Source organism: Leptothrix sp. (in: b-proteobacteria) (genome assembly GCF_965250675.1).
Classification (GTDB): Bacteria; Pseudomonadota; Gammaproteobacteria; order Burkholderiales; family Burkholderiaceae_C; genus Sphaerotilus.
The window spans coordinates 667,296-856,743 of the sequence record NZ_CBDFPH010000008.1; the positions used below are offsets into that span (position 1 = coordinate 667,296).

The window sequence follows — 189,448 nt, forward strand, 5'->3', positions numbered from 1 at the left end:
ACCCGTGTGCACCAGCTGCGCCAGGCCGTAGGCCTCAGTGTTCAGTGTGTCGTTGCGCTTGCCTTCGCCCGCGCTGCGCATGCGCTGCACGCCAGACTCCAGCGCTGCCATGCAGTAGCGCGTCGCATCGCGGGCAGCGTCACGCACCGGGCCTGCGCTCGGCATGGCTGGTGCGGGCGCCTGCACTGCAGCCGGGGCCTGCGCGGCACCCTTGACCAGGCCGTGCAACCAGCCCAGCGTGTCTGCACCGATCGCGCTCACCTGCGCCGGCGATCCCGCCCAGTGCGCACCAGTCACGGTGAAAAACTGCCGGCCGCAGAACACCTCGACGCCCACCTCGTTGGACTTGAACGTCTTGGTCTCACCCTCCACGATGATGTGCACGCCTGTGCCGCTCGGGCTCAGTTCCGTGTAGCTCGCACAGCGCTCGATGATCTCGCGGCAGTGCTCAGCCACCTCGCCGGTCTCAGTGTCGATCGCCCGATCAATGTCGATCCCGATCAGCCCGTCACCCGGCAGAAACGCAAAGCCCGCGCCGTCAAAGCGCTTGCGGCCCAGCGGTGCACTGACCTGGTCGAACGTGCACAGCGCGGCCCGGTCTTCCGGACTGCCTTGCACACCCATGCGACGCTTGCCATTCAGGTAGTACGGCACCTTGCGTGGCTTCTTCTCGCCCTCGTGTTGCTCGAAGCGGAAAAACAGCCACTGCACGCGGTCGCGCATGGCCTGGGGGACGCATGCCTGCGCCTGTTGCCAATCACTCATCACTCTGCGCCTTGTTGTTGATTTGTCGTCAGGCTGGCTGCGGCTGGGTCTGTGCCCAGATCGTCAGAACCTGGTTCAGCGATGCCCCGCCGCGCTGCTCGCAGGCGGCCGGTGCGTACACGTTCAGGGGGCGGGCGGCGCCAGGTTGGCGGCGGGTTGTCAGCACCACCAGTTCGCCGGCCGTGACCATGTTCTTGATGGTGTCCCGCGCATCGGCCCAGCCCACGCAAGACATGGCGGCCAGCTCACGCCAGGTGGCGCCAGTGGGGCACTGGGCTGCAGCCATCGCAATGGCCAGACGGACTTCACCTTTGGGTCGCATCAGCGCTTTCCCTCGATGTCTTCCAGGCGCTGCATCAGCTCCTGCATCTGCCGGCGCAGTGCTGCGCGTTCGGCGTCCTGGTTCATGGGGCGGACAGACTCATAGCCCACGGCCTGAGCCAGCCACTGCATGGGCGCGTGGCAGCCCTGCGCCGCGCCCAGGCGAATCAGCAGCACCAGTTGATCAAGGCTGAGTTTTTCAGCGCGGTCGGGGTTGAGCACATCACGCAGCCGGCGGCCTGCCGCGTCTGCGGGCAGGTCCGGCCAGATCTGCACACCGGCAGCTTTGGCACCACCCAGATGCTGCACCGCAGCAGCCAGCGCATCGGCCAGATGCTCATGCATGGCAGGCCCCTTCAGGGTGTCCGATGCGTTCCGACGCAACCCCCCTATTCAAGGGGGTGACATGCGCTGAAGATCGGGCTGTGCCAACCAGGGGGAGAAGACGCGATGCCATCACGCAGCCTTCAGTTCAGGAGCATCGGCCCAGGTCTTCAGTTCAGGCCAGATATCGGCCCAGTCATCGGGCCGCAGGTGCCAGCGCATGATTCGCCCAGCCGTTGCACGCTCAATCAAGACACAGAGCTTTTCGCTCGCCACACGGCGGCGTGTCAGGACTTGGTAGAGGTAAGGCTCGCCGATGCCGCACAGGGCGGCGATCAGCAGGCGTTGCTCATGGGTGGTTTGTTCCATGCACCCAAGTCTAGCACCGTGCTAGCTACAGGCAAGCTCTCTGCTAGCCGATTTCTCTAGCCGCTTGCTTGAATACGTCATGAGCGTCGAAGACAACTGGATGGCCCACTTGCGACTCATCGTCGCGGTCGAAGGCAAGGGCGATAAACGCGCTGGGTACCGGGCTGTTGCCCAGCTGGCGAGCATCAGCGAGGAGTACGTCTATCAACTTTGCGAAGGCAAAGCTCAGAAAGACGGAAGACCCCGACAAATAGGGAAAGCCACCGCAAAAAAGATTGGGGCGGCTTTTGCAGATGGTCGTGAACCGGGATGGATGGATCTGCCACCACGGGAAGGCCCTTCAGAGCAGACAGCCGCTGTACAGCTAACCACCATCTCCATCGAGCAGGCGCTGGAAACGCTCGGCATCGCCTTGGCAGCGACCAGTGCGGACACGCGCCCAGCCCTGGCGTCCAACCTGGCCGGCTGGGCCAACGCAGGCGGTCAAGGCCCGTGGCAAGGCTTAGTGCTGCAGTTGCTGCAAGCTGAGCCCGCCAAACCACGCAAGGCGGCGTGATGGGGGCTCGAATCTACGACCTGACGCAGGTCAAGCGCTTCCACCAAAAGAGGGATCACCCCCTGAGTGCGGGGTGCTCGATCACTGAAATCACGGGAGCGTGGGGGCTCTTTTCAACGGCAAGAGCTTGATCTGTTGCTTTAACGTGCAGATGTCTGCACAAGGTTTGCACTGATTGATAGGGGCATCAAGTCGGGTGTACTCTCAAGGCTTGCTGCAGTGCATCAAAAACGTAACAGACCCCCAGAACAGTCTAAGTTGCGCCACTAGGCTAAGCCTGCATGACACAATAGCTGGCTTTGCCAAAAGTGAATCAGGAGGAAGAACATGAACATTGACACTGGTGCAATCGACACCAAATGGGAAGAGATCAAGACCGAGATTGAAACCGCATGGGGCGGCGTGTTCAAGGTTGTGAACACGGTCATTTCTCATCATGAGAGTTTTGGCTACAAGCTGATTGAGAACAAGATCAATCCATCTTTTCATGAGATTCTTCTCAGTCTGAAAGTCATGGAGGCTATTCTTGATGCCATCTATGCCGAAGTTCAGGATGAGTACGAGCTGTCTCGGATGATGTTGAACGCTAAACAGCAAATCAATCACATTGAACGGGTAGTGACCGCACTAAAACACCAACGTCAGGACGACTACGAGGCCGCAATGGCCCTGTTAAGAAGTCAAGCACAGATTTAACGTCGCAAGGAAAGCCAGATGAACACGACCAAGACCCTCAACCTGCATGCCATGCTGAAGCCTAAGAGCGCCGACGACATCTTGGTGCTGCTGAAGGAATTCAAGGCCGAGTTGCAATCTGTGCAAGAGCACTTCGACCATGTGACTCACGAGTGTGAAGCAGCAGGCGAGCACGCCTAATTGCACTCATCGGTCACTTAAAAAGCCCGCTTCCCAGCGGGCTTTTTTACGCCCGCCGCAGCACCGTCAGCACGTTGGCCAACCAGCTTGTGTCAGACGTCCAGTGGCTTGATGTCCAGCCGCACGCCGTAGTGAAACCGCTGGCTCGACTTTGCTGCCTTGCCGCCGCCCACGATCATGGCGTCGCAGCGGGTGGGCTGATCCTTGAGCTTGCGCGCACCCAGCCGGCGGCGAAACAGGCGGGCTTCATCACGCCCTAGATAGCCCACCTTGTGGCCGTCGATCAGCACGGCCACAGCCAGCGCGTCGTGCTCATTGTCTGGTTCTGGCAGCAGCAGCGCCTCGCACTCGCGCTCTGCTGAAAAGTCACCGTGGTTGCCGGCCAGCCGTGCCAGAACCGGCTGGTAGAACGATTCGCCCACGATGTCGGCATCGAAATGCCCCAGCGCCGGCCACTTGAAGCCGCCGGGTGGCAGCTGCGGTGCGGCATCTTCGTCATGGTCAGGTGCTTCTTCAGGCTCTGCCTGCCGCACTGGCAGCACAGTAGGCGGGCTGCGTGTCCACCACCACATGGCCACAGACACCAGCCCGATGGAAATCAGCCCTACTGCCGGCCCCCATGCAGCGGGCAGCACCTGCAGTAGTAGCGCAGACGCCACCATCACGCCAACCAGCCACACCACGCCCCGGCCCAACAACCCCAGCAGGCCTACGCCGCGCTGTGCCTCGCGTGTGGCACCAGCTGCGCGCCGGCCTACCGGGGTGGTGTAGCTCAAGCCCGTGCCAGGCAGCCCCACCGTCGCGCGCGTGCCGCGCTTGCTGACGTTGACCGATGCCCCGCGCCCGCCCAGCGTGGTGCTGATGCCGCTGCGGCTCAAGTTGACGCGCACACCCGGCAACACCCGGAAGCTCTTGCTGAATCTGAAACCCATGTTGTGAATTCTCCCTACTAGATAGCAGGCTACAGCATCATGGCCGGCTGCCAAATTTGGCGGTGTAGCGGTTTTCGAGCTCACGACAGGCATTTGTGGCGATAGGGTTCATCAGCGACCGCTTAGCCTCATCCCAGCAAAAATTAATGATGGAACGCGCCTCAGAACGCGCCCGCCCTTCGGGAGTGCTGGACAACATGGCGCCATAACCCAGAAAAGCAGTGATCAAGCCCAGCGGAACCCACAACCACCACTTTGTTCTTGGCATCTTTGCACCGCATTTCGGACATGCTTTCGCTGTTGAACTGATTTCGTGCTTGCACTCTTTGCATGCCGTCATCGCCATTTTTTCTCTCCCTGATCAACTGATGATCGTCAAGCATACCGGTGACGCAACCGTGCTGGAACGCATGTCACCCCTGATTCACGGGGACTTGTGCAGACGTCCGCAAAAAATCTACTCATTTCTAGCATTGTGCTTGACACAAGCTAGCACAAAGCTAGACACTGCATCCCATCGCACCCAAGCGCCCCGCCGGGGCAGGTCGCGACGGGAGAAGCGGCATGAGCGCCGTGATGAAATGCAGCAACACACCGGTCCTTCGGGCGCTGAACATCCGCTTCAGCTCGTTCGGCGGGATGACCATTCGCCAGGCTGAGCCGCTGGCCATTGAGCGTGGCGGCCAGCTGGTCGTGCGCATGCTCGACACCGGCGAGCAGAAGCGCGTCGACACCAGCAGCCTGATCGCCGCATGGGACTTGCCCGCCGCGCAAGCCGAGGCCGAAGAATTCGCGCCCCGCACCATGCCCGGCGTCTACGCCCGCCAGCTGCCCGCCTGCCGTGGCAACTGCGTGCGCAACATCCTGCCGTGCGAGCACCCGGTGCACTGCGCCACCGCCGCCGACAGCAACGCCGATGACGACCTGCCCACGTTCACCGGGCAGCTGGACTTCGCCGACACCATCAGCCTGGCCGACGAGCAGCCGCGCCGGGCAGTACCGCGCCGCAAGGCCAGCGCGCTCAACCACCTGTTCGCCACGGCGCTGTGCGTCGCGCTGGGCAGCCTGTTGATCCGGTGGCTGGCGTGATGCGCCCGCATTGGCTTCCCACCCAGACCGGGCCGCTGGGCATCAGCGTGCGCCGCCGTCAGAGCTTGCTGCGCCGCATTGCGTTGTGGCTGCTGGGGGCGCGCCCGTGAAGTACATCGCGCCGTTTATCGCCACCACAGGTGCCCTGATCGGACAGCCGCAGGGCACGCACACCCGCAGCGACTGGCACATCACCTACAGCCTCACCGCGCCGGAAGACCAGCGCATCGGCTACTGCAGTACCGGCTTTCTTGACGCGCCCGACCACCTGCCCACAGGCAGTGTGCGTGCGCTCGACTGCACAAAGCTGACTGTCGGCATTGCATACGGGCGGCGCCCATGACCACCCAGCGCCTGAGCGGCACCCTCGCCCGCGATGCCGAAGCCCGCATCACGGCCCCGGACGGCACATACCGCATCTACATCGAGCTGGAGGCCACGCCCGACATGCCGGCCGTGCGCGCTTACCGCCAGTACGCCGCCGGCAACGTTGCGGCCATGGTGGCGCGCAGTGCAGCCCACCATCTGCGCCGGGGCGCGGGCGTGTACGTGCACTGCCGGGGCCTGCACCACACCGAGACCCGCGACGGCCTGGTGCTGCTGTGCGTCGACGTCGAGCAGATCGAGCCGCTGGGCAAAGCCCCCGCCCGCACCGAAGCCGAGCCCCGCCAGCAGCAGGGTGAACTGACACGCGGCGGCGTGATGCGGCTGTGAGCATGATCACCCCACGTCAGGCCACAGCTGTGGCGGCTGCAGCCACATCGGTGATTGGCGTCGCCATGGCTGCCGCAGCTGCACTGGAGCGCAGCACGGCGCCGGCTGATCGCGCGCTTGTCATGGCCGCTGCCGTTGTCATCACGCTGGCGGCTCACCTGCTGCCCACGATCGCTAACACGCGCGCGCAGGGGGGGAGGGTTGCGGTCTGGGCACTGTGGGCGGCTTGCATGGGCCTCACGGTATACGGGCACGTGGTGTTCTTCGCATCAGCAGCAGCACACGCCGGCAGCAGCCGGGCGGCCACGGAGCAAGAGACCGAACACAGCCGCGCCCTGCGCGAGCAGCTGGCCAGCATCACCGCCCGTGCGCTGGCACCGGTGTCGGCTGACCTGGCAGCAGCCCAGCAGCGCCACGCCAACGCCACCCAGCAGCTGACCAGCTGCGAGCGCCAGGCCAGCGCATGCACCGCCCGCCGCAGCGCGGTGCAGCAGACCCAGCAGCAGGTCGAGGTGCTGCGCGTAGAGCGCGCCGAAGCCCAACGCGCCGCCGATCTTCGCGCGCAGCTGGCCACCGCTGCCGCGGGCCTCGACACGCGCCGCAACAACGCCGCTGCCGACCCCGTTGGCGCGCAGCTGGCCAGCCTGACAGGCTCAGGCGCTGAGGCTGTGCCGCTGGGGGTGGCCGTGCTGTCATCGATCGTGGTCGAACTGCTGGCGGCACTGCTGTGGGCTGAAGCGCTGCGCACGCCAGCAGCAAATACAGCGGCCCCCGATCCGCTCCCCAACACCGATTCAGCAGTCGCTCACCTCGTGAGCCCATCTCCTGAAACGCTGCGCACCCCTGTGTCAGCCATGACCGCACGCCGCGTGCGTCCGCAAAGCGGCGCACCACCGCGCCCAGCCGCCGCGACTTGATCCCCTGTTTTTTTCACCCACTCCTGAAGGAGATTCCGATGAGCATCCGCCCCATCACCGACACCCTGCGCCTTTTAGACGGCGGCGCATTCATTGACCTGTGCAGCCAAAAGCTGGCCGACGCTGTACGCGCCGTCGAGGAAACCGGCAAGGCCGGCAAGGTGACGATCACGCTGGACCTGAAGCGCAGCAGCACAGCCATCGAAGTCACGCCGCGCGTCACCACCAAGGTGCCCGAGCCCAAGCCGGACAGCACGCTGCTGTGGGCCACGGTCGAAGGCAACCTCACCGAGGCCAACCCCAACCAGCAGAAGCTGGAACTGCGCCCGGTTGACACGCCCGCCATCACGCTGCGCGCCGCCACCCCCGAAACCGCCCTTGCGCAAACGCTGCGCGCCGGCTGATCCATCCCTTCACCCACCACCACCCTGAAAGAGCACATGGACCCGATCCAAACCCGTAACCTGGCCGAAACCCTGGCAGACGTGCTGCCGCGCCCCGAGCTGCTGCACGGCGATGACAACGTCCCCGGCCTGGAAGTGCTGCACTACGCCGTGCCCAAGGGCCACGAAGTCAAGGAACTGCGCGTCGACCTCGAAAAGTACCTGCCCGCCCCGCGGGCCCTGAATGCAGCCGCCGAGTTTCATGAGGCCGCGAGCTTCCTGAACTACATAGCCCGCCACGCCAATGACCACAGCATCACCTGGTGCGACTTCAATCCACAGACCTTCGAGCTGAGCTTCCGCGCAGTCATCGACGAGCATGGCAAGGACACCCCCGCCTGGCGCCGCCACATCGCCGCTTACACCCCGCGCATGTCGGCAGAGTGGAAGCAGTGGAAGGGCATGGATCGCAAAGGATTCGGCCAGGTCGAGTTTGCTGAATGGCTGCAAGACCACGAAGGCGACATCGCCAGCGTCGAGGGCTACCCCGCCTGCGCACAGATGCTGCAGATGGCCACCAACTTCCAGTACCAGGAAGACCGCCGTCTGAAGTCCGCCGTGCGCCTGCAGAGCGGCGGCGTGCGGCTCGACTACGTGGCTGACGCAGACGCCGGCACGGTCGAGAGCATGAACATGTTCGAGAAGTTCGCCATCGGCATCCCCATCTTCCACGGCGCGCCCACGGCCGACCTGCTGGCCAGCCGCCTGAAGTACCGCCTGGACAACGGCAAGGTCCGTTTCACCTACGAGCTGCAGCGCGCCGACAAGGCCCACGAGAAAGCGGCGCTGGACCTGATCGACACCGTGCGCGCCGGCCTGGCTGGCGTGCCGCTCATGTTCGGCACCTGCGCATGACCATCATCGAACGCACCCACGTCCGTGCTGCGTTCGAGCGAGCCCTGGCCCTCGACGGCCGGGGCTGCCGCGAGACCGCCATCGCCACCGTGGCGCAGGCGCTGTGCCTGCCGGTTGAGGCGGTGGGCGCAGTGGTTGAGGAAGCTGAGGAGGTTGCATGCTGACCCCCCAATTCACCCTCGACATCGGCGCCGAACTGGTGATCGACAACTTCGCCGGCGGCGGTGGTGCCAGCACCGGGATTGAGCTGGCAATCGGCCGACCAGTCGACATCGCGATCAACCACGACCCTGAGGCCATTGCGATGCACCAGGCCAACCACCCGCAGACGCTGCACTTGTGCGAGTCAGTGTGGGACGTCAACCCGCGCGAGGTCTGCGCCGGCCGTCCGGTAGGGCTGGCGTGGTTCAGCCCCGACTGCAAGCATTTCAGCAAGGCCAAGGGCGGCAAGCCGGTCGAGAAGAAGATTCGCGGGCTGGCGTGGGTGGCAGTGCGCTGGGCAGCGACTGTGCAGCCGCGCATCATCTGCCTGGAAAACGTCGAGGAGTTCGTGACCTGGGGGCCACTCACGCAAGATGGCCGGCCCTGCCCACGCAACAAGGGGCGCGAGTTCCGCTGCTTCGTCAACGCACTGCAGCGCCTGGGCTACGCCGTCGAGTGGCGCGAGCTGCGCGCCTGCGACTACGGTGCACCCACCAGCCGCAAGCGGTTGTTCTTGATCGCGCGTTGCGATGGTCAGCCTATCGTTTGGCCAGCGCCCACGCACGCCGCCAAGCCGGCCAAGGGCAGCGGCCTGAAGCCCTGGCGCACGGCAGCTGAGGTCATCGACTGGTCGCTGCCCTGCCCCAGCATCTTCGAGCGCGACCGCCCGCTGGCTGAGGCCACGCTGCGCCGCATCGCCCGCGGCATTGAACGCTACGTGGTCAACACGGCGCAACCGTTCATCGTCACCGTCGCGCATGGCGAAGGCAAGCCGGGCAAGGCCCAGCGCTGGGGCGCCGGCGTGCGCAGCATGGCTGAGCCGATGCCGACTGTGACCGCCAGTGGCGGCTATGCCATTGCCGTGCCGGTGCTCACCGAGATCGCGAACGCTTCATCGCCGCGCAGCTGGTCAGCCGAAGAACCGCTGCGAACGATCTGCGCACAAACCAAAGGTGGCCACCACGCCCTGGTATCGGCCTTTCTAGCCAAGCACTACACCGGCGTCGTCGGCTCGGATCTCACGCAGCCGATCGGCACCGTCACCAGCGTCGACCATCACAGCCAAATTGCAGTGATGCTCACCAAATTCAGAACGGGGAGCGTCGGTAGCGCGGCGACCGAGCCGCTACACACCGTGACGGCCGGCGGGTCACCGGCCCGGCCAGGTGGTGGCAACGCCTTGGGCTTGGTGGAAGCGCACCTTGAAGCGGCCGATCACGCCAGCAGCAATGTCGGGCACGCAGCCGAGGTGCGCGCCTTCCTGATCAAGTTCTACAGCTCCGGCGGCCAGCACGGCGAGGCCACCCAGCCCATGCCGACCATCCCCTGCCACGACCGCATTGGCTTAGTCACCGTGGCCGGCGTCGACTACGTCATCGCCGACATCGGTCTGCGCATGCTGCAGCCGCACGAGCTGGCGGCTGCTCAGGGATTCCCGGCCGGCTACCTGCTGACAGCACCCGAGCGCGGCCTGAGCCTGCCCAAGCACGCCCAAGTTCGCATGATCGGCAACAGCGTTTGCCCACCCCTGGCCGCAGCCCTGGTGCGCGCCAACTATGACGAGCGCCAGGCGCTCAAGGAAGCAGCATGACCACCGAACTCATCACCTGGCACCCTGCCAGCACGCCCCCCGATACCGAACGCAGCGTGCTGGTCGCACTGGGCACCGGCCGGATCGCCGTCTGGATCGCGTGGTGGGACGACCTCGACGCCGCCGATGGCCCGCGCTGGATCGGCTCGGATGGCGAGACGCTTACCGACATCACGCACTGGGCTGACCTGCCGAATGGACCTGCAGCATGAAGCGCCGCCCCCTGACCAAAGCTCAGCTGATCGACCGCCTGCCGCGCGGCCTGCGGCCCAAGCTCGCACCCAATCAGCTGACCGGGCTGGGCATTGCACATGCCTACAACCTTGACGATTTGGCCACGGGCAAAGCCGATGAAGCGCTGCTGATCGACTGGGTCGGTGCAGTGCTGATGTGGTCACGCGTGTCGGAATCAATCGGGCTCGGCCTGGATGAGATGGCCGAACAGCACGGCCTCGTGGTGGCCGTGATCGAGCGCTACAAGCGCTACGGCCACATCGGCTTCAGCGGCGTCGAGTACCAGCTCGCCAAGCGCGGCCGTCAGGTCATGGATGAACTCGCACGCCACACCGACCGTGCCTCAGCAGTTGCAGCAGCACTGTGGTCGGAAGCCATGCTCCAGAAGATCGCCGTCGACATGCGCCAGCCTCATTTCCAGCCACAAACCATCCAAAAAACTCTGAAAGCCGCAGCATGACCAGCCGCAAAGTTTTCCCGCGTGAAACGCCCGGCATCTACCAGACCAGACACCTGCCCCCGGGCACCGTGCCAGTGCGCCCAGCCGCACCAGCCATGGTCATGACCGACAAGACCAAGCACACCATCCACCCCACGCCGCGCGGCCGCTTTGAGGCCGACCCCGGCCACGTGGGCGATTTCAGCCGCGAGTGGGCAGCAGCTCGGGCCAAGCCGAAAAAGGCGGTGCCGGCATGAGCGACCTGCAAACCACAATCACGGCGCTGCGCAACCTCACCACGCCGCCTACCTGCTGGCTCACGGTGCGCCTGACGTGCGAAGAGGCGCAGCTGCTGCTGGGGGAGATTGAGCGTCTCAATGCGCAGCTGCTGCAAGCTGAGCAGACGATCAAGTTCGGCGATCGCCTCACCAACATGGACCACGCGAGATACGAGGACATGATGGCCATGGCGCTGGCCGCTTTGGAATACCACCGCGAGCAGACGCGGCCGATCCAGCGGACCGATGACACCATCAATGCCCTACGGGCGCGACTTGGCTTGCCGGCTGGGGCGAAGGGTGGTGCAGCATGATCGGCACACAACCAACCGGCGCCATCGCGGGTGTCGTGATCAGCGCAGTCGCTCACGAAGGCCTGACCGTGTCGGTCGACGGCAAGCCCGCGCGCCTGGCCATCATCAGCGACGACGGCAGCATCATTGCCATCGGACCCCAGGTGGCGCGCGAAGCTGAGGCCACGGCCATCAACAACTACCGCGCCTTCCTCAAGGGGGAAGGGCACCTGCGGGTGTTGAGTAAGCCCATCGACCGCCGTGCTTGAGCGGCAGGAGACCCCATGCAAGACATCATGCTCGACCTTGAGACGATGGGCAGCGGCCCTAACGCCGCTATCGTGTCTATCGGCGCTGTGGAGTTCAACCTAGAAACGGGTCATCTCGGCGAAAGCTTCTACCAAGTGATCACGCTCTCGACATCGGTTCAGTACGGCGGCGTGATGGATGCCGACACGGTGCTGTGGTGGTTGCGCCAGGACGACGAGGCCCGCCAGGCGATCGCTAGGCCTGGCGTCCACATCACCGTGGCATTGGTCGAATTCACGAAATGGCTCAACAGCTACAACCGCGACGTCAACAACGTGAAGATGTGGGGCAATGGCGCGGCGTTCGACAACGTGATCCTTGCGAGCGCCTACCGCAACAACATGCTGCCGCAGCCCTGGAAGCACTGGAACGACCGCTGCTATCGCACGGTCAAGAGCCAGCACCGCGACGTCAAGCTGGTGCGCACCGGCACCCATCACAACGCGCTCGACGACGCGATCAGCCAGGCGCAGCACCTGATCGCCATGCTGCCACCTGCCGTGCAGACGCCTGCAACCCGATGATGGAACTAAAAATGGACAACACACCCATTGAAGTGCTGAACCTTGATCTGCAGACTCAGCACACTCTCCAAGCCGACGGCTACTTCACCATGAAAGAACTTGCTGCAGCAAATCTTTCTCGGATCGAAGGAATCGGTGCCAAAAGGCGAGCGCATATCCTGAAAGCCCTGACTGCATATCAGATGCGGACGACACCCGGACGACACCCGGAACCGGCGCAATTTCCTGCGCATCCCGAGACCGCCTCGCACCAGATGGCCGTCCATCTGGTAGGCGCAATGATTTCCCAAAGCGCCGGGGATATCGGCGGGCGCGATCAGGCAAAACTTTACGCAGAAATTGCGTTTGATTTTCTTGACGAAATTAGGGCAGAGCATTACCGGCGATACGGTTGATGCGCCACACAACCGACCAATGCCCAGCCCGCCACGCGCGGGCTTTTCTGCCACCTGCAGTGCAGACGCCTGCAACCCGATAAGAAAACCCCATGCAACGACACCAACACCCGAGCAACAACGGCGTTCTGGGCGCCCCGCCAGGCATGAGCATTGACGAATGCAACGCGCTGCCGATCACGCGCATCCAGTACGCTGACGGTACGCCGGCAGTAGCCAGCTTCTGGCAGCCCACCCAAGCCGAGCGCGACCTGATCACCAGCGGCAAGCCTGTGCGCCTGGTCGTGCTGGGCACAACGCACCCGCCGCTGATGCTGGGTGTCGATGGGGATGGGGATCTGTGACGCTCAACGCTCAGCAGAGCTAAGCCCGCCAAGTGCGGGCTTTTTCACGCCCATGCCTACAATTCCGGCAGTTCGCTAGGGGTGCTGGTCAGGATGGCCGGCTGAGAAAGTCCCTTTGAACCTGATTGGCGCTGCCCGGTAAAAGGCGGCGTCGAGTCCTGCGATGTGTTTACTTCGCAGGCCCGAGGTAATCCTCGCGCAGGGAAGCAAGCACAGCCGTCCCGCGTCCGCGCGCACCTCGGGCTGTGGCAACCCTGCCATCGACACAAGGTGTTCGCCTGATGGCTGCTGTCTTTGAAACTTCCTCGTCACCGTCCGCCGCGCAGCCCATCGCTGCGTCGCAACGGGTTTTTGGTCTGAGCGACCACATGGCGCTCTGGTTCAGCCTGGGCGTGGGCCTGCTGGTGATGCAGGTCGGCGCCTACCTGATGCCCGCGATGGGCACGCAGGCGGCGTTGCTGGCCATCGTGGTCGGCTCGATCGTCGGCGCCGGCTTGCTGGCGTGGACGGCGGGCATGGCCTGCGAGCGGGGCCTGTCGAGTGCCGCGCTGATGAGCCAGACGCTCGGCAGCCGCTTCGCGCGCCTGCCGGTGGTGGCCAACATCGTGCAGTTGCTGGGCTGGACGGCGTTCGAGCTGGTGGTGATGCGCGAGGGCACGCAGGCCATCGTCAAGCAGCTCACCGGGCTGGACGCCGGCTGGGTGCCGGTGGTGGCCACGCTGTTCTGGGGCGGCCTGCTGGTGCTGCTGGCGCGTGGCTCGATGGTGACGCTGGTGCGCCGCTTCGTCGGCCGCTTCGGCTTGCCGCTGGTGATTGCCTCGCTGCTGTGGCTGAGCTGGCAGTTTGGCCAGAAGCTGACCATGCAAGGCTGGGACGCGTTCTGGAACCGGCCCGGCGCGGGCGGCATGAGCACGATTGCCGCCATCGATCTGGTGATGGCGATGCCGGTGTCCTGGCTGCCGCTGATCGCCGACTACGCCCGCTATGGCAAGTCCGCCAGCGACGCGCGGCGTGGCACCTGGATCGGCTACGCGCTGGCCAATATGTGGTGCTACGGCCTGGGCGTGGTGGTGGTGAGCACCAGCGAGCCGGGCGCCGGGCTGGTGGCCACCTTGCTGCTGGCCCAGGGCGGCCTGATCGCGCTCGGCCTGATCCTGATCGACGAGATGGACAACGCCTATGGCGACGTGCATTCGGGCGCGGTGTCGCTCAACTTCCTGAGCCCGCGCGGCGGCGTGCCGCTGTGGGGCATGGTGATGGCGGTGGCCGCCGTGGCCGCCGCGATGGTGCTGCCGATGCACAGCCTGGAGCCTTTCCTGCTGATGCTCAGTTCGATCTTCGTGCCGCTGTTCGGCGTGGTGATCTCGCAGCTGGCCGGTTCGGGCCGGGGCACTGACAAGTCGATCGACTGGGCGGCTGCCGCGCTGTGGCTGCTGGGCATTGCCACGTTCCATGTCAGTCCGATGCTGCTGCCGGACCTGGGCGCAGCGCTGCCGAGTCTGGTGGTCACGCTGGGCCTGGGCGCGTTGCTGCGGCTGCGCGGCTGAGGCCCGTCATTCCCGCCTTCGCGGGAATGACGATTCAGAGCGCCCGCCGCTGCATTGCCTGCGGTGTGTCGCCGTGGTTGAGCGGGCCGTGGCCGGCGCCGGTGCGCACGGCAGCACCGGCCGCAATGGCGTGGCGGACGTAATCGCGCGCTTGTTCCACGGCCACATCCAGCGTCGTGCCCAATGCCAGCTGGCAGGCGATGGCGGTGGACAGCGTGCAGCCGGCGCCGTGGATGTTGCGGCTGGCGATGCGCGGGCTGCAGAAATGGGTGCTGCGGTAGGGCTTGCCGTTCTTCGAGGGGCTGGGCGCGCCTTGCTGCATCAGCAGGTCGTAGACCTCGCTGCCGCTCAGGTGGCCGCCCTTGAGCAGCACGGCGCGGGCGCCCAGCGCCAGCAGGTCGGCGCCGGCGGGCTCCAGCTGCGTCACCTGCGTGATCGGCCGGCCGAGCAGCAGCGCGGCCTCATCCAGATTGGGCGTGATGACGCTCACCAGCGGAAACAGCTCGGCCACCAGCACGGCCACGGTCTCGGGTGCGATCAGCGGGTCGCCGCCCGCCGCCACCATGACCGGATCCAGCACCACATGGCGCCAGCCGTGGCGGCGGATGGCGTCGGCCACCACGCGCACCACGGCGGGGTCGTGCAGCATGCCGATCTTGACGGCGTCGACGCCGATGTCGCCCGCCACCGCGTCGATCTGCGCGGCCAGCAGTTCGGGCGGCAGCGCATGAATGGCGGTGACGCCGCAGGTGTTCTGCGCCGTGATGGCGGTGATGGCCGTCATGCCGTAGCAGCCCAGCGCGGCGGCGGTTTTCAGGTCGGCCTGGATGCCGGCGCCGCCGCCGCTGTCGGAGCCGGCGATGCTCAGCACGCGGGCGTAGGTGTGGGTCAGCGGGGTCGTGTCGGTCGGCATGGCGGAGGCGTTTTCAGCGTCGATTGATGGGGCCGTGAATAGGGCGTGTCTCGGCCGCCATTGTGGCCATCATTGTGTGCAGATCAGCGCGTTGATTTGCGCGGCGGTGGCCAGCAGGTGCGGCAAAAAGTGCTCGGTCATGTGCGCCAGCGGCGTGCGGCTGCTCTGGCCGCTGACGTTGAGCGCCGCCACCACCCGCCCGGCGCGGTTGACCAGCGGCGCGGCCATCGAAATCAGCCCTGGCTCCAGTTCCTCATGGACCACGCTGTAGCCCTGCGTGCGCACCTGGGTGATGACGTCCAGCAGCCGGTCGCGGTCGGTGAGCGTGTGCGGCGTCAGCGCCTTGAGTTCCATCGCCGCCAGCCGCTGCGGCAGTTCATCGGCCGGCAAGCCGGCCAGCAGCACCCGGCCCATCGAGGTGCAATGCGCCGGCAGCCGGCTGCCCACGCCCAGGTCCAGCGCCATGATCTTGCGGGCGGTCACGCGCAGCACGTAGACGATCTCGTCGCCATCGAGCACCGCCGCCGAACAGCTCTCGCCCAGCGACTGCCCCAGCGCCTCCATCGTCGGTTGCGCCAGCTGCCAGATCGGCTGGGCGCTCAGGTAGGCAAAGCCCAGCTCCAGCACCTGCGGCGTCAGGCGGAACTGGCGGCCGTCGCTCTCCACGTAGCCCAGCTGCTGCAGCGTCAGCAACAGCCGCCGCGCGCCGGCCCGCGTCAGGCCAGTGCGCTGGGCGGCTTCGGTCAGCGTCTGCGCCGGCGCTTGCGCGCCGAAGCTGCGCAGCACCGCCAGGCCGCGCGCCAGGCTTTGCACGTAGTCGTCGCCGGGGCGGGGCGTGGATTCATCGACCGACAGGTCGGCTGTGCTGTTGACAGGGGTGGAGCGGCTCTTTAGCATCGATGTTCGCGATTTTGTTCGCTATAAGAATCAATGTTCGACATACGAACTTCATTGAATTTTGCCCCAATCTTCGAGGAGACCGCCATGACCCGCCACGCCTTCATCTGCGACGCCATCCGCACCCCTTTCGGCCGTTACGGTGGCGCCTTGTCCAGCGTGCGCGCCGACGACCTGGGCGCCGTGCCGCTGGCCGCGCTGATGGCGCGCAACCCGAGCGTGGACTGGGAGGCGGTCACCGACGTGATCTACGGCTGCGCCAACCAGGCCGGCGAGGACAACCGCAACGTGGCGCGCATGTCGGCGCTGCTGGCGGGGCTGCCGATCGGCGTGCCGGGCTCGACGCTCAACCGCCTGTGCGGCTCGGGCATGGACGCGGTCGGCACGGCGGCGCGCGCCATCAAGGCGGGCGAGGCGGGCCTGATGCTGGCCGGCGGGGTCGAGAGCATGAGCCGCGCGCCGTTCGTGATGCCCAAGGCCGAGAGCGCCTTCAGCCGCGCCAATGCCGTCTACGACACAACAATAGGCTGGCGCTTCGTCAACAAGCTGATGAAGGCGCAATACGGCGTCGATTCGATGCCCGAGACGGCCGAGAACGTCGCCACCGATTTCAGGATCGAGCGCGAAGCACAGGACCGCATGGCGGTGGCCAGCCAGCGCAAGGCCCTGGCGGCGCAGCAAGCGGGGTTCTTCGATGCCGAGATCACGCCGGTGAGCATTGCGCAGAAGAAGGGCGATGCCCTCATCGTGGCCCGGGACGAGCACCCGCGCGACACCAGCCTGGAGGCGCTCGCCAGGCTCAAGGGCGTGGTGCGGCCCGACGGCACCGTGACGGCGGGCAACGCCAGCGGCGTCAATGACGGCGCCTGCGCGCTGCTGCTGGCCGACGAAGCCAGCGCCGCCCGCCACGGCCTGACGCCGCGCGCGCGGGTGGTCGGCATGGCCACGGCCGGCGTGGCGCCGCGCATCATGGGCATCGGCCCGGCGCCGGCCACGCGCCGCGTGCTGGAACTCACCGGCCTGAGCCTGGCGCAGATGGACGTGATCGAACTCAACGAGGCCTTTGCCGCCCAAGGCCTGGCCGTGCTGCGCGACCTGGGCCTGGCCGACGACGACGCCCGCGTCAACGCCTGGGGCGGTGCCATCGCGCTGGGCCACCCGCTGGGCGCCAGCGGCGCGCGGCTGGTGACCACCGCCGTCCATCAGCTGCACCACACCGGCGGCCGCTACGCGCTGTGCACCATGTGCATCGGCGTGGGCCAGGGCATTGCGCTGATCGTCGAGCGGGTGTGAGCGATCGACCGGTCTGCGGGACTTCGGCCTAGACTGCGGGTTAACCCGTTGCCCGAGAGTCTTGTCCGCGTCATGCCCACCTCGTCCCAGTCACGCAAGGCGGTGTTGCTTGTCATCACCGCCGTCGCCTTCTTCGCTGCCTTTGACACCACCATCAAGACCCTCAGTCAGCTCGCGCCGCTGGTGATGGTGCTGTGGGTGCGCTACGCCTTTCAAGTCAGCTCGACGGCGCTGACCGTGCTGCCCCGGCGGGGCCTGAGCCTGCTGCACACGGGCCGGCCCGGACTGCAGGTGCTGCGCGGGCTGTCGCTGCTGACCATGAGCGCGCTGGCTTTCCTCAGCCTGAAGGTGATGCCGGTGGGCGAGTTCACCGCCATCATCATGCTCACACCGCTGGTGATCACGCTGCTGGCGGCACTGATGCTGGGCGAGCGGGTGTCCCGGCTGCGCTGGCTGCTGCTGCTGGGCGGACTGGGCGGCGCGCTGGTGGTGATCCGCCCGCAGGGCGACCAGTTCAACGCCGCCACGCTGCTGCCGCTGGCGCTGGTGGGAGCGGGGGCCGCGTTCCAGACGCTGACCGGCAAGCTCGCCAGGACCGAAGACCCCGCCACCACGCACTTCTACACCGGCATGGTGGGCGTGGTGCTGGTCACGCTGCTGCTGCCCTGGGGCTGGCAGGCGCTGCCGGGCACCACCTGGGCGCTGCTGCTGCTGGCGGGTCTGCTGAGTTCATCGGGCCACTACGTGCTGATCCTGGCCTATATGCGCGCCAAGGCTGCCACGCTGACGCCTTACCTGTACTTCCAGATCGTGTTCGCCACGCTGTTCGGCTGGGCCATTTTTCGCCATGTGCCCGATACGCTGGCGCTGCTGGGCATCGTGGTGATCACCTTCTGCGGCGCGCTCGGCACGTGGCTGACGGCGCACGAGTCGCGGCGCGACGCCGCGCTGCCCGCCGTCGAGCCGCTGAGCCAGTTCTGAACCGGCGTCAGAACCGGCCTCCATCCTGACGTCAGAGCTTGCAGCCGCGCGCCGGGTCTGCCAGCGCCTTGGCGGCGATGCCGATGTTCTTGTTGGTCTTGCCGCTGACCTGGCGCAGGTAGAAGTCCTGCACCGGGTTGTGCGCCTTGCTCAAGGTGAACGGGCCGCGCGGGCTGTCGATCTTGGCCGCTTCCATGGCCTTGACCAGCGCGTCGCGGTTCTTGACGTCGCCCTTGACCGCTGTCAGGCCTGCGCCCAGCAACTGTGCTGCGTCGTAGCCCTGCACGGCGTAGACATCGGGCTGCATCTTGTAGGTCTTGGCGTACTGCAGGCGGAAGGCCTGGTCGCGCTTGGTGGTCAGGTCGTCGGCGTAGTGCAGCGCGGTGATGAGGCCCTGGGCGGCGTCGCCCTGGGCTTCGAGCGTGCCATCGGTCAGGAAGCCGGAGCCGTAGAGCGGGATCTTGTCCTTCAGGCCCGCCGCCGCCCAGTCCTTGACGAACTTGACCGCGCCGCCGCCGGCGAAGAACACGTAGACCGCATCCGGCTTGGTGGCGGCGATCTCGGTCAGCAGGGCCTGGAACTCGACGGTCGGGAAGGGCAGGTTCAGCTCCTTGACCACCTTGCCGCCACCGGCCTCGAAGGCTTCCTTGAAGCCCTTGACCGTTTCGTCACCGGCAGCATATTTCCAGGTCAGCGTCACGGCGGTCTTGTGCTTGCGCTCGGCCGCGACCTTGCCCATGGCGTAGCCCGGCTGCCAGTTGGAGAAGCTGGTGCGGAAGATGTTGGGCGCGCACAGCGGGCCCGTGACGGCATCGGCGCCGGCGTTGGGGATGATCAGCAGCGTGTTGTTGTCGCGCGCCACCTTGGCCATGCCCATGGCCACGCCCGAGTGCACGGTGCCCACCATCACATCGACGTTGTCGCGCTTGACCAGCTTGTTGGCGTTGTCGGCGGCCTTGGATGGGTCCGATTCATCGTCGACCTTGACGAACTCGATCGCCCGGCCGCCGAGCTTGCCGCCCTGCTCGTCGACGTACTGTTTGAAGCCGTTCTCGATCGCCACGCCCAGCGCGGCGAAGGTGCCGGTGTAGGGCAGCATCAGGCCGACCTTGATCTTTTCCTGCGCCATGGCCGCACCGGCGGCGAGGCCGAGGCTGGCGATGACAATCGCGGCCTGCGCGATCGGCTTGATCGCTGCGCGTGAAGTGGGCTTCTGCATGGACAGTCTCCGGAGGTCGGGTAAATGAAATATTGTGCGAATCAACGCGTCTGAATGGTGTAGATTTTGAGCCTTAAGCAAGATAGTGCATGTATGGTAGATACCCTAGGCTCTGCATCGGTGTTGGATTCCGGTGCCCATGACGGCGAAACCGCCTCCAAGAACCCGTTTCTGGTCGCCCTGGGCGAGCGGGTGCGCAACCTGCGCGCACGCCGTGGCCTGACGCGCAAGGCGGTGGCGCTGGCCGCCGATGTGTCCGAGCGCCATCTGGCCAACCTCGAATACGGCACCGGCAATGCGTCGATCCTGGTGCTGCTGCAGGTGGCGCAGGCGCTGCAGTGCTCGCTGGCCGAGCTGATCGGCGACATCAGCACCTCGTCACCCGAATGGCTGCTGATCCGCGAACTGCTGGAACACCGCACCGAGGCCGACCTGCGCCGCGCCCGCGAGCACCTGGCCAGCCTGTTCGATGGCCAGGCCGATGCCAGTGCGCGCAGCCACCGCATCGCGCTGGTGGGGTTGCGTGGCGCGGGCAAGTCGACACTGGGCCAGCAGCTTGCCGATGACCTGGGCTACCCCTTCATCGAACTGAGCCGCGAGATCGAGAAATTCGCCGGCTGCGACATCAGCGAAATCCACAACCTCTACGGCACCAACGCCTACCGCCGCTACGAGCGCCGCGCGCTGGAAGAGGCCATCCAGATCTATCCCGAAGTGGTGATCGCCACGCCCGGCGGCCTGGTGTCCGACGCCGCCACCTTCAACCAGTTGCTGGCGCACTGCTACACCGTCTGGCTGCAGGCCGAACCCGAAGACCACATGCAGCGTGTGGCCGCCCAGGGCGACCTGCGCCCCATGGCCGCCAGCCGCGAGGCCATGGAAGACCTGCGCCGCATCCTGGCCGGCCGGGCGGCGTTCTATTCCAAGTCCGACCTGATCTTCAACACCAGCGCGCAGGACCTGAGCGCCAGCTTTGCCAAGCTGCGCGGGGAGGTGCGGGCGGCGCTGGCGCTGGGCTGAACGCCGCGCCTGACGGCGTTCCTACAGGGACGGGCTGGCCACCGGCTCCATCAGCATCGTCCCGGCGGCGGTGTTCGAGATCGGCACGTGGTAGTTGGCCGACACCTGTCGCACCTGCTCGCCCAGCGCGCCGCGCGTGGCCAGCCACATCAGCAGTTCGACGCCTTGCGTGCCGGTTTTCTCGACCAGTTCGTGGATGCTGAACTGCGTCGCCCAGGCCGGATCATCGATCAGGCTGCGCATGAACTGGCGGTCGAATTCGGGGTTGAGGAAGCCGGCGCGTTCGCCGTCTAACTGGTGCGACAGTCCGCCGGTGCCCAGCACCACAACCTTGGCGTTGCTGTCCCACGAGTGGATCGCCCGGCCCACGGCCTGGCCGAGCTTGAGGCAGCGCGCTGCGCTTGGCAGCGGGAACTGCACGGTGTTGATGCAGATCGGCACCACCTTCACGGGCCAGACCTGGCTGGGCCAGCACAGCGCCATCGGCAGCGTAAAGGCGTGGTCGACCAGCATCTCCTGGCAGGTGGTGAGGTCGAATTCCTCGTCGTTGAGCGCCTCGATCATGTGCCATGACAGCGCCTGCTCGCCGCTGAATGGCGGCACCTGCGGGATGCCCCAGCCTTCGTCGGCATTGCGGTACTCGGCGGCGGCGCCCACCGCGAAGGTCGGCATCTTGTCGAGGAAGAAGTTCAGGCCGTGGTCGTTGTAGAACACCACGGCGACGTCGGGCTGCACGCGCGCCAGCCACTCGTGCACGGGGTTGAAGCCGTCGAAGAACGGCTTCCAGTACGGGTCGCCTTGCAGATCGCGGGCGATGGCGCGGCCGATGGAGGGAACGTGCGAGGTGGTGATACCACCGACGATGTGGGCCATGAGAGTCTCCTGAAACGGGGTGCGGTGCGGGTGGGGTTCAGCGTGTGATTCAGCGGCCGGCGGCCAGCAGGCGGGCCTGGAATTCGGCTCGGGTCACGCCGGTCTGCTGCGCGCCCAGGTCCTGCACGTCCAGCCCCAGGATGCCGGCGAACTTGGCGAGGTAGTAGACGTTGCCGCCCGCCTCGATCAACTGCAGCACGTTGCGGGCGCGGATGGCCTCGCGCTGCGCGGCGTTCAGGCCGTAGGCGGCGCAGTAGCCGTCCTCGTCCTTGACGAAGGCGTTGCGATTGGCGGCCTCGTTGAACGAGAAGCACATCTTGTTGAGGGCGTAGCCCTTGACGGCCTGATCGCCGTCAAAAAGCGTGGTGCCGGGAATCGGTGGGTGGGTGAGGGTCATGGCGCGTCTCCTGTCCGTCTTGAGTGCCCTCAGTATTCGCGTCCCGGCCGGCCCGATCAACGCCCGCATACTCATACCTGTCATGAGCGATTTCGATCATTTGGATTTGGACGGCCGCCTGCTGCAGCTGCTGCTGGCGGTGCAGGAGACCGGCTCGGTCACCGCCGCCGCGCAGCGCCTGGGCGTGACGCAGTCGGCGGTCAGCCACGGGCTGGACAAGCTGCGGGCGATCACGGGCGACGCGCTGTTCGTCAAGAGCGGGCGCGGCATCGTCGCCACCGACCGCGCCGATGCGCTGGCCCAGCAGGCGCGCGACCTGCTGCAGCGCCTGCGCGGCTTTGCCACCGCCAGCCGCTTCGACCCGGCGCTGCTCGACGCCACCGTCACCCTCGCCGCCAACGACCTGCAAAGCCACCTGCTGCTGCCCACGCTGTTGCAGCGCCTGCGCGCGCAGGCACCGGGCCTGCGGCTGCGGGTGATCAGCTCGGGCGTGCCGAGCGCCGAACTGCTGCGCGACGAGGGCTGCGCGCTCGCCATCTCGCCCCGCCCGCCCGAGGCTGGCGACGTGATGCAGAAGCGCCTGTTCGCCGACTGCTACCGCGTCTTCTTCGACGCCAGCCAGCGCAGCGCCCCGCGCGACCTGCCCGACTACCTGGCGGCCGACCACATCAGCGTGCGCTACGAATCGGGCCGCATGCTCGACGTCGACCAGTGGCTGCTCGCCCAGGGCCTGCAGCGCCGGCTGATCGTCACGGTGCCGGGCTTCTCGGGCATCGCACCGTTTCTGCGCGGCAGCCGGCTGCTGGCGACGCTGCCCAGCCTGCTGAGCGTGGAGTTGCTGCGCGGCCTGAACAGTGCCGCGCTGCCGCTGGCCAGCCCCGAGATGCCGATGTACCTGCTCTGGCACCGCCGCCACCATGCGGACGCGATGCACCAGTGGCTGCGCGCCGAACTGGAGGCGGTGGTGGCGGAGCGCCTCCGGTTGCCGAACTCAGATCTGCACCCGCGTGCCTAGCTCCACCACGGCGTTATCGGGCAGGTGGAAGTACTCGACGATGCTGCCCGCGTTGCGGCTCATCGTGGCAAACAGCTTTTCGCGCCAGTCGGTCATGCCGCTGCCGGGCGTGGGCACCACGGTTTCGCGGCTGATGAAGTAGCTGGTCTCGAAGACCGGAATGCGCAGGCCCAGCGCCTCGCAGCGCGTCAGGGCCAGCGGCACGTCCGGCGTCTCCATGAAGCCGTAGTGCAGCGTGATGCGCCAGAAGCCGGCGGCCAGCGTCTCCAGGGATTCGAGCTGCACGCGCTCGGCCTCGTCGACCCACGGCACATCGCGGAACTGCACCGTCAGGATGACGTTGCGCTCGTGCAGCACCTGGTTGTGCTTGAGGTTGTGCAGCAGCGCCTGCGGCACGGTCTGCGGGTCGGCCACGGGGTAGACCGCCGTGCGGGCGGCACGCTGCACGCTGTCGGCGCCCAGGTGGCGCAGGAAGTCGTCGAGCGCCAGGCCATCGCTGCGGATGCTGTTGACCAGCAGGGTGCGGCCGCGCGCCCAGGTGCTCATCAGCATGAACAGCAGCGCGCCCATCGCGAGCGGAAACCAGCCGCCGTCCAGGAGCTTGACCGCGCAGCCGGCCACCAGCAGCAGATCGAACGCCACAAAGAAAGCCGTGGCCCCGTAGGCCAGCCACGCCGGCAGGTGCCAGGCGTGGCGCACGACGAAGAAGGTCAGCACCGTGGTGATCAGCATCGTCACCGTCACCGCGATGCCATAGGCCGAGGCCAGCGCCGATGAGCTGCCAAAGTGCAGCACCGCCGCCAGCACGCCCAGCAGCAGCAGGGTGTTGACGGCGGGCACGTAGATCTGCCCGGACTCGTGCGCCGAGGTGTGCCGGATCTGCATGCGTGGCAGGAAACCGAGCTGGATGGCCTGGCGCGTCATCGAATACGCGCCGGAGATGACGGCCTGCGAGGCAATGATGGCGGCACAGGTCGCCAGCAAGATGGCGGGCAGCAGCGCAGCCTGCGGGAACAGGCGGAAGAAGGGGTTCTCGATCGCGTCGGGCTCGCTCATCAATAGCGCGCCCTGGCCCAGGTAGTTGAGCGCCAGCGCCGGCATCACCAGAAAGGTCCACGCCAGCTGGATCGGCCTGCGGCCGAAGTGGCCCATGTCGGCGTACAGCGCCTCGGCGCCGGTCAGCGCCAGCACGATGGCACCGACAGCCGCCAGCACGTGCCAGCCACGCGCCAGCAGGAAGTTCAGCGCCTCCAGCGGGTTGAGTGCGGCCAGGATGGCCGGCTGGTGGACGATCTGCACCACGCCGGTGACCGCCAGCGTGCTGAACCACAGCACGATCACCGGCCCGAACGCCCGGCCCACCGCCGCCGTGCCCAGCCGCTGCACCAGAAACAACCCGATCAGCACCAGCAGGCTCAGCGGCAGAACCCAGGCCTCCAGCCCGGGCGCCAGCACCTTGAGGCCTTCCATGGCGCCGAGCACCGAGATGGCCGGGGTGATGATGCTGTCGCCGTAGAACAGCGTCGCGCCGAACACGCCCAGCAGCAGCAGGCCGCGCCGCAGCGCCGGCCGGCCGGCCACGGCCTGTGCGGCCAGCGCGGTGAGCGCCAGCCCGCCGCCCTCGCCACGGTTGTCGGCGCGCAGGATCAGCACCACGTACTTGAGCGTGACCACCAGCATCAGCGCCCAGAAGATGGCCGAGACCGCGCCGATCAGGTTGCCCCCGGTCAACGCCACGCCGGTGTGCGGCGCGAAGACCTCCTTGAGGGTGTAGAGCGGGCTGGTGCCGATGTCGCCATAGACCACGCCGATGGCCGCGAGCGTGAGCGCCGCCAGGCCGGGTCGGTGGGCGCCGTGGCGCGGATCGGTGGGAGACGGTGTGGGCGCGGGCGCCGCAGGGGCAAGGCTGGAAGTGTTCATGGTCCGCAGGGGCGGTGACGAGGGCGCCAGCATCGCTGCAGCGGCATCAGGAACGCATAAGGGCGGGTTGGCGGCCCTGTTGCCAAATCGTGAATGAACTCTGGCGATTTGCACAAGATGTTGCGCTTTCTGCTCAATATCGCCGCTTCCGGTTGGCAGCGGTGCTTGGGAGACTGGGCGCCCCTTGTCCGTCATGAGAGTTGAACGTGAGCCGCCGCACCCCTTCCGCCCTGTCGATCCAGGCGCCCGCCGCCGTGGTGATGGTGCGCCCGCACCGCTTCCACCCCAACCCGCAGACGGCGGCCGACAACGCCTTCCAGCGCGAGGCCGCTGCCGGCCGCGCCGACGACATTGCCCGCGCCGCCTACGACGAAGTCACCGCTGCCGCCGAAACCCTCAGCCGCCACGGCGTGCGCGTGCACCTGTTCGACGACGACGGCACGCGCGACACGCCGGACGCGGTCTTCCCGAACAACTGGTTCTCGACCCACCCGGGCGGCCACGTCGCGCTGTACCCGATGCACTCGCCCAACCGGCGCCGCGAGCGGCGCGCCGACGTGATCGAGATGCTCAAGGCCGATTACCGCGTGCAGGACGTGATCGACTACTCCGGCCTGGAGCCCGACGGCGTCTTTCTGGAGGGCACTGGCGCGATGGTGCTCGACCACCTGGCGCGCGTGGCCTACACCGCACGCTCGCACCGCGCCGATGCGGTGGCGCTGGAGCGCTTCTGCACCCACTTCAATTTCGAGCCGATGGCCTTCGACACGGCTGATGCCGCCGGCCGGCCGGTCTATCACACCAACGTGCTGATGTGCGTGGCCACCGAGTTCGCGCTGGTCGGCTTCGACCTGTTCACCGATGCCAGGCGCCGCGCCGAAGTGCGGGCCCGGCTGGAGGAAACCGGCCGCGACGTGATCACGCTCGACCCCGCGCAGATTGCCGAATTTGCCGGCAACGCGCTGGAACTCTCGGGCCACGATGGCCGCGTGCTGGCCCTGTCGGCGCGCGCCGCCCGCAGCCTGAGGCCCGAGCAGCGCCAGCGCATCGAACGCTCGGCCCAGCTGCTGCCGCTGGCGGTGCCCGCCATCGAGCTGGCCGGCGGCTCGGTGCGCTGCATGCTGGCAGGCATCCACCTGTCGCGGCGCTAAAGCCGCCGCCGCGCATCAGTCCTGCGCGTTCTACGCTTGTGCCTCCACCAGCCGGTAGCCCACGCCCGGCTCGGTCAGCAGCCGGCGCGGCTCGGCCGGTTCGGCCTCCAGCTTGGCGCGCAACTGGCCCATGTAGAGGCGCAGGTAGTGGGTGTGCTCGGTGCAGTCCGGCCCCCAGACATCGGCCAGCAGCTGGCGGTGGGTGACAACCTGGCCGGCGCTGCGCACCAGCCGCGCCAGCAGCTTGAATTCGGTCGGCGTCAGGTGCACTTCCTGGCCGTGCAGCTGCAGCCGGTGCGCGGCCAGGTCGATCTGCAGGCCGTCATGTTCATAGCGCGTCACCGCCGGCCGCTGGGCCTGGCCGCGATGGCGCAGCGCCACGCGCATGCGCGCCAGCAATTCGCCGATGGCAAAGGGCTTGACGAGGTAGTCGTCGGCGCCGGCGTCGAGCAGCACGATCTTCTGGCCGTCGTCCTGCCGCGCCGAGATCACCAGCACCGGCAGGCCGTGGCGGCGGCGCAGCTCGGCCAGCAGGGTGTCGCCGCTGCCGTCGGGCAGGCCCAGGTCCAGCAGCACCAGGTCGGGCAGGCCGTCGTGTCTCAGCAGCGCACGCGCCTCGGCCAGGCTGGCGGCGCTGCGCACGGTGTAGCCCTCGACCTGCAGCGCCTCGCGCAGCGTGGTGCACAGGGCGCCGTCGTCTTCAACCAGAAGGACTTTGAGCGTCATGGCCCCTCCGGCGCATCGGCCACGGGCAGCACGCACTCGAAGCTGCTGCCGCCGTGCGCGCGGGGGCGCAGCCGCAGCTCGCCGCCGTGGGCGCGTGCAATCGCCCGGCACACCGCCAGGCCGACGCCCGCGCCCCGGCCGGCGGTGCCCTCGCCGCGCTGGAAGACCTCGAAGACCCGCTCGCGCCAGGCCGGTGGAATGCCCGGGCCGCGGTCGCGCACCGCCAGCACGAACTGATCGCCCTGGCGGCGTGCCAGCAGCTCCACCGGCGCCTCGGGCGGGCTGTAGTGCAGGGCGTTGTCGATCAGGTTGTCGAGCAGCTGGGCCAGCAGCACCGCGTCGCAGCGCAGCAGCGGCAGGCCGGGTTCGAGCCGGGCGCGCACGCGCTTGGCCGGGTCGCGCTGGCGCACGCGGTTGAGTGCGGCGCCGACGATCTCCTCGGCCGATTCCCAGTCCAGCCGCAGCGCCACGCCCGGCGCATCGAGCCGCGCCAGCTGCAGCGTGTTGTCGGTCAGGCGGCTGAGCTGGCTGGCCTGGTCCTGCACCGTGCGCGCCAGGCGCAGGCGCTGCTCGGGGCTGAGGCGGTCGGCCTGCTCGACCAGCGACGACGCCGCGCCCAGGATGGTCGCCAGCGGCGTGCGGTAGTCGTGCGAGATGGCGGCCAGCAGCGCGTTGCGCACCGCCTGCACCTGGGCCTGTTCGCGCAGGCGCTGCTCGGCGCGCTGGGCGTGGCTGCGCGCCAGCGTGACGCCGAGCTGGTCGCACAGTGCCTGCGCGTGGGCGCGCAGGGCGTCGTCCACCGGCTCGCCCAGCCGAAGCGGCAGGCGCGAGGCGCCCAGGCTGATCTTGCCGGCGCGCCAGGGCAGAAACCAGGCGTGCTGCGCGTCATGCCAGCCCGTGCCCGGCCCCATGGCGCGCGATTCGCGCAGGCACAGCCACAGGCCTTCGCGGGCGTCGGCGGCTTCGGCCGGGTCGAGGGCGCCCAGCTCTCCGACCGCCGCCGGGTCGTTGCTGGCGGGCAGGGCGTCGAGCAGCCACAGCCCCGTCACTTGCAGGCCGACTGGCGGGCCGATCAGGGCCTGCAGTTGGGTGTGCAGCGCGTGCGCCATGTCGGACGGGTCGGTCAGCTGGCGCAGCGTGTCGCCCCAGGCGTTGAGCTGTTCGGTGCGCTGGGCGTGGTCGCGCGCGGTGGCGGCCTGGGTGCGCAGCCGCACCATCAGCAGCGCAATGATGACGTTCACCGCCAGCATCGCACCCAGCAGCAGCGCGTGCTGGTGCAGGTCGACCGCCAGCGTGCCGCGCGGTGGTACGAAGTTCCAGTTGAAGGCCAGCAGCGCCGCCACGCTGGCCAGCAGGGTCTGCCACAGCGGCAGCCACAGCGCACTGATGGCCGAGGCCAGCACCAGCAGCATGGCCAGATTGGCCAGGTCGACCCGGCCCTCCAGCCACACCATCAGCCCGGTTGCGGCGATCCAGACCGGCAGCGCCAGCCAGCGGGTCCAGGGCGGGGTGACGGTTCTTGGGGTGTCCATGGCGGCGAAGTTAGCAGCCTCGCCATCAGGGAAAGCATCAGGACGACCGGGCCGGGCGCGTCAGAACTCTTCGGTATCGACCTCGGTCTGCGTTGCGGCGTTGTAGCGCGCACCGCTCACCGTGCGCTGGTTGATCAACGCGCCGGCCCGGGCCAGCAGATCGGCGTCCAGGTTCAGGCTGGCCGCGGCCAGGTTGTCTTCCAGGTGCGCGATGGAGGTGGTGCCCGGAATGGCGTGCACCTGCTCGCCTTGGGCCAGCACCCAGGCCAGCGCCAGTTGCGCGGGCGTGCAGCCGGCCTTCGGCCGCCAGCGCCGTGTAGGCGTCCAGCAGCTGCAGGTTGCGGCTGAAGTGCTCGGCCTGGGAAGCGCGGCATGCTGCGGCGGATGTCTTTAGCGTCGAAGCCGCCGGTGTCGCGCAAGGTGCCGCCCAGGAAGCCGCGCCCGACCGGGCTGAACGCCACCATCGCCACGCCCAGCTCGGCGCAGGCCGGCAGCACGCCCAACTCGACGTTGCGTGACCAGAGCGAATACTCGTTCTGCACCGCCGTGATCGGGTGCACCGCGTGCGCGCGCTTCAGCGTGGCGGCCGAGACCTCGCTCAGGCCGATGCCGCGGGATCTTGCCCGCGCGCACCAGCTCGGCCAGCGCGCCGACCGAGTCCTCGATCGGCACCTGCTTGTCCCAGCGGTGCAGGTAGTAGAGGTCGATCACGTCGGTGCGCAGGCGCTTCAGGGCTGCTTCGCAGGTGGCCTTGATCGTCTCGGGCCGGCCGTCGATCACGCGCACGCCGTTCACGCCCGTCATGCCGCACTTGCTGGCCAGCATGAAGCGGTGGCGGTGCGGCGCCAGCACGCGGCCGACCAGCTCTTCATTGGTGCCGAAGCCGTAGAGCGCGGCGGTGTCGAAGTGCGTCACGCCCGCATCCAGCGCCCGCAGCAGCAGCGCGGCGGCATCGTCGAACGACGGCGGCTGGCCGTAGGCGTGGCTCAGGTTCATGCAGCCCAGGCCGATGGCCGAGACACTGAAATCGCCCAGACGGCGTTGCGGCAAGGGGGTTGCGAAGGAGTTGTTCATGGTGGTGCAGCGCGAAGTCGCGGTTTTATTTGTAGAACATGTAGCCGACGACGATGGCCCCCGCCACACCCACCACGTCGGCGATCAGCCCGCAGGTCAGCGCGTAGCGGGTCTGGCGGATGTTGACGCTGCCGAAGTAGACCGCCAGCACGTAGAAGGTGGTCTCGGTCGAGCCCTGGATGATGGCGGCGAGCTTGCCCTGGAAGGAGTCGACGCCGTAGGTCTTCATCACGTCGATCATCAGCCCGCGCGCGCCGCTGCCGCTGAGCGTCTTCATCAGCCCGACCGGCAGCGCGGGCACGAAGTCGGCATCCAGGCCCAGCGCGGTGACGCCGGCGGCGATGGCGTCGGTCACATAGCCCATGCAGCCGGTGGTGCGAAAGACCGAGATCGCCGCTAGGATGGCGATCAGGTAGGGAATGATCTGCACCGCCACGCCGAAGCCGTCCTTGGCGCCGTCGACAAAGGCCTCGTAGACGTTGATGCGGCGCAGTGCACCGACCGCCACGAAGGCCACGATGATCGAGAAGATCACGCCGCTGCCTAGTAGGCTCACGATCTGAGCCATCTTGTCGGGCGGGTAGCTGTGCAGCCAGCCGTACAGCCCGGCCATCAGCGCGATGAAGCCGCCCAGGAACAACAGCACCGGCCCGCGCAGCAGGTTGATGCGCTGGTAGGCGGCCACGGCCACCAGGCCGGCCAGGAAGGAAATGAAGGTGCCGATCAGCGTCGGCAGGAAGATGTCGGCGCCGTTGAAGCCCACCAGCCCCTGCTCGGCGGCGATGCTCTGGCGGATGGCAATCACCGAGGTCGGGATCAGCGTGATGCCTGCGGTGTTGAGCACCAGGAACATGATCATCGCGTTGCTGGCGGTGTCCTTCTGCGGGTTGAGTTCCTGCAGCTCGCGCATGGCCTTGAGGCCCAGCGGCGTGGCGGCGTTGTCCAGCCCCAGCATGTTGGCGCTGAAGTTCATGACGATGCTGCCGCTGGCCGGGTGGCCACGCGGAATCTCGGGAAACAGTCGCTGGAAGAACGGTGCGGTGGCGCGTGCGAACAGGCCGATGACGCCGGCCTGCTCGCCGATCTTCATGATGCCCAGCCACAGGCTCATGACGCCGATCAGGCCGAGCGAGATGTCGACGCCGGTCCTGGCCGTGTCGAACAGCCCGGTCATGATCTTGGTGAAGATGGCCATGTCGCCCTGCGCCAGCTGGGCGAGGGCGGCGGCGAAGCCGATCAGGATGAAGGCGATCCAGACGATGTTGAGAATCATCGGCCGGATTGTTCCCTATCGGCGTGGCCTGATCGGCGGTGGCGCGCTCAGCCTTGCAGCTGCTGTTCCAGCTGGTGCAGCACCTGGTAGCAAGGCAGCACGCTGGCGACGCTGGAGTTGGGCTCGCGGCCTTCGCGGATGGCGGCGAAGAACTCGCGGTCCTGCAGCTCGATGCCGTTCATCGACACCGCCACCTTGGAGACGTCGATCTGCACGTCCTTGCCGGTGAACAGGTCGTCGTAGCGCGCCAGGTAGGTCGCGCTGTCGCCGATGTAGCGGAAGAAGGTGCCGAGCGGGCCGTCGTTGTTGAACGAGAGCGACAGCGTGCAGATCGCGCCGTTGGCGGCCTGCAGCTGGATGCTCATGTCCATCGCGATGCCCAGCGTCGGGTGGATCGGGCCTTGCACCGCGTTGGCCTTCACGATCGGGCTGCCGCACTGGTAGGCGAACAGGTCGACGGTGTGCGCGGCGTGGTGCCACAGCAGGTGGTCGGTCCAGCTGCGTGCCTGGCCGAGCGCGTTCATGTTGGTGCGACGGAAGAAGTAGGTCTGCACATCCATCTGCTGGATGTTGAAGGCGCCGGCAGTGATCTGCTGGTGCACGTACTGGTGGCTGGGGTTGAAGCGGCGGGTGTGGCCGCACATGGCGACCAGGCCGCTGCTCCGGGCCAGATCGGCCACGGCCTGCGCGTCGGTCCAGCTGTCGGCCAGCGGGATTTCCACTTGCACGTGCTTGCCGGCCTTCAGGCAGGCGAGGCTCTGCGCGGCGTGCATCTGCGTCGGCGTGCACAGGATCACGGCGTCGACTTCCGGCAGCGCCAGGCTGTCGGCCAGGTCGGTGGTGACGTGCGCGATGCCGTACTTGTCGGCCACTTCACGGGTCTTTTCCAGGTCACGGCTGATCAGCGAGACGACTTCGACGCCCTCGATGTTCTTGATGCCGTCGAGGTGCTTGATGCCGAAGGCGCCCGCGCCGGCCAGCGCGACGCGGATGGGGCCTTGATGGGGTTGGCTCATGTCGATGTGTCCTTAAACGTTGTTCTCGAGAATGACGTGGCCCACCGCCGTGTTGCTGGCGGGCACGTGATAGAAGCGGTGCTTGAGCGTGGGCGCCGGGCCACCGGCGACGTCAGCCATCGCGCCGCGCGCGATCAGCCACATCACCAGCTCGATGCCTTCGCTGCCGGCTTCACGCACGTAGTCGATGTGCGGCGTGGCGGCGGCGGCAGCCGGGTCGGCAATCATCTTGTCGAGCCAGGCGTTGTCCCACTCGCGGTTGATCAGGCCGGCGCGTGCGCCCTGCAACTGGTGGCTCATGCCGCCCGTGCCCCAGATCTGCACGTTCAAGTCCTGGTCGAAGGACTCGATGGCCTTACGAATGGCCTGGCCGAGCGCAAAGCAGCGCTGGCCGCTTGGCACCGGGTACTGCACCACGTTGACGGCAAACGGAATCACCGGGCAGGGCCAGGCTTCGGGCTGGCCGCACATCAGCGACAGTGGCACGGTCAGGCCGTGGTCCACGTCCATCTTGTTGACGATGGTGAGGTCGAAATCCTGCTGGATGACCGACTGCGCGATGTGCGCGGCCAGCTCCGGGTGGCCCTGGACCACCGGCACCGGGCGCGGGCCCCAGCCTTCGTCGGCGGGCTGGAACTCGGCCGCGCAGCCGATGGCAAACGTCGGGATCATCTCCAGGCTGAAGGCCGTGGCGTGGTCGTTGTAGACCAGGAAGATCACGTCGGGCTTGTTGTCCTTCATCCACTGCTTGGACGGCTCGTAGCCCTTGAACAGCGGCTGCCAGTAGGGCTCGGCGGTCTTGCCCAGGTCGATGGCCGCGCCGATAGCCGGCACGTGGGAAGTGAAGACGGAGGCGGTGATGCGGGCCATCTCAAGCACCTGCTTTCTTGTGGGCTGCGCCTTGCGGCTGGTTCTGCGGCTGGGCATCGCCGTTCTCGCCGAGGATGCGGTTGCCTTCGGCCGAGCGGCCGCCGCCGAGCATCATGGCCATGTACTCCTCCTGCGTCATGCCCGTCATGCTGGCGGCCATGTACTGGAAGCTCTTGCCGTCGGTGGCACCGATCTTGGCCAGGAAGTAGATGTTGCCGCCGGCGGCGATGCAGCGGTTCAGGTCGCGCGTCAGCACGCCCTGTTTCTGCTCCTCGGTCATCGGCCAGGCGTCAAGGTAGGCGCGCTCGTCGGCCTTGAACTTCTCGCGGTTGGCGGCCTTCATCAGGCTCATGCAGAACTGGTTGAGGTGGTAGCCCTTGCGCGATTGCTCGGCATCGAAGATGGTCGTGCCCGGCACGTCCAGATAGGGTTTGTCGAGTGACATGGTTCAGCCCTTCACTTCTTCCGGCCAGTAGAGCTTCATCGGGTTGTCGACCAGCAGCTTGCGCTGCAGTTCAGCCGTCGGCGCGATGTGCGGGATGAAGTCGACCAGCAGGCCGTCGTCGGGCATGTGGTCCTTCAGGTTCGGGTGCGGCCAGTCGGTGCCCCACAGCACGCGGTCGGGGAACTCTTCCACCACGCGCTTGGCGAACGGGATCACGTCCGTGTAGGCGTTCTGCTCGCCATCCAGCGCCTTCGGGCCGGTCACGCTCAGGCGCTCCGGGCAGCTGACCTTGCTCCAGACGTTGGGGTGCTGGCGCATGAACTTCAGGAACAGCTCGAACTCCGGGCCGTCAATCGGCTTGGACACGTCCGGGCGGCCCATGTGGTCGACCACCACCGTGGTCGGCAGCGCGGTGAAGAAGTCCCACAGCTCGGGCAGGTCGACCGCCTCGAAATAGATCACCACGTGCCAACCCAGCTTGCTGATGCGGCTGGCGATTTCCAGCAGCTCGTCCTTGGGCGTGAAGTCGACCAGCCGCTTGACGAAGTTGAAGCGCACGCCGCGCACGCCAGCCGCGTGCATGGCCTGCAGTTCATCGTCGGTGACGCTGCGGCGCACGGTGGCCACGCCGCGCGCCTTGCCGCCCGAGGACACGCAGGCGTCGATCATGGCGCGGTTGTCGGCGCCGTGGCAGGTGGCCTGCACCACCACGTTGCGGGCAAAGCCGAGGTGGTCGCGCAGCGCGTAGAGCTCGGCCTTGCTGGCGTCGCAGGGCGTGTACTTGCGCTCGGGCGCGTAGGGGAATTCGGCGCCGGGGCCGAAGACGTGGCAGTGCGCGTCGACTGCGCCTGCGGGCAGCTGGAAAGCCGGCTTGGCCGGACCGGTGTACCAGTCCATCCAGCCTGCGGTCTTGGTGAAGTCACCTGAGGTGGGTTTGCTCATGGTCATGCGTCCTGTTCATCACTGTTGATATCGAACCTGTCCTCGATCGCGTGCAAGCGGGCGAGGATGCGGTCTGCCTCGACGCGCCAGTCGGCGCTGCGGGCGAAATCGGGGCTGTTGCGCGCACCGAACAGGCCGCTGTCGGCCAGATCGGCCATCCAGGCCTGTCGTTCGGCGGTGCCGCTGGCACTCCAGGGCGTCAGGCCGGCGTCGTGCACGGTCTGCGCCACTTCGCGCACTTCCTCGCTGCGGCGGCGGCCGTGCTCGATCACGCGCTGGAAGAAGTAGCTGGCCTGGCGCTCCCAGTCGATGCCGGGGAAGGTTTCGCACAGGCTGGCGATCACCGCGTCCTCGACGCCGTAATGGCGCGCGGTGGTGAAGCTCTCGATCACCATCGCCTCCAGGCCCTTGATCATCACGCTGCGGCACATCTTGGTGGCGCTGGCCACGCCGAGCCGGTCGCTGGCCACCTGCGAGGCAAAGCCCAGCGCGTTGATCAGCGGCGACAGCGCCCCGGCGTGCGCGCCGCCCAGCAGCAGCGGCACCTTGATGCGGTGCGGCGGCACGCTGGTCATCACCGCGCCTTCGACGTAGCGCCCGCCGGCGGCGTCGATCAGCGCGGCCGCGCGCTGCTTGGCCACCGGCGAGGCCGAGTTGACGTCGAGGAAAAACACGCCCTGCCGGAGTGGCGCTGCACAGGCCCGCGCCACCGCCACGGTCTGGCTGGCGGTCACGGCGCTGATGATGAAGTCGGCGCGTGCGGCCAGTTCGGCGTGCGATGCCGCGAGTTGCACGCCGTGCGCGGCGGCGTGCGCGTGCAATAGGTCGGCTGCGTCGGTGTCGAGCTTCAGGTCATGAGCCGACACCGTCACCCCCTGCGCACGCAGGTCTTCGGCCAGGATGCGCCCGACCTCGCCATAGCCGACCAGGCCGATGTGCCACTGCAGCGGCGTGTTCATCGCGGTCAGTCGATGTAGCGCAGGCCGGCCTTCTCAAGCGGCTCGCGCATCTTGTACATGTCCAGACCCAACTCGCCGGCGGCGAAGCGGGCGCGCTTCTCGCCCTCGAAGCTCTCACGCTTCTCGGCCGCATCGGCCACCTGCTGGGCCATCGCGGCGGGCACGACGACGATGCCATCGGCGTCTGCAATCACCACGTCGCCCGGGTTGACCAGCGCGCCAGCGCAGACCACCGGAATGTTGACCGAGCCCAGCGTCGCCTTGATCGTGCCCTTGGCGTGGATGGCCTTGGCGAAGACCGGGAAGCCCATGGCCTGCAGCTCGTCCACGTCGCGCACGCCGCCGTCGATGATCAGGCCGCGCGCGCCGCGGGCCTGGAAGCTGGTGGCCAGCAGGTCGCCGAAGAAGCCGTCGGCGTTGTCGGTGGTGCAGGCCGCCACGGCGACGTCGCCAGGCTGCAGCTGCTCGGCGGCGACGTGCATCATCCAGTTGTCACCCGGCTGCAGCAGCACGGTGATGGCGGTGCCGCAGATCTTCGCGCCGGTGTAGATCGGCCGCATATAGGGCTTCATCAGGCCGACGCGGCCCATGGCCTCGTGGATGGTGGCGACGCCGAAGCGGCCGAGCTTCTCGACTGCCGCCGGGTCGGCGCGGGTGATGCCGCGTTTGACAACGCCGAGCTGGTTCATCAATGAAGTGGTCATGATCAGAGTCCTTTGGCTTTGAGGGCGGTGTCCAGGCGCGAGAACACGCGGCGGGCGTTGCCCTCGAACACCTGGTAGCGCTCGTCGTCGGTCAGGTTGGCGGTGGCGGCGACGTAGCGTTTGGTGTCGTCGTAGTAGTGGCCGGTCTCGGGGTCGATGCCACGCACAGCACCGATCATCTCGCTGGCGAACAGGATGTTCTTGACCGGGATCACCTTCGTCAGCAGGTCGATGCCGGGCTGGTGATAGACGCAGGTGTCGAAGAAGATGTTGTTGAGCAGGTGGTCCTGCAGCAGCGGCTTCTTCAGCTCCTGCGCCAGGCCACGGAAACGGCCCCAGTGGTAGGGCACCGCGCCGCCGCCGTGCGGGATCAGGAACTTCAGCGTCGGGAAGTCCTTGAACAGGTCCGAGGTCAGGCACTGCATGAAGGCCGTCGTGTCGGCGTTCAGGTAGTGCGAGCCGGTGGTGTGGAAACACGCGTTGCAGCTGGTGCTGACGTGGATCATCGCCGGGATGTCGTACTCGACCATCTTCTCGTAGATCGGGTACCAGCTCTTGTCCGACAGCGGCGGCGAGGTCCAGTGGCCACCCGACGGATCGGGGTTCAGGTTGATGCCGACGTTGCCGTACTGCTCGACGCACTTCACCAGCTCGGGGATGCAGGTGGCCGGGTCGACGCCCGGGCTCTGCGGCAGCATCGCCGCCGGGATGAAGTGGTCCGGGAACAGCTCGGCGACGCGAAAACAGAGTTCATTGCAGATCGCCGCCCAGGTGCTCGACGTGTTGAAGTCGCCGATGTGATGCGCCATGAAGCTGGCGCGCGGGCTGAAGATCGTCAGGTCCGAGCCGCGTTCCTTCATCAGGCGCAGCTGGTTAGTCTCGATGGTCTCGCGCAGCTCGTCGTCGCTGATCTTCAGGTCGCTGGCCTTGGGCGCCTTGGACGGATCCTTGAGGGCTGCGATCTGCAGGTCGCGCCAGGCGCCGAGGGCGGCCGGGGCGGTGGTGTAGTGGCCGTGGACGTCGATGATCATGTCGGGTGCTCCTGTGAAATGGTGGATGCCTGATTCAGGCCGGATCCATGCCCTGGCGCCGCTTGGCGTCGGCCGCCTGCGGCGAGGTCATGAAGTCGAGCAGCGCGCGCACCGCCTCGGGCTGGGCCGAGTGCACGCCCACGCCGGCGGAAAAGGTGGTGGTGATCTGGATGGCCGGCGGCAGCGGGCCGAGCAGGGTGATGCCGGGCAGGTTGAGCAGTTCGCTCAGTTGCTGGAAGCCCAGCTCGACCTCGCCGCGCGCCACCAGCGCGCCCACCGGCACGCCGGGCGGGGCCTGGACGATGCGGGGGGCGATCTCGTCGGCAATGCCCCAGCGCTCGAACAGTTTGGCGAGTGCCACGCCGCTCGGGCCGGTCGAGTAGCTGATGCTGCGGGCGGCCTGCACGGCGCGGCGCACCGCGTCTTCCGAGCCGATGTCCGGCTGCGCGGCGCCTGCGCGCACGGCGACGGCCACGCCCGAATGCACCAGATCGACCTTGCTGCCCGCGACCAGATGGCCGGCGGCCAGCAGCCGGTCGATCGCGTCGGACGCGAGGATGACCACATCGAAGGCCTCGCCGGCCTGGACCCGCTTGGCGGCGTCCACCCCGCCGACCGACTCGATGGCGACCGTGTCGCCCGAGCGCTGCTCGAACTCGGCCACCAGTTCGGCCAGCACCTGGCGCGTGGCCATCGACGAAATGCCTTGGATTGCGGGCTTCATGTCACCTCAATAGCCAGTCGAATTTGAAAGTGCGCTGATTCTGGCCACCTGGGGCCATGCCGGCTAGGTCGGTTTACCACTAGCAGCTATCGCATAACGGCATCGACCAGGGGCTGCGCTCGCGGTAGGCTTGGCGTATGGCTTCACACACTGAAATTGAAATCAAGCTCCAGGTGCCCGAGTCGGCACGCGCGGCGGTGGCTGCTGCCGTCGGCACCGCCCGCGCCCAGCGCACGCGGCTGCAGGCGGCCTACTTCGACACCGCCGACCGGCGCCTGGCCGCTGCCGGCATCGCGCTGCGCCTGCGCCAGGAGGGCCCGCAGTGGGTACAGACCCTCAAGGCCGGCTCGGCGCACGCGTTGCAGCGGCTGGAGCACAACGTGAGCGTGGACGGCACCGATCGCCCGGCGTTGGACCTGGCCCGCCACGCCGGCACGCCCGCCGGTGACGCGCTGGCCGCCGCCCTCGCGCCCCGCGCCGGCGAGGCTCCGCCGCCGCCGCTGGCCGAGCAGTACCGCACCGACATCCTGCGCTGCCACCGCCATCTGAATGTGGCTGGCGGCGTGGTCGAGCTGGCGTTCGATGCCGGCGAGATCGCCTCGGGCGATCAGGTCTGGCCGGTCTGCGAGCTGGAAATCGAACTCGTGCGTGGTGAACCCGCGCTGGTGCTGGCGCAGGCGCGCCGCTGGGTGCAGCGCCACGGCCTGTGGCTGGATGTGCGCAGCAAGGCTGAGCGCGGCGGCCGGCTGGTGCGGTTCTGCCAGGCCGATGCCGCCGGGTCGCCCTTCCTGGGCCAGCCCATCAAGGCCACGCCGCCGAAGCTGCACGCCACGCAAACCCCGGCCGAGGCCGCCCGCGCCATCGCCGCCGCCTGCCTGGGCCAGATCCTGCGCAACGCCAGCGAAATCGCCTCCGGCACGCATGACGACGAGCACATCCACCAGTTGCGCGTCGGCCTGCGCCGCCTGCGCGCTGGCCTGCGCCTGAGCCGCAGCTGGGCGCCGCCGCTGGCCGGGGCCGTCAGCGCGACGCTGGCGGAGTTGTTCACGCAACTCGGCGCCAACCGCGACCGCACCGTGCTGGCGCAAACCTTCGCGCCGGCGCTGCAAGCCGCTGGCGCGCCGCCCATCGACTTGCCTGATGCCGTCGGCCCGACCGCCACCGACGCCGTGCGCGCCCGCGCCGTGACGCTGGCGCTGATCGACCTGCAAGCCTTCGTGCTGCTGGACGCTGAACCCTTCACCGACGCTCCCAAAGCCCCGCTGCCCGATCTCATCACCCACCGCCTGCACCGCTGGCACCGCCGCTGCCGCAGCGAGGCCGCTCAGTTCGCCGAACTGCCCGAAGCCGACCGCCACGCGCTGCGCAAGCGCTTCAAGCAACTGCGCTACGCCGTCGAATTCAGCGCCGCGATCCTCAACGAGTCATTCGGTCGCAAACGCGTGGCGCGCTATCTGGAAGAACTCGCGCGCGTGCAGGTCCGCCTGGGCGACTACTGCGATGCGAGCACCGCGCTGGAGATGTACCGCGAGCAGGCCGAGCACGACGCCCGGGCGTGGTTTGCGGTGGGCTGGCTGACGGCGCGGCGTGAGGCGCTGGTGGCGGAGTGCATCGAGGTGTTGAGAACTTTCCGCCGCGCAGCCGAGCCGTGGGCCTGATGCCGCATCGTTCGATCCCGACTTGAAAGCCTGGAGTCCCCATGGCCTCTGACCTCAGCTACGTTGAATATGTCCGCGAACAGGCCGGTCTGGCGGGCGCGCTGACGTTCAGGAAGATGTTCGGCGAGTACGCGCTCTACCTGGACGGCAAGGTGATCGCCCTGGTGTGCGACAACCAGTTGTTCGTCAAACCGACCGTCGAGGGCCGCGCGCTGCTGGGCCGCGTGGCCGAGCGACCGCCCTATCCGGGCGCCAAGCCGCATTTCTGGCTGGATGGGGAGATCGACGATCGGGAGGTCTTGAGGCGCGTTTTCACGGTCACCGCACAGGCGCTGCCCGTGCCCAAGCCCAAAGCGGCCAAGCCGGCCAAATCCGTCAAGCGCAAGAAAGACGCGCCCGCCAGCCGGTAGCGGATCAGCGCCTACCCCGGCAGCGACCGCGCCGCCGCCCCTTGCGGCAGGCCGCGCACCAGCTCCGTCAACAGCGATTCCGCCCGGCGCATCAGCGCGCCGGGGCGCTTGTGGGCGGCGGTGGCCAGGCACAGGACGCTGAGCAGTGCGGGGTCGGTCAGCGGGCGGGCGCGCAACTCATCAGCGCGGTTGGAGGCGGCCACGGCGCTGGCGGTGAGCACGGCGTGGCCGTAGCCGGCGCAGACCAGGTCGATGATGGCGGGCACGCTGGAGACTTCCCAGGCGATGTCGAGCGTCAGGCCGGCGAGGGTGGCCTGGCTGTCGAGCAGGCGGCGGATGACGTGCAGGCGCTCGGGCAGCACCAGCGGGTAGCGGGCGAGTTCGCGCAGCGGCAGCGGGGCGTTGCTGCCGGGCGGGCCATCTGGGCGCGCTGGCTCGACCAGGCACAGCCGCTCCTCCAGCACCGGGCGGATCTGCAGCGTGGGCTGCGCTTCGGGGTTGTAGAGCAGGCCGAGGTCGATGCGCCCGGAGGTGATCCATTCGGCGATGTGCGAGGTCAGCCCCTCGACGATGGCGAGCCGGGCCTGCGGCAGCTGGCGCCGGAAGCCGTCGATCAGTGGCAGCGTCAGTTGCCGGCCGATGCTGGGCGGCAGGCCGATGACGATGCGGCCGACCGGCTCGTCGCGCTGCTCGCCCATGTCCTCGCGCGCCTGCGCCACCTGCTGCAGGATGGTCACCGCATGCTCGAACAGGCGCTGGCCGGCCTCGGTCAGCACCACGCCGCGGCCGGTGCGCTGCAGCAGGGTGTCGTGCAGCTCGACCTCCAGCGCGCGCACCTGGCGGCTGAGCGCGGGCTGGGCGATGTCGAGCACCACGGCGGCCTTGCTGAAGCTGCCCAGCTCGGCCACCTGCACGAAGTATTCGAGCTGGCGCAGGTTCATGGCGGCGGGGTGTCGTAGGCGGTGATGTCGCGGGCGATGCGCGTCGGTGCGTCGTCAACGTCTTCGGATGCGCTGGGCGTGCCGTCGAGCAGGTGGCCGCCGACCAGGTGCAGCGCGCGCGGCATCAGCTGGACCAGCAGGCGGGCAGCGGGTGGCAGGGGCTCGCCGTCGGCGACCAGCGGCAGCGGCGCGTCGGCGTCGATCAGCACCTTGCTGCAGCCGGTGCGCAGCACGTGCGGCGGGTGGTACGGCCAGCGCGTCATACGGCGCAGCCAGGCGGGCACGGCGCGCAAGGCGTGGTGCGGGTGGGGCGCGTGGCCGTCGCGCAGCAGCACGGCGTCCAGGCGCTGGTCGGCCAGCCGGGCCAGCGGCGCGGAGACACCGTCGCGCTGGCGGCCCTCCGGACGCGGCGCGTTGAACAGCCACAGCGCCTGCGCCGGGCCGTCGTGCACCGGCTTGCTGTCGATCCAGATGCGCCAGGGCGACACCGCATCACGTTTTGGCTGGGCGCTGCAGACGAGTCGGGCGGCGAAGTAGTGGCTGCTGTCCTCGCCCTCGACACGGCCGATGTCCACCGGCCCGCTGGGCGCGTGCAGCGCATAGGCCAGCGCGGCCTGCCAGCGCTGCGGCTCCAGGCTCAGCGCGCGGGCGACGTCGTTGCTGCGGCCGGCCGGCACCAGGCCGACGCGGTGGCCCAGCCGCAGCGCCGCCGGCAGCATGTGGTGCAGCATGCCGTCGCCACCGATCAGCACGACGCGGGTGCGCGGCGCCAGGATCATCAGCGTGGCCTGGGCGGCGTCGGGGCTCTCGGGCACCAGCAGCGGCACGCCGGGGGCCTGCGCAGCCAGCCAGGCCGTGACCGGCTCGCGCAGCGCACGCGCCTGCCCGCCATTGGCCAGCGGGTTGAGGAGGGCGACGGCGCCGTGCATGCCGGGGCAGCCGGGGTGATCAGTAGGTGTAGACGCCGCGCCCGGTCTTGCGGCCGAGCCAGCCGGCGGCGACCATTTCCTTGAGCAGCGGGCAGGGCCGGTACTTGCTGTCGGCGTACTGCTCGACGTAGACGTTCATGACCGCCAGGCAGACGTCCAGCCCGATCATGTCGGCCAGTGCCAGCGGTCCGATCGGCTGGTTGGTGCCGAGCTTCATGCCGGCGTCGATGTCCTCGGCGGAGGCGACGCCTTCGGCCAGCACGAAGAAGGCCTCGTTGATCATCGGCACCAAGATGCGGTTGACGACGAAACCCGGCGCGTTCTTCACCGTGATCGGCGTCTTGCCCAGCCGCTCGGCCAGTGTCTGCACGGCGGCGTGGGTGGCGTCGCTGGTCTGCAGGCCGCGGATGATTTCCACCAGCGCCATCATCGGCACCGGGTTGAAGAAGTGCATGCCGATGAAGCGGTCCGGGCGCTGCGTGGCCGCAGCCAGCTGCGTGATCGAGATCGAGCTGGTGTTGCTGGCCAGCAGCACCTCGGGCGGCAGCTGGGCGTCGAGCTGCTGCAGGATCCTGACCTTGAGCGCCTGGTTCTCGGTGGCCGCCTCGATGACGATCTGCGCGGCGTTCAGCGCGGCGTAGTCGGTCGACGTGGCCACCCGTGCCAACGCGGCGGCCTTCTGCTCGGGCGTGAGCTTTTCTTTCTTGATCAGGCGGTCCAGGCTGCCGGCGATGCTGGCCAGTCCTTTCTGGACGGCGGCGTCGCTGATGTCCACCATCACGACATTCAGCCCCGCCACCGCGCAAGCCTGCGCGATGCCGTTGCCCATGGTGCCTGCGCCGATGATGCCGACAGTCTGAATGCTCATGTGGATGCTCCGGGAGTCAGTGGGAAGTCTGTGGAAAAGCGGCGCGATTCTGCCTGCTGGCCCTGAGCGCCACCTTGCGCGCGACGCCGCACGGCACCGGCGTGAGGCGCGCTCTCTAAAATCCGTCCTTCGCGCGCGGAGCAGGCAGCTGAGATCAGCCCGCTCTGCGGCCCCCGATTCCGACTTTCCCGCCTTGCCGCCGCCATGACCGACACGCTGACCAAATCCTTCGAACCCGCCGCCATCGAGGCCAAGTGGGGCCCGCAGTGGGAGGCCAGCGGCGCCTACGCGCCCACGCTCGATCCGGCCAAACCGAGCTTCTGCGTGCAACTGCCGCCGCCCAACGTGACCGGCACGCTGCACATGGGCCACGCGTTCAACCAGACCATCATGGACTCGCTGACGCGCTACCACCGCATGCGCGGCGACAACACGCTGTGGGTGCCGGGCACCGACCACGCCGGCATCGCCACGCAGATCGTCGTCGAGCGCCAGTTGCAGGCCCAAGGCATCAGCCGCCATGACCTGGGCCGCAAGAACTTCGTCGCCAAGGTGTGGGAGTGGAAGGAGCAGAGCGGCTCCACCATCACCCAGCAGATGCGCCGCATGGGCGACAGCGTCAGCTGGCCGCACGAGTACTTCACGATGGACGACAAGCTGTCCAAGGTCGTCACCGAGACCTTCGTGCGCCTGTACGACGAGGGCCTGATCTACCGCGGCAAGCGCCTGGTCAGCTGGGACCCGATCCTGAAGTCGGCGGTGTCCGATCTCGAGGTCGAGAGCGAGGAGGAAGACGGCTCGCTGTGGCACATCCGCTATCCGGTCGATGGCGCGGACGAATCGCTGGTCGTCGCCACCACCCGGCCGGAAACCATGCTCGGCGACACCGCGGTGATGGTGCACCCGGAGGACGAACGCTACGTCCACCTGATCGGCAAGCGCGTGCGCCTGCCGATCACCGGCCGCTTGGTGCCGGTGATCGCCGACGCCTATGTCGACAAGGCCTTCGGCACCGGCGTGGTCAAGGTGACGCCGGCGCACGACCAGAACGACTACCAGGTCGGCCTGCGCCACGGCCTGCCGATGCTGACGATCTTCACGCTCGACGCCCAGGTCAACGCCGAGCACGCCGACATCCCGGCGGCCTACGTCGGCCTGGACCGCTTCGTCGCGCGCAAGCAGATCGTCGCCCAGCTCGAGGCCGAGGGCCTGCTGGTCGAGGTCAAGAAGCACAAGCTGATGGTGCCGCGCTGCGCCCGCACCGGCCAGATCATCGAGCCGATGCTGACCGACCAGTGGTTCGTCGCGATGACCAAGGCCGGGGCGAACGGCAAGTCGATTGCCGAGGAAGCGATCGAGGCGGTCGATTCCGGCGACGTGACCTTCGTGCCCGAGAACTGGGTCAACACCTACAACCAGTGGATGAAGAACATCCAGGACTGGTGCATCAGCCGCCAGCTGTGGTGGGGGCACCAGATCCCGGCCTGGTATGGCTCATCGGGTGAGCTCTTCGTCGCCCGCAGCGAGGACGAAGCCCGCGCCAAGGCCACGGCCGCCGGCTACACCGGTGAACTGACGCGCGACGAGGACGTGCTCGACACCTGGTACTCGTCGGCGCTGGTGCCCTTCAGCACGCTGGGCTGGCCGGAGCAGACCGTCGAGCAGGACCTGTTCCTGCCGTCGTCGGTGCTGGTCACCGGCTACGACATCATCTTCTTCTGGGTCGCCCGGATGATCATGATGACCAAGCACTTCACCGGCAAGGTTCCGTTCAAGCACGTCTACATCCACGGCCTGGTGCTCGACGCGCAGGGCAAGAAGATGAGCAAGAGCGAGGGCAACGTGCTCGACCCGGTCGACCTGATCGATGGCATCGCGCTGCCCGAGCTGCTGGACAAGCGCAGCACCGGCCTGCGCAAGCCCGAGAACGCGCCCAAGGTGCGCAAGGCGACCGAGAAGGAATTCCCGGACGGCATCCCCGGCTACGGCGCCGACGCGCTGCGCTTCACCTTCGCGGCGATGGCCAGCCTGGGCCGCAGCGTCAACTTCGACAGCAAGCGCTGCGAGGGCTACCGCAACTTCTGCAACAAGCTCTGGAACGCCACGCGCTTCGTGCTGATGAACACCGAGGGCCAGGACTGCGGCCTGAAGGAGCACACCAAGGCCGAATGCCAGGTGGGCGGCCCGGCGCACGGCTACATGAAGTTCAGCCAAGCCGACCGCTGGATTTCCAGCGAGATCCAGCGCGTCGAAGCCGCCGTGGCGCACGGTTTTGCCGAGTACCGGCTGGACAACGTGGCCAACGCCATCTACCAGTTCGTCTGGGACGAGTACTGCGACTGGTACCTTGAAATCGCCAAGGTGCAGATCGCCGTGGCGACCGCCGCCGGGGACGAGGCCAGCGCGCGCGCCACGCGCCGCACGCTGATCCGCGTGCTGGAGACCATCCTGCGCCTGCTGCACCCGATCACGCCCTTCATCACCGCCGAGCTGTGGGACACCGTGGCGGTGGTCGCAGGCCGCAAGGCGGCGGGCGACGGCCAGAGCATCGTCACCGTGGCTTATCCACAGGCGCAGCTCGACCGCATCGACCCCAAGGCCGACGCCTGGGTGGCGCAGTTGAAGAGCATGGTCGGCGCCTGCCGCACGCTGCGCGGCGAGATGAGCCTGTCACCCGCCGAGCGCGTGCCGTTGATGACCTTCGGTGACGCCGAGTTCATCACCGCCGCCGCGCCGCTGCTCAAGGCACTGGCCAAGGTCAGCGAGGTGCAGGTGTTTGACGATGAAGCCGCATTTGCCACCGCGACCGAGCTGGCGCCGGTGGTGGTGCAGGGCGTGGCGCGGCTGGCGCTGAAGGTGGAGATCGACGTGGCCGCCGAGCGTGAACGCCTGGGCAAGGAAGTGGCGCGGCTGGCCGGCGAGATCACCAAGGCCGAGGCCAAGCTGGGCAATGAGAGCTTTGTCGCCCGCGCCCCGGCGGCGGTGGTGGCGCAGGAGCGCGCCCGCGTGGCCGACTTCAGCGCCACGCTGATCAAGCTGCAGGCGCAGCTGGACCAGTTGGCGCGGCTGGGCTGACCCCGGGCGGTGTCAGCGCGCTGCCGTGTGCAGCCGGCCCGGCTGGCTGTCCGGCAGCACGCCGACAGCGGCCAGGCTGGCGCTGATCGGCTGACGGCCGGCGCTGCGGCTGGCCGCAGTGGCTGAGGTGGCCGACGTGACGCGCCGGCTGCCGTGGCGCGCGGTGGTCGGGTGGGTGCGCAGCACCTCGTCGATGCGCCGCGCCACGCCCCAGGCGCTGCGCAGGCGCGATTCGCGCGTGAAGGACGCCAGGCGCGGCGTGATGAGCAGGCGCTTCAGGTCGCGCAGCGGCTGGCCGGCATCGAGCGCGCCGCTCAGGCCGGCCTGGTCGAGCCAGGCCGCGTTCAGCCGCCCGCTGCGCAGCGATTCGGTCAGCACGCCGCTGTCGAACACGTCCAGCGGCGACAGGCTCACCAGCACCTGGCCGCGCTTGCCCTGGCCGAGCGTGCGCTCGCCCAGCAGGCCCTGGTAGCGGCTGTAGTAGGGCAGCAGCACGCAGAGCGCGTCGCTGCTCTCGAACAGTTCACGCAGGCCGAGCGGCTGCACGCCCCATTGGGTCCACTTCGGGTCCGATGCGTGCAGCGCGGGGTCGTAGCCGACCACGCGCGAGCCGAAGGCCTGCAGGATGCGGGCAAGCTGCCGCGCCGCCGGCGTCATGCCGATCAGGCCGACGCAGCAGGCGCCCAGCTCCCGGCCGGCGACGTGGCCGGCTTCCTCGGGGCTGGGGCGCAGCAGGGCGAGCAGCGCGCCAAGGATGAATTCGGCCTCGGCCGGCGCGGTGGCGTCGAGGTTGCGCACCACCTCGACGCCGCTGCGGGCGCAGGCCGCCAGGTCGATGTTCTCGTGCCCGCCGACGATGCGGCCGATGGCGCGCAGCCGGGGTGCGGCCGCCAGCATCTGTGCGTTGATGGGCAGGGACGGTGGCAGCAGCACGGCACGCGTCTGCGCCAGGGTTTCAGCGAAAAGGTGGCGGTCCTGGGCCAGGCGCGGCGCGTAGAACAGCTCGTGGCGGGACTCGAGCCAGTCCAGCACCTCGGGTTCCAGGGGTTCGGCAATCAGCAGGTCCATGCAGGAAAGAGGGTGCGGTTGGTGCGTGAGCAGGGTGTGACGGGCGTGATGCGCAAACAGGTTTTTGCGACAACGTTGACAAACTGATCGTAAACGCGCCGACCTGCGCACACTCCCCCTCGAACGCGGGCTGACAAGTCGCCATCGCCTGCCAGAATGGGTCCAGTTTGACCACTTTGAGCCCTAAACACCATGCAAGTCCAGAAAGCCATCTTCCCCGTCGCCGGTCTCGGCACGCGTTTCCTGCCGGCCACCAAGGCCCAGCCCAAGGAGATGCTGCCGGTGGTGGACAAGCCGCTGATCCAGTACGCGGTGGAAGAGGCCTACGCCGCCGGCGTGCGCGAGATGATCTTCGTCACCGGCCGCCACAAGCGCCCGATCGAAGACCACTTCGACATGACCTTCGAGCTGGAGGTGGCGCTGGAGCAGGCCAACAAGAAGGCGCTGCTGGAGGTGGTGCGCAGCGTCAAGCCCAAGGACATGGAGTGCATCTACATCCGCCAGCCGCAGGCGCTCGGCCTTGGCCATGCGGTGCTGTGCGCGCAGCGCCTGGTGGGCAACGAGCCCTTCGCCGTGCTGCTGGCTGATGACCTGATGATGGGCGAGCCGCCGGTGCTGGCGCAGATGGTCGAGCAGTACAAGGAATGGCGCGCCTCGATCCTGGCCGTGCAGGAAGTGCCGGCCGAGCACACCAAGCGTTACGGCATCGTCGCCGGCACCTTGGTCAACGACCGCCTGATGGACGTGAGCCAGATCGTCGAGAAGCCCTCGCCCGAGGACGCCCCGTCGCGCTGGGGCGTGGCCGGCCGCTACATCCTGACGCCGGGGGTGTTCCATGAAATTGCCAACCAGCCGCGCGGCGTGGGTGGCGAGATCCAGCTGACCGACGGCATTGCCGCGCTGCTGCGCCGCGAGAAGGTGTTCGCCTACCGCTACGAAGGCCAGCGCTACGACTGCGGCAGCAAGGAAGGCTGGCTGCAGGCCAACGTCGAGCTGGCGCTGCGTCACCCGGAAGTCGGTGCCGACTTCCGCGAATACCTCAAGAACCTGGTGCTGTAAGCCCGTTGTTCAGTGCGTGGCGGCTGCGCTGCTTGCGGCGCGCCCGCCATCGCACCCAGGCCTGCCGCAGCAGCAGGCTCACGCCCCAGATCACCAGCCCGGCAAAGAGGATGTCGCTGGTGAAGTGCCCGCCCTGCAGCACCCGGCCCAGCCCGAACAGCGCGCCCGTGAGCATGCCGACGCGCCACCAGCGCCGCCGCGCGGCCGGTGCGGCGGCCAGTCCCAGCCCCATCAACGCAAAGCCGGCGGCGGCGTGGCCCGAGACGAACGAGCAGTTGGTCTTGCACAGCGTGCTCGGCTGGTTGATCTGGCGAAACGGCTGGCTGCCGCCGAACTCCACCACATGCACCGGGCGCGGGCGGCCCCAGACTTCCTTCAGCCCGGCGTTGATCGCCAACCCTGAGCCGAACAGCAGCACCAGCGCCAGCCCGTAGAAGCGCCGACGCCAGCGCATCTGCCAGGGCGCCGAAAGCCTGCGCGCGGGCAGGCACGCTGCCAGCAGCCCCAACACGGTCAAGCTGACCCCGGTGACCGGAATCAGCCGATAGGCCCACTGCACCGGTGCCCACGCACCATACGGAAAACGCGGCCCGTCAGTCGATCCGAACACGCTGCCGCTGATGAGCAGGTCCAGCCCCGGCCAGAGCGTGAACAGCGCGATGGCCCCTGCCAGCACACCGGCCCAACGAAGCGCCTCGCGCTGGCGGCGGCGCAGCGCTGGGCGCGGAGTTGAAGTGGCTGCAGAAGCGGCTGAAGTCATGGCGTCTTGTCGGTGGCGGGCCAGGCGCGCCAGAGTTGCATCAGGATCACGCGCTGGCTGCCTTGTGGCGCACGCGCCTGTACCAGCAACTCGGGTGCCTTGACATGGGCCAGCACCTCGGGCGGCAGCGTGGCGGCTTCGCCTTCCTGCACGATCAGCAGCGGGGCGTCGGTGGCGGGCGCCTGGGCGTTCGGCCAGCCGGCGGTGAGCTGGTAGTGGTCGTGCGGCGGGCCGTCCGGGCGCGGCGTCATCCAGTGCGCGTGCAGGTCGCGCCACAGAAAGGTGCCGTGCGCGACCACCGTGCGGCTGGCGCCGACCACCGGCGATTGCGGATGGGCCTGCAGATGCGCGCGGGCCGCCTCATGCATCTGCGCATAGGCCGCGCCCCAGCCGCGCATGCGGCCCCAGAGGTCGAGCGCACGCGGCAGCGGTTTGGCCACCCAGCCGGCGGCCTGCGCCTGCTGCCAGAGCGGGTTCGCCAGCGGCAGCACCGTGCTCAACGCCAGGTGCGCGCTGAGCGTGGCAACCAGCGTCCAGGTCGTGAAGCGAGTTCGTGTCAAAGCCAGCGCCAGCAGCAGCGTCAGCGGCAGCACCAGCGGCGCGGTCCAGTTGAGTTGCGTGCCGCTGGAGAGCGCCTGCGCCAGTCCTGCCAGGGCCAGCGGTGCATTCAGCACGACCAGAAACGCGCCGGGCGTATGGCCGGCCCACAAGGCTTGGCCGGCGGCGGTCAGGCTGCGCGTCTGCCGATGGCGCCACAGCGCGGGCAGCCACAGCAGCCACAGCAGGCCCAGCATCACCGCCGGGCCGGCCAGCGCTTCGGTCATGCGCGGGCCCAGGCTGCTCTTGGCACCGGAGGCCACCGTGATGTCGGCGGTGTGCTGCAGCGTCGGCCAGCCCTGGCTGGCGCTCCACAGCAGGTGCGGCAGCAGCAGCGCGGCGCACACGCCGAGCGCCAGCACCGGCCCCGTCAGCAGCGGCGGGCGTGTCGCCTGGGAACTGTTCTGGTGGTGGCGCCACCAGATCCACAGCGCGCCCGGCAGCCACGCCGCGAAGGTGTACTTGGACAGCAGCCCCAGTCCGATCACCGCGCCCAGCAGCAGCCAGAGCCCTGCGCTGCCTTGATGCGACGGGCGGTGAATCAGCTGCCACAGCAGCGCGGTGGCCAGGCTCCAGGCCAGCAGCAGCGGCGCGTCGGTGGTGGCGGCCAGGCCCAGCAGCGCGGCCAGCGGGCTGCTCAGGAAAATCAGCGCGGCCAGCCCGGCAGCCCGGCGGCGGTTCGTGCCCGCAGGCGTCATGGCCTGCGCCAGCCACGCCAGCACCAGCGCCGTCACCGGGTAGGTCAGCAGGCCGACCGCCTTGATGGCGATGACCGTGTCGCCCCACAGCGCGGTGGTGGCCGCGATCAGCGCGGCGATGCCCGGCGGCTTGGAGTAGTAGCCCCACTGCAGCGCCTGCGACCAGTTCCAGTACTGCGACTCGTCGACCTGCAGGCCGATGTCCGTGTCCTGCAGCGCCAGCCGCAGCACCGCCCAGCGCAGCAGGCCGAGCACGACGATGACGATGAGCGCCGGCCGCCACCAGCTGGTGGCGGGATGGCGGTGTTTCAGGGAGGGTGTGGGGGTCATGGGCCGAGCCAGCGGATCAGGGACAGGCCGCGCTCGCTGTAGAGCAGCTGCCAGGGTGGCGCCGTGGCGGCGGGCGCGCGCTCGGCGGCGAGTTGCGGCAGCTGGTCGCTGCGCACCAGCGCCAGTTCGTTCGATTCAGGCGCGCGGCGCGGGCAGGGCTGCTGCAGGTAGAGCGCAAAGCTGGGCTGATGCAGGCCCCATTGCACGCAGCCGGCCGGCGTGACGCGGGTGGCCTGGGCAGCGCGTGCTTGCAGCGCCGCATCGCGTACGGGGCCTTGCAGGCGCTCGCCCCACCACGGCAGCAGCAGCGTGGCCTGGAACAGCAGCCCCAGCGCGGCGGCCAGCGCCGGGCGGGTGAAGCTGGCGCCCGCAGGCCGCTTGAACGCGATGGGTGCGCACAGCATCGCCGCCAGCAGCGCCGTGACGACCGCGCCGATGCGCAGCGGCTCTGTGCCTGCCGGCCCGCCCATCAGCGCCAGATAGAGCGGGTGCACCTTGCCGGCGGGCGCCTGGGCGATCCAGTGCAGCACGTACTCGGTCACGCCCAGGCCCAGCAGCGGCCACAGCACCAGCGACAGCGCCAGCAGCGCCCAGCTCCAGCGGGCGACGCGGTCGGGCTTTGCTGCACTGCGCCCGTCCCGCAGCCGCACCAGCGCCTGGCCGGCCAGCAGCGCCAGCGGCGTCAGGCCGTAGAGCGCGTAGTGCGGCAGCTTGGTGCCCGAGCCGCTGAAGAAAATCAGCACGAAGCCGGCCCAGCCGAGCAGGTAGCGCGACAGCGGATCGGCCCACAAGGTTTTGACCCGCGCCAGCACCGGCACCAGCAGCGCCGACCACGGAAACATCAGCACCGGAATCAGCACGACGTAGTAGAGCCAGCTGCCGCCGTGACCTTCGAGCGCACCGCCGTAGCGCTGCAGGTTGTGGCGCAGGAAGAAGCCGTCGACAAAGGCCATGCCGTGACGGTCGAGCGCGTAGGCGTACCAAGGCAGCGCAATGCCCAGCAGCAGCGCCCAGGCAACGCCATCCGTCAGCAGCGGGCGCAGGCGTTGCCACAGGCGGGCGATGAAGCCGCCCGGCGTGGTCGGTTGTGTGGCCGAGCCGATCAGCCAGACGGCCACCGCCGCACCCGGAATCAGCCACGCCACCGGGCCTTTGGTCAGCATGCCGAGCGCCAGCCAGACGGCGGCGCGGCGCAGCGGGGCGCGGCGGGCGCCGGCATCGTGGCCGGCTTCGAGCACACGCCAGAGGTCGAGCGCGGCCAGCGTCAGCCAGAGGTTGAGCAGCGCGTCGGCCGTGGCGGCGCGGCCGATCAGCATCACGCCGGCGGTGGTGGCCAGCACGCTGCCGGCGGCCACCGCCGCGCGCAGCCCCCAGCGCGGCCAGGCAAACAGCGCCAGCCCGAGCGCCCAGCCCCAGGTGGCGAGCGCCGAGGGCAGGCGCAGCGCGGCCTCATGCAGCCCGAACAGTTGCACGCTGGCGGCCTGCAGCCAGTAGATCAGGATGGGCTTGTCGAAGCGGTCTTCGCCGTTGAGCGTGGTGTGGCCCCAGTCGCCGCTGGACAGCAGCTCGCGGGTGGCTTCGGAGAACGCACCTTCGTCGACGTCGAACAGCGGCGCGCGGCCCAGGCCGAAGGTCACCAGCCCGAGCAGCAGCGCCGCCCAGAGCCAGAACGCGAAGCGGGCCTGGCTGGCGCTCGGGCGCGCCGGCCGGCGTACGAAGGGCAGCACGCTCACAGCGGGGCAGGACTGGCGTTGGCCGTGTGCGGCAGTGCGGTCGTGTGCGCCCAGCCGTCTGCGGCTGGTGGCGTCTCGATCGCTGCGCCGCCGCGCACCACATAGGGGGCGGCATGGCGCGCGCCGTAGTAGATGCGGATCAACAACTCGGCCAGCACACCGGTGGTCAGGAACTGCAGCCCGCCCATCAGGCCGAAGAAGCCCAGCGACAGCAGCGGCCGGTTGCCGATGTCGTGGCCCGTCAGCTTGAGCACGCCCAGGTAGCCCAGTACCGCCAGGCTCGCCATCACCACGCCCAGGCCGATCACGCCGAAGAAGTGGCCGGGGCGCGCGGCAAAGCGCTGGAAGAAGGTCACGGCCAGCAGGTCGACCAGCACGCGCAGCGTGCGGCTGATGCCGTACTTGGACTCGCCGTGGGCGCGGGCGTGGTGGCGCACCGGTTCCTCGGCCATGCGCGAGGGCGACGTCACGGTCGACAGCCACGCCGGAATGAAGCGGTGCATTTCGCCGTAGAGGCGCACCTCGCGCAGCACGTCGCCGCGGAAGGCCTTCAGGCTGCAGCCCAGGTCCTGGAAGGGCAGGTTGGTGATCTTGCGGATCAGCCGGTTGGCAATCTGCGACGGAATCTTGCGCAGCAGCAGGCCGTCCTGGCGCTGCTGGCGCCAGCCGGCCACGATGTCGAGGTCGTCGCGCAGCAGGCGCGCCACCAGCTTGGGGATGTCGCGCGGGTCGTTCTGCAGGTCGCCGTCCATCGTCACGATGACGTCGCCGCGCGCGGCATCGATGCCGGCCTGCATGGCGGCGGTCTGGCGGAAGTTGCGCGCCAGCTGCACCACGCGGATGTGGTCGCCGATGGTCTTCGCGTGGGCGCGCAGCGCCTGGGTGGTGCCGTCGCGGCTGCCGTCGTCGACCACGATCAGCTCCCACGGAAACGGGTAGTCGGCCAGCGCGCCCTGCACGGCGTCGACCAGCAGCGGTGCGTTGATGACCTCGTTGTACATCGGCACGACGACCGAGAGGCGGTGCGGCGGCACGGTGTCGAACGCCACGGCGTCGGTCGAGGTGGGGGTGAGGTCAAGCGTCATGAGGCGGATTCCATCGTGGAACGTGAGTGGCGGGGGCTGAAGGCCCAGATCACGGCGGCACTGGCGCCCGAGACCAGCAGCCAGAAGAGGTGCGCCAGCAGCGCGGCGCCGACCAGGTCGGCCACCGCCGGCGCGGGCGCTGCGCTTTGGGCGATGGCGCCGAGCCAGACGCCGGCCTCGTAAGGCCCGAGTCCGGCCGGGCCGTTGAGCGGCAGGATGGCGGCCCATTCGCCGGTGAGGGCGGCACGGGCGGCGTCGCCGGTGGCTATCGGGCTGAGCGCATCGAGCAGCAGCGCGACGGTGGCGATTTTCAGCCACCAGTTGCCGACGCAGCAGGCCCAGCCGAGGCGGCCGCCCCGGCTGGCGCGGCAGGCCTGCAGCACGGTGCGGCCGACCTTGGCGAGCTTGCCCGGGCCGTCGCGCAGCGCGGGGGTGTCGATCCTGGTCAGCAGGCGCTGCCAGAGGTTGGGGCCGAAGACGCCGGCCAGCACCGCCAGCGCCAGCGCCGGCAGGCTGGTGAGCGGGCCGTGGCCGGGCGCAAACCACCACAGCGACAGCCACGCCAGCACCAGCGCGTCCTGCAGGCGCAGCCACATCAGGCTCGACAAGGCCTGCGCCAGCGGCACCTGCCAACGGCGCGTCAGCCACCACAGGTAGACGCCTTCGCCGCTGCGCAGCGGCATCCAGGCGACGGCGGCGTTATGGAACAGGAACAGGCGCAGGCAGGTCCGGAAAGTGGCTTCGGGGTGATGCTGCCATTCGGCCTGCATGCGTGCGGCGCGCAGCGCCTGGCTGCCCAGGGCGCCGGCCAGCGCGGCCAGCCAGATCCACCCCGGCACGCGCGTGGCGCTGGCGGCCAGCGCGGCCCAGTCGAGCTGGCGCAGCAGTGCGGCCAGCAGGCCCAGCGCGAGCAAGGCGCCCAGGGCAGACCCCAGTCGTTTTCGCGACATCGGAGGCGCGGGCTTCGGGGGCGCATCAGCCATGGGCCACCCGTGCGGCGCGGCGGTGCCGCCACAGATCGCGCAATTGCCACAGCGCGGCGGCAGCGGCGACCACCGCCAGCGCCCACTGCAGCGGCTCCGCCAGCGGGTAGCCGGTGCGGGTGGGTGGCATGGACGCTGCCGCGATCAGCAAGGCCAGCGCCAGCAGCAGGCGCCCGCGCGGGTGTTGCAGCCACGCGGCCAGCGCGGTGCGTTGCAGCAGCGCTGCCATGCAAGGCGCCAGCAGCCAGCCGATGGCCGCGCCCGCACAGACATCGCTGGGCCAGTGCGCAGCCGTCGTGATGCGCGAGACGACCACGCCCAGCGCCAGCAGCAGCACCGCCGCGACGCCGCGCCAGCCCAGCCGGTGGCAGGCCAGCACGATGCCGGCAACCGCCAACGCGGTGATCGAGTGCCCCGACGGCAGCGAGCCGTGCAGCAGCGGCTGGCCGACGACGTGGATCGACTCCAGCGGCAGCACCGCCGGCGGGCGCGGGGTGGCAAACCAGGCCTTGAGGCCGTGCGTGACCACGCCGCCGATCGGAAAGCAGATCAGCAGCGCGCCCAGCGCCTGGGCTGCCGGGTCGGTGGCGTCGGGTTGCCCGCGCGTGCTGACCCAGGCGTACCAGCCGCCCAGCAGCAGAAAGGCGCTCAGGCCCAGGCCGGCCACGCTCAGCATCGACCAGAAGGTGGGCCACGCCCGGCCCCAGTCGTTGATGGCGCGGAAGACGGCTTCGTCGTGCCCGCCCAGCCGCAGCCAGGCCGCAGCGAACAGGCCGAGCGCCGCCGGCGCCAGCCAGATCCAGGCCGCGTCCACAGGGAAACCAGAGGGTTTGCGGGCCATCGCTGGCATCATCGCGGATGTATCGATCACCGTCTTCAAGGTCTCGTTCAACGAAGCAGTCCGCGATTTTCGCAGGTAAGAGAACTCCGTCCATGGCCACCATCCTTGTCACCGGCGCTGCCGGCTTCATCGGCGCCCACGCCGCCGCCCAACTTGCCCGCGCTGGTCACACCGTGATCGGCTGCGACAGCTACAACCCCTATTACCCGGTTGCCCTCAAGCAGGCCCGGGTGGCGGCGCTGCTCGGGCCCGTCGGTGTCCGGGTGCATGAGCTCGACCTGTGCGATACCGACGCCACCCTCGCGCTGGTACGCGACCACGGTGTCGATGTGGTGCTGCACCTGGCTGCGCAGGCCGGCGTGCGCCATTCGGTCAGCGCGCCGATGGACTATGTGCGCTCCAACCTGATCGGCTTCGGCTCGGTGCTGGAGGCGTGCCGGCTCAATGGCGTCAAGCACCTGCTCTACGCCAGTTCGTCGAGCGTCTACGGCTGGCGCGACGATGAGGCCGAGCCACACGGTGACGGCGGTGAGCGCCTCGGCTTCGCCGAGACCGACCGCACCGACGAGCCGGCCTCGTTCTACGCCGCCACCAAGAAGGCCAACGAGGCCATGGCCCATGCCACCGCCCACGTCCACGGCCTGCCGGTCACCGGCCTGCGCTTCTTCACCGTCTACGGGCCGTGGGGCCGGCCGGACATGGCGTACTGGACGTTCTCGGAGCGCATCCGCCGTGGCCAGGCGCTACCGCTGTTCGGGCGTGGCGAGTTGCTGCGCGACTTCACGTATGTCGACGATGTGGTCGAGGCGCTGGCCCGCCTGATCAAGCGTGGCCCGCCACAGGCCCAGGTTCTGGCGCAAGGCCGCGGTGCGCCGGCCGAGATCTTCAACGTTGGCCACCGCCAGCCGGTGCGGGTGCTGGAATTCGTCCAGACTCTGGGCGACCTGCTGGGCACGCAGCCCACGCTGGATTTTGTCGACCAGCAGATTGGCGACGTGCCCAACACCTGCGCCGACCCGACCCGCCTGACGGCCGCCATCGGTCCCGAGCCGTGGCCTGCCACGCCGCTGCGCGACGGTCTGGCCCGGTTCGTCGACTGGTTCAAGGCCTACCAGCCGATGTGACCGGCGCGGCGCTGAAGCGCATTCAGCGCCGTCTCAGCACGTGCACGAACTCGTTGCCGGCCAGGGTGGTCTGTTCGATCAGTTCGTGGCCGGTCTGGCGCGCGAACGACTGGAAGTCGCGCACCGAGCCCGGATCGGTGGCCAGCACCCGCAGCAGTTCACCGCTGGCCATGTCGGCCAGGGCCTTCTTGGCCTTGAGGATGGGCAGCGGGCAGTTGAGCCCGCGAGTGTCAATTTGGGTGTCCATCGAATCCGTGCGCTGTTGAACGCCGGATTCTAGGATTCAGGACGGCGGCTTCAGAACCGCTGTGCCAGTGCCCGCTGCGCGCTCAGGGCCGGCTGGCCTTCCAGCGGCATGACGCGCTGGTAGTGGCCGCTGCTGTCCTGCGTCCAGGCGTCGAGCGTGTCGCGCAGGTAGGGCACCAGGCATTCGTCGATGACGCGCTGGCGCAGGATCACGTCGCGCACCGGCCAGGCGATCTCGACGCGGCGTGTCATGTTGCGCGACATCCAGTCGGCGCTGCTGAGGTACATGGCCTCGTCGCGCTCGCTCGGGCCCCAGCGGAAGTACAGCACGCGGGTGTGTTCCAGGAAGCGGCCGACCACCGAGCGCACGCGGATGTGCTCGGTCAGCCCCGGCACGCCCGGCGGCAGCATGCAGGCGCCGCGCACGATCAGGTCGATCTCGGCGCCGGCCTGCGAGGCGCGCACCAGCGCGTCGATCAGGCCCGGGTCGGTCAGTGCGTTGAACTTGGCCACCACGCGGGCGGGCTTGCCGGCGCGGGCGGCGTCGGCCACGCGGCTAATCAGCCCGCACAGCCGCTCATGCAGCGTCGACGGCGCCACCAGCAGGTGCTTGGGCGTGAGCAGCGGGTTGAGGCTGGCCAGGTGCTGGAAGACCGCGTCGGCGTCGGCCGTCAGCTCCGGGTCGGCCGTCAGGTAACCGACGTCGGTGTAGAGCTTGGACGTCTTGGGGTTGTAGTTGCCGGTCGACAGGTGGCCGTAGCGCACCAGCCGCGCGCCTTCCTTGCGCGTCACCAGCAGCAGCTTGGCGTGGGTCTTGAGGCCGACGATGCCGTAGACCACCTGCACGCCCACCGCCTCCAGGCGCTCGGCCCAGTTGATGTTGGCCTCTTCGTCGAAGCGCGCCTTCAGCTCGACCACCGCCAGCACTTCCTTGCCGCGCCGCGCCGCCTCGATCAGCAACTCCATCAGCACCGACTCGCTGCCGGTGCGGTAGATGGTCTGCTTGATGGCCAGCACCTTGGGGTCTTCGACCGCCTCGCGCAGGAACTGCACCACCGGCTCGAACGACTCGAACGGCTGGTGCAGCAGGATGTCCTGCTCGGCAATGCAGTCGACCATCTTGCGGCCTGGCGGCAGCGTCTGCGCCGGCCAGGCCGGCTCGTGCGGCGTGAAGCGCAGCGCGGGGGCGTGGGCCAGGTCGATGAAGGTGTTCATGCGCACCAGGTTGACGGGGCCGTTGACGCGGTAGAGCGCCGCCTCGGGCAGCGAGAACTGCGACAGCAGGAAGTCCGCCAGCGACTGCGGGCAGGTCTTGACCACCTCCAGCCGGATGGCGCGGCCGTAGTGGCGCGTGCTCAATTCGGTGCGCAGCGCCTGGCGCAGGTTGGTCATGGTGACGTCGTCCTCGTCGACGTCCAGATCAGAGTCGCGCGTGACGCGGAACTGCGAGAACGCCTCGACCGTGCGGCTCGGGAACAGCTCGCCCAGGTGCGCGCGGATCACGCTGGTCAGCAGCACGAAGGCCTGCTGGCCGTCGCACAGCCGGTCCGGCAGGCGGATCACGCGCGGCAGCACGCGCGGCACCTTGACGATGGCGATGGTGTTCTCGCGACCGAAGGCATCGACGCCGCCGAGCTTGGCGATGAAGTTGAGCGACTTGTTCGCCACCTGCGGAAACGGGTGCGACGGGTCCAGGCCGACCGGCACCAGCAGCGGGTGCACCTCGCGGTGGAAGAAGGCCGAGACCCACTTGCGCTGCTCCGGATTGCGGTCGGCGTGGTTGAGGATGACGATGTTCTGCGCCGCCAGCGCGGGCATCAGCTCGTCGTTGAAGATGCGGTACTGCTCGTCGATCAGCGCGTGCGCATCGGCGGCCACCACCGCCAGATCGCTGCGGGTGGTGCCGCTGTTGGGCTCCAGGGCGGCTTCGAGCGTGTCGGCAAAACGCACCTCGAAGAACTCGTCCATGTTGGAGGCCACGATGCACACGTAGCGCAGCCGCTCCAGCAGTGGCACGTCGGCACGGCGGGCCTGGGCGAGCACGCGGCGGTTGAATTCGAGGATCGCCCGTTCGCGGTTGAGCAGCCGCAGGGGGGCGGGCGCAGAGGGCGACGCTGCTGCCGGCGCGGTGTCGGGCACCGTTTCTGGCGCGTGCTGCGGCACCTCATCCGGCGAGGGGGCGGTGACCGGCGTGCGGTGGGGGTCGTTCGAGTCGCTCATATTGACCATCGTATGAAGGTTTTGTGACACGACAGTGAACGCAGATCATCAATTCCGCAGCACGAGATCCAGCCCCGGCACGCGGCTCCAGGCCTGCACTTCTTCGCGCAGCAGGTGCACGGTGCGCTGCTGGCGCTCGGCCCAGCCCGCCGGCAGCGTCAGCTGGGCCTGGCGGCCGTTCAGGCGCAGCTGCGGCCGCTCGGCCGGTGCGGTGCGCGCGTGGCAGATCAGTGTGGCCAGGCGCAGCGCCAGCACCTGCGCGCGCACTTCCGGGTCGGCCAGCGCAGCCTCGATCTTGCGCAGCCCGCCGCGCTGGCCCAGCACCAGATCGGCCAGCCGGCGCTGCTGGCTCTGCGAGAAGCCCGGCGCGTCGACGTGGCCCAGCAGGTAGGCGCTGTGGCGGTGGTGGTCGTGGTGCGAGACCATCTGGCCCATCTCGTGCAGATCGGCGGCCCAGCCGAGCTCGCGCTGCAACTCCATCGCCGCGCTGGGCTGGGCCTGGGCGAACAGGGCCTGCGCGAGCTGGTGCACGCGCTGCGCCTGCGACACATCGACGTCGAAGCGCTGCTGCAGCTCGACCACGCTGGCGTCGCGCAGGTCGTGGTGGCCGGCGTGGCGCGCGGCGGCCAGGCGTTCGTCGAGGTCGAAGATCACGCCCTGGCGCAGCGCGCCGCGCGCGGGCTGCAGGCGTTCGATGTTGAAGTGCGTGGCCAGCGTCAGCAGGATCGCCAGCCCGCCGCCGATGACGGCACGCCGCTCGGGCTTGAGGCCGGGCAGATCGAGCCTGTCCATCGAGCCGGCGGCGATGCAGGCCTGCATGCACCAGCGCAGGCCGTCGGGCGTGATGCTGCCGTCGGTGATGCCGCTGGCGGCCAGCAGCTGCGACACCGCGCCGGCGGTACCCGAGGAGCCGAGCGCCTCGACCCAGTGCTCGCGCGTGAACAGCGTGAGCGCCTCTTCCAGCTCGGCGCCGGCGGCGATCTGCGCGGCCTCGAAGCCGGCAGCGGTGTAGCGGCCGTCGGGGAAGTACTGCATCGACAGGCTGACGCTGCCGACCCGGAACGACTCGGCCCGCGTCGGCGTGGCGCCCTGGCCGAGGATCATCTCGGTCGAGCGTCCGCCGATGTCGATCACCAGCCGCGGCACGTCGCTGGGCTGCAGGCGCGCCACGCCCTTGTAGATCAGGCGCGCCTCTTCGCGGCCGGAGATGACCTCGATCGGGTAGCCCAGGCTGGCGCAGGCGCGCGCCAGGAAGGCGTCGCGGTTGGTGGCTTCACGCAGGGTCTGGGTGGCCACGGCGCGGATCTGCGGCGCAGGCAGCTCGCCCAGGCGCTGGCGGAAGCGCGCCAGGCAGGCCAGGCCGCGCAGGGTGGCTTCCTCGCTGAGCAGGCCGTCGGCGTCCAGCCCGGCGCCCAGGCGCACGGTTTCCTTCAGGTAGTCGATGCGGCGGTAGCGCCCGCGCGTGAGCTGGCCGATCTCCAGCCGGAAGCTGTTGGAGCCCATGTCGATGGACGCCAGCATGCCGCGCCACGAGGTGCGCGGGGTGGCCTTCGAGTCGTCCTCGGCGGCGGGGCGGGCGGTGAGCGAGGAGGTCGATGCAGTCATGTCGCGGAGGGCGTAGCAAATCGTGAAGCCGGAGGGCAGTGCGGGATTGTCCGCGCTCGGCAAGGGGTGAAGCAGCTTCCTAGAATCGGCACTCAACTTTCAGGAATGCCGTCATGCTGGAACAACAAGCCCGAGAAGATGTCATGAGCCTCAACCCCGGCCGCGAATTCGACCGGCGCGACTTCGTGCGTGCTGCCGTGGGCAGCGGTTTTGCCGCTGCCGTGCTGCCGGTGATGGCGCAGACCGTGGTCAAGACCGACAGCGCCGGCCTGGAGGCGGGCGAGGTCACCATCGACGTCAACGGCTTCAAGATGCCGGCCTACCGCGCCATGCCTGCGGGCAAGAAGAACGCGCCGGTGGTGCTGGTGCTGAGCGAGATCTTCGGCGTGCACGAGCACATTGCCGATGTGGCGCGGCGTTTTGCCCAGCTGGGCTACATGGCGATCGCGCCCGAGCTGTTCGTGCGCCAGGGCGACGCCGGCAGCTACGGCGAGATGGCCAAGCTGATGTCCGAGGTCATCTCCAAGGTGCCTGACGCGCAGGTCATGTCCGACCTGGACGCCACCGTGGCCTGGGCCAAGGCGCAGGGCGGCGACACCTCGCGGCTGGCCGTCACCGGCTTCTGCTGGGGCGGGCGCATCACCTGGCTCTATGCCGCGCACAACCCTGGCGTGAAGGCCGGCGTGGCCTGGTACGGCCGCCTGGTGGGCAACGCCACCGCGCTGACGCCACGTCACCCGACCGAACTCGCCGGCGAGCTGAAGGCCCCGGTGCTGGGCCTGTACGGCGAGAAGGACGGCGGCATTCCGCTGGAGTCGGTCGACAAGATGAAGGCTGCGCTGGCCGCCGGGACGGCGGCTGCCAAGGCGTCGCAGTTCGTGGTCTACCCGGATGCGCCGCACGCCTTCCATGCCGACTACCGGCCCAGCTTCCGCAAGGACGCGGCCGAAGACGGCTGGAAGCGCTGCGTGGCGTGGTTCAAAGCCAACGGCGTGGCTTGATCCGGCGGACCGCCCTCAGTGAATTTGTCATTCGGATGCTGCGGCGCAGCATCCGTTCAGGCCGCCTCAAGGGGGGCGGGCTAAACTGAAAGTCGGTTGGGCGCTGCGCGGCGCACGACAGATCAATGACAGAGTGAGAGCGGGATGAGCGTGCGTCGGGTTGGAGTCAGGTCAGCAACCTTGCTGGTCTGTGCGGGTGCGCTGGTCGCATGGGGCGCATGGCGGTTTCTGCCGCAGCAAACCGGTTCTGCTGTCTCTCCTGCGGCTGCTGACGCAGCGACCGTTGCCACGAACAGGCCGTCGCCGCTGTTCGTGCTGAACTCGCTGGACGCCACCATCAGCGTGATCGACCCCGCGACCTGGACCGAACTGCGGCGCCTGCCCACCGGCAAGGAGCCGCACCACATGTACCTCTCGCCCGACGAGCGGTCGCTGCTGGTGGCCAATGCGCTGGGCGACACCCTCACGCTGGTCGATCCACGCACGGGCCAGATCCAGCGCACGATCGAAGGCATTGTCGATCCCTACCAGCTGCGCTTCTCGCCCGACATGAAGTGGTTCGTGACGGCGGCCAACCGGCTCGATCACGTCGACATCTACCGCGTCGTGCAGGCGCCGGGCGCGCCGCTCGACCTCAAGCTGGCCGCGCGCGTGCCCGCCGGCAAGACACCCAGCCACCTCAATATCGACAGCCGCAGCACGGTCATCTACACCAGCCTGCAGGACAGCGACCAGCTGATGGCGATCGACCTGGCCACCCAGAAGCCACGCTGGACCATTCCCACCGGCAAGATGCCGGCCGACGTGTTCCTGACCGCCGACGACAAGACGCTGCTGGTCGGCCTGACGGGCGACAAGTACGTCGAGGCCTATGACGTCAGCGGGCCGGGGCCGGCCAAGCTGATCAAGCGCATCGAGACCGGCGCGGGCGCGCATGCTTTCCGTGGCTGGGGCGACCAGCGCCATGTGCTGGTGAGCAACCGGGTGGCCAACACCATCAGCCGCATCGACACCCAGACGCTGACGGTGGTGGACAAATACCCTGGCCCGAGCGGCCCGGACTGCATGGACGTGTCGGCGGACCGTCGCCACATCTACGTCGCCTCGCGCTGGGCTGGCAAGCTGACGGTGATCGACACCGAGACGCGCCAGATCGTGCGCCAGGTCAGCGTCGGCAAGTCGCCGCACGGCGTCTGGACGCTGGAGCACGCGGGGCGCATCTGACGTGGCCCGCCTGCGCGCTCTGCTGCTGGCGCTGTGCGCCGCCGTGCCTGGCCGGGTTGCCCAGGCGGTGGTTCCCACTGCCACCCCGGCAGCGGACTGCAAGCCGGTCTACCTGACCTTCGACACCGGCCACATGGGCGTGGCGCCCCTGGTGGCCGAGGTGCTGCAGCGCCACCGGATCAAGGCGAGCTTCTTTCTCGCCAATGAAAAAACCCTCACCGACGGCAGCAGCCTCGACGAGCAGTGGGCGCCCTGGTGGCGCGCGCGGGCGGCGGAAGGCCATCTGGTCGGCTCGCACACCTTCGACCACGTCTACTGGCGCGCTGACCGGCCCGATGCCGCCGGCACCGCCTTCGAGATGCGCCCCAGCGCCGGCCCGCAGTCCGGCCGCACGCTGCGCTGGAGCGCGGCGGACTACTGCGCCGAGCTCGAGCGCCCCGCCCGCCGCTGGCAGCAGATGACCGGCCAGCGCATGGCACCGCTGTTCCGTGCGCCGGGCGGCAAGACCTCGCCCGCGCTGCTCAAGGCGGCGGCGCAGTGCGGCTGGCAGCATGTGCCGTGGAGTGCGGCGGGCTTTCTGGGCGACGAATTGCCCAGCGACCGCTACCCGAACCGGCAGTTGCTGGAGCGCGCGCTGCGCGACATCCGCGCCGGTGACATCCTGCTGGCGCACCTGGGCATCTGGTCGCGCCAGGACCCGTGGGCGCCGGCCGTGCTGGAGCCGCTGGTGGCCGGCCTGCAGCAGCGCGGTTTCTGCTTCCGCACGCTGGCCGAGCACCCGGCCTACCGCGATGCCGTGGCGCGTGGCCGCAGCGCCACAAGCGCCACAAGCGCCACAAGCGAGACACAGAAATGATCGACGCCCTCATCCAGCTCTTCAGCCAGACCCAGCAGGCCCTGTTCGAGGCGGCGGTGCAGCCGCTGGTGTTTGCGCTCGGCGGCGCCAACATTCTGGAAGACGCCTACAACGCCACCGGCTGGCTTCTGATGGGCCTGCTGCAACTGGCGGTGCTGCTGGGGGTGATCGGCCCGCTGGAGCGCTGGCGCCCGATCGAGCCGGTGACCGACCGCGCCGCCATCCGCACCGACGTGATCTACACGCTGATCCACCGTCTGGGGTTGTTCCGCGTGGCGCTGTTCTTTGCGGTCGATCCGCTCTGGGACGCGCTGTGGGGCACGCTGGCGTTGCATGGCTTCTCGGGCAGCCAGCTCGATGCCTGGGTCGCGCCGTGGTTGCCGGGCTGGACCGACACGCCGCTGGCCAGCTTCGTGGTCTACCTGCTGGCGTTCGATTTCTTCAACTACGCCTATCACCGCGCCGAGCATCATTTCAACGCGGGGTGGGCGCTGCACGCCGTGCACCACAGCCAGCGCCAGATGACGATGTGGACCGACAGCCGCAACCACCTGCTCGACGACCTGCTGCGCGATGTGCTGCTGGTGCAACTGGGTCATCTGATCGGCATGGCGCCGGGCCAGTTCGTGGCGGTGGTGGCGTTCACCAAGCTGGTCGAGAACTTCTCGCACGCCAATGTGCGCATCAGCTTCGGCCACTGGGGCGAGCGGCTGCTGGTGAGCCCGCGCTTCCACCGCTTCCACCACGGCATCGGCGTGGGGCATGAGGGTGCTGACACCCATACGCTGGGCGGCTGCAATTTTGCGGTGCTGTTTCCGTTCTGGGATGTGCTGTTCGGCACCGCCCGCTTCGACACGCCGAGGGTCGCCACCGGCATCCGCGATCAACTGCCCGCCTACGGTGGGCGCTGCTACGGCCAGGGCTTCTGGGCCCAGCAGCGGCTGGGGCTGCTGCGGCTGATCGGCCGGGCTTGAATCCCTCGATGCGGCCGGATCAGCTCAGATCACCGCCGGACTGCCGGCCATCGTCCGCAAGGCGCCCAGGTCATGCACGGTCAGGTCGTAACCCCGGGCGCTGACCAGGCCGCGCGTCTCGAAGTTGCGGAACAGGCGCGAGAGCGTCTCGGGCGTCATGGCCAGTTGCTGGGCGATGTCGCGCTTGCGCTCCTGCAGGTGCAACTCGCAACGCTCGCCCTGGGCGGGGCAGCGCTGCAGCAGCCACTGCGCAAAGCGCGCCGGGGCGTCGTTGTGCAGCAGGTTGCGTGAGGCCTCCGTCAGCTCCTGCACCCGCTGCGCCAGCGTGACGCACAGCCGCAGCGCCAGTTGCGGCATGGCCGCCAACTCCGGTCGCAGCGCGGCCATGGGCACCTCGGCGATCACGACGTCCGACAGCGCCTGCGCTTCCATCACATGCGGCAGGCCGAGCCACGCCGAACTGATGTCCAGCCACGCCGGGCCGGTCAGGCTGAGTTCGGTGCGCAGATGGCCGTCGCTGCCGCGCGAGCCCAGCACCACGTCGCCCGACAGCAGCAGCACCAGCGATTGCGCCGGGCCGTGGGTGTCGAGCACCGGGTCGCCTGCCGCAATGCTGTGACGGTTCGAGATGCGCATCAGCAAGGTCTGTTCGACCAGCGTCAGCAGCGGGTATCCCAGCACTTTCTGCCAGGGCAGCGGGTCCGCCGGGGAGGGCGGCGGCGGGCTCAGGCGGCGGCGGGGGCGGGGGCCAGCGCTGACAGGCAAGGCCAGCGGGGCCGATGGGGTGTCCAGTGTCTCCATGAGTAGTGCGTCCGGGCACGGCGAAGAGAGGGGATGAGGGACTGTCCCCCAAATGCTTCTTATTGCTGTTGAGTTAAATCAATAGTCGCGCTGCCCGGACGGCATGAAGCCTATATGGCGCTCACTCCAGCCCCAGTTCCTGGATCTTGCGGGTGATGGTGTTGCGGCCGATGCCCAGCTTGTGCGCCGCTTCGATGCGCCGGCCCTTGGTGAGCGCCAGCGCGGTCTGGATCAGGCTGGCCTCGAACAGCCGGCTGAGTTGCTCCCATACCTCCGGCTGACCGCTGGCCAGCAGGCGGCGGGTTTCCTGTTCCAGATCGGTGAGCCAGGTGCCTGCGCCGCCCGCCACGGCCTCGCCAGCGGGGGCGCTGACGGGCGCACTGGCGGACGGTATGCCGGGTGCGGGCGCCGCTGCGGCCTCGACCAGACCGCCCACCGGGGCGGTGGCCGGTGCTGTCCGCACCTCCTGCAGAATTTCCGGCGGCAGGTCCTTGGGCTCGACCACCTGGGCCGGTGCCATCACCGTCAGCCAGTGGCAGAGGTTCTCGAGCTGGCGCACGTTGCCGGGAAAGTCGAACTGGGTGATTCGTGCCAGGGCGGCGTCCGAGACACGCTTGGACTCGACGCCCAGCTCCTTGGCGCTGCGCTGCAGGAAATGCCGCGTCAGGCCGAGGATGTCTTCGCGGCGCTCGCGCAGCGGCGGCAGGCGCAGGCGGATGACGTTGAGGCGGTGGAACAGGTCCTCGCGGAAGACGCCGTCGCGCACGCGCTCTTCCAGGTTCTGGTGCGTGGCAGCGATGACCCGCACATTGGCCTTCTGCGGCGCGTGGCCGCCGACGCGGTAGAACTGGCCGTCGCTCAGCACCCGCAGCAGCCGGGTCTGCAGGTCGAAGGGCATGTCGCCGATCTCGTCCAGGAACAGCGTGCCGCCGTCAGCTTGCTCGAAGCGGCCGCGCCGGGTGGTCTGCGCGCCGGTGAAGGCGCCGCGCTCATGGCCGAAGAGTTCGCTCTCCAGCAGATCCTTGGGGATCGCGGCGGTGTTGATCGCCACGAACGGACCGCCTGCGCGCGGGCTGTGCTTGTGCAGCGCGCGCGCCACCAGCTCCTTGCCCGAGCCCGATTCGCCGGTGATCATCACCGTGACGTTGCTCTGGCTCAGGCGGCCGATGGCGCGGAAGACGTCCTGCATCGCCGGCGCCTGGCCGAGCATTTCGGGCACTTCGGCGACGTGCTCGTCGCTGCTTTCCTCGCGCAGGCTTTCTTCCACCGCACGGCGGATCAGCTCCACCGCCTTGGGCAGGTCGAAGGGCTTGGGCAGGTACTCGAACGCGCCGCCCTGGAAGGACGACACCGCGCTGTCGAGGTCCGAGTACGCGGTCATGATGATGACCGGCAGGCCGGGGTATTTCTCCTTGACCTTGGCCAGCAGGTCGAGCCCCGAGCCGCCGGGCATGCGGATGTCGCTGACCAGCACCTGGGGCACGTCGTCGTGCAGGGCGGTCAGGACGTCGCGCGGGTTGGTGAAGCTGCGTACCGGCAGCTCTTCGCGTGCCAGCGCTTTTTCGAGCACGAAGCGGATGGATTGGTCGTCGTCAACGATCCAGATGGGTTTCATGCGGTGCCTGTGTGAGCCGCCTGCGCCGCACGAATTGCAGCTCAGGGCAGCGGGATCAGTATCTTGAACAGCGTGCAGCCCGGTTCGCTCTCGCATTCGACCAGGCCCTGGTGCTGCTGGATGAAATCCTGTGCCAGCGTCAGACCGAGGCCCGATCCCCCTTCGCGGCCGGAGACCAGCGGAAAGAAGATGCGATCGCGGATTTCGGGTGGCACGCCGGGTCCGTTGTCCTCAATATGCAATTCCAGTGCCAAACGATAGCGGGTGCGATCGATCGTGACCTGGCGGGCCGCGCGGGTGCGCAGCACGATGCGGGCATCGCCCGCCGCCCGCCGCTCGGCCAGCGCCTGCGCAGCGTTGTGGGTGATGTTGAGCACGGCCTGGATGAGCTGTTCGCGGTCGCCGCGGAACTCGGGCAGCGAGGTGTCGTAGTCGCGCACCACGCTCAGGCCACGGCTGAATTCGGCCAGCACCAGCGAGCGCACCCGCTCCAGCACCTCGTGGATGTTGACGTCGGCGACGATGTGCGGGCGCCGGTGCGGCGCCAGCAGCCGGTCGACCAGCACCTGCAGCCGGTCGGCCTCGTGGATGATGACCTGGGTGTATTCGGTCAGCGACTTGTCGTCGAGCTCCATCTCCAGCAACTGCGCCGCGCCCCGGATGCCGCCCAGCGGGTTCTTGATCTCGTGGGCGAGGTTGCGGATCAGCTCCTTGGTGACGCGCACCTGGTCGAGCGTGCGGGCCTCGCGGTCCTGGCGCGACTGCTGTTCGATCTCGACCAGCTCCAGCAGCAGCTGCTCGCCATGGTCGATCTGCGTGAGGATGACGTGCACCGGCAGCGGCTCGCCCGTGCTGCCCGGCGGGCGGCGCAGCAGGGCCTCGAATCGGCCGGTGCTGTATTCGTTGCTGACCACCGCCTCAAAGGTGGTCGCCAGGGCCGGGTTCTCGACAAACCAGTCGAACACCAGCCCGCGCTGCAGTGCGCGGCGCGGCAGGCCGAGCACGGCCTCGAAGGCGGCGTTGGCGTGGACGCAGCGGCCGTCGCGGCGCAGCACCGCCACCATGGTGGCGAGATGGTCGAAGGCGTCGTAGGGCGTGGTCTTCTGGGGCGTGAGGGTGTGGCGCGTGCTCATGGGGGGCCCAGTTTGGCAAGTTCGCGCCTGATGGCGGCGATGTCGGCCTCTTTGCGCTGGATGGCGGCGCGCTGCTCGGCGGCCCGCTCGGCCGAGCCGGGCTGCGGCTCGCGCGTCAGCTGCGCCAGGCGCTCTTCTTCCTTGCGCAACTCGGCCTCCAGGATGCGGCGCGCATCGCTGTCGCGGGCGCGCTGGTCGGCCGGGTCGATGCGGGTCTCGCCCGGGCTGCGCGGGGCGGACGCTGAGGTTGATGCAGCTGGGCGTACGCTCTCGCGCCGTGGCGCAGCCTGGATCACGGTGACAGGCGCGCCTTCGAGCGTCTTGCAGCCGCGATCGGCCGCTTCCTTGACGGTGTACTGGTCGGTGTAGAGATTGCCCGGGCAGCGGTAGACCGGGCGGTCCTGCGCGGACGCAGGCAGGGCGGCCAGCAGGGAGCCGGCCAGCAGAAGGGCCGCTGCCGGGGCGCTGAAGAAGGGGGGACAGAACATCAAATCAGTATCGCCCAAGCAAAAAAAGACGGCCCGAAGGCCGTCTTTGCTGGTGTACATCAGCGGCAACCCGCGAGCGGGCTGCCCTGCGGCATCACAGCGTGTAGTACATGTCGAATTCGATCGGGTGCGTGGTCATGCGCATGCGCTGCACTTCCTGCATCTTCAGATCGATGTAGGCATCGATGTACGAATCGGTGAACACGCCACCCTTGGTCAGGAAGGCGCGGTCCTTGTCCAGATACTCCAGCGCTTGCTCAAGGCTCGAGCACACGGTCGGGATCAGCGCGTCTTCTTCCGGCGGCAGGTGGTACAGATCCTTCGTGGCAGGCTCGCCCGGGTGGATCTTGTTCTCGACGCCGTCGAGGCCGGCCATCAGCAGCGCGGCGAAACCCAGGTACGGGTTCATCAAAGGATCGGGGAAGCGGGCTTCCACGCGACGGCCCTTGGGGTTCGCGACGTACGGAATGCGGATCGAGGCCGAGCGGTTCTTGGCCGAGTAGGCCAGCTTCACCGGGGCTTCGTAGCCCGGGACCAGGCGCTTGTAGCTGTTGGTGCCGGGGTTGGTGATCGCGTTCAGCGCACGGGCGTGCTTGATGATGCCGCCGATGTAGTACAGCGCGAATTCCGACAGGCCTGCATAGCCGTCGCCAGCGAACAGGTTCTTGCCGTCCTTCCAGACCGACTGGTGCACGTGCATGCCGCTGCCGTTGTCGCCGACGATCGGCTTGGGCATGAACGTGGCGGTCTTGCCGTAGGCGCCAGCCACGTTGTGGATGACGTACTTCTGCAGCTGGACCCAGTCAGCGCGCTCGATCAGCGTGCTGAAGCGCGTGCCGATTTCCATCTGGCCGGCGTTGGCGACTTCGTGGTGGTGCACTTCGACCGGAATGCCGAGGCTTTCCAGGATCAGGCACATCTCCGAGCGCATGTCCTGGCCCGAATCGACCGGGGGCACCGGGAAGTAGCCACCCTTGACGGTCGGGCGGAAGCCCTTGTTGCCGTGCTCGTAGTCCTTGCCGGTGTTCCAGGCGGCTTCTTCCGACTCGATCGAGCAGAAGGAGCCCGACATGTCGGCGCCCCAGCGCACGCTGTCGAAGACAAAGAATTCGGGTTCCGGACCGAAGAAGGCGGTGTCGCCCAGGCCGGTGGACTTCATGTACGCCTCGGCGCGCTTGGCCAGCGAGCGCGGGTCGCGCTCATAGGCCTTGCCGTCGGCCGGATCGATGACGTCGCAGGTCAGGATCAGCGTCGGCTCTTCGAAGAACGGGTCGATGTTGGCCGTGTTCGGGTCAGGCATCAGCTGCATGTCCGAAGCTTCGATGCCCTTCCAGCCGGCGATCGAGGAACCGTCGAAAGCGTGGCCCGACACGAACTTGTCTTCATCGAAATGCGAAACGGGCACGGAAACGTGCTGTTCCTTGCCACGGGTGTCGGTAAAACGGAAGTCAACGAATTTGATTTCGTTGTCCTTCACCATCTTCATCACGTCTGCGACGGTCTTTGCCATCAGAGGCTCCTAGCGGGCTGGGGTGTTCGATTACGAAAGGGCTTGTTTGTGGCACTCAGGCGGCATCCGCCGAGGCGCCGGGGAATTTAGCAGAAAGCATGCCTGTCGCTCACAGGCGGTGCGTCGTTCGACCTGCTGCAGGTCGTGGCCAAAGGGGTGACCCAGGCGTGCACCACGATGGTGACGTTGATTGCACCAAAAATGTGCAATCAAACGCCATTGCTTCGCACCAATTCGGGGCCTAGTGAAGCGCCGAAAGCGGCCAGGCCATTTTTCAGTGCGTCGTAGGCCGCGTCCACCATCGCGCCCTGGCCTTTGACGCCGAGTTCGATGTGGCGGCCGTGCACCGGGTGGTCGACGCTGGGCAGGCTGAAGACCTTGATGCCGGCAAAACGCGCTTCGATGTCCTCCATCAGCGGCGTCAGGCTGGCTTCCATGGCGCCGTGCACGATCACCGAGCGCTCGGTCTGTACGCTGCTGCCGTGCAGGTGCGGGTAGAGGGTGTCGAGCACCCACGCCACCATCGGGTGCGCCATGACCGGGAAGCCTGGCACGAAGTGCATCCGGCCGACCGTGAAGCCCGGGATCTTGTTGTACGGGTTGGGAATGATCTGCGCCTCGGCCGGGAAGACGCCCATGTTGAGGCGGTGGACGTTGTCGTCGCGCTCGGGCTCGTAGGGCAGGCCGGCGTCGGCGGCGACTTCGCGCATGCGTTCCTGAATCAGCGCCTTGGCTTCGGGGTGCAGCGCCAGTGGCTGGTCGAGTGCGGCGGCGGCGCATTGGCGGGTGTGGTCGTCGGGCGTGGCGCCGATGCCGCCGCACGACAGCACCACGTCGCCACTGGCGTGCGCCGCCCGCAGCGCGGCGGTGATGCGCGCCGGGTCGTCGCCCAGGTACTGCGCCCAGGCCAGCGACAGGCCGCGTGCGTTCAGCAGTTCGATCACCTTGGGCAGGTGCTTGTCCTGGCGTTTGCCGGAGAGGATTTCGTCGCCGATGATGATGAGGCCGAAGTTCATGGTGGGTTCACAAGGGTGGGGTGACGGGCAGGTCGGCCGCGCTGAAACTGCTGGCGGCACTGAGGGGGCTGTGGACGGCGGCGCTCGCGGCCGCCTTGTCGCGGCGCAGGCGGTGCAGCGCGGCCAAGCAGTAATGCGTGAACCAGGCCGATGCGAAGGCGAACACCAGCGTGTAGAGCCAGACGAAGATCGGCAGCAGCAGCGGCATCATCGGCAGGGCCAGCGCGCCGGTGGCCCACACCAGCGACGGTGCGGCGCCCATGTAGCCGGTCATCAGGCCCATGGCGAGCAGCGGCCAGCGGTGCGTGCGCATCAACTCCACGCGCTCGGCCGGACTGGCGTGCTCGGCCAGCACGTCGTAGCTCATCACGCGGTAGCTCAACCAGCCCCAGATCAGCGGCGGCAGCACCAGCACCAGCGGCGGAATCAGCCACAGCGGCACGCTCAGCACCAGCAGGATCATGGCCAGCAGCGTGGTGCCGCCCGAGACCAGTGCCGACCCCCAGCCGCTGCCACCGTGCCGCCGCTCCAGGTCGGCAAAGCGCCGCTGGCTGACCAGGTTGACGATGGCCGTGGTCATGAACACCGACACCAGCAGCAGCGCGATCACCAGCACCACCGGCACGGCCAGCGCCACCACCACCAGCGGCCCGATCACGCTGCGAAACGCGCCGCTGCTGATGTCGTTGAGCCAGCCCGTCACGGGTGCCAGCAGCGTGAAGTTGTCCAGCGCGACCCGCACGCCGTCCACGGCTTGCTCCCAGTAAAGCCATGACAGGCCGAACGCCAGGCTGCCGGCCAGCACGACCGGCAGCAGCGACAGAAGAATCACCCGCGGGTGCATGCAATAGGCGGCTGCGCGCCACCAGGCGTCAAGAATTTGTGACATGCCGCAAAGCATAGCCGCGCCTGTCACCGCTAGGCTTGCGGCAGCCGTTGAAGCCCTTCAAGGGCTTCGCAGGGTGCTTTAGCACTCTAGGGGGGCGAGTGCTAAAATCAAGAAACTTTATGAGGCCAGACTTGTCTACAACCACCATGAACCTGACTGCTTCCACTGCTGTTGCCGTCCGAGATCCTTGGGCGTTGGTGCCTTCGCTCGGCAACCTTGATGCCTACATCAGCGCGGTCAACCGCCTGCCGCTGCTCACGCACGAAGAAGAATTGAGCTTTGCGCGCCGCCTGCGCGAGTCGCAGGACGTGGACGCCGCCGGGCGTCTGGTGATGTCGCATCTGCGGCTGGTGGTGTCGGTGGCGCGTCAGTACCTGGGTTACGGCCTGCCGCAGGGCGACCTGATCCAGGAAGGCAACGTCGGCCTGATGAAGGCCGTCAAGCGCTTCGACCCCGAGCAGGGCGTGCGGCTGGTCAGCTACGCCATGCACTGGATCAAGGCCGAGATCCACGAATACATCCTCAAGAACTGGCGCATGGTCAAGCTGGCCACGACCAAGGCGCAGCGCAAGCTGTTCTTCAACCTGCGCTCGATGAAGCGTGCGTTCAAGGGCGCCGAGGCCGACACCGCCACGCACCGCACCACGCTCACCGAGGCCGAAATCGCCAAGGTCGCCAGCGCGCTCAACGTCAAGCGCGAAGAAGTCATCGAGATGGAGGCGCGCTTCTCCGGCGGCGACGTCGCCCTGGAGCCGGGCTCCAGCGATGACGACGAGAGCTACGCCCCGATCGCCTACCTGGCCGACGACCGCGACGAGCCGACCCGGGCGCTGGAAGCCCGCCACCGCGACGAACTCGCCGGCCCCGGCCTGCTGCGTGCGCTGGACGTGCTGGACGCCCGCAGCCGCCGCATCGTCGAGCAGCGCTGGTTGCAGGTCAACGACGACGGCACCGGCGGCCTGACGCTGCACGACCTGGCGGCCGAATACGGCGTCAGCGCCGAGCGCATCCGCCAGATCGAGGTCGCGGCGATGAAGAAGATGAAGAAGGCGCTGGTCGAGCACGCCTGAACGCGTCCCGTGCCCGTCCTCCCCAAAGGCTCCTGCGTGGAGCCTTTGTTGTTTCTGCTGCGATGTTGTTCCCGTTCAGCGCGTCAGCAAGGCGCTGCGCACGCGCCCGAACGCCCGCCAGAAACCCGCCTCTTGCGAGGTGGCGAAGTTGATGCGCATCAGCGTGCCGGGCTGGCGCTGGGCGTGGAAGAGTGAGCCGGGGGCCATCAGCCAGTCTTCGGCGGCCAGTTGCTGGGCCAGCGCGTCGCTGTCCACGCCGGTGTCGAACCAGCCGAACAGGCCGTGCGCGGGCGTGGCCAGCGTGCAGCCGGCCTGCTCGGCCAGCCGGCAAGTGCGCTGGCGGGCGGCGTCCAGCTGGGCGATGACGCGCTCGGCGTGGCGGCGCAGCAGGCCCTGGTCCAGGCACCAGGCCACGGCCTGCTCGGTCAGCGCGGGCGTGGTCAGGGTGCTGATCATCTTGGTGTCGATGAAGCGCTCCACCAGCGCCGCCGGCGCTGCCAGGTGGCCCACGCGCCAGTTGGGCGCCAGGATCTTGGAAAAACCGCTGATGTAGACCGTGCGCTGCAGCCCGTCCAGCGCCGCCAGCCGGGGCGTGTGGTTGGGCGCGAACCAGGCGTAGGTGTCGTCCTCGACGATGTGGAAGTCGTGCGCCTCGGCCAGCCGCAGAACCTGGTGCGCGGCGGCCAGCGGCAGGCTGCAGCCGGTGGGGTTGTGCAGCACCGACACCGTCACGTAGAGCTTGGGGCGGTGCTCGGCGGCCAGGCGCGCCATCACGTCCAGATCGGGCCCCGCCGGGCCGCGCGGCACCGGCAGCAGGCGCATGCCCAGGCCGCTCAGGCGCGCGAACTCGACCGCCCAGCCCGGCTCGTCGATCAGCACCGCGTCGCCCGGGCGCAGCAGCGTGCGCGCCACCACGTCCAGTGCATGGGTGGCGCCGGCGGTGGTGACGATCTGGCTGGCGTCGGCGCTGATGCCCAGGTCGGCCAGCCGCCGCGACAGCGCCCCGCGCAGGCCGATGTCGCCGGCCGGCTCGCCGTAGCGCAGCGCGGCTTCGCGGCCGGCGCTGCTGGCGCAGACCTTGCGCAAGGCGCGCTGCAGCAATTCGCCGTCCAGCCAACTCGCCGGCAGGATGCCGCTGCCCGGCCCGGCGCGCCCGGTGGCGGTGGAGAACATGCCGCGGATCAGCGCGCTGGCGTCCACCGGCTGCGGCAGCGCGCTGGCGGGGCCGCTGCGTGATCCACTGCTGGCCGCGGTGCTGCGGCTGGCCTGATCGCGCACGAAGAAGCCGCGCTGGCGCCGTGCCTCGATCAGGCCTTGCGCCTGCAACTGGTCGTAGGCGGCGACCACGGTGCTGGGGCTGACCTGATGCCGGCGCGCGCATTCCCGTACCGACGGCAGGCGCGCCCCGGCCGCCATCAACCGCTGCGCAATCTGCTGGGCGTAGCGCTGCGCCAGCTGGTGCGACAGCGGCTCGGCGCGGCTGCTGGTGCCGATCATCGGCAGCAACGCTTCAGAAGTGTGTGGTGACATCGAGCAATACAGTGACTGAACAACAGGCCTCAACTGTACTGTGACTGTATGGTTTTGCGGCTTAGACTGAGTCGCATGAAAACCACTGCATGGAATGTCCCCGTCCCAGTCCCCCAGGACGCCCACCGCCGCCGGCTCGGCCTGTGGCTGGGTGTGGCGGGCGTGCTGATGTTCGGCCTGACGACGCCGCTGACCCGGCTCGCGGTGGGCGCGAGCGCTGCGCCGCAACTGCCGCCCGATCTGGTGGTGGCGGGGCGAGCGGCGGTGGCCGGGCTGCTGTCGGCGCTGTATCTGTGGTGGGCGCGCGCGCCCCGGCCCGGCCGCGGCCAGTGGCTGGAACTGGCGTTGGGTGGCGCGGGCGTGGTGTTCGGTTTTCCTTTCTTTCTGGGCTGGGCGGTGCGCGAGGTCGATGCCACCCACGCCGCCGTCATCACCGGCCTGCTGCCGCTCAGCACCGCGGTGATCGCTGCGCTGCGGATGCGACAACGGCCGTCGATGGGCTTCTGGGTCTGCGCGGTGTTGGGCTGCGCGCTGGTGCTGTCGTACGCTGCGCTGCAGGGCGGCGGGCACCTGAGCTGGGCCGATGGCCTGTTGATGGCGGCGGTGCTGAGTGCGTCGTTCGGCTACGTGTCCGGCGCCCGGCTGGCGTCGCAGGGCATGGCGCCGGAGCAGGTGATCTGCTGGATGCTGGTGCTGTGCCTGCCGGTGTCGCTGCCGGCCATGGCCTCGTCGCTGGGCGCGCATTGGGACGTGCTGCCGCGCGTGACGCCGGCCGCGTGGGGCGCGTTTGCCTACCTGGCGCTGGTGTCGATGTGGCTGGGCTTCTTCGCCTGGTATCGCGGCCTGGCCTTGGGTGGCACGATGCGCGTGAGCCAGGTGCAGCTGATCCAGCCCTTCGTGTCGATGCTGGCGGCCGTGCCGCTGCTGGGTGAGCGCCTGCAGGGCGTGACGGTGCTGTTTGCACTGGCCGTGATCGCCACCGTGCTGGTGGGCAAGCGCATGGCCACGCCGCCGCCCGCCGTTCCAATCGCCCCGACGTCGCCGATTTTTCTGGAGAAAACCGCATGACCTCGACCGCATCCCCCTGGACGCTGGCGCAGCGCACCTCGCGCATGACGTCGTCGGCGATCCGTGAATTCCTCAAGATCGCCGAGCAGCCCGGCATGCTGTCGATGGCCGGCGGCCTGCCGTCGCCCGACAGTTTTCCGGTGGCCGAAATGCGCGCTGCCTGCGACCGCGTGCTGGCCGACGCCGGCCGCGAGGCGCTGCAATACGCCACCAGCGAAGGCCATGCGCCGCTGCGCGCCTGGGTGGCCGAGCACCTGCAGCGCGAAGGCATGCGCGTCAGCCCGGAGCAGGTGCTGATCACCACCGGCTCGCAGCAGGGCCTGGACCTGATCGCCAAGGTGCTGATCGACGCGGGCGCGCCGATCGCCGTCGAGTCGCCCACCTACTTGGGCGCACTGCAGGCCTTCGCGCCGTTCGAGCCGCAGGTGCGCAGCGTGAACGGCGACGCGGACGGGCCGAGGCCCGAGGCCTTGCTGGCGCTGTGCGAGCGCCAGCCCAAGCCGCGCTTCATGTACGTGTTGCCCAATTTCCAGAATCCGAGCGGCCGGCTGATGCCGCTCGAACGCCGCCAGGCGCTGGCGGCGGCGGCGCGCCAGGCCGGTGTGCCGCTGGTCGAGGACAACCCCTATGGCGAGCTTTGGTACGACGCCCCACCGCCGCCCGCGCTGGCCAGCCTGTGGCCGGAGGGCGTGATCTACCTCGGCTCGTTCTCCAAGGTGCTGGCGCCCGGCCTGCGGCTGGGCTATCTGGTCGCGCCGCCCGCGCTGTACACGCGGCTGGTGCAGGCCAAGCAGGCGGCCGATCTGCACACGCCGGGTTTCAACCAGCGGGTGGTGCATGAGGTGATCCGCCACGGCTTCCTCGACACCCACGTGCCCGCCATCCGCGAGCGCTACCGCGCCCAGCGCGACGCCATGCAGGCCGCGCTGCAAGCCCATCTGCCGCCCGGCTGCGAATGGACGGCACCCAGCGGCGGCATGTTCTTCTGGCTGCGCCTGCCGCCGGGCTGCAACGCGCTGGCGCTGCTGCCGCAGGCGGTGCAGGCCGGCACGGCGTATGTGCCAGGCGAGGCGTTCTACGCGCATGAGCCGGACCCGCGCACGCTGCGGCTGTCATTTGTGACGCTGGGCATGGAAGACATTCACACGGCGGTGGCGGCACTGGGTCAGGTGTTGAGCCAGCACCTCGACAACCTGATCTCGCACGGCCCTTGAGACTCGTCCCACCAGGAAAAACCATGCCCACATCCGAAAAAATGTCCCGCCGCTTCAGCCAGCTCGATGTCTTCAGCGCCGTCCCGCTCAAGGGCAACCCGCTCGCGGTGGTGCACGACGCGCAGGGCCTGAGCGCTGCCGACATGCAGGCCTTCGCCCGCTGGACCAACCTGAGCGAAACCACCTTCCTGCTGCCGCCCGAGCATCCGGCTGCCGACTACCGCGTGCGCATCTTCACGCCCGGCTGCGAGTTGCCGTTTGCAGGTCACCCGACGCTGGGTTCGTGCCATGCCTGGCTGAGCGCAGGCGGCCAGTCACGCCAGCCTGACGAGGTGGTGCAAGAGTGCGGCGTCGGCCTGGTGCGCGTGCGCCGTCAGCCTGATTTGCCGTCCCGCCTGGCCTTTGCCGCGCCACCGTTGCGCCGCAGCGGGCCAGTCGATGCGGCGCTGCATGCCCGGGTGCTGGCCGCACTGGGCTTGAGCGCGGATGAGGTGCAGGCCATCCACTGGGTCGACAACGGCCCGCCGTGGATCGCCGCGCTGCTGTACGACGCCGCTGCAGTACACGCGCTGCAGCCGGATTACGCGGCGATGCAGGGCCTCGATCTGGGGGCGGTCGGCGCTTATCCGACCGGTGGCGAACTGGACTTCGAGTTGCGCGCCTTCGTGCCCAGCATGGGCGTGCCGGAAGACCCGGTCACCGGCAGCCTGAATGCCGGCGTGGCGCAATGGCTGATCGGCACCGGGCTGGCACCGGCGCGCTATGTCGCCGGGCAGGGCCGGGCGCTGGGGCGCGATGGGCGGGTCTATGTGGAGCAGGACGGCGACACGATCTGGATCGGCGGCGATGTGCAGGCCTGCATCACCGGTACAGTGTCCGTGTGAACACGCAATTCGATCATCTCGTCGTCATGGCCGCGAGCCTGGCGCAAGGGCGCGCCTGGGCGCAGGACACGCTGGGCGCCACGCCGGTGGACGGCGGCGCCCATGCGCTGATGGGCACGCACAACGCCTGGCTGGCGATCGGCTCCGAGGCGTATCCGCGCAGCCATCTGGAGATCATCGCGATCGACCCCGGGGCACCTGTGCCCGCGCGGTCGCGCTGGTTCGAGATGGACAGCCCGGCGCTGCAGGCGGCTGTGCAGCAGGGGCCTCGGCTGGTGGGCTACGCGGCCCGCTCGCCGCAGATCGACATGCACCGCTGGGGCCTGATGAACAGCATGCTGATGCCTGGCCCCATTCTCAAGGCCCGCCAGCTGGGTGCTGCGGGCGAGTGGATGTGGCAGGCGGTGGTGCGCGATGACGGCCAGCGTCTGGCGGGTGGCGCGGTGCCGGTACTGGTGCAGTGGCCTGGCGAGTTGCCCGCCGACCGCCTGCCCGCCAGCGGCGTGCAGTTGCTGGCGTTGACGGTGCGCGGCCTGAGCCTCAAGGCCGCGACCGTGTTGCGCCTGCGTCCGCTGCAGCGGCTCGATGAGCCGGGCGCGGCGATCGAGGCCCGGCTCTTGACCCCGCGCGGCGAGGTGACGCTGCGCTCAGCCTGAGCCGGCTGAGCGCCTGGTCCTGCCTTATTCCTTGCGGTAGTTGTCGTGGCAGGCCTTGCAGGTCTTGGCCGCATCGCCGAAGGTGGCCTTGATCTGGTCGAGGTTGCCGCCCTTGGCTGCCGCGTTGAGCTTGGCGAGTTCTTCCTGCATCTTGCTGCCACCGGCCTTGAACTTGTCCATCTCCTGCCAGATGTCGGCCTTGGCGCGGGTGTCGCCCTTGTCGGTGCCATCGCCGAAGGCGGTGAAGGGCAGGGCGGACAGCGTGGCCACGACCTGGGCGTTGTCGGCCACGGCCTTGGCATCGAAGGGCACGCGGCCCTGCACCACCGCGCCGATGCGGCCGAAGTGGCTGCCCAGCACCGTGAAGGCGGCCTTGCGGTACTTGATCGCGTCTTCAGGCTTCTGGAACTGGGCCGAAGCCGGCAGCGCCATCATCAGGCCGAGGGTGGCCGACAGGGCAAGAATGGAACGTTTCATGGGCAGCAACTCCTTGCGGTGATATGAGGTTTCCCCAGGTGGGCCAAGGCGAGAAGGGCTTGATCCTGGGCAAACTCAGTGTACGCTGCGGCTTATTTTCTGGAAACATTCACACACACTGCGAGCGCGTCCCATGTCAACTCATGAAACTTCGTCTGCCGTGCATGTCGTGCGCGTCTGGGATCTGCCGACACGGCTGTTTCACTGGCTGCTGCTGTTGAGCGTGGTGGGCTCGGTGGTGTCGGCCAAGCTGGGCGGCAACGCCATGGTCTGGCACTTCCGCCTGGGTCTGCTGGCGCTGGTGTTGCTGGGCTTCCGGCTGCTGTGGGGCGTGATCGGTGGGCGCTGGTCGCGCTTCGCCAGCTTTGTCCATGCGCCGGCCACCGTCTGGCGCTATGTGCGCGGTGTACATCAGCGGCACGAGCATCTTGACGTGGGCCACAGCCCGACGGGTGGCCTGTCGGTGCTGGCGCTGCTGCTGATCCTGCTGGTGCAGGTGGGCACGGGCCTGGTGGCCGATGACGAGATCGCCAGCACCGGGCCGCTGGTGAGCTGGGTCAGCGGGGCGGTCTCCAGTCTGGCGACGGCCTGGCACAAGACCTGGGGCCAGTGGGCCTTGTTCGGGTTGGTCGGGCTGCATGTGCTGGCGATCGGGTTCTACCGCTGGCGCAAGCGGATCGACCTGATCGGCCCGATGCTGCACGGCGACAAGCAACTGCCTGTGCTGGCGCCGGCCTCGTCCGATGGCTGGGTGCATCGGCTGCTGGCGCTGGTCGTGGTGGTGGCCATGAGCGGCGTGGCGTGGTGGGTGAGTCGTCAGGGCGCCTGAGGTCAAGACGCGTAAAGTCGCGGCGATCTGATCCACCGGTTTGCCGCCATGCAGTCTGCCGAATTGCTCATCCCCGACGGCCCCGCCCAGCTTGATGAGGCACGCGAGATTTTCCGGGAGTACGCCCAGTCGCTGGGCATCAGCCTGGAGTTTCAGGGCTTCGAGGCCGAGTTGGCTGCGCTGCCGGGTGAGTACGCGTCGCCCTCCGGTGTGCTGCTGCTGGCGCGGGTCGATGGCCAAGTGGCCGGCTGCGGCGCGATGCGCCCGCTGCTGGATGCCGACGAGCCCAACGCCTGCGAGATGAAGCGCCTCTACGTGCGGCGCACCTACCGGCGTCTGGGTCTGGGGCGGATCCTGGCGCAGGCGCTCATCGAGCATGCACGTGAAGGTGGCTACGACGCGATGTACCTCGACACGCTCAACGACATGGAGGCCGCGCGCGAGTTGTATGCCTCGCTCGGTTTCGTGGACGTGCCGCCGTTCTACTTCAACCCGATTCCGGGTGCACATTACCTGCGTGTCGATCTTGGCCGTAGCCACTCGCTGTATTGATCGTCTGCAGGTTTTCCCTCGGCCGGTGCGTTACGTGCAGGTACGGCGCTAGCATCGCCTGCCAACAAGCGTGCAGCAGACAGCGGCGCGGTCAACCCAGGGCACTCGCCACTCCACCATCATGCAAGAACACAACATCCACGCCGTCAGCGACGCCTGTCTGCTGGGCGAATCGCCGATGTGGCATCCGCAGGAACAGGTGCTTTACTGGTGCGACATTCCCGGGCGCCGGCTGCATCGGCTCGACCCGGTCTCGGGTGCCAGCAAGCGCTGGGATTTCGATTGCGAACCGGCCTGCTGCGCGCCGGTGTTGGGCGGGGGGCTGCTGCTGGCCATGCGCGATGGCCTGTGGCACTTCGACACGGTCAAGGGCGAGCGCGTCCGGCTGGCCAAGCCGCCCTACGACCCGGCGCACGAACGTTTCAACGACGGCAAGTGCGATCCACAGGGCCGCTTCTGGGTCGGCACCATCTATGAGCCGCGTGAGCCGGCGCTGGCCGCGCTCTACCGCTGGCAGCCCGAGTCGCTCGACAAGATGGCCGATGGCATCACCGTCTCCAACGGCTTGGCCTGGAGCACCGATGGCCACGTGATGTACTGGTCCGACACCAAGGCGCACACCATCTACGCCTTCGACTTTGATCCGGCTGACGGCGGCTTGTCCTCGCGGCGCGTCTTTGCCACCTTCGCATCCAAGCAGACCGGACAGAATCTGGCGCAGTACGGCGGCCGGCCTGATGGCGCGGCGGTCGACGCCGAGGGCTGCTACTGGGTCGCGATGTTCGAGGGGCAGCGCGTGCTGCGTCTGTCGCCGCAGGGCGAGGTGCTGCAGGAAGTGCCTTTGCCGGTGCGCTGCCCGACCATGCCGTGCTTCGGTGGCGCCGATTTGCGCACCCTCTACATCACCACGGCACGTGAGAATCGCCCGGCTGATGAACTGGCATCGCAACCGCTGGCGGGCTGTGTGCTGGCGCTGCGGGTGGATGTGCCGGGGTTGCCCGCGCACTATGCACGGGTCTGAGGCGCTGTTGTTTCCCGTGCACGTTCAAGGTGCGTTGCCGACGATTAACAGCTTCCACTGCCGCAAGTGCTGGCAATAGGCGGGTTTCCACGTACAATCTTGTGGTTTTGCTGAAACTACTTGTAAACGTCTAGTTGGTGTCCGAGTCGATGCGTGAGGTTGATCCGAATGAATCGATGGTGTCGCTTGATAGCGAAGTTGGTGATGTCGAAGCGCCTTTCAAGAGTCTGACGCGAGAAGAAGTCGAAGCCCTCCGGGCCAGGCATCCTCCGCTGTCGCTTTGGCGCGTGGTGATGTCACAGGCTGCAGGTGGTCTGGTGGTGGCCGTCCTGGGATGGTTTATTACCGGGCGTCAGGAAATTGTGTGGTCTGCGCTGTATGGTGCGGCCTCCGTGGTTCTGCCAAGCGCCTTGATGGTGCGCGGCATGAATCGGCTCCGAGTCGTGAATGCGGGTGCTGCGGCATTCAACTTCATGTTCTGGGAGTTCATGAAGATAGCTTTGACCGTGGCCATGCTGGCTGCGGCTGTGAAAGTTGTACCCGATCTGAGTTGGCTGGCCATGCTGGTGGCTCTGGTCGTGTGCATGAAGATGAATTGGCTGGCCCTGCTTTGGCGGGGTCGCAAATAATCACTCGGTCTTAGGACTACCGTTCGAGAACAAACGATGGCTGCCGAAGAACACGTTGTAGAGCACGCGCCGACTGCCGGGGAATACATCTCGCACCATTTGACCCATCTGACCAATCGGGTTCAGACGGGCATTGCGGATTTTTCCCTGACCGATCCGGTCCTCAAGCTGGATTCGCTTTTCTGGTCCATCCTGCTGGGTGTGCTGGGTTGCACCATTCTGTGGCTTGCTGCGCGCAGTGTCACTTCAGGTGTACCGGGCCGTTTCCAAGCCGCGATCGAGTTTCTGGTCGAGATGGTGGACAGCCAAGCTCGCGGCATCATTCACAATGAAGAATCCCGCAAGGTCGTGGCGCCGTTGGCACTGACGTCTTTCGTCTGGATTTTCCTGATGAACGCGATGGATTTGCTGCCGCTGGATCTGGTGCCCCGTATTTGGGAGTTGATCTACGGCGCGATGGGTCATGACCCGCACCATGCCTATATGCGTGTGGTGCCAACGGCTGATCTGTCCGTGACGCTGGGTATGTCGGTGACCGTGCTGTTGGCCTGCATTTATTACAGTATCAAGATCAAGGGTCTGGGCGGTTGGGTTGGCGAGTTGTTCTCGGCTCCTTTCCATGCACATGGCCCGGCGGCCATCATCTTGGCGCCGATCAACTTCACGTTGCAGATCATTGAATTCCTGGCCAAGACCATTTCTCACGGCATGCGACTTTTCGGCAACATGTTTGCTGGCGAGTTGGTCTTCATGCTGATCGCACTGATGGGTGCGGTGGGTTTTGGTTCCTTCGGTGGCGTCGCGTTGTGGGTGGGTCAGATCATTGCCGGTACGGCATGGGCGATCTTCCATATTTTGATCATTACGCTGCAGGCCTTCATCTTCATGATGTTGACCTTGGTGTATGTGGGTCAGGCCCACGACAAGCACTGATTGTTTTTGTTTCTCTGTTCCCTTCTGTCCTTTAACTACCCCCTCTAAGTAGGAGCTCTCATGGAAAACGTTCTCGGTCTCGTCGCTCTGGCTTGCGGCATCATCATCGGTCTGGGCGCTATCGGTGCCTGTATCGGTATCGCTCTGATGGGCGGCAAGTATCTGGAAGCTTCGGCGCGCCAGCCTGAGTTGATGAATGAACTGCAGACCAAAATGTTCCTGCTGGCTGGTCTGATCGACGCTGCCTTCCTGATCGGCGTCGGTATTGCGATGCTGTTTGCATTCGCAAACCCGTTCGTCCTGAAGTAATCGGCTTTTTCTCGTCGTTTTCATTTCTTAAACGAGAAAGGTCGAAGCCGTGAATCTGAACGCAACGCTGTTGGCGCAGATCGTCGTCTTCGGGATCCTCTGGTGGTTCACGATGAAATTCGTGTGGCCGCCGATCACGAAGGCGTTGGACGAACGCGCCAAGAAGGTCGCGGACGGCCTGACTGCGGCCGACAAGGCCAAATCGGAACTGGCATCCGCGAACAAGCGCGTCGAGGCGCAACTCGCCGAGTCGCGCAATGAAACCGCCAAGTTGCTGGCTGACGCTGAAAAGCGTGCTCAAGCCATCGTCGACGAGGCGAAGAAGCGCGCCGAAGAAGAGGGCGTCAAGATCGTCGCTGCTGCCAAGGCCGAAGCTGACCAGCAGGCCATCCAGGCCCGCGAAGCTCTGCGTGAGCAGGTCGCTGTCCTGGCGGTCAAGGGTGCCGAGCAAATCCTCAAGCGCGAAGTCAACGCCGGCGTTCACGCCGAGCTGCTGACCCGTCTCAAGACGGAGCTGTGACCATGGCTGAGCTCGCTACCATTGCGCGCCCTTATGCCGAGGCGCTTTTCCAGGTGGCACGTCAATCTGACGTGACCGTCTGGGCTCAGCAGATCGAAGCCGTCTCCCAGGTGGCCCAGAACGCCGACGTTCGCCAGTTCGCCGACAACCCCAAGGCTTCGGCCGAACAGGTTTTCGATCTGGTGTCGGCGGCGACCAACCAGACCCTGTCCGATGGCGTGCAGAATTTTCTGCGCGTCGTGATCGACAACGGTCGGTTGTCGGTGGTGCCGGCGGTGGCCGAGCAGTTTCATGCTCTGGTCAACGCATCGTCTGGTGTGGCTGATGCCGTCATCTACAGCGCCTACCCGATCGAGCCGGCTCAGTTGGCGGACGTCGTGGTGGCACTGGAGCAGCGCTTCGGTCGCAAGCTGTCGGCGAGCGTCACGCTGGAGCCTGAGCTGATCGGCGGCATTCGCGTGGTGGTGGGCGATGAGGTGCTCGACACCTCGATCAAGGCCCGCCTCGATCACATGAAGGCGACGCTGAGCGCTTGAGGCGCTCAAGCAAAGGCAACAAGCGCGTGACGACACGCATCGAATTCATCCCTGCGTCACATCTGCCCTCTGTCGAAGAGGCTGCTTGACCAGACTGGGAGCAAGCAATGCAACTCAATCCCGCAGAAATTTCCGAACTGATCAAGAGCCGTATCGAGGGTCTTGGTGCAGACGCAAACATCCGCAATCAAGGTACCGTCGTTTCGGTCTCGGACGGCATCGTCCGCGTTCACGGCCTGAGCGATGTGATGGCCGGCGAAATGCTGGAATTCCCGGCCAACGCCGAGGGCGTGCCGACCTATGGTCTGGCACTGAACCTCGAGCGTGACTCCGTCGGCTCCGTGATTCTGGGCGAATACGAGCACATCTCCGAAGGCGATACGGTCAAGTGCACCGGCCGCATTCTGGAAGTGCCGGTCGGCCCGGAACTGATCGGCCGCGTTGTCAACGCGCTGGGTCAGCCGATCGACGGCAAAGGCCCGATCAACGCCAAGATGACCGACGTGATCGAAAAGGTCGCACCGGGCGTGATCGCCCGTAAGTCTGTCGACCAGCCGGTGCAGACCGGCCTGAAGTCGATCGACTCGATGGTGCCGATCGGCCGTGGTCAGCGCGAGCTGATCATTGGTGACCGTCAGACCGGCAAGACTGCCGTGGCCATTGACGCGATCATCAACCAGAAGGGTCAGAACATGACCTGCGTCTACGTTGCGATCGGCCAGAAGGCTTCGTCGATCAAGAACGTGGTGCGCGCTCTGGAAGCCAACGGCGCTCTGGAATACACCATCATCGTCGCTGCGTCGGCCTCCGAGTCGGCTGCCATGCAGTACATCTCGGCCTACACCGGCTGCACGATGGGTGAGTACTTCCGCGACCGTGGCGAAGACGCACTGATCGTCTATGACGATCTGTCCAAGCAGGCCGTGGCCTATCGCCAGGTCTCGCTGCTGCTGCGCCGCCCGCCGGGCCGCGAAGCGTTCCCTGGCGACGTGTTCTATCTCCACAGCCGCCTGCTCGAGCGCGCAGCCCGCGTGAATGCCGACTACGTCGAAGCTTTCACCAAGGGTGAAGTCAAGGGCAAGACCGGTTCGCTGACGGCACTGCCGATCATCGAAACGCAAGCTGGCGACGTGTCCGCTTTCGTTCCGACCAACGTGATCTCGATCACCGACGGCCAGATCTTCCTGGAAACCAGCCTGTTCAACGCCGGTATCCGTCCCGCCATCAACGCCGGTATCTCGGTGTCGCGCGTGGGTGGTGCTGCACAGACCAAGCTGATCAAGGGCCTGTCCGGCGGTATCCGTACCGACCTGGCGCAGTACCGTGAACTGGCTGCGTTCGCACAGTTCGCTTCCGACCTGGATGCGGCAACCCGCAAGCAGCTCGACCGTGGCGCGCGCGTGACCGAACTGCTCAAGCAGGCTCAGTACTCGCCCCTGTCGGTCAGCCTGATGGGCGCGACGCTGTACGCGGTGAACAAGGGCTTCATGGACGACGTGGACGTCAAGAAGATCCTGGCTTTCGAATCGGGTCTGCATCAGTACCTGAAGACCAGCCATGCCGCCCTGCTGAAGAAGCTCGACGACACGAAGGCCCTGGACAAGGACGCGGAAGCCGAGCTGCAAGGCGCGATCGCTGCGTTCAAGAAGTCCTTCGCCTGAGCCGACGGCTGACCCACTAGGAGCACAGTCATGGCGGCAGGCAAGGAAATTCGCGGCAAGATCAAGTCGGTGGAAAACACCCGCAAGATCACCAAGGCCATGGAAATGGTTGCTGCGTCCAAGATGCGCAAAGCGCAGGAACGCATGCGCGCGGCTCGTCCGTACGCGGACAAGATTCGCAACATCACGGCCAACCTGTCGCAGGCGACGCCTGAGTACAAGCATCCGTTCGTGGTCAAGAACAGCGGCAGCGGTTCGGTGGGCATGATCATCGTCACGACCGACAAGGGTCTGTGCGGTGGTCTGAACACCAACGTGCTGCGCGCGGTGACCACCAAGATGCGTGAACTCGACGCTGCCGGCACCAAGGTGCAGGCCGTCGCGATCGGCAACAAGGGTTTCGGTTTCCTGAACCGCATCGGCGCCAAAGTGGTCGCCCATGCGGTGCAGTTGGGTGATACGCCCCACCTCGACAAGCTGATCGGACCGGCCAAGGTGCTGCTCGACCAGTACGCCGAGGGCAAGCTCGACGCCGTCTACCTGTGCTTCACCCGCTTCATCAACACGATGAAGCAGGAGCCTCTGGTGCAGCAACTGCTGCCGCTGACGGACGAAAGTCTGAACCAGAGCGCACAGGAAAAACAGGCGCACGGCTGGGACTATCTCTATGAGCCCGAGCCCAAGGCCGTGATCGACGACCTGATGGTTCGCTACGCCGAGGCGCTGGTCTACCAGGCCGTGGCCGAGAACATGGCGTCCGAGCAATCTGCCCGGATGGTGGCCATGAAGGCTGCGACCGATAACGCCGGCAGCCTGATCGGTGAGCTCAAGCTGGTCTACAACAAGACCCGCCAGGCCGCGATCACCAAGGAACTGTCGGAAATCGTCAGCGGTGCCGCTGCGGTAGGCTGATCCCGCCTCGCGACGAGACGCAACTTATCAAGATTGAAGGAACGAAAAATGGCAAGCATTCAAGCCACGACTCAAGCGGTCGGCAAGATCGTTCAGTGCATCGGCGCCGTGGTGGACGTGGAGTTTCCGCGTAACCAGCTGCCCAAGGTGTACGACGCGCTGAAGCTCGACGGTTCGACCCTGACGCTCGAAGTCCAGCAGCAGCTGGGCGACGGCGTGGTCCGTACCATTGCGCTGGGTTCCTCCGACGGCCTGCGCCGCGGTCTGGAAGTCCGCAACACCGGCGCGGCCATCACCGTGCCGGTCGGCCCGGCAACGCTCGGTCGCATCATGGACGTGCTCGGCAACCCGATCGACGAACGTGGCCCGGTCAGCATGGAGCACAGCGCCTCCATTCACCGCAAGGCTCCGGCCTATGACGAACTCAGCCCGTCGCAAGACCTGCTCGAGACCGGCATCAAGGTGATCGACCTGGTCTGCCCGTTCGCCAAGGGCGGCAAGGTGGGCCTGTTCGGTGGCGCCGGCGTCGGCAAGACCGTGAACATGATGGAGCTCATCAACAACATCGCCAAGGCTCACTCGGGTCTGTCGGTGTTCGCGGGTGTGGGCGAGCGGACCCGTGAGGGCAACGACTTCTATCACGAGATGGCCGATTCGGGCGTCGTGAACCTCGAGAACCTGGGCGAGTCCAAGGTGTCGATGGTCTACGGCCAGATGAACGAGCCGCCGGGCAACCGTCTGCGCGTCGCGCTGACCGGCCTGACCATTGCCGAGTCGTTCCGCGACGAAGGCCGTGACGTGCTGTTCTTCGTGGACAACATCTACCGCTACACGCTGGCCGGTACCGAAGTGTCCGCACTGCTGGGCCGCATGCCTTCCGCCGTGGGCTATCAGCCGACGCTGGCTGAAGAAATGGGCCGTCTGCAAGAGCGCATCACGTCGACCAAGGTCGGCTCGATCACCTCGATCCAGGCCGTCTACGTCCCTGCGGACGACTTGACCGACCCGTCGCCTGCCACCACCTTCGCCCACTTGGACGCCACGGTCGTGCTGTCGCGTGACATCGCTTCGCTGGGTATCTACCCTGCGGTCGATCCGCTCGATTCGAACAGCCGCCAGGTGGACCCGAACGTCGTCGGTGAAGAGCACTACAACACCACCCGTGCGGTGCAGCAGGTCCTGCAGCGCTACAAGGAACTGCGCGACATCATCGCCATTCTGGGTATGGACGAGCTGGCACCGGAAGACAAGCTGGCCGTGGCTCGCGCCCGGAAGATCCAGCGCTTCCTGTCGCAGCCGTTCCACGTGGCTGAAGTGTTCACCGGCTCGCCGGGCAAGTACGTGCCGCTGAAGGAAACCATCCGTGGTTTCAAGATGATCGTGGCCGGCGAGTGCGATCACCTGCCCGAGCAGGCGTTCTACATGGTCGGCACGATCGACGAAGCCTTCGAGAAGGCGAAGAAGATGCAGTAATCGCGCTGCGCGGCGCATCCTGCATGCGCCGCCTGCTCGGTCACTGAACCTTCTTCCACCCTAAAGAAAGAAAGCTATGGCAACGATCCACGTTGACGTCGTTTCTGCGGAAGAGCTGATCTTCTCGGGCGAGGCCAAGTTCGTCGCGCTGCCGGGTGAGAACGGTGAGCTGGGCATCCTGCCCCGCCACACGCCGCTGATCACCCGCATCCGGCCTGGTGCCGTGCGCATCGAGCGTGCCGACAACGGCGAGGAAGAGTTTGTCTTCGTCGCCGGCGGCATTCTGGAAGTGCAGCCCGGCATGGTCACCGTGCTGGCCGACACCGCCATCCGGGGTCACGACCTCGATGAAGCCAAGGCCACCGAAGCCAAGCGCCTGGCTGAAGAAGCCATGAAGAACGCTTCCAGCGATCTCGATCTGGCCAAGGCCCAGGGCGAGTTTGCTGCGATGGCTGCGCAGATCGCCGCCATCCGCAAGTTCCGCAACAAGTAAAAGACGGGCGCCCTGGCGCCTGCGAGTCGGCCACCCGCTGCCCGACTCCGCCCATCCGGCCTGCAGCTCTCCCCAGAGTTGCGGGCCGTTTTACTTTCAGCTCGCTGCCTAGAATCCGCCCATGAACGCACCGCTGCAAAACGACACCTTCCTGCGCGCCCTGCGCCGCCAGCCCACCGACTACACGCCGGTGTGGCTGATGCGCCAGGCCGGCCGCTACCTGCCCGAGTACTGCGCCACCCGCGCCCGCGCCGGCAGCTTCATGGGCCTGGCGACCAACACCGACTTTGCCACCGAGGTGACGCTGCAGCCGCTGGAGCGCTACCCGCTCGACGCGGCGATCCTGTTCTCCGACATCCTGACCGTGCCCGATGCCATGGGCCTGGGCCTGAGCTTCGCGGTGGGCGAGGGCCCGAAGTTCGCCCACGTCGTGCGCGATGAAGCGGCGGTCGCCCAGCTCGCCGTGCCGGACATGGCCAAGCTGCAATACGTGTTCGACGCGGTCAGCTCGATCCGCAAGGCCCTCAACGGCCGCGTGCCGCTGATCGGCTTCTCGGGCAGCCCGTGGACGCTGGCCTGCTACATGGTCGAGGGCGGCGGCAGCGACGATTACCGCCGCGTCAAGTCGCTGATGTACAGCCGTCCGGACCTGATGCACCGCATCCTGGCGATCAACGCCGATTCGGTGGCCGCCTACCTCAATGCCCAGATCGAAGCTGGCGCCCAGGCCGTGATGCTGTTCGACAGCTGGGGCGGCGTGCTGGCCGATGGCGCCTTCCAGGAGTTCAGCCTGAGCTACACCCGCCGCGTGCTGGCGCAGCTCAAGCGCGAGCACAACGGCGAGCAGATCCCGCGCATCGTCTTCACCAAGGGCGGTGGTCTGTGGCTCGATGAGATTGCTGATCTGGACACTGACGGCGTCGGGCTCGACTGGACCGTCAACCTCGGCCGGGCGCGCGAGCGCGTCGGCCACAAGGTCGCGCTGCAGGGCAACCTCGACCCGAACGTGCTGTTTGCCGGCCCCGAGCAGATTGCCGCCGAAGCGCGCAAGGTGCTCGACAGCTACGGCCCGCACGCCGGCCACGTCTTCAACCTCGGCCATGGCATCAGCCAGTACACGCCGCCCGAAGCCGTGACGGTGCTGGTCGAGACCGTGCACAGCCACTCCCGCACGCTGCGCTGCCAGGCCTGATCGGGCGACGGCCGTGGCGCCTGTCCACGTTCCGGTGCTGGTGGAGTTGCCGCGTCACAGCGGCATGGGGCCGGTGCTCAGCTACCTGGCGCCCGAGCCGCTGGCGGCGGGCCGCCTGGTGCGCGTGCCGCTCGGGCGGCGGGTGGTCAGCGGCATCGTCTGGGATGAGGCCGATGCCAAGGCCGGGGCCGAGGCACCCGCCGAGCCCGACGCCAGCGTCGACCTGCGCCCCATCGAGCAATGCCTGCACGCCTTGCCGCCGCTGTCGGCCCACTGGCGCGCGCTGGTGCGCTTTGCGGCGCTCTACTACCAGCGCAGCGCGGGCGAACTGGCGCTTGCTGCGCTGCCGGCCGACCTGCGTGCGCTGGATGAAGCCGCGCTGGAGCGTCGTCTCAAGCGTCTGCACAAAGGCTTGAAGGCGCTCCAAAGTGCTGCGTCGTCCGCGACGGAGGCTGTGGCCGGGTTGCCCACCCTGAGCGCCGAGCAGGCCCAGGTGCTGTCGGTGCTGGCCGATGGCGCGGCCGTCACCAGCCTGCTGCACGGCAACACCGGCAGCGGCAAGACCGAGGTCTATCTGCGCGTGACGCAAAGCGTGCTCGACGCCGGCCGCCAGGCCCTGGTGCTGGTGCCCGAGATCAACCTCACGCCGCAGCTGGAGGCGCGTTTCCGGGCCCGCTTTCCTGGCCGCCTGATCGTTGCGCTGCACAGCGGGCTGACGCCGGCGCAGCGGCTGCAGAGCTGGCTGGCTGCGCACCTGGGGCTGGCCGATCTGGTGCTGGGCACGCGCATGGCGATCTTTGCCTCGCTGCCGCGGCTCGGGCTGATCGTGGTCGATGAGGAGCACGACCCGTCCTACAAGCAGCAGGAAGGCGCGCGTTATTCGGCCCGCGACCTGGCGGTCTATCGCGGTCGGCTGGAGGCGCTGCCGGTGATCCTGGGCTCGGCCACACCGTCGCTGGAGAGCTGGTACAACGCCGGCGGCGATGCGCCTGCGGGTCAGTCAGCCGGTGCGGCGGCCAGCACGCCGGGCCGCTACCGGCTGCTGAGCATGCCGCAGCGCATCGGCGCGGGCGCCTTGCCGGCGGTGCGGCTGGTCGATCTGGCCGGCTTGAGCCAGCGCTTTGGCAGCAAGTTCATGCACCAGAACCCGCTGGCGCCGGCGCTGGTGCAGGCGTTGAAAGAGCGGCTGGAGCGCGGCGAGCAGAGCCTGATCCTGCTCAACCGCCGTGGTTACGCGCCGGTGTTGCACTGCACCGGCTGCGGCTGGAAGAGCGCCTGCGCGCACTGCAGCGCCTGGCGGGTGTTCCACAAGCTCGACCGCACGCTGCGCTGCCACCACTGCGGCTTCACCGAACGCGTGCCGCGCGCCTGTCCCGATTGCGGCGATCCCGACATCCAGCCGCTGGGGCGTGGCACCGAGCGCCTGGAAGAGCAGCTGACCGAGCTGCTGCCGGGCGCGCGCATCGGCCGCATCGATGCCGACAGCACCCGCGCCAAGGGCAGCCTGGAGAGCCAGCTGGCCAGCGTGCACGCTGGCGAGGTCGATGTGCTGGTCGGCACGCAAATGGTCGCCAAGGGCCACGACTTCCGGCGCATGACGCTGGTGGCGGCGGTCAATGCCGACTCGGCGCTGTTCAGCAGCGATTTCCGCGCGCCCGAGCGGCTGTTCTCGCTGCTGATGCAGGCCGGCGGTCGGGCCGGGCGCGATGCGGCGGTGGCTGCGCGCAGCGAGATGTGGGTGCAGACCTGGCACGTGCAGCACGCGCTCTACGCCGCGCTGCAGCGCCACGACTACGCAGCCTTTGCGCATGACCAGCTCGACGAGCGCCGCAGTGCCCAGCTGCCGCCGTTTGCCGCGCTGGCCCTGGTGCGGGCCGAGGCGCGCACGCAGGCCGCCGCGCTGGCGTTTCTGCAGGCTGCCACCCAGCAGGCCGACGCGCTGCTGGCCGAGGCCGAGCAGCAAGATCCGCCCGTCAGCCTCGACATCACCGCCTACCCGCCCGTGCCGGCCGCGCTGCAGCGCGTGGCCAACGTCGAGCGGGCGCAGTTGCTGCTGGAGTCGTCCTCACGCGCTGTGCTGCAGCGCTTTCTGGCCGCCTGGGTGCCACGCCTGCATGAGTGCAATACCGGCGAGCAGCGCGTGCTGCGCTGGGCGGTGGACGTCGATCCGCTCGCCATCTGATGCCCCGCCACAATCGTGGTCCTGTCCCCTCTGCGCTGTAGCCCCCGCCGACCATGCTTGCTGCCGACTCCGCTCAAGACTCTTCCGCCCCGCCGCTGCGTCTGGCCATCATCGGTGCCGGGCCGGTCGGACTGGTGCTGGCGCTCAACGCCGCGCGGCGCCTGCCGCAGGCGCACATTTGCGTGCATGACGCGCTGCCGGCTGATCGTGACATCAGCACCGATGGCCGCACCCTGGCGCTGTCGCTCGGCAGCGTGCAGGAGTTGCAGCGGCTGGGCGTGTGGCTGGCGGTCGAGCCGCGAGCGCAGGCGATTGCGGCGGTGCATGTCTCGCAGCAGCAGCCGGCGTTGCTGGGGCTGTTCAATCCGTGGCCCGGCTCTCAGGCCACGGCCGAGCCGGAAATCCTGATCCGCGCCGTCGACGAAGGCGTGCCGCAACTCGGCGCGGTGGCCAGCTACGGCGCGCTGGTCGCGCCGCTGCGCGCGGCCTGGCTGGCGGCTTGCGAGCGCGAGCCGCAGCGCCTGCAGTCGCGCTTCGGCGTGCGCGTGGCTGCGCTGCCACAGCGAGTGGGTGGTGTTGCAGGGGGCGTGGCGGTCGAGCTGGAAGGGCAGGACGCCGCCGAAGCTGCCGTGCACGATCTGGCCGTGATTGCCGAAGGCGGTGTCTTTGCCGACCAGTCGCGCAAGGCGGTGCACCACGACTACCGCCAGACCGCCTGGGTCGGCAGCGTGACGCTGGCCGAGGGCGAGCCGGGCATGGCCTACGAACGATTCACGCCGCAGGGCCCGCTCGCGCTGCTGCCGCTGCCGGCGCTGAACGGCCAGCGCCGCGCTGCGCTGGTCTGGTGCGTCAATGCCGATGACGATCCGGTGCCGACCTTGACCGACGTCCAGCGCCTGGCCGTGCTGGCCGATGCGCTGCCGGCTCGCGTCGGGCCGCTGCTGGCGATCAGCCCGCTGAAGTCTTTTGCGCTGGGGCTGAATGCCGAGCGCAGCCTGGTCGCGGGCCGCACGGTGCGCATCGGCAATGCTGCGCAGACGCTGCATCCGGTGGCGGGACAAGGGCTGAACCTGGGGCTGCGCGATGCGCATGAATTGCTGCAGGTGCTCGCATCTGTTCGTACGGCCGACCGCCTGGATGCCGCCCTGTCGCGCGTGGCCTGGCAGCGCGCGCCCGACCGCTGGGCGCTCATCGCCGCGACCGATTTCCTGGCTCGCAGCTTTACCTGGAACCTGCCCGGCCTGAGCACGCTGCGCGGCGCGGGCATCGCCACGCTGCAGCGCTTGCCGGGCATCAAGTCGCTGTTGGCGCGGCAGATGATGTTCGGGCGGCGCTGAAGCCATCAGAAGCCGCCCGTCATTCAGAGCACGCGGTGCTCCAGCGCCGGCAGCTGGGTGCGGATCTGCCGGGCGCGGTCCAGGTCGAGTTCGGCGCAGACCACGCCGTCGCCTTCGGGCAGGTCGGCCAGCAGGCGGCCCCACGGGTCGCACACCAGGCTGTGGCCCCAGGTGCGGCGGCCGTTCTCGTGCCAACCACCTTGCGCGCTGGCCAGCACATGGGACTGGTTTTCGACCGCACGGGCGCGCAGCAGCAGTTCCCAGTGCGCTTCGCCGGTGGCGTGGGTGAAGGCGGCCGGCACCACCAGCAGGTCGCAGGGCGGTGACATCAGCGCGCGGTAGAGCTCGGGAAAGCGCAGGTCATAGCAGATCGACAGGCCCACGCGCAGCGTGGCGCCGCTGCGCAAGGTGGCGTCGAACGCCACCGGCTGCTGGCCGGCCAGCAGGCTCACGGCCTCGTCGTAGCGGTGGTGGCCGTCGTCGAAGCGGAACAGGTGGATCTTGTCGTAGCGCGCCGCCTGCCGGCCGTCCGGCCCGTAGACCAGGCTGCTGTTGTAGACATGCTCGGCGTCGCCTTCGACCTGCAGCGGCAGCGTGCCGGCAATCAGCCAGAGGCCGTGCCTTGCTGCAATTTCGGCCAGCTGCTGCTGCATCGGCCCGTCGCCGGGGCGCTCGGCCAGCGCGATCTTGTCGCGCTCCTTGTGGCCCATCAGGCAGAAGTATTCGGGCAGCGCGACCAGCTCGGCACCTTGCGCGGCGGCCTGGGCGATCAGTTCGGCGGCGCGGCGCAGGTTGCGCTGCGGATCGGCGACCGACACCATCTGGACGGCGGCGATCTTGACGGGGTAACTCATGCGGGGCCTCGACGTGTTGGGGTGGGGCAGAATTCCATCCGGTGGCACCGGACTCTGGCCGGCCCACGATACTAAAACGGGCTCAGACCGCATCATGGGCCCATGAACCCGGATTCCTGCCCATGACCACCGACGCCGCGCCCATCCAAACCTCGGCCGCGCTGGCTCAATACAGCCGCTATGTGCAGCGCGTGCGTCGCGCTCTGGCGGCCGATTTGTCTTGCCTGCCCCCCGGCCCGCCGACCCGCGCCACCATGCAGCAGACCCTGCAATGCCTGCGCGAGCGGGGCCGAGCGCTGCCCTCGGCCCTGCGCGTGCTGCGCCAGCTGGTGATGGAGCGGCTGGCGGTGCTGGATGTGGAAGAACAGGCCTCGGTGGTGGTGGTCACGCAGGCCATGACCGAGCTGGCCGAATTCACGCTCGACGAGGCGCTGGCTGCCACGCGCACCGAACTCGACGAGCGCCACGGCGAGCCGCGCAACGAGGCCGGCGAGCGCATCGATTTCTGGGTGATCGGCATGGGCAAGCTCGGCTCGCGCGAGCTGAACGTGTCGTCCGACATCGATCTGGTCTATGTCTACGAGGAAGAAGGCCAGACCACCGGCCGCGCCGATGGCACCGGCGTGACCAGCGCGCACGAATACTTCGACCGCGTGGCGCGTGGGCTGCGGGCGCTGATCGGCGACATCACCGAAGACGGCTTCGTCTTCCGCATGGACCTGGCGCTGCGCCCCAACGGCAACGCCGGCCCGGCGGTGGTGAGCCTGGCGATGCTGGAAGAGTACTTTTTGGTGCAGGGCCGCGAATGGGAGCGCTTTGCCTGGCTCAAGAGCCGGGTGGTCGCGCCGGCGGAGGCGATCCAATCGGGCCGCGCCAAGGCGCTGGGCGACGTGGTCAGCCCGTTTGTCTACCGGCGCTACCTGGATTACGGCGTGTTCGAGGGCCTGCGCCAGCTGCATCAGAAGATCCGCGACGAGGCCAACCGCCGCGCCGCCGGCCGGCCTGAGCGCGCCAACGACGTGAAGCTCTCGCGCGGCGGCATCCGCGAGATCGAGTTCACCGTGCAGCTGCTGCAGGTGGTGCGCGGCGGCCAGTTCCCGGAGATCCGCACCCGGCCGACGCTCAAGGCGCTGGAGCGGCTGGCGGCGGTCGGCATGATCAAGCCCGAGACCGCCGACAAGCTGGCAGCGGCCTATATCTTTCTGCGCCGGGTCGAGCACCGCATTCAGTACCTGGACGACCAGCAGACCCACCTGCTGCCGACGGCGGACGCCGATCTGCGCTGGATTGCCGCGTCGATGGGCCTGCGCTGCACGGTCGACGCCTGCGAGCTGATCGACCAGTTGTGCGCCCACCGCGAGGTGGTCGCGACCGAATTCGACGCGCTGCTGCACGACGGCCGCAGCGCGCCGCGTCCGGCGGGCAACGGCTGCCGCAGCTGCAACGGCACGACGCTGACGCTCGACAGCCCGGCGCTGACCGAGGGCCTGAGCGCCGCCGCCACCGAGCGCTGGAGCCGCTTCATCGCCCACCCGCGCGTGGCGCTGCTGCGTGACGAGGCGCGCGAGCGGCTGGCGCGATTGTTCGCCCGTGCGCGCCGGTTGACCGAAGAAGACCCCGATATCGGCGAAGAAGGGCTGCTGCGCTTCGTTGACTGGGTCGAGCCGCTGCTGCGCCGCGACAGCTATCTGGCGCTGCTGGCCGAGCGCAGCCAGGTGCTCGGCCAGTTGCTGCGTCTGCTGGGGCTGGCGCGCTGGCCGATGCGCTACCTGATGAAGCACCCCGGCGTGATCGACGACCTGGCCGATCCGCGCCTGGCGCATCAGCGCTTTGACGCTACGGCCTTTCAGCGCGATCTGGAAGACCGCCATCAGGCCTGGCTGCGCTCGGGCGAGGCCGACGAGGAATCGCTGCTCGACACCCTGCGCCGCGCGCATCAGTCCGAGACCTTCCGTACCCTGGTGCGCGACGTGGAGGGCGAGATCAGCGTCGAGCAGGTCGCTGATGATCTGTCGGCGCTGGCTGACGCGACGCTGGAAACCGCGCTGCGCTGGGCCTGGCAGCACCTGCGCAACCGGCACCGGCCCGAGCCGCAGTTCGCGGTCATCGCCTACGGCAAGCTCGGCGGCAAGGAGCTGGGCTACGGCAGCGATCTGGACATCGTCTTCCTGTACGACGACGAGGACGAGCGTGCGCCGGAAATCTACGCCGCGTTTGCGCGCAAGCTGATCACGTGGCTGTCGCTGCACACGGCGGCGGGCTCGCTCTACGAGATTGACACCGCGCTGCGGCCCAACGGCAATTCCGGGTTGCTGGTGACGTCGGTCGCTGCCTTCGACCGCTACCAGCAGGGTCGGGGCAGCAACACCGCCTGGACCTGGGAGCATCAGGCCATCACGCGGGCGCGCTGGTGCGCCGGCCAGCCCGCACTGGCGGCGCGTTTCGAGGCCACGCGGCGTGCGGTGCTGTGCGCCGTGCGCGACCCGCAGGCGCTGCGCGGCGAGATTGCCGGCATGCGCGAGCGCGTGCGCCAGGCGCACCCGACCCGCGCCGGCAAGTTCGAGCTGAAATACAGCGCCGGCGGCATGATGGATGTGGAGTTCGCGGTGCAGCAACTGGTGCTGGCACACAGCGCCGCCTACCCCGAACTGCAGGACGACGCCGGCAACATTGCGCTGCTGCAGCGCGCCGAGGCCGCAGGCTTGCTGCCCGAAGGTGTGGGCCGCGCTGCGGCTGATGCCTACCGGGAGTTCCGCCGCGTCCAGCACCGGGCGCGTCTCAATGAATCGAGCACGGCCTTTGATGCGGCGGAACTGGCCCAGCACGGTGACTTGGCACAGCACCGTGCGGCGGTGCTGGCGCTGTGGGCCTGCGTGTTTGGCGCGTGAACTGGCGCATGAAGCGTGGCTGATCGACGCTGATGAGTACAGGCGCTGCAGCGCCTGCGCTCAGATCTCGACCTTGGCGCCCAATTCGACGATGCGGTTGGACGGCAGGTTGAGGAAGTCCGCCGCCGCCGCCGAATTGCGGTGCATGCTGGCGAAGAGCTTCTCGCGCCACATGGCCATGCCTTCTCCCATGGTCGGGATGACGATGTCGCGCGACAGGAAATAGCTGGTGTCCATCGGGTCGAGCGGCACGCCCCGGCCCTGCAGCAAGTTGAGCGCCTCGGGCACGTCCGGGTCGTTCTTGAAGCCGAAGTTCAGCATGATCTGCCAGCAGTCGTGGCCCAGCGGTTGCATTTCGATGCGCTTGTCGAAGCCCACCCACGGCACGTCGTGATGGTGCACGGTGACAAACAGGTTGTGCTCGTGCAGCACCTTGTTGTGCTTGAGGTTGTGCAGCAGGGCGTTGGGCGTGAGGCCCTGCTCGGAGGACAGGAACACGGCGGTGCCCGAGACGCGCAGCGGCGGGCTGATGAAGACGGCGTCCAGGAAGCTGTTGAGATCGATGGCCTCGTCACGCAGGCGCTCGCTCATGAGCTTGCGGCCCTGCTGCCAGGTCACCATCAGCGTGAACATGCCGATGCCGATCACCAGCGGGAACCAGCCGCCGCCGAACAGCTTGAGCAGGTTGGAGGCGAAGAAGGCCACATCGATGACGAAGAAGAAGCCGGTGGCCGCCAGGCACAGCGACAGCGGGTACTTCCAGCCGTAGCGGATGACGTAGAACGTCATGATGGTGGTGATGGTCATGTCCATCGTCACCGCAATCCCGTAGGCCGAGGCGAGGCTCGACGAGCTCTTGAACAGCGCCACCGCCAGCACGATGAAGACGTACAGCCCCCAGTTGACGAAAGGCACGTAGATCTGGCCGGTGTCGCGCACGGAGGTGTGCTTGATGTGCATGCGCGGCAGGATGCCGAGCTGGATCGCCTGCTTGGTGACCGAGAACGCGGCGGTGATGAGCGCCTGGGAGGCAATCACCGTGGCGGCGGTGGCCAGGCAGATCAGTGGCAGCAGCGCCCATTCCGGTGCCATCTGGTAGAACGGGTTGTCGATGGCCGCCGGGTTGGCGAGCAGCATCGCGCCCTGACCGAAGTAGTTGATCACCAGTGCCGGCATGACCAGGCCGTACCAGGCGATGCGGATCGGCCGCTTGCCGAAGTGCCCCATGTCGGCGTAGAGCGCCTCACCCCCTGTGACGCACAGCACCACGGCACCGAGCGCAATGAAGGCGATCAGCGGCTGGTGGGCAAAGAATTCAAGGGCGTGCACCGGGTTGAGCGCGACCAGGATCGCCGGGTTGTCGATGATGTGCGGCAAGCCGAGGGCAATCAACGCGCCGAACCACACCAGCGTGATCGGCCCGAACGCTTTGCCGATGCCCCCCGTGCCAAAGCGCTGCACGCTGAACAAGCCCGTGAGCACCACCAGCGTGATCGGCAGGATCCAGCTGTGCAGGCCGGGTGAGGCCACCTCAAGGCCTTCGACGGCCGAGAGCACCGAAATCGCCGGTGTGATGACGCCGTCACCGTAGAAGATGGCGGTGCCGAACAGGCCGACCGTCATCAGCGTCTGGCGCAGCGCAGGGCGCTCGCGCACGGCATGCGTGGCCAGCGCGAGCATGGCGATCAGGCCGCCTTCGCCGTTGTTGTCCGCCCGCAGGATCAGCAGCACGTACTTGAGCGAGACGACGATCGTCATCGTCCAGAAAATCAGCGACAGCACGCCGAGGATGTTGTCGGGCGTGGCGGGCACATGGCCGGCGTGAAAGACTTCCTTGAGAGCGTAGAGAGGGCTGGTGCCGATGTCGCCATAGACGACACCCAATGCACCCAGCGTCAGCGCCGCAGTGGCGCCTGGAGTGGTTTTCTTGTGGGATTCAATGCTCACAGCACTGAGCCAGCGCAATGCTGACCGTGGTTGGACCGGCAGCGATTGTGCGCTGGGAATCCGGCTTCAACGACTGCAGGCATGCACGCTGTGGCGCCGTTGATGCAAGTAGGGTGCGGCAGCGGCCTGGAGGCCACTGCGCTGGCTCACCCTGCCAGCAGGGGCAGCAGGTCGCCGGAGCGGTCGAGCGCCATCAAATCGTCGCATCCGCCGACATGGGTGTCGCCGATGAAGATCTGAGGCACGGTACGCCGGCCGGTCAGCGCGATCATCTGGTCGCGCTCGGCCATGTCGAGGTCGATGCGGACTTCTTCGATCTGCTCGACGCCTCGTTGCTTGAGCAGGCTTTTGGCGCGCAGGCAGTAGGGGCAAACCTGCGTGGTGTACATCTTGACGGATTTCATGATCGGGGCGTGGCGCAGAAGTTGTCTGGCGGAATTGGACAAGTCACGTAATTGTCACGGTTGCTGCGTCTGCCTGCTGCACCACTTGAATCACACCCTCATTGCGTCCGTGGCTGCCGATATTCGTCAGGCCGATTTTTCGACCGGCAGGTTGGCTTCGCGCCATGCGGCCATGCCACCGGCGAGCACATGCACGCGCTGGTAGCCCAGGCCGGTCAGCACGCTCACGCCACGCTGGGCACGGTTGCCTGTCGGGCACACCAGAATGATCGGCAAGCTTTTGTTGGTCGGCAGCGCCTTGGCCTCGGCCAGGGTGGCCAGGGGCATGCTGCGGGCGCCCGTGATGTGACCGGCTGCGTATTCAGCAGCCTCGGACACATCGAGCAGCACCGCCTTTTCACGGTTCATCAACTGCACTGCATCCTGTGTCGTGACTGCGTTGGCGCCGCCCGTGCCCGCCAGGGTGGTCCAGAGGAGGGCGATGCCCGATGCGAGCGCCGCAGCGAGCCAGTACCAATTGTCGAGGAGAAACTTCACGCGAGTGGCTGCCGGGGCGCCGGCAGTAAAGGAGGATAAGAGGGTAATTATAGAATTCGCAGTGATTCATCAATTCTCGAATGGTCCTGTCCACTATGTATAAGCTCGTGCTGATCCGCCATGGCGAATCGACCTGGAACCTGGAAAACCGTTTCACCGGCTGGACCGACGTGGAGTTGACGCCCACCGGCGTCGCCCAGGCTCAGCAGGCGGGACGCTTGCTCAAGGAGGCCGGCTACGACTTCGACCTGGCCTACACCTCGGTGCTCAAGCGCGCGGTCTGGACGTTGTGGCACGCGCTCGACAAGCTTGACCGCACCTGGCTGCCCATTGAGCACAGCTGGCGCCTCAACGAGCGCCACTACGGCGCGTTGCAAGGTCTCAACAAGGGCGAGACCGCCAAGCAGTACGGCGACGATCAGGTGCTGGTCTGGCGCCGCAGCTACGACACGCCACCGCCGGCGCTGCAAGCCGACGACGCCCGCAGCGAGCGCGGCGATGTGCGCTACGCCAACCTGCAGCCCGAGCAGATTCCGCTGACCGAGTGCCTCAAGGACACCGTGGCCCGCGTGCTGCCGTTCTGGAACGACTCGATCGCGCCCAGCATCCAGTCTGGCAAGCGCGTGCTGGTGGCTGCGCACGGCAACTCGATCCGCGCGCTGGTGAAGTACCTCGACAACATCGGCGACGACGACATCGTCAGCCTGAACATCCCCAACGGCATTCCGCTGGTGTACGAGCTGGACGCTGACCTCAAGCCGATCAAGAGCTACTACCTGGGCGACGCCGACGCGATTGCCAAGGCCGCCGCCGCCGTGGCCAGCCAGGGCAAGGCCTGATGGTTGCGGCCGGGCATCCGCCCGCGTGCCCGCTCTGCGAGTCCGCGCCGGATGGCGGCACGCTGGCGCTGCACCGCGCCGCCGACTGGCGCGTGGTGCGGGTGCTGGATGCGCCGGCATTCCCCGCCTTCTACCGGCTGATCTGGAATCGGCATGTGGCCGAATTCAGCGCGTTGAGCCCGGCGGAGCGCTCGCAGTGCATGGAAGCGGTTGCCGCCATTGAACGCGTGCTGATTCGTTGCCTCGCGCCCACCAAGGTCAATCTGGTCAGCCTGGGCAATGTGGTGCCGCACCTGCATTGGCATGTGACGGCCCGCTTCGACTGGGACAGCCACTATCCTCAGTCGATCTGGTCTGTGCCGCAGCGTGACGCCGTCACGGGCGAAGCCGCCTTGGCCCGGTTGGCCATGCCGATCGAGACCGTCGACCAGGCCGTCTGCCGGGCGCTCAGTGCACTGGCACCGCAGGCCTGAATGGCGTCACGACTGAACTCCCCCTCTCTTCACACCACCGGCCCCTCGACATGTCCAGCCTGAAACCCGTTCGTGCCGAGCCGACTGCGCTCACGGTGCATCAGCAAAGCCGCGTGTTGGAGGTCAGCTTTTCGGACGGCCAGGTCTTTCGCCTGCCTTTCGAGTTGCTGCGCGTGTGCTCACCATCAGCCGAGGTGCAGGGACACGGTCCCGGCCAGGAAGTGTTGCAGACCGGCAAGCGCGACGTGATGATCGTGGCAGTCGAGCCCGTGGGGCACTACGCAATTCAGCCCACGTTCAGCGACGGGCACAACAGTGGCCTCTTCACGTGGGACTACCTGCACGAACTGGGCGCGAACCAGGAGCGGGTCTGGAGCGACTATCTCGCCCGCCTGGAGGCCGCAGGGCTGGGCCGGGATGTGGTGGCCACGCCGCCCGCTGCATCAGGCGGTCATTGTGGTCATCACCATTGAATCGCCGCGCCGGATGTTTCCGCTTTTGAAAGACAGTGCATGAGTGATACCCATTTCGGTTTCAAGACCGTCGACGAGCGCGAGAAAGCCAGCAAGGTGCGCGGTGTCTTCGACTCCGTTGCCGCCCGCTATGACGTCATGAACGATGTGATGTCCATGGGCATGCACCGCGTCTGGAAGGCCTACACGATTGCAGTTTCCGGCGCCCGTACGGGTCAGCAGGTGCTCGATATCGCCGCAGGTACCGGTGATCTGACGCGCGCTTTCGCACGCAAGGTCGGCCCGAGCGGCTGCGTCATCCACACCGACATCAACGAGGCCATGCTGCGCACCGGCCGTGATCGTCTGGTGGACGAGGGACTGGCCCTGCCCACCGTGATCTGTGATGCCGAGAAATTGCCCTTTCCCGACAACCGGTTCGACATCGTCAGTGTGGCCTTCGGCCTGCGCAACATGACGCATAAGGATCGGGCGCTGGCCGAGATGCGCCGAGTGCTCAAGCCGGGCGGCAAGCTGCTGGTGCTGGAGTTCTCCCGCGTTGCCAAGCCGCTGGAGAAGGCCTACGACTGGTACTCGTTCAACGTGCTGCCCCGCATGGGACAACTGATCACCGGAGACGCCGAGAGCTACCGCTACCTGGCCGAGTCGATCCGCATGCACCCGGCGCAGGCCGAACTGAAAGCCATGATGAAGATTGCCGGCTTCGGACATGTGGATGTTCACAATCTTTCGGCAGGATTGGTGGCCTTGCATGTCGGTCTGAAGTGCTGACAGGGGGGGCATCGGCTGACGGATGTGTTCGTTTGTTGATGGATCGCGCTGGCGTTGCCGGTTGTCAATCGAGCCACCGATCTCTAGCCCACCGTAGAGGCTTCGTCAATAGTTCACGTTAGACGGCTTAACCTCGGGTCGGGGGTGTAGCAGGCATGCGGATGAAGGGTTGATTGGCCGCCCGAAGTGCCGAAAATCCTGTCTGGTGCAACAGGGTGTTGGCTGTGTCGACTCGGCGTACGAGTCCCGCGAATTCACTCGCGCATGGGAGCAAGTAATGTTTAAAGTATTTCAGCGGCATTCGTCGGGGGCACCATTGGCCGAGTTGCTGGCCGATGGCGTGCTGTCCTTCGTGGCGGTTCTCTTCGCGTCGGCTACGGTGTCGCATCCGTCTGCAGAACTCGGCCTCATGGCGCAGGTGATGGTGCCTGGCGTTGTGGGCGCCGCCTTGGTCTTCTCGCTCGTGATGGCCTTGCTCTACTCTTTTGTGGGTCTGTACCGTCACAGCAAGCTGGGGCTTCCAGCCGTGGTGCTGCGCATGGCGCTGGTGTTTCTTGTGGGTGGGTACATCACGTACCTCACGGCCAAATACCTGCGGTCAGCGGACTATCCGTCCGCTTTGGTGGGCTATGCGCTGCTCTATCTGCTGATGGGTTTGGGTCTCTATCGTGGTGTGGCCTGGATGCTGCGCCGCGCAGTCGGTGCGCATCGCGTGCTGATTGTCGGTACAGGCATTGATGCACAACAAGTCTGGCTGGGCATGCGTTCGGCGGATCAGTGGGCCGGCTACGAGGTGGTTGGCTTCTATCCGTCGGGCGAAAACGAGGCTCGACAGGTTTCGCAGGACGATGCCCCTGTTCTGGACGGTACACGGCCATTGCGCGATCTGGTGCGCGAGCACCGAGTCAATGAAATCATCGTGGCTGTCCGCGAACAGCGCGGCGGTGGCGTGCCGATCGATCAACTGCTCGATTGCCGAATCGCTGGTGTTCCGATCATGGACTTGGCGGGGTTCTTCGAGCGAACCAAGGCCGAGGTTCCTGTCGACAGTCTCAAGGCCAGCTGGTTGGTTTATGGCGACGGCTTCGTTCAAGGTCGAGCGCGCGAGTTGACCAAGCGCGCCTTTGACGTCGTGAGTTCCTTCGTGCTGCTGGTGCTGGCCTCGCCGATCATGGTGCTGACGGCGCTGGCCATCAAGCTCGACAGCAAGGGCCCGGTGCTTTACCAGCAAGAGCGAATCGGTTTGGGTGGCGGCAGTTTCATGTGCACCAAATTTCGCAGCATGCGCACCGATGCGGAAAAAGATGGCGTTGCCCGCTGGGCGACCAAGAACGACAGCCGCATCACGCGCATCGGGGCCTTCATCCGCAAGACGCGGATCGATGAGTTGCCCCAACTCTTCAGCGTGCTGCGTGGTGAGATGAGCATGGTGGGGCCACGTCCTGAGCGCCCCTCATTCGTGACACAGTTGCGCGAGAAAATTCCATATTACGATTTACGCCACACCGTCAAACCTGGCTTGACGGGCTGGGCGCAGACTCGGTATTCATACGGTGCATCACTGGAAGATGCGCGTCGTAAACACCAGTTCGACCTGTACTACGTGAAGAACAACTCTCTGCTGTTGGATCTTCAGGTGCTGATCGATACGGTCAGCGTCGTGCTTTTCCGCGAGGGTGCACACTGATTGCCGTTCAGTAGTGCACGCGGCGTGTTCCTTCCTTGCTCCGCGCCGCCATATCTTTGAGCACGCGGTCGCTACCATCATCGAAGACATCGGGTTGAGCACATTGGCGGCATCCCGAGCAGCATTGAGAGGATCAAACATGAACAAGCAGTCCAAAGCCGGCATCAAGTCGGGCCGTATCGCAGCGTTTTTGACGGCTGCAACCGTTGCAGTCAGCACGCTGAGCGGCTGCGCCAGCCTCAACAACTACCCGCCGGCGCCGCGCAGCGCGGAAACGCCGGACCATCGCTACAAGATCGGCCCGTTGGACACGTTGAACATCGTTGTCTGGCGTAATCCAGAACTGTCCGCCACCGTCACCGTGCGTCCTGATGGCCGAATTTCCACGCCGTTGGTTGAAGACGTGCTGGCCGCTGGCAAGAATCCGGCCGATCTTTCTCGCGAAGTGGAGCAACTGCTGGCCCGCGTGATACGTGACCCGGTGGTGACTGTGGTCGTGGGCAGTTTCCAGGGATCTTTCAGCGAACAGATCCGTATTGTTGGTGAAGCAACCCGGCCCCAAAGTGTGCCGTTCCGCCAGAACATGACCATTCTCGATGTGATGATTCAAGCTGGTGGTTTGACGGATTTTGCTGATGGCAATGGTGCCGTGCTGGTTCGAGGTTCGGAGGATGGCAAGCAATACAGCGTGCGCTTGAAGGATCTACTCAAGCGAGGTGATATCTCAGCTAACGTGGATGTCAAGCCCGGCGATATTGTTATCGTGCCTCAAAGTTGGTTTTGATTGATGCTCAATTCCAGCGAGTTGTGACAGATAAAGCCTGCCATCCATGATGGGTGTGGCGGGCTTCCTTCATTGGTGCGGCGGTTTAATCCGCCGCACATCTTTCTTGGGTAGTATCGGGCATGAATGAATTCACCAGACAGGCTGCGACAGTGGCCCGTGGTGTGTGGCGGTATCGATGGCTGGCCATGAGCGTTGCTTGGGGCATTGCTGTCATTGGCGCATGCTTCGTTTGGCTGATGCCAGAGCGGCATGAAGCACGCGCCCGTATTTTCGTCGATACGCAAACGGTCCTCAAGCCCCTCATGACGGGGCTTGCTTTTCAACCGGATATCGACCAGCAAGTGCGCATGTTGGCTCGAACCCTGATTTCGCGTCCCAATGTGGAGGCCTTGGTTGCCAACCCAAATATTGGGCTTGGAAAGGCCACCCAAGCAGGAAATGACGCTCAGGTAGAAGCCTTGATGAAATCCATCAAGATAGAGCAGACCGGCGGTAACAATTTGTACGCGATCAGTTATCGTGACGTGGACGCTGCGCGTGCACGAAGACTGGTCGAAGCGCTGGTCACCCTTTTTGTGGATTCTGGCGCGGACTCCAAGCGTCGCGACTCCAATGAAGCAAGTCGGTTTATTGACGAGCAGATCAAGTCTTATGAGAGCAAGTTGTCTGAGGCCGAAAACAGGCTGAAGGATTTCAAGTTGCGCAATGTAAATATTGCGACGGCAACCAATCAAGATTTTTTCGCAAGAATGTCGGCGTTGACGGATGAAATAAACCGTTTGCGTGTTCAATTAAGTGCAGCTGAGCAGTCGCGTGACACGTTGCGAAGAGAGTTGGCTTCTGAAGAGCCGCAGTTGCCTGTTGAGGCTGCTTCAGCACCATCTTCGATAACGCCTGATCTTGATATTCGGATTGAGGCGCAAAAACGCCAACTTGACGAGTTGATGCGCCGCTACACCGAAGAACATCCTGATGTACGCACGACCCGACGATCCATCGCTCAATTGGAGGCGCAGCGCCGACAGGAACTTGATGCCAAATCCAGAATCATCACCCCAAAAGTGAGATCTGCTGCTACCAATCCGGTATTTCAAAAATTGCGCATCACCTTGGCTGAAGCCGAAGCGAATGTCTCGTCTCTGAGGGCTCAACTGGGCTCGTTGCAGGGACGTATGGAGGAAACTCGCGCCCAAGCCAGCAAGGTTCCACAAGCAGAGGCAGAACTTGCCCAATTGAACCGTGATTACGATGTAGTCAGGAAGAACTACGAGCAACTGGTATCGCGTCGTGAGTCTGCTTCTCTGGGTGTGAAAATCGATCAATCGTCGCCACTGGCGGAGTTTCGCGTGGTGGAGCCTCCAAGAGTCGAACCCACGGCAGTTTTCCCCAGTCGTATTCAAGCCGCGTTGGGCGTCATGGTCATTGCTTTATTGATTGGCTCCGCAGTGGCTTATGGAATGACCCGGGTCCAGCCGACCATCGCCAGCGAGAAAGAATTGCGTGAACTGACCAAGCGCCCTGTGTTGGGTGGAGTCTCTGCAGTTTTTGACGCGGCAGGATTGTTGAATTTGAGAAAAGATCGAATGAAACTGTTCGGATCACTGACCTTGTTTGTTGTGGCTCACATGGGTTGGCTTGCACTGATTTCCTGGCGTGCAGCCAATTAAGCGAAGGCAAATTTCGATGAGTATCATTGAGCAAGCAGTCCGTCGTCTGGAAGAACTCAAGCGCGCTGGCATTGATGTGCCTGTGGTTCCTGTGCCAGCGAGTCCTGTACTTGGAGCCAACGTAGCAAGGAAGCCGCCGATCAAAGCAAATGCCGGACTGGGTTCGGCTCGATTGGAAACCGTAACGGAAGTTCCTACATCGCTGGCGCGGCGCTCACGTGAAGTCGAGATCGATCTTTCCCGACTGGAGCGAAACGGTTATTTGGTGCCTTCTGTCCCACGCTCGCAATTGGCAGCTCAGATGCGTGTCATCAAGCAACCGTTGTTGGCCAACGCACGCGGTGAATCGGCACAAACCTTGATTCGACCTAATTTGATTCAAGTGGTCAGTGCGATGCCGGGTGAAGGTAAAACATTCACGGCCATCAATCTTGCGATGAGTATTGCATTGGAGGTTGATCACTCGGTCTTGCTGGTGGATGCCGACGTTTTACGTCCATCGGTCCTGCAGCGACTGGGGGTTGAGTCGGCTCCGGGTCTGATGGATGTTTTGAGTTCGGATTCACTCGACTTGGCTGATGTGATGTTGCGGACCAACGTGCCAAAACTCAGTTTGCTACCTGCCGGTGCTGCAAGTGCCAAGTCAACAGAGTTTCTTGCCAGCGCTGCGATGGAAAGTCTGTTGGATGAATTGGCTGCTAAATACGCAGATCGGATTGTTGTGTTTGATGCGCCGCCCTTGATACCTACGACTGAGTCGCGTGTCTTGGCATCGCGAGTGGGTCAGGTCGTCATGGTGGTAGAGGCCGATCGAACGACGCATGCCCAAATTGCACAAGCCTACGCTGCGGTGGAGCAATGCCCTGTAGTCCTGTCGATACTGAATCGCTGTCACAATAAAACATCCGGTGAAACCTATGGATATTACTCCGCATGAACATCGGGTCAAATTCTCAGTGATATCTTCAATGTGCCGTTGCGGTGCAGGACTTCTGCTTGGTGCAGTCTGTTCTACGGTCGTTGCACAAAATTTGCGTGTTACGCCTTTGGTTGGCGTCAATGTGGTCGCGACGGACAATGCAACGCTGGATGCGACCTCGCGTGCTGATGTCATCGTGACGACCACACCGAAGCTGGACTTTCAAGGATCTGACGCGTCCTATCGGTTTGCTGGTTCCCTGGGTCTTGAAGCTACGAATTATCTGGGCCGCACGGGCTCTGATAAATTGCTGCCTCGAGTCAATGTTGATGGCACGGCAAGTATCGTTGATAGGTTGCTTTTTCTGGATGCTGGTGTCAAGGCTGATGTCGCGTTGCAGAATCCATTCGGAATTTCAGGCGCAGGCAACTCGGCGCTCAACAGCACGATCAATACAAGTGAACGAATCAGCCCTTATATTGATCGAGAGCTTGGCCCCAATGCGCGATTGACTCTTCGCACGGATCACAACTGGATTCAGTTTTACAGTGACTCAGGGGCTCAATCTGGCTCAAATGTCTACCTCGAATCACAAAATGCGCGATATGAATTGCGTCCGCAACCGATGGGGTTGCGCGCCGAGTTTGTGAGGCAGGCCACGGATTACGGCAATCAAAGCGCACAGAATGTGGACATGCATACTCTGCGTGTTGCGCCTTCTTATGCGCCGTCACCTCAGTTCAGCGTTTCTGTTGTTGGTGGAGTTGATCGTGCGAGATATGCGACCAATGATGTATCGCGCACGCTGGTGGGCGCAGGCTTGCGTTGGGTTCCCAATGAGCGCACGACCCTTGAAGGGGCCATTGAACGAAGGTTTTTCGGTCAAGGCGGAAACCTTGATTTGACGCACCGATCCCCATTCATGGCCTTCAATGCGTCGGTGTCGCGCTACGCAACCACTTATGCTTCTCAGTTGTTGAATGTTCCGGCGGGCGCCAACGTGGCGCAATTGCTGGATGCCATGCTCGTGACGCGCATTCCTAATGCAGTTGATCGCGCTGCTGCTGTGCAGCAATTCATCAGCCAACGCAATCTTCCCAGCAGCTTGGCCAACAATGTCGATATCTATTCCGGTAGTGCTCAGTTGGTGCAAAGCGCCAGCTTGAGCGTGGCTTTGCTGGGAACTCGACACGCGCTGACATTACGTGTTTTTGATCAGAAAACCGAAGATCTGCTGGGTCCGAATGATCCGACGCCGTTATTTTCGGGTAACGCGCGGCAGCGGGGCCAGGGGCTCACCTTCAGCCGTCGCCTGACGCCGGATATGACGGCGGACGCTTCAGTCACGCATGCGAAAGTTACGGGCTTCGGTGCGACCAATGCGGGCCTTCGCACCAGCAATACTGCGTTGCAGTTGGGGCTGAGCCATCAGGTGTCCTTGCGAACGACCGCGACAGTTGCGGTGCGACACCAATCCATAGATTCAACGACAGTGCCGTCAGCGCGTGAAAATGCGCTCACGGCCGGTGTGCTGCACCGTTTCTGAGTACGGCAGATGTACGAGTCCTACTTTGGTTTCACCAGTCAGCCGTTCCAGCTCAATCCGGATCCGGCTTTTTTCTTCAACAGCCGGGGCCATGGTCGTGCGCTGTCTTATCTTGAGTATGGTGTAGCGCAGGGCGAGGGTTTCATCGTCATTACTGGCGAGATTGGTGCAGGCAAGACGACGCTGGTGCGCACTCTGCTGGATGGGCTGGATCGCCAGAAGGTGCTGCCTGCCCAGGTGGTCAGTACGCAGTTGCAGGCGGGCGAGTTGCTGCAGTCCATCATCACGGGGTTCGGTATTCCCGCGCAGGGCAGCTCGAAGGCGCATTTGATTGCGACGCTGGAGGCGTTTCTGACGGCGCTGGCCGCACAGGGTCGTCATGCGTTGTTGATCGTGGACGAGGCGCAGAACCTGGAGCCGATGGTGATCGAAGAGCTTCGCATGCTCTCGAATTTCCAACTCGGTAACAAGGCGCTGCTGCAGAGTTTTCTGGTGGGGCAGCCGCAATTGCGGCGCATCCTCGAATCGCCCGACATGGAGCAGTTGCGCCAGCGGGTGACGGCCTCTTATCACCTTGGGCCGCTGTCCAATGACGAGACGCGTGGCTATATCGAGCACCGTCTGCGCCATGTGGGCTGGGATGGCAGCCGTCCGCGCTTTGAAGAGCGAGCTTTCGATCATTTGTACCGCTGGACCGGTGGCGTACCGCGTCGGCTCAACCGCCTGTGCAATCGGGTGTTGCTGGCAGCGTTCCTGGACGGTCGTGACGAGATCACCGCCGAACTGGTCGAGCGGGCTGCGCAGGAGTTGCTCTCCGAGATCGGCGAGGGTGATTTCGAGCCGCTGCCCTTGCCGGTGCGTGCGGTCGTCGAGGTTTTGCCGGTGCCTGAGGCTGAGGTGCACGTCGCTTCTGCAGAGGCTGTCGTGTCCGTGACAACGCCCGTTCAGGTGCTTGCTCCGGCCGAGGTTGACGCTGAGCCGGCTGCGCCGGTGTTGCTTGAGACCTTGTCTGAAACGGCACCCTTGGTCGAGCAACTCCTTGAGCCTGCAGTGACTTCCACCGAGCTCATCAGCACTGCGCCCGATGAGATGCCCGAAGCGGATGACGCCACGCTGGCTGGCGATGCATCCGACGCCGAGTTCGATGACGGTCCCTTGATCGACGAAGTGGTGGACAGCCTGTCGCGGGCCACGGCCGCTGTGCAGTTGACCCACCAGGAGGTCGAGCGGGTCGAGACGCTTTTCATGACCAAGCGCCGGCGCGAAGTGATTCTTTGCGTGGCGGAGACCGAAAGCGACGCGCTCAAGTTCGCGGTGTTGGCCAAGGCCATGGCGGAGGAGCCCGAAGCGCCGCGTCTGGTGTTGGTCAACCCCGGCGTGAAGGCGGATGTCTGGCCGTGGCCGCGCATGGACCGGCTGCTGCCATCGATCGAGGTCGGTCTGCATCTGGGCATCGCGCCCGGCTCGTTCGAGCAAGCGGCGCCAGCCGTCTTTGAGCGTTTCGGCCATGTGGTGGACGAATTCCAGCCCGTCGCCGTGATGACGATGGGCTGCGGCGAAGCGGTCCTGGCCAGCGCACTGCTCGCCCGCAAGCGCGGTATTTCGCTCGTTCGTGGTGATGCCGGCGTGCGGCGTGCTGATGCGGGTCATGAATTGGACGCCAATGCCGCCTTGATCGAACAGCTTTCCGATCAGCTGCTGGTCACATCGTCGCCAGCGGCCTTGTCGGTCGTGCGCCGACTGGGTGTGGCGGGTGAGCGCATTCACAGCTTCGAGGGCGATTTGCGCGTCGATGCGCTGTGGGCCGTCTGGCGCGAGGTCAGCACGGCCTACGGGGCGTTCCTGCGACATGCGATGCCGATCTACCTCGGTCCGACCTGGTCGGAACACGCGGGGGCCGGCACACCTTACGGCCTGATCACGCTGTCGCTGGGTGCCCAATCGCCTGCCGAGGCGGCGCGCACGGTGGCCGACCTGCTGGCGTGTGCATCAGGTCTGGCGAGCGCGGCCCAAGCCAAGGGCACGGTGGTGCCCAAGCTGCTGTGGCTGGTGGACAGCCGGACTCAGGATCTGTTGTCCACGCTGCTGCCGACCCATGAAGAATTTGCGCACCAGATCTGCATGGTGCTGGGCGAAGGGCCGCGCAGTCCGGCCTTGCGCGCCAAGATGGACCAGTCGCTGATGTTGTGCCGCGAGGTCGAGTCCTTGCCCGATCAGCTCAGCATCCTGCAAGGCGCCAGCTGGATGCTGGTCGAGCCGGGCCAGATCCTGGCCGATGCGGCGGAGTTGCTTGAGGTGCCGACGTTGATTCGGCGTGGCGATCAGGTGGCAGTGTTGTCGACGGCATCGCAGCCGACCGGCGCGGCTTACCCCCTGGGCGAGCCGTGCGCAGAGTTGCAGGCCTGGATGGAGCGCGCCATGGAGCAGGCCCGCCGCGAACAACCGCCCGAGGCGGGGCGCGTTGCCGCTGCCATGCAGGCACGCCTGCGGCAGATGCTGGCGCGGTCACCGGCGCTGTCTGACAAGCCGGCGCCGGTGTCGCAGCCGGCGGCCGATGAACTGGTTGCCCAGTAGGCCGTGACGCTGTTGCTCAGGCCAGCAAGGCCTGGGCAAACTCCCGTGCGTCGAAGGTCTGCAGGTCTTCCATCTTCTCGCCGACGCCGATGAAGTAGACCGGCACATTGCCCAGGCCGCGCTCGCGGCGCTCGCGCACCCACAGCGCGATGGCGGCCAGCACGCCGCCCTTGGCGGTGCCGTCGAGCTTGGTCACGATCAGTCCGGTCAGGCCCATGGCCTCGTCAAAGGCCTTGACCTGGGCCAGCGCGTTCTGGCCGGTGTTGCCGTCGACCACCAGCAGGACTTCATGCGGCGCGCCCGGCATGGCGCGGCCCAGCGTGCGGTGGATCTTGCGCAGCTCTTCCATCAGATGCAACTGCGTCGCCAGTCGCCCGGCGGTGTCGGCGATCACCACGTCGCAGCCGCGCGCACGGCCTGCGCTGACAGCGTCAAAACACACGGCGGCCGGGTCGCCGCCTTCCTGGCTGACGATCTGGACCTGGTTGCGGTCTGCCCAGACGGTCAGCTGCTCACGTGCGGCAGCGCGGAAGGTGTCTGCTGCGGCCAGTAGCACCTTGCAGTCCTGCTCGGCCAGATGGCGCGTGAGCTTGCCGATGCTGGTGGTCTTGCCCGCGCCGTTGACGCCCGCGACCATGATCACGGTGGGCTGATGCTCGCCCACGGTCAGGCTGCCTTGCAGCGGTTGCAACAGCTCCGTCAACACCTCGATCAGCAGCGCCTTGACGGCTTGTGGCTCGGTGCAGCGATCGGCCTTGACGCGCTGGCGCAGTTCCTTGAGCAGGTATTGCGTGGCGCCGACGCCGGCATCGGCCATGAGCAGCGCGGCTTCCAGCTCCTCGTAGAGCGCATCGTCGATCTGCGTGCCGGTAAAGACCTGCGCAATGCTGGAGCCGGTGCGCTGCAGTCCGCTCTTGAGGCGCGCCAGCCAGGATTGGCGGGCAGCAGGGGCGGGCGTGGTCTCTGCGGCCTGAGGGGTTGTGGCGGGTGCGTCGGGAGCGGGCTTGCGGCGAAAGAAACTGAACATGCAGAGGTGCGGAATCGGTGTGGTGCAGCGTGCCTGCCGGCACGCATCAAGGCCGGCCAGGCGCCGGAAGTTGTCAAGATTGTAGGCAGGCGAGTCTGTCTGGCCGATGTTGGCCGTCGGGTGGCTGATGGCATGCGCCAGCCGCCTAAAATCGGACCGTGAAAAAAGACCGTGAGCCTGCCAAAACGACTGCACCGCGTGCGCCCCGAACGTCGGGCCCGGGAGAAGTGCGCCTGATCGGTGGCCGCTGGAAGCGCAGCAAACTGCCGGTGGCCGACCGCCCAGGGTTGCGTCCGACGCCGGACCGGGTCCGCGAAACGCTGTTCAACTGGCTCGGCCAGGACCTGCAGGGCTGGCACGTGCTGGACGCTTTCGCCGGCAGCGGTGCGCTGGGTTTCGAGGCGGCGTCACGCGATGCCAGCCGCGTCTGCCTGATCGAGCAGGACGCCGGCCTGATCGCCCATCTGCGCCAGGTGCGCGAGCGGCTGCAGGCCGAGGCGGTCGAGGTCGTGCGCGCCGATGCGCTGGACTGGATGCGGCGGGCCGTGCCCGCTTCGTTCGATCTGGTGCTGCTCGACCCGCCGTTTGCCGGCGACCTGTTCCTCACCGCGCTGCGTCTTGCGCGTGGGCTGCTGCGGCCCGGCGGCTTCATCTACCTGGAGGCAGACCGGGTCTTCGAGGCACCGGCTATGGCCGCTGAAGGCCTGAATCTGTGGCGGCAAGGCCGGGCGGGTATGGTCTGCTACCACCTGCTGACCAGCGAATACACTGAAACCGTATTCATTTCCACCCCAGATGCTTCAGGGAGCGCGTCTTGACCCCGATGATTCAGGAACTCACGGCCGTCTATCCCGGCACTTTCGATCCCATGACGCTCGGGCATCAGGATCTGATGCGCCGCGCCAGCCGGTTGTTCAGCCGCCTGATCGTGGCCGTTGCTGCCGGCCACCACAAGCGCACCATGTTCAGCGTCGAAGAGCGCCTGGAGATCGCCAAGGAACTGGCCGCCAGCCACCCTAACGTCGAGGTGGTCGCCTTCAGCGGCCTGCTGCGCGATTTCGTGGTTGGCCACGGCGGCAAGGTGGTCGTGCGCGGACTGCGCGCGGTCAGTGACTTCGAATACGAATTTCAAATGGCAGGCATGAACCGCCAGCTGATGCCCGAGGTCGAGACGCTGTTCCTTACCCCGAGCGACCAGTACCAGTTCATCAGCGGCACCTTCGTGCGCGAGATCGCCACGCTCGGTGGCGATGTGTCCAAGTTCGTGTCGCCTTTGGTGCTCAACCGCCTCAAGCGGCGCGTCAAACCGACCTGAACGGCAGAAAGTCCCCCATGGCACTGATGATCACCGATGAATGCATCAACTGCGATGTGTGCGAGCCCGAATGCCCCAACCAGGCTATCTCGATGGGCCCGGACTACTACCTCATCGACCCGGCGCGCTGCACCGAATGCGTCGGCCACTTCGGTGAGCCGCAGTGCGTGCAGGTCTGCCCGGTCGAATGCATCCCCGTGAGCCCCGCGCACCGCGAGACGCCCGAGCAGTTGCTGCTCAAGTACCAGCGTCTGACGGCGCAGGCGGCTCCGGCGGCTTAGGCAGCACCGCCGGCTTCGGCGGCTTGGGCCGCTGCGGCTGGGCGTGGATCAGCGTCACGGCGCGTGCCATGTCACCGGCCAGCAGCGTGTCCACTGCCTCCAGTGAGCGGCTCAGACAGTCTTCGATCGCATCGCGCTCGGCCGCTGGCGGCTTGCGCAACACGTAATTGGCCACTTCAGCGCGCACGCCCGGATGGCCGATGCCCAGCCTCAGGCGCCAGAAATCGGTGCCGCCCAGCTGAGCCTGGATGTCCTTGATGCCGTTGTGCCCGGCGGCGCTGCCGCCCTGCTTGAGCTTCATCTGGCCGGGCAGCAGGTCGAGCTCATCGTGCACGACCAGGATCTGCGACGGCTCGATCTTGAAGAAGCGCGCCAGCGCCGCTACCGACTTGCCGGAGAGATTCATGTAGGTCATGGGCTGCAGCAGCCAGACCGACTCGCCGCTGCGCTGCGTGCGTGCCACCAGACCGTGGTAGCTGCGCTCGGGCTGCAGCGTGCAGTTGAGGCGGCGCGCCAGCGCATCCACCCACCAGAAGCCGACGTTGTGCCGGGTGGCTTCGTATTCCGGGCCGGGATTTCCCAGGCCGACAAACAGACGGATCATCGTTTCAGCTCTTCATTGCGGCGCTGACAAATGAAAAACCCCGCCAGAGGGCGGGGTTCGGTGAAGCAAAGGGCGCTGGAGGCCGATTACTTCTTCTTCTTGCCCTTGACCGGTGCAGCAACAACCGCTGCCACGATGATCTCTTCCTCGACGAACGGCACCACGGTGGCGATCACCGGGTTCTTGCGGCCGTGGGTCAGGACCTTGACGCCAGCGTCGAGCTTCAGGTCGTTGACGTGCAGCGACTGACCCGTCAGCAGGCCACCCAGATCCACCGTCAGGAACTCGGGCAGCTGCTGTGCCAGGCACTCGATCTCGAGTTCGCTGACCACGTGGTTGATCGTGCCCTTGTCGATCTTGACGGCCTGCGATTCGGCTTCGTTGATGAAGTGCAGGGGCACCTTCTTGCGCAGGCGGGTGGTGGCGTCGACGCGCTGGAAGTCCACATGCAGCACTTGCAGCTTGAAAGCGTGCATTTGCAGGGCGCGCAGAACCACCTTCTCGCTCTGGCCGTCCAGGTCCATTTCCAGCACGGACGAATGGAAGACTTCCTTCTTCAGTGCGTGGTAGATCGAGTTGTGATCGATCTCGATCTGGACGGGCTTGCCAGCACCGCCGTAGACGATACCGGGCACCTTGCCCGCATGACGCAGGCGGCGGCTCGCTCCGGTCCCCTGCAGCTCACGCGCGTTTGCAGCAAATTTCATGTCATTCTCCAAATAGGAAGGCACCCGCGACCAGGCACCTGAAAGTGCTGGACCGACCATCGGTCCAGCCTGTCACGGATCAGAAGTTGTTGTTCTGTTCCGAGAAAAGCGAGGTCACTGATTCGCCGTCCGAGATGCGGCGAATGGTTTCTGCGAACAGGAAGGCGACCGAGAGCTGGCGGATCTTCGGGCTCTCGCGCAATTCGCCGCGCAGCGGAATGGTGTTGGTGATGACGACTTCGTCGAGCGCCGAGTTCTTGATGCGCTCCAGCGCCGGGCCCGAGAACACGGCGTGCGTGCAGTAGGCGTAGACGCTCTTGGCGCCGCGCTCCTTGAGCACCTCGGCGGCTTTGACCAGCGTGCCGGCGGTGTCGATCATGTCGTCCATGATCACGCAGTTGCGGCCGTCGATCTCGCCGATGATGTGCATCACCTCGGACACGTTGGCTTTCGGACGACGCTTGTCGATGATGGCCAGGTCGCAGCCCAATTGCTTGGCCAGCGCACGGGCGCGGACCACGCCACCGACGTCAGGCGACACCACCACCAGGTCGGTGTAGCGCTTGCCCTGCAGGTCGGACAACAGCACCGGCGACGCGTAGATGTTGTCGACCGGGATGTCGAAGAAGCCCTGGATCTGGTCGGCGTGCAAGTCCATGGTCAGCACGCGGTTGACGCCAGCGGCTTCGAGCATGTTGGCCACCACCTTGGCGCTGATCGGCACCCGCGTCGAACGCGGGCGGCGGTCCTGCCGGGCGTAGCCGTAGTAGGGGATGACGGCGGTGATGCGACGGGCCGAGGCGCGCTTGAGCGCGTCCACCATCAGCAACAGTTCCATCAGGTGCTCGTTGGTCGGTGCGCACGTCGGCTGCACCACGAACACGTCACGAGCGCGGACGTTCTGCTGGATCTCGACGGTGACTTCTCCGTCTGAGAAGCGGCCTACGCTGGCGTGACCGAGTTCAATGCCCAGATCGGCAGCGATTTCTTGTGCAAGCGCCGGGTTGGCGTTGCAAGTGAAGAGGACGGTGTCAGCCAACATGTTCGGTGCCTTCTTGAGCGCACTGAATGCATGAACTGAATTCAGCGCATCAACAAAAAACAAGCGCCTCGCCGGAAGCCGGCGGGCGCATGTGTGTGGTTTGGCAGGGGAGGAAGGACTCGAACCCTCGCATGTCGGAATCAAAATCCGATGCCTTGACCAACTTGGCGACTCCCCTACACCGGTTGACTCTGTCGAGACAACCTGCAACTTGTGCTCTGTCTTGTCTGATGCGCTGTCAAAAGTTGATCAGCGGATGTTCAGGCAAAGCCAGACATTTTCGTATCACCCAGGTTTGCGGCAATGTCGCCAAGACTTGCTGCATTTCATCAGGTGATTTTTTTGCATCGGCAACTTCTTCGAATCTTGAGAACACTGCGCTTCCTGATCCGGTCATGCGGGCCGGTCCCACATGCTGTGCCAAAAAATTCAGTGCTTGCCCGACTTCAGTGCTCTGCGCTGTTGCGCAAGGTTCCAAGTCGTTCTTCCCAAAAAACTTCCCGAAGGAATTAGTCTCTGCAAGAAAGTCCGCTAGTGTAGCCAGCGGAGTTGATCTTGACAAGAGGGGGCTCGAAAATATCTGCGCAGTCGGCAGACTGACATCGGGTTTGAGTACCACGAAGGCCGCTGGCGGCAGGTCCAGCGGCTGCAGTTGCTCGCCAATGCCGGACACCCAGGCGTTGCGGCCACCGACGAAGAAGGGCACATCGGCCCCCAGCGTCAGCGCAATGTCCAGCAGCTTTTGCCGGGGCCAGTTCAGCGCCCAGAGCCGGTTCAAGCCCAGCAAGGTGGTCGCGGCGTCCGAGCTACCGCCGCCCAGCCCCGCGCCCCAGGGCACCTGCTTGTCGATACTGATGTGCACGCCCAGCGACGTGCCGCTGGCCGCCTGCAGCGCGCGTGCGGCGCGCAGGCACAGGTCATCGGCGGGCAGTGCCGGGCCGAGGTCGGTGCGTGAGAGCTGGCCGTCGCGGCGCACTTCCAGATGCAGGGTGTCGCACCAGTCGATCATCTGAAACACCGACTCCAGCAGGTGATAGCCATCGGCCCGGCGTCCCACCACATGCAGGAACAGGTTGAGCTTGGCCGGAGCGGGCAGGTCGTAGAGAGCGGTCAGGGACATGTCGGTGTCGTGCGTGAAACGAGGTGAGAACTCAGGGCTGGTCGAGCTTGACGCGTACTGTCACGCGCGGCGCAGGCTGCGCCCGGGTCGCCACGATCAAGCCCTGAGGCTGGCGTGCCAGCGAGACAGCCCAGCCGTACTGGTCAAACCCCGGCGCAGCTTCATCCGAGCTGCTTTGATGCGACGCATCGGATGCGGGCTGGCCGGCCAGCCAGTCGAACAGCGCCAGCACCGGCACGGCCTCGCCCAGCAGGTCGTCGGTCAGTGCGTCCATGTCCGGGTAGCGCCGCGTGCCGTCGCTGGTCAGCAGTTCGACCCGGCCGGCGCTCCACTGCGCCTGCCCGATCTGGTTGCCCAGCGGGCCGGTCAGCAGCATGCGGCCGGCCTGGCGGCTGCCCTGCAACTCGAAGCTGGCCGAGAACGAGCGCTGCGCATCGCCCTCGACCTGCACCGCCAGCCGACCTGCCCAGAGCGCGCCGGGCACCACCGGGGGCAGGCTCTGGCAGGCCGCCACCAGTGCCATCAGCGCCAGCATGGCCATCAGACTGATGAGGCGGGTGGTGCGGTCAGCCAGTCTCAAAGGCGCACCTTCAGACGCGTCAGCGTTTCGGTCAGCACCTCGTTGGTGGCGTCACGGTCGTGCGCGATCTGCCAGATGCGCCGGGCCTCGTCCTGGCGTCCCAGCGACCAGAGCACCTCGCCCAGATGTGCGCCAATCTCCACGTCAGGACGCAGCGCATAGGCCTTCTGCAGCAGCGCCAGCGCTTCCTCGCGGCGGCCCTGGCGGAATTCCACCCACGCCATGCTGTCGGTGATGAAGGGGTCGCCGGGGGCCAGTGCCATGGCCTTGAGCACCAGCTCCCGCGCCTGCGGCAGCTGCAGATTGCGCTCTGCCAGGCTGTAGCCGAGGGCGTTGTAGGCGTGCTGCTGGTCGGGCTTGATCTCGATGACGCGGCGCAGCAGCCGCTCCATCTCGTCATAGCGCTGCAGCTTGTCGGCCAGCAGGGCCTGTTCGTAGAGCAGGTCCGGGTCGTTGGGGAGGCGCAAATTGGCCGCCTGCAGCAGGGTGTAGGCCTGCTGCCACTGGCGTGCGTCGCGCAGCAGCTGGGTCTCGCCCATGATCTTGGCGCGCGACTCGTCGGGGTTGCGCTCGGGCAGCGCGCGCACCAGCGCCAGCGCTTCGGGCAGCCTGTTCTGGCGCGCTAGCAGATTGGCCCGGCGCAGCACCACCATCGGCGCGCTCTGGGCTTCGCCGAGCTTTTCCAGCCAGCGCTGTGCGCCTTCGAAGTCCTTGAGCTGCTCGGCGGCCTGCGACAGCATCAGGTAGGCCTGGTTGAACTCCAGCGCCTCGGCGGCCTGGTGCGCGGCGGCGGTGCTGTCGTCCTCTTCGTCTTCGGCCGTCGCGGTGCCGGCCTGGGCCAGGCTCAGGTAGCGCTGCAAGGACTCCTGCGCCGCAGCGGGCTGGCCGAGCTCGATCTGCAGTGCACCCTGCATCAGCCAGGCGGGGGCAAAGTCCGTTTCGGTCGAGGTGATCGAGTGCACCACGGCCATCGCTTCGGGGTAGCGCTGCGAGGAGGTCAGGCGCCGCGCGTAGGCCAGCCGGATCGGCGTGACGGCTTGCGGGCCTTGCAGGTAGATGCGTGCCAGCGTTTCGGCGCGCGGATCCTGGCCCCACAGCTCCAGCCCCAGCAGGGCGGCGCCTTCGGCGGTCGGGTCGAATCGTTGTGCGTCGGTGGCGAACCTCAGGCTGCGGGACGTGTCACCCGCTGCGGCCCAGACCCGCCCGGCGGCCAGCAACGCGCTCAGGCGGGTGGCGGGCTGGTCCTGCCAGGGCTTGAGAACCTCGTCGACCACCGTGGCGGCTGCTGCGGCCTGCGCGCCTGGCACGACCAGCCGGGGCAGGGCCGAGATGATGCCCGGCCGCTCGGCTGCCGGCGTCAGCTCGATCAGCGTGCGCAGCGGCTCCTGTGCCTCGGTCGGGCGGCCCAGCGCCATCAGCACCTGGGCTTGCACCTCGGCGGCCTGGCGCGAACGCGGCAGGCTGCTGCGCCAGGCCTTGAGCGCGCCCACCGCCTGATCGGCCGACCGGGCGCCGATGGCGATGTCCACCGCCCGCTTGAACAGCGGATCCTCGCGGGCGCGGCGGGCGGCGTCCAGCATCACCTGATAGGCGATGCCGGCCTCACCCTGGCGCAACTCCAGCTCGCTCACCAGCAACTGATAGAACAGCTCGGCGTCCATCGCGGAATTGCGCACCGAAGAGGGTGCCGCCGCTGCCATCTTGATCACGGCCTTGGGCGCGGACTGCGCCTGGGCGGGCGTCAACCCCAGGCTGGCTGCCAGCAGAACAGCCCCGGCACCCAGGTTCATGCGCCAGTGCGGCTGGCGATGCAGCGCGTGGGGCGCTGCGGTGGACCTCGGGTCACACAAAAGCTTCATGTTCACTCCAACCATCAATTGATTCTAGGCGGCGGTATTTAAGGCCCGGGGGGCTGCGGATAATCGCGCCATGCCTGAATTGCCCGAAGTCGAAATCACCCGCCGCAGTCTGGTCGATCGCATTGAAGACGCCCGCGTTCAAGATGTCTTCGTGGGCAAGCCGCTGCGCTGGCCGTTGGGCGTGCCGCCCGAGCGGCTGCTCGGCACCCGCGTCGGCCACCTCGCCCGGCGCGGCAAGTACATCTGGCTGCCGCTGCACGCGGACCGGGACGATGCCGGGGACGGCAGCGCCGGCCTGTTGCTGCACCTGGGCATGTCGGGCTCGCTGCGCTTCGATGCCACGCTGGCGCCACGCGGCGCGCACGACCACTTCGAGCTGCACACCGACCGGGGCGTGTTGCGCCTGACTGATCCACGCCGTTTCGGTGCCGTGGTCTGGTCGCCCGACCTGGCCGCCGACCCAGCGCGCAGCCTGCTGGCCCGGCTGGGGGTCGAGCCGCTGAGCGACGCCTTCACCGCCGAGCACCTGCACCAGTGCCTGGCCGGCCGGCGCGTGGCCATCAAGCAGGCGCTCCTGGCGGGCGATGCGGTGGTGGGCGTGGGCAACATCTACTGCTCCGAGGCCTTGTTCGCCGCCGGCATCGACCCGCAGTTGCCCGCCGGCCAGCTGGGGCTGCTGCGCTGCCGCCGGCTGGTGCAGGCGGTGCGCCAGGTGCTGCAGGCGGCGCTGGATGCGGGCGGCACCACGCTGCGCGATTTCCGCGATGCGCACGGCCTGAGCGGCGCCTTCCAGCTGAGTGCCATGGTCTACGACCGCGCCGGCCAGCCCTGCCGCGTCTGCGGCCACCCCATCGCGCGCCTCGTGCAGGGCCAGCGTGCCACTTATTACTGCAGTCGCTGCCAAAGCGCCTGATCGGTGCCGGTTATCCGACGATGAGCGCGTAAGGCCTGCGCTACCATGAATTGACACATGAATGCCCGTGTGGCTTGCAGGGAATGCGATGAACGAGCACCAGACCGACACGCCCAACGAACCCTTTGTCCGCAGCCTGGACGCCATGGGTGGCTGGCGCGTCAACCTCGAAGCACGGGTGCGCGATCTGGTCGGTTTCCTGCGCGAGCACGGCCTGCTCGATGAAGCCGCGCACGCCATGCTCGACTCGCTGCGCCAGCGCCTGGCGGGCGAAAAACTGGTGGTCGCCTTCGTGGCCGAGTTCTCGCGCGGCAAGTCCGAGCTGATCAACGCCATCTTCTTTGCCGACGCCGGCCGCCGCATCATGCCGGCCTCGCCCGGCCGCACCACGATGTGCCCGGTCGAACTCGGCTGGGATGCCGACGAGCCGCCCGGCCTGGCCCTGCTGCCGATCGAAACCCGCCTGGAAGGCGCGTCGCTGGCCGACCTGCGCCAGCAGCCCCGCGCCTGGGTACGCCGCGAGATCGACGTCACCGACCCCGAAGCCTTTGCGCGCGGCCTGACCGCCGTGATGGAGACGCGCCAGACCAGCGTCGACGAAGCCCGCGCGCTGGGTTTCTGGAACGACGAGGACAGCGCCGACAACCCGCCCGTCGACGACAACGGCCAGGTCGAGGTGCCGTTCTGGCGCCACGCGCTCATCAACGTGCCGCACCCGCTGCTCAAGCGCGGGCTGGTGGTGCTCGACACGCCCGGACTCAACGCCATCGGCGCCGAACCCGAGCTGACGGTGGGTCTGCTGCCCAGCGCCCACGTCGTGGTGTTCGTGCTGGGCGCCGATACCGGCGTGACCAAGTCCGACCTGACCATCTGGCGCGATCACCTTGCCTCGCAGTCGCTGACGCGCTACGTGGTGCTCAACAAGATCGATGCGCTCTACGACCCGCTGTCGCCGCCCGAGGTCAGCGAGGCGCAGATCACCCACCAGTGCGAGCAGGTGGCCAAGACACTGGACATGCCGAGCTCACGGGTGTTCCCGATCTCGGCGCGCCAGGCGCTGGAGGCGCGCGTCGAAGGCAACGCCCGCCTGCTGGCCGACAGCCGCCTGCTGGCGCTGGAGCAGGCGCTGGCGCAGCAGCTGCTGCCGCAGCGCCGCGCGGTGTTCGAGCAGCTCACGCTCGACGCGCTGGGCGTGGTGCAGCAGCAGACGCTCGCCAGCATGCACGACCTGCGCCGCCACCTGACCGAGCAGCTGCTGGAGTTGCGCAGCCTGCGCGGCAAGAACAGCAGCAAGGTGCAGGTCTTCCTGCAGCGCGTGGCGGCCGAGACCACCGAATTCGAGCTGTCCACCAGCCAGCTGCAGGCGCTGCGCAGCGTGCACACCCGCATGCTGAAAGAGGCGCTGCTGGGCCTGTCGGGCGAGCCGCTCAAGCAGCAGGTCGATCAGATGATCGGCTCCATCCGCGAGTCCTTCCTCAAGCTTGGCGCCAAGCGCTCGTACGCGCAGCTCTTCACCGACCTGCGCCGCCTGCTCGACGAGGCCAGCAAGCGCAGCCAGGACATCCGCGACATGCTGGCCGCGTCGTTCGGCCGGCTCAACACCGAGTTCGGCTTTGCGCTCACGGCCACCAGCACGCCCGACCTGTCGCGCTTTCGCGATGATATGGCGCTGATCGAGCGCAACTACGTCCAGTACCTCGGCCTGAGCCAGGCGCTGCGGCTGTCGCAGCCGCGATTCCTGGAGCAGTTCCGCCGCATGCTGATGTCGCGCCTGCGCGTGGTGTTCGAGAGCGCTGCCAGCGAGATCGAGCTGTGGAACCGCACCGCCTCCGCGCAGGTCGACGGCCAGCTGCGCGAGCGCCGCCGCGCCTTCAAGCGCCGCCGCGAGGCGCTCGAGCGCATCCAGAGCGCGTCCACCGAACTCGAAGTCCGCCTGGGCGAGCTGGAACAGCAGGAAGCCCGCCTGTCCGCCATTGACGCCCGCCTGACCACGCTGTTCGAGGACACCCGCCGCGCCGCCACCCAGCGCGAGCTGACCGCCGCGACGCTGCCGGTGCTGGAAAACCGGGTGCTGCCTGTTGCGCTGCCGGTGCCGCCGCCCGTGCTGCTGCCGGTTCTGCCTGTCCTGCCGGTCAGCGACGCGGTCTCCCTGCCGGTTCAGGCTGAAGCCGTGGTGCCCGCTGCCGACAACGCCCCCCTCGACGTGGATCTGCAAGACGACGCTCCGCGCGCGGCTCAGGCCTGATGCCGGGCGCCCCGTTTGCGCTGGACCTGGTGCGCTGGCAGCGCAGCCATGGCCGCCATACCTTGCCGTGGCAAGGCAGGAATTAGGGTCTAAGGTTGTCCGGCGCGTGTTGCAAGCTGTTGATTTAGCTGTGTTTGTTGTCCAAGATTGTCCATAGTCGGCCATAGAATGCATCCGTACAGAATCCGTACGGAGCTAAATCGATGGCTGCAGACCTGAAAAGCAAGAACTCACGATCCAAGCTCGCACCACGCCGTGAACCCTATTGGGCGCGAGTAGATGAAGGTCTAGCCGTTGGTTTCCGGTCGCTTGCGTCTGGTGAAGGGACGTGGATCGGCAGGCGCCATGAAGGGGCCGGGAAATACCTCAACCGCTCATTCGGCGCGGTCGCAACCTTCGATGAAGCTGTGAAGCTCGTTCGGGATTGGGGGCAGGCTGTCGGCTACGGGGCCACGCACAAGGCAGTGACCGTAGAGGAGGCATGCAGGGCCTACGTGACCCACCAGCGCACGCAGAAGGGTGCAGCCAGCGCCAGCGATGCCGAGGGCCGATTCAAGCGGCTGGTGTACGGCCATGCACTAGGCGGGCAGGTGCTCGACAAGTTGCGCACCACCACCGTGAAGAAGTGGATGGACGACCAACTAGACGACGACGGCGACGAAGAAGACTTGCGCAAGTCGAAGGACTCGGCAAACCGCAACCTGAACACGCTCAAGGCCGCGCTGAATCTGGCGCTCAAGGATCGACTTGTCGCCACGGACGCCGGCTGGAAGACCGTCACGGCTTACGCCGGCGTCGGCAAGCGGCGCGGGCGGTTCCTGCACCTGGAAGAACGCACCGCGCTGATTCAGCACTGCGACGGCGACGACCTGCGGGCACTGGTGACGACGCTGCTGCTAACCGGCGCACGCCCTGGCGAGATCGCCAGCGCGGACGTGAGTGCGTTCAACGCCAGAGCCGGTACGCTGCAACTGACGGGCAAGACAGGCACGCGAGAGGTGACGCTATCAACCGAGGCCGTGAACTTCCTCAAGCTGCAGAGCCGCGACAAGCTCCCCGCCGCACCGCTGCTGTGCGACGCCTACGGCAACCGCTGGCACAGGGATGCCTGGAAGGATCGCATCAAGCAGGCGGTGTTGTCTGCCGGCCTGCCGGGCGATGTGGTGCTCTACACGATCCGGCACACGGCTATTTCTGAACTGATCGCGGGCGGCATGGATGTGTTCATCGTCGCCAAGCTGGCGGGCACCAGTACCGCAATGATCGACAAGCACTATGGGCACCTGCGCCACGACAAGAACCGCGCGCGGCTTGATCTGGTGGCGATGCTGTGAATGAACCCGCCGCCGGACGGTTTCCGGCACAAGTGGGGCCGCAAGCTGTTCCACCAGCCTGTGACCCCGACCACAACGTGCAACCTGAAGGACACGCACATCATGGCTACCGAAACTGTATCCCCCGCCGCCGCCCACTTGAGCAGCGCACGCGACAAAGCCGCCAACCTGCACGCCAACATCGCCAACGAACTGGCACCCCTACTGCGCGTCGCTCGCAACTTTGCGGACAGCCGGCGAGTGCTTGCCGCCCTGGAAGACCGGGCACGGATTGATCCCACGTTCGAGGACACGTTGAGCAAGGCGTGCGACGCCATCCGCAATCCGCACCTCGAGTGCGGTTATGAGTTGTTGGATGACCTGCTGCGCGTCACCAGCAGTCTGGTCTGTGAATACGAGGCTCAGGCGCAAGAGCTGGAGAACTCACTACGCGATGCGGCTTTGCCGAGCTGACGACTCGATTCACCAGATCGACGGTGACACCATCCGTATCAGCCCGGATTCATCAGACATTTTTTCTATGAAGGATGGAAGTTTGATAGTCTTTTTCATCCTTGCGGATTGCCAGTGTTGTCCACTGAAGCCCGCTTTGGTCTTTTAAGCCCGTTTTGCCATGGTCGCCACACACCATAGACAGCGAATTTGCGATGCCTAGGCACTAGGGCTAGTGATTGATGAGTATCAAACCCCTGTTCTCACCGATTACTATTTCCACGCCGGAACCCTAAGGCTTATCCGAGTCCAACCCGCAGGAAACCGGCAAAACCGCACCGCAAGATGCAAGAAGGCCCACCGCCTTGGAACGGTGGGCCTTCAGGGCAACAGAAGAAAGGGAAGTTTTTCGGAGTCTGTTGCTTGAGATCGAGAACCTCAAGCGAACTGTACCCCGAGTTATCAATTGCTGTAAGTACGCTTGCAGCACCTGATGGACTTCGCTGGATTTTCGTTGCACCTACGCATTGCGCGGGGCTTCCCTGACTTCAGTCAAGAAAGACCCCCCAATGACGCAACACGTCGAACACATCCAATCCGCCCAGACCACCCGGTCGCTCCTTCGCCGTGAGGCTGTCGAACAGCGCACCGGTTTGTGCAAATCCAGCCTCTACGCGCTGATCGCAAAAGGCCAGTTCCCCGCTGGCGTCAATCTCCACGGTCGAGCGGTCGCATGGCCGTCTGACCTGGTTGATGCCTGGATCAATAGCCGCTGCAGCGCGGTCTAAGGGGACGCCATGAAGATGAATTCATCGGCCTTCGGGCCGGGCGCTAGCCTGCCCACAAGAAACGAAACCCCCGGCACTGGCGGCACCGAGGGCTTCAAGCAAATCAACAACAAGCCCGATTTTCGCACCCAGGCCGTGACGGTCAAGCGGGCGCTGATGCGCTTCCTGGCGGCTGACCGCACCTTCTTCTGTGGCGTCGTGCTGCTGAACTTGCTCAGTGGCGCGCACGCTGCAGCGGCGGTGATTGCCTTGTCGTGGCTGTGCGTGGAGGTGCTCGCATGACGCCCCGCCGCGACTACACCGCTGCCGATGCATTCGACGCGCTGCAGCACTGCGACCCAGGCGCAGACCGCCGGCAATGGGTGCGCCTGCTGGCTGCAGCCAAGGCCGCCGAACTGCAGTTCGATGACGTTCTCGCCTGGAGCGCATCGGCCCCGAACTTCGACAGCGAGCGCGACGTGATGACTGCGTGGCGTGGCATCCGGGCCGATGGCGGCATCAAGGCCGGCACGCTGTTTCATGAGGCCCGCAAAGCTGGGTGGATGCCCCGCCAAACCACTGACGCGCCACGCCCGGTACGTCAGGCACCAGCGCTAGCACTGCGCCCTGTGGAGCCTGCCCACGCCCTGCACGAAACCCTGAGCGAGTACGGCCGCCGGGTCTGGGCTGAGTCCCACCCACTGGCCGACACCATCGGCGAGCAGTACCTGAAGGCTCGCCGCTGCGTCGTCCCGCCGGCTGACGGTGATCTGAGGTTCACCGCTGCACGGAAGCACCCGCTCGGCGACTACACCGGCCCGGCACTGCTGGCGCTGGTGACGGACGCTGTGACCGGCGCGCCGATCAGCCTGCACACCACGTTCATCTGTGCGGACGGCACCAAGCCGGCGAACCTGCCCGGCCCGGCCCGCCTGCTGCTGGGTGGACACCGCAAGGCCGGCGGCGTGATCCGTCTGTGGCCTGACGAAGCCGTCACCACGGGCCTGTGCATCGGCGAAGGCGTCGAGAGCGTGCTGTCACTGGCCCACGCCTATCAGCCCGCCTGGAGCCTGATCGACGCCGGCAACCTGCGCACGTTCCCTGTGCTGCCCGGTATCGAGGCGCTGGTGATCGCCCAGGACAACGACCCCGCCGGCCGCACTGCTGCGAGCGAGTGCGCCGCACGCTGGGCCGCTGCTGGATGCACGGTGGCTTTGGTCTCGGCTGCCCACGATGGCGCCGACCTCAACGACGAACTGAAGGAGGCCGCATGAGCGCAGCCCTGACCGAGCAAGAGATCATGACCGCACGATTCAAGGCCGCCGAGATCGTGCGCCCGCCCGCCGCCGAGGGCACCACACACCAGTGGCCGGCCCCCCGTGAGATCCGCGCCGAGTTGCTGCCCGTCCCCGAGTTCGACGCCGAGGCGCTGCTGCCCGGCCCGCTGGGTGCATTCGTGATGGATGAGGCCGACCGCATGAGCGCACCGCCCGACTACGTGGCCGCTTCGCTGCTGGTGTCGCTCGGCGCTGTCATCGGTGCGCGCTGCGTCGTCAAGCCCAAGGCCCGCGACTCGTGGTGCATTCCCGCCAATCTGTTCGGCGGCATCGTCGGAGAGCCGAGCGCACGCAAGACGCCGGCCGCTGGCGCTGTGCTGCGCTATATCGAGCGACTGGAGGCCCGCGAGTCGGAGTTGCACGCCGAGTTGCAGAAGGTGCATGGCGCCGAGGTGGCCGCATTCGAGGCGCAACAGACCGCCATCAAGGCGACGATGAAGAAGGCCGCGAGCGGCAACGGCGACGACCTGAAGATGCGCGCCGCCATCTCTGATCTGTCGGGGCTGGAGGCACCAGAAGAACCCAGGATGCGCCGCTATCGCACGGCTGACGCGACCACGGCGAAGCTCGGCGCGCTGCTGGCAGACAACCCCAAGGGGGCGGGCATCCTGGTGTTCCGCGACGAGCTGGCCGGCTGGCTCGCCAGTCTCGACAACGAGATGAACCGAGGCGACAAGGCGTTCTATCTGGAGGGCTACAACGGCACCGCGTCGTTCCCTGTGGATCGCATCGGGCGCGGCTCTATCGTGGTGTCACCCTTCTGCCTGAGCGTGTTCGGTGGCATCCAGCCCGGCCCGCTGACGCGCTACATGATGGGCGCATCGCAGAGCATGGAGCAGGACGGCTTCCTGGCTCGCTTTCAGGTGCTGGTCTACCCCGACGCGAAGCCCTGGCAGTGGGTGGACCGCTACCCGGCCGAAGGCACCCGCGAGTTCGTGCGCGACGTGTTCGACCGGCTCGCCGCCTTCGACCCCGTGCAGGATGGCGCCACGCCGGCCGACGACTTCAACCCGATCCCCGCGTTCAAGTTCTCGCCCGAGGCCCGCGACGTGTTCGCCGAGTGGTCGGCAGAGCTGAACCTGTCGCGCATCCCCAGGGAGTCAGACCCGCTGCTGCGTCAGCATCTCGGCAAGTTCGACCGGCTGTTCTGTTCGCTCGCGCTGGTGCTGCATCTGGCCTACGGCCGCATCGGCGACGTGCAGGAAGACATGGCCCTGCGCGCTGCTGCGTGGTGCGACTACCTGGAAGGGCACGCCCGCCGCGTGTACTCGCTCGCCGAGCACGGCCGCATGGATGCCGCTGCACTGCTGGCTCGCCGCATCGCCGCCGGCAAGCTCGCCGATCAGTTCACCGCCCGCGATGTGTGGAAGAAAGGATGGTCGGGCCTGTCGAACGCTGCCCAGGCCGACACCGCGCTCGGCATCTTGGAAGAGTTCGGGCACGTCGTCGGCATCGAGACCGAAGGCGAAACAGGCCGGCCGACGACCCGCTACACGATCAACCCCAGAGCCTTGGAGGCAGCGTCATGAGCAGCAACAAATGGCTGAAGAGACTGCACGATTTTCAGAACAACCCCCGAGGCAGCACCCCCAAAACACCCGAAACCCCACTTTTGGGGGTTTCGGGGGTGGGGGGTGGAGGGGTTCCCGGAAAAAACGATGAGCAAACGTGTGACCGATGCCAGCGCATGAGCCGGTCTCGCACCTGCCTGGAGCCGGTCGCTGCCGGGCTTGCAGACAAGAGCCTGCCTGTCTGGTGCGATCTGATGAAGGGGCACGGCCGCACCTGTCCCGCCTACATGCCGAGCAACAAGGACTGACACATGACCAACCACGACTTCAACCCCGCCACCACTGATCTGGTGAACGCCGCAGCCACTGCTCTGGCCGGCGAGTTGCGCAACTACCCCTTCGACCTGCGGGCCGCTGCCGACTTGCTGGCGGCGCTGTCGCCTGATGCGGGCCGCGCTGCCGAGCGTGACGCCGTACTCGCTGCCGTGCGTCCTGATGCCGAGATGACCGCCGACGATGCAGAGGAGGTGCTGACCCTGCTGGATCGCTGGTCGGCTGCACTGGCCGCACAGCAGCGCCAGCAGCTAGCCGCCTTTGCCGAGGCCCGCCGGCTGATGGACTTGCACGGCGACGAAGACCCGCGCGCCATGCTGGCCGTGATCCACGCCGTCAACCTGGCAGACCCTGGCTACATCGACAACGCGCTGGTCGAGTGCGGGATTCACTTGCCGACTGCCACGCACCACGACAAGGACGGCGCGCCACTCTTCAGCCTGGACGCCATCGCCGAGGCGCTGGACGCTGATCCTGATGACCTGATGGGCTTGGTTGACCAGATGGAAGATTCGGGCCTGTGCGTGCGTCCTGTGGTGGCTGGGAGGCTGATGTGACACCCCCCGGGGGCCGTTCGCAAGTCGCCAGCGTTGAAAACTGGATACCGTTCATGTAGAACCGTTGTCCTAAGCCGGGACAAAAAAGTTGGCAGTCACTCACAAGCCCCGGCGCAGCGATGCACGGGGCTTGTCTCGTTGGGCGGCTGGGTGCGGAGTTTGCGGAGAAACGCCCCGTACTTTTCGCACCATCAGGTGTTTCGATTGTTCGGAAACCCGGCGTGAATGGCACTGTGAGAAGAAGTGCGAAACCTCAGGAAACCAGAGGTGCGCAGCAAGGCGTGGTCAGGTTGACCACCGGGCCGTGGGCATCACCAGACTGCCGGCACCCACTCCCCAAGACGTAGGAGCGGTTATTAAAACCAAGCGAAAACCATCCGGCACCGCTGCGTCGATCCGCGACACCTGCGCGATAACAACGCGGGAATAACGCGGCGGGCCTGCATCGGCTTCCGCTCAAGCGTGAGCAGAAGTCCCGACATGTCGTGATCGACCGAGCGTTAGAACAAGTGTTTGAACGGCTAGTGCTGATCGCTGGGCTTGGGAGCGGTCGAGATCATCAAGCCGCAAGGGCACAATTGAAAGACGAAATCCGTACAGAATCCGTACGAGCAAAAAAATGACAAAACAAGTTGGTGAGCACTTTCATTGAAACGCCCATGTTTGCTACAGAATTAGTGCGCTGGCAGCGCAGCCATGGCCGCCATACCTTGCCGTGGCAAGGCAGCCGTGATCCGTACCGGGTCTGGCTGTCGGAAATCATGCTGCAGCAGACCCAGGTCGCGACCGTGCTGGGCTATTACGAACGATTCCTGACGCGGTTTCCTGACGTGGCGAGCCTGGCGGCGGCCTCGTCCGACGACGTGCTCGCGCTCTGGGCCGGGCTGGGCTACTACAGCCGGGCGCGCAACCTGCACCGCTGCGCGCAGGCCGTGGTGCGCGACCACGGCGGCCACTTTCCGCGCCGCGCCGACGGACTGGTGCAGCTGCCAGGCATCGGCCGCTCCACCGCAGCGGCGATTGCGTCGTTCTGCTTCGATGAGCGCGTCGCCATCCTCGACGGCAACGTCAAGCGCGTGCTGACCCGTGTGCTCGCTTTTGATGGCGACCTAGCGCAAGCCGCGCAGGAGCGCCGCCTGTGGGATCTGGCGACCGACCTGCTGCCCGAAGACGCCCAGGACATGCCCGCCTACACCCAGGGTTTGATGGACCTGGGCGCCACGGTCTGCACCACGCGCTCGCCGCAATGCCTGCTCTGCCCCATGCAGGCGCGCTGCGCCGCACGCCGCACCGACCGGCCCGAGGCCTACCCCGTGCGCACCCGCAAGCTCAAGCGCCAGCAGCGCGAAAACTGGCTGCTCTGGCTGGTGGCCGGCGACGCGGTCTGGCTGCAGCGCCGCGCGGACACCGGCATCTGGGCCGGCTTGTGGAGCCTGCCGCTGTTCGATTCGGCCGATGCTGCGCAGCAGGCGGCGCTGGCGCTGGCGGGTGTCTGGCAGCCCGGCCCGGCGGCGCTGACGCAGCGGCCCGGCTTTCTGCACGTGCTGACGCACCTGGACTGGACGTTGCACCCGCTGCGCGTCGAGCTGGACGCGCCGGCCTTGCTGGCCGCTGAAGGCGATCTGGCGGACCCCGCTGACGGCACCGCGCTCAACCGTCACTGCGCTCCGGCGCAACTGGAGCCGATCCTGGGCGCCGGCCGCTGGTGGCGCCGCGCCGAACTGGCCGATGTGGGCCTGCCCGCGCCGCTGCGCAAGCTGCTGGACGCGGGCTGATCCGGCCTTCTCGGCCTGGGCGCTCAGTCCGAAAGAATGCCGTGGCGGCGCAGAAAGCCGTCCACCAGTTGCAGCCGCGTCAGCGGGTCGGGCAGCGCCATCAGCTTGTGGCGGGTGGGCAGCGGAATCGGCAGGATCTCGCACCAGCGGTTGGCGACCCAGCCGGCGTCATCGAGCTGATACGGTGCCATGAAGGGCTGATGACCCTGCGTCTCCAGCGTCGCCATGGCCTGCTGCAGCGCGGCGGCGCTGGCCTGCAGTTCGGGCGTCAGCGCGGTGGGCATGTCGTCTTCCAGCACCAGCGCCTGGGCCTGCCACAGGCCATCGGCTTGCTGGCGTGGCTCGCTTAGCTCGAAGCGGTGCGTGCCGACGCAGTCGATCTGCAGGATGCCGGGCTGGTCGCTGTCGCAACTGCGGATGCGCGCCAGGCAGCCTTGGGTCTCGAAGCGTGCGCTTTCCTTCGCACTTGAAGCGGTCGATGAGCGCGTCTCGTTGCCCTGGATCAGCGTCACCACGCCGAACAGCGCGTCGTGGCGCAGGCAGTGGCTGACCATGTCGAGGTAGCGCGCCTCGAACACCCGCAGCGCCAGCAGCCCTTGCGGAAACAGCACGGTGCCGAGCGGAAACAGCGGCAGGTCGCGCAGCAGCGCGCCCGGGGTGAGGGTCGCGCCGGGGGTGGTCATGATGCGTCGGCCTCCTTGGCCTCGATTTCGCGGTGTCGCACCAGCGTCGGAATGCGCTCGCGGAAGCGCTGCGCCAGCTGCTCGGCGCAATAGACCGAGCGGTGCTGGCCGCCGGTGCAGCCCACCGCCACCGTCAGGTAGCTGCGCTGGTCCTGGTCGAAGCTGGGCAGCCAGCGGGTCAGGAAGGTCTCGATCTGCGCCAGCATCTCGCCCACCTCGGGCTGCGCCTGCAGGAACTCGATCACGCCGGCGTCACGGCCGTTGAGCGGCCGCAGTTCCTTGACGTAATGCGGGTTGGGCAGCACGCGCAGGTCGAACACCATGTCGGCGTCGCGCGGCACGCCATGCTTGAAGGCAAACGACTCGAACACCAGCGTCAGCGTCGAATGCGCCGCGCCCACCAGCTGCCGCACCCAGCTGCGCAGCTGCGCCGGGCGCAGGTCGCTGGTGTCGATCACGGTGCTGGCCTCGCGCAGGTCGCTCAGCAGGCCGCGTTCCTGCTCGATCGCGTCGATCAGCGCCGAGCGCGACGCGCCCTTTGGCCCTTCCTGCGCCGACAGCGGATGGCGGCGGCGCGTCTCGGAGAAGCGCCGCACCAGCGTCTCGGTGCGCGACTCCAGGAACAGCGTCAGCACTGGCGTGCCTTCGCGCCGCAGCGCTTCAGCCAGTGGCAGCAGCAGCGGCAGGGCGTTGGCGTTGCGCACGTCGGTGGCCACGGCAATGCGGCGCACGCCGGCGGCGCGCTGCAGCCGCAGAAATTCGCGCAGCAGCTCGGGGGGCAGGTTGTCGACGCAGAAGTAGCCGGCGTCTTCGAGCGCATTGAGCGCCACGGACTTGCCCGAGCCCGAGATGCCCGAGATCAGCACCACCGGTTCCATGGCGAGCGTGGCAGCCTGGGGCTCAGTGGCGAGGTGTTGGATGGCGGTCATGGGGGCTGTTCTTGGGCTCGTGCAGAGGTTTGGACGGATGTTCGTGGGGGGTGGCGGCCAGCATTTCGCGCGCATGCGCCAGGCTGGCGCCCGAGAGTTGCTGGCCGCCGAGCATGCGGGCGATCTCGCTGACCCGCGCCTCGGCCTTGACCATGTGGATGTCGCTGTGCACGCCGCTGGCGCTGCTGGCCTTGCTGACGACCAGATGCTGGTCGGCGCACGCGGCCACCTGCGCCAGATGGGTGACGGCCAGCACCTGGCGGTCGTGACCCAGGCGCTGCATCAGCCGGCCGACGGTTTCGGCCACTGCGCCGCCGACACCGGAATCGACCTCGTCGAAGATCAGCGTGCCGCTGGCCGCACCCTGCGCCAGCCGCACCTGGCTGGTCGTCACGGCAATGGCGAGCGCAATGCGCGACAGCTCGCCGCCCGACGCCACCTTGCCCAGCGGGCGCGGCGTGCTGCCGGCGTGGCCGGCAACCAGGAATTCAGCCGATTCGCGCCCGTGCGCCTGCGGCTCGGCCACAGGTTCGAGCGCGATCTCGAAACGCCCGCCGGCCATGCCGAGCTGCTGCATCGCCGCCGTCACGGCCAGCGCCAGTTGCGGCGCAGCAGCCTGGCGCGCGGCGCTGACCTGCGCGGCCTCGTGCTCGAAGGTCTGCAGCGCGGCGTGGGCGGCAGCGTGCAGGCTGTCGAGGTCGGTGGCCGCGTCAAGCGCGCGCAACTCTTCTTTCCAGCCCGCCAGCGTCGCCGGCAGGTCTTCGGGCTGGCGGCGGTAGCGGCGCGCCAGGCTCATCCAGGCCGACAGGCGCTGGTCGAGTTCGGCCAGCCGCTCGGGCTCCAGCTCCGTGCGGCGCAGGCCGGCGTTCAGGCTGTGGGCTGCGTCGGCCAGCTGCGCCTGGGCGCTTTGCAGCACTTCCAGCACGCCGGCCAGCGTCGGATCAAAACTGGCAACGGCACCCAGCGCGGCAATGGCGTGGTCGGTCAGACCGCTGGCGCTGATTTCGGCCTCGCTCAGCGCATCGAGCGCCTGCTGGCTGGCATCGATGATGGCTTGTGCGTGCGCCAGCCGCTGGTGCTCGGCGTTGAGTTCGGGCCATTCGTGCTCGCCGGGCGTGAGCTTGGCCAGCTCGCCGATCTGCCAGGCCAGCCGTTCGCGTTCGCGCTCCAGCTCGCCGCCGCGCTGCTGCGCCGCCACCAGCTGCGCCTGTCGTTCGCGCCAGGCGCCCCAGGCCTGCGCCAGCGCGCTGGTGTCCAGGCCGGCGTAGGCGTCGAGCAGCGCACGCACCGAGGCCGGCCGCGTCAGGCTCTGCCAGGCGTGCTGGCCGTGGATGTCGACCAGCTGCTCGCCCAGCTCCTTGACCTGCGCCATGGTGGCGCTGCTGCCGTTGATCCAGGCGCGGCTCTTGCCCTGCGCGTCAACGGTGCGGCGCAGCAGCAGGGTGTCGTTGGGCGCAAAGCCGGCCTCGTCGAGCCAGGCGGGAAAGCTGGGCGGCAGGGCGTCGAATTCGGCGCTGATTTCGGCGCGGGCGGCGCCTTCGCGCACCACGCCGGCATCGCCCCGGCCGCCGAGCGCGAGTTGCAGCGCGTCGATCAGGATCGATTTGCCCGCGCCGGTCTCACCGGTCAGGACGGTGAAGCCGGCATCGAGTTCCACTTCGAGCGTGGTCACGATGACGAAGTCACGCAGCGAGAGTCGTTTCAGCATGGCTCACAGGATTCAGGGCTGATTTCAGGACGGGCTGTCACCGGACACCGCGCCTTCATTCCAGTGCAGCTTGCGCCGCAGCGTGGCGTAGTAGTTCCAGCCGGGCGGGTGCAAAAAGCGCACCCGGTGCGCCGAGCGCCGCACGCTGATGCAGTCGCCATGCACCAGGCTGGCAAACGACTGCATGTCGAAGTTGACCACCGGCTCGCGCCCGGAGACGACGCGGATGCTGACCTCGCCCGAGTCCGGCAGCACGATCGGCCGGTTCGAGAGCATGTGCGGCGCAATCGGCACCATCAGCAGGCCGGCCACGCCCGGGTGCAGGATCGGCCCGCCCGCCGACAGCGCGTACGCGGTCGAGCCGGTGGGCGAGGCCAGGATCAGCCCGTCGGCGCGGAAGTTGCCGACGAACTGGCCATCGACCTCGACCCGCAGCTCCACCATCGCGGTCGCACCGCTGCGCAGCACCACGTCGTTCATGGCCACGGCCTCGAAGATGCTCTCGCCGTCGCGCAGCACGCGGCCTTCGAGCATGGCGCGGTGTTCTTCCTCGTAGTCGCCCGTCAGCACCGCGTTCAGCGTGCGCGCCATGGCGTCGACCGGCACATCGGTGATGAAACCCAGCCGGCCCTGGTTGATGCCCACCATCGGCACGCCGTAGCGGGCCAGGTCGCGCGCAATGCCGAGCATGGTGCCGTCACCGCCCACCACGATGGCGATGTCGCACTGGCGGCCCAGCTCATCGGCCTCCAGTGCCGGGTAGCCGGTGATGCCGGTGTTCAAGGCGGTGGTGGCCTCCACCGACACCTCCAGCCCGCGGCGCGTCAGCACGTGGGCGATGTCTTCTAGAAGCGGGCGCATGCCGTGGGCCTGGTATTTGCCCACCAGCGCCGCGTGGCGGAAACGGCTGGTCATGCAGGAAATTACACCACAGCGATATGGCGCAACCGTGGCGCAATTCACGCCCGATCGGCCGGGATTCGGGCGCCGGCAGCGTCCACCTAAAATCGGCCCATGCTGGATGACCGCGCCAAGATGCTGCTCAAAACCCTGGTCGAGCGATATATCGCCGACGGCCAGCCCGTGGGTTCGCGCACGCTGTCCAAGACGGCCGGGCTGGAGCTCTCGCCCGCCACCATCCGCAACGTGATGTCCGACCTGGAAGAGCTCGGCCTGATCGCCAGCCCGCACACCAGCGCCGGTCGCATTCCCACCGCGCGCGGCTACCGCCTGTTCGTCGACAGCATGCTCACCGCCCGCCCGTTGGCGCTGCAGTCCGCGGAAGCCGGCGGCCACTCGCTGCGCGAGCAGCTGATGCCCGACCAGCCCAAGCGCGTGATCGCCCAGGCCGCGCAGATGCTCTCCAGCCTGAGCCAGTTCGTCGGCGTGATCACCGCGCCCAAGAAGGCCGGCGTCTTCCACCACATCGAGTTCCTGCGCCTGGGCGACCGCCGCGTGCTGCTCATCCTGGTCGCGCCCGATGGCGACGTGCAGAACCGCGTGCTCTACAGCGCGCACGACTACACCCAGAGCCAGCTGATCGAGGCCAGCAACTATCTCAACGCCCACTACGCCGGCCTCAGCATCGAGGCCGTGCGCGAGCGCCTCAAGACCGAAGTCGACGCGCTGCGCGGCGACATCGGCGTGCTCATGCAGGCCGCAGTACAGGCCGGCAGCGAAGTCGCCACCGAAGAATCCGAACAAGTCATCGTCAGTGGCGAGCGCAACCTGCTCGGCGTGCAGGACTTCGGCGGCGACCTCGGCTCGCTGCGCAAGATGTTCGACCTGTTCGAGCAGAAGACCCAGTTGCTGCGCCTGCTCGACGGCTCCAGCCGCGCCGAAGGCGTGCGCATCTACATCGGCGGCGAAAGCGGCGTCGTGCCGATCGAAGAACTCTCCGTTGTCTCGGCCCCCTACGAAGTCGACGGCCAGGTGGTGGGCACCCTGGGCGTCATCGGCCCGACCCGCATGGCCTACGACCGCATGATCCAGATCGTTGACATCACCTCCCGCCTGGTCGGCAACGCCCTGAGCCAGAAGCCGTAAAACGCGCCACTCGCCCACCTACAATGCGCGTCGATCCTGAGGGCCGTTAGCTCAGTTGGTTAGAGCAGAGGACTCATAATCCTTTGGTCGTTGGTTCAAGTCCAACACGGCCTACCAATCAAATCAAGCACTCGGCCTCGTTCTTTGGACGAGGCTTTGTTGTTTTTGGCAGGCCTGCAGGCCCCCTCACTGCCTGCTGACCTCCACCCGCCGCGCCTCGGCGGCCCCTTCCGGGCCGCCGAGTTCCACGAAGACGGGTGGCTTCATCTCGATGCGGGTTTCGGCCATGCCGGCGGCTTTCAGGGCGTCCCTGACGGCCAGGGCGCGGGCCTTGGCGAGGGCTTCGTTCTGGGCCTTGTCGCCGGTCGGGTCGGTGTAGCCCGTGATCGTGACCCGGGTGTTGTCCTGCTGGAGCAGGGCGGCCAGGGTGTCGATCTTGGTGCGCTCATCCGGGCTGACCGTGGCGGCGCCGAGGTCGAAGTAGATCTTGCCCAGCAACGCTGGCGCGACGGCGGCTGGTGCCGGTGCGGTGGCAGGGGCTGAAAGGACGGGTGTGCTGGCGGGCTGAGAGGTCCACCGGTTGGTCAGCAGGCCCCACAACAGCACCAGCACGCCCGCACCGATCACCCAGGGCAGCCAGCGCGCCATGCTGGATTTGGTGGCGGCCGTCGCTGCGCTCGTGGCGGCAGTCGCGCCGCCTGCTACGGCTGTGCCGGCGCGTCTGGCGGCCTCGGGCGCCTGGCTGCCCAGTCCGCCCAGGAAGGCTGCAGGGCTTGCAAAGCCCAGTGCGCCGCTCATGCGGCTGTCGAGGGCGCCTTGCAATTGGGGCCCCTGGCTGGCCAGCAGCGCGGAAAGCGCGTTGGCGTCGAGGCCCTTGTCGCCGATGAACTTCTTCAGGAAGGTCAGTGCCAGCGGCACCACCATGCCCAGCAGCCGGGTGGCCGACGAGTCCTTGATGCCACTCATCGATGACAGCATGCTGGCGAGCGCACCGCCCTTGTCGCCGAGCAGGGCCGGCACCAGGCTGCCGCTGCCCGCCGCCAGCAGGGCGCTCATGCCCTGACCGCCGCCGCCCAGCAGCCCGGCGAGGTCGCCGAGCGAGCGGGTGTCGAGAGGGGCCCCGTTGATGAGCGACATCAGCCCCGACGCGCCCTGCGGCGTCGCCCCCTTCTGGGCGATGCTGCCGAGCACGGCCGGCAGCAGCGCGGTCAGGGCGGACTGGGTGGCGCCGGGGGATTCGCCCAGAAATGACCCGGCCAGCTTCGAGAAGTCATCCCCCAATGCTTGTTGGGCCAGAGAGAGCAAATTGATGTTCATGCCGGTGTCCTTTTTCCTGGTGCGGGGCGGAGGGCGTTGCCGCCGATCGGGCGACCAGGAATTCTTCAGCGGCAGGCGCGAGGGCTGTTGCGCGGAGTCAATGGGCGGGAGATTCGCGCCAGGGCATTCATGGTCGAATCCGCCGGTATCCGGACTCCGTCAATCCCTGTCATGAACACTTTTCCCCGGTGGCTGGTCGCGCTCGGGTTGGCCTTGCTGGCAGCCCCACCCTTGTCGGCCCAGGAGGCTGCTTCAGGAACGCTGCGGGAGCGTTGGAAGCAGCGCGTGGAGACGCGCCGGGCGAATGCGGAGGTGAGCGCCCCCGCGCTGGGTCCGGGCACGCATGCGCTGGATGTCTCGTTCGCGGGCCACCGGCGGCACGCGCTGGTCCACCTGCCGCCCCGTTACGACGCGGCTCGTGCCGTGCCGGTCGTGTTTGCGTTTCACGGCGGCGGTGGCAGCGCGCAATACATGGCCGATGACAGCCGTTATGGCTGGATTTCCAAGGCCGATGAAGAAGGCTTCGCCGTGGTCTTTCCCGGGGGCTACAGCAAGTTTCCCGGCGGCCGTCTGGCGACCTGGAATGCCGGGGCCTGCTGTGGCGCTGCCCGGGATCAGCAGGTGGATGACGTGGGTTTCGTGCGATTGCTGCTGGACCGTGTGGCGCAGCAGGTGAGCGTGGACCGCCAGCGCCTCTTCGCCACCGGCATGTCCAACGGCGCCATGATGGCTTATCGCCTGGCCTGCGAAATGGCTGACGTGTTCCAGGCCGTGGCGGCGGTGGCGGGCACCGAGGCCGTCAGCGACTGCCGGCCTGCCCGGCCGCTTGCGGTGCTGCACATTCATGCCCGCGATGACACGCATGTGCTCTTCGGCGGGGGCGCAGGGCCGGACGCCTTTCGTGACGCGGGCCAGGTCACCGACTTCACCTCGGTGCCGGAGACGGTTTCCCGCTGGGTGACGCGCAATCGGTGCGATGCGTCCGAGGTCCAGCGCAAGACCTGGCCCGGGGCTTCCTGTGAAACGCATTCGCGGTGTGCCGCAGGTGTTCGCGTCGACCTGTGCGTGACCGACTCGGGCGGCCATTCCTGGCCGGGCGGAGGCGTCACGCGGCGAGGAAAAGCGCCCTCGTCACAGGCGCTTTCCGCCACCGAGGAGGCCTGGGCCTTCTTTCAGGCGGCCAGCCGGCGCTGAAGACCGGGCAGGGCGCGGTTCAGCGGCCTGCTTTCTGCACCTGCCGTGCCCCCTGCGCCATCCGCACCAACTCCGTCACCGGCTCGGGTCGGCCGAACAGGTAGCCCTGGAAGACGTGGCAGCCGAAGCCGGCGAGGCGGTCGCGCTGGTCGGGCGTTTCGACGCCTTCGGCCACCACCGTCATGCCCAGGTGGCTGCCGAGGTTGACGATGGTGCGGGCGATGGCGGCGTCGTGGGCGTCGGTGGGGACGTCGCGCACGAAGGAGCGGTCGATCTTGAGCTGGTCCAGCGGCAGGCGCCGCAGGTAGGTGAGCGACGCGTAGCCGGTGCCGAAGTCGTCGAGCGCAAAGCCCACGCCGCGTGCCCTGATGGCCTGCATCTTGGCGATGCTGTCCTCGACGTTGTCGAGCATCATGCTTTCGGTCAGTTCGAGCTTGAGCCGCGCCGGTGTGGCGCCGGTGCGGTCGAGCACGTCGATGACCTGCTCGACGAAGTGCGGGTCGCGCAACTCGCGTGCGCTGACGTTGACCGACAGCGTCAGCTGCCCCAGCACCGGGTCGCCGGCCCAGGCCGCCAGCTGCGTGCAGGCGGTCTGCAGCACCCAGCGGCCGAGAGCCTGGATCAGGCCGCGGTCTTCGGCGATGGTGATGAAGGCCTGCGGCTCCAGCAGCCCGCGCTGCGGGTGCTGCCAGCGCACCAGTGCCTCGGCGCCCAGCAGATGTTCCTGGGCGTTGACGACCGGCTGGTAGTGCAGCACCAGTTCGCCCTGCTGCAGCGCGTGGCGCAGCTCGCCTTCCAGCGTGGCGCGCTGGCGCATGGCCTGCTGCACGGTGGCGTCGAAGAAGCGCAGCGTGTTGCGGCCGGCGGACTTGGCCTGATACATGGCCAGGTCGGCGCGCTTGAGGAGTTCGTCGACCGTGTCGCGGTGGCCGCTGAACAGCGCCACGCCGATGCTGGCGCTGCTGTGGCAGTTTTCGTCGGCGATGGCGTAGGGCTGGCTCAGCGCGGCCAGGATCTTCTCGGCCGCGCTTTTGGCTCGCGAGGCGGCCGCTTCCGGCATGTCGCGCAGGTCGGCGTTCAGCATCACGACGAATTCATCGCCGCCCAGGCGGGCGACGGTGTCGCCCTCGCGCACGCAGGCGCTCAGGCGCTGGGCGACTTGCTGCAGCAGCAGGTCGCCCTTGTCGTGGCCGAGGGTGTCGTTGATGTCCTTGAAATGATCGAGGTCGATGAAGATCAGCGCGCCTTCGCGGTGCGCGCGGGCGCTGATGGCCATGGCCTGGTGGAGTCGGTCCTTCATCAGGCGCCGGTTGGGCAGGCCGGTCAGCGGGTCGTAGAAGGCGAGCTGGGCGATCTCTTCCTCGCGCGCCTTGCGTTGCGAGATGTCGAGCATGGTGCCGACGTAGCGCGTCACGGTGGCGTCGCTGTCCTGCACGGCGGTGATGGTGAGCCATTCGGCGTAGATCTCGCCGGTCTTGCGCCGGTTCCACACCTCGCCCTGCCAGGAGCCGGTGCGCCTGAGCACCTCCCACAGGTCGGCGTAGAACGTGGCGTTGTGCCGGCCTGACTGCAGCAGATGCGCGGTCTGGCCGATGGCCTCGTCGGCGCTGTAGCCGGTGATCTGGGTGAAGGCCTTGTTGACGCGCTCGATCACGCCGCGGGCGTCGGTGATCATCATGCCTTCCTGGGCTTCGAAGGCGGTGGCGGCCAGGCGCAACTCGGACTCGTGCTGGCGGCGCTCGGTGATGTCGGTGATCGTGATGCGCAGGGTCCAGGGGCCATTGCCCTGGGTGTTGCCCTCCCGTGCCCGCCGGCCATCCAGCTGGGCGTGGAAGCGATGGCCCTCGGGGCTGCAGGCCTCCAGCTCGATGCGGCCGTGCCGGTCGTGCTGCAGTAGCGCGCGGGCATGCTTGAACCAGCGGTCACGCTCGGCCGGCACCAGATAGCGCTCGAACCGGCTGCCCACCAACTGGGCGCGCAGCTGGCCCAGCAGCTGTGCGCAGGTCAGGTTGGCCTCGGTGATGAGGCCGTCGGCGCTCAGCGTGAAGTAGCCCACCGGGGCGCTTTCATAAAGATCGAGGTAGCGGTCGCGCGCCGCCTCCAGCGCGGCCTGCGTGCGCCGCAGCTCCTCGTTCTGCATCTCGAGTTCGATGCGGTGCACGTCCAGTTCGTGCGCCAGTTCACTGGCGGGGCGGGATGGCGGGGTGGCGGTACGCTGCCGGCGCGCAGCTTGCTTTTCGGCCTGCACGCGCAGCCGCCGGGCAGATTCCAGGGGCTTGGGCTGCGCGCGTTTCATGAGGGTCAGGCCGGGTTGGGCAGGGTGGCTTCGGGCGCGTCTTCAATGGCCAGCAGCACCAGATCGCCGATGCCGGATTTTTCGACGATGCGGCGTGCGCTGATCTGCAACTGCCGCAGCCCGAGGCCGGGGAAGTCGTGCGTCAGGGGCCTGCGCTCGAAGCTGTGCGCCTGTGGCAGCACGGTCTCCAGCAACTCGTGCATGGCCGGAAAATCCCACAGCCGTTGGCTGAGCTGGAAGAACGGTTGCCCTGTGGGCGGCGGTGTCTTCAGCCCGAAGGCCTGGCAGAAGGCGGTGTTGGTCGAGAGGGTGTTCAGGGCGCCGTCCAGCACCACCAGCGGCTCGCGCACGGTGTTGACCACCGCTTCGGCCAGGTCGCGGGCCTTGTGGACGGCCAGCGCCTGCACGCGCTCGGTCACGTCGGCGAAGGTCAGCACCACGCCGTCGATCAGGTTGTCCACCGTGCGGTAGGGCTGGATGCGCGCCAGATACCAGGTGCCGCTGGCGGTACGCACCTCGCACTCCACCGGCACCAGCGTGTCGAGCACGGTCTGCGCGTCGGCCAGCAGGTCGACGCCCTGCAGCTCGCTGCGGATGTCGGCCAGCGGCCGGCCCACGTCGGTGGCCATCAGGCGGTAGGTCTTGGTGGCGTCGCGGGTGAAGCGCCGGATCAGCAGGTGGCGGTCCAGGAAGATGGTGCCCACGCGGATGTTGTCGAGCAGGTTCTTCATGTCGTCCTGCATGTCGGCCATCTGCTCGATCTTGATCTGCAGCTCGGAGTTGACCGTGACCAGCTCCTCGTTGACCGACTGCAGCTCTTCCTTGGAGGTCTCCAGCTCCTCGTTGGTCGACTGCAGTTCCTCGTTGGTGGACTGCAGTTCCTCGTTGGTGGACTTGAGTTCTTCGTTGGAGGCCTGCTGTTCTTCGAGCATGGCCATCATGTTCTCCTTGGCGTGGGCCAGTTCCAGCTGCAGCGCGTCAATGACGTGGGCCTGCTCCGATGGCTTGGCGCGCGAGCGGCGCACCGGCTTGCCGGCCATCTGCAGGTCGGCCGCGTCCTGAAAGCTCACCAGCAGCAGGGTGGGGCTGCCGTCGGGCTCTTCGATGGGGCGCACCCCCAGCACAACGGTCTGGGTGCTGGCGCTGGTTGATCCCGCGCCGGGGGTTTTGAGGTGGACCGCGCGCTGCAGCGTCGGCTCGGATTGGCTGGCCACGCGGCGCAGTGCTTCGCGCAACTCCAGCTGCAGGCCGTCGCGCGCCATGTCGACCACGTTGTGCGACGGGTGTCCGGGCGCCGGACGCAGAAACCGGCCGGTCTCGCCATGCACGTAGAGGATGTTGCCCTGCAGGTCGGTTACCACCGCCGCGGGCGCAAACGACTGCAGCAGCGCGCGCCGCGCCAGCTCGCCGATCTGCGGCTCGCGGACCGTCGGGGCGGCGTCCTGCTGCGCGCGGCTGCCGCTTGCGGCGGCCCAGGACAGCCCGCTGCTGAGCACCGCCCGCGTCGAGGCGATGGTCGGCTTGGCGCGGTAGAGCTTCCACTTGCGGCTGATCGGGTCGAACAACTCGGTGTGGCTGCCGACGCTCTCCGACGGCGACAGGAACAGCACGCCGCCGGGCTTGAGCGCGTAGTGGAACGCCGGGATCAGCCGGTTCTGCAGCTCCGGCTCCAGGTAGATCATCAGGTTGCGGCAGGCCAGCAGGTCGAGCCGGGTGAAGGGCGGGTCCTTGATGACGCTCTGCACCGCGAACACCACCATCTCGCGGATCTCTTTCTTGACCCGGTAGCCGTTGTCCTCCTTGATGAAGAAGCGCCGCAGCCGCTCGGGCGACACGTCCTGCGCGATGTTGGGCGGGTACAGCCCGGCGCGCGCGGTGACGATGGCGTCGTCGTCGAGGTCGGTGCTGTAGAGCTGCACCTTGAACTCGCGGTGCGTGCTGTCCATCAGCTCGCGCAGCACCATGGCGATCGAGTAGGCCTCCTCGCCGGTGGCGCAGCCGGCCACCCAGACGCGCAGCACATAGCTCTCCGGCTTGTCGAGCATCAAGGCCGGCAGGATGTCGGACTTGAGCTCGGCAAAGGCCTGCGGGTCACGGAAAAAGCTGGTCACGTTGATGAGCAGTTCGCGGAACAGCGCATGCACCTCGGCGGGGTTGTCCTTGAGGTAGCGGGCGTAGACCTCGGTGTCCTCGATGTTGTGCTGCACCATGCGGCGCTCGATGCGCCGGCCGATGGTGCTTTTCTTGTAGAGCGAGAAATCGTGCCCCGTGACCGAGCGCAGCAGCATCAGGATCTTGGTGAAGCCGCTGGCGGAGTTGGCCGCCGGCAGGGTCACCGCCTGCCGGATCGGCAGCGCGCGGGTGCCGTCGCGCAGTGCCTGCGGCATTTTCTCGATCACCATCACCTGGGCGTAGCCGGACTGCGCCGCGCTGCTGGGCATGCCGTCGTACTTGGCCGTGCTGGGTTCCTGCACCAGGCACAGGCCGCCGGCGCCGAAGATGGCGCGCAGGCCCAGCGTGCCGTCGGTGCCGGTGCCCGAGAGGATGATGCCGATGGCGTCCTCGCCCTGGTCCTCGGCCAGCGAGCGCAGGAAGGCGTCGATCGGCATGCGCTGGCCGCGCGGCTCGGTGGGCAGGCTCAGCTGCAGCGCGCCATGGAAGATCACCATGTCCCGGTTGGGCGGAATGACGTGCACCTGGTTGGGCGCGACCTGCATCTGGTCCTGCGCCTCGATCACCGGCATGGGGGTGCTGCGCTGCAGGATCTCGGTCAGCAGGCTGGCGTGGCTCGGGTCCAGGTGCTGCACCACCACGAAGGCCATGCCGCTGTTGGCGGGCATCAGGTGGAAGAACTGCTCCAACGCTTCCAGCCCACCGGCTGATGCGCCCAAGCCGATGATCGGAACGTGGTCTGAAGGGGAAGACCCGGCCGGTCCTGTCGCTGGAGATGCTGTCCTTGTCCTGCTCGCGCCTTTGCCGGCGGGAGACCGGGTCGGTGCTTTTCTGTTCGTCACGCTGCTGGCCTTTCAATCGCTGGGTCCGGATCATGGCCCCAGGCTGTGACTAAATTCTCACAGATCAACGGTTGTTTCACGCCGAGGCGTGGCCGCCCCTGCCTCACCCGAATTTGCTCATTTGCCGGCGCGTTGCGCTGGCGCAAGCGCACGGTCCCGCCGCCGGTGTCCTGAACCACGTGCCGACTTGTGGGAGCATTGGTGCCGTTGGCGCTCAACGAAAGTGCTGCTTCGGCCCCTGCATGATTTCTCAACTGCTGCACCCCCAAGAGACTGAACGGCTGCGCCTGTTGAAGGCGCTGGAGTTGCTCGACACCCCGCCGGAGCCGGTGTTCGACCGTGTCACGCGCCTGGCCGCCCGCGCCCTGGGCGTGCCGATCACGCTGGTGACGCTGGTCGACGAGCAGCGCCAGTGGTTCAAGTCCCGCGTGGGTGTCGACCTGACCGAGACACCGCGCAGCCAGGCGTTCTGCGCCCATGCCATCCTGGGCACCGAGCCGATGGTGGTGCCCGACGCGCAACTCGATGCGCGCTTTGCCGCCAACCCGCTGGTGACGGGTGGGCCGGGCATCCGCTTCTATGCCGGCGTGCCGCTCCTGACGCAGGCCGGGCTGCCGATGGGCACGCTGTGCGCCATCGACGACAAGCCGCGCACGCTCACGCCCGATGAACTCGACACGCTGCGCGATCTGGCGGGCATCGTCATGCAGGAAATCCAGCTGCGCGAGACGCTGGTGCTGGCGCGCACGCGCCTGACGCAGGTCGATGCGGACATGGCGTCCAGCGAGGCCCGCTTCCGGGCCGTCTTCGAGCGCGCTGCCGTCGGCATCGCCACGGTGGCGCCCGATGGCCGCTGGCTGGGCGTGAACGACGCGCTGTGCAACATCCTGGGCTACAGCGCCGACGAGCTGAAGTCCCTCACCTTCCAGGACATCACGCACCCCGAGGACATCGACGCCGACCTGCAGTACCTGCAGGACCTGGTGAGCGGCAAGATCGAGCGCTACGAGATGGAAAAGCGCTACCTGCGCCGCGACGGCAGCAGCACCTGGGCGCGCCTGAGCGTGGCCAAGAAGCTGTCGGCCACCGGCGAGCTGGAGTACTTCGTCTCGGTGGTGCAGAACATCCAGGCGCGCAAGACCGCCGAGGCGGCGCTGGCCGCGCTGCGCCACGAGCTGGAGCAGCGCGTGGAAGCACGCACCGCCGAACTGCGCATCAGCAACGAACAGCTCTCGCAGGCGATGGCCCAGCAGGCGCGCGTCAAGCAGGTGCTGCGCAAGCGCGAGGCCGAGCTGAGCGCGGTGATCGAGAACGCCAGCGACGCCTTCGTGAGCATCGACCACCACAGCCTCATCACCGCCTGGAACCGCCAGGCCGAGGCCACGTTCGGCTGGCGCGCGGACGAGGCCATCGGCCGTTCGCTGTCCGAGCTGATCATTCCCCCTGAGCACCGCGCCGCCCACCACAAGGGCATGCTGCGCTACCTGCGCACCGGCGTGGCGGTGGTGCTGGACCAGCGCATCGAGCTGCCGGCGCAGCGCCGTGACGGCAGCTCGATTCCGGTCGAGGTGCGCATCCGTTCGCTGGAAATCGACGGCCAGATCCTCTTCAACGCCTTCCTGCACGACATCAGCGAGCGCAAGGCCGCCGAGGCCGAGCGCGAGCAGGAAGCCCGCCACGACCCCGTCACCGGCCTGCCCAACCGCCGTGCGCTGATGGAACTGCTGCCGCAGGCCATGGCCCGCACCCGGCGCAGCGGCACGGCGCTGGCGGTGATCTTCCTGGACCTGGACGGCTTCAAGCAAGTCAATGACAACCATGGCCACGACGCTGGCGACGCGCTGCTGCACGACATCGCCCAGCGCCTGCGCCGTGGCGTGCGCGAGTGCGACACCGTGGTGCGGCTGGCCGGCGATGAGTTCGTCATCGTGCTCGAAGGCCTGGGCGCCGCAGGCGACGAGGCCCTGCCACTGGCGCAGAAGCTGTTGGGCCTGATCGCGCCGCCGGTGCGCCTGGGCGCGGCGGCGGTGCACGTGAGCGCCAGCATCGGCGTGGCGCTGCATCTGCCGGCAGCGGCCTCGGTGGCCGCTGACCTGATGAAGCGCGCCGACGCCGCCATGTACGAGGCCAAGCGCGCCGGCAAGGCGCAGGTTCGGGTGGCCTGACGCTGGCGCCTATGCCACTGATGGCCGCTTATGGCGCTGGCGCGTCGGCCGTGTCGGCCATCTCCACCGGCACCTGCAGCCCGAGCTTGAGCGCGTCGATCACCACCTGGGTGTTGATGCGCCGGATCATCGGGTTGTCTTCCATCAGCCGGGCACACCAGGCGTCGTAGTCGGCCATGTCGCGCGCCATCACGATCACGACCAGATCGACCTGGCCCGTGACGTAATAGACCTGCTGCACCGCGTCCTGCCGGTCGGCCCAGGCGCGGAAACTGGCCAGCGCCTGGTAGTTGTCTCGCTCGATCTCCAGCCCGGCCACCAGCGTGATGCTGCGGCCCACGGCCTGGCGGTCGAGCACCGCCACCTCGGCGCGGATCACGCCCTGCGCGCGCAGCCGCTTCAGGCGCCGCTGCACGGCCGACGCCGACAGGCCGATCTGGCTGGCAATCGTCTCGGCCTTGAGCTGGCAGTCGCGCTGCACCAGGTCGAGGATGTGGCGGTCGAACGCGTCAAGGGTGTCGGGGCTGGGGCGCATCGCGGCGAGTCTAGTCGGGGCGGTGCACAACTTGTGCGCCAGGGGCGCCGCGCCTGCGGCCTGTCCGCAGCGCAGCCCGCCAGCTTGCCGCTTTGCCGCGCGCAGGCTGGCCAGAATCAGCGCCGATGCCAACCGACCGCGACTCCACCCCCCATGCCGCCTGGTCGGTCGCCACGCAGGCGCTGCACGCAGGCCTGCAGATCGACACCGCCACCGGCGCCATTGCGCCCGGCGTCTCGATGTCGGTCAACAACCTGTTCGCGCCCGGCGAGGCAGCGTTCTCGGCCGACGGCATCGACGACCTGGCCCAGCTGCCCTACCTGTACGCCCGCTGGGGCAACCCGACCGTGCGCCAGCTGGAGCTGCGGCTGGCCGCGCTCGAAGGCGCCGAGGACGCGCTCGCCACCGCCACCGGCGTGGCCGCGATGGCGGCGATGTTCTTCACGCTGCTCAAGGCCGGCGACCACCTGATCGTGAGCGACGTCTGCTACGCCGGCGCCAACGAACTGGCGCGCAAGCTGCTGCCCGACTACGGCATCGAGGTCACGGCGGTCAACCTGTCGGACCTGGGCGCGCTGGTCGCCGCACTGCGCCCCAACACCCGGCTGGTGCACGCTGAGACGCCCTGCAACCCGCTGCTGCGCCTGACCGATCTGGCGGCGGTGGCGGCCATCACGCACGCGCACGGTGCGCTGCTGTCGGTCGACTCCACGCTGGCCACGCCGGTGGCGACGCGGCCGCTGGCGCATGGCGCAGACCTGGTCATGCACTCGCTGACCAAGTTCATCAACGGCCACGGCGATGCGCTGGGCGGCTGCGTCATCGGCCGGCGCGAACTCATCGCCCGGCTGCGCGCGCGGGCCGGCGTCTACCTGGGCGCGACCCTGAGCGCGCACAACGCCTGGCTGATCCAGCGCGGCATCGACACCCTGGGCGCCCGGCTGCAGATTGCCAGCCAGACCGCCGGCGCGGTGGCGCGCTGGCTGGCCGGGCACCCTGCGGTGCGCGCCGTGACCTATCCCGGCCTGCCCAGCCACCCGCAGCACGCGCTGGCGTGCCGGCAGATGGCGGTGTTCGGCGCGGTCATCACCTTTCAAACGGATAACGCGCCCGCCGTGGCCGAGCGCCTGGCGCAGCGGCTGCGGCTGGTGCATTACGCCTTCTCGATCGGCCACCAGCGCAGCCTGATCGTGCTGCTGCAGACCGCCGACATGATGCGCAGCACCTACGGCCTGCAAGGCGAGGCGCTGGCCGACTACCGCCGCTATGCCGGCGACGGTGTCTTCCGCCTCAGCATTGGCCTGGAATCGCCCGCCGACCTGATCGCCGATCTGGCGCAGGCGCTGCCGACGGATGCGCCCTGAGTTGTGCCCTGATTTTTTCAACCCGATTTCCAACCTGACCGAGCTGTACCCATGAAACTGATCCCCACCCGCCGCCTGCTGATCGGCGCCTCCGCGTTCTGCCTCGTCGGCCTGCTGGCCGCCTGCGGCAAGACCGACACCCCGTCCGCCGAAGTGGCTGCGTCCGCCGCCGCCCCGGCGCCCGTGGCCCGCGTCTACAGCGTCGGCACCGACGCGGTCTACGCGCCGTTCGAGTCGCAGAACGAGAAGGGCGACATCGTCGGCTTCGACATCGACGTGGTGAAGGCCGTGGCCGCTGCCGCCGGCATCGAGGTCAAGTTCGTCAACACGCCGTGGGAAGGCATGTTCAACACGCTCGGCCAGGGCGACCGCGACATGCTGGTCTCGGCCATCACCATCAACGACGAGCGCAAGCAGTCGATGGACTTCTCGGATCCGTACTTCGACGCGCGCCAGCTGATCGCCGTGCCGGCCAACTCCAAGGTCACCCGCTTCACCGACCTGAAGACGCTGCGCGTGGCGGTGCAGACCGGCACGACCGGCGACGAGGCCGCGTCCAAGCTGATGGGCAAGACCAACACCAAGCTCAAGCGCTTCGAGTCGACGCCGCTGGCGCTGAAGGAGCTGGAGAGCGGTGGCGTCGACGCCGTGGTGGCCGACAACGGCGTGATCGCGCACTACGTGGCCAACAACACCGGCACCAGGTTCAAGTCGGTCAGCGACGCCGAATTCGCGCCCGAGCAGTACGGTCTGGTGGTCAAGAAAGGCAATGCCGAACTGCTGGCCAAGCTCAACCAGGGCCTGGCGGCAGTGCGTGCCGACGGCACCTACGGCCGGATCTACACCCAGTACTTCGGCGACGCCCGCTAAGCCATGACGGGCGCCACCCCCGCCAACGTCATCGCCCGCTGGCTGGCCGAGCAGCCGCGCCTGATCTTGGACGGCGCGCTGGCGACCGAACTGGAAGCGCGCGGCGCCGACCTCAACGACCCGCTGTGGTCGGCGCGCCTGCTGCTGGAGCAGCCCGAGCTGATCCGCCAGGTGCACCTGGACTACTTCCGCGCCGGCGCCGACGTGGCGACCACCGCCAGCTACCAGGCCACCTTCGAGGGCTTCGCCCGCCGGGGCATGACCCCGGCGGAGGCCGAAGCGACGATGCGCCTGGCGGTGACGCTGGCGCTGCAGGCACGCGACCAGTTCTGGGCCGAATGGCAGGCCGCGCCGCCTTCGCCCGAGTCAGCGGCCTGGCGCCGTCGGCCGCTGGTGGCGGCCTCGGTCGGCCCGTACGGCGCGATGCTGGCCGATGGTTCGGAATACCGCGGCCATTACGGCCTGGACGAAGACGCGTTGATGGCCTTCCACCGCCCGCGCCTGCGCGTGCTGGCGGACGCCGGCGCCGACCTGCTCGCCTGCGAAACCATTCCCTGCCTGGCCGAGGCGCGGGCGCTGGCGCGGCTGCTGCAGGAGTTGCCCGGCACCAGCGGCTGGATCAGCTTCTCGTGCCGCGACGGCGCGCACAACAGCCAGGGCGAGCCGTGGGCGGATTGCGTGCGGGCGCTCGACGGTTTTGAGCAGGTGGCCGCCATCGGCATCAACTGCACCGCGCCGCAGCACATCGAGCAACTGGTGGCCACCGCGCGGGCGCACACCGCCAAGCCCATCGTGGTCTACCCGAACGCGGGCGAGCATTACGACGCCGTCCGCAAGCAGTGGCTGGTGGTCAACGGCTGCGAGCACGCGCCGTTTGCCGATCAGGCCCTGCGCTGGGCCGGTGCAGGCGCCCAGCTCATCGGCGGTTGCTGCCGCACCGGCCCGGCCGACATTGCCGCGCTGCTGCAGCGCTGGACGGTGGGCAGGGCCTGAGTTTTCAGCCGCCGTTTTTCAGCCGGCCGGGGTGCCGGGCGCGTTGCGCCGGGCGACCCAGAAGGTGGCGCCTTCGCTGCCGTAGCGCTCGGCGTGCGGCACGCCGTGGTCGAGCGCGAAGCCGTCGCCGGCCTGCAGATGCCGCACCATGTCGCCCTGCGTGAGCCAGAACTCGCCGCGCACCACCAGGGCCTGCACCGCGAAGGCGTGGGTGTGGGTGTCCAGTACCGCCAGCGGCGGCCATTCGCGCACCAGTACCTCGTCGAAGCCCTGCGCTTTGGCGGCGGTTTCAAAGTCGGCGAAGGTGGTGGGGTCGGCGGCGTTGAACAAGGCAATCTCCTGCGGCGTGAGGCGTGAGGCGTAAGGTGGGCGGGCGTGGTTCAAACCGCCGGCAGCCGGCCCAGGATCCGGGGCGAGCCATCGGCGGCGGCCTGCAGTATGAAGCCTTCGCCGGAGTCGGCGCTGGCGCCGGTCAGGTCGGCCAGCACGAAGTTGTGCGTGACCCAGACTTCCAGCCGCCCGCGCTGCGCGGAGGCTGCCCGGAGCGCCTGTTGCAGATCCTGGAGGCGTGCATTCCGGGTGGCCGGCTCTACACCTTCGGGCGAGCCCAGCGCCGCCCAGGCGTCGGCGCGGTCGAAGGCGAGGGTGGCGGTATCGACGCAGCGGCACCACGGACTCGACCGCACCTGAGCCGGTGGCAGGGCACGGGCTCTGAACCACTCGCCCAGGCGGCGCGCCTGCGCGCGTCCCGCATCGCTCAGGTTGCGTTGTGTGCTGCAGTCACCGAGCCGGAACTGCGGCGGGTCGTACGTGCCCGGCGCCTGGGCGTGGCGCAGGGCGACCACCACGCCGCCGGTGCGCAGCAGCGCCTCGGCGTTGGTTTCGGTGGCCCAGGTGGCGGCGGGCCAGGCCAGGCCTGCAGCCAGAAGGTGACGGCGTCTGAGCATGAAGGGTCTCCGATGCAATGAATTCGCATCGATTGGAGCCGTTATTGCTTTGGCGCCTCCAGCCAAGGTCTTGCGCCGGGTGCCGGCCGGATGCGGCTTACTTTGGCTTGGCCGGCGGTGGGTCCGGCAGCAGGCAGGCTTCGCTGACCTGCAACTCGTTGTCGCGGGCGAAGTTCATGACGAAGTCCCAGGCCATCGGTTCGAGGTCGCGCAGCGCCTCGTTGACCACCACGCACTTGACGTTGCCCAGCGAGGTGGGCACGCAGTAAGGCGAGTAGCCGATGGCGCCGCCCAGGCCGCCGAGCCGGCCGGAGCCGCCGCCGGGGCGGAAGCACGACAGGGTGCCGGCCAGGCGCTCGGCCCAGTCGCTGGGACGAAAAGTGCGGCCCTCGCGGGTGACGCCTTGGATGAAGATTTCGCGGGGTTTGATGGGTGTTGTCACGTGGTGCAGCCTGGCCGAGCCAGCCCTCGTGGTGCATGCGCTGGGTCTGTATTGTGCTGCAGTGCAGCAGTCGACCCCAACAAGAGGGGCTGCGCGATGCGGATGGAGGCGGCTGTCGCCGGGCTGTCTGTCATGGGCGATCCTTACAATCGATTCTTTGTTTTCCCAGCCACTGAAGCAGGAGATGTGCCGATGAATGCGCCGATGAGTACTGCCGCGCCAGTCACCGAACCCCACGTGATGAAGACCTACGGCCGCCTGCCGATCGCCTTGTCGCATGGCCGAGGCTGCCGCGTGTGGGACACCGCCGGGCGCGAGTACCTCGACGGCCTGGGTGGCATCGCGGTCAACACGCTGGGCCACGCGCACCCCAAACTGGTGCCCGCGCTGCAGGACCAGATTGCCAAGCTGATCCACTGCTCCAACTACTACCACGTGCCCCAGCAGGAAGAGCTGGCGGCCAGGCTGTGCGAGCTGTCGGGCCTGACCAACGCCTTCTTCTGCTCGACCGGGCTGGAGGCCAACGAAGCGGCGCTGAAACTCGCGCGCAAGTTCGGCCATGACCGTGGCATCGAGCGCCCCGAAGTCATCGTCTACGAGCGTGCCTTCCACGGCCGCTCGATCGCCACGCTGTCGGCCACCGGCAACCCCAAGGTGCAGGCCGGTTTCGGCCCCTTGGTGGAAGGTTTCGTGCGCGTGCCGCTGAACGATCTGGCGGCGGTGGAAGAGGTGGCGCGCACCAATCCGAACGTGGTCGCGGTGTTCCTGGAGACGATTCAGGGCGAAGGTGGCGTCAACCCGACGCGCTGGGACTACCTCAAGAGCCTGCGCGCGCTGTGCGACCAGCAGAACTGGCTGCTGATGCTCGACGAGGTGCAGTGCGGCATCGGCCGCACCGGCAAGTGGTTCGCGCACCAATGGGCCGGCATCCAGCCTGATGTGATGCCGCTGGCCAAGGGCCTGGGCTCGGGTGTGCCGATCGGCGCGGTGGTGTGCGGCCCGAAAGCCGCCACCATCTTCCAGCCCGGCAACCATGGCACCACCTTCGGCGGTAACCCGCTGTCGATGCGCGCGGGGGTCGAGACCCTCCGCATCATGGAAGAAGAAGGCCTGATGCAGAACGCCGCCCGCGTGGGCGCCGCGCTGCGCGACGGCCTGGCGCGCGAGCTGGCCGGGGTGGCTGGCGTGGTCGAGATCCGCGGCGCCGGGCTGATGCTGGGCATCGAGCTGGACCGGCCCTGCGGCGTGATCCTGACCCGCGCGCTCGAAGCCGGCCTGCTGCTGAGCGTCACCGCCGACAGCGTCGTGCGCCTGGTGCCGCCGCTGATCCTGACCGAGGCTGAAGCCGCCGAGATCGTCGCCATCCTCTGCCCGCTCATCAAGGCCTTCCTGGCCGAGGGCGGTGCCGCATGAAGCCCGGCCACACCCTCATGAAGCACTACCTGCAGTTCAAGGACCTGCGGGCCGAGGAGTACGCCTACCTGTTCGAGCGTGCCCGCATCATCAAGACGCGCTTCAAGAACTACGAGACCTACCGCCCGCTGGTCGACCGCACGCTGGCCATGATCTTCGAGAAGGCCAGCACGCGCACCCGCGTCAGCTTCGAGGCCGGCATGTACCAGCTCGGTGGCTCGGTGGTGCACCTGACCACCGGCGACAGCCAGCTGGGCCGCAGCGAGCCCATTGAGGACAGCGCCCGCGTCATCAGCCGCATGACCGACATCGTCATGATCCGCACCTACGAGCAGACCAAGCTCGAACGCTTTGCCGCCCACAGCCGCGTGCCGGTCATCAACGGCCTGACCAACGAGTTCCACCCCTGCCAGATCCTGGCCGACCTGTTCACCTACCTGGAACACCGTGCCACCGTGGGCGCGCGTGGCTACGACCTCAGCTGCCTCAAGGGCAAGGTGGTGGCCTGGGTCGGTGACGGCAACAACATGGCCAACACCTGGCTGCAGGCGGCCGAGATCCTGGGCTTCACCGTCCACGTCAGCACGCCCAGTGGCTACGGCGTCGACCCGGTCGTGGCCGGCATCCGCTCGAACGACTGCTACAAGGTCTTCACCGACCCGCGCGAAGCCTGCCGCGACGCCGACCTGGTCACCACCGACGTCTGGACCAGCATGGGCTACGAAGCCGAGAACGAGGCCCGCAAGACCGCCTTCAACGACTGGTGCGTCGACGCCGCCATGATGTCCGCCGCCAAGCCCGACGCCCTGTTCATGCACTGCCTGCCCGCCCACCGCGGCGAGGAAGTCGCCGCCGAAGTCATCGACGGCCCGCAGAGCGTGGTCTGGGACGAGGCCGAGAACCGCATGCACGTGCAGAAAGCGCTGATGGAGTACCTGTTGCTGGGGCGCATCGGCTGAGCCGCAGTTTCATGCATCGGTTTCAAACCGATTACATCCCTTTGCTAGGATCAATTTTGGAAACCCTCAGAAAGTTTCGCTGATTGATCAACCCGTACAAACCCACGCAAAGGATCTTCATGAAAAAGCTCATCGCCCTCGTCGCTTTCGTTGCTGCCGCCCCGATGGCTTTCGCGCAAGCCAACAACGTCGGCAGCTGCGGTCTGGGTTCCAAGGTGTTCCAGGGCCAGAAGGGTATCGCGCCGCAAGTGCTGGCTGCGACCACCAACGGCACCTTCGGCAACCAGACCTTCGGCATCACCTTCGGTACGCTGGGTTGCACCCAGGACGGCGTGGTCAGCTCGAACTGGAAGACCGCCATGTTCATCGATGGCAACCGCGTGGCCCTGGCCCGTGACGCTGCTGCCGGCCAAGGCGAGTCGCTGGACGCGCTGGTCGCCGTGATGGGCGTGTCCGATGCTGACCGCGCCTACTTCGTCAGCACCGTCAAGGGCCAGTTCTCGACCGTGTTCGGCAACGACACCGTCGCCCAGAACCTGCGCACCGTGCTGCTGGCCGACGCGCGTCTGGCCGGCTACGCCAAGACGATCTGATCGTTTGAAGGATGGGCGGGCGCAGCGCCTTGGGTGCCGCCGCCTCGCCAACCGGGCCCAGCTTGTCTGGGCCTTTTTATTGGGCCGAGAGATTGGCCGAGAGAACGCTGCCTATGAATGTCCGCATCTGGTCGTGCCTGTGGCTGGTGCTCGGCTGTCTCTGGGGCGGCGCTGCGCTGTCGGCTGAGCCGTCCGGCTATCTGGCGGAACTGCAGGCTCGCGCTCGCCTCGAAGGCCTGGCGCGGCAGGACGCCTGGCTGGCGCTGCTGCACTACAGGCGTCAGCCGCTGACGGGCCACTGGCGCAGCCTGGCGGACGACGCTGGCTTCTTCAACGCGCCCGATGGGAATGTCGACCCCGCGGCCGAGCTGTCGGCCACGCTGGCAGCGTTCTTCGACCCGCGTCCCGTTCACGCCGCCAACCAGCCAGCGCAGTGCCGCTTCCCGGCGCGCCTGAACTGGTTGCGCCACACGCTGCAGATCGACCTGCCGCGCCTGCCCGCCGTGAACTGCGAGCGTTTCGACCAGTGGCGCGCCGGCCTCAAGCCGCACAGTGTCAGCCTCATCTTCCCGACCGCCTACGTCAACAGCCCGGCGTCGATGTACGGCCACACCTTTCTGCGCGTCAACCAGGGCGCGCCCGGCTCGGTCAACCCGACGCTGGCCTACACCATCAACTACGCCGCCGACGGCAGCGAGTCCGAGGGCCTGGCCTACGCCTTCAAGGGCCTGGCCGGCCTCTATGGCGGAAGTTTCACCACCACGCCCTACTACCGCCGCATCGAGGAGTACACCCACCTCGAAAACCGCGACATCTGGGAATACGACCTGGCGCTCAGCGACGCCGAGATCGACCAGCTGCTGGCCCACACCTGGGAGCTGGGCTTCACCCGCTTCGACTACTACTTCTTCGACGAGAACTGCTCCTACCAGCTGCTCTCGCTGCTCGACGTGGCCCGCCCCGGCCTGAACCTGACCGACGCCTTCACCTGGTGGGCCTTGCCCGTGGACACCGTGCGCGCCCTGTACCGCGTGCCGGGGCTGGTCACCGGCGCCCGCTTCCGGCCGTCCAACAGCACCGACATGGCGTGGCGCGCCAGTGCGCTGGACGACGCCACGGTCGCCCAGGCGCGCGAAGTCGGCCTGGGCCTGCGCCCGCCTGCCGCGCTGCTGCCCGCGTCCGCTGACCCTGCCTTGCGCGCCCGTGCGCTGGAACTGGCCGAGCGTTACGCCGCCTACCGTGGCGCCGTCGACGGCCTGGGCGAAGGCCCGGTGCAAAGCCTGCGCATGGCCGTACTGGGCGAGCGCGCCCAGCTGCCCACCGTCACCACGCCACCCGTGCCGGTGCCGATCCAGCCGCAAGAGGGCCACGCCACCGGCCGCGCCGACCTGCTGCTCGGCCAGCGCAACGGCGTGAGTCAATGGCGGCTGGCGCTGCGCCCGGCGTATCACGACCTGGGTGATCCGGAGGCGGGTTTCCAGCGCGGCGCGCACATCCAGTTCGGCGCGCTGGAACTGTCTGGCGCCGCCGGACAGGGCGTGCGGCTGGAGCGGCTGACGCCGGTGGACATCATCTCCCTCACGCCCGAGGCCCGCCTGATCGGCGCCACCTCTTGGAAAGCCCGCTTCGGCCTGAGCCGCGAATTCGGCCGTGGCGATGCGCAGGCGCCGCTGGTGCTGGACATCAACGGCGGCCCCGGCCGCGCCTGGGAACTCGGCCGCAGTCAACGCGCGCTGGCCTTTGCGCTGCTGGACAACCAGCTCTGGTGGAGCCCCGGCGCCGCCCCCGATCACGCCGGCCGTGGTTGGGCGGTCGGCACCGGCGTGCACGCCGGCGTCATGTTCGATCCCACCGCGACCTGGCGCCTGCAGCTCGACGCCCACTGGCGCTACATGCTCGGCCGCGCACCCAACGAAGCCGCCTACACCGTGCACTCGCGCCACGCTCTGGGCCCGCAAGACAACCTGATCGTGCAATGCGAGTGGCAGCAGCGCGGCAGCGCACCGGCGCGGCGCGAGTGCCTGGCGGGTTGGCAGCGGTATTGGTGAGGCCGGTGGGCGGGGCGGGTTACGCCGCCACCCGCGCCCGCCGCAACACCGCCCGCAACTGCCGTGCAGAACTGAAGCCCGCCAACTCGGCTGCGGCTCGGTCATTGCCGCCCCGGGCCAGGGCCTGATTGGCCAAGGCGAGCCGCACGCTCTCCACATAAGCGCGTGGCGTCAGGCCGGTGAATTCCTGGAACAGCCGGTTGAGGTGGCGCGGCGTCACGTGTGCCACCGCCGCCAGACGTTCGGCTGACCAGTCCTGTTGCGGCTGGGCGCCGACGGCGTCCTGCACGCGGTGCAGCGCCGGGTGCAGGTGATCGCGGTGCGCCAGCAGCGCGGAGCACTGCGGCGCCTGCCCGGTGCGGCGGGTGAACACCACCATGACCTGTGCCACCGCGGCCACCAGCGCGTCGCCGCAGACACCGGCGATGCAGTGCAGCGCCAGGTCGATGCCGGCGGTGACGCCCGCGCTGGACAGCAGCGGGCCGTCTTCGACGAACAGTTGGTTGCCCTGCACCTGCGCGGCAGGGGCGAGGCGCGCCAGATCGTCGAGCAGTTCATGGTGCGTGGTGACGCGACGCCGGCCGATCAAGCCGGCGTCGGCCACCAGCAAGGCGCCACTGCAGACCGTGAGCAGCCGGTGCGGCGTGGCGTCGGCGCCGTCCATGGCCGGCCCCAAGGTTCGGGCCAGCCAGTCGCGCGCGGCCAGCCAGGCGGGTTGGTGCGCGACCACGTCGGCCGCCTCGCCGGGCCGGCCCAGCAGCATCACCCAGGTGGGGGTGGGCAGGCTCGCCGGCAGCGGCTCCAGCGCCGCCAGCTGCAGGCCGACCGACGACGTCACCTGCGTCTGCGGCCCGGCAAAGCGCATCCGGAACCGGTCCGGCTGGCCGCGCCGGTGCAACTGCTGGTTGGCGAGCCGGAAGGCCTCGGCCGGCCCGGCCAGATCGAGCAGCAGCGTGTCCGGCAGCACGATGAACAGCACGTCGATCATGGCAATGTCTCGCCTCAGCCGGCCTGCGTGGCGCGCTCCAGCGCCTGCGCGGCACTGCAGAGGGTGGCAAAGCGGCCGGCCAGCACGGTTTCGGTGCGCTCGCGAATCTGCGCGGCGCTCAGCGTGTCGCCCTGCGGCGTGGTCATGTCGAAGGTCAGCGTGGCGGCGGTGACGTAGTCGACTTCCCAGCCTTCATCGGACGCGTGCCGCGTGGTGGTTTCGCAGCACTGCTCGGTGCGCAGCCCGGTGACGATCAAGCGCGTGACGCCGTGCTGGCGCAGCCAGTCGTCCAGCCCGGTGCCGACCAGCGCGCTGTGGCGGTGCTTCTCGAAGGTGGCCGCAGCCTCGAACGACAGCAGGCCTTCGAGCGGGCGGATCAGGCCGCTGGCGTGGGCGAAGGGGTTGCCGGGCTCATCGGCGCCGTCGGTGTGAAAGATGCGCACGATCGGCAGGCCGAGCGCCTGCGCACCCTGCACCAGCTGCGCAGTGGCGTCCAGGAAGGCGGGTACCTCGGCCTCGGTCCAATACGGCCGGGCGCGAAAGCTCTGCTGGACGTCGATGATGAGCAGGGCGGTGTGACGGGGGTCGGACATGGAAGGCTCCAGGGCAAGGGGTGTCAGGAGCCTTGATCTTGCAGGGTGGGGAGCCGCTTGCCTGGTCTGCATCGGACCAGAATGGCCGCAAAACGGACATGTGCGTGGACGGCGGCCCAGTCAGGCGGCGATCAGCCCTGTGGTGCCAGCCACTTCTGCGCCAGCTTCACCCAGAAGCTGCCGCCCAGCGGGATCAGCTGGTCGTTGAAGTCGTAGTTCGGGTTGTGCAGCGTGCACGGGCCCAGGCCGTGGCCGGGGTGGCGGTGGTCGCCTTCGCCGTTGCCGATCATGAAGTACGCGCCGGGCTTGGCCTGCAGGAAGAAGCTGAAGTCTTCGGCCGTCATCGCGGGTTCGAAGGTCTGTACGTGGTGCTCGCCGACCATCTCGGCCATCACGCCGCGCACGAACCGGGCTTCGGCCTTGTGGTTGATGGTGGGCGGGTAGTTGCGCCGGAATTCGAAGTCGCAGGTGGCGCCGAATGCGGCGCAGGTGTGCCGCGCGATCTCGCCCATGCGCTGCTCGATCAGGTCGAGCACGTCGAGCGTGAAGGTGCGCACCGTGCCCTGGATCTCGCAGCTGTCGGGCACGACGTTGGTGGCCTCGCCGGCGTGGATCATGGTGACCGAGATCACCGCCGCATCGATCGGGCGCTTGTTGCGCGTGATGATGGTCTGGAAGGCCTGCACCATCTGGCAGGCGATCGGCACCGGGTCGATTGCGTTGTGCGGCAGCGCGGCGTGGCCGCCCTTGCCGCGGAGGGTGATCTTGAACTCGTTGCTCGAACCCATGGTCGGGCCGCTGCAGATGGCGAACTGGCCTTGCGGGATGCCGGGCCAGTTGTGCATGCCGAAGATGGCGTCCATCGGAAAGCGCTCGAACAGGCCGTCGCGCATCATTTCGCGCGCGCCGCCGCCGCCTTCTTCGGCGGGCTGGAAGACGAGATACACCGTGCCGTCGAAGTCGTCGCGCCGGCTCAGTTCCTTGGCTGCGGCCAGCAGCATGGCGGTGTGGCCGTCGTGGCCGCAGGCGTGCATGCGGCCCGGGTGGACGCTGGTGTGGGGGAAGCGATTGTGCTCGGTCATGGGCAGCGCGTCCATGTCGGCGCGCAGGCCGATGGCGCGCCCGGAGGTGCCGCGCCGGATCACGCCCACCAGTCCCGTCCGGCCCAGGCCGCGATGGACCTCGATGCCCCAGCCCTCCAGCGTCTGCGCCACCACGTCGGACGTGCGCAACTCCTGGAAGCACAGCTCGGGGTGGGCGTGGATGTCGCGGCGGATCGCGGTGATCTCGGGTGCGTCGGCAACGATGGATTCGATCAGGGACATGCGACTGGCTCCGGCAAAAGCTGGCAGCCATGGTATCGCCGGAGGCCATGCCATCATGACGCTATGGACGCCACGCTCACCCCCCCTCCTGCCTCCGACAGCGCCTCCGGGAGCGCCTCCGATCGCGCATCTCTGCCCCTCATCACCACCCACGGTGCCTGCCCGCACGACTGCCCCGACACCTGCGCCATGCAGGTCACGACGCAGGGCGGGCGCGTCATCAAGGTGCAGGGCGCGGCCGACCACGAGACCACGCACGGCGCGCTGTGCACCAAGGTCTCGCGCTATGCCGAGCGCACCTACCACGCCGAGCGGGTGCTGACGCCACTCAAGCGCGTCGGCGCCAAGGGTGCGGGCCAGTTCGTGCCGGTGAGCTGGGACGAGGCGCTGGGCGACATCGCCGCGCGGCTCAAAGCCATTGCCGCGCGCGACCCCCAGGCCATCCTGCCCTACAGCTACGCCGGCACCATGGGCCTGCTGCAAGGCGAGGCGATGGCGGGGCGCTTCTTCAATCAGCTGGGTGCCTCCAAGCTCGACCGCACCATCTGCGCCTCGGCCGGCGCGGCGGCGCTGGCCGCCACCTACGGCCACAAGGTCGGCATGAAGGTGCAGCAGTTCGCGCACGCCAGGCTCATCATCATCTGGGGCAGCAACTCGATCGCGTCCAACCTGCATTTCTGGACTTACGCGCAGGCGGCCAAGCGCGCCGGCGCCAAGCTGATCTGCATCGACCCGCGCCGCACTGAGACCGCCGACAAGTGCCACGAGCACCTGGCGATCCTGCCCGGCACCGACGGCGCGCTGGCGCTGGCGCTGATGCATGAGCTGATCGTCCACGACTGGCTCGACGCCGACTACATCGCCCGCCACGTGCAGGCCGGCCCGGACGGCTGGGACGCTTTACGCGAACGCGCGCTGCAGTGGTCGCCCGAGCGCGCGGCTGAAGTCTGCGGCCTGCGGCCCGAGCAGATCCGCCAGCTCGCCGCCGACTACGGCCAGACCCAGCCGGCCGCCATTCGCCTCAACTACGGCATGCAGCGCGCCCACGGCGGCGGCAACGCGGTGCGGCTGGTGGCGCTGCTGCCGTGCCTGACGGGCGCGTGGCGCCATGCGGCGGGGGGGCTGCTGCTGTCGAGTTCCGGCTGGTACGCCCGCGTGCGCAACGATGCGGCGCTGGAGCGCGTCGACCTGCTCGCCGGCCGCTGCCCGCGCGTCATCAACATGAGCACCATCGGCGATGACCTGCTGCGTCCGGCCTCGGCCGAGTTCGGCCCGCAGATCGAGGCGTTGATCGTCTACAACAGCAACCCGGTCGCGGTGGCGCCCGATTCGGCCCAGGTGGCGGCGGGCTTCCGCCGCGACGACCTGTTCACCGTGGTGCTGGAGCACTTCCTGACCGACACCGCCGACCACGCCGACTACGTGCTGCCGGCCACCACCCAGCTCGAACACCTGGACGTGCACACCAGCTACGGCCACACCGACGTGCTGATCAACGAGCCGGCCATCGCGCCCGTGGGCCAGGCGCTGCCCAACACCGAAATCTTCCGCCGCCTGGCTGCGCGCATGGGCTTCGACCACGCCTGTTTTGCCGACAGCGACGAGCAGCTTGCCCGTCAGGCCTTCAACGCCCGGATCGACTTCGACGCGCTGCGCCAACAGGGCTGGCAGTCGCTGGGCGTGGCCGATGCGCCGTTTGCCGACGGTGGTTTCCCCACACCCGACGGCCGCGTGCGCATCAGCGGCGCCGGTCTGCCGCTGCCCGACCATTTGCCGCCGTATGAAAGCGTGGCCTCCGCGCCCGTGCTGGCAGCGCGCTACCCGCTGGCGATGATCTCGCCGCCGGCGCGCAACTTCCTCAATTCCAGCTTCGTCAACGTCAAGAGCCTGCGCGACATCGAAGGCGAGCCGCTGCTGGAAATCCACCCCGACGATGCCGCCGCACGCGGACTGGCCAACGGCGCGCTGGTGCGCGTCTTCAACGACCGCGGCAGCTACCACTGCGCCGCGCGCATCAGCCGCCGCGCCCGGCCGGGCGTGGTCAACGGCCTGGGCGTGTGGTGGCGCAAGCTGGGCGCGCGCGGCACCAACGTCAATGAACTCACGCACCAGCGCCTGACCGACATGGGCGCCGCGCCGTGCTTCTACGACGTGCTGGTGCAGGTCGAGCCGGCGTGATGCGCTGGAGCCGGATCGGGCTGGTGGCCGTGCTGCTGGCCGGCATGACGCTGTCGACGCTGGGCTGCGCGCAGGTCGGCTACCTGTGGCAATCGACGCGCGGCCATCTCGATGTGCTCGCCGCCGCCCGCCCGGTGCCCGAACTGCTGGCCGACCCCGCCACGCCCGCCGACCTGCGCGCGCGCCTGCAACTCAGCCAGCAAATGCGCGACTACGCGGTCACCGCGCTGCACCTGCCCGACAACGCCAGCTACCGCCGCTATGCCGACCTGCACCGCAGTGCCGCCGTCTGGAACGTGGTCGCCGCGCCCGAGCTGAATCTGACGCTCAAGACCTGGTGCTTTCCGGTGGTGGGCTGCGTGGGTTATCGCGGCTACTACGACCGCGCCGCCGCACAGGCCGAGGCCGACTCACTCGCCGCGCAGGGCCTGGAGGTCAACGTCTACGGCGTGCCGGCTTACTCCACCCTCGGCAAGCTGCCGCGTGATGCGTTGGGTGGCTGGTTTGCCGACCCGCTGCTGAGCACCTTCATCGGCTACACCGAGGTCGAGCTGGCGCGGCTGATCTTTCATGAGCTGGCGCACCAGATCGCCTACGCCGAGGGCGACACCACATTCAACGAATCGTTCGCAACGGCGGTTGAGCGTATCGGCAGCGCGCAGTGGCTGGCGCAGCAGGATCGGCCGGATTGGGTGGCTGCAGCGGTGCAGTCCGACGCGCGCCGCAACGCGTTCCGCGCGCTGACCTTGCGCTGCCGCGCCGAACTGGAGACGGTCTACGCCAGCGGCTTGAGCGATGACGCCAAGCGCGAGCGCAAGGCCGCCGTGCTGGCGCAGTTGCGGGCCGACTACGCGGCTCTGAAAGCGGGTGCCTGGGCCGGCTACGCGGGTTACGACGACTGGTTTGCCGGCGTCAACAACGCCCGGCTGGGCGTGCTGGCGGCGTACAACGCGCGGGTGGGCGACTTCGAGCGGCTGTTTGCGCGCAGCGGCCGCGACTGGCCACGCTTCTACGCCGAGGTGCGCCGGCTGGCGGCGCTGCCGAAGGCCGAGCGGGACGCGGCGCTGGCGCTGTAGCCGTCATTCCCGCCTTCGCGGGAATGACGCAGGGTCACTCCAGCGACTCGATCAGCTCGATGTAGCTCTGCTGGGCTTCCTCGACCGGCGTGCCGGCCAGCGCCTTCCAGGCGTCCCACTTGGCGCGGCCGACGAAATCGGTCATGCCGGGGCGGTCACCGCTGGCGTCGCCGGCGCTGGCCTGCTTGTAGAGCGCGTAGATGCGCAGCAGCGTCATGTTGTCGGGGCGCTCGGGCAGGTTCTTGGAGCGGGCGAGCGCGGCGTCGAAAGCGGTTTGCAGGTCGGACATGGGGGCCTTGAGTTGGAGTGGGTCAGAAGCCCAAGCTTGCCAGCAAGTCGTCGACTTCGCTCTGGTCCTGGACCACGTCGGTGCGGCCTTCGGGGTTGACCACCGGGCCGTTGAGCACGCTGGAGTCGACTTTCTCGCGCTGCTCGGGCGGCACGACCTGGACCAGCAGCTTGACGAGGCTGTCCTCGAGTTCATGCGCCAGCGCCACGACCTTGGCGACCACCTGGCCGGTCAGGTCATGGAAGTCCTGCGCCATCATGATGTCGGTCAGGTCGCGGTCGATGCTGGAGGTGGCGCTCTCGACGTCATGCACGAAGTTCAGCACCGCGCCGGTGGCCACCGCGCGCACCGGGTCGGCCACCAGCGCGGCGGCCAGCGCACGCGTGTCGGTGGCGATACGCTGGTGCTCGATCTTGGCGTGGTCGACCGAGTTGAGCACGCGGTTGGCGGCGTCCGAGGTCTTGGTGGCGATGTAGCTCAGGCGGCTGCGGGCGTCGGGCAGGCCTTCGGCGGCGACCTGCAGCTTGGGCATCACGCCGAGCTGCTGCAGGGTGTCGTGCAGCAGGCGCGTGATGGAGCCAATCTGCTGGAACACCTCCGGCGAGGCCATGACGGGTTCGGTGGGAACCGGAACGTGGAATTCGGCGAGTTGCTGCATGGTCGTCTCCCGGGTCAGGCCGTGGCGGCCAGCTTTTGCATGATCTTGGTGACTTTTTCTTCCAGCGTCGCCTTGGTGAAGGGCTTGACGATGTAGCCGGCCGCGCCGCTTTGCGCCGCCAGCACGATGTCTTCCTTGCGCGCCTCGGCGGTGACCATCAGCACGGGAATGTGCTTGAGGGTCTCGTCGGCCTTGACCGCCTTGAGCAGGTCGAAGCCGTTCATGACCGGCATGTTGATGTCGCTGACGACGAAGTCGAAGCGGCCGTTGCGCAGCATGTTGAGCGCGACCTGGCCGTCTTCGGCCTCCTCGACGTTGTTGCAGCCCATTTCCTTGAGCAGCCCTCGCACGATGCGGCGCATGGTCGAGAAGTCGTCGACAACCAGAAACTTGAGATCGGTGGAGTGAGGCATGGTCATTTGCGGTCCTTGACGTGAATGAGGGGCGGGCGGGCTTGTGGCCCCAGGCCGATAGCTGACTATCGACCGCCCGGGGGGTGACTTGAGTGATTGATGCGGGGCGGAACGATCTGCGGCTTGCCCAGCGGAATGGTCTCGACGGCCGAGGCGGCGCCTTCGGGCTTGTCGGCCGATTCCGGCTCGATCGGCGCGTCGCCCGACTGGAAGAAGCGGTCCTCGGCATCGCGTGTCATCACGATGATGCTGATGCGCCGGTTGATCGGGTTGAACGGGTCCTTGCTGTCGAACGGAATGCTCGCCGACAGCCCCTGCACGCGCAGAACGCGTGCGTCGCTCAGGCCGCCAGCCAGCAGTTCGCGCCGCGAGGCGTTGGCACGGTCGCTCGACAGCTCCCAGTTGCTGTAGCCGCCGGCACCTGCGCCCATCGGTTTGGCGTCGGTGTGCCCTTCGAGCGTGAGCTTGTTGGGCACCTCGGTCAGCACCGAGCCGATGGCGCGCAGGATCTCGCGCATGTACGGCTTCACCTCGGCGGCGCCGCTGTCGAACATCGGCCGGTTCTGCTCGTCGACGATCTGGATGCGCAGGCCCTCGCGCGTCATGTCCAGGCGGATCTGGTTCTTGAATTCGGCCAGCTTGGGCGAGGTGGCCAGCACGTCCTCGACCTTCTCGCCCAGCGTTTCCAGCCGGGCGCGCTCGGCCTTGGCCTGCTCGGTCCTGAGGGTCTTCAGCGCGCTGCTGCGCTCGCTGGTGACATCGCCGTTCTTGACCTGTCCGCCCTGGCGGCTCAGGTCGGTGCCGCCGCCCTTGATGATCGAAGTCGCGTCGCCCGAGCCGGTGCCGCCGCTCATCGCCACCTTCAGCGGGTTCTGGAAGTAGTCGGCGATGCCTTTCTTGTCGCCCTCGCTGGTCGAGCCCAGCAGCCACATCAGCAGGAAGAAGGCCATCATGGCGGTCACGAAGTCGGCGTAGGCAATCTTCCACGCGCCGCCGTGCGCGGCGTGGCCGCCCTTCTTGATCTTCTTGACGATGATCGGTTGCAGTTTCTTGGCGTCACCAGCCATGATGTTTGCCCCCCGTCAACGGGTACGTTGCCGGCCCCCCGAGGGGGCGGGCGGGCCGGCTTGGGGCGGCCCGGCGCCGGCCCGCTGCGCGTTCAGGAAGATCGCTCATGGCTTACTTCTTTTTCACATGGGCTTCGAGTTCGGCGAAGCTCGGGCGCTCGGTCGAATAGAGCACCTTGCGGCCGAACTCGATCGCCACCTGCGGCGCGTAGCCCTGCATCGACGCCAGCAGCGTGGTCTTGATGCACTGCAACTCCTTGCCGTCCTCGTCGATCTTCTGCTCCAGCAGGCCCGCCAGCGGCTCGGCAAAACCGTAGGCCAGCAAGATGCCCAGGAAGGTGCCCACCAGGGCCGAGGCGATCATGCCGCCCAGCACCGCCGGGGCCTGGCCCACCGAGCCCATGGTGTTGACCACGCCCAGCACGGCCGCCACGATGCCGAACGCCGGCAGGGCACCCGCCAGCCGGGCAATGGCTGCGGCCGCGCTGTGCGCCTCGTGGTGGTGGGTTTCCAGCTCGGTGTCCATCAGCGATTCGATCTCGTGCGCGTTGAGGTTGCCCGAGACCATCATGCGCAGGTAGTCGGTGATGAAGTCGGTCACGTGGTGGTCGGAGCCGACCACAGGAAACTTCTGGAACAGCGGTGAGCTGTGCGGATCCTCGATGTCTTTCTCGATCGACATCAGGCCTTCCTTGCGCGTCTTCTGCAGGATCTCGTAGATCAGTGCCAGCAGTTCCATCGCGCGGGCCTTGGAGTACTTGCTGCCCTTGAAACAGGCGGCCAGGCCCTTGCCGGTGGCCTTGAGCACCTTCATCTGGTTGTTGGCCACCATGGCACCCAGCGCACCGCCGAAGATGGTGATCATTTCCCAGGGCAGGGCTTTCAACACCACCTGAATGTTGCCGCCGTGGATGATGTAGACGCCAAAGATGCAGACCATGGCGACGGTCCATCCGATGATCACAAACATGTCGAAACTCTCTTTTTGAACGGGTGTCGGCGCTGCGCCTCGGGCGTCGGGGCGGCGAACGGATCGTGCTTCTTGTTTTGCATATCGGACGCGACCTTGCCGACTTGAGCCTGCGCGCCGTGCAACGGCAGCCGGTAGATCCAGACGGTCCGCGCCCCCGTGCGTTGCAGCACGGCCGTGGCCTCGGTGTCCGGCACCGGAAACTCCAGGCTCACCAGCCAGGCGCCACCCGGCAACTCCTGCCGTGCCTTGGTCCAGGCGCGGGCCATGCTCTCCGGGCGCTGGAACAGATAGACCAGATCCAGCCCCAGCCAAGGCTGCGCCCACATGTCGCCCCGCGTGACGCGCGCCCACGGGCAGCGCAGCGCCGTCCACAGCCGCAGCGGCCAGCTCCACTCGATGCCCTGCAACTGCGCCTGCGGGTACACCGCCCGCAGCGCGCGCAAGCCGTGACCCAGGCCGCAGCCGGCGTCCAGAATTCTTGCGCCCGCCGGCAGCGCGATGTGTGTCTCCAGCCCCTGCAGCGCGTCCGGCGGTGTCGGAAACACCGGCGCGTCCCGCCACGCCCGCATCGGATAGGCCGACAGCAGCAACGCCACCGGCAGCAGCCAGATCCAGGCCGGCAAGCCCGCCGCCGAGCCTGAGGCCAGCAGCAAGGCTGGAAACCCGCCCACCAGCATCAGACGCCGCGAGACACTCGCCCTCCACCGTGCCGCTGCCAGCGCACCGGCCGCGCCCAGCCCGAGCGCCAGCAAGAACGCGCCTGATGCGCCCAGGCCGCTCTGCTGTCCCAGCCGAAACACGCCCCAGCACGCCGCCCACAACAAGGCCGCCGGCCAAGGCCAGCGCAGCCGCTGTGCGGCGGCTCGGAGCGAAAGGGGGATGTGCGATGCAGAGAGGCTCATGGAGCCTCGTTTATCGCCCCGATGGCGTGGGTGCGGTGGGCAGTGAAAGGGTGCTCTTCCGTGTCAGTTTCGAAAGATCAAAAAAACGGGCCTGACGCTCACGCGCAGGCCCGGTGCAAGGCGTCACGCAGACGCCAGGAGGAGACTCACCACAGAAAATCGATAGGCGTCGTGCCGTTGTTCAGTTCGCCAGGCAGCTCAAGCGGCTTCGCGATGGCGGCCGGCGATGAGGATGCTGGCGTGGAGGCGGGAGACGCCTTCGTTGGCGGCGCTCTTGCCGTGGTTGGTCAGCAGGCTCCAGACGAGGTCTTCGTCGAAGCGCATGCGGCACAGCAGGGTGTTGCTGGCGGCGATTTTCATCATCTGCGAGGGCGAGAGCACTTCGAGGATGGCGGCGGTTTCTTCGGAGACGCCGAGGCGGAAGAGGGCCTGTTCGCGATCGGCGCGAATGAGGCTCTGGGCCAGCATCAGGTAGGACAAATTCGTTTCGCGGATTTCGGCGAGGATTTGTTCGGTGTTCATGATGCGGCTCCTAGGGTGTGGCGGTGAAGGTGTTGCGATGTGTGGGGCTGATGTGTCAGCGTGGTTTGAATTGTGAAGATTCGAACTGGACCCGAACATCAGCCCATTTCTCGCACTTGAGTCGGTCGTGCGCCATCGGGCCTGTCAGACAAACACCTACACGCTGCGGCCGCTCAGCTCAGGCAATGCGCTTGAGCCGAACGGCCAGGTTGGCCTGAAACTCGGCCGGAAGCGTGTCTCCGAGTTGATTGAGCGCCAGCAGCAGGGCCGGCGAGTGGTCCAGCATCATGCCGTTGGGTAGCGTCTTGAGAAAGAATCCCCGTGTTTCCAGAGGCTCGAAGCCAGCCTCGCGCAGGTCAGTATGCAGGTCAGCGATGTCATAGACACGTTGATGGCCGACGATGTGGTCTCGCGGGCTGAGGGAGCCGAGCTCTGGCTGTAGCCCCATGAGCACCGCCAAGCGTCGGTGCAGCGATCCCCGGTTGGGGACGATGACGATCAGTTCTCCGTCTGGCTTGAGCCATTGCGCCAGGTGGCGACCCAGCGCGACGGGGTGGTCGACGTGCTCGAACACATGCAGCGCCAGCAGCTTGTCGCACGGCTGTGCGGGCCGGTAGGACTCGAACAGCGCCTCGATCGCCTCCACATCCGGGTGCTGCGCGCGGAGCTTGGCGGCCAGGCTGGGCGCACCCTCCACCACGGTGTAGTGCGCTGCATGCGCGGACAGGGCCGCCACGGTGATGCCCTCGCCAAATCCGAGTTCGATCACGCGGTCGCCAGGGTTGATCAGCGTGCGCAGCCAGTCACAGCAATAGTGCTGGCAAATATCCTCGATGAACTTGTCGGGCACGGCTTCGTTCAGGTGGTACTGATCGGCGATGCGTTCCAACGCTGTGGGGGTGGTGGTCACGATGCGATGACTTCCAGGATTTGGAGGGCTTGGGCGATCTGGTCGTTCAGCGATGACACGCCGTAGCCCAGCAGGCTTGCGGTGAGTCGGGCCTGCGGCAGCTGTTGACGCACGACCGAGTGCATGGCTTGGCTGTACGCCAATGCCGCAGGCGACGGCAGTGTCAGAGCCTGCTGTGCAACCAGGAACCGATGGATGTGCAAGTGATCGGCTTTCGATACGCCGGTCAGCCGGGCCAGTTCGTTGCGCAGCGCGGTCGCCGGCTCCACGCCGGGATTCTGGCGTTTCAGCACCTCGGGATTGGCCTCTGCCACCAGCCTGACGCGGGGGCGATGCAGCCCGGCCAGCCCGTCCGGCGACGTGGCCCGGTAGAGCGCCATGTCTTCGTCCACCACCATCGTGCAAGCCAGAGGATGCGGCAACTGGTCAGCGGGTACGCTGGCCAGAAGCAGGGCAACGGACGCTGCGGGCGGAGGCGCCATGGCAGGCAAGCCCAGCAGGGACAGGCACCTCTCGGGTGACAGGGCAATCACGGCGTCCCTGGCAATATGCCGCTGGCCTGCGGCGGTGGTGGCTTCGATGCCTGCCGGGGTTTGTTTCAGCGTGACGAGCGGGTTCGGGTCGAGGCGCAACCCAGCTTGTCCCGCAGCCTGTTTGTTCAACTGCCGGACCCAGGTCGACACACAACCCTCCGCCGTAGTCCAGAACGGGTATTCGGCCAGCGTCACCGCGCGACCCGCCACGGCGTCTCGCAAAGTCTCGGGGTAGTACAGCGGAACCCAGGCCGCCCGGTGGTGCCGTGCCAGGAAGGCATCGGAGCCGGCATCGGTTAATTTGCGTACAAAGGGTTCGATGAAGCGTGCCTGCAGCGCGCTCCCGTGTTGCGACGCTGCCGCGTCTGCGTAGCTGAGACTGTCATACCGGCCTGGGTGGAGCTTGTTGCGTGCATGTGTCGGGTGATCAGGCGGCAGCAGGCCCGAAGTGCCCAGGTCCTGGCCTGCGAAGGCGTCCAGGCGATTGGCGATCAGGAAGTCCGGCCACGCACGACCTTCGACCACGCACAGCGGCGTTGGCGTGCCCAGCAGCGTCACCTCCTGATTCAACCAGGCGCTGACCTTGTGCCCGAACCGGGTCCAGTCGTTGCGTTGATGTGGGTTGAAGTTGCGCCAGTCGTCGCATGGAGCGGCGGGCTGGTGTTGCTCAAACAGGACCATGCCCAGGTCGAAATCCAGTTCATCGACCTGTAGGCCGGCAAAGTGCCCGCCGGGTGTGCGTGCGTCGGAAAGCAGTGTCACGTCGTGCCCGCGACGGGCATGGCCCAGTGCAATGATCAGGCCCGCCAGCCCGCTGCCGATCACCAGCAGTTCACGCATCGCAGCATCTGGCGTTGCACCAGATTTCCGAGCCGTGTTCCGGCATCAGCTTGGCCAGCTGGTCAAGCCCATCCAGCACCTGGGATGTCAGAAAATTCTGGTCAACCAAGCCTTGCATCTGCGCGTGGGTGAAGGGCTTGATGAAGAGGCTTCCGGACTCCATCACCTCGAAGCCAGCCTGCTGTAACTCAAGCTGCAGCGTCTGGCTGTCGTAGGTGGCGCGCTGTTGCATGCGGATCTGGGTGTCCGAACGTTCCGCTGGCGCGTCGATCAGCCCCATGGCCACAGCCAGTAGGCGATGCACCGAATGGGCGTTGGGCACACTCACATGCAGCACCGTCTGAGGCGTGCACAACTGGCGTGCTGCCGCCAGCAGTTGCTGAGGATCGGGAACCTCATGCAGCAGGCAACTGATCACGATGCAGTCGAAGCGTCCCAGCTGTGCGGTTTGTTCCTCCAGCAGGCCTTCCACGACGGTGGTGTTGCCGTGCGTTGCTGCCAGGCTTCGTGCATGGGCTGCGAACAAGGGTGCCGGCTCCACCACGGTGACCGTCAGGTTGGGCAGGTCGGTGAACAGCGGCAGGTGGCCGCAGCCCACTTCCAGCAGGCTGGCCGGCCGCAGCCGTGCTATCTGCGCCAGCACCACCTTGCGCCGGTAGGCCGCCTGGATCGGCTCGAATGGCAGCTGGAAGTACTGCTGGGTGTAGTCGTCCAAGTCGCGTGTGCAGGGGGTCACCATCGCTTCTCCATGCGGAACTTGAGGGACTCGGCCATGCCCAGGCCTTGCTTGAAATGCAGCAGTCCGAAGTGGGGCTCGGTGTCGATGGTCGAGGTGCCGACATCGAGGAGGCGCACACCTTCGCGCTGGCAGTGGGTGTAGATGGCCTCGGCCACCATCACTACCGGGCTGTGGGTGGACTGGCCGGGCGCATCGCCCCAGTAGAAGACGTAAAGCGTCTGTGCGTCCAGCCGCAGGCAAACCGCCGATGCGCTCACCCGCCCGTTCTGGCGGCATTCGAACAACACCAGGCTGTCAGGGAGTGCCGTCGCCATGTCCTGCAGGGCGTTCAGTGACATGGACATCGGGTAGCCCTTGGCTGCCCGGTTGCTTGCAATGCAGGCGTAGACCTCGCTCAAGGCATCCAGACCCACCTGGCGTGCTTCGTGGCCCTCTCGCTGGCACTTGTTCAAGCGCTTGCGATTGCCGTAGCTCATGCGCTCGCTCAGCGGGACTGCCGAAACCTCCAGCGACTGGTTCAGGTCGCAGCGGCTGATGCTCAAACCCCGCGCCCGCAGTGCGTAAATTTGTTGGGCAACGGCGACAGTGCCGTGCGCCTGGGGCGGCAGCAGGATTTCCATGCCGCAGCCCCCGTGCTGCTGCAGGCGGTTCTCGACTGCCGCGTGGAAGTCCATCAGCCCCTCCAGCTCCAGCCCGCGGGTGGCATAGCCGGCAAACGTGCCGCGGGCCGGATTGCGCCACAGGCCCTGGTCATCGCGGCGGAAATGCACGCTGCCCAGCACCTGCGTGCCCTTGCACCACTCGAAGAAATGCGCGTTGCCTGCGCCGACCGGGGCGTGCAATCTGAAAAAGCCCGGCGAATGGAACAGTCCGCCCAGGGGCGTGCTGGAGCGGCAGGACACAGCGGTCGCTGCATCGATGAATTGGTTGTCAGCCAGGTGCATGGCGGGCGGGTTCATGGGGGAGGAACTCTTGGGCTGGTCGCGCCCACGTGGCGGGACCGTACCGGACGAATCTTGATGCCGTTTCCAGCGGCTCAAGGGCGAAAAACTGCAAGGTACTGCACCCATTTAAACGCTTTGCCGAGCGGGGCTGCTTGTAGCATGGGTGCCGGCTTCTTTATCGGCGCGACTGACCCAGGCGCGGGCGACCCAAGGAATTCGCATGAGCAAATCTCCCCCTGATCTCACCAACACCCACTCGTTCGGGCTTGCTCAGTGCCGCATGATCGACCTTCCCAAGGTGCACGATCCTCGCGGGAACCTCACCTTCATCGAAGGCAATGAGCAGGTGCCGTTCTCCATTGCACGCGTTTACTACTTGTACGACGTGCCCGGTGGTTCTGAGCGTGGCGGGCATGCGCACAAGGGCCTTCACCAGTTCATCGTTGCCATGTCTGGCAGCTTCGATGTGGTGCTTGACGATGGCCGCGAGAAAAAGCGTGTGCACATGAATCGGTCCTACAACGGGCTCTATCTCTGCCCCATGATCTGGCGCGAGTTAGACAACTTCTCGTCGGGCGCCGTCTGCATGGTGCTGGCGTCCGCGCGCTATGACGAGGCCGACTATTACCGCGACTACGCCGACTACATGCGGGCGCGCTGGGCATGAACATTCCCTTCCTGGACCTCAAGCAGGTCAATGCGCCCCACGAACCGGCCTTGCAGGCGGCGCTCGCGCGGGTGCTGGCGGGTGGCTGGTACATCCTGGGGCGCGAGTCCGAACAGTTTGAGCAGGCCTTTGCCGACTACTGCGGCGTAGAGCACTGTGTGGGCGTTGCCAATGGGTTGGACGCTCTGCACCTGATCCTGCGTGGCATGGGTATCGGTGCAGGCGACGAGGTCATCGTGCCCGCGCATACTTTCATCGCCACTTGGCTGGCTGTCAGCCACGCTGGCGCGATGCCGGTTCCGGTTGAGCCCGATGTCCGCACCTTCAACATCGATCCGGCGGCGGTCGAGGCGGCCATCACGCCGCGCACTGCCGCCATTCTGGCCGTGCACCTGTATGGCCAGCCGGCGGATATGACCGCGCTGCGCGCGGTGGCCGATCGTCATGGTTTGCGCCTCATCGAAGACGCGGCTCAGGCCCACGGCGCCCGCTGGGACGGCCGGCGTGTGGGCGGCCTGGGGGATGCGGCGGGATTCAGCTTCTACCCTGGCAAGAACCTGGGCGCGCTGGGCGACGGCGGCGCCATCACCACGAACGATGCGGCCCTGGCGCAGCGCCTGCGCGCCTTGCGCAACTACGGCTCGACGATCAAGTACCGGCATGACCAGATCGGCTTCAACTCCAGGCTGGACGATCTGCAGGCGGCCTTCCTGGCCGTCAAGCTGCCATACCTGGATGCAGATAATGCGCACCGTGCTGTGATAGCAGAGCTCTATCGTCAGGAGTTGCAGGGGCTGCCGCTGACCTTGCAGCACATCGTGCCGCAGGCCCAGCCTGTCTGGCATTTGCTGGTGGTGCTGACGGAGCAAAGGGCGTACCTGCAGCAGGCCCTCCAGCAGGCGGGTGTGGGCAGCAGCATTCATTACCCCACCGCCTGCCACCGCCAAGTTGCCTATGCGGCTGATTTGGCTGGCTGCCTGCTACCGCTCGCCGAGCGCCTGCAGGACCAGGTCCTCAGTCTGCCGATGGCGCCCTACATGACGTCCGCGCAGGTGCGCGAGGTGGCCGCCGTGCTGCGCGAGGCTTGCCGGCGCAGTTGAGATTCAGCGCCGCGCGGATGACTTCGCAGCGTGCCGCGCAGCCTGGGGCCGTGCCTTGGACGGTGAACGTGCCGGCGCCTCTGGCTTGGCTGCGCTGCGCACTGCGTCGGCGCCCAACAAGTCCGCCAAGGCGCGCTTGAAAGCGTCGGCGGAGTAGTGTTGGTCGTAGTGATCGCGGGCCTGGCGCGCCAAGGACATGACCCGCTCGCCCAGGGTCGACAGCAAGGCAGACAGTTCCTCCAGCGTCGACCATCCCAGCTCCGGCGAGGCGTAGACACTGTAGTTTTCCGTCAGCGATCCCGCTTCGTAGCCCTTGAAAATCACGACGGGCAGGCCAGCCCCCTGGGCTTCAATGGCAGCGCGCCCACCGCCGATGGGTGCCGAGCCGAGGTAGACATCCACATCAAGCGAGCGCAGCGTGGCCCACAGCGATGGCACCAGGCCCAGCGGGACGAAGCGCCTGTCGTCCAGGCCCGCTTCGCGGAGATGTACGCGGATGGAAGTCGTCCATTCTTCGTCCAGCGGGCCGATGAAATAGAAGCTGCCGGCCATGGCTTTCAGGGTGGTGGCAATCAACTGGTGCAGGGCAAAGGGGCCTTCGCGCGTGAATTTTCCCGGACGCCCTGAGGTCACGACCGAGTACGTACTGCCACTCACCCTGCGGCTGGCGCGGCAACCCTGGTCTGGCACGTGCATGGGCACCAGCGCGGCAGGGCCGCCCAGGTGCGTGGAGCACAGCGACTGGGTGTAGGCCGATAGGTCGGCATGTCTCACGCCGGTCAGGGTACAGCCTAGGCTGGGGTTGTGGTCGGCATGGTGGATGAACACCTTGCGTGCACAAGGATGCGCCAGCGTACCGACGAACGCGACAGGATCCTGGTGGTGCTGCATGTACACGATCTGCCCTACCGGCAGCGCAGCGGCCAATCGGGCAAGGTTGTTCACTTTGCCCGTCAGTGGCCCATCAGGCAGGCACAGCACCTGGATGCCCGCGAACATGGACTCGATCCACGGTGCGTTGTTCAGGTCGCCGCCGTAGCGATCAAACACGTCAGTGAGCACCACCACCGGTCGTTTGACCGCGCGTGCCATGTCCAGCAGCACCTTGGTGTGTCCTCCAACCTGGTAAAGCTCGCTGGCAATGAAAAGGGTGACGCCTTCGCCGCGCGGTGGGCGGGCTGGCAGGGGCGGGCGGGCGTGGGCCAGTGCCGTGACGCAGTCGTCGAGTTCCGGGTAGTAAAGCCCGTGGTGGTTGACCCCGGGCAGACAGAAATGCTGGCTGACCGCCTGGACCAGCAGGCGCAAGGCCTTTTCTTGGTGATCCTGGGCGATGCAATGCCGGATCCGGGCTGTGGCCTCATCGAGGTACTGAAACAGCGGTGCCGGTTTTCGATCTGTACCGAGTGAGTCCGGGGGGCCGTAGAGCCAGGCGTCCTCGCGCGTTTGTCCGATGGCCATGGTGCTGTGAACCTTCCACATGCCCGTGGCGAAGACGGCGATGTCGGCGTGGCTGCCTGTCGGGTCCAGCGCCTCGAAGCAGGTCAACTGCCGGTTCAGCTGCGCCTGGAACTCCCGGCTGTCAAACGCGGGGCCAAACGCCGTTTCCAGGGAATCAGCATCGAACCAGCTGATGCATGGCTCCCATTGCGGCGGCACGCGCGTGCTGGCCAGGCGCTCTGATAGGACCGGTGTTCCCAGGGACTGGCAAAGAAAGGCGCGCACCTGCTCAAACAACGCACTTTCGTAATAAGGCATGTTGACGACCACCTTGGCCGCACGGATCAGCGCGTCACGCTCGGCGCCGTACAAGGGTGATGGCGCCACTGTGACGCGCCTACCTGTGGCCTCAATGCGTGCAATGAGCGCTTGGCGGCGCGCATTCATGCTGCCGAAGAACAAGACGTCGATCGACCGCTGCCCTAGCGGGAGCGCCTCTTCAGGTGCCGGCGCCAGGTGGCTGGCGTGGCCGAAGCTCATCAGCGGCACATCCTCGGGCCGGTCGGTGTAGGCCGGTGGGTTGCTTGCGTCGTAATCGATCACCGCGGCGCTGCGCAAGAGCTTCAGGTAGGCGGCTGGCACGCGTGCGCCGCCTGCGGCCAGCTGCTCCAGGTTAACGAACAGACAGCTATAGCGCGCGCACCACTTTTCATCGAAGCCGTTGTGGGCTCCGAAAACGATATTGACTGCATCGTGACGCAGCCGGTTGCGATCAATGCTGACGTCGCCACCGAAACGGGCGAGCTGATGCGCCAGATACAGGGCAGGGTCCAACAGGGCGTCGCTGTGCAGATAGCCAGGTGGTGCAACGAGGCAGACATGGAGTGCAGCAATTTCGGACATCTTCAGCTCTGGTTATTGTGATCAGCCGGCCTGTGCCGCCAGCGGTGCCGGCGCCAGCCCGGCGTCCTGTCGCGCCACCATGCGCTCGATCAGGGCTTGCCAGTCGGCGGCAAAGCGGGCGCCATCGAACAGCGGCGAGGTCTGGATGGCTTGCGCCAGTCGGGCGCGCACCTCTGCCAGCGCAGCGGTGTCGTGGCAGAGCGCCAGCGCCCGTGCGGTGTAGGTGTCCAGGTCGGCGCAGACCAGTTCGTCCAGGCCCAGCGTGTGCAGCAGGCTGGCCGCCACGCGGGCGGCAAAGGTGCGGCCGATGAGCGTGAGCACGGGCACGCCGGCCCACAGCGCGTCGCTGGCGGTGGTGTGGCCGCTGCAGGGGAAGGTGTCGAGGATCAGGTCGGCCTGCGGCAGCCGCGAGCGGTGCGATTCGATGCCCAGGAAGGGCGCAAAGACGAGGCGCTGGCCGTCGATGCCATGGCGCTGCGCGGCCTCGCGCAGCCGGGCCTGGGTATCGGCTTCGGGCACCAGCATCCACAGCACGGCGTGCGGCGTGGCAGCCAGGATCCGGCACCAGGCGGCAAAGACCTCGGGCGTGGTCTTGTAGGACTGGTTGAAGCTCGCCAGCACCAGCGCCGCTTCGGGCAGGCCGCATTCGGCGCGGCTCCATGCTGCGGGCTGTGAGCGCAGGCCGTCATTGGGCTGGTAGCAGTGCGGCAGCTGGGCGATGGTTTCGGTGAAGTCGGCCTGACTCTCCAGCGGCGTGACGATGGCGTCGCCCATCACGTAGTCGAGGTGGGCCGAACCGCCGGTGCCGGGGTATCCCAGCCACGCCACCTGCAGCGGTGCCGGGCGGGCGGCGATGACATCCAGGCGGTGATCGGCGGTGAAACCCTTCAGATCGAACAGCACGCCGATCTGGTCTTGCCGGATCTGTTCGGTCAGGCGCGCGTGGGACCACAGCGCCACCTCATGCACCTGCGTGGCGGTGGCCAGAATGCGGGCACGCAGTGGCGAGCGGTCATCCGGGCCGCCGCTGTAGAAGAACAGCTCGTAGCGGCTGCGGTCGATGTGCTCCAGCGCCTGCACCAGCAGCATGCTGGTGGCGTGGTGATGGAAGTCCGACGAGATCAGCCCCAGCCGCAAGCGCCCGTCGGGCCGGGGAACGCGGTGTCGGGGGCGCACGGCAGCGGGCACGCTGGCATTGGCGTTGGCGCCGGCATGCTCGGCGCACCAGCGCATCAGGTCCGGGTCGTCGCTCAGGCCCAGCAGGCAAAAAGGGCTGAAGTCCTGCATCGACGCGCCTGGCGGCAGCGCGCGCACAGTGTTCAGCGTGTCCTGGAGGCGCTGCAGGTCGGTGGGCAATTCGGCCCAATCGCAGCCCCAGGCGCTGTAGTGCGCGGCGTAGAGCGCGCTGCCGATGGCCAGGGGATCGGTGTCCAGCGACATGCGAAAGCACACGGCGGCTTCGTCGCGGCGTTTGAGCGTAGCCATGCTGTGGCCCAGCATGAGCGCCGCATTGCGTTGGATACGCGCGAGTTCGGTGTTTTCCTGCGGCCCTGTGTTGCTCAGAACCAGGGCCTGCATGAAGTGCGGGAGGGCCTCTTCCGTGCGGCTGAGGTGGTACATCGCCTCGCCTCGCGCCATCTGCCAGGCGGCGGGCAGTTCATGCCCGAGCGTGGTGCTTGCGTAGCGATCCAGTGCTTCCAGGGCTGCGGTGTAGTTGCGCACCTTCTGCAGGCGTTCGACCAGGAAGTGGCAGTACGCCCACTGTCCGGGGTCCAGCAGCGTCGCACGCCGGGCTGCGTCTTCGCAGGCCTGGGTTGCGCCCAACTGCCGCTCGCTGCGCGCCAGATTGATCCAGTAGAGCGCCTCGCCCGGGGCGGCCTTCGCGGCGCGTGCAAACGCGGTGCGGGCCGGGCCGTGACGGCCGGCGCTGCGGTGCTTGCAGCCCTCCTGCCAGGCCTGGTGCGCGCGTTGCGCCTGGGGCGCTGGGGTGAGTGTGCTCATGGATGCGGACGGATCTGAAAAAAGTCACACCAATGTATTCAAGAAGACCCGCAGGGGAACCGATGAAATGCTGCGCGCCTGACCCCCAGTTCCGTGGCTGACACAGACAAGGAATTTCGGCAAGACGGGCCTAAAGTTTTTCCGGACCGTCACCGATAACAATTTCAACGGGTCGCAGAAAAGATCCGTGGTCCGGTAAGCCGGCTGATGTGATGAAGGCCTTTGACCTGAACCCGCATCCAGGCTGACGAGCGCCGGACAAGCAGTCTCAACGGCGCTCATTGCCGAGTTCACCAACGGTTCAACGCTTCCTCTCAGGAGTTCAAAATGGCTTCCACGATCAACACCAACATCATTTCGATGAACGCGCAGCGCAACCAGGCTGCTTCGCAATCTTCACTCGCAACCTCGATGCAACGCCTGTCCTCAGGTCTGCGCGTCAACAGCGCCAAGGACGACGCGGCCGGCCTGGCGATTGCCGAGCGCATGAACGCACAGGTCAAGGGCATGAACGTGGCGGTTCGCAACGCGAACGATGGCATCTCGATGGCGCAGACCGCTGAAGGCGCGCTGGGCAAGGTGGGTGATTCGCTGCAGCGCATGCGTGAGCTGGCGGTGCAGTCGAAGAACGCGACCAACAGCGACAGCGACCGCGACTCGCTCGACAAGGAATTCGGCGAGCTCGCCAAGGAAATCCAGCGCGTCGTGGGTGGCACGACCTTCAACGGCAAGGCCGTTCTGGGCGCGGATGCGGGTGCGCAGACCTTCCAGGTCGGCGCCAACACCACGACCGACGACTCGATCGACATCACCACGACCAACATGACGACCAACGCCAGCATCACCGTCGTGGCCGGCACGGACAACACGGGTGCAGGTCGCGCCACGATTGACAGTGCAGCGGGAACGGGCGGCACCATCGACGCCACCATCGATGCGATCGATGACGCACTCGACCTCGTCAACTCCGAGCGCGCCACGATGGGTGCATCGCAGTCGCGCTTTGACTCGGTGATCTCGAACCTGCAGGTCTCGGTGGAAAACCAGTCGGCCGCGCGCAGCCGGATCATGGATGCGGACTTTGCGGCGGAAACCTCCAACCTGAGCCGCTCGCAGATCCTGCAGCAGGCCGGCAACGCGATGATTTCGCAGGCCAACCAGCTGCCCCAGCAGGTGATGTCGCTGCTGCGCTGATCCCTGATGGTCGGCCCACGGCTGCGGCAAGACGCCGTGGTCGCAGGTCTTGCTCTTCCACAACGCCACCGCGCTGCTGCGCCGGTGGCGTTGTGCTTTCCAGATCCGGAAATAGCGGGCGCTTCAGCCTGCATTTCGTCGTTTTGCACAGGCGTGGTCTTGCCCACAATCCATTACACAGAAGTTCACACGTGCTTCTGCCGACCGGGCCCCGCCCGGCAACTCGTTTCCCAAGTTGCTTGGGTCCGCATCGGCAGCGTGCACCTGCCGCTTTCACGTGAGATCTTTTTTTGGATTTGGAGTGAATCACCATGGCCCAGACGATCAACACCAACCTGGTCTCCCTGAACGCACAGCGCAATCAATCGATGTCGCAAGCGTCCCTGGCGACCTCGATGCAGCGCCTGTCCTCAGGTCTGCGCGTCAACAGCGCCAAGGACGATGCGGCGGGTCTGGCGATTGCCGAGCGCATGAACGCGCAGGTCAAGGGCATGAACGTGGCGGTTCGCAACGCGAACGACGGCATCTCGATGGCGCAGACCGCTGAAGGCGCGCTGGGCAAGGTGTCGGATTCGCTGCAGCGCATGCGTGAGCTGGCGGTGCAGTCGAAGAACGCGACCAACAGCGACAGCGACCGCGACTCGCTCGACAAGGAGTTCGGCGAGCTCGCCAAGGAAATTCAGCGCGTCGCGGGCGGCACAACCTTCAACGGCAAGGCCATCCTGGGCGCGGATGCGGGTGCACAGACCTTCCAGGTCGGCGCCAACACCACAACGGACGACACGATCGACATCACCACGACCAACATGACGACCAATGCCACCATCGTCTCCGTGGCGGGTACGGACAACACGGGTGCGGGTCGCTCCACGATCGACAGTGCAGCGGCAACGGCCGGCACCATTAACACCACCATCGATGCGATTGATGACGCGCTCGACATCATCAACTCCGAGCGTGCCACGCTGGGTGCATCGCAGTCGCGCTTCGACTCGGTGATCTCGAACCTGCAGGTGTCGGTGGAGAACCAGTCGGCCGCGCGCAGCCGGATCATGGACGCGGACTTCGCGGCGGAAACCTCCAACCTGAGCCGCTCGCAGATCCTGCAGCAGGCCGGCAACGCGATGATCGCGCAGGCCAATCAGCTGCCCCAGCAGGTCATGAAGCTGCTGGGCTGATGCCTGGCACAGCTCGGGCTGTGGTGCGGTTCTGCACGGGTGGTGCTCAAGTTGGCGCGCCCGGCGCCGATAGACAAGTCGTCTGGCGGTAAAGAAATCGCCGGACGACTTTTCTTTTTCGTCTCTGCATCGATGAAGGGTACGCATCATGGCCAGCATCAGTTCAGCCGGTATCGGCAGCGGTTTGGATGTCAGTTCGATCGTCACCCAGTTGATGTCGGTCGAGAAAGCGCCTCTGCAGCAAATGCAGACGGAGGCGACCAAGATCCAGAGCAAGTTGAGCGCCTACGGAAAAATCCAGAGCTATGTCTCGGCCCTGCGTGACAGCGCCCTCGCGCTGACCAAGTCCACCACCTGGGGCAACACCACCGCGACGCCCGGGGACGCGAGCGTCTTCACTGCCACCACCGACAGCGCGGCCTCGGCCGCCAGCTACAGCCTGACCGTGCAGCAGCTGGCGGGGGCGCAGACGCTGGCGTCCAGCGCCTGGCCCGCCTCGGTCTCGACGGTGGGCGCCGGTGTCCTGCGCCTGGAAATGGGCACCTACGGAACGGACCCCACCAGCTTCGCGCCCAAGAGCGGCAGCACGGGGGTGGATGTGACCATCTCGGCCACCGACACCCTGGCCGATGTGCGCGACAAGATCAATGCCGCCAAGGCTGGCGTGACGGCCTCCCTCGTCAACGATGCGTCGGGCTCGCGACTCGTGATGCGTTCCACCGAGACCGGCACGGCCAACGCATTTCGCGTCACGGCCACGGACGGCGACGGCAACAACAGCGACGCCAGCGGCCTCTCGAAGCTGGCCTACGACCCTTCTGCCGGCATCGGCTCCATGACCCAGACGCAGGCCGCCAAGGACGCCAAGGCCACCATCGACGGCCTGGCGGTGACCTCGTCGAGCAATCTGTTGAGCGATGTGGTGACGGGCGTGACGATCAAGCTCGCCAAGACCACCACGACTGCGGTGGATTTGACCGTGGCCAGCAACACCGATGCGATCAAGACGGCGGTCACGGCGTTCTCGGACGCCTACAACAACCTCAACAAGTACCTGACCGACCAGACCAAGTACGACGCGACGGCGAAAAAGGGCTCGACGCTGCAGGGCGACTCGGGCACCAACGCGTTGCGCGCGGCCATGCGCGGGATCATCGGCGACACCAGTGGTGTGAGCGGTGCCTTCAAGCGCATGGCGGACATCGGCCTCGACCCTCAGGCCGACGGCACGCTCAAGGTCGACAGCACCAAGCTGACCAACGCGCTGGGCAAGCTCTCGGACGTCAAGGCGCTGTTTGCCACCAAGGATGCCGTGCTCGACACCGGCAACGGTTTTGCCACCCGAATCCAGAAGTGGGGCGACGGCCTGCTGAGCTTCGAGGGCTCGATCACCACGCGCAGCAGCAGCCTGCAGCGCCAGATCGACGCCAACACCAAGCGGCAGGAAAGCTTCAACACGCGCATGACGCAGGTCGAGACCCGCATGCGGGCGCAGTACACCGCGCTCGACACCAAGATGAGCACGCTGAACGGCCTGTCGTCCTACATGACGCAGCAGATCACCAACATGAACAAGAGTTCTGCCTGATGTACGCCGTCAATGACGTCATAAGCCGTGCTGCCGTGGCGCATTTCAAGGCTTAAAACGGTGCTCTGCAACTCAAGTCGACCCGGTGCTGGTCGATAACTCTTACAAGCAGTTCAAACAAACCCACGCACAGGAAGTCCCCCATGTTCAGCCAAGCGTCACCTTTCGGTCGTCCCCGCCACTCGGCCCACATGTATCAGCAAGTGGGTGTGGAGACGGGTGTTTCCACCGCCTCGCCGCACAAGCTGACGCTGATGCTGTTCGACGGCCTGCTGGGGGACATCAAGCTGGCGCGGGTTTCGATGGCCGAAGGCCGCATCGAGGACAAGGGCCGCCACATCAGCCACGCCGGACGCATCCTCGACGAGGGTCTCAAGGCTGCGCTGAACCTGCAGGCCGGGGGCGAGATCGCGCTCAACCTGCGCGACCTGTACGACTACTGCCAGGTGCGCCTGATGCACGCCAATCTGCGCAACGACGACGCGGCGCTGAAAGAGGTGCTGGCGCTGATCGAGCCGGTGCGTGAGGGCTGGGCCGGGATGGCGGCTTCGCTGCAGTCCTGAGCCACCCCCGATCCTGATCCTGTTGCCGTATTCCAGTTTCCCAGACGCTGCACCGCCTGACCCCACACCGCCATGTCGCACACCATCATGAAGACCGCCGCCGCTCCTGCCCAGTCCATCAACCATGCCTTGCTGCAGTACTACGAGGCCATCGAGACCGCCAGTCGCGAGATGCTGGAAGCCGCGCGCACGGGCGACTGGGATCGGGTGGTCAAGCTCGAAGGCGCTTGTGCGGTGCTGATCTCGCAGCTCAAGCACGCCGCGCATGAGCGCGAGCTGGGCCGCGACGAGGTGCAGGTCAAGGCGCGCATCATGCAGCGCATCCTGCTCAACGACGCCGAGATCCGCCACCTGGCCGAGCCGTGGCTGGAAGACATCGACAACATGCTGACGGGCCACCCGGGCGGCGTGCTGCACTGATTCGCAAGACTGCAAGACCTGTCAAGAAGCGCCGACATGACACGCTCCACCCTGCAGATCGATCCGATGCCCCTGCGTGCCCAGGTGGCCGAGCCGGTCGCGCCGCTGGCGCAGTACCGCCTGCGCAGCGCGGTCGAGGTGCAGGCCCTGCTGCGGCAGTTCGTGGCGGCCGAGGCGCCCCTCACGCTGGCCATGCCGGATGGCCTGAACTACACCACCAGTCTGTGGGGCGAGGACGCCGCACGCGGCGTGCTGGTGTTTGCGGTCGACCCGGCCGATGAGCGCGTGCAGCGCCTGCTGGCGGCGGACGAGGCGGTGGCGGTGGGCTACCTCGACAGCGTCAAGGTGCAGTTTGATGTGCAGGGATTGATGCTGGTGCACGGGCGCGATGCCAGCGCGCTGCATGCGCAGTTCCCGCAGGAGATCTACCGGTTTCAGCGGCGCGAGAGTTTCCGCGTCCGCCCGGTCGGGCCGGGCCAGCCGCGCATGCGTCTGGGTGCGCCCGGCACCGAGGTGCCGCCGCTGACCTTGCGTGTGCTGGACCTGAGCCACGGCGGCGTGGCGTTGCTGCTGCAGGAGCCGGTGCCGGGGCTGCAGGTCGGGCGCGTGATCGAAGCCGCCGTGCTGGAGCTGGACATCGCCACCCGCATCACGGTGCAGCTGAGCATCGTGCACGCCGTGGCGCAGACGGTCCAGCAGGGCGGGCCGCCAGGCTGGCGGCTGGGCTGCGATCTGCGCCCCATCGACGCCGAAGGCCAGCGCGTGCTGCAGCGGTATCTGGAGCTGGCGCAGAAGAAGCGCCGGCTGGTGTCGCTTTGAGCGGGTCGATCAGACCTGCATGTTCATGATTTCGCTGTAGGCCTGCGCCAGCTTGTTGCGCACCTGCAGCGTGGCCTGGAAGCCGATCTGCGCTTTCTGCATGGCCAGCATGGTCTGTTCGATGCTGACGGTGGGGTTGTCCATCGACACCTCCCGCTGCATGGCCTGTGCGCCCAGTTGCGCCTGGCTCACGCCGCGCAGCGCGCTGCTGAAGACCTGCGAAAAACCACCACTGGCGCCCTGTACGCCCGATGAGCCGCCAGCCGCATCTGCGCCACTCAGCCCAGCCGTCTGCGCCTGCTGGCGCACGCGCTGGGCGACCTCAGGCATGCCGGCACGGGTGGCGGCTTGCGCGAAATTGAACGGTTTGAGTTGAACATTCATGGGCGGCTGACGCGGGCAATGAGCCTTGTCGTCATGTAGCTCACTGTAGTGGCGTGGCCGCGCCGGGATGGTGCGAAGTGGGGGCGGATCGCTGGGCTGTTCTCGGCATCGTGGCAGGCCGGGTTTGCGAATAATCAGCGCCATGGAACAAGCTGCGCTGCAACCTCTCACGCCCAACACCGTCGCCGCCGAGGCCGATGCCGGCCCGGTGGGGTTCGGCGCGCGCCTGGCCGCGCTGCCCATGGCCCGCAAGGTGGCGCTGGGCGGTGGCATTGCTGCGCTGCTGGCGCTGGTGGTGGCGTCGGCCCTGTGGAGCAGCTCGCCCGACTACAAGGTGCTGTTTGCCAACGTGTCGGACAAGGACGGCGGCGCCATCGTCGCGCAGCTGTCGCAGATGGCGGTGCCCTACAAGTTCACCGAGGGTGGTACCGCCATCCTGGTGCCGGCCGACAAGGTCCATGACGCGCGCCTGAAGCTGGCCCAGGCCGGCCTGCCCAAGGGCGGCACGGTGGGTTTCGAGCTGATGGACAACGCCCGCTTCGGCACCACGCAGTTCCAGGAGCGGCTGAACTTCCAGCGCGGCCTGGAGGGCGAGCTGGTGCGCTCGATCACGGCCCTGTCGGCCGTGGAGGGGGCCCGCGTGCACCTGGCACTGCCCAACCAGAACGGTTTCTTTCGCGACCAGCAGAAGCCCAGCGCCAGCGTGCTGCTGACGCTGCACCCGGGCCGGACGCTGGACCGCGCCCAGCTGGCCGGCATCGTGCACCTGGTGGCGTCGAGCCTGCCCGAACTCAACCCCAAGGCGGTGAGCGTGCTCGACCAGACCGGCACGCTGCTGACCGGCTCGCCTGAAGGTATGGCCGGCGCCAATGGCGGGCTGGACGCGCAGCAGCTGCAGTACGTCAACAACATCGAGGCGCAGTACACGAAGCGCATCATGGACATCCTGGAGCCGGTGGTCGGACGCGAGAACCTGCGCGCGCAGGTCAGCGCCGAGCTGGATTTCTCGCAGACCGAATCGACCTCCGAAGAGTTCAAGCCCAACCAGGGCCAGGAGCCGGCGGCTGTGCGCAGCGCGCAGACCTCCGAGAGCAACGGCGGCGCCACCAACATGCCCACCGGCGTGCCCGGCGCCACCAGCAACCAGCCGCCGCTGCCGGCTGCCGCGCCCATCAACGGCAACGCCCAGCCCATGCAGCCGGCCCAGACCGGCGGCACCGGGGGCACCGGCAAGCGCGAGGCGCTGACCAACTACGAGGTCGACAAGACCGTGCGCGTCACGCGCGGCGCCACCGGCACCATCAAGCGCCTGAGCGCGGCCGTGGTGGTCAACCACCGCAGCGTCACCGACAAGAAGGGCGTCGTGCAGTCGGTGGCGATGAGCCAGGAAGACCTCGACAAGCTCACCTCGCTGGTGCAGGAAACCGTGGGTTTCAGCAAGGACCGGGGGGATTCGGTCAAGGTGATCAACACGCCGTTCCAGGTCGAGAAGCCGATTGAAGACACCACGCCGCTGTGGAAGCAGCCTGAGATGCGCGACCTGCTGCGCCAGTTTGCCGGCCCGATCGGCCTGGCGCTGCTGGCCCTGGTGATCGTGTTCGGCGCGATCCGCCCGGCGCTCAAGCAGGCAGCCCCGCCGCCGCCGGCCCCGCCGCTGCTGGACGCGGTGGTGGACGACGAGCAGCAACTGCCCGCGCTCGAAGGCGAGGAAGCCGCAGCCGCCGCCCTGGCGCTGGAGAACGCCGCCAATGTGCCCGCGCTGCCCAGCCCGGCGCAGATCGAGTCGCAGCAACGCATCGAGAATGCCCGCAAGATGGCGCGTGAGAACCCGATGGCCGTGGCCAACATCATGCGCGGCTGGGTCAGCGGCGAAAGCTGACGCCACGCACCTTTACCTATCAAGGGCCAAGAAATCATGGACGAAAAAGGCCTGGAAGACGCGGCCATCCTGCTGATGTCGCTCGGCGAGGAAGAGGCTGCCGAGGTCTTCAAGCACCTCAGCCCCAAGGAAGTGCAGCGCCTGGGCGAGACCATCGCCCGCATGAAGTCGGTCTCGCGCGAGCGCTTCGATGGCGTCATCAACCGGTTTCACGCCGAGGCGGCCGACCACAGCACCCTCGTCACCGACACCGACGAGTACGTCAAGGCCGTGCTGCGCAAGGCCCTGGGCGAGGACAAGGCCAATCTGCTGATCGACCGCATCCTGCAGGGCAGCGACGTCTCGGGCATCGAGAGCCTGAAGTGGATGGATCCGGCCGCGATTGCCGAGCTGATGCGCAACGAGCACCCGCAGATCGTCGCCGCCATCCTGGTGCACCTGGAGTTCGACCAGGTGGCCGACGTGCTCAAGGGCCTGCCCGAGCGCACGCGCAACGAGGTGATGGTGCGCGTGGCCACGCTCGACGGCATCCAGCCGAGTGCGCTCAAGGACCTGAACGAGGTGCTCTCGAAGGTGCTGGCCGGCGGCGACCGCATGCGCAAGGCCAATCTGGGTGGCGTGAAGAGCGCGGCGGAGATCATCAACATGATGGGCTCGGCGATCGAGACCTCGGTGCTGGACTACATCCGCGAGGCCGATGGCGACCTGGCGCAGAAGATCATGGACAACATGTTCACCTTCGACGACGTGGTCAAGATCGACGACAAGGGCATCCAGTCGCTGTTGAAGGAAGTGCAGAGCGAGTCGCTCATCATCGCGCTCAAGGGCTCGACGCCCGAGATGCGCGACAAGGTCTTCCGCAACATGTCGAGCCGTGCAGCCGAGACGCTGAAAGAAGACCTCGAATCGCGCGGCCCGGTGCGGCTGTCGGACGTCGAGGCCGAGCAGAAGGAAATGCTGAAGATCGTCCGCCGTCTGGCCGATGAAGGCCAGATCGTGTTGGGCGGAGGCGGCGATGACCAGTTCGTCTGACAAGTCGGGCGCCCGTCCCGGCGTCTACAGCCGCTTCATTCCGCGCGAGGAACTCAACGGCTTTGCGGCCTGGACGCCTGGTAACTTCGGCGGCGCACCCGCCGCGCACCGCTCCGGTGGCAGCCCGCCCGAGCCGAAGGCACCGCCGCCGGTGCAGCGCCGCGCCACCGACAACCCCGAGGAAAGCGCCGCCTTCGAGGCGCGCCGCCGTGCCGAGGCGCTCGCGCTCGAAGCCGCCCACGCCGAGGCCGTGCGCCAGGCCCGCGACGGCGGCTACCAGGACGGCTACCGCGACGGCCTGAGCGCGCTGGAGAACTTCAAGCACAGCTTTGCCGCCCAGACCAGCGCCCAGGTCGACGCGGTGGTGCAGCAGCTGCAGACGCAGCTGGATGAACTGCAGCGCGACCTGGCCCAGCGCGTGGCCGGCATCGCGCTCGATGTGGCGCGCCACGTGGTGCGCAGTGACATCCAGGCCGATCCCCGGCTGGTGCTGGCCGTGACGCAGGAGGCGCTGGGCGCGCTGCTCAACTCGGCCCGCCACGTCAGCGTGCGGCTCCACCCCGAAGACCAGGCGCTGGTGGCCGAAGGCTGCGCCGACCTGCTGGCCGACCGGGGCGCCCGGCTGGTGGCTGACGCGCAGATCGAGCGTGGCGGCTGCCTGGTCGAGTCCGACATCGGCGTGGTCGACGCCCAGGTGGCCGTGCGCTGGCAGCGCGCCTGCGCCACGCTCGGCCGGGCTGAGGCCTGGAAAGTGGTGGACGTGCCAGATGCTGGCGATGCGCTGGACGCCGCAGACGCTGGAGGTGCCGCATGAGCATCGCGCTGACCGAGTGGAACCGCTATCTCAATGACCTGAGCCAATTCGCCGCCAGCCCCGTGCCGCCGGTGGTCTACGGCTCGCTGGTGCGGGTGTCGGGCATCGTGCTGGAGGCGGCGGGCATCCGCGCGCCGGTCGGCTCGCTCTGCGAAGTGCAGATGCCCGGCCTGCCGTCCGTGCCGGCCGAGGTGGTCGGCTTCTCGGGCGACCGGGCTTTCCTGATGCCCACCGGTGAGGTGCACGGCCTGGTCAGCGGCGCACGCGTCGTGCCGCTCGACTTGGTGGTGCAGGCGCCCGAACTGGGCCAGCCCGCGCACCCGTGGCGGCGCAGCGAGGACCGCTCGCGCCATCTGCCGGTCGGCGCCGGCCTGCTCGGCCGGGTGGTGGATGCGCAGGGCGTGCCGATGGACAAGCTCGGACCGCTGCAGATGGTGCGCCCCGAGCCGATGGCGCGCCGTCCGCTCAACGCCATGGAACGCGACCCGGTGCGCCAGCCGCTGGATACCGGCGTGCGGGCCATCAACTCGCTGCTGACGGTCGGCCGGGGCCAGCGCATGGGCCTGTTTGCCGGCACCGGCGTGGGCAAATCGGTGTTGCTGGGCATGATGGCGCGCTACACCGCGGCGGATGTGATCGTGGTCGGCCTGATCGGCGAGCGCGGCCGCGAGGTCAAGGAATTCATCGAAGACATCCTGGGCGAGGAAGGCATCAAGCGCAGCGTGGTGGTGGCCGCCCCGGCCGATGCGCCGCCGCTGATCCGCATGCAGGGCGCGACCTACGCTACCGCGATTGCCGAACACTTTCGCGACCAGGGCCTGGACGTGCTGCTGCTGATGGACTCGCTCACGCGCTACGCCATGGCGCAGCGCGAGATCGGCGCTGGCGATCGGCGAGCCGCCGGCCACCAAGGGCTATCCGCCGAGCTGTTTTGCCAAGCTGCCGCAACTGGTGGAGCGCAGCGGCAACGGCCTGGCCGGCGGCGGCTCGATCACCGCGTTCTACACCGTGCTGAGTGAGGGCGACGACCAGCAGGACCCGATCGCCGACGCGGCGCGCGGCATCCTGGACGGCCACATCGTGCTGAGCCGCGAGCTGGCCGAGTCGGGCCACTACCCGGCCATCGACATCGAGAAATCCATCTCGCGCGTGATGACCAACGTCGCGCCGCGCGAACACATCGAGGCCGCGCGCCGGCTGCGCCAGATGCTGTCGCGCGTCAACAAGGCCCGTGACCTGATCCAGCTGGGCGCCTACGTGCCCGGGCACGACGCCGAGCTCGACCTGGCCGTGCGCGCCCAGCCCGCCATGATGGCGCTGCTGCAGCAGGACACCTGGCAGCGTGCCACCCTGGCCGACAGCGTGCAGGTGATGCAGCAGGTGGCTGCCAGCCGCTGAACCGGCGGCTGAATTTGGAATAGCCCCCGAGACACCGCGCTTGTCCGGCTTTGGCACCTGGGCAAACCGATGAATCATTCGGCATGGCTCATTCATCGACACTCCAACCCCTGCTAGTCCTGCTGGAACATGCCGAGCGTCAACGCGACGATGCCTTGACGGCGCAGCGCAAGGTCGAGGCGGGCCTCACCGCCGCCCTGGCCCAGCAACAGCAGCTCAGCGACTACCGCAGCGAATACGAACAGCGCTGGACCGCACAGTTCCGCACCGGCGTCACCATGGTGCTGATGCAGTGCTACCAGGAGTTTCTGGGCCGCCTGCGCGGCGCGGTCGACATGCAGGGCCACCAGGTGGCGCGGCTGCGGCTGGAACTCGACCGTGCCCGCACCGCCACCCTGGCCGCCGAGGTGCGGGTGGCCTCGGTGCGCAAGCTGATCGAGCGGCGCGAAACCGCGCACACCCGCAACACCGAGCGCCGCGAGCAGAAGCAGCTGGATGAATTTGCCTCGCGCATGGCCTGGCAGCGCCTGAACGCCGGGCCGAGCAGCGCGCTGATGCGCTAAGGGGCTGTCGAGCCATGTCCAGCAACTTGTCCAGCCTGAGCGCAGAGACCGCCCGGCGTGACCGCATCCAGTCCGAGCCGGGCGCCCGCAAGTCCGCCGACAGCGCACCGCCAAGCAAGTCCGGCACCTTCGCCGGGCTGATGCAGCAAGCGCAGGCTGCCCAGTCCACGCCGTCCGCCGACAGTGCCCGCCCGGCGGTGAATGCGCGCCACGGCGTGCATCCAGCCCGATCGAACGCGGCGGACATGGCATCAGCCGATGCCGCCATGGGCACGGACGAGCAGGGCGCCGAGCCGACTGCAGACGAGCGCACCGCCGTGCAACGCCGCACGCCGGCCCCTGGCGCCCGCAGCAACGCGGTGTCACCCCGCGCCGATGAGGCCGACGAAGCGAATCCGACTGAGAAACCGGCCGCGCACCGCGCGCCCGCC

The 189,448-nt window shown here is 67.2% G+C and carries 188 protein-coding genes, 2 tRNA genes and 3 pseudogenes (1 of these 193 running past the window's edge); 106 read left to right on the plus strand and 87 right to left on the minus strand.

Annotated features, from left to right (window positions below):
• From AC5IG3_RS12420 to AC5IG3_RS12435, 4 genes are all read right to left on the minus strand, one after another.
• Nucleotides 1-765: the beginning of a DUF5906 domain-containing protein gene (locus tag AC5IG3_RS12420; protein ID WP_491906598.1), read on the minus strand. Its footprint begins 1,731 nt before the window's first position; 765 of the gene's 2,496 nt are visible here — the first part of the coding sequence; its start codon is at nt 763-765; the stop codon falls past the left edge of the window.
• Nucleotides 766-793: 28 nt separating this feature from the next.
• On the minus strand, nt 794-1,087 hold the full coding sequence (locus tag AC5IG3_RS12425; protein ID WP_491906599.1) for a hypothetical protein: 294 nt from the start codon (nt 1,085-1,087) through the stop codon (nt 794-796).
• Nucleotides 1,087-1,431, minus strand: a complete 345-nt coding sequence (locus AC5IG3_RS12430) for a hypothetical protein (protein ID WP_491906600.1) — start codon at nt 1,429-1,431, stop codon at nt 1,087-1,089. Before AC5IG3_RS12430 ends, AC5IG3_RS12425 begins: the two co-directional genes overlap by 1 nt.
• Nucleotides 1,432-1,542: 111 nt before the next feature.
• Nucleotides 1,543-1,779: a transcriptional regulator gene (locus tag AC5IG3_RS12435; RefSeq protein ID WP_491906601.1), complete on the minus strand. Its 237-nt coding sequence runs from the start codon at nt 1,777-1,779 to the stop codon at nt 1,543-1,545.
• Between the two features lie 79 nt (nt 1,780-1,858).
• Here AC5IG3_RS12435 and AC5IG3_RS12440 point away from each other — a divergent pair, with 79 nt between their 5' ends.
• The 3 genes from AC5IG3_RS12440 to AC5IG3_RS12450 all read left to right on the plus strand — a co-directional run bounded on the left by AC5IG3_RS12440 (nt 1,859) and on the right by AC5IG3_RS12450 (nt 3,211).
• Nucleotides 1,859-2,335 carry a hypothetical protein gene (locus AC5IG3_RS12440; RefSeq protein WP_491906602.1) on the plus strand — a complete coding sequence of 159 codons (477 nt, stop codon included), beginning with the start codon at nt 1,859-1,861 and terminating at the stop codon, nt 2,333-2,335.
• Between the two features lie 327 nt (nt 2,336-2,662).
• Nucleotides 2,663-3,031: a hypothetical protein gene (locus tag AC5IG3_RS12445; RefSeq protein ID WP_491904814.1), complete on the plus strand. Its 369-nt coding sequence runs from the start codon at nt 2,663-2,665 to the stop codon at nt 3,029-3,031.
• Nucleotides 3,032-3,049: 18 nt separating this feature from the next.
• Nucleotides 3,050-3,211 (plus strand): hypothetical protein, encoded by a 162-nt coding sequence (locus AC5IG3_RS12450; RefSeq protein WP_491904813.1) that lies wholly within the window; start codon nt 3,050-3,052, stop codon nt 3,209-3,211.
• A 92-nt stretch (nt 3,212-3,303) separates the two neighbouring features.
• Here the strand turns inward: AC5IG3_RS12450 and AC5IG3_RS12455 are convergent, their stop codons facing one another.
• Together AC5IG3_RS12455 and AC5IG3_RS12460 are read right to left on the minus strand one after the other, a co-directional pair.
• Complete coding sequence (locus AC5IG3_RS12455) at nt 3,304-4,143, minus strand: DUF4236 domain-containing protein (protein WP_491906603.1); 840 nt, start codon at nt 4,141-4,143, stop codon at nt 3,304-3,306.
• A 37-nt stretch (nt 4,144-4,180) separates the two neighbouring features.
• Nucleotides 4,181-4,489, minus strand: coding sequence for a hypothetical protein (locus AC5IG3_RS12460; protein WP_491906604.1), 309 nt, complete (start codon nt 4,487-4,489; stop codon nt 4,181-4,183).
• Between the two features lie 218 nt (nt 4,490-4,707).
• Here AC5IG3_RS12460 and AC5IG3_RS12465 point away from each other — a divergent pair, with 218 nt between their 5' ends.
• The 17 genes from AC5IG3_RS12465 (at nt 4,708) to AC5IG3_RS12545 (ending at nt 14,316) form a co-directional block, all read left to right on the plus strand.
• A complete protein-coding gene (locus AC5IG3_RS12465) occupies nt 4,708-5,232 on the plus strand; it encodes a hypothetical protein (RefSeq protein WP_491906605.1) in 525 nt (174 codons plus the stop codon).
• 106 nt (nt 5,233-5,338) lie between these two features.
• Complete coding sequence (locus tag AC5IG3_RS12470) at nt 5,339-5,575, plus strand: hypothetical protein (RefSeq protein ID WP_491906606.1); 237 nt, start codon at nt 5,339-5,341, stop codon at nt 5,573-5,575.
• Complete coding sequence (locus AC5IG3_RS12475; protein WP_491906607.1) at nt 5,572-5,946, plus strand: hypothetical protein; 375 nt, start codon at nt 5,572-5,574, stop codon at nt 5,944-5,946. The genes AC5IG3_RS12470 and AC5IG3_RS12475 overlap by 4 nt, the downstream gene beginning before the upstream one ends.
• 122 nt (nt 5,947-6,068) lie before the next feature.
• Nucleotides 6,069-6,863, plus strand: a complete 795-nt coding sequence (locus tag AC5IG3_RS12480; RefSeq protein ID WP_491906608.1) for a hypothetical protein — start codon at nt 6,069-6,071, stop codon at nt 6,861-6,863.
• Nucleotides 6,864-6,901: 38 nt separating this feature from the next.
• Entirely contained in the window at nt 6,902-7,267 is a 366-nt protein-coding gene (locus AC5IG3_RS12485) for a YfdP family phage-associated protein (protein WP_491906609.1), read from the plus strand.
• 36 nt (nt 7,268-7,303) lie between these two features.
• Nucleotides 7,304-8,161 carry a DUF2303 family protein gene (locus AC5IG3_RS12490; protein ID WP_491906610.1) on the plus strand — a complete coding sequence of 286 codons (858 nt, stop codon included), beginning with the start codon at nt 7,304-7,306 and terminating at the stop codon, nt 8,159-8,161.
• Nucleotides 8,158-8,325 (plus strand): hypothetical protein, encoded by a 168-nt coding sequence (locus tag AC5IG3_RS12495; RefSeq protein ID WP_491906611.1) that lies wholly within the window; start codon nt 8,158-8,160, stop codon nt 8,323-8,325. The genes AC5IG3_RS12490 and AC5IG3_RS12495 overlap by 4 nt, the downstream gene beginning before the upstream one ends.
• The gene (locus tag AC5IG3_RS12500) at nt 8,319-9,953 is read left to right on the plus strand and encodes a DNA cytosine methyltransferase (RefSeq protein WP_491906612.1); all 1,635 of its coding nucleotides are present in this window, start codon (nt 8,319-8,321) and stop codon (nt 9,951-9,953) included. The genes AC5IG3_RS12495 and AC5IG3_RS12500 overlap by 7 nt, the downstream gene beginning before the upstream one ends.
• Nucleotides 9,950-10,165 carry a hypothetical protein gene (locus AC5IG3_RS12505; protein WP_491906613.1) on the plus strand — a complete coding sequence of 72 codons (216 nt, stop codon included), beginning with the start codon at nt 9,950-9,952 and terminating at the stop codon, nt 10,163-10,165. The genes AC5IG3_RS12500 and AC5IG3_RS12505 overlap by 4 nt, the downstream gene beginning before the upstream one ends.
• A complete protein-coding gene (locus AC5IG3_RS12510; RefSeq protein WP_491906614.1) occupies nt 10,162-10,647 on the plus strand; it encodes a hypothetical protein in 486 nt (161 codons plus the stop codon). Before AC5IG3_RS12505 ends, AC5IG3_RS12510 begins: the two co-directional genes overlap by 4 nt.
• On the plus strand, nt 10,644-10,883 hold the full coding sequence (locus AC5IG3_RS12515) for a hypothetical protein (protein ID WP_491906615.1): 240 nt from the start codon (nt 10,644-10,646) through the stop codon (nt 10,881-10,883). The genes AC5IG3_RS12510 and AC5IG3_RS12515 overlap by 4 nt, the downstream gene beginning before the upstream one ends.
• A complete protein-coding gene (locus AC5IG3_RS12520) occupies nt 10,880-11,218 on the plus strand; it encodes a hypothetical protein (RefSeq protein WP_491906616.1) in 339 nt (112 codons plus the stop codon). The genes AC5IG3_RS12515 and AC5IG3_RS12520 overlap by 4 nt, the downstream gene beginning before the upstream one ends.
• Nucleotides 11,215-11,466, plus strand: coding sequence for a hypothetical protein (locus AC5IG3_RS12525; protein ID WP_491906617.1), 252 nt, complete (start codon nt 11,215-11,217; stop codon nt 11,464-11,466). Before AC5IG3_RS12520 ends, AC5IG3_RS12525 begins: the two co-directional genes overlap by 4 nt.
• A 15-nt stretch (nt 11,467-11,481) precedes the next feature.
• Entirely contained in the window at nt 11,482-12,030 is a 549-nt protein-coding gene (locus AC5IG3_RS12530) for a 3'-5' exonuclease (protein ID WP_491906618.1), read from the plus strand.
• Nucleotides 12,031-12,041: 11 nt separating this feature from the next.
• Nucleotides 12,042-12,425 carry a hypothetical protein gene (locus tag AC5IG3_RS12535; protein WP_491906619.1) on the plus strand — a complete coding sequence of 128 codons (384 nt, stop codon included), beginning with the start codon at nt 12,042-12,044 and terminating at the stop codon, nt 12,423-12,425.
• Between the two features lie 92 nt (nt 12,426-12,517).
• Nucleotides 12,518-12,769: a hypothetical protein gene (locus tag AC5IG3_RS12540; RefSeq protein ID WP_491906620.1), complete on the plus strand. Its 252-nt coding sequence runs from the start codon at nt 12,518-12,520 to the stop codon at nt 12,767-12,769.
• Between the two features lie 281 nt (nt 12,770-13,050).
• Nucleotides 13,051-14,316: a purine-cytosine permease family protein gene (locus AC5IG3_RS12545; RefSeq protein WP_491906621.1), complete on the plus strand. Its 1,266-nt coding sequence runs from the start codon at nt 13,051-13,053 to the stop codon at nt 14,314-14,316.
• A 34-nt stretch (nt 14,317-14,350) separates the two neighbouring features.
• Here AC5IG3_RS12545 and thiD read toward each other — a convergent pair whose 3' ends face one another.
• Together thiD and AC5IG3_RS12555 are read right to left on the minus strand one after the other, a co-directional pair.
• Nucleotides 14,351-15,229, minus strand: coding sequence for a bifunctional hydroxymethylpyrimidine kinase/phosphomethylpyrimidine kinase (gene thiD, locus AC5IG3_RS12550; RefSeq protein WP_491906622.1), 879 nt, complete (start codon nt 15,227-15,229; stop codon nt 14,351-14,353).
• A gap of 69 nt (nt 15,230-15,298) precedes the next feature.
• Nucleotides 15,299-16,126: an IclR family transcriptional regulator domain-containing protein gene (locus tag AC5IG3_RS12555; RefSeq protein ID WP_491906623.1), complete on the minus strand. Its 828-nt coding sequence runs from the start codon at nt 16,124-16,126 to the stop codon at nt 15,299-15,301.
• An 87-nt stretch (nt 16,127-16,213) separates the two neighbouring features.
• Between AC5IG3_RS12555 and pcaF the strand changes: the two genes are divergently transcribed.
• Nucleotides 16,214-17,419, plus strand: a complete 1,206-nt coding sequence (gene pcaF, locus AC5IG3_RS12560; protein WP_491906624.1) for a 3-oxoadipyl-CoA thiolase — start codon at nt 16,214-16,216, stop codon at nt 17,417-17,419.
• A 72-nt stretch (nt 17,420-17,491) separates the two neighbouring features.
• Nucleotides 17,492-18,400 carry a DMT family transporter gene (locus AC5IG3_RS12565; RefSeq protein ID WP_491906625.1) on the plus strand — a complete coding sequence of 303 codons (909 nt, stop codon included), beginning with the start codon at nt 17,492-17,494 and terminating at the stop codon, nt 18,398-18,400.
• 31 nt (nt 18,401-18,431) lie between these two features.
• Here the strand turns inward: AC5IG3_RS12565 and AC5IG3_RS12570 are convergent, their stop codons facing one another.
• The gene (locus AC5IG3_RS12570; RefSeq protein WP_491906626.1) at nt 18,432-19,619 is read right to left on the minus strand and encodes an ABC transporter substrate-binding protein; all 1,188 of its coding nucleotides are present in this window, start codon (nt 19,617-19,619) and stop codon (nt 18,432-18,434) included.
• A 93-nt stretch (nt 19,620-19,712) separates the two neighbouring features.
• Here AC5IG3_RS12570 and AC5IG3_RS12575 point away from each other — a divergent pair, with 93 nt between their 5' ends.
• Nucleotides 19,713-20,639, plus strand: a complete 927-nt coding sequence (locus AC5IG3_RS12575; protein ID WP_491906627.1) for a helix-turn-helix transcriptional regulator — start codon at nt 19,713-19,715, stop codon at nt 20,637-20,639.
• A 21-nt stretch (nt 20,640-20,660) separates the two neighbouring features.
• Here the strand turns inward: AC5IG3_RS12575 and AC5IG3_RS12580 are convergent, their stop codons facing one another.
• Together AC5IG3_RS12580 and AC5IG3_RS12585 are read right to left on the minus strand one after the other, a co-directional pair.
• Nucleotides 20,661-21,512, minus strand: coding sequence for a class III extradiol dioxygenase family protein (locus AC5IG3_RS12580; protein ID WP_491906628.1), 852 nt, complete (start codon nt 21,510-21,512; stop codon nt 20,661-20,663).
• Nucleotides 21,513-21,561: 49 nt separating this feature from the next.
• The gene (locus AC5IG3_RS12585; protein ID WP_491906629.1) at nt 21,562-21,909 is read right to left on the minus strand and encodes a protocatechuate 4,5-dioxygenase subunit alpha; all 348 of its coding nucleotides are present in this window, start codon (nt 21,907-21,909) and stop codon (nt 21,562-21,564) included.
• An 82-nt stretch (nt 21,910-21,991) separates the two neighbouring features.
• On the opposite strand from AC5IG3_RS12585, the gene AC5IG3_RS12590 reads away from it, so the two are divergent.
• Nucleotides 21,992-22,924 carry a LysR family transcriptional regulator gene (locus AC5IG3_RS12590; RefSeq protein WP_491906630.1) on the plus strand — a complete coding sequence of 311 codons (933 nt, stop codon included), beginning with the start codon at nt 21,992-21,994 and terminating at the stop codon, nt 22,922-22,924.
• Here the strand turns inward: AC5IG3_RS12590 and AC5IG3_RS12595 are convergent.
• Nucleotides 22,901-24,844, minus strand: a complete 1,944-nt coding sequence (locus AC5IG3_RS12595) for a potassium transporter Kup (protein ID WP_491906631.1) — start codon at nt 24,842-24,844, stop codon at nt 22,901-22,903. The two genes, AC5IG3_RS12590 and AC5IG3_RS12595, sit on opposite strands and share 24 nt — an antisense overlap.
• Before the next feature lie 260 nt (nt 24,845-25,104).
• Between AC5IG3_RS12595 and ctlX the strand changes: the two genes are divergently transcribed.
• Nucleotides 25,105-25,995: a citrulline utilization hydrolase CtlX gene (gene ctlX / locus AC5IG3_RS12600; protein WP_491906787.1), complete on the plus strand. Its 891-nt coding sequence runs from the start codon at nt 25,105-25,107 to the stop codon at nt 25,993-25,995.
• 30 nt (nt 25,996-26,025) lie between these two features.
• On the opposite strand, the gene AC5IG3_RS12605 is transcribed toward ctlX, so the two are convergent.
• From AC5IG3_RS12605 to AC5IG3_RS12660, 12 genes and pseudogenes are all read right to left on the minus strand, one after another.
• Entirely contained in the window at nt 26,026-26,721 is a 696-nt protein-coding gene (locus tag AC5IG3_RS12605) for a response regulator (RefSeq protein WP_491906632.1), read from the minus strand.
• On the minus strand, nt 26,718-28,253 hold the full coding sequence (locus AC5IG3_RS12610) for an ATP-binding protein (RefSeq protein ID WP_491906633.1): 1,536 nt from the start codon (nt 28,251-28,253) through the stop codon (nt 26,718-26,720). The genes AC5IG3_RS12605 and AC5IG3_RS12610 overlap by 4 nt, the downstream gene beginning before the upstream one ends.
• A gap of 60 nt (nt 28,254-28,313) precedes the next feature.
• Nucleotides 28,314-29,303 (minus strand): annotated as a pseudogene (locus AC5IG3_RS12615) (aldo/keto reductase).
• 49 nt (nt 29,304-29,352) lie between these two features.
• A complete protein-coding gene (locus tag AC5IG3_RS12620) occupies nt 29,353-30,600 on the minus strand; it encodes a nucleoside recognition domain-containing protein (protein ID WP_491906634.1) in 1,248 nt (415 codons plus the stop codon).
• Nucleotides 30,601-30,647: 47 nt separating this feature from the next.
• Nucleotides 30,648-31,616, minus strand: a complete 969-nt coding sequence (locus tag AC5IG3_RS12625; RefSeq protein ID WP_491906635.1) for a Gfo/Idh/MocA family oxidoreductase — start codon at nt 31,614-31,616, stop codon at nt 30,648-30,650.
• Nucleotides 31,617-31,628: 12 nt separating this feature from the next.
• Nucleotides 31,629-32,486 carry a class III extradiol dioxygenase subunit beta gene (locus AC5IG3_RS12630; protein ID WP_491906636.1) on the minus strand — a complete coding sequence of 286 codons (858 nt, stop codon included), beginning with the start codon at nt 32,484-32,486 and terminating at the stop codon, nt 31,629-31,631.
• Between the two features lies 1 nt (nt 32,487).
• Nucleotides 32,488-32,931 carry a protocatechuate 4,5-dioxygenase subunit alpha gene (ligA, locus tag AC5IG3_RS12635; RefSeq protein WP_491906637.1) on the minus strand — a complete coding sequence of 148 codons (444 nt, stop codon included), beginning with the start codon at nt 32,929-32,931 and terminating at the stop codon, nt 32,488-32,490.
• Nucleotides 32,932-32,934: 3 nt separating this feature from the next.
• Nucleotides 32,935-33,873 (minus strand): amidohydrolase family protein, encoded by a 939-nt coding sequence (locus AC5IG3_RS12640; RefSeq protein ID WP_491906638.1) that lies wholly within the window; start codon nt 33,871-33,873, stop codon nt 32,935-32,937.
• 2 nt (nt 33,874-33,875) lie between these two features.
• Nucleotides 33,876-34,832, minus strand: coding sequence for a DUF1932 domain-containing protein (locus AC5IG3_RS12645; RefSeq protein ID WP_491906639.1), 957 nt, complete (start codon nt 34,830-34,832; stop codon nt 33,876-33,878).
• A 5-nt stretch (nt 34,833-34,837) separates the two neighbouring features.
• Nucleotides 34,838-35,521: a 4-carboxy-4-hydroxy-2-oxoadipate aldolase/oxaloacetate decarboxylase gene (ligK, locus tag AC5IG3_RS12650; RefSeq protein ID WP_491906788.1), complete on the minus strand. Its 684-nt coding sequence runs from the start codon at nt 35,519-35,521 to the stop codon at nt 34,838-34,840.
• A gap of 17 nt (nt 35,522-35,538) precedes the next feature.
• A complete protein-coding gene (locus AC5IG3_RS12655; protein ID WP_491906640.1) occupies nt 35,539-36,567 on the minus strand; it encodes an amidohydrolase family protein in 1,029 nt (342 codons plus the stop codon).
• 34 nt (nt 36,568-36,601) lie between these two features.
• Nucleotides 36,602-37,291 carry a substrate-binding domain-containing protein gene (locus AC5IG3_RS12660; RefSeq protein WP_491906641.1) on the minus strand — a complete coding sequence of 230 codons (690 nt, stop codon included), beginning with the start codon at nt 37,289-37,291 and terminating at the stop codon, nt 36,602-36,604.
• Between the two features lie 137 nt (nt 37,292-37,428).
• Here AC5IG3_RS12660 and AC5IG3_RS12665 point away from each other — a divergent pair, with 137 nt between their 5' ends.
• Together AC5IG3_RS12665 and AC5IG3_RS12670 are read left to right on the plus strand one after the other, a co-directional pair.
• Nucleotides 37,429-38,949 carry a CYTH and CHAD domain-containing protein gene (locus AC5IG3_RS12665; RefSeq protein ID WP_491906642.1) on the plus strand — a complete coding sequence of 507 codons (1,521 nt, stop codon included), beginning with the start codon at nt 37,429-37,431 and terminating at the stop codon, nt 38,947-38,949.
• Between the two features lie 41 nt (nt 38,950-38,990).
• On the plus strand, nt 38,991-39,359 hold the full coding sequence (locus AC5IG3_RS12670) for a TfoX/Sxy family protein (RefSeq protein WP_491906643.1): 369 nt from the start codon (nt 38,991-38,993) through the stop codon (nt 39,357-39,359).
• A gap of 11 nt (nt 39,360-39,370) precedes the next feature.
• On the opposite strand, the gene AC5IG3_RS12675 is transcribed toward AC5IG3_RS12670, so the two are convergent.
• The 3 genes from AC5IG3_RS12675 to AC5IG3_RS12685 are packed head-to-tail and all read right to left on the minus strand — an operon-like array spanning nt 39,371 to nt 42,097.
• Nucleotides 39,371-40,300 (minus strand): LysR substrate-binding domain-containing protein, encoded by a 930-nt coding sequence (locus AC5IG3_RS12675; protein ID WP_491906644.1) that lies wholly within the window; start codon nt 40,298-40,300, stop codon nt 39,371-39,373.
• Nucleotides 40,297-41,229, minus strand: a complete 933-nt coding sequence (locus AC5IG3_RS12680; protein WP_491906645.1) for a diacylglycerol/lipid kinase family protein — start codon at nt 41,227-41,229, stop codon at nt 40,297-40,299. Before AC5IG3_RS12680 ends, AC5IG3_RS12675 begins: the two co-directional genes overlap by 4 nt.
• A 19-nt stretch (nt 41,230-41,248) precedes the next feature.
• Nucleotides 41,249-42,097, minus strand: a complete 849-nt coding sequence (locus tag AC5IG3_RS12685) for a 3-hydroxybutyryl-CoA dehydrogenase (RefSeq protein WP_491906646.1) — start codon at nt 42,095-42,097, stop codon at nt 41,249-41,251.
• 204 nt (nt 42,098-42,301) lie between these two features.
• Between AC5IG3_RS12685 and AC5IG3_RS12690 the strand changes: the two genes are divergently transcribed.
• The gene (locus AC5IG3_RS12690) at nt 42,302-45,172 is read left to right on the plus strand and encodes a valine--tRNA ligase (RefSeq protein ID WP_491906647.1); all 2,871 of its coding nucleotides are present in this window, start codon (nt 42,302-42,304) and stop codon (nt 45,170-45,172) included.
• A gap of 12 nt (nt 45,173-45,184) precedes the next feature.
• On the opposite strand, the gene AC5IG3_RS12695 is transcribed toward AC5IG3_RS12690, so the two are convergent.
• Nucleotides 45,185-46,240, minus strand: coding sequence for an NAD(P)-dependent oxidoreductase (locus AC5IG3_RS12695; RefSeq protein ID WP_491906648.1), 1,056 nt, complete (start codon nt 46,238-46,240; stop codon nt 45,185-45,187).
• 192 nt (nt 46,241-46,432) lie between these two features.
• On the opposite strand from AC5IG3_RS12695, the gene galU reads away from it, so the two are divergent.
• The gene (gene galU, locus AC5IG3_RS12700; RefSeq protein WP_491906649.1) at nt 46,433-47,299 is read left to right on the plus strand and encodes a UTP--glucose-1-phosphate uridylyltransferase GalU; all 867 of its coding nucleotides are present in this window, start codon (nt 46,433-46,435) and stop codon (nt 47,297-47,299) included.
• Here the strand turns inward: galU and AC5IG3_RS12705 are convergent.
• The 6 genes from AC5IG3_RS12705 to AC5IG3_RS12730 are packed head-to-tail and all read right to left on the minus strand — an operon-like array spanning nt 47,280 to nt 54,326.
• Nucleotides 47,280-48,059: a phosphatase PAP2 family protein gene (locus tag AC5IG3_RS12705; protein WP_491906650.1), complete on the minus strand. Its 780-nt coding sequence runs from the start codon at nt 48,057-48,059 to the stop codon at nt 47,280-47,282. The two genes, galU and AC5IG3_RS12705, sit on opposite strands and share 20 nt — an antisense overlap.
• On the minus strand, nt 48,056-49,684 hold the full coding sequence (locus AC5IG3_RS12710) for an ArnT family glycosyltransferase (protein WP_491906651.1): 1,629 nt from the start codon (nt 49,682-49,684) through the stop codon (nt 48,056-48,058). Before AC5IG3_RS12710 ends, AC5IG3_RS12705 begins: the two co-directional genes overlap by 4 nt.
• On the minus strand, nt 49,681-51,417 hold the full coding sequence (locus AC5IG3_RS12715) for an ArnT family glycosyltransferase (protein WP_491906652.1): 1,737 nt from the start codon (nt 51,415-51,417) through the stop codon (nt 49,681-49,683). Before AC5IG3_RS12715 ends, AC5IG3_RS12710 begins: the two co-directional genes overlap by 4 nt.
• Nucleotides 51,414-52,502, minus strand: a complete 1,089-nt coding sequence (locus AC5IG3_RS12720; RefSeq protein WP_491906653.1) for a glycosyltransferase family 2 protein — start codon at nt 52,500-52,502, stop codon at nt 51,414-51,416. Before AC5IG3_RS12720 ends, AC5IG3_RS12715 begins: the two co-directional genes overlap by 4 nt.
• Complete coding sequence (locus tag AC5IG3_RS12725; protein WP_491906654.1) at nt 52,499-53,452, minus strand: lysylphosphatidylglycerol synthase domain-containing protein; 954 nt, start codon at nt 53,450-53,452, stop codon at nt 52,499-52,501. Before AC5IG3_RS12725 ends, AC5IG3_RS12720 begins: the two co-directional genes overlap by 4 nt.
• Before the next feature lie 25 nt (nt 53,453-53,477).
• Nucleotides 53,478-54,326, minus strand: coding sequence for a phosphatase PAP2 family protein (locus AC5IG3_RS12730; RefSeq protein WP_491906655.1), 849 nt, complete (start codon nt 54,324-54,326; stop codon nt 53,478-53,480).
• 92 nt (nt 54,327-54,418) lie between these two features.
• Here AC5IG3_RS12730 and AC5IG3_RS12735 point away from each other — a divergent pair, with 92 nt between their 5' ends.
• Nucleotides 54,419-55,450: an NAD-dependent epimerase/dehydratase family protein gene (locus tag AC5IG3_RS12735; RefSeq protein ID WP_491906656.1), complete on the plus strand. Its 1,032-nt coding sequence runs from the start codon at nt 54,419-54,421 to the stop codon at nt 55,448-55,450.
• A gap of 22 nt (nt 55,451-55,472) precedes the next feature.
• Here AC5IG3_RS12735 and AC5IG3_RS12740 read toward each other — a convergent pair whose 3' ends face one another.
• The 3 genes from AC5IG3_RS12740 to AC5IG3_RS12750 are packed head-to-tail and all read right to left on the minus strand — an operon-like array spanning nt 55,473 to nt 59,521.
• A complete protein-coding gene (locus AC5IG3_RS12740; RefSeq protein WP_491906657.1) occupies nt 55,473-55,697 on the minus strand; it encodes a sulfurtransferase TusA family protein in 225 nt (74 codons plus the stop codon).
• A gap of 50 nt (nt 55,698-55,747) precedes the next feature.
• Nucleotides 55,748-57,916 carry a polyphosphate kinase 1 gene (gene ppk1 / locus AC5IG3_RS12745; RefSeq protein ID WP_491906658.1) on the minus strand — a complete coding sequence of 723 codons (2,169 nt, stop codon included), beginning with the start codon at nt 57,914-57,916 and terminating at the stop codon, nt 55,748-55,750.
• Nucleotides 57,917-57,964: 48 nt separating this feature from the next.
• The gene (locus AC5IG3_RS12750; protein WP_491906659.1) at nt 57,965-59,521 is read right to left on the minus strand and encodes a Ppx/GppA phosphatase family protein; all 1,557 of its coding nucleotides are present in this window, start codon (nt 59,519-59,521) and stop codon (nt 57,965-57,967) included.
• A 113-nt stretch (nt 59,522-59,634) separates the two neighbouring features.
• Between AC5IG3_RS12750 and AC5IG3_RS12755 the strand changes: the two genes are divergently transcribed.
• The 4 genes from AC5IG3_RS12755 to AC5IG3_RS12770 all read left to right on the plus strand — a co-directional run bounded on the left by AC5IG3_RS12755 (nt 59,635) and on the right by AC5IG3_RS12770 (nt 63,576).
• Nucleotides 59,635-60,522 carry a dienelactone hydrolase family protein gene (locus AC5IG3_RS12755; protein WP_491906660.1) on the plus strand — a complete coding sequence of 296 codons (888 nt, stop codon included), beginning with the start codon at nt 59,635-59,637 and terminating at the stop codon, nt 60,520-60,522.
• Nucleotides 60,523-60,666: 144 nt separating this feature from the next.
• Nucleotides 60,667-61,746, plus strand: a complete 1,080-nt coding sequence (locus tag AC5IG3_RS12760; protein WP_491906661.1) for a YncE family protein — start codon at nt 60,667-60,669, stop codon at nt 61,744-61,746.
• A gap of 1 nt (nt 61,747) precedes the next feature.
• Nucleotides 61,748-62,602 (plus strand): polysaccharide deacetylase family protein, encoded by an 855-nt coding sequence (locus AC5IG3_RS12765; RefSeq protein ID WP_491906662.1) that lies wholly within the window; start codon nt 61,748-61,750, stop codon nt 62,600-62,602.
• Nucleotides 62,602-63,576, plus strand: coding sequence for a sterol desaturase family protein (locus tag AC5IG3_RS12770; protein WP_491906789.1), 975 nt, complete (start codon nt 62,602-62,604; stop codon nt 63,574-63,576). The genes AC5IG3_RS12765 and AC5IG3_RS12770 overlap by 1 nt, the downstream gene beginning before the upstream one ends.
• Nucleotides 63,577-63,600: 24 nt before the next feature.
• Here the strand turns inward: AC5IG3_RS12770 and AC5IG3_RS12775 are convergent, their stop codons facing one another.
• From AC5IG3_RS12775 to AC5IG3_RS12805, 7 genes are all read right to left on the minus strand, one after another.
• Nucleotides 63,601-64,377 carry a Crp/Fnr family transcriptional regulator gene (locus tag AC5IG3_RS12775; RefSeq protein WP_491906663.1) on the minus strand — a complete coding sequence of 259 codons (777 nt, stop codon included), beginning with the start codon at nt 64,375-64,377 and terminating at the stop codon, nt 63,601-63,603.
• Between the two features lie 121 nt (nt 64,378-64,498).
• On the minus strand, nt 64,499-65,992 hold the full coding sequence (ntrC, locus tag AC5IG3_RS12780) for a nitrogen regulation protein NR(I) (RefSeq protein ID WP_491906664.1): 1,494 nt from the start codon (nt 65,990-65,992) through the stop codon (nt 64,499-64,501).
• Between the two features lie 41 nt (nt 65,993-66,033).
• Nucleotides 66,034-67,125: a nitrogen regulation protein NR(II) gene (gene glnL / locus AC5IG3_RS12785; RefSeq protein WP_491906665.1), complete on the minus strand. Its 1,092-nt coding sequence runs from the start codon at nt 67,123-67,125 to the stop codon at nt 66,034-66,036.
• The gene (locus AC5IG3_RS12790; protein ID WP_491906666.1) at nt 67,122-67,613 is read right to left on the minus strand and encodes a hypothetical protein; all 492 of its coding nucleotides are present in this window, start codon (nt 67,611-67,613) and stop codon (nt 67,122-67,124) included. Before AC5IG3_RS12790 ends, glnL begins: the two co-directional genes overlap by 4 nt.
• 94 nt (nt 67,614-67,707) lie before the next feature.
• On the minus strand, nt 67,708-69,123 hold the full coding sequence (gene glnA / locus AC5IG3_RS12795) for a type I glutamate--ammonia ligase (protein WP_491906667.1): 1,416 nt from the start codon (nt 69,121-69,123) through the stop codon (nt 67,708-67,710).
• A 209-nt stretch (nt 69,124-69,332) separates the two neighbouring features.
• The gene (locus AC5IG3_RS12800; protein WP_491906668.1) at nt 69,333-70,139 is read right to left on the minus strand and encodes a competence/damage-inducible protein A; all 807 of its coding nucleotides are present in this window, start codon (nt 70,137-70,139) and stop codon (nt 69,333-69,335) included.
• A gap of 7 nt (nt 70,140-70,146) precedes the next feature.
• Nucleotides 70,147-71,028: an EI24 domain-containing protein gene (locus AC5IG3_RS12805; protein ID WP_491906669.1), complete on the minus strand. Its 882-nt coding sequence runs from the start codon at nt 71,026-71,028 to the stop codon at nt 70,147-70,149.
• A 146-nt stretch (nt 71,029-71,174) separates the two neighbouring features.
• On the opposite strand from AC5IG3_RS12805, the gene rpoH reads away from it, so the two are divergent.
• Nucleotides 71,175-72,098, plus strand: coding sequence for an RNA polymerase sigma factor RpoH (gene rpoH / locus AC5IG3_RS12810; RefSeq protein WP_491906670.1), 924 nt, complete (start codon nt 71,175-71,177; stop codon nt 72,096-72,098).
• 75 nt (nt 72,099-72,173) lie between these two features.
• Here the strand turns inward: rpoH and AC5IG3_RS12815 are convergent, their stop codons facing one another.
• Nucleotides 72,174-73,595: an aminotransferase-like domain-containing protein gene (locus AC5IG3_RS12815; protein ID WP_491906671.1), complete on the minus strand. Its 1,422-nt coding sequence runs from the start codon at nt 73,593-73,595 to the stop codon at nt 72,174-72,176.
• A 108-nt stretch (nt 73,596-73,703) separates the two neighbouring features.
• Here AC5IG3_RS12815 and AC5IG3_RS12820 point away from each other — a divergent pair, with 108 nt between their 5' ends.
• Genes AC5IG3_RS12820 through AC5IG3_RS12835 form a run of 4 tightly spaced genes read left to right on the plus strand, consistent with a single transcriptional unit; the run spans nt 73,704 to nt 77,450 of the window.
• Nucleotides 73,704-74,696, plus strand: coding sequence for a DMT family transporter (locus tag AC5IG3_RS12820; RefSeq protein ID WP_491906672.1), 993 nt, complete (start codon nt 73,704-73,706; stop codon nt 74,694-74,696).
• Nucleotides 74,693-75,910, plus strand: coding sequence for an aminotransferase-like domain-containing protein (locus tag AC5IG3_RS12825; protein ID WP_491906673.1), 1,218 nt, complete (start codon nt 74,693-74,695; stop codon nt 75,908-75,910). The genes AC5IG3_RS12820 and AC5IG3_RS12825 overlap by 4 nt, the downstream gene beginning before the upstream one ends.
• A 23-nt stretch (nt 75,911-75,933) precedes the next feature.
• A complete protein-coding gene (locus AC5IG3_RS12830) occupies nt 75,934-76,794 on the plus strand; it encodes a PhzF family phenazine biosynthesis protein (RefSeq protein ID WP_491906674.1) in 861 nt (286 codons plus the stop codon).
• Entirely contained in the window at nt 76,791-77,450 is a 660-nt protein-coding gene (locus AC5IG3_RS12835) for a VOC family protein (protein WP_491906675.1), read from the plus strand. The genes AC5IG3_RS12830 and AC5IG3_RS12835 overlap by 4 nt, the downstream gene beginning before the upstream one ends.
• 24 nt (nt 77,451-77,474) lie before the next feature.
• Here the strand turns inward: AC5IG3_RS12835 and AC5IG3_RS12840 are convergent, their stop codons facing one another.
• Nucleotides 77,475-77,927 (minus strand): c-type cytochrome, encoded by a 453-nt coding sequence (locus tag AC5IG3_RS12840; protein ID WP_491906676.1) that lies wholly within the window; start codon nt 77,925-77,927, stop codon nt 77,475-77,477.
• Between the two features lie 133 nt (nt 77,928-78,060).
• Between AC5IG3_RS12840 and AC5IG3_RS12845 the strand changes: the two genes are divergently transcribed.
• The 15 genes from AC5IG3_RS12845 to AC5IG3_RS12915 all read left to right on the plus strand — a co-directional run bounded on the left by AC5IG3_RS12845 (nt 78,061) and on the right by AC5IG3_RS12915 (nt 92,506).
• A complete protein-coding gene (locus AC5IG3_RS12845; protein ID WP_491906677.1) occupies nt 78,061-78,756 on the plus strand; it encodes a cytochrome b/b6 domain-containing protein in 696 nt (231 codons plus the stop codon).
• Between the two features lie 48 nt (nt 78,757-78,804).
• On the plus strand, nt 78,805-79,308 hold the full coding sequence (locus AC5IG3_RS12850; RefSeq protein WP_491906678.1) for a GNAT family N-acetyltransferase: 504 nt from the start codon (nt 78,805-78,807) through the stop codon (nt 79,306-79,308).
• Between the two features lie 121 nt (nt 79,309-79,429).
• A complete protein-coding gene (locus tag AC5IG3_RS12855; protein WP_491906679.1) occupies nt 79,430-80,329 on the plus strand; it encodes an SMP-30/gluconolactonase/LRE family protein in 900 nt (299 codons plus the stop codon).
• A gap of 176 nt (nt 80,330-80,505) precedes the next feature.
• Complete coding sequence (locus AC5IG3_RS12860; protein ID WP_491906790.1) at nt 80,506-80,958, plus strand: ATP synthase subunit I; 453 nt, start codon at nt 80,506-80,508, stop codon at nt 80,956-80,958.
• A 36-nt stretch (nt 80,959-80,994) separates the two neighbouring features.
• Nucleotides 80,995-81,891 carry a F0F1 ATP synthase subunit A gene (atpB, locus tag AC5IG3_RS12865; protein ID WP_491906680.1) on the plus strand — a complete coding sequence of 299 codons (897 nt, stop codon included), beginning with the start codon at nt 80,995-80,997 and terminating at the stop codon, nt 81,889-81,891.
• Between the two features lie 60 nt (nt 81,892-81,951).
• On the plus strand, nt 81,952-82,200 hold the full coding sequence (gene atpE / locus AC5IG3_RS12870; protein ID WP_012348532.1) for a F0F1 ATP synthase subunit C: 249 nt from the start codon (nt 81,952-81,954) through the stop codon (nt 82,198-82,200).
• A gap of 49 nt (nt 82,201-82,249) precedes the next feature.
• Complete coding sequence (locus AC5IG3_RS12875; RefSeq protein ID WP_491906681.1) at nt 82,250-82,720, plus strand: F0F1 ATP synthase subunit B; 471 nt, start codon at nt 82,250-82,252, stop codon at nt 82,718-82,720.
• Between the two features lie 2 nt (nt 82,721-82,722).
• On the plus strand, nt 82,723-83,256 hold the full coding sequence (locus AC5IG3_RS12880; protein WP_491906682.1) for a F0F1 ATP synthase subunit delta: 534 nt from the start codon (nt 82,723-82,725) through the stop codon (nt 83,254-83,256).
• 107 nt (nt 83,257-83,363) lie between these two features.
• Nucleotides 83,364-84,917 carry a F0F1 ATP synthase subunit alpha gene (gene atpA, locus AC5IG3_RS12885; RefSeq protein ID WP_491906683.1) on the plus strand — a complete coding sequence of 518 codons (1,554 nt, stop codon included), beginning with the start codon at nt 83,364-83,366 and terminating at the stop codon, nt 84,915-84,917.
• A 30-nt stretch (nt 84,918-84,947) separates the two neighbouring features.
• On the plus strand, nt 84,948-85,829 hold the full coding sequence (gene atpG, locus AC5IG3_RS12890; protein WP_491906684.1) for a F0F1 ATP synthase subunit gamma: 882 nt from the start codon (nt 84,948-84,950) through the stop codon (nt 85,827-85,829).
• Nucleotides 85,830-85,877: 48 nt separating this feature from the next.
• Nucleotides 85,878-87,302: a F0F1 ATP synthase subunit beta gene (gene atpD, locus AC5IG3_RS12895; protein ID WP_491906685.1), complete on the plus strand. Its 1,425-nt coding sequence runs from the start codon at nt 85,878-85,880 to the stop codon at nt 87,300-87,302.
• Between the two features lie 76 nt (nt 87,303-87,378).
• Nucleotides 87,379-87,795 (plus strand): F0F1 ATP synthase subunit epsilon, encoded by a 417-nt coding sequence (locus AC5IG3_RS12900; protein WP_491906686.1) that lies wholly within the window; start codon nt 87,379-87,381, stop codon nt 87,793-87,795.
• A 121-nt stretch (nt 87,796-87,916) separates the two neighbouring features.
• Nucleotides 87,917-88,987 carry a uroporphyrinogen decarboxylase gene (gene hemE, locus AC5IG3_RS12905; protein WP_491906687.1) on the plus strand — a complete coding sequence of 357 codons (1,071 nt, stop codon included), beginning with the start codon at nt 87,917-87,919 and terminating at the stop codon, nt 88,985-88,987.
• Between the two features lie 13 nt (nt 88,988-89,000).
• On the plus strand, nt 89,001-91,169 hold the full coding sequence (priA, locus tag AC5IG3_RS12910; RefSeq protein WP_491906688.1) for a replication restart helicase PriA: 2,169 nt from the start codon (nt 89,001-89,003) through the stop codon (nt 91,167-91,169).
• 53 nt (nt 91,170-91,222) lie between these two features.
• Nucleotides 91,223-92,506: an FAD-dependent monooxygenase gene (locus tag AC5IG3_RS12915; RefSeq protein ID WP_491906689.1), complete on the plus strand. Its 1,284-nt coding sequence runs from the start codon at nt 91,223-91,225 to the stop codon at nt 92,504-92,506.
• A gap of 23 nt (nt 92,507-92,529) precedes the next feature.
• On the opposite strand, the gene AC5IG3_RS12920 is transcribed toward AC5IG3_RS12915, so the two are convergent.
• Nucleotides 92,530-93,360, minus strand: coding sequence for a carbon-nitrogen hydrolase family protein (locus AC5IG3_RS12920; RefSeq protein WP_491906690.1), 831 nt, complete (start codon nt 93,358-93,360; stop codon nt 92,530-92,532).
• 122 nt (nt 93,361-93,482) lie between these two features.
• On the opposite strand from AC5IG3_RS12920, the gene glnE reads away from it, so the two are divergent.
• A complete protein-coding gene (gene glnE, locus AC5IG3_RS12925; protein WP_491906691.1) occupies nt 93,483-96,248 on the plus strand; it encodes a bifunctional [glutamate--ammonia ligase]-adenylyl-L-tyrosine phosphorylase/[glutamate--ammonia-ligase] adenylyltransferase in 2,766 nt (921 codons plus the stop codon).
• A gap of 60 nt (nt 96,249-96,308) precedes the next feature.
• Here glnE and AC5IG3_RS12930 read toward each other — a convergent pair whose 3' ends face one another.
• The 3 genes from AC5IG3_RS12930 to AC5IG3_RS12940 all read right to left on the minus strand — a co-directional run bounded on the left by AC5IG3_RS12930 (nt 96,309) and on the right by AC5IG3_RS12940 (nt 99,136).
• Nucleotides 96,309-98,195, minus strand: coding sequence for a potassium transporter Kup (locus AC5IG3_RS12930; RefSeq protein ID WP_491906692.1), 1,887 nt, complete (start codon nt 98,193-98,195; stop codon nt 96,309-96,311).
• Between the two features lie 146 nt (nt 98,196-98,341).
• On the minus strand, nt 98,342-98,599 hold the full coding sequence (grxC, locus tag AC5IG3_RS12935; RefSeq protein WP_491906693.1) for a glutaredoxin 3: 258 nt from the start codon (nt 98,597-98,599) through the stop codon (nt 98,342-98,344).
• 126 nt (nt 98,600-98,725) lie between these two features.
• Complete coding sequence (locus tag AC5IG3_RS12940) at nt 98,726-99,136, minus strand: rhodanese-like domain-containing protein (RefSeq protein WP_491906694.1); 411 nt, start codon at nt 99,134-99,136, stop codon at nt 98,726-98,728.
• Between the two features lie 95 nt (nt 99,137-99,231).
• Between AC5IG3_RS12940 and gpmA the strand changes: the two genes are divergently transcribed.
• The 10 genes from gpmA (at nt 99,232) to AC5IG3_RS12990 (ending at nt 110,872) form a co-directional block, all read left to right on the plus strand.
• Nucleotides 99,232-99,975 (plus strand): 2,3-diphosphoglycerate-dependent phosphoglycerate mutase, encoded by a 744-nt coding sequence (gene gpmA / locus AC5IG3_RS12945; protein WP_491906791.1) that lies wholly within the window; start codon nt 99,232-99,234, stop codon nt 99,973-99,975.
• The gene (locus AC5IG3_RS12950; RefSeq protein ID WP_491906695.1) at nt 99,975-100,448 is read left to right on the plus strand and encodes an HIT family protein; all 474 of its coding nucleotides are present in this window, start codon (nt 99,975-99,977) and stop codon (nt 100,446-100,448) included. The genes gpmA and AC5IG3_RS12950 overlap by 1 nt, the downstream gene beginning before the upstream one ends.
• 50 nt (nt 100,449-100,498) lie before the next feature.
• Nucleotides 100,499-100,921, plus strand: a complete 423-nt coding sequence (locus tag AC5IG3_RS12955) for a gamma-butyrobetaine hydroxylase family protein (protein WP_491906696.1) — start codon at nt 100,499-100,501, stop codon at nt 100,919-100,921.
• A gap of 39 nt (nt 100,922-100,960) precedes the next feature.
• Nucleotides 100,961-101,692 carry a bifunctional demethylmenaquinone methyltransferase/2-methoxy-6-polyprenyl-1,4-benzoquinol methylase UbiE gene (ubiE, locus tag AC5IG3_RS12960; protein ID WP_491906697.1) on the plus strand — a complete coding sequence of 244 codons (732 nt, stop codon included), beginning with the start codon at nt 100,961-100,963 and terminating at the stop codon, nt 101,690-101,692.
• A gap of 277 nt (nt 101,693-101,969) precedes the next feature.
• The gene (locus AC5IG3_RS12965; protein ID WP_491906698.1) at nt 101,970-103,379 is read left to right on the plus strand and encodes a TIGR03013 family XrtA/PEP-CTERM system glycosyltransferase; all 1,410 of its coding nucleotides are present in this window, start codon (nt 101,970-101,972) and stop codon (nt 103,377-103,379) included.
• Between the two features lie 139 nt (nt 103,380-103,518).
• Nucleotides 103,519-104,163: an XrtA/PEP-CTERM system exopolysaccharide export protein gene (locus tag AC5IG3_RS12970; RefSeq protein ID WP_491906699.1), complete on the plus strand. Its 645-nt coding sequence runs from the start codon at nt 103,519-103,521 to the stop codon at nt 104,161-104,163.
• Nucleotides 104,164-104,285: 122 nt separating this feature from the next.
• Nucleotides 104,286-105,833: an XrtA system polysaccharide chain length determinant gene (locus AC5IG3_RS12975; RefSeq protein WP_491906700.1), complete on the plus strand. Its 1,548-nt coding sequence runs from the start codon at nt 104,286-104,288 to the stop codon at nt 105,831-105,833.
• 16 nt (nt 105,834-105,849) lie between these two features.
• Nucleotides 105,850-106,770: an XrtA-associated tyrosine autokinase gene (locus AC5IG3_RS12980; RefSeq protein ID WP_491906701.1), complete on the plus strand. Its 921-nt coding sequence runs from the start codon at nt 105,850-105,852 to the stop codon at nt 106,768-106,770.
• Nucleotides 106,751-108,298 (plus strand): TIGR03016 family PEP-CTERM system-associated outer membrane protein, encoded by a 1,548-nt coding sequence (locus AC5IG3_RS12985; RefSeq protein WP_491906702.1) that lies wholly within the window; start codon nt 106,751-106,753, stop codon nt 108,296-108,298. Before AC5IG3_RS12980 ends, AC5IG3_RS12985 begins: the two co-directional genes overlap by 20 nt.
• Before the next feature lie 9 nt (nt 108,299-108,307).
• Nucleotides 108,308-110,872 carry an XrtA/PEP-CTERM system-associated ATPase gene (locus tag AC5IG3_RS12990; RefSeq protein WP_491906703.1) on the plus strand — a complete coding sequence of 855 codons (2,565 nt, stop codon included), beginning with the start codon at nt 108,308-108,310 and terminating at the stop codon, nt 110,870-110,872.
• Nucleotides 110,873-110,888: 16 nt separating this feature from the next.
• Here the strand turns inward: AC5IG3_RS12990 and ftsY are convergent, their stop codons facing one another.
• Nucleotides 110,889-111,899 carry a signal recognition particle-docking protein FtsY gene (gene ftsY / locus AC5IG3_RS12995; RefSeq protein WP_491906704.1) on the minus strand — a complete coding sequence of 337 codons (1,011 nt, stop codon included), beginning with the start codon at nt 111,897-111,899 and terminating at the stop codon, nt 110,889-110,891.
• A gap of 158 nt (nt 111,900-112,057) precedes the next feature.
• Between ftsY and rsmD the strand changes: the two genes are divergently transcribed.
• The 3 genes from rsmD to AC5IG3_RS13010 are packed head-to-tail and all read left to right on the plus strand — an operon-like array spanning nt 112,058 to nt 113,495.
• Nucleotides 112,058-112,717, plus strand: a complete 660-nt coding sequence (gene rsmD, locus AC5IG3_RS13000) for a 16S rRNA (guanine(966)-N(2))-methyltransferase RsmD (protein WP_491906705.1) — start codon at nt 112,058-112,060, stop codon at nt 112,715-112,717.
• Between the two features lie 5 nt (nt 112,718-112,722).
• A complete protein-coding gene (gene coaD, locus AC5IG3_RS13005; protein ID WP_491906792.1) occupies nt 112,723-113,214 on the plus strand; it encodes a pantetheine-phosphate adenylyltransferase in 492 nt (163 codons plus the stop codon).
• On the plus strand, nt 113,211-113,495 hold the full coding sequence (locus AC5IG3_RS13010) for a YfhL family 4Fe-4S dicluster ferredoxin (RefSeq protein WP_491906793.1): 285 nt from the start codon (nt 113,211-113,213) through the stop codon (nt 113,493-113,495). Before coaD ends, AC5IG3_RS13010 begins: the two co-directional genes overlap by 4 nt.
• Here the strand turns inward: AC5IG3_RS13010 and pth are convergent.
• The 7 genes from pth to AC5IG3_RS13045 form a co-directional block, all read right to left on the minus strand.
• Entirely contained in the window at nt 113,452-114,099 is a 648-nt protein-coding gene (gene pth / locus AC5IG3_RS13015; protein WP_491906706.1) for an aminoacyl-tRNA hydrolase, read from the minus strand. The two genes, AC5IG3_RS13010 and pth, sit on opposite strands and share 44 nt — an antisense overlap.
• 86 nt (nt 114,100-114,185) lie before the next feature.
• Nucleotides 114,186-114,806 carry a 50S ribosomal protein L25/general stress protein Ctc gene (locus AC5IG3_RS13020; RefSeq protein ID WP_491906707.1) on the minus strand — a complete coding sequence of 207 codons (621 nt, stop codon included), beginning with the start codon at nt 114,804-114,806 and terminating at the stop codon, nt 114,186-114,188.
• 79 nt (nt 114,807-114,885) lie between these two features.
• Nucleotides 114,886-115,848, minus strand: coding sequence for a ribose-phosphate pyrophosphokinase (locus AC5IG3_RS13025; protein ID WP_491906708.1), 963 nt, complete (start codon nt 115,846-115,848; stop codon nt 114,886-114,888).
• Between the two features lie 101 nt (nt 115,849-115,949).
• Nucleotides 115,950-116,026: transfer RNA gene (locus AC5IG3_RS13030), tRNA-Gln, on the minus strand.
• Between the two features lie 60 nt (nt 116,027-116,086).
• Nucleotides 116,087-116,962 (minus strand): 4-(cytidine 5'-diphospho)-2-C-methyl-D-erythritol kinase, encoded by an 876-nt coding sequence (gene ispE / locus AC5IG3_RS13035; protein ID WP_491906794.1) that lies wholly within the window; start codon nt 116,960-116,962, stop codon nt 116,087-116,089.
• 37 nt (nt 116,963-116,999) lie between these two features.
• Nucleotides 117,000-117,548, minus strand: coding sequence for a lipoprotein insertase outer membrane protein LolB (locus AC5IG3_RS13040; RefSeq protein WP_491906709.1), 549 nt, complete (start codon nt 117,546-117,548; stop codon nt 117,000-117,002).
• Complete coding sequence (locus tag AC5IG3_RS13045) at nt 117,545-119,407, minus strand: tetratricopeptide repeat protein (RefSeq protein WP_491906710.1); 1,863 nt, start codon at nt 119,405-119,407, stop codon at nt 117,545-117,547. The genes AC5IG3_RS13040 and AC5IG3_RS13045 overlap by 4 nt, the downstream gene beginning before the upstream one ends.
• Nucleotides 119,408-119,477: 70 nt before the next feature.
• On the opposite strand from AC5IG3_RS13045, the gene mutM reads away from it, so the two are divergent.
• The 4 genes from mutM to AC5IG3_RS13065 all read left to right on the plus strand — a co-directional run bounded on the left by mutM (nt 119,478) and on the right by AC5IG3_RS13065 (nt 124,352).
• Nucleotides 119,478-120,320 carry a bifunctional DNA-formamidopyrimidine glycosylase/DNA-(apurinic or apyrimidinic site) lyase gene (mutM, locus tag AC5IG3_RS13050; protein WP_491906711.1) on the plus strand — a complete coding sequence of 281 codons (843 nt, stop codon included), beginning with the start codon at nt 119,478-119,480 and terminating at the stop codon, nt 120,318-120,320.
• Nucleotides 120,321-120,408: 88 nt separating this feature from the next.
• On the plus strand, nt 120,409-122,565 hold the full coding sequence (locus AC5IG3_RS13055; RefSeq protein WP_491906712.1) for a dynamin family protein: 2,157 nt from the start codon (nt 120,409-120,411) through the stop codon (nt 122,563-122,565).
• Between the two features lie 203 nt (nt 122,566-122,768).
• A complete protein-coding gene (locus AC5IG3_RS13060) occupies nt 122,769-123,899 on the plus strand; it encodes a tyrosine-type recombinase/integrase (protein WP_491906713.1) in 1,131 nt (376 codons plus the stop codon).
• 102 nt (nt 123,900-124,001) lie between these two features.
• Nucleotides 124,002-124,352, plus strand: coding sequence for a hypothetical protein (locus AC5IG3_RS13065; protein ID WP_491906714.1), 351 nt, complete (start codon nt 124,002-124,004; stop codon nt 124,350-124,352).
• 527 nt (nt 124,353-124,879) lie between these two features.
• On the opposite strand, the gene AC5IG3_RS13070 is transcribed toward AC5IG3_RS13065, so the two are convergent.
• On the minus strand, nt 124,880-125,050 hold the full coding sequence (locus AC5IG3_RS13070; protein WP_491906798.1) for a hypothetical protein: 171 nt from the start codon (nt 125,048-125,050) through the stop codon (nt 124,880-124,882).
• Between AC5IG3_RS13070 and AC5IG3_RS13075 the strand changes: the two genes are divergently transcribed.
• The 7 genes from AC5IG3_RS13075 (at nt 125,009) to mutY (ending at nt 130,611) form a co-directional block, all read left to right on the plus strand.
• Entirely contained in the window at nt 125,009-125,119 is a 111-nt protein-coding gene (locus AC5IG3_RS13075) for a helix-turn-helix transcriptional regulator (protein WP_491906795.1), read from the plus strand. The two genes, AC5IG3_RS13070 and AC5IG3_RS13075, sit on opposite strands and share 42 nt — an antisense overlap.
• Before the next feature lie 9 nt (nt 125,120-125,128).
• A complete protein-coding gene (locus AC5IG3_RS13080; protein WP_491906715.1) occupies nt 125,129-125,401 on the plus strand; it encodes a hypothetical protein in 273 nt (90 codons plus the stop codon).
• On the plus strand, nt 125,398-126,372 hold the full coding sequence (locus tag AC5IG3_RS13085) for a DUF7146 domain-containing protein (RefSeq protein ID WP_491906716.1): 975 nt from the start codon (nt 125,398-125,400) through the stop codon (nt 126,370-126,372). Before AC5IG3_RS13080 ends, AC5IG3_RS13085 begins: the two co-directional genes overlap by 4 nt.
• Nucleotides 126,369-127,964 (plus strand): YfjI family protein, encoded by a 1,596-nt coding sequence (locus tag AC5IG3_RS13090; protein WP_491906717.1) that lies wholly within the window; start codon nt 126,369-126,371, stop codon nt 127,962-127,964. The genes AC5IG3_RS13085 and AC5IG3_RS13090 overlap by 4 nt, the downstream gene beginning before the upstream one ends.
• Nucleotides 127,961-128,254, plus strand: a complete 294-nt coding sequence (locus AC5IG3_RS13095; protein WP_491906718.1) for a hypothetical protein — start codon at nt 127,961-127,963, stop codon at nt 128,252-128,254. Before AC5IG3_RS13090 ends, AC5IG3_RS13095 begins: the two co-directional genes overlap by 4 nt.
• 3 nt (nt 128,255-128,257) lie before the next feature.
• Nucleotides 128,258-128,836 carry a hypothetical protein gene (locus tag AC5IG3_RS13100; protein ID WP_491906719.1) on the plus strand — a complete coding sequence of 193 codons (579 nt, stop codon included), beginning with the start codon at nt 128,258-128,260 and terminating at the stop codon, nt 128,834-128,836.
• A gap of 659 nt (nt 128,837-129,495) precedes the next feature.
• Nucleotides 129,496-130,611: an A/G-specific adenine glycosylase gene (gene mutY / locus AC5IG3_RS13105; RefSeq protein WP_491906720.1), complete on the plus strand. Its 1,116-nt coding sequence runs from the start codon at nt 129,496-129,498 to the stop codon at nt 130,609-130,611.
• 23 nt (nt 130,612-130,634) lie between these two features.
• Here the strand turns inward: mutY and AC5IG3_RS13110 are convergent, their stop codons facing one another.
• From AC5IG3_RS13110 to AC5IG3_RS13125, 4 genes are read right to left on the minus strand one after another with little or no spacing between them, the layout of a single operon-like run.
• The gene (locus AC5IG3_RS13110; protein WP_491906721.1) at nt 130,635-131,294 is read right to left on the minus strand and encodes an LON peptidase substrate-binding domain-containing protein; all 660 of its coding nucleotides are present in this window, start codon (nt 131,292-131,294) and stop codon (nt 130,635-130,637) included.
• A complete protein-coding gene (rapZ, locus tag AC5IG3_RS13115; protein WP_491906722.1) occupies nt 131,291-132,223 on the minus strand; it encodes an RNase adapter RapZ in 933 nt (310 codons plus the stop codon). The genes AC5IG3_RS13110 and rapZ overlap by 4 nt, the downstream gene beginning before the upstream one ends.
• Nucleotides 132,195-133,931, minus strand: coding sequence for a DNA repair protein RecN (gene recN / locus AC5IG3_RS13120; RefSeq protein ID WP_491906723.1), 1,737 nt, complete (start codon nt 133,929-133,931; stop codon nt 132,195-132,197). Before recN ends, rapZ begins: the two co-directional genes overlap by 29 nt.
• A 24-nt stretch (nt 133,932-133,955) precedes the next feature.
• Nucleotides 133,956-134,846 (minus strand): NAD kinase, encoded by an 891-nt coding sequence (locus AC5IG3_RS13125; protein WP_491906724.1) that lies wholly within the window; start codon nt 134,844-134,846, stop codon nt 133,956-133,958.
• Between the two features lie 99 nt (nt 134,847-134,945).
• Between AC5IG3_RS13125 and hrcA the strand changes: the two genes are divergently transcribed.
• Together hrcA and AC5IG3_RS13135 are read left to right on the plus strand one after the other, a co-directional pair.
• On the plus strand, nt 134,946-135,977 hold the full coding sequence (gene hrcA, locus AC5IG3_RS13130) for a heat-inducible transcriptional repressor HrcA (RefSeq protein WP_491906725.1): 1,032 nt from the start codon (nt 134,946-134,948) through the stop codon (nt 135,975-135,977).
• Between the two features lie 40 nt (nt 135,978-136,017).
• A tRNA-Ile gene (locus AC5IG3_RS13135) sits at nt 136,018-136,094 on the plus strand.
• 69 nt (nt 136,095-136,163) lie between these two features.
• Here the strand turns inward: AC5IG3_RS13135 and AC5IG3_RS13140 are convergent.
• Entirely contained in the window at nt 136,164-137,294 is a 1,131-nt protein-coding gene (locus tag AC5IG3_RS13140; RefSeq protein WP_491906726.1) for a DUF937 domain-containing protein, read from the minus strand.
• 171 nt (nt 137,295-137,465) lie between these two features.
• Between AC5IG3_RS13140 and AC5IG3_RS13145 the strand changes: the two genes are divergently transcribed.
• Nucleotides 137,466-138,488, plus strand: a complete 1,023-nt coding sequence (locus tag AC5IG3_RS13145; protein WP_491906727.1) for an extracellular catalytic domain type 1 short-chain-length polyhydroxyalkanoate depolymerase — start codon at nt 137,466-137,468, stop codon at nt 138,486-138,488.
• Nucleotides 138,489-138,507: 19 nt separating this feature from the next.
• Here AC5IG3_RS13145 and AC5IG3_RS13150 read toward each other — a convergent pair whose 3' ends face one another.
• Together AC5IG3_RS13150 and AC5IG3_RS13155 are read right to left on the minus strand one after the other, a co-directional pair.
• A complete protein-coding gene (locus tag AC5IG3_RS13150) occupies nt 138,508-140,784 on the minus strand; it encodes a putative bifunctional diguanylate cyclase/phosphodiesterase (protein ID WP_491906728.1) in 2,277 nt (758 codons plus the stop codon).
• A 5-nt stretch (nt 140,785-140,789) separates the two neighbouring features.
• Entirely contained in the window at nt 140,790-143,675 is a 2,886-nt protein-coding gene (locus AC5IG3_RS13155) for a chemotaxis protein CheB (RefSeq protein WP_491906729.1), read from the minus strand.
• A gap of 365 nt (nt 143,676-144,040) precedes the next feature.
• On the opposite strand from AC5IG3_RS13155, the gene AC5IG3_RS13160 reads away from it, so the two are divergent.
• Nucleotides 144,041-145,963, plus strand: a complete 1,923-nt coding sequence (locus tag AC5IG3_RS13160; RefSeq protein WP_491906730.1) for a PAS domain S-box protein — start codon at nt 144,041-144,043, stop codon at nt 145,961-145,963.
• 28 nt (nt 145,964-145,991) lie between these two features.
• Here AC5IG3_RS13160 and AC5IG3_RS13165 read toward each other — a convergent pair whose 3' ends face one another.
• Nucleotides 145,992-146,498 (minus strand): Lrp/AsnC family transcriptional regulator, encoded by a 507-nt coding sequence (locus AC5IG3_RS13165; protein WP_491906731.1) that lies wholly within the window; start codon nt 146,496-146,498, stop codon nt 145,992-145,994.
• Nucleotides 146,499-146,623: 125 nt separating this feature from the next.
• On the opposite strand from AC5IG3_RS13165, the gene AC5IG3_RS13170 reads away from it, so the two are divergent.
• From AC5IG3_RS13170 to mmuM, 3 genes are read left to right on the plus strand one after another with little or no spacing between them, the layout of a single operon-like run.
• Nucleotides 146,624-147,862: a trans-sulfuration enzyme family protein gene (locus AC5IG3_RS13170; RefSeq protein ID WP_491906732.1), complete on the plus strand. Its 1,239-nt coding sequence runs from the start codon at nt 146,624-146,626 to the stop codon at nt 147,860-147,862.
• 51 nt (nt 147,863-147,913) lie between these two features.
• A complete protein-coding gene (locus tag AC5IG3_RS13175) occupies nt 147,914-148,732 on the plus strand; it encodes a basic amino acid ABC transporter substrate-binding protein (protein WP_491906733.1) in 819 nt (272 codons plus the stop codon).
• Nucleotides 148,733-148,735: 3 nt separating this feature from the next.
• Nucleotides 148,736-149,725 (plus strand): homocysteine S-methyltransferase, encoded by a 990-nt coding sequence (gene mmuM, locus AC5IG3_RS13180; RefSeq protein ID WP_491906734.1) that lies wholly within the window; start codon nt 148,736-148,738, stop codon nt 149,723-149,725.
• An 18-nt stretch (nt 149,726-149,743) separates the two neighbouring features.
• On the opposite strand, the gene AC5IG3_RS13185 is transcribed toward mmuM, so the two are convergent.
• From AC5IG3_RS13185 to AC5IG3_RS13195, 3 genes are all read right to left on the minus strand, one after another.
• The gene (locus AC5IG3_RS13185; RefSeq protein WP_491906735.1) at nt 149,744-150,055 is read right to left on the minus strand and encodes a cupin domain-containing protein; all 312 of its coding nucleotides are present in this window, start codon (nt 150,053-150,055) and stop codon (nt 149,744-149,746) included.
• Nucleotides 150,056-150,105: 50 nt separating this feature from the next.
• A complete protein-coding gene (locus AC5IG3_RS13190) occupies nt 150,106-150,672 on the minus strand; it encodes a histidine phosphatase family protein (RefSeq protein ID WP_491906736.1) in 567 nt (188 codons plus the stop codon).
• Between the two features lie 97 nt (nt 150,673-150,769).
• Complete coding sequence (locus AC5IG3_RS13195; RefSeq protein ID WP_491906737.1) at nt 150,770-151,114, minus strand: DUF3579 domain-containing protein; 345 nt, start codon at nt 151,112-151,114, stop codon at nt 150,770-150,772.
• A gap of 192 nt (nt 151,115-151,306) precedes the next feature.
• Between AC5IG3_RS13195 and AC5IG3_RS13200 the strand changes: the two genes are divergently transcribed.
• The 4 genes from AC5IG3_RS13200 (at nt 151,307) to AC5IG3_RS13215 (ending at nt 156,127) form a co-directional block, all read left to right on the plus strand.
• A complete protein-coding gene (locus AC5IG3_RS13200) occupies nt 151,307-152,527 on the plus strand; it encodes an aspartate aminotransferase family protein (protein ID WP_491906738.1) in 1,221 nt (406 codons plus the stop codon).
• The gene (argF, locus tag AC5IG3_RS13205; RefSeq protein ID WP_491906739.1) at nt 152,524-153,486 is read left to right on the plus strand and encodes an ornithine carbamoyltransferase; all 963 of its coding nucleotides are present in this window, start codon (nt 152,524-152,526) and stop codon (nt 153,484-153,486) included. The genes AC5IG3_RS13200 and argF overlap by 4 nt, the downstream gene beginning before the upstream one ends.
• 119 nt (nt 153,487-153,605) lie before the next feature.
• Entirely contained in the window at nt 153,606-154,079 is a 474-nt protein-coding gene (locus AC5IG3_RS13210) for a DUF3015 family protein (RefSeq protein WP_491906740.1), read from the plus strand.
• A 113-nt stretch (nt 154,080-154,192) separates the two neighbouring features.
• On the plus strand, nt 154,193-156,127 hold the full coding sequence (locus tag AC5IG3_RS13215; protein ID WP_491906741.1) for a lipoprotein N-acyltransferase Lnb domain-containing protein: 1,935 nt from the start codon (nt 154,193-154,195) through the stop codon (nt 156,125-156,127).
• 19 nt (nt 156,128-156,146) lie between these two features.
• On the opposite strand, the gene AC5IG3_RS13220 is transcribed toward AC5IG3_RS13215, so the two are convergent.
• The 3 genes from AC5IG3_RS13220 to AC5IG3_RS13230 form a co-directional block, all read right to left on the minus strand.
• On the minus strand, nt 156,147-157,115 hold the full coding sequence (locus AC5IG3_RS13220) for a GlxA family transcriptional regulator (RefSeq protein WP_491906742.1): 969 nt from the start codon (nt 157,113-157,115) through the stop codon (nt 156,147-156,149).
• Between the two features lie 14 nt (nt 157,116-157,129).
• Complete coding sequence (locus AC5IG3_RS13225) at nt 157,130-157,708, minus strand: isochorismatase family protein (RefSeq protein WP_491906743.1); 579 nt, start codon at nt 157,706-157,708, stop codon at nt 157,130-157,132.
• 131 nt (nt 157,709-157,839) lie between these two features.
• Nucleotides 157,840-159,033, minus strand: coding sequence for a M20 aminoacylase family protein (locus tag AC5IG3_RS13230; protein ID WP_491906744.1), 1,194 nt, complete (start codon nt 159,031-159,033; stop codon nt 157,840-157,842).
• A 63-nt stretch (nt 159,034-159,096) separates the two neighbouring features.
• On the opposite strand from AC5IG3_RS13230, the gene AC5IG3_RS13235 reads away from it, so the two are divergent.
• Both AC5IG3_RS13235 and AC5IG3_RS13240 read left to right on the plus strand, forming a co-directional pair.
• Entirely contained in the window at nt 159,097-161,211 is a 2,115-nt protein-coding gene (locus tag AC5IG3_RS13235; RefSeq protein WP_491906745.1) for a molybdopterin-containing oxidoreductase family protein, read from the plus strand.
• A complete protein-coding gene (locus AC5IG3_RS13240; protein ID WP_491906746.1) occupies nt 161,211-162,287 on the plus strand; it encodes an aminopeptidase in 1,077 nt (358 codons plus the stop codon). Before AC5IG3_RS13235 ends, AC5IG3_RS13240 begins: the two co-directional genes overlap by 1 nt.
• Before the next feature lie 34 nt (nt 162,288-162,321).
• Here the strand turns inward: AC5IG3_RS13240 and AC5IG3_RS13245 are convergent, their stop codons facing one another.
• The 11 genes from AC5IG3_RS13245 to AC5IG3_RS13295 all read right to left on the minus strand — a co-directional run bounded on the left by AC5IG3_RS13245 (nt 162,322) and on the right by AC5IG3_RS13295 (nt 171,092).
• Nucleotides 162,322-162,576 (minus strand): acyl-CoA-binding protein, encoded by a 255-nt coding sequence (locus AC5IG3_RS13245; protein WP_491906747.1) that lies wholly within the window; start codon nt 162,574-162,576, stop codon nt 162,322-162,324.
• A 22-nt stretch (nt 162,577-162,598) separates the two neighbouring features.
• Entirely contained in the window at nt 162,599-163,234 is a 636-nt protein-coding gene (locus AC5IG3_RS13250) for a protein phosphatase CheZ (protein ID WP_491906748.1), read from the minus strand.
• 14 nt (nt 163,235-163,248) lie between these two features.
• Nucleotides 163,249-163,647, minus strand: coding sequence for a chemotaxis response regulator CheY (cheY, locus tag AC5IG3_RS13255; RefSeq protein WP_491906796.1), 399 nt, complete (start codon nt 163,645-163,647; stop codon nt 163,249-163,251).
• Nucleotides 163,648-163,712: 65 nt separating this feature from the next.
• Entirely contained in the window at nt 163,713-164,714 is a 1,002-nt protein-coding gene (gene motB, locus AC5IG3_RS13260) for a flagellar motor protein MotB (RefSeq protein WP_491906749.1), read from the minus strand.
• 112 nt (nt 164,715-164,826) lie between these two features.
• Nucleotides 164,827-165,684, minus strand: coding sequence for a flagellar motor stator protein MotA (gene motA / locus AC5IG3_RS13265; protein WP_491906750.1), 858 nt, complete (start codon nt 165,682-165,684; stop codon nt 164,827-164,829).
• Nucleotides 165,675-166,589: a class I SAM-dependent methyltransferase gene (locus AC5IG3_RS13270; RefSeq protein WP_491906751.1), complete on the minus strand. Its 915-nt coding sequence runs from the start codon at nt 166,587-166,589 to the stop codon at nt 165,675-165,677. The genes motA and AC5IG3_RS13270 overlap by 10 nt, the downstream gene beginning before the upstream one ends.
• A gap of 198 nt (nt 166,590-166,787) precedes the next feature.
• Nucleotides 166,788-167,111 carry a flagellar transcriptional regulator FlhD gene (flhD, locus tag AC5IG3_RS13275; protein WP_491906426.1) on the minus strand — a complete coding sequence of 108 codons (324 nt, stop codon included), beginning with the start codon at nt 167,109-167,111 and terminating at the stop codon, nt 166,788-166,790.
• A 178-nt stretch (nt 167,112-167,289) separates the two neighbouring features.
• A complete protein-coding gene (locus AC5IG3_RS13280) occupies nt 167,290-168,021 on the minus strand; it encodes a class I SAM-dependent methyltransferase (protein ID WP_491906752.1) in 732 nt (243 codons plus the stop codon).
• On the minus strand, nt 168,018-169,394 hold the full coding sequence (locus tag AC5IG3_RS13285) for an NAD(P)/FAD-dependent oxidoreductase (protein ID WP_491906753.1): 1,377 nt from the start codon (nt 169,392-169,394) through the stop codon (nt 168,018-168,020). Before AC5IG3_RS13285 ends, AC5IG3_RS13280 begins: the two co-directional genes overlap by 4 nt.
• Nucleotides 169,387-170,130, minus strand: a complete 744-nt coding sequence (locus tag AC5IG3_RS13290) for a class I SAM-dependent methyltransferase (protein WP_491906754.1) — start codon at nt 170,128-170,130, stop codon at nt 169,387-169,389. Before AC5IG3_RS13290 ends, AC5IG3_RS13285 begins: the two co-directional genes overlap by 8 nt.
• Nucleotides 170,127-171,092 carry a GNAT family N-acetyltransferase gene (locus tag AC5IG3_RS13295; RefSeq protein ID WP_491906755.1) on the minus strand — a complete coding sequence of 322 codons (966 nt, stop codon included), beginning with the start codon at nt 171,090-171,092 and terminating at the stop codon, nt 170,127-170,129. The genes AC5IG3_RS13290 and AC5IG3_RS13295 overlap by 4 nt, the downstream gene beginning before the upstream one ends.
• A gap of 205 nt (nt 171,093-171,297) precedes the next feature.
• Here AC5IG3_RS13295 and AC5IG3_RS13300 point away from each other — a divergent pair, with 205 nt between their 5' ends.
• On the plus strand, nt 171,298-171,744 hold the full coding sequence (locus AC5IG3_RS13300; RefSeq protein WP_491906756.1) for a sugar 3,4-ketoisomerase: 447 nt from the start codon (nt 171,298-171,300) through the stop codon (nt 171,742-171,744).
• Nucleotides 171,741-172,844 (plus strand): DegT/DnrJ/EryC1/StrS family aminotransferase, encoded by a 1,104-nt coding sequence (locus AC5IG3_RS13305; protein ID WP_491906757.1) that lies wholly within the window; start codon nt 171,741-171,743, stop codon nt 172,842-172,844. The genes AC5IG3_RS13300 and AC5IG3_RS13305 overlap by 4 nt, the downstream gene beginning before the upstream one ends.
• Before the next feature lie 3 nt (nt 172,845-172,847).
• On the opposite strand, the gene AC5IG3_RS13310 is transcribed toward AC5IG3_RS13305, so the two are convergent.
• Together AC5IG3_RS13310 and AC5IG3_RS13315 are read right to left on the minus strand one after the other, a co-directional pair.
• A complete protein-coding gene (locus AC5IG3_RS13310; protein WP_491906758.1) occupies nt 172,848-175,184 on the minus strand; it encodes a glycosyltransferase family protein in 2,337 nt (778 codons plus the stop codon).
• Between the two features lie 21 nt (nt 175,185-175,205).
• Nucleotides 175,206-177,185, minus strand: a complete 1,980-nt coding sequence (locus AC5IG3_RS13315) for an O-linked N-acetylglucosamine transferase, SPINDLY family protein (protein ID WP_491906759.1) — start codon at nt 177,183-177,185, stop codon at nt 175,206-175,208.
• Between the two features lie 327 nt (nt 177,186-177,512).
• On the opposite strand from AC5IG3_RS13315, the gene AC5IG3_RS13320 reads away from it, so the two are divergent.
• The 6 genes from AC5IG3_RS13320 to AC5IG3_RS13345 all read left to right on the plus strand — a co-directional run bounded on the left by AC5IG3_RS13320 (nt 177,513) and on the right by AC5IG3_RS13345 (nt 182,947).
• Complete coding sequence (locus tag AC5IG3_RS13320) at nt 177,513-178,379, plus strand: flagellin N-terminal helical domain-containing protein (protein WP_491906760.1); 867 nt, start codon at nt 177,513-177,515, stop codon at nt 178,377-178,379.
• 311 nt (nt 178,380-178,690) lie between these two features.
• Complete coding sequence (locus AC5IG3_RS13325) at nt 178,691-179,557, plus strand: flagellin domain-containing protein (protein ID WP_491906761.1); 867 nt, start codon at nt 178,691-178,693, stop codon at nt 179,555-179,557.
• 148 nt (nt 179,558-179,705) lie between these two features.
• The gene (gene fliD / locus AC5IG3_RS13330; RefSeq protein ID WP_491906762.1) at nt 179,706-181,145 is read left to right on the plus strand and encodes a flagellar filament capping protein FliD; all 1,440 of its coding nucleotides are present in this window, start codon (nt 179,706-179,708) and stop codon (nt 181,143-181,145) included.
• Between the two features lie 143 nt (nt 181,146-181,288).
• Entirely contained in the window at nt 181,289-181,708 is a 420-nt protein-coding gene (gene fliS / locus AC5IG3_RS13335) for a flagellar export chaperone FliS (protein WP_491906763.1), read from the plus strand.
• 72 nt (nt 181,709-181,780) lie between these two features.
• Nucleotides 181,781-182,128 (plus strand): flagellar protein FliT, encoded by a 348-nt coding sequence (locus tag AC5IG3_RS13340; RefSeq protein WP_491906764.1) that lies wholly within the window; start codon nt 181,781-181,783, stop codon nt 182,126-182,128.
• Nucleotides 182,129-182,164: 36 nt separating this feature from the next.
• Complete coding sequence (locus AC5IG3_RS13345; protein ID WP_491906765.1) at nt 182,165-182,947, plus strand: flagellar brake protein; 783 nt, start codon at nt 182,165-182,167, stop codon at nt 182,945-182,947.
• A 9-nt stretch (nt 182,948-182,956) separates the two neighbouring features.
• On the opposite strand, the gene fliE is transcribed toward AC5IG3_RS13345, so the two are convergent.
• The gene (fliE, locus tag AC5IG3_RS13350; RefSeq protein WP_491906766.1) at nt 182,957-183,331 is read right to left on the minus strand and encodes a flagellar hook-basal body complex protein FliE; all 375 of its coding nucleotides are present in this window, start codon (nt 183,329-183,331) and stop codon (nt 182,957-182,959) included.
• Nucleotides 183,332-183,473: 142 nt separating this feature from the next.
• Between fliE and fliF the strand changes: the two genes are divergently transcribed.
• The 6 genes and pseudogenes from fliF to AC5IG3_RS13380 form a co-directional block, all read left to right on the plus strand.
• Complete coding sequence (gene fliF / locus AC5IG3_RS13355) at nt 183,474-185,210, plus strand: flagellar basal-body MS-ring/collar protein FliF (protein ID WP_491906767.1); 1,737 nt, start codon at nt 183,474-183,476, stop codon at nt 185,208-185,210.
• Between the two features lie 36 nt (nt 185,211-185,246).
• Nucleotides 185,247-186,242 carry a flagellar motor switch protein FliG gene (fliG, locus tag AC5IG3_RS13360; protein WP_491906768.1) on the plus strand — a complete coding sequence of 332 codons (996 nt, stop codon included), beginning with the start codon at nt 185,247-185,249 and terminating at the stop codon, nt 186,240-186,242.
• Nucleotides 186,226-187,056 carry a FliH/SctL family protein gene (locus AC5IG3_RS13365; protein WP_491906769.1) on the plus strand — a complete coding sequence of 277 codons (831 nt, stop codon included), beginning with the start codon at nt 186,226-186,228 and terminating at the stop codon, nt 187,054-187,056. The genes fliG and AC5IG3_RS13365 overlap by 17 nt, the downstream gene beginning before the upstream one ends.
• Nucleotides 187,053-188,454, plus strand: a pseudogene (gene fliI / locus AC5IG3_RS13370) (flagellar protein export ATPase FliI). Before AC5IG3_RS13365 ends, fliI begins: the two are co-directional and overlap by 4 nt.
• A gap of 83 nt (nt 188,455-188,537) precedes the next feature.
• Nucleotides 188,538-189,017, plus strand: a complete 480-nt coding sequence (gene fliJ, locus AC5IG3_RS13375; protein WP_491906770.1) for a flagellar export protein FliJ — start codon at nt 188,538-188,540, stop codon at nt 189,015-189,017.
• Between the two features lie 14 nt (nt 189,018-189,031).
• Nucleotides 189,032-189,448, plus strand: a pseudogene (locus AC5IG3_RS13380) (hypothetical protein); the annotation flags it as partial.

Bases quoted from the DNA above. Each gene is read 5' to 3' on its own strand.
- AC5IG3_RS12425 (WP_491906599.1), bottom strand. From the start codon at position 1,087: ATGCGACCCAAAGGTGAAGTCCGTCTGGCCATTGCGATGGCTGCAGCC.
- AC5IG3_RS12430 (WP_491906600.1), bottom strand. From the start codon at position 1,431: ATGCATGAGCATCTGGCCGATGCGCTGGCTGCTGCGGTGCAGCATCTG.
- AC5IG3_RS12435 (WP_491906601.1), bottom strand. From the start codon at position 1,779: ATGGAACAAACCACCCATGAGCAACGCCTGCTGATCGCCGCCCTGTGC.
- AC5IG3_RS12440 (WP_491906602.1), top strand. From the start codon at position 1,859: ATGAGCGTCGAAGACAACTGGATGGCCCACTTGCGACTCATCGTCGCG.
- AC5IG3_RS12445 (WP_491904814.1), top strand. From the start codon at position 2,663: ATGAACATTGACACTGGTGCAATCGACACCAAATGGGAAGAGATCAAG.
- AC5IG3_RS12450 (WP_491904813.1), top strand. From the start codon at position 3,050: ATGAACACGACCAAGACCCTCAACCTGCATGCCATGCTGAAGCCTAAG.
- AC5IG3_RS12455 (WP_491906603.1), bottom strand. From the start codon at position 4,143: ATGGGTTTCAGATTCAGCAAGAGCTTCCGGGTGTTGCCGGGTGTGCGC.
- AC5IG3_RS12460 (WP_491906604.1), bottom strand. From the start codon at position 4,489: ATGGCGATGACGGCATGCAAAGAGTGCAAGCACGAAATCAGTTCAACA.
- AC5IG3_RS12465 (WP_491906605.1), top strand. From the start codon at position 4,708: ATGAGCGCCGTGATGAAATGCAGCAACACACCGGTCCTTCGGGCGCTG.
- AC5IG3_RS12475 (WP_491906607.1), top strand. From the start codon at position 5,572: ATGACCACCCAGCGCCTGAGCGGCACCCTCGCCCGCGATGCCGAAGCC.
- AC5IG3_RS12480 (WP_491906608.1), top strand. From the start codon at position 6,069: ATGGCCGCTGCCGTTGTCATCACGCTGGCGGCTCACCTGCTGCCCACG.
- AC5IG3_RS12485 (WP_491906609.1), top strand. From the start codon at position 6,902: ATGAGCATCCGCCCCATCACCGACACCCTGCGCCTTTTAGACGGCGGC.
- AC5IG3_RS12490 (WP_491906610.1), top strand. From the start codon at position 7,304: ATGGACCCGATCCAAACCCGTAACCTGGCCGAAACCCTGGCAGACGTG.
- AC5IG3_RS12495 (WP_491906611.1), top strand. From the start codon at position 8,158: ATGACCATCATCGAACGCACCCACGTCCGTGCTGCGTTCGAGCGAGCC.
- AC5IG3_RS12500 (WP_491906612.1), top strand. From the start codon at position 8,319: ATGCTGACCCCCCAATTCACCCTCGACATCGGCGCCGAACTGGTGATC.
- AC5IG3_RS12505 (WP_491906613.1), top strand. From the start codon at position 9,950: ATGACCACCGAACTCATCACCTGGCACCCTGCCAGCACGCCCCCCGAT.
- AC5IG3_RS12510 (WP_491906614.1), top strand. From the start codon at position 10,162: ATGAAGCGCCGCCCCCTGACCAAAGCTCAGCTGATCGACCGCCTGCCG.
- AC5IG3_RS12515 (WP_491906615.1), top strand. From the start codon at position 10,644: ATGACCAGCCGCAAAGTTTTCCCGCGTGAAACGCCCGGCATCTACCAG.
- AC5IG3_RS12520 (WP_491906616.1), top strand. From the start codon at position 10,880: ATGAGCGACCTGCAAACCACAATCACGGCGCTGCGCAACCTCACCACG.
- AC5IG3_RS12525 (WP_491906617.1), top strand. From the start codon at position 11,215: ATGATCGGCACACAACCAACCGGCGCCATCGCGGGTGTCGTGATCAGC.
- AC5IG3_RS12530 (WP_491906618.1), top strand. From the start codon at position 11,482: ATGCAAGACATCATGCTCGACCTTGAGACGATGGGCAGCGGCCCTAAC.
- AC5IG3_RS12535 (WP_491906619.1), top strand. From the start codon at position 12,042: ATGGACAACACACCCATTGAAGTGCTGAACCTTGATCTGCAGACTCAG.
- AC5IG3_RS12540 (WP_491906620.1), top strand. From the start codon at position 12,518: ATGCAACGACACCAACACCCGAGCAACAACGGCGTTCTGGGCGCCCCG.
- AC5IG3_RS12545 (WP_491906621.1), top strand. From the start codon at position 13,051: ATGGCTGCTGTCTTTGAAACTTCCTCGTCACCGTCCGCCGCGCAGCCC.
- thiD (WP_491906622.1), bottom strand. From the start codon at position 15,229: ATGCCGACCGACACGACCCCGCTGACCCACACCTACGCCCGCGTGCTG.
- AC5IG3_RS12555 (WP_491906623.1), bottom strand. From the start codon at position 16,126: ATGCTAAAGAGCCGCTCCACCCCTGTCAACAGCACAGCCGACCTGTCG.
- pcaF (WP_491906624.1), top strand. From the start codon at position 16,214: ATGACCCGCCACGCCTTCATCTGCGACGCCATCCGCACCCCTTTCGGC.
- AC5IG3_RS12565 (WP_491906625.1), top strand. From the start codon at position 17,492: ATGCCCACCTCGTCCCAGTCACGCAAGGCGGTGTTGCTTGTCATCACC.
- AC5IG3_RS12570 (WP_491906626.1), bottom strand. From the start codon at position 19,619: ATGCAGAAGCCCACTTCACGCGCAGCGATCAAGCCGATCGCGCAGGCC.
- AC5IG3_RS12575 (WP_491906627.1), top strand. From the start codon at position 19,713: ATGGTAGATACCCTAGGCTCTGCATCGGTGTTGGATTCCGGTGCCCAT.
- AC5IG3_RS12580 (WP_491906628.1), bottom strand. From the start codon at position 21,512: ATGGCCCACATCGTCGGTGGTATCACCACCTCGCACGTTCCCTCCATC.
- AC5IG3_RS12585 (WP_491906629.1), bottom strand. From the start codon at position 21,909: ATGACCCTCACCCACCCACCGATTCCCGGCACCACGCTTTTTGACGGC.
- AC5IG3_RS12590 (WP_491906630.1), top strand. From the start codon at position 21,992: ATGAGCGATTTCGATCATTTGGATTTGGACGGCCGCCTGCTGCAGCTG.
- AC5IG3_RS12595 (WP_491906631.1), bottom strand. From the start codon at position 24,844: ATGAACACTTCCAGCCTTGCCCCTGCGGCGCCCGCGCCCACACCGTCT.
- ctlX (WP_491906787.1), top strand. From the start codon at position 25,105: ATGGTGCGCCCGCACCGCTTCCACCCCAACCCGCAGACGGCGGCCGAC.
- AC5IG3_RS12605 (WP_491906632.1), bottom strand. From the start codon at position 26,721: ATGACGCTCAAAGTCCTTCTGGTTGAAGACGACGGCGCCCTGTGCACC.
- AC5IG3_RS12610 (WP_491906633.1), bottom strand. From the start codon at position 28,253: ATGGACACCCCAAGAACCGTCACCCCGCCCTGGACCCGCTGGCTGGCG.
- AC5IG3_RS12620 (WP_491906634.1), bottom strand. From the start codon at position 30,600: ATGATTCTCAACATCGTCTGGATCGCCTTCATCCTGATCGGCTTCGCC.
- AC5IG3_RS12625 (WP_491906635.1), bottom strand. From the start codon at position 31,616: ATGAGCCAACCCCATCAAGGCCCCATCCGCGTCGCGCTGGCCGGCGCG.
- AC5IG3_RS12630 (WP_491906636.1), bottom strand. From the start codon at position 32,486: ATGGCCCGCATCACCGCCTCCGTCTTCACTTCCCACGTGCCGGCTATC.
- ligA (WP_491906637.1), bottom strand. From the start codon at position 32,931: ATGTCACTCGACAAACCCTATCTGGACGTGCCGGGCACGACCATCTTC.
- AC5IG3_RS12640 (WP_491906638.1), bottom strand. From the start codon at position 33,873: ATGAGCAAACCCACCTCAGGTGACTTCACCAAGACCGCAGGCTGGATG.
- AC5IG3_RS12645 (WP_491906639.1), bottom strand. From the start codon at position 34,832: ATGAACACGCCGCTGCAGTGGCACATCGGCCTGGTCGGCTATGGCGAG.
- ligK (WP_491906788.1), bottom strand. From the start codon at position 35,521: ATGAACCAGCTCGGCGTTGTCAAACGCGGCATCACCCGCGCCGACCCG.
- AC5IG3_RS12655 (WP_491906640.1), bottom strand. From the start codon at position 36,567: ATGATCATCGACGTCCACGGCCACTACACCACCGCCCCGGCCGCCCTC.
- AC5IG3_RS12660 (WP_491906641.1), bottom strand. From the start codon at position 37,291: ATGAAGCCCGCAATCCAAGGCATTTCGTCGATGGCCACGCGCCAGGTG.
- AC5IG3_RS12665 (WP_491906642.1), top strand. From the start codon at position 37,429: ATGGCTTCACACACTGAAATTGAAATCAAGCTCCAGGTGCCCGAGTCG.
- AC5IG3_RS12670 (WP_491906643.1), top strand. From the start codon at position 38,991: ATGGCCTCTGACCTCAGCTACGTTGAATATGTCCGCGAACAGGCCGGT.
- AC5IG3_RS12675 (WP_491906644.1), bottom strand. From the start codon at position 40,300: ATGAACCTGCGCCAGCTCGAATACTTCGTGCAGGTGGCCGAGCTGGGC.
- AC5IG3_RS12680 (WP_491906645.1), bottom strand. From the start codon at position 41,229: ATGCACGGCGCCGTCGCCCTCCTCAACCCGCTGGCCAATGGCGGGCAG.
- AC5IG3_RS12685 (WP_491906646.1), bottom strand. From the start codon at position 42,097: ATGAGCATTCAGACTGTCGGCATCATCGGCGCAGGCACCATGGGCAAC.
- AC5IG3_RS12690 (WP_491906647.1), top strand. From the start codon at position 42,302: ATGACCGACACGCTGACCAAATCCTTCGAACCCGCCGCCATCGAGGCC.
- AC5IG3_RS12695 (WP_491906648.1), bottom strand. From the start codon at position 46,240: ATGGACCTGCTGATTGCCGAACCCCTGGAACCCGAGGTGCTGGACTGG.
- galU (WP_491906649.1), top strand. From the start codon at position 46,433: ATGCAAGTCCAGAAAGCCATCTTCCCCGTCGCCGGTCTCGGCACGCGT.
- AC5IG3_RS12705 (WP_491906650.1), bottom strand. From the start codon at position 48,059: ATGACTTCAGCCGCTTCTGCAGCCACTTCAACTCCGCGCCCAGCGCTG.
- AC5IG3_RS12710 (WP_491906651.1), bottom strand. From the start codon at position 49,684: ATGACCCCCACACCCTCCCTGAAACACCGCCATCCCGCCACCAGCTGG.
- AC5IG3_RS12720 (WP_491906653.1), bottom strand. From the start codon at position 52,502: ATGACGCTTGACCTCACCCCCACCTCGACCGACGCCGTGGCGTTCGAC.
- AC5IG3_RS12725 (WP_491906654.1), bottom strand. From the start codon at position 53,452: ATGTCGCGAAAACGACTGGGGTCTGCCCTGGGCGCCTTGCTCGCGCTG.
- AC5IG3_RS12730 (WP_491906655.1), bottom strand. From the start codon at position 54,326: ATGGCCCGCAAACCCTCTGGTTTCCCTGTGGACGCGGCCTGGATCTGG.
- AC5IG3_RS12735 (WP_491906656.1), top strand. From the start codon at position 54,419: ATGGCCACCATCCTTGTCACCGGCGCTGCCGGCTTCATCGGCGCCCAC.
- AC5IG3_RS12740 (WP_491906657.1), bottom strand. From the start codon at position 55,697: ATGGACACCCAAATTGACACTCGCGGGCTCAACTGCCCGCTGCCCATC.
- ppk1 (WP_491906658.1), bottom strand. From the start codon at position 57,916: ATGAGCGACTCGAACGACCCCCACCGCACGCCGGTCACCGCCCCCTCG.
- AC5IG3_RS12750 (WP_491906659.1), bottom strand. From the start codon at position 59,521: ATGACTGCATCGACCTCCTCGCTCACCGCCCGCCCCGCCGCCGAGGAC.
- AC5IG3_RS12755 (WP_491906660.1), top strand. From the start codon at position 59,635: ATGCTGGAACAACAAGCCCGAGAAGATGTCATGAGCCTCAACCCCGGC.
- AC5IG3_RS12760 (WP_491906661.1), top strand. From the start codon at position 60,667: ATGAGCGTGCGTCGGGTTGGAGTCAGGTCAGCAACCTTGCTGGTCTGT.
- AC5IG3_RS12775 (WP_491906663.1), bottom strand. From the start codon at position 64,377: ATGGAGACACTGGACACCCCATCGGCCCCGCTGGCCTTGCCTGTCAGC.
- ntrC (WP_491906664.1), bottom strand. From the start codon at position 65,992: ATGAAACCCATCTGGATCGTTGACGACGACCAATCCATCCGCTTCGTG.
- glnL (WP_491906665.1), bottom strand. From the start codon at position 67,125: ATGAGCACGCGCCACACCCTCACGCCCCAGAAGACCACGCCCTACGAC.
- AC5IG3_RS12790 (WP_491906666.1), bottom strand. From the start codon at position 67,613: ATGTTCTGTCCCCCCTTCTTCAGCGCCCCGGCAGCGGCCCTTCTGCTG.
- glnA (WP_491906667.1), bottom strand. From the start codon at position 69,123: ATGGCAAAGACCGTCGCAGACGTGATGAAGATGGTGAAGGACAACGAA.
- AC5IG3_RS12800 (WP_491906668.1), bottom strand. From the start codon at position 70,139: ATGAACTTCGGCCTCATCATCATCGGCGACGAAATCCTCTCCGGCAAA.
- AC5IG3_RS12805 (WP_491906669.1), bottom strand. From the start codon at position 71,028: ATGTCACAAATTCTTGACGCCTGGTGGCGCGCAGCCGCCTATTGCATG.
- rpoH (WP_491906670.1), top strand. From the start codon at position 71,175: ATGAACCTGACTGCTTCCACTGCTGTTGCCGTCCGAGATCCTTGGGCG.
- AC5IG3_RS12815 (WP_491906671.1), bottom strand. From the start codon at position 73,595: ATGATCGGCACCAGCAGCCGCGCCGAGCCGCTGTCGCACCAGCTGGCG.
- AC5IG3_RS12820 (WP_491906672.1), top strand. From the start codon at position 73,704: ATGAAAACCACTGCATGGAATGTCCCCGTCCCAGTCCCCCAGGACGCC.
- AC5IG3_RS12825 (WP_491906673.1), top strand. From the start codon at position 74,693: ATGACCTCGACCGCATCCCCCTGGACGCTGGCGCAGCGCACCTCGCGC.
- AC5IG3_RS12830 (WP_491906674.1), top strand. From the start codon at position 75,934: ATGCCCACATCCGAAAAAATGTCCCGCCGCTTCAGCCAGCTCGATGTC.
- AC5IG3_RS12840 (WP_491906676.1), bottom strand. From the start codon at position 77,927: ATGAAACGTTCCATTCTTGCCCTGTCGGCCACCCTCGGCCTGATGATG.
- AC5IG3_RS12845 (WP_491906677.1), top strand. From the start codon at position 78,061: ATGTCAACTCATGAAACTTCGTCTGCCGTGCATGTCGTGCGCGTCTGG.
- AC5IG3_RS12850 (WP_491906678.1), top strand. From the start codon at position 78,805: ATGCAGTCTGCCGAATTGCTCATCCCCGACGGCCCCGCCCAGCTTGAT.
- AC5IG3_RS12855 (WP_491906679.1), top strand. From the start codon at position 79,430: ATGCAAGAACACAACATCCACGCCGTCAGCGACGCCTGTCTGCTGGGC.
- AC5IG3_RS12860 (WP_491906790.1), top strand. From the start codon at position 80,506: ATGGTGTCGCTTGATAGCGAAGTTGGTGATGTCGAAGCGCCTTTCAAG.
- atpB (WP_491906680.1), top strand. From the start codon at position 80,995: ATGGCTGCCGAAGAACACGTTGTAGAGCACGCGCCGACTGCCGGGGAA.
- atpE (WP_012348532.1), top strand. From the start codon at position 81,952: ATGGAAAACGTTCTCGGTCTCGTCGCTCTGGCTTGCGGCATCATCATC.
- AC5IG3_RS12880 (WP_491906682.1), top strand. From the start codon at position 82,723: ATGGCTGAGCTCGCTACCATTGCGCGCCCTTATGCCGAGGCGCTTTTC.
- atpA (WP_491906683.1), top strand. From the start codon at position 83,364: ATGCAACTCAATCCCGCAGAAATTTCCGAACTGATCAAGAGCCGTATC.
- atpG (WP_491906684.1), top strand. From the start codon at position 84,948: ATGGCGGCAGGCAAGGAAATTCGCGGCAAGATCAAGTCGGTGGAAAAC.
- atpD (WP_491906685.1), top strand. From the start codon at position 85,878: ATGGCAAGCATTCAAGCCACGACTCAAGCGGTCGGCAAGATCGTTCAG.
- AC5IG3_RS12900 (WP_491906686.1), top strand. From the start codon at position 87,379: ATGGCAACGATCCACGTTGACGTCGTTTCTGCGGAAGAGCTGATCTTC.
- hemE (WP_491906687.1), top strand. From the start codon at position 87,917: ATGAACGCACCGCTGCAAAACGACACCTTCCTGCGCGCCCTGCGCCGC.
- AC5IG3_RS12915 (WP_491906689.1), top strand. From the start codon at position 91,223: ATGCTTGCTGCCGACTCCGCTCAAGACTCTTCCGCCCCGCCGCTGCGT.
- AC5IG3_RS12920 (WP_491906690.1), bottom strand. From the start codon at position 93,360: ATGAGTTACCCCGTCAAGATCGCCGCCGTCCAGATGGTGTCGGTCGCC.
- glnE (WP_491906691.1), top strand. From the start codon at position 93,483: ATGACCACCGACGCCGCGCCCATCCAAACCTCGGCCGCGCTGGCTCAA.
- grxC (WP_491906693.1), bottom strand. From the start codon at position 98,599: ATGAAATCCGTCAAGATGTACACCACGCAGGTTTGCCCCTACTGCCTG.
- gpmA (WP_491906791.1), top strand. From the start codon at position 99,232: ATGTATAAGCTCGTGCTGATCCGCCATGGCGAATCGACCTGGAACCTG.
- AC5IG3_RS12950 (WP_491906695.1), top strand. From the start codon at position 99,975: ATGGTTGCGGCCGGGCATCCGCCCGCGTGCCCGCTCTGCGAGTCCGCG.
- AC5IG3_RS12955 (WP_491906696.1), top strand. From the start codon at position 100,499: ATGTCCAGCCTGAAACCCGTTCGTGCCGAGCCGACTGCGCTCACGGTG.
- ubiE (WP_491906697.1), top strand. From the start codon at position 100,961: ATGAGTGATACCCATTTCGGTTTCAAGACCGTCGACGAGCGCGAGAAA.
- AC5IG3_RS12965 (WP_491906698.1), top strand. From the start codon at position 101,970: ATGTTTAAAGTATTTCAGCGGCATTCGTCGGGGGCACCATTGGCCGAG.
- AC5IG3_RS12970 (WP_491906699.1), top strand. From the start codon at position 103,519: ATGAACAAGCAGTCCAAAGCCGGCATCAAGTCGGGCCGTATCGCAGCG.
- AC5IG3_RS12975 (WP_491906700.1), top strand. From the start codon at position 104,286: ATGAATGAATTCACCAGACAGGCTGCGACAGTGGCCCGTGGTGTGTGG.
- AC5IG3_RS12980 (WP_491906701.1), top strand. From the start codon at position 105,850: ATGAGTATCATTGAGCAAGCAGTCCGTCGTCTGGAAGAACTCAAGCGC.
- AC5IG3_RS12985 (WP_491906702.1), top strand. From the start codon at position 106,751: ATGGATATTACTCCGCATGAACATCGGGTCAAATTCTCAGTGATATCT.
- AC5IG3_RS12990 (WP_491906703.1), top strand. From the start codon at position 108,308: ATGTACGAGTCCTACTTTGGTTTCACCAGTCAGCCGTTCCAGCTCAAT.
- ftsY (WP_491906704.1), bottom strand. From the start codon at position 111,899: ATGTTCAGTTTCTTTCGCCGCAAGCCCGCTCCCGACGCACCCGCCACA.
- coaD (WP_491906792.1), top strand. From the start codon at position 112,723: ATGATTCAGGAACTCACGGCCGTCTATCCCGGCACTTTCGATCCCATG.
- pth (WP_491906706.1), bottom strand. From the start codon at position 114,099: ATGATCCGTCTGTTTGTCGGCCTGGGAAATCCCGGCCCGGAATACGAA.
- AC5IG3_RS13020 (WP_491906707.1), bottom strand. From the start codon at position 114,806: ATGAAATTTGCTGCAAACGCGCGTGAGCTGCAGGGGACCGGAGCGAGC.
- AC5IG3_RS13025 (WP_491906708.1), bottom strand. From the start codon at position 115,848: ATGTTGGCTGACACCGTCCTCTTCACTTGCAACGCCAACCCGGCGCTT.
- AC5IG3_RS13045 (WP_491906710.1), bottom strand. From the start codon at position 119,407: ATGAAGCTTTTGTGTGACCCGAGGTCCACCGCAGCGCCCCACGCGCTG.
- mutM (WP_491906711.1), top strand. From the start codon at position 119,478: ATGCCTGAATTGCCCGAAGTCGAAATCACCCGCCGCAGTCTGGTCGAT.
- AC5IG3_RS13055 (WP_491906712.1), top strand. From the start codon at position 120,409: ATGAACGAGCACCAGACCGACACGCCCAACGAACCCTTTGTCCGCAGC.
- AC5IG3_RS13060 (WP_491906713.1), top strand. From the start codon at position 122,769: ATGGCTGCAGACCTGAAAAGCAAGAACTCACGATCCAAGCTCGCACCA.
- AC5IG3_RS13065 (WP_491906714.1), top strand. From the start codon at position 124,002: ATGGCTACCGAAACTGTATCCCCCGCCGCCGCCCACTTGAGCAGCGCA.
- AC5IG3_RS13080 (WP_491906715.1), top strand. From the start codon at position 125,129: ATGAAGATGAATTCATCGGCCTTCGGGCCGGGCGCTAGCCTGCCCACA.
- AC5IG3_RS13085 (WP_491906716.1), top strand. From the start codon at position 125,398: ATGACGCCCCGCCGCGACTACACCGCTGCCGATGCATTCGACGCGCTG.
- AC5IG3_RS13090 (WP_491906717.1), top strand. From the start codon at position 126,369: ATGAGCGCAGCCCTGACCGAGCAAGAGATCATGACCGCACGATTCAAG.
- AC5IG3_RS13095 (WP_491906718.1), top strand. From the start codon at position 127,961: ATGAGCAGCAACAAATGGCTGAAGAGACTGCACGATTTTCAGAACAAC.
- AC5IG3_RS13100 (WP_491906719.1), top strand. From the start codon at position 128,258: ATGACCAACCACGACTTCAACCCCGCCACCACTGATCTGGTGAACGCC.
- mutY (WP_491906720.1), top strand. From the start codon at position 129,496: ATGTTTGCTACAGAATTAGTGCGCTGGCAGCGCAGCCATGGCCGCCAT.
- AC5IG3_RS13110 (WP_491906721.1), bottom strand. From the start codon at position 131,294: ATGACCACCCCCGGCGCGACCCTCACCCCGGGCGCGCTGCTGCGCGAC.
- rapZ (WP_491906722.1), bottom strand. From the start codon at position 132,223: ATGACCGCCATCCAACACCTCGCCACTGAGCCCCAGGCTGCCACGCTC.
- recN (WP_491906723.1), bottom strand. From the start codon at position 133,931: ATGCTGAAACGACTCTCGCTGCGTGACTTCGTCATCGTGACCACGCTC.
- AC5IG3_RS13125 (WP_491906724.1), bottom strand. From the start codon at position 134,846: ATGACCAGCCGTTTCCGCCACGCGGCGCTGGTGGGCAAATACCAGGCC.
- hrcA (WP_491906725.1), top strand. From the start codon at position 134,946: ATGCTGGATGACCGCGCCAAGATGCTGCTCAAAACCCTGGTCGAGCGA.
- AC5IG3_RS13140 (WP_491906726.1), bottom strand. From the start codon at position 137,294: ATGAACATCAATTTGCTCTCTCTGGCCCAACAAGCATTGGGGGATGAC.
- AC5IG3_RS13145 (WP_491906727.1), top strand. From the start codon at position 137,466: ATGAACACTTTTCCCCGGTGGCTGGTCGCGCTCGGGTTGGCCTTGCTG.
- AC5IG3_RS13150 (WP_491906728.1), bottom strand. From the start codon at position 140,784: ATGAAACGCGCGCAGCCCAAGCCCCTGGAATCTGCCCGGCGGCTGCGC.
- AC5IG3_RS13160 (WP_491906730.1), top strand. From the start codon at position 144,041: ATGATTTCTCAACTGCTGCACCCCCAAGAGACTGAACGGCTGCGCCTG.
- AC5IG3_RS13165 (WP_491906731.1), bottom strand. From the start codon at position 146,498: ATGCGCCCCAGCCCCGACACCCTTGACGCGTTCGACCGCCACATCCTC.
- AC5IG3_RS13170 (WP_491906732.1), top strand. From the start codon at position 146,624: ATGCCAACCGACCGCGACTCCACCCCCCATGCCGCCTGGTCGGTCGCC.
- AC5IG3_RS13175 (WP_491906733.1), top strand. From the start codon at position 147,914: ATGAAACTGATCCCCACCCGCCGCCTGCTGATCGGCGCCTCCGCGTTC.
- mmuM (WP_491906734.1), top strand. From the start codon at position 148,736: ATGACGGGCGCCACCCCCGCCAACGTCATCGCCCGCTGGCTGGCCGAG.
- AC5IG3_RS13190 (WP_491906736.1), bottom strand. From the start codon at position 150,672: ATGCTCAGACGCCGTCACCTTCTGGCTGCAGGCCTGGCCTGGCCCGCC.
- AC5IG3_RS13200 (WP_491906738.1), top strand. From the start codon at position 151,307: ATGAATGCGCCGATGAGTACTGCCGCGCCAGTCACCGAACCCCACGTG.
- argF (WP_491906739.1), top strand. From the start codon at position 152,524: ATGAAGCCCGGCCACACCCTCATGAAGCACTACCTGCAGTTCAAGGAC.
- AC5IG3_RS13210 (WP_491906740.1), top strand. From the start codon at position 153,606: ATGAAAAAGCTCATCGCCCTCGTCGCTTTCGTTGCTGCCGCCCCGATG.
- AC5IG3_RS13215 (WP_491906741.1), top strand. From the start codon at position 154,193: ATGAATGTCCGCATCTGGTCGTGCCTGTGGCTGGTGCTCGGCTGTCTC.
- AC5IG3_RS13220 (WP_491906742.1), bottom strand. From the start codon at position 157,115: ATGATCGACGTGCTGTTCATCGTGCTGCCGGACACGCTGCTGCTCGAT.
- AC5IG3_RS13225 (WP_491906743.1), bottom strand. From the start codon at position 157,708: ATGTCCGACCCCCGTCACACCGCCCTGCTCATCATCGACGTCCAGCAG.
- AC5IG3_RS13230 (WP_491906744.1), bottom strand. From the start codon at position 159,033: ATGTCCCTGATCGAATCCATCGTTGCCGACGCACCCGAGATCACCGCG.
- AC5IG3_RS13235 (WP_491906745.1), top strand. From the start codon at position 159,097: ATGGACGCCACGCTCACCCCCCCTCCTGCCTCCGACAGCGCCTCCGGG.
- AC5IG3_RS13240 (WP_491906746.1), top strand. From the start codon at position 161,211: ATGCGCTGGAGCCGGATCGGGCTGGTGGCCGTGCTGCTGGCCGGCATG.
- AC5IG3_RS13245 (WP_491906747.1), bottom strand. From the start codon at position 162,576: ATGTCCGACCTGCAAACCGCTTTCGACGCCGCGCTCGCCCGCTCCAAG.
- AC5IG3_RS13250 (WP_491906748.1), bottom strand. From the start codon at position 163,234: ATGCAGCAACTCGCCGAATTCCACGTTCCGGTTCCCACCGAACCCGTC.
- cheY (WP_491906796.1), bottom strand. From the start codon at position 163,647: ATGCCTCACTCCACCGATCTCAAGTTTCTGGTTGTCGACGACTTCTCG.
- motB (WP_491906749.1), bottom strand. From the start codon at position 164,714: ATGGCTGGTGACGCCAAGAAACTGCAACCGATCATCGTCAAGAAGATC.
- motA (WP_491906750.1), bottom strand. From the start codon at position 165,684: ATGTTTGTGATCATCGGATGGACCGTCGCCATGGTCTGCATCTTTGGC.
- AC5IG3_RS13270 (WP_491906751.1), bottom strand. From the start codon at position 166,589: ATGAGCCTCTCTGCATCGCACATCCCCCTTTCGCTCCGAGCCGCCGCA.
- flhD (WP_491906426.1), bottom strand. From the start codon at position 167,111: ATGAACACCGAACAAATCCTCGCCGAAATCCGCGAAACGAATTTGTCC.
- AC5IG3_RS13285 (WP_491906753.1), bottom strand. From the start codon at position 169,394: ATGCGTGAACTGCTGGTGATCGGCAGCGGGCTGGCGGGCCTGATCATT.
- AC5IG3_RS13295 (WP_491906755.1), bottom strand. From the start codon at position 171,092: ATGAACCCGCCCGCCATGCACCTGGCTGACAACCAATTCATCGATGCA.
- AC5IG3_RS13300 (WP_491906756.1), top strand. From the start codon at position 171,298: ATGAGCAAATCTCCCCCTGATCTCACCAACACCCACTCGTTCGGGCTT.
- AC5IG3_RS13305 (WP_491906757.1), top strand. From the start codon at position 171,741: ATGAACATTCCCTTCCTGGACCTCAAGCAGGTCAATGCGCCCCACGAA.
- AC5IG3_RS13310 (WP_491906758.1), bottom strand. From the start codon at position 175,184: ATGTCCGAAATTGCTGCACTCCATGTCTGCCTCGTTGCACCACCTGGC.
- AC5IG3_RS13315 (WP_491906759.1), bottom strand. From the start codon at position 177,185: ATGAGCACACTCACCCCAGCGCCCCAGGCGCAACGCGCGCACCAGGCC.
- AC5IG3_RS13320 (WP_491906760.1), top strand. From the start codon at position 177,513: ATGGCTTCCACGATCAACACCAACATCATTTCGATGAACGCGCAGCGC.
- AC5IG3_RS13325 (WP_491906761.1), top strand. From the start codon at position 178,691: ATGGCCCAGACGATCAACACCAACCTGGTCTCCCTGAACGCACAGCGC.
- fliD (WP_491906762.1), top strand. From the start codon at position 179,706: ATGGCCAGCATCAGTTCAGCCGGTATCGGCAGCGGTTTGGATGTCAGT.
- fliS (WP_491906763.1), top strand. From the start codon at position 181,289: ATGTTCAGCCAAGCGTCACCTTTCGGTCGTCCCCGCCACTCGGCCCAC.
- AC5IG3_RS13340 (WP_491906764.1), top strand. From the start codon at position 181,781: ATGTCGCACACCATCATGAAGACCGCCGCCGCTCCTGCCCAGTCCATC.
- AC5IG3_RS13345 (WP_491906765.1), top strand. From the start codon at position 182,165: ATGACACGCTCCACCCTGCAGATCGATCCGATGCCCCTGCGTGCCCAG.
- fliE (WP_491906766.1), bottom strand. From the start codon at position 183,331: ATGAATGTTCAACTCAAACCGTTCAATTTCGCGCAAGCCGCCACCCGT.
- fliF (WP_491906767.1), top strand. From the start codon at position 183,474: ATGGAACAAGCTGCGCTGCAACCTCTCACGCCCAACACCGTCGCCGCC.
- fliG (WP_491906768.1), top strand. From the start codon at position 185,247: ATGGACGAAAAAGGCCTGGAAGACGCGGCCATCCTGCTGATGTCGCTC.
- AC5IG3_RS13365 (WP_491906769.1), top strand. From the start codon at position 186,226: ATGACCAGTTCGTCTGACAAGTCGGGCGCCCGTCCCGGCGTCTACAGC.
- fliJ (WP_491906770.1), top strand. From the start codon at position 188,538: ATGGCTCATTCATCGACACTCCAACCCCTGCTAGTCCTGCTGGAACAT.